The following is a 230,686-nucleotide window of genomic DNA, read 5'->3' on the forward strand; positions in this document are numbered from 1 at the left end:
TTAACATCATCAAATCCCGATCACCTTCATTTTCCGGAACTTTATTTTTTTAAACCTTTACATCTGATTCTTATTAAACAGGGTAAAGTACAAATTTTATCTGCCGAGAAAGATAGAATTTGCGAGCAAATAGAGCAAACTGAGCTGGATAACCTGAATTTCTCTTTTAAGGGGAATATTGAAAGCCGGTTTTCACCTTCTGAATATAGAGATACTGTATCCCGCTTGAAAGACCACATCCGTCGCGGTGATATTTACGAAGCAAATTTCTGCCAGGAATTTTATTCTGAAAATTGTCATCTTGAACCTTTAAATGCCTTTCATGCACTTAATACAATCTCACCAACTCCTTTTGCTACATTCTTCAAATATAAAAGCAGTTACATTATCAGTGCCACACCCGAACGTTTTTTAACTAAACGCGGGGGAAAACTTATATCTCAGCCCATAAAAGGAACCATTAAAAGAAGTACCGACCCTGCTGAAGATGAACTATTAAAACAATCTTTAAAAAACAACAGCAAAGAGCAGGCTGAGAATGTTATGATTGTTGATTTGGTGCGGAATGACCTTACCAAATGTGCTGTACCCGGCAGCGTGGAAGTCGAAGAGTTGTTTGGTATTTATTCATTTGAACAAGTGCACCAGATGATTTCAACCGTAGTTTGCAAAGTCAACCCAGGCCTGAACAATTCCGAAATTATTAAATCTGTATTTCCGATGGGATCTATGACAGGTGCCCCGAAAATCTCAGCAATGGAACTGATCGAGAAATATGAGAGAACTAAAAGAGGTGTCTTTTCAGGAGCAATAGGTTACTTTGCCCCAAATGGTGATTTTGACTTTAACGTTGTGATCAGAACGATTTTATACAATGCCGAAAAAAAATATTTATCATTTCAGGTTGGCAGTGCAATAACGTTTGCTTCTGATCCTGAAAATGAATATGATGAATGCTTAGTAAAAGCAGCAGCAATCCGTAGTGTTTTACTAAATAACTAGATAACCAAGGATGTTATAAATTAAAAATGCTCCGGTTCTCCGGAGCATTTTTAATTTTATCTTTTATAATACTTTCTGGCTTCCGGCAGATTTTTCTGTATTTGAGCGATCCGCGTTTCATCACTGGGGTGAGTACTCAAAAACTCAGGAGGAGTGCCATTACCCTCTTTTGCAGAAGCCATTCTTCTCCAGAATGCTAAGGCATCATCGGGGCTGTATCCGGCCATTGCCATAAAAACTAGGCCTAATCTGTCTGCTTCAGTTTCCTGGGCCCGTCCATATTTTAACAAAGCAAGCTGTCCGCCAATACCATATAACTGTCCAATAGCTTGTGATCCTCCTGTAGCTGCACCCACGATGCCACCCAGAGCCTGTGCTCCCATCATTTGAGAATAACGCTCTTCAGCATGCCTTGCGATAGCATGAGCAATCTCATGCGACATAACAGTCGCTAAACCAGCGTCAGTCTGGGCAACAGGAACCAAACCTGTATATACAGCAACCTTTCCACCAGGCATACACCAGGCATTGATGTCCTTGCTTTGAATCAAATTAAATGCCCATTGAAAGTTATACTGGTTAGCATAACCGTTCTGATTAAGATAGGTTTCTACAGCCCTGGCAATACGTCCGCCAATATTTTTCACCCTGGTTGCGTCAGTACCACTCCTTACAACTACTGTTTTGGGATCATTTAAAAATTGACTATAGGCTTGATCTGCTTCCTGCTGGATAGCTTCTGAATTGGCCAGGCTCAATTGTCGTCGACCGGTTAAAGGCACCGTCGCGCAAGCAGCTAATATTGTTATCAATACCATGCTGCATATTATTTTTAAACTTCTCATAATATTATCTGTGTTTTAATACTTAACGCAAATATTAGTCCAGCTGTTTTTTTCTGAAGAAATTTACTTTAGCTTCTTTGCCTTTTAGCAAGCGTTCAATATTTTTTTGATGGGTTACCAGTATCAAAATGCAGATACACATTCCATAAACGACGATTGACCGCAATGGAGAGTGAAACAGGAATATTACACTGAGGGGAAAAGAAAATCCGGCCGCAATAGAACTTAAGGATACGTATTTTGATATTAAAAGAACTGAAACAAACACGAGAACACATACTAAAGCCGCCATAGAATGCACTGCCAGTATCATCCCGAATAATGTCGCAATTCCTTTCCCCCCTCTAAAACCAGCAAAAATTGGAAATAAATGTCCCATTACCGCAATAATACCGAGGGCTAACTGATAGTTTACAAACTGAACTGAATGTTGGGGCCCGGTAACAGAAAGTCCGATTAAATATGCAAGGTTAGTTGCTGTCCATCCTTTAAAAATATCTAAAAGCATTACTGCGATACCAGCGTTTTTTCCAAGCACCCGAAAGGTGTTGGTAGCACCTGCATTTCCGCTTCCGTATTCACGAACGTCAATACCGTAAAAGGCCTGTCCTATCCACACTGCTGTAGGTATTGATCCAAATAAATAGGCTGCAACAAGGGCAGAAAGAGAATAAATCGAAATCATTCAGGTTACAATATTAAAAAAAAGCAATGCTAAATTCATGCAAAACTCTCCTTAAATTAGTTTTTAACAGCTTTCAGACTCATGTCCAGACTTTTAACCGAATGGGTCAAAGCTCCCATAGACACAAAATCAACACCACAAAGAGCATATTGTAACACATTGTCCTCTGTAATGCCACCAGAAGCTTCCGTAATAAACTTTCCGTTTACCAATTTCACAGCAGTTTTTAATGTTTCGAAATCGAAATTATCAAGCAAAATTCTGTCTACTTCTCCACAAGCTATCACTTCTTTAAGCTCATCTAGGTTTCTTACTTCTATCTCAATCTGAATATTTTTATTATTGTCTTTCAGGTATTTCTTTGCGGCATTGAGAGCCTGGCTTATTCCACCAGCGTAATCGACATGATTGTCTTTGATCAGGATCATATCGTACAATCCGAATCTATGATTCACCCCTCCTCCAATTTTAACCGCCTGTTTTTCAAGGAACCGCATATTAGGAGTTGTTTTACGTGTATCCAAAACCCTGGTGCCGGTATCTTTTAATAAGGTTGCAATCCGGCTTGTGGTTGAAGCTATACCACTCATGCGCTGCATTGTGTTCAACACAAGACGCTCAGCTACTAAAATTGAGTAGCTACTACCTGTAACATTTAAAACAATATCACCATAATTAACTTCAGTTCCATCATTAATAAAAACTTTAATCTCAAGTTTCGGATCAACCTGCTTAAAAATTTCTAAAGCCACATCTACTCCAGCTATTACGCCCGCCTCTTTAATTAAAAGTTTTGCACTCCCCTGCTGATCTTTAGGAATAGTTGACAGCGAGGTGTGATCCCCTTCACCAACGTCTTCTTTTAATGCATCTAAAATAAATTTGTAAAGTTGTTCTTTATAGATTTCCATAATTACTGCGCAAAAATAAGAAATACAGTGAGATTAGTTGATTGATCACTATTGAAAAAACATTGCAACCATATATAAGCCGCATCTGAAACCTCGGACATGACTTTTAGACTTATTTCTTAATTAATAGGTATTTATAGATCAATTTCACGTCGAAATTGTTTTTATCAGAGCCCAAAAGAGCAAAATTATGTAAGTTTGCACCGTGGAAAATAAAAAATTAGCTCTGATTATTCTTGACGGCTGGGGATACGGCAAAGCCGATAAGTCAAATGCCATTGTTGCTGCAAACACACCTTTTTTTGATAAATTAATAGCGAATTATCCAAATTCAACACTGGAAGCTTCGGGTATGGCAGTAGGCTTACCAGAAGGACAAATGGGTAATTCTGAAGTTGGCCATATGAACCTGGGAGCCGGACGGGTTGTTTATCAGGAATTGGGACGCATTCACAAAGCAGTTGAAGACGGTGAATTAATTTCAAACCCCGTTTTAAAAGAAGCGTTTGAATATGCTAAAAAAGAGAATAAACAGGTTCACTTCATCGGATTGGTATCTGATGGCGGAGTGCACTCACATACTAAACATTTAATAGGCCTATGCGATGCCGCAAAAAGTTATGCTTTGGATAAAGTATTTATCCATGCTTTTCTTGACGGCAGAGATACGGATCCAAATTCCGGCATAAATTATATCAGTAAATTAGAAACATATCTATCAACATCTCCGGTAAAAATAGCATCGTTAATAGGTCGTTATTATGCAATGGATAGAGACAATCGCTGGGAACGTGTTAAACAGGCCTATGATGTGATGGTAAATGGGATTGGTGGTAAAACAAGCGATCTGCTTGCTACTATAAAACAACTCTACTCAGAAGGCATAACTGACGAGTTTATGAAACCAATTGTTAAAGTCGACTCCTCAAATCAGCCTTTAGCAGTTATTCAACCCGATGATGTGGTTATTTGCTTTAACTTCAGAACCGACCGGGGCCGTGAAATCACTCAGGCACTTACTCAAAAAGCATTTCCTGAATATCAGATGCAGCCTTTGAATCTGAAGTACATTACCATGACCACTTATGACGAAACTTTTAAAAATGTAAAAGTTGTTTTCACAAAAGATGATCTAACCCAAACACTGGGAGAGGTATTAGAGCAACATGGTAAAACTCAGGTAAGAATTGCTGAAACAGAAAAGTATCCGCACGTTACATTTTTCTTTTCAGGAGGCAGAGAAAAAGAATTTAATGGAGAAAGACGCTTACTTGTACCCTCCCCTAAAGTTGCGACATATGATCTCCAGCCAGAAATGAGCGCAAAAGGCATAAGGGATGCAATCTGCGAGGATTTCGACACCAATAAACCTGACTTTGTTTGTCTCAATTTTGCAAATCCAGATATGGTTGGACATACCGGGGTGTTTGAGGCTGTTGTAAAAGCAGTAGAAACTGTAGATAGTTGTTTACAGTCTGTAGTTGAAAACGGGTTAAAAAATGATTATTCTTTCATCATTATCGCTGATCATGGAAACGCTGACTTTATGGTTAATGAAGACGGCTCTCCCAATACTGCTCATACCACTAACCTGGTACCTTGTATCTTAATTGATAATGACTACAAAAAAATAGCCGATGGCAAACTTGGCGATATAGGCCCAACTATTTTAAAAATTCTAAATGTTCCTATACCAGAAAAAATGACCGGAAATATCCTGGTTTAATATTATGAAAATTTATATTGCAGTATTTCTTGGAGTCTTTCTGGCTGGATGCAGCACAAAGGAAGACTCCAGGAATATGCCTGGAAAATACTTTGACATCCGCGGGTATTTTGAGAAAGAAGCTAAAAGACTTCAAAAGCAAAATCCGGTAATAGAAAAAATAGTTTCGCAGAATATAGACTTTGAAAAGAAACACGTAAGGGTAGCTGACTGGAAAACAGAATTGGAGCTTTTTGCTGAATCTGATATTAATAAACCTGCATGGAAAAGCAGCTACCTGGTTAAAACCAATGGTCCTGACCGAGAATACTTATCTTCTGATAATAATCTAAGGACAAAAAAAATAACGATTCGCTTCTCCGAAAACGGGGCGGTTAAAAAAATCCTGATTTTCAATAAAACATCCAATGCCTTATATACCTCGACGGAAGAATTAACCTATTTTCCTGATTCACTTTACATTATAAAAAAACGCCAAAATGTTCTCGTTATTGGTAAAAACGAGTATTCAATATCTTCAATTTTTAAAAACCAATAATCCAATAAATGACTTAATACTACGTTTTTATTGTCGAATGGGTAATATGAAGAATTTAATTTTAGGGCCACTGGCTCTTTTAATAGTTACATCCTGTGTTGCAAAAAAACCTCAGGCTCCATTAATTAAATCCGCTGCTACCGTAAATCCTGCTGTCAAAAATTCCTTTTTTGAAGTTGTAGATTTTGAAAAAGAGTTTCTCCGACGTATTAATAAAGCCAGATCTGAAGGATGCAAATGCGGAGACACTTATATGCCACCGGTAGAACCCCTGATCTGGAACAATGAATTACAACTTTCTGCACTTGGGCATGCTCAAGATATGGCACGAAACAAATATTTTAGTCACGTAAGTAAAAATGGCGACAGGATCAAAGATCGTATAACGTCTGCAGGATATACTTATGAAGGTTTTCAAAGCTTTACTATAGGAGAAAATATCGCGTTTAATCAGCGAAGCATCAGAGAAGTGATGCAGGGATGGCTAAATAGTCCAAGTCATTGCAAAAATCTTATGAGCCCTGCCTTTAAAGATGTTGGCATTGCCATGCAGAACTATTATTGGGTACAGGATTTTGGCGGAAGAATTCCATTTTCAAGGCGGTTCAGCAGATAAGATCATAAAAAATGGCCTGTCGATTTGCGACAGGCCATTTTATTTTATAAGTAATCTTGAATAGGCTCTGTAAGGACCTTACATTTTCTGTTCTTAATCCAGATTGGTCATATATACCTTAGCCTTTTTCATCTCATCCATAATGTCTTTTCTTCCCGGATTGGCATCTAAAACTCTCTGCAAATCATTGATACAAGACTTATATGAATTTATGGCAATATTCTTATCGTATACCCGTGGATTCTTTTGTCCTTTTAAAATCGCATAATCGCGATAAGCAATAGCCCGGTTCTGATACAACTTCTTATCTTCCGGATTTATTTCCAGAGCTTTACTATAATCTTTAATACTGGCTAATAATATTTTTTCACGTTCTAAAGGAGTTAATGCACTATTCATTTGTGCCCCCAGAAAATTTCTCGCCTTGCCGCGGTAATAATAAGATGAAACATCGTTGGGACGTAATGAAATTACTCTACCAAATGTGCTGATTGATTTTTGAAAATCACCTGAATGATAATATGAATAGGCCAGCATATATAAGACATCGGCATTATTTGCTTCCGCGGGTAAAGATTTTTCAAGATGAGTTACTGCATTTTTAAAATCGCCATCTAAAACGGCTTTATGCCCCAGTCGCACGTAGGGATTGGTAGATTCTGAGCTTTGCTGAGCATTAACAAAACCTGCAAAAAAGAATAAAAAAGAAAACAGAGCGATAATTACTTTCATTTGAAATTTATAAGTTGACTTGTTGCTGAAACGTATAATTATTAAGATTATTCTATTCCAGTACTTCAATGCATAATTAATTATAATTATAACGGATTGAAGAATGTAATAATACACAAGGTTAATTATTTTGTTGCTTTGTTTAAAAAAAGAATTATCATTGAACTGACTTTTTAACAGCATAATTAAATTTTAATCATGCTTCAATGCTCCTGGAGAGCAATTATATAAGTAGTTTTTAATTATCGCACCAATTTAATTTGATTGGCATAAGCATTGCACACTATAGGCATTCAGAATAAATACACCGCAAAAAAAGAATCACTGTCAATTTGACGAAAAAGGAAATGCATGAGCAACTTTGATTTTAATCAAACACTACCTATAATAAATGAAGATACCGAATTCTTTCCTTTGATGTCTCAGGAAGACGAAGAGGAAATGAACAATGAAGCTACACCGGAAACCTTATCCATTCTTCCGTTACGCAACACTGTGTTGTTTCCTGGAGTGGTTATCCCTATTACTGTTGGACGGGATAAATCCATTAAGCTAATTAAGGATGCATATAAGGGCGACCGTACCATTGGAGTAGTTTCACAAAGAGATGTGGCCATAGAAGACCCGCAGTTTGATCAGTTAAATAATGTAGGTACTGTTGCATTGATTATTAAAATGCTTCAAATGCCTGATGGAAGTACTACCGTAATCATTCAGGGAAAACAGCGCTTCAGATTAGGAGAGGAAGTTCAAAGCGAACCTTACATTAAAGCAACTATCAATAAGTTTGAAGAGATAAAACCAAAAACAGATAAAGAGTTTAAAGCCGTAGTTGCTTCGGTGAAAGAACTTGCGATGCAAATTATTCAGCTCTCTCCCAACATACCAAGCGAAGCGGGAATAGCTATAAAAAACATTGAGAGTACCTCGTTTCTGATCAATTTCATTTCTTCTAACATGAATGCTGATGTTGCGATAAAGCAACAAATGTTAGAGGTGGCAAATCTGCACGATCGCGCAAGAATGGTTCTTGAACATCTCACAATCGAGCTTCAAATGCTTGAACTGAGAAATCAGATTCAGATTAAAGTAAGAACTGACCTGGATAAACAGCAGCGCGATTATTTTTTAAATCAGCAATTAAAAACTATCCAGGAAGAATTAGGCGGAAACTCACCGGATCTTGAGTTGGATAACTTAAGACAAAGGGGGGTAAAAAAGAAATGGTCAAAAGAAGTAAATGATCATTTTTCTAAAGAAATGGATAAACTGGCTCGAATGAATCCCGCAGCTGCGGAATATTCGGTTCAGGTTAACTATCTGGAATTATTGCTGGATCTTCCATGGAATGAATTTACTAAAGACAATTTCGATTTAAAGCGCGCCCAGCGAATTCTTGAAAAAGATCACTTTGGCCTTGAAAAAGTAAAACGGAGAATAATTGAATACTTAGCTGTTTTAAAGCTAAAAAACAATATGAAGGCTCCTATCCTTTGTCTGGCAGGCCCTCCGGGAGTTGGGAAGACCTCTCTTGGTAAATCTATCGCAAAAGCTCTGGGAAGAAAATATGTCAGAATGGCTTTAGGAGGGATTCGTGACGAGGCAGAAATTCGGGGTCATAGAAAAACTTATATTGGCGCCATGCCCGGCAGAATTATTCAATCATTAAAAAAAGCAGGAGCTGCAAACGCGGTTTTTGTTTTAGATGAGATCGATAAAGTCGGTAATGATTTCAGGGGTGATCCATCTTCTGCTTTATTAGAGGTACTTGATCCGGAACAGAACAACGCCTTCTACGATCATTATGTAGAGCTTGATTACGATTTATCGAATGTGATGTTTATTGCTACAGCAAACTCTTTAAGCAATATCCAGCCTGCCCTTCTGGACAGGATGGAAATAATTGAAGTTAATGGCTATACAATTGAAGAAAAAATAGAGATAGCGAAGCAGCATTTGCTGCCCAAACAATTAGAGCAGCACGGCTTAAAGAAAAAGGATGTCGCTCTGAAAGCCTCAGTAATTGAAAAAATTATCGAAGATTATACCCGTGAATCTGGTGTGCGCGGATTAGAAAAAAAGATAGGATCAGTGGTGCGTGGAGTTGCTACCAAAATAGCTATGGAAGAAGAATTCACATCTGCTTTGAGCAAAACGGATGTGGAGAAGATTTTAGGTCCTCCAATTTTTGATAAAGACCTTTATGAAGGAAACGAAGTAGCCGGCGTTGTAACAGGTCTCGCCTGGACACAGGTTGGCGGCGATATTTTATTTATAGAGGCCAGTCTTAGTCCGGGTAAAGGAAAGTTAAGCATTACCGGCAATCTCGGCGATGTAATGAAAGAATCTGCCTCTATTGCAATGGCCTATCTTCGTGCTCATGCTGCTCAATTTAAGATAGACCATCGCCTTTTTGAATTATGGGATGTGCATGTTCATGTTCCTGCCGGAGCAACACCGAAAGATGGTCCTTCAGCAGGTATAACGATGCTTACTGCCTTAACTTCGGCCTTTAGTCAACGCAGAGTTAAACAACATCTGGCAATGACTGGTGAAATTACTTTACGTGGAAAAGTTTTACCAGTTGGTGGAATCAAAGAAAAGATTCTTGCAGCTAAACGTGCTAATATAAAGGAGATCATCCTGAGTAAATCGAATGAAAAGGATATTCTGGAAATTAAGGAAGATTATATTAAGGATCTGAAGTTTCATTATGTTAAAGAAATGAAAGAAGTGATTGACCTTGCCTTAACTAATGAAAAAGTTAAAGACCCGATCGATCTTAATATAAAAGAACCGGCAACCCCTGTTTTAAATTAACTTATAGAAAATTATAATACATAAGCCGGCAATTTTTGCCGGCTTTTTGTTTAAGAGATATGAAGTCCACTTTATTAACGATCCTTTGTTTTCTTATCGTCTGTAGTCCAGGCTTTAGTCAGGATAAGAATTATTCAAATGAATTTGGATTTCGAAGTGATAATGATTCCTTTTTAGCTTTAGGCCAGGACCAATATTATACAAATGGGTTATTCATAAGCTTCAGGCATGCTCTTAAGCAGGATACATTGCTAAGTAAGTCGGCTAAAAAAATATGGGAAATCGAGGCTGGTCATTCCATCTTCAACCCACACTCAGGTCATGTAGAAAACATACAGAACGTGGATCGGCCATTTGCTGGATATTTATATGCCGGCGCAAAATTCTCCTGGCTTTTTAAAAACCAGCAATCGGTTGAGCTTGCCATAAATATTGGCACTGTCGGACCTAACGCACTCGGAAAAGAAGTACAGGAAGGTTTACACAAAACCATCGGATTTTATACTATTAAAGGCTGGGAATATCAGGTAAATAATGAAACTGGCGTTAATTCCTCCTTTAAATATTCCAGATTACTTTCAAAAAAACAACAAGACAATGATTTCAGTCTTAATACATACGCGAATATCGGAAGTACATTTTCAGGTGCCGGTGCAGGAATACTATTCAGAGCCGGTCGTATAAATGAGTTTTTTCAATCCGTAAGTACGAATAGCAGAATCTCTAATTTTAGCGGCGATTCTATTCCTGAAAAAGAATTTTTTTTCTTTACCCGTCCAATGTTGAATTTTGTTGGTTACGATGCTACAGTTCAGGGGGGTATGTTCCGGGAGAATAAAGGACCGGTTATTTTTAAGCCCAATAGGTTCCAGTATTCTCATGAGTTCGGAATAAACTATGCCGTGAATCGGTGGACCTTGAATTTCTCAGTAACGTTCAAATCCAGAGATGTTAAAACGCAAGATTCAGCGCATCAATTTGGATCAGCCATGATCTATTACCGGTTCAACTAAATACACGCCTTCTGAGATCATTAGTCGAAATCACGCTTACTCCTGTTTATTTTTTTTACAGCTTGCTGCTGTTTATTTTTTAGCCGCTTTTCTATGGCTGATTTTTTGGGCTTTGTTGCTTTACGTAATTTATGGAAGTGAAGGGCGTTTTTGATTAGAGAATATAATTTTTGAAGAGACCTGTCTTTATTTAAATATTGACTTCGCTCCTCCTCACTTATTACCTGAATTAAGCCTTCGGCTGTCATCTTATTTGAGAGTTTTTGCTTTAAGCGCTCTTTCTCCTCACTATTAAATAGAGTTGAGGACTGAAAATCAAAATTCAATTCAACCTTGCTCGACACTTTATTTACATGCTGTCCTCCCTTTCCTCCACTTCGCGAAGTCTTATATGTGGTATTAGGCAACAGATCATGAATTGAAAATTCCATGATCAAATTAACAAAATAAACTTGTAATGTTTTAAAATCCACTTCAAACAATAACTTTGTCGTAATGAACCATAATATTGTTATAGCTATTGATGGCTATTCATCATGCGGAAAAAGCACCTTAGCCAAAGCTCTGGCAAAAAAGCTTCATTTTATTTATGTCGACAGCGGATCTATGTACCGTGCCGTAACACTTTATCTCCAGCGGAATGCCATTGATGTAACTAATGAACAGCAGGTGAGCGACGCTCTTAAAAACATTCATTTAAACTTTCACTCCCGAGATTATCAAACTCACATCACACTTAATGACGAAGAGGTTTCTGAAGAAATCAGAAACATGGCTGTATCAGAGTTGGTAAGCGAGGTTAGTGCCATCAAAGCTGTAAGAAAAGAAATGGTTAAACAACAGCAGCGTATGGGACGATCGAAGAACATTGTAATGGACGGAAGAGATATAGGCACGACCGTTTTTCCGGATGCTCAGGTTAAAATATTCATGACAGCAGACCCCAAAATAAGAGCTGAACGGAGGTTTAAGGAATTAAGTGCCAAATCAGAAAGCATAACCCTCGAAGAAGTTTTTGAAAACCTGGCACACCGGGATTTTCAGGACACAACCCGAAAGGAAAGTCCCTTAACCCGGGCAGAAGACGCCCTGATTCTCGACAATACAGAACTAACTGAGGAAGAGCAGCTTCAATTTGCACTGGAAAATATCACTCCCTTATTAACCAACAGGTAAAGCATCGAAATTTACATTCAGTAAACGGTTTTATTACGATTTACTCAAACTTTCTACTCAATCGATAGTTATTGTACTGGTACATAAAAAGCAAATCATATAAAGAAAAGAAATGCTTTTAATTCAGATAATAATACAGCGGTTCTCTACCAAACTGCCGATTCTAAATGAAAATTGCAATTTCAACTATCGGAACCAGAGGCGACGTTCAGCCGTATGCCATACTTGGTCAGGCTTTAGCCAACCGGGGACATGATGTTACTTTATCAACCGCCAGAAACTTTAAATCGCTGGTTGAAAGCTATGGAATTAATTTTCACCCTATAAATGTAGATTACGAAGAAATTCTTAATTCTGAAGAAGGCAAAAAAATATTAAAAGCCAATTTGTTTGCCATACAAAGAAACCTCGACAAATTGATTTATCCTTTGATAGAAAACTCGCTTAACGAGTGTTATCAAATGGCACAAACTAGTGATCTGTTTATTTACAGACCTAAAACATTAGCAGATGTATTTACAGGACAACTGCAAACCAAAGCTGTAAGAGCCGCTGTAGTTCCTGCCATGGAAGAAACAGCAGCTTTCTTAAACCCCATTTTAAGCGGCTTCTGGTTACCAGGGTTTATGAACAAATGGAGTTACAAATGGGTTAATCTCAGGTACAGAGTTCTGCGAAAACCAATAAATCAATTTTGTTTACAGAATGGTTTACAGGAACATAAGCCTCAAATAAAATATAATATTCCGTCGATTTACGGCATCAGTGAACATTTTCTTGAAAGGCCTAAAGATTGGTCGAAAGCGCACCAGCTTACAGGATTTTGGTTTTCAAACAGCAAAACAGAATTATCTAAAGACATCTGCGATTTTTTGGATGATGGAGAACCACCAATTCTGATAACCTTCGGTAGTATGCCAATTAAGAAAGAGATAGCCGGAATGATTATCCAAACTGCTTCAGAAATAAACGAACGTTTCCTGATAGCTGCCTGCTGGAGCGATTGGAATATTCCGGAAATTAAACTTTCCGAAAATATTAAAATTATTTCATCGGTACCTTTCGAAGCCTTATTGCCAAGAGTAAAAGCTATTGTACACCATGGAGGCATAGGCACAACGGCCGAATGCTTAAGAGCCGGTAAACCAATGTTCGTATGCCCGGTTCTATACCCTGTTGGTGATCAATATTTTTGGGGAGACCTGGCATATAAAAAAGGACTGGCTGTTAAACCTGTTCCTATTTCACGGCTTAATCCTAGCATTTTTAAAGAAAGAATATCTCAATTAATTACCAGTGCCACTCTTAAACATAATTGCGAAATAATGGCAGAAAAACTGGCAGCGGAAAATGGGGTTGAAAATGCGGTAAAGTTAATAGAAGAGGGAATCTAATCCCCTCCTTCATCTTTTTCTGATAAATTCTGAGAATCCAGCATCTGTTCGTCATGCGGGGTTTCCCAACTTAATCTGTGTTTTCTTGGTGAGGTTTTAAATGAATCGTCAGCAGGCTTTAAGGTCTCATTGAACCCGTCTGATTCCGCCGTCTTTCCAGTTTCATTCTCTTTTATTGTCTTGTTGTTATCTGAAGTACTTTCCATGACTTTATCTATTGATGAACATAAATTATAACACATCGATTCAACTGCTGTTTCGATAAAGAAATTATAGTGCTGCAACACAGAGATATAGAAATAAATTATTCCGAAAAAAATCTTTAGTTTAAAAATGTATTTCCCTACCTTTGCAGTCCTGATTCAAAATCAGGAAAAAGGAGAAAAATTAATTAATGGCCAAAAAACAAGAAGCAGAAAAGGAACTAGCTGCAAAATCAGCAGAACTCCTTGGCGAAGAAACCACAAGGGTTACAGAAAAAGAAAGCATTGAGTCAGAAGCTGATTCATTGTCAATTGAAGACATTAAGTCTAAAACCTTAGTTACACCAACCGGAGATTTCGATTGGGATGCTGACGACAAAGGGTTTGGCAACTACAGCCAGGACGAGCGTGCTAAGCTTGAACAAATGTATGCAGGTACTTTCAACCAAATCAATAAAGGTGAAATTATCAGTGGAACTGTTGTTAATATTAACAGCAAAGATGTGATCTTAAACGTTGGATTTAAATCTGATGGTATGGTATCACTATCTGAATTCCGTGATACTCCAGACCTTAAAATTGGTGATAAAGTTGATGTATTTGTTGAATCACAGGAAGATCTTAATGGACAATTGGTTCTTTCACGTAAACGTGCAAAAACTCAAAGGTCATGGGAGCTTATTAATGAGGCTCTTGAAAACGATGTGATCATCAATGGTTATGTGAAAAGCCGTACAAAAGGTGGTCTTATTGTTGACATCATGGGTGTTGAGGCATTCTTACCAGGCTCTCAAATTGACATCAAACCAATCCGCGACTACGATATATACGTAGGCAAAACAATGGAATTCAAGGTTGTGAAAATTAATCACGAATTTAAAAACGTGGTTGTATCTCACAAAGTTCTTATTGAGGACGATCTTGAAAACCAAAAAACTGAAATTGTTGCCAAACTTGAAAAAGGTCAGGTTCTTGAAGGAACAGTTAAAAACATCACAGATTTCGGTGTATTTATCGATCTTGGCGGCGTAGACGGATTACTACATATTACAGATATTTCATGGGGCCGTATTGAGCATCCGAAAGAAGTTTTATCACTTGATCAAAAAATCAATGTGGTTGTACTTGATTTCGATGATGAGAAAAAACGTATTGCCCTTGGTTTAAAACAACTTACTTCTCATCCTTGGGAATCTTTAGATACTTCTATTGCTGTAGGATCTAAAGTAAAAGGTAAAATTGTAACTGTTGCAGATTATGGTGCGTTCCTTGAAATCACTCCGGGTGTTGAAGGATTAATTCACGTATCAGAAATGTCATGGTCTCAAAACCTTCGCAATCCTCAGGAATTCCTGAAGGTTGGTGATGAAGTTGAGGCTCAGGTATTGACACTTGATCGCGATGAGCGTAAAATGAGTCTTGGTGTTAAACAATTAACCCCAGATCCATGGCAACACATTGCTGCTAAATATACTATTGGTAGCAAACACAAAGCTGTTGTTAAAAACATGACCAACTTCGGTGTATTTGTTGAAATCGAAGAAGGAATTGACGGATTGATTCACATCTCTGATCTTTCATGGTCTAAGAAAGTTAACCACCCTAACGAATTCACCAAGGTAGGTGAAGAATTAGATGTTGTTGTTCTTGAGTTAGACGAAGAGAATCGTAAATTAAGTTTAGGTCACAAACAACTTGAGGAAAACCCTTGGGAAACGTTTGAAACTATCTTTACTTTAGATTCAATTCATGAAGGAACTGTTTTGAAAGTTACGGATAAAGGTGCCATTATTGCATTACCATACGGTGTTGAAGGATTCGCTCCAAGTAAACACACTGTTAAAGAAGATGGTAAAGTTTTAAAAGCAGAAGAAACCGCTGATTTCAAAATAATTGAATTCAATAAAGAATCCAAACGCATTGTAGTATCTCACTCTCGTATATGGGAAGAGGCTAAAAACGAAGCCCGTAACGAAGAAAGAGCGCAAAAACAAAAAGATGTTAAAGCGACTTCAAGTGCAGTGAAAAAAGTTAAAGAATCAGTTGAAAAATCAACCTTAGGTGATTTAGGTGTGTTAGCACAACTTAAAGAGCAAATGGAAGGTGCTGAAAACAAAGCGGCAAAAAAATCTGCAGCTAAAAAATCAGAAGAAGCAACTGAAGAAGGAGCTGAATAATTAGTTCTTACCTCGTAATATAAATCCCTGCTAAACTGGCAGGGATTTTTTTTTGCTCTTCAATGGCTTTATTCATAATTTGATGAAATAGCATTTTTTGTCTCATCCATATAATTAATTTTTTAACTTTGCCCAAATCTTAACTGATGCAAAACTTAACCCTTTTAGACGGACAGAAGTTTCAGATAACTATTCAACGCCTCTGTCATCAGTTAATAGAAAATCATAACGACTTTTCAAACTCGGTAATTCTTGGGATACAACCCCGGGGAATATTCCTTTCAAAAAGAATTGCAGCAGAATTAAAAAATATACTTCCTGAGGCAACCATACTAAGCGGAAATCTTGATATTACCTTTTTTAGAGATGATTTTCGGCGACGTGAAGGTCCCTTAGTACCCAACAGCACTCAAATCGATTTTATCATCGAAGGAAAGAAAGTTATCCTTATCGACGATGTATTATGGACCGGACGAACAATCCGATCAGCGATGGATGCGATGCTGGCTTTCGGGAGACCGGAAAAAGTTGAGCTATTGGTTTTGGTAGACAGGCGGTTCTCCAGACATTTACCAATTGAGCCAGATTACATCGGAATACAGGTCGATTCCATTAATTCGCAAAAAGTTTTAGTTACCTGGGAAGAAGCTGACCAGGAAGACAAAGTTATTTTATTATCAGAAGCAGCAGACTAAGTAATGGCGGAAAACTATCAGAGGTTGAGTACGAGGCACCTTTTAGGAATAAAGGATTTAAATGAGCATGACATTCAACTGATTTTTGAAACTGCTGATACTTTTAAAGATGTGTTAAACCGGCCAATTAAAAAAGTACCCTCTTTACGTGATATTACAATCGCAAATATCTTCTTTGAAAATTCAACACGTACAAGACTTTCCTTTGAACTAGCTCAAAAAAGATTATCGGCCGACACAGTAAATTTTGCAGCTTCATCTTCTTCAGTTAGTAAAGGTGAAACACTGATAGACACAGTAAACAACATCCTCGCCATGAAGGTAGATATGGTTGTAATGCGTCACCCCTATCCGGGAGCCGGAGTTTTCTTAAGCAAAAAAGTTGACGCTCAAATTGTAAATGCAGGCGACGGGGCTCATGAACATCCTACCCAGGCTTTATTAGATGCCTTTTCCATTAGAGAAAAATATGGTGATGTAGCAGGTAAGAAGGTGGCAATTATAGGCGATATTTTACATTCCCGAGTAGCCCTCTCGAATATATTATGCCTTCAAAAGCTGGGTGCTGAAGTTATGGTTTGCGGACCTACCACCCTCATCCCCAAGTATATTAAATCTCTTGGTGTAAAGGTCGAATTCGATTTAATGAAAGCCTTAAACTGGTGTGATGTAGCTAATATGCTTCGTATTCAATTAGAGCGGCAAGACATCAAATATTTTCCATCGCTTAGAGAATATTCTATGCTATATGGCTTGAATAAACAAATTTTAAACTCCTTGGATAAAGAAATAACAGTTATGCATCCAGGGCCGATTAACCGTGGGGTGGAAATCACAAGTGATGTAGCAGATAGTAAACAGTCTATTATTTTAGAACAGGTCGAGAATGGGGTTGCCATCCGTATGGCAGTATTATATTTGCTGGCAGGACAAAGGGATTAGTAAGTAGATTAATTCCAAAGAGGGTTTTCGGGGAAATTAACGATATGTGCGTACTTGGGCCCTAAACCAATAACAATATCTTTCCACAGACTTTCTTCCTGGTCAGAAAATAAAAGATCTGGATTATAATTATTTGTAACCAACCAGGTGTTTTGTTCAAGCTCTTTATCCAGTTGGCCCAAATCCCAGCCAGAATACCCAACAAAAAACATAATTTCATTTTCAGCTATCTGATGATTGTTAATCAGAAGACTTAAGGTTTCAAAATTTCCTCCCCAATAAATGCCATTCGCTATTTCCGCACCGCTATTCATCCGGTCGAAACAGCGATGAATAAAATGAAGGGTATCATTTGCTACAGGACCACCAATGTATACCGGAAACGCAGCATCTTTAAAATCCGGAACCAAATCTTTTAGCAGGAAATCGCTCCGTTGATTCAACACATAACCTACAGTTCCATCTTCATTATGCTCAGAAATCAAAACTACAGATCGTTTAAAATTCGGATCGAGCATAAATGGTTCTGATATTAATAAACTTCCGGTCTTTGGTGATACTTGGTTTATCATAATATCTTAACAAGTTTAATCTAAGATATGTTTTTTGACTATTTTTATTTCATTTTAATTTAAACAAAATTTATAAAAAATTAAAAAAATTTCTCTCTGTAGACCTTCATGTTTACATCAAAAACAGGCATTTTCTATTATGAATTAGTAAGTTTGCAAAACATTATGGCAATTAAAAAAGAAACAATCGAAAACCTAAGGCAAGAATATCGTGCTGAATCATTATCCGAAAAAGATGTGGCTGCCGATCCGATAAGTCAGTTTGCAAAATGGTTTGCTGAGGCGCTTGACGGGGGTTTATATGAACCTAATGCAATGACCCTGGCTACTGCTACACACGATGGAAAACCATCTGCAAGAACTATGCTGCTAAAAGGATTTGACAAAACAGGTTTTACTTTTTATACCAACTATTTAAGCAGAAAAGGAAAAGAAATTTCAAAAAACCCTGCGGCTTCCATAGTTTTTTTCTGGGCAGAATTAGAGCGGCAAGTTCGGATTGAAGGTACGCTTGAGAAAGTAAGCAAAGAGGAATCGGAAAAATATTTTCATTCCAGACCTAAGGAAAGCCAGCTGGGTGCCATTGCATCACAGCAAAGTCAGGTGATTTCCGGACCTGAGACCCTTAAGAAAGCCTGGGAAGAGTTAATGGAAAAATTCAGCGATAAAGAAGTTCCTAAGCCTGCTTATTGGGGTGGCTATGTATTAAAGCCCCAGATAGTTGAATTTTGGCAAGGAAGACCTGGTCGTCTTCACGATCGGATCGTATATAAGCGTTCTGATAAAAACAACTGGAAGATTGTACGTTTAGCTCCATAATATGGGTTTTGAAGAGATAAAGGAGTTGATCATTACAAAGTTCGGACCCGGCATTCTTATAAAAGAAGAAACCAGCGGATTACAGCCGGCTTTAGTAATTCACCCTGATAGAATATCAGATGTATGCCTTGAGCTGAGGGATAATGAGAAAACTTATTTCGATTTACTTGAATGCTTGTCGGGCGTAGATTATGGAATTGATGAAAACATGTTTGGGGTGGTTTATCACCTGGCCTCAATTCCGAATAAAAACCAGCTGACATTAAAAGTAATAAAATATCACGACAGAAGTCGAACAGAACTCCCCTCCTTTCCTTCCGTAAGTGCAGTTTGGCGAACCGCTGAATGGCATGAGCGTGAAGCGTTTGACTTATTGGGTATTCATTTTGAAAACAACCTTGATTTAAGAAAAATCCTACTCCCTGATGACTGGGAAGGCTATCCATTACGCAAGGATTATAAGGCACAGGAATATTACAGAGGAATCAAAGTATAGACCCTATACCTAAACGGGGATTTTTATGGAAAGTAAATACGTCACCAGATACGATAAGCTTATTGCTGAAGCTGAAACCCATGAAATGATCATCAACATAGGGCCTCAGCATCCCTCAACACATGGGGTTTTAAGGCTTGAAGTAATTACCGATGGTGAAATAGTTAGAGAAGTGATACCGCATATGGGTTATCTCCACCGTTGTTTCGAAAAGCATGCAGAAAACCTAACATATCAGCAAACCATTCCCTTTGCCGACCGGATGGATTATCTCGCTTCTATGAACAACTCACATGCATGGGTGATGGGAGTCGAGAAAATGCTTGGAATAGATAAAGACATTCCAAAGCGTATTGAGTATATCCGTGTTCTTGTTTGTGAACTTAATCGAATTAGTTCGCATCTTATCGCATTGGGAACCTATGGAATTGATATTGGAGCATTCACTCCATTTTTATGGTGCTTCAGAGACAGGGAACATATAATGAACATGCTCGAATGGGCGTCCGGTTCGAGATTATTATACAATTACATTTGGGTCGGAGGATTATTTTATGATCTACCGGTAGGATTTGAGGAACGCTGTAAAGAATTTATAGAATACTTTAAACCCAAAATGGTTGAATTAAATGCTCTTCTTACCGACAATCAAATTTTCATATCCCGGACCGCAAATGTGGGCATCTTACCCTTAGATGTAGCTATAAATTATGGCTGCACAGGACCCATGCTGCGCGGATCGGGTCTGAAATGGGATTTACGGCGTGTAGATGAATATTCCGTATATCCGGAATTAGAATTTGATATTCCTGTTGGAAAAGGCGCAATGGGAACTATTGGTGACTGCTGGGACAGGTATAAAGTTCGCATTGACGAGATAGAGCAATCTGTAAAAATGATTGAACAGTGCCTCGAACGATTGCAAAAAGATTTGAAAAGAACACCGGAATTTGATCCGAGGGCAAAACTCCCAAAGAAAATAATTCCCAAAGCCCAGGATTTTTATTTCCGCGCTGAAGGCCCAAGAGGTGAATTAGGTTATTACTTTATAACTGATGGAAAAAGCGAAATACCCAAACGCGTAAAAGCACGTGCTCCCAGCTTTCATAATCTTTCGGTAATTTCTGAAATATCAAGAGGAGTATTAATCGCCGACCTGATTGCAATTATTGGCTCTATTGACATTGTATTAGGGGAAATTGACAGATAGCTGTACTAAACTTTAATATCCGCCTATGACAGCAAGGGATATGAAGCTATTTGTGCCCTATTAAATTAAATAGTTTATCCTATTTGAATTGCAAAAAAAAGCCTTACTCGTTTGAAGTAAGGCTTTCACAATATGAAATATGAGTATTAATAAACTTTCACCATGAAAATATAATTCTCAAGTTTTTTATTCTGATCGCTAATACTTAAGCCTGCCAAAGAATTTCTTTTGGGAAGTACAATATCCGATTTAAGGGAATCAGCATGAATAGCTGCGATAGATGATAAAATATACTTGGACTTAACCGCGAAAGCGGCACCGTCTGAAGCAGATTGCTTGCCTTTAACAATACCAATTATATTTCCTTTATTGTCCAATAGTGGTCCGCCACTATTTCCGTTATTCACTGAAATATCAACCTGGTATTCGGTAGTATCTCCTTTATAACCATTCTTTGAACTTAAATAACCCTTCCCTAAAACCTGGTCATCTTTAGGAAAACCTATAGTAAAGACATTTTCGCCTACAGAAGATGCTGACTTTTTAAATAAATACGGCAATTGACCGAAAGAAGTAAAATCGGCATCTATTATTTTAAGAATAGCTATATCATAAATAAGATCTTCATAAACCAAATTCACTTTATAAGACTCCCCTTTCGCATTTTGGATATATATGGAATCTGCACCTTTTATGACATGACTATTGGTAACAACGTATCCGTTTGAGCTTAACGCAAAACCAGTACCTCCAAATAAGCCGGGATTCACAGGAGCTTCAATATTTCGCATAATCTCCTTTTGATCTTTTTTCACTTCGCCAATCTCACGTTTTACTTCACGGCGTAAAGCATTATAATCAGACTTACTGGCATTTTTGTGAGTGAAATATCCTGTCGATAATAAAGACATAAACACCGCAAGGATCGCAACAGAGGCAGCGACAGAGGCATTTATCCGGTATTTATTCCAAAGAATTCGTATTAGAGCTTTTGTTGGAATAACCTCGGCTTTAATACTTTCTACATCTAATTTTTCATGAATTGAATTCATGGCAGAAATGAGGTGCTTCTTTTGCCCGTAATTTTGCAGGGAGGCGAGAAAAGCCTTGTGCGTAACCACTTGCTGATCTAATGCCGGATTCTCAGCCCTCATTTTTTCGAAAGCCTGGAATTCTGCATCAGACATCTCCCCATTCAAATAAGCTTCAATACGTTCGGTCAATTCCATTTTTAATAATATTACTTAGCCTGAAAAAATAATTTTTTCAGACGTTGAAGGCATTTGTATTTTTGATTCTTTGCATTATCAGCATTGGTATAGCCAAAAATCTCGCAAATTTCCTGCATTGATTTATTGTTGATATAGAACTCTTCAATAATAGTTTTACAAGGTTCCCCCAAATGTAATAATGCTTCATCCATTTGTTTAAACTGCCTGTCTTTCTCTTCATGATATTCTAAATCAGGCTCAACTGCAAGCACATCTTCAAAATCATCTATATTAGCGGAGCTCCTGCTTTTTACATTTAAGCGCTTCAACCATAATCTTCTGGAAACAGAATACAAAAATGTTTTAAGCTTACTATTCAGTTCAAAGTTTCCGGCTTTCACCTTGTCATAAAGAACGATTATAGATTCCTGAAAAATGTCTTTTGCCTCATCTTCAGATCCGCTATTTGTCATCACCAATTGTAACACCATCGGGAAATATGCCTTATAAATTCCTTCAAGTGTTCTTTTTGAGTCATTAAGAATACCTAATATAACTTCGCTATCTTCTGGTACTGAACTTTTTATCTCTCTGCTCACTAGTTAATACCCTAATGTTAAATTTGTAACCCAATATTAACTAAAAAAAAAGTTATAAAATTGTCAGATTACGGGGTTACTTTTTTCAATTACCCGTATTAATCATTGAAATATTTGTTTAAACTTTAAACTTTAACCCCAAAAAATGAAAAATCTATTCAAATTCGGTTTCTTAGCATTAGCTATTTCTTTATCAGTTGCAGCTTGCAGCTCAAACAAATCTGAAGAAGCTACTGATTCAACTGTTGTTGATACTGCAGTTCTTGATACTACTATTGCTGTTGATACTGTTGTAACTGATACAGTTGCTGCTGATAGCGCAATGTAATTTACCCTTTGATAAAATAAAAAAAGCTGCCCTTAAAGCAGCTTTTTTTATTTTAAAACTTATAGTTTTATTTTCTTCTTCGATCTCAAATCTGAAGAAGAACTACCTGCAAGAATCTCAAAATCACCAGCTTCCTGAATCCATTTCATTTGTTTTTCATCGAAGAAACTAAATGTTTCCGAATCCAAAGTAAATTGAAGCTCCTTAGTTTCACCCGCATTTAAGAACACTTTTTGGAACCCTTTTAGTTCCTTCTCGGGACGAATTACAGAAGATTTAACATCCTTTACATAAATCTGCACCACCTCAGCTCCCGTATTACTACTTATATTCTGGACAGTAAAACTTACAGTTGTTACCCCGTTTGTACTACTTGCATTAAGTTTGCCATATTTGAATTTACTGTATGATAAACCATGACCAAAACTAAACTGGGGTTTAACTTTATATTTATCAAAATAGCGGTATCCAACAAAAATATCGTCCTTATACTTGACGGTTGTACCATCACCCGGATATTCTCCAATTTTGTGTGCAGGAGAATCCTCTAATGTTTTAGGCCATGAAAAAGTTAATTTTCCTGAAGGGTTTATATCTCCGAATAAAACTTCTGCTATAGCAGATCCGCCTTCAAGGCCCGGATAACCGACTTGCAAAATAGCCTTTGCTTTGCCTTCCCATTTGGTAATATTCATCGCACCACCACCAAAAAGAACTACAATTGTATTTGGATTTGCCGTTATTACAGCCGAAATCAGCTCATCCTGACCGAAGGGCATATTCATATTTGGTTTATCAGCTCCCTCTGCATCAAAAGCATTATCAGCCCATTTACTATAATTATAACCATGTGTCCAGCCACCTACAACAATTGCAATTTCAGCTGATTTTGCATTTTCAACAGCATCAGCAATCATCTTAGCATCAGCCTTCGCATCCCGGGCTATAGAGTAACCCTGAGAATACCGGATTGCGGTATTATTTACGACACAAGCCTGAATTCCTTCAAGCGGGGTTATTTCATACTTTGCCAAGACTTGTGAGCTTCCTCCGCCCATAGCATTGTCGCGATTTGCATTGGCACCAATTACTGCGATCGATTTGATCGTATTTTTCTTTAATGGTAAAATACCTTTATTCTTAAGTAAGATTATCCCCTCCTCTGCTACTTTTTTTGCAATTGCAGCATGATCCGCCGTAGCATGCCTTCCGGGTTTGCGAGTCGCGTTAATCATATTCGTTTTGAACATAATCCTTAGAATTCTGCGTACTTTATCATCAATTACAGACTCTTTTACCTCTCCTTTCTGAACCATTTTTAAAGCTGGCGCCGCCATATAAAAGTCGGGAAACTTTAAAACGGGTTTGCCAATATCAGAACCCATCTCCAGATCTGCTCCCCCGAGCAAAGCTACCTTAGTGCTATGAATTGCACCCCAATCGCTTATCATAAGACCCATAAATCCCCATTCACCTTTTAATATCTTATTAACTAAATAATCATTATAAGTACAGTACTCGCCCCGAAATTTGTTGTATGCTCCCATTACCGAATTTGCTCCGCCTTCAATTATAGCAGCCTTAAAGCCCGGAAGGTAGATTTCTCGTAAAGCACGCTCGCTCATTTCTACATTTATGCCATCTCTGCGTGTTTCCTGGTTATTTGCTATAAAATGCTTCACACACGCTGAAATACCCTGATCCTGAACGCCTTTGATATACCCAACCACCATTTTTGAAATCAAAAATGGATCTTCACTCATATATTCAAAATTTCTTCCGTTTAAAGGGGTACGTAATATATTGATACCGGGACCCAGAATAATATCTTTTCCTCTGAATTTTGCTTCACTGCCCAAAACGGCACCAAAAGCATATCCTAATTCAGGGTTCCAGGTTGAGGCCAATGAGAGTCCTACCGGTAAATATGTCGATGAATCATTTCCTTCATTATCCAGCTTCCAGTCTCTGCCATGTTCAGGACGTACTCCATGGGGACCATCCGACATTGTTAATTCTGGTATTCCGAGTCTGGCTACACCTGCTGAGGTAAATGATGAGTTACCGTGAATCATTCCAATCTTTTCTTCTAAAGTCATCTGCTTTAGAAGGCTGGTGATCTTTGATTCAGTTGCAGGATCTGTTTTCTGCTGGGCATGCGACTTGCCAGCGTTAATAAAAAGTCCGGCCATAATACACGTAAAAATAGTTTTTCTCATTTTATCTAATTGATACTATAATTCAATATGAGTGTTTAATCCATACAAAAAAGATCGAACTCTCATAGATTTACCCAGCTTTAAGTTTTAGTTTACTTTTATTCTTATTTCTTTGCCCGAGTAGTTAATTGTCTGGCTTGCTTTTAATTTGAAATCAAGAGGAATTGGAGAAGATGGATTTATCCAAACTATGTTAAAAGTTCTATTTTTAAGCATACCTGAAAAGCTCCCAGTACGATTGGCAATTGTTACCGTTTTTAAGTTTTCATTATATAGAATCGGGATATTGGTGTAGAATCCTTTTTCATAATTATAATTAATCTCTTCATCCTCATATAAATTGAATGCTGCGTCCTTACCTGTATAAACATAAAGGGTTATGGTATCAGCAGCTTTTTCTGACGTATATTGCAATTCAGGTCCAAAGGGAATAATGGAGCCTTCTTTTACGTAAATGGGCATTTTTTCGTAAGGAGCTTCAGCTGTAACAGTTTTTCCGCCTGGAATAAATTTTCCCGAATACAAATCATACCAGTTTGATCCAGCAGGTAAATACAGGTCTCTCCTTTTAGCCCCATATTGATAGACTGGATTAATTAGCAAGGAGGAGCCAAACATATATTGATCTGATATATTTTTAACCGCATTGTCATTTGGGAAATCCATAATTAAGCCACGCATAATGGTATAATCATCATGGTAAGTTTTCCCTACCATTGAATAGATATAAGGCATTAAACGATAGCGCAGCTTGTTGTAGTAAAGCATACTCTGGTATGCAGGATGACTTTCGGGAGCTATATTATAAATTTCACGATATGGAAACTGGCCATGTACCCTGAATAAAGGGGTAAATGCTCCGAACTGATACCAGCGTGTTTGTAATTCGCGCCATTCGTCCAAATCCTTGCCGGTAGCCTTTTCGTAACGTTTCTCTACTGCAAAACCACCTATATCGGTTGTCCAGAAAGGCATTCCGGATAATGAAAAGTTTATACCTGCTGGTATTTGGGCCTTGAAATCTTCCCAGCGTGAACCAATATCACCGCTCCAGGTGGCCGATGCGTAACGTTGCATTCCGGCATAAGCCGAACGTGTAAGAATAAAAACTCTGTTGTCAGGATTTGAAGACCGCTGACCTTCATAAATACCCTTTGCATTTTGTAAGGGAAAGGCATTAAAATATTTGGTTGATGAGCCCAGGTAATTAGGGTTTGTTATCTCCTTTCTGCTTTCAATATCTAAATTGGAGTGAATATCCGGCTCCGAGGCATCCATCCACCAGGCATCGACGCCTTTACTGTACAGATTTTCATTAAGCAGATCCCAGAATCCTTTGCGCGCCGCAGGGTTATATGCATCGTAAAAGGTGTTTTTATATCCTTTACCTATCCAATCACGTCTTCCATCCAGGATGTTTCTTTTATAAAGCCATCCGTTTTTATCAAATTTTTTGTAGCTGTCTATTCCTTCATAGAATTTCGCCCATACCGAAATCATAAATCGGGTATTGTATTTCTGATGAAGTTCTTTAATCATGCCGGTCGCGTCGGGGAAGCGTGTTTCATCAAATTTCTGGCTGCCCCATTGATCTTCTTTCCAGTATGACCAATCCAGTACAATATTATCCAGCGGAATTTTCCTGTCCCTAAACTCTTTTACTGTGTTAAGAATCTCGCTCTGTGTTTTATAGCGTTCGCGACTTTGCCATAAACCCATCGACCATTTAGGCAACATTGTAGCCTTTCCTGTTAGCGTTCTATATCCACCTATTACTTCGTCGGCATTTTTACCTGAAATAAAATAATAGTTTATTGCGTCGCCCGCTTCCGATGCGAAGGCGAGGCTATTTTTATCTTTCTGATCAACAGGTCCCAGCCAATTCATTGAAATATAGGATTCGCCGCCATCAGGGTTCCACTCTACTTTTATTTGGTATGGTTTATTCTTAACCAAATCCAGGCTTGTTAATTCAGTTCCGGGATTCCACGACTGGCGCCATTTATCTGCTACCTGTTTTCCATCAATCCACATTTTAAGGTAACCACCGTATTTTGTAAGAAAATTATGAACTCCCGAATAAGGCGATATAAATGATCCCTCCCAGGTAATTAAACCACTTCCCAGTTTATATCCTTCAGGAAATTTTTTCTGATCTTTTATATAAGAATAATCAATTACAGATTCAGCACGGATAAGCGGCGTAGTTTGTTTTGAGTTATAAGTAGCTGTCAACCAGCCTGATCCACCATCTTTGGAAATAAGTTTTAAAGCCGACAAGGGTTGATAATCTCTTACGTCTCCAACTTTGGTGATCGAATAATTATCCCATAGTATTCCATAATTATTACTCGATAATAGAAATGGAACGGCTACTTCGGTATTATTTTGCAATAACTCTACCTGCTTGCCACGATAATTCATGGTACCATTTTGATGCTGGCCCAATCCATAAAAAGCTTCGTTCGGGCTTATCTGAAAAACCTGTTTTATAAAATATGATGATTCTCCGTTGTACGATACAGGTGTAATCGTTTTGCTGCCATTTAATAAAACAGGCTTTCCGGTGGCGTCTCTAAAATCAAGCGCTCCTGAAACTAATGAAACCTGAACGATTATAGAACCTGTGCGTAGGTAAAGCTGTTCAGATTTTTGTTCTACCGACCACTTTACGGATTTCGGATTAGCGTTACTGATCATTAAACTAAGAGGAGAAACTCTCGCATCCGTAGCTGAAGCGACTACATGAATGATCTTATCGGAAATTACCTCCAGCTTCAGAGAAGAACATTCTGCATTATCAGGTAAAGCAATTAAAATACCATTATCTAATTTTTTAAAGCTCCCGGTTTGAGCCAATAAAGACCCAGTACTTATTAGGGTGAAAAAAGCACCAGTAAAAACGATTAAATTTTTCAACATAATTCTACAAAAGCGATAGCAATAAGATGCGATAAATGGGCTTAAATAAAAATGGTTATAATCCTCAATCAATCTTTTCAAATAGCCTGATTGATTTCAATGAGTTGAAGGAAAGGTTTACTCTTTTAATAGGGGTATGCTTATCAAATGACACCCTATGAATCTCCTTAAATTTTCTTTCCGACTTCGTTAAATAACATATATTGGTCCTGTGATACTAGTACTAATATATATAAATTTTTCATTTACCAACGCCATAACTCAGGCAAGGCCCCTTCTTACTCTTTCGTCGCTAATCAAACTTAATTCCCTCCCCACTTGACCAGCAATAGCCGAATTTTCTTCCGCCCTTCTGAATAAATAGGGCAAAACAGCCTTTACTGGCCCATAGGGAACATATTTAGCTACATTAAAACCGGCATTAGAAAGATTAAAGCTAAGATTATCACTCATCCCAAGTAACTGAGAAAAATAAACATGAGGATGATTAACAGACATAGAAGCGTCCTTTATTAAATTCACGAGATATTTACAGCTTTCTTCATTGTGAGTGCCGGCAAGCATCGAAATATGTTTATAGTTTTCTACACAAAGCTTTAATGCCAGGTTGTAGTCAATATCCGTTTCCTCTTTAGTGTGATGTATGGGTGAAGAGTACCCCAAATTACCTGCCCGCTCCCGCTCCTTTTCCATATAAGCGCCACGTACTAATTTAGCCCCTAAAATAAAACCGTATGTTTCTGCCTGCTTATGATGATTCGTTAAAGTTTCCAATCCATCAATTTTATAAAGTTGATAGGTATTATATACCACAGCTTTTTCAAGATTATACAATTGCATAGTTTCAAGCACCAGGTAATCTATTGCTTTTTGTATCCAGGATTCTTCGGCATCAACCATAACGGAAACATCCAGATCATAAGCAGTTTTGCAGATGTTATTCACACGTCCTTTAATCTTAAAATATTCAGCATCTTCTGCGGAGCTGAGGTCTGAGCCTGAACTTATCTTTTCTAATAGTTCCAGACGGGCTAATCCGCTTAATTTAAAAACAGTGAAGGGAATTCGTTCATCAACACTGGCTCTCCTGATATTTTCAATAATCTCGGCAGTTGTACGACGATAACTTTCCTCATCCTGCAAACCCTCAACAGAATAATCCAGAATTGTGCCGACCTTCCCTTTCCAAAGCTTATTAATCACTGGCTCGCATTCTTCAATAGATTCGCCTCCGCAGAATTGTTTGAAAATGGTTTTTTTGATAAGTCCTGTAATAGGCAAGCCCAATTTTATAGCCAAGCTGATCAGTGAAGGGCCAATCCTGACTAATAGTGGATTATTGATAAGTTTGAAAAGTTTGTACGATAAATTTAAATCTTCATCGCTTTTACCACGGAAAGCAATTTCAGTATTATTGAAACTTAAAGGAATATTTGTGAAGTTCTGGTCGCTCACATTTTCAGTCATTCGCAAATTTAACAGAATATCGATTCAAATTGTTGCGGAAGGATTGTAAGTTTGCAGCATGATAGAGTTTAAACTGGAAGGCGATTTCATTCCTTTGATACAACTGTTAAAAGCAACCAACCTGGTACAAACTGGTGGCCATGCTCAAATAGTTGTTGCCGATGGATTAGTTAAATATAATGGTGTGGTTGATTACAGAAAACGCCTGAAAGTAAAACAGGGAGATATCGTGGAGTTCGACAATAAAAAAATCATAGTAAAATAATGCAGCCAATACAAAGTAACGGGTATTCCGTATTTTTTGATAACAAACTCAGCGATCTCAAAAGTTTTCTGGATACATCCAGCTATTCAAAAGTTTTTTTTCTGACGGATTTAAATACTTCCGAGCATTGCATGCCGGTAATAGGCAAATATTTGCCGCATTTAGAAAATTATGACATTATTGAAGTTGACCCCGGCGAAGAAAACAAGAACATCGATTATTGTATTGGTGTTTGGCGTATGTTGCTGGATTTTGGGGCTGACAGAAACAGTCTTTTGATCAATTTAGGTGGTGGTGTGGTAACCGACATGGGTGGCTTTGCAGCTTCTACATTTAAAAGAGGAATTGATTTTGTTCAGATTCCAACTACGCTGCTTTCACAGGTAGATGCTTCTGTTGGAGGTAAAACAGGAATAGATTTAGGAAGCGTAAAAAATATAATTGGAACTTTTACTCAGCCAAAAGCTGTATTTATCTGTCGGGAGTTCTTAAATACCCTGGATAAAAGACAAATGGTTTCTGGCTTTGCAGAAATTGTTAAACATGGACTGATTGCAGATAAAAGCTATTTTGAGAAAATTAAAGTTGCTGACCTTACAAATCTTTCAGAAGAGATTATCTATCATTCTGTAGAAATTAAAAATCAGGTTGTAACTACAGATCCCTTCGAAAAAGGACTCCGCAAAACCTTAAACTTTGGCCACACCATTGGCCATGCAATAGAAACATACTCTCTAAAAACAGATAAGAAACCCTTGCTTCATGGAGAAGCTATTGCGATTGGGATGATCTGTGAAGGGTATTTGTCTCATAAATACAACGCATTAAGCGGTGAGGAACTGAATGAACTGATAACATTTATTCGCGCAGTTTTCCCTGACTATTCTTTTTCAAAGGTTATCTATGAAGAGGTTATTGAGTATATGAAAAACGACAAGAAAAACTTACAGGGTCAAATAGGATTCGCTCTGCTAAGTGAAATAGGAAAATGTAACTTTAATATCTATCTGAAAGAAGAGCAGATTATTGAAAGTCTGGATTTTTATAATGATTTATTAAAATAAGATTCAGAAGAAACCTAAGGTTTTGTAACTCTTTTTATCTCCAAAGGAAATTTTCGCAGAGACTTCAAGTGGAGTTAACCTGTCGTGTTGTACCGTTTAGTGTACCTGAACTACCGGAGATAAAACCTTCGTTTGAGTAATTGATTAGTGCATCAGCAAACGCCATCACCGGATTTAAGGAATAGAATCCAAATATTTTACCTACCTTTAAAAAAATTAATATTTAATACAATGCAAGAAGGTACAGTAAAATTTTTTAATGAAACAAAAGGTTTCGGATTCATCACCCCGAGCAATGGTGACAGCGAAATTTTCGTTCACTCATCAGGACTAACAGATAATATACGTGAAAACGATACTGTAAACTATGATGTAGAACAAGGCCGCAAGGGTCTTAACGCAGTAAATGTTAAAATAGCTTAATATACTATAAATCATTTAAAAAGCATTCATCTTAATAGATGAATGCTTTTTTGTGTCTAAATGCTATTCCTTTTAGAATAGCATAATAACAATCAAAACCTTTAATATCAGGCTTTGGACCACCTCTTTCGCTCTCAAATAAGAGCCAAAGAATTCCGAAACAGACTACTTTAAAGTAAAATTTGTTTCAGAAACGGGAATATTTAAAGCATATTTTATTCTGTATTGTTATAATACTCATAGAATAATCACAATAACAACCAGGCTTGCGAAAATTCGCAGCGATAATTACAAAGCAATGGGCAGATCAACAGAAACTTTCAGCAAAAAAGAGAAAGAAAAAAAACGAATTAAAAAAGCACTTGATAAATTAGACAAAGCGGAAGAGCGTAAAGCTAACTCGAATAAAGGCAAGAGCCTTGATGAAATGATGGCTTATATCGACGAAAACGGAAACATTTCTTCTACTCCACCTGATCCGGGAAAAAAGAAAAAGTTTAATTCCGACGATATACAAATTGGTGTTGCAAGACAGGAAGACATTCCAATGGACACTGTAAGAACTGGAAAAATAACATTTTTCAATGAATCTAAAGGTTACGGATTTATCACAGATTTACAGACTCAGGAAAGCATTTTTGTACATATCAATGCCTTTACGGAACCCGTAAAAGAAAATGATAAAGTTACTTTTGAAACTGAAAAAGGTCAAAAGGGATTAAATGCGATTAAGGTAAAAAAAGCATAATTTAATTTATGCCCATTCGCTGGTGCGGGCTTTGAAGCTCGTACCATAATAACCTTGTAAATCTTTATAGAAAACCTATACAGACTTTCTTACAAACTTTGTAAGAATAACTATAGTATCTCCGTTTACTTTTCCTTCTATCTGCTCAGCATTATCGTGAACCAGCCTGATTTTCCGGACTATAGTTCCTTTTGGAGCAATATAATTTGTCCCTTTTACATTCAGGTTTTCAGTTAAGACCACTGTATCTCCTGATTCAAGAAGAACGCCATAGCTATCTTTATGAATTACTTTTTCAGCTGCCAGTGTATCTTCGGCATTTGCCCATTCTATTAAAGATTCATCAAGTGATGCAGACTCCATAGCATCCCTCGCCCATTCTTCAGAAGGCAATTTGCTTAGTATTTTGTATGAAAGCACCTGCACCGCCGGGACTTCACTCCAGATACTACCTTCAAGACAGCGCCAGTGATGGATGTTACTATAATTTTCATCCTGGATCTGTTTAAAACAATCCGTACACAAAACCACCTGATTTTCAGGAAGCTTTTCGGTTTTGGGCTGAACGTTAAAAACTTTTAAGTTAAAATCCTGATTTCCGCAAAGCTCGCAAGCCTGATTACTTCTGTCTTGTAATTGTGTATTTATTGCCATCGACCAGCAAAATTAATTTTAAAAAAACAATTTCATGTCACCGCAACCCATAAATAAAATCTGTTTTGAGCTTTTAAGCGTTTATGCAATGAAAATCTGAAACAACGAACCTATTCCACGGTGTAATCTACAGATATTACGACCCGCACTGTTTTATAAATATCAGATTTCCCTGGCGGATAAGCATGCCCGCTTTCGTTCTGACTGGAGAGAAAGTCGTCACGATCCTGAATCGAAAATAGTCCCTGGCTCGCTTTACGTAAACTCCCCAGTTGTGTATTGCTCTCACGGGTAAACTGAACCGCAGCATTTCGGGCATTATTGATCGCTTCGGTCAGCATCTTAGGTTTTATCTCGTTCAATTTACTGAAAATAAATTTTAGTCCTGAGCCACTCCACTCATCAGTGGACAGTACCACACCGGCAGTTAACAAATCGCCTGTTTTACGGCTAACCCGCTGTACCAAATCTACTTTTTGCGAACGAACTTCAATCGTTTCCCGTATTATATAGCGAAAGGTATAATTAGCATTAGGGGCTTCATAAGCATTCGCTTGTCTGTCCTGTACATTAAGGTCTTTTTCTGTAATCTCTGAGGAATTGATTCCATTCTTTAATAAAAATCCAATCACCTGATTCTTGGCGATCTCCATAGCGGCAGAACCAGCCCGCAGATCATTACTCCCCAGGCCAACCTTAAGCGACCATATTACCATATCTGCTTTTACCTCACGCTCGGCAAAACCTTTAACCGAAATATATCGATCCTCTTTTTTAAAACGCTCCAGAGCTCGGCCGATAAGCCATGCACTAAAAATGGCACCGCAAACAACAATGAAGCTTACAATAAACAGGGATGTTCTGGTCATAGTGATCTTTATATTTGGTAATTTACAAAAGAGTTGGTGTTTATCAGCTACGAATTCCTCTTAAGAATAGCATTTCTGTAAAGCATTCCGGATTCAATATTGCCCTGTTATGCCTACACTTTCAATATCTTGTCTCAAATTGCCTAAACTTATTCAAAATAGTAACTAAGGGATATTTTTATTTCTCAGCTGATTAATCTGAAAGCCCTCTTTTATAATAAATTCTACTTAAAGTAAAACTGGACCAATCTTTGCACTTGTATACATAGCGTTTATTATAAATATGTTTAGAAAGAAATTTTTGATAATAATCAGCGTTAAAAAAACTCACACATACAATAAACATTATGAAAAGGATAGCAATTATTTTTGCATTTGCTGCAACGTTTGCAGCTTGCAATAATGACTCACAAACAAAAACGCAGGTTAGGGAACAAGCGTTTAAACAAATAAGAGACAGTATAAAATTAGACAGTTTTCAAAGAGCGGAAGCACAAAAACTCGAAGCAACACAGCAAAAAGAGCAAGCATTGACCTTACAAAAATCTCAATCTTCGTCGGGTTCGGGTTCGCCACAACGAACCTATGTAAAGGGAGTTTCTGAAACATATACAAATACTCCGGCTCCCCGAAAAGGATGGAGTAAGGCTGCTAAAGGTGCTGCAATAGGTGCTGGTGCTGGTGCAGTAACAGGCGTGTTGGTTGACAAAAAGGATGGTCGTGGAGCCGTAGTGGGTGGCCTTGTGGGTGCAGGAGCTGGTTACGTAATTGGCAGATCTAAGGATAAAAAAGACGGCCGAGTTCAATAAGGGCTAAGTCTATTTTTCATTAAACCGTTAAAATTTTTTCATAAAGGGAGTCACATGCTCCCTTTATTTTTTATCGCTACTACTTATTAAGTAATTGACAGACAACACTATTGAGCCAGATAACCACCATCAACGTTGTAGTATGATCCGGTTACAAACGAAGCTTTATCCGAATTAAGCCACAAAGCTAACTCAGCAACTTCCTCAGGCTTTCCTAATCTTCCCATGGGATGTAAGCCAGCCAGCGATTTCTTTGTTTCATCATCCAATATATTAAGTAGTGGAGTAAGAATGTATCCGGGGCCAATAGCATTTATACGAACATTTTGCGCAGCATATTCTAAGGCTGCCGCTTCGGTGAGTCCGATGACACCATGCTTTGCAGCGACATAAGCCGCAGAATTCGGGGTACCAACCTTACCAAGAATAGAGGCCATATTTACGATACATCCTCCTCCGGATGATATAATTGCCGGGATTTGATATCTTAGCCCATAAAACACCCCCGAAAGATTAATGGAAATCACTTTGTCCCAACTCTCAATCGGATATTCTCCTACAGGCATAATAGCCCCCCCGATCCCCGCATTATTTACAGCAAGGTGTAATCCCCCGAAATTTTCAACTGCCTGTTGAACCAGCATTTCATTATCACCAGGCATGGAAGTATCTGCCCTCACAAAGAACGCCTCTCCTCCCCGGGCCTTTATTTGTGATACTACTTCATCTCCCCCTTTTTCATTAATATCAGACACAATGATCCTTGCTCCTTCGGATGCATATAATAATGCAATAGCTTTACCTATGCCCGAACCGGCTCCGGTTACAATTGCTATTTTATTTTCCAGGAGTTTCATAATCAGATAAACCACATTAATTTACTACTTTACCACACTGTTCATCCTGATGAAGTCAGTACAGTTATTGATATTGGTTTAATATAGTGCGGAATCGAATTTAAGAACAACAAGGTTCAGATACCCAAGTTTCCATTATTGATCCGGAATAGTTAACGATACGTGATTTCCCCGTACTTTCCATTAAAAAAATCTTTATACGCTTCTGCAATTTCGATTCTGCTGTTCATTACAAAGGGCCCCTCGGCAACTATATCTTCTGTATAGGGTTCTCCCCCGAAAAGAATCAGATCTGCCGGTAAAGTTCCCGTGTTTTTAAGACCGATGTCACTTCCCTCCTTTCCGAATGTGAGTAATTCATTGGGGCCTAATTCTTTCCCGCTTATCATCATTTTATTTTGCGGGATGCAGGCTGCATACTCTAAACCTGGCTTTGTTCTGAAAACATATTCCGATTCCGGATTCAGACTAATATGGTAAATAAATTGATCGGTAAACCTTTCCACCGGAGAGGCTTTACCTTCAAACTCTCCTATCAGTACTCTCAATTTTCCGGCGGTTTCTAAATCAACCTTAGGAACATCTTCAGATTGAAGTCCGAAATAGCCAGGTTTTTCTGCTTTATTTTTCGATGGCAGATTTATCCAGAACTGCAATGCATGCAGTACTCCCCCCTTTTGCCGAAACTGCGTACTAGCCCTCTCATCGTGAATAATTCCGTTTCCGGCATTCATCCACTGGGCTCCACCGGCCGTGACTATCCCATGATTACCCATGCTGTCATAATGCTCTAACTCGCCGCTGAATAAATAGCTGAACGTTGCGATTCCTCTGTGCGGATGCGCAAATTTACCATCTCTGGCAGCTGGGGAGTTGGCTTCCAGGCTATGCGGATAAAGATGATCTAAAAACACAAAGGGTCCTACTGCGTTTTTATAGCGGTTAGGAAGTAAACGGTTCACCTTTAATTCTCCAACCCGGGAATCTGACCCGGAATATATAGCTGCAATTCTTTTCTCCATGACTTTTTTTTATCAGAGATCTGTCTCCTCTGATAACAAAAGTGCAGGTAAAAGCACCTTTAAAAAATGACCTTTGCTAAGAAATCGAATTGACAAATATCAATGCCGCAGAAGACTGGAAAATCAGGCTTTATCTCTACCTCAGCATCATCTGCTTCCGTATTCTGCTTAGGGTTTCGGGCGATATTCCAAGATAGGAGGCAATCATATTCTGAGGAAAACGCTGCAATAAATCGGGATAGGTTTTTTGAAGATCGACATAACGGTCTTCTGCGGTATAGCTGATAGACACCCGGATCCGCTTCTCGTAAGCTATCGCCCTCTTCTGGTCCATCATTTTTATCACATTATCCATCACAGGAACCTGAGCCCTTAAATTCTGCATTTGCTCGTTCGTAATAATCAGCAGATCTGAATCTTCAAAAGCATCAATATTATACATACTGGGCGTGAGCATTACAAAGCTTTCAAAATCTCCCATCCACCAGTTTTCTATTCCCAGTCTCACAATACGTTCATGCCCCTCTTCATCAACTGTGTATTGACGCATCGCCCCCTTAGCTATAAACGCAGTGTATTTACATACATCTCCTTCCTGAAGAAAGTATTGCCGCTTTCTGAGCTTTTTATGTTTAAAAGCTTGCTGAACCAATGCGAAACCCTCATCGGATATAACAGATGCACTGTAAGCATTTATGTAATCTCTCAACGTATTGAACATGCAATCAATCTAATAAAATATAAAATAATCGGGCACACTAAAATAGCAATTAAACAGCCCGGAAAAAAACGTTCAGTTTATAGCACCCCTATTAAGCTGGCATTGACATTTGTCAAGATTCTTTTTTAACCTATATCAATGTGTACCGGTTTCTTTAGCTGCAACTTTGTAGTGTCAACAAAACAAAAAAATTAAACATAAAGAAAACATAACATGGAAAGTACTCAGCAATTAGTAAAATGGTCAATCGACACAATGCACTCTGAAGTTTTATTCAAAGTAAAACACCTGGTGATTTCAACAGTAACCGGCTCATTTAAATCGTTTAATGGAAGCGCCACCTTTGAAGAAGACGGCTTTGAAGGAGCAGACATAAGCTTCTCTATGGATGTGAACAGTGTAGATACCAATCAGAATCATCGCGATGATCACTTAAAATCGGCAGACTTCTTCGACGCAGAAAATTATCCAACTATTGATTTTCAGTCTATAGCCTTTAACAAAGTAGATGAAGAAAACTATAAGCTTATCGGGAACCTGACTATAAAAGGGGTGTCCAAACTAGTAGAGGTAAATGCAGAATACGGCGGTACAGAAAAAGATGCCTACGGAAACCAGAAAGTGGGTTTTGAGATCACCGGAACTATTAACCGCAAAGAATTTGGTCTTACTTACAATGCTATCACAGAAACAGGTGGCCTGGCCATAGCAGAAAACATTAAATTAATCGCTAACATTCAGTTACAGAAAGAAGCGGTAGCGTAAAATATAATAGTCTTTATAAAATATCAGAATGGGCTGAGCAGATTTTGCCAGCCCGTTTTTGTTTTTATAGACAATTCGAAATCCTTCTTTTATACGTCCTTAATGCTTACCCCAAATCCTTGTATTCAAATCAAGGTCCTCCACAATCTCATACATAAACCTTATCACTTCAATATCCTCATGAAGTAAATCGGGATCGAGCAAAGTTTTAAATACTGGAGGTTCGAAATAATTCTTACCAAGCGGAAAAGCCAGATACATATAACTGTCGATGAAACTTACCGATATAGTATTTTCAGATCTGGCATTAAGTTCGCAGAGGCGCTCCATCAAAGAAGGAGTAAGTATATAACGTGCTTCCACCTGGTCGTTGGAATAGGTTACAAACTCTTTGCAAAATGCCGGATTTTCGAGTTGTACAAGCTGGTGACTGCTGGAAGATAACAAGGGAATGTGTTTAGCAAACCAGGCAGACAGAGCGGTGCCGGTATCTTTTGCTCTAACAACTGTAACTCCTTGGAAATGTTTATTAAAATCGGCAACAAAAATTATCCCCTTAAAAATATCATGCCATTGCTCCCTGGTTCCGTGTTTGGTTTGATAAGTAGTTTTGTATTCAGCATGTACTTCAGAAAAACAGAATGCCGTTTTCCCTACCTTTCCAACTATCTGATCTTCACTCGAGATACGATCTGGTTCCTGATTAAATAAGCCGGAATCAATAAATTCTGATTCGGATAAGCCATTGTCGGGGTCAATGTGCAGACCAGGGTCAATATTACGTAAGGTAGCCAGGAGTACTTTCAGTTTGAAAGAATAAGAAAATTCCGATTCCTTCTCTTTAATATTATAGAAAAGCACAGCACCTGTAACTAGCATAATTGCTGCAATAATTATTCCGTGCATCAAATATGATCTGCTGAGAGTTCCCGCTGCTGCAATCATTATAGCCCCGGCCATGAAATAATAGCTATTGAGCTTTGCCTTTGCAATATTTTTACGCTGTTCTTCTAAATCCAGTAAAACAGCCTTTGAATCAAATTCAGGCATTATTTCGGAAGAGTTCATTGGCATTAATATTATGGCGCTCCTCTTCCGGAATACTAATAACCTCATAGGGGCTGGTAATTTAGTATGCCGGCAACAATACTCCCCGGAAACATCATAATGGCATTGTTATAGTCAGTAACCGAGGCATTAAATGTTCTGCGTGCTGCTGCAATCTGCTCCTCGCTTTCGGTCCAGGTGGTTTGCAGATTAATAAAATTAGTATTGGCCTTCAGATCAGGATAGTTCTCAGCATTTAGCATTACCGAACGAATTCCTTTGGTTACATCAGCATCTAAAGTCATCTTTTGATTCGTGGCCATATCCGGGCTATATGCCTGTGTACGCAAACTGGTAAGATTATTAAGCACAGCGCTCTCATGCTGCATATATTGCCTGACCAGCTCAACCAGATTTGGCAGCAGGTCGAAGCGTTTTTTCAGCATAACATCAATGGCCGAGAAAGCATTTGTTACCTGATTTTTTTTTGCGATGAGTGTATTATATAAAATAACACCGAACAGCAAGACGACAGCGGCAATTATTGCAGGAATAATCATAAGGTGAAGATTAAGGTTTATGGAATAAATATAGAAATTTGATTTGTAAACCGGTAATCAGAATCCTGAACTCCCAACTGCCCGCAGCAGGCGGGAGTTCAGCCTGACATTGCGCGCTTTATTAAGACGAATTTCTTCCTGGAGCAGGTCAGAGGCACCAAAATCGCAAGTGGACTCAATCGAAAGCATCTTTCTTCCCTGGAGGACACGGTGAAAGTTTATTTCCTGGCAAATAACAAGCCTATCACAACTAATAATATACCCGCCCAGGTGTATAAGGTTATAGCATCCCCTAATAGCCAGGCGGCAATCAGCGCACCGAACAAGGGACATAAGAACAGCCAAAAGCCCGCTCTGACAGGATTTATCTTTAAGAGCCACAGCCATAATTGCGCGGCAAAAATCGAAACAGGTATGGCCAACCATAAAACACCACCCCATAATTCTAAATTAAAGTGGTTCTTCTCCTTTTGATAAAAAAATATCGACAAAGGCAGCAAAAAGAGTCCTCCTAAAAATGTCTGCCATCCATTAATTGTAATTAAGGAAAGGTTATTCTGTTTATTTCGGGAAATATAAATTGCGCCTAAAGAATAGGATACCATACTCAACAGTAAAAGCAGTAAGCCTTTTAGTGTAACCGACGCATAACCTAAAAGCGGCCAGGAAGCGCAGAAAACCCCAAAAACACATATAAATAATGATAAAAAGATTTTCCAGCTGAGCTTTTTATTAAAAAACACAACAGACATTAAACTAATAAAAACCGGGTTAGTAGCTGTTGCTATGGCGCCAATACTGGCAGTAACCTCCTGCATGGCAAATACATAACAGCCCAGATAAATGCTGATATTCAGCACCCCATAAACAGCAATAACACCCCATTCTTTTCCCTTTGGCAAGCGGTAACGCTTTATTAAATGAGCATAGATAATCATTATGAATGCAGCAATGCCAAAACGCAATACCGCTATAAAAAGAGGTTGAGCTGCAGCAAGTCCAATCTTAGTGGCACTCGCGGCAGAGGCCCATATAATAGAAAATAATAAACCGCCCGCAATCCATTTAAGTTCTTTTCCACCCATTTTCGGCAGCAATATATTATGAATACTTTAAAAGCATTAAACAATTTTAAAATAACCGAAAGTGCCACCTCTTGAAATCAAAAACAAAACTTTTTATTATCAAAATCGTCTTTAAAGGATATGTGCAACTATGGAAAATAAAAGTCCGGTTCAGATTAACCACTTGCAACATACAGGCATACCTGTAACGAATATCGCAACTTCAGAAGCTTTTTATAACAGACTTGGGTTTAGAAATGTGATGCAATCTGATTTTGTTAATAATAATGAAACGGGCACTTGCATAATGATGCAGCACAATAGTGTTATAATAGAATTATATCAAATGCCCGATAGCCAGTTGCAAGAAATAAGAGGTCGGAAAAACGGCCATATTGACCATATTGCTTTTGATGTTGATGATATTGACAAAGCCTTTACCGACTTAAAAGCCGCCTCATTTCAAATAATTGAAGACGCGCCGGTTTTTCTTCCCTTTTGGAATAAAGGCTGTAAATATTTTAATATGCTTGGACCAGACGGTGAACGGCTTGAGTTTAATCAAATTTCTAAATAAGCGAGCAAAAAACATTGTCTCATAAATCATTTCTAAAAAAATAATCATCCTAAAAATAATATACCGATCACCCCAATAATTTAATCATGGAAAACATTGATTTGAACGAAGTACTCATACATGCAGCCCGTAAAGGAAATATCCCTGTTATTGAAGAATTAATTAAGCAACGGGCCGATGTAAACACAAAAGACGAAAAAGGATATTCTCCGCTTATTATTGCTTGCTATAATAACCAGCCTGAAGCAGCCAGAGTATTGATTGAAGCCGGAGCTGATGTGAATGCGGCTGATTTAGGAGGCAATACCGCTTTAATGGGAGTATGTTTTAAAGGCTATCCTGAGATTGCCAAATTACTTATTGAGAATGGCGCTAACCTTAACCAGCAGCATGGAAATGGTGGAACTGCTTTGATGTTCGCCGCAATGTTCGGGAGGAACGATATTGTAAGGCAGCTATTAGATTATGGTGCCGATAAAACGATACTTGACACTAGAGGTCTTTCAGTATTTGACCTGGCAGCACAGCAGGGTAATGAAGATGCTATTGCCATATTGGAGCAATAAGAAAGATGCTGACTCTTAAGTTGGCCTTTATAAAATCAGTATGAGATTATTAACGTTTATTCCGCTGGGTTAAATCCAGGGCCTGAAAACATTAAATTACTATCAACAAAAAGAGGCTGAATCACTTTATGATACAGCCTCTTTCTTATTAAAATTATTATTCTTAAGCCGGGATTTGTCGCGGCTTCTCTCTCTCCCAAAAACGATGCTGTTTAATCGCCTTTATAAATTGGGATGATACATCTCCGGCATTATCACCTATAATAACGCCCTCATCAAGTTCTATCTTTTTACTGAAATAAGTAGCTTCCAGTACCTGCATTGCACCAGAATCAGCGGCGATAGGTTTGCAATGCTTGAATGCTTCATTTAAAAAATGAATGGCATTAGCCTCGCCTTCAATAGAAGCTACGCTATTGGTACCTCCGGGTACATATACAGCGTCGAACAAAACAGAGGCTGCTGTAAGGAAGCTTTCATCAACCTTTATCTGCTCGTTATTCTGAGATAAAATAAAACCAAGTCTGGGTGCGATAACATTTACAATACCTCCTTCAGCTTCAATAGCATTTCTTACAGCAAGCAATGATTTCTCATCCACACCTTCAGCTGCCAGAAAAGCTACTTTTCGGGTCTGTATACTATCTTTTAAAGTATTGGCCATACTTAAAGCAGCAGATTTTTTTAAAGAACTCTCTACCTGTACAGATTCATAATCTGCAGGGTTGGCATCTGCCGGGATGCTTTTATTTACCGGTGATTCCGGATCGGGCACATGCAATCCTAAGGCATAGGCTACCGATACCGCAAGCCCTTTATCAATTAAAGATAGAATCCCAAGCATTCGCTCACGAATGGCTACAGTTTTCACTTTGCCCAACTCAAAACTTAAGGCATCGGTAATATGATTCTTTTCAGGATCAGACTGACTGTTAAAAAACAACCTTGCCTGACTGAAATGATCTAAAAAGCTTTTACTTCGCACTCTGATCTTACGGGAATCAATGCGTTCGTTATAACTGACATATCCCCCCTCAGCTGCTTTAGCCTGCTCGGGAGAGTTTTCCCCCAAAGAATTCGGACTATAGCTTATTTTTCCGCGGTTGATCGTTTGCCTCATATGACCATCGCGCTGATTATTATGCACAGGTACAATAGGGCGATTGATGGGAATCTCCTGAAAGTTCGGGCCACCCAGACGGATAAGCTGAGTATCCGTATACGAAAAGAGCCTGCCCTGTAGTAAGGGATCGTTTGTAAAATCAATTCCCGGCACAATATGACCAAGGTGAAAGGCCACCTGTTCCGTTTCAGCAAAGAAATTATCCGGATTGCGATTCAATGTCATTTTACCAATACGCTGCACAGGTACCAGCTCTTCGGGGATGATTTTGGTTGCATCAAGCAAATCAAATTCAAATTTAAATTCATCTTCTTCAGGAACTATTTGCACACCCAGCTCCCATTCAGGAAATGCGCCGCTTTCAATAGCATCCCAGAGGTCCCTCCGGTGAAAATCAGGATCTTTACCAGAAATGTTCTGCGCTTCATCCCATGCAACAGAATGAACGCCAAGTAAGGGTTTCCAATGAAATTTTACAAAACTGGATACCCCTTCTGCATTTACAAACCGGAAGGTGTGTACGCCGAAGCCTTCCATCATTCTTAAACTCCGGGGTATAGCACGGTCGCTCATTGCCCACATAACCATATGGGCTGATTCGGGCATCAGAGAAATAAAATCCCAAAAGGTATCATGTGCCGATGCCGCCTGCGGTATTTCATTGTCGGGTTCCGGCTTTACAGCATGTACCAGATCGGGAAATTTAATTGCATCTTGTATAAAAAATACAGGAATGTTATTACCTACCAGGTCAAAGTTGCCTTCCTGAGTATAAAATCTTACCGCAAAACCCCGTACATCTCTTGCCAGATCTGTGGATCCCCGTGATCCGGCAACAGTAGAAAACCTTACGAATACCGGCGTTTCGGTCTCAGTATCATTTAAAAAAAGAGCTTTGGTCAAGCCCGCTTGTGATTTATAAAGCTTAAAAACACCATGCGCCCCTGAACCCCGTGCGTGTACTACGCGTTCGGGAATACGTTCGTGATCAAAATGTGTAATCTTTTCACGAAGGATAAAATCTTCCAGTAAGGATGGGCCCCGGTCTCCTGCTTTTAATGAATTCTGATCATCATTAATCTTAGTACCGGTATTCGTTGTCATTTTACTTCCCGAAGCATCCTCTTTGAACTGCTCCAACTGACTGTTTTTTTCATTGCTGACTACTTCGTGGGGCTTATCAGCTTTTTTCTTTGTTGCCATACTATATGCTGTTTTTAAGCTTCTTCTGCTGCCAGGTAATTAATGTCGTTTTCGGCAACATCTGTCAATAACTCATCGGCTGTTTTTTCTTCTTTAAGGTTTTGATAAAGCAAATCAGCCACCGCGTCCAAACCCAGTGTCTTGGCCAGTTGGGTCAATCCTCCATAGGTGGCAATTTCGTAATGCTCTACTTTTTGAGAGGCGAGTATAATGCCTACGTCGCGGGTTGCTGTTCCTGCTTCCGTACTTTCAATAATCCCCTCACCTTCCTTGGTAAGTCCTTCCATCGCATCGCATTTTTTGGCTGTGGGCTGCTCTCCCAATAAGTCAAATACCTGTTTTAAGCGATCAACATGGTTGTTTGTCTGCTGTAAATGATCAGTAATAGTACTTTTAAGTTTTTCTGAAGTGGCAGCTTCAATCATTTTAGGGAGATTTTTCACCAAATGGTTCTCTGCCCAGTAAATGTCCATTATGCCATCTTTAAAAAGTTCAAGTAAGGCCGGATCTGTTTCCGGAGATGATTTGGTCTTGAATTTAGGTTCTGTCCCGGTATCTTTCTTTTTCATGGTAAATTAATTGATGTATAGACATATAATAAGGTATAAAACATCAACTTGTTTTTATTTTTCCAACCTTTATTTCTGCCTTTTCAGAATAGTTCAATTAAAGATTTTCAACAGGAATAAAGACAATTACCAGCTGAAAGAGCTATTTTATTTCTTTCAATAAAAAGTTCCTGTATTCAATTTTCATGGGCGGGCCGACGTGCACCTGCACGCCTATTAGTCCTTGCATCTTTCTGTTAGACAAATCATTGTCCGTAACTTCAGACATCAGCACATCATTAATATAATGTTTGATCGAATTTCCCTTCACCACAATATGCAAGGTATTCCAACCATCATAATTTATCGCTTTCAGCAATTCCGATCTACTTCCGGTTGAATCGACAACTACCGGCGCTTTTCCAGTTTCAATAACTGTTTTTTGCCCGCGAACAGCCAGGAATTGCCTGCCCCTTTCTTCATAATTCTGACCCGTATGCCTTGGATATCCCAGGTTATATTTGTCCTTTCCATCCAGATCAGCCTGGTAGCCCTTTAATGCGAAAGGTATACTATCGATACGAACACTCCGGTAGTTCACACCGCTATTTCCTTTAGCTGAAATCTTGTAATCTGTTTTAAGTTCGAAATCTGCTGGCTGTGCTTTAGTATAAATCAGAAATGTATTCTGTTTGAGTATGGTCTCTGGTGTTATTTCGCCAATAAGCACCCCGTTTTCTACCCGCCAGTATTTTGGATCGCCTTCCCATCCATTCAGGGTTTTTCCATCGAAAATAGCTTTATACCCACTTAATTGCTTTGTGCTGCTGCAGGCAAAAGCAGCAAGTATGATTACAGATAGTAAGAACCGGAATATATTCATAAAAGACTATTGTTTAGAGGCGATTAACCGCCCTGATGCTGGTTACAGAAGACATATGCAACACATTTAAAGGTAGAATAAGAAAAAGAAATAATGCTGTATCAAATCTGTTGCGAAAAAGTGTCGTTGAAATTTTTTGAGGTAACGCTTACCACTTAATCAGAAAATCCGGCTTTGGTTTTAAATCGAGATAAGGATAGGTAACCTTTGATAAATATAATCCCTGAGGATGGGCGGGCTCAAGCCTTAATGGAGTCCTTTTTGTAATAAGATAATTCTCAAATTCATCCACACTCAAGTTTCCGCTGCCTATTTTCAAAAGCTTTCCCATAAGTATGCGGATCATCCTGCCTAAAAACCGATTAGAGGAAATTTGAAAACGAAACCGGTCACCGCTTGAATTAGCATAAAACGTTGCTGAAGAAACATGACAAATAGTATGCTCATTTTTAGCGGGAGATTTGCAAAAAGCAGCATAATCGGAGTATAGTGGGAGTATCCGGGCAGCCAGATTCATTTTATCCATATCCAGATGCTTGTCTAGATACAAGGAACTAAACCCATTTAAAAAAGGATCTTTATAGGTATGAATAAGGTAGTCATATTGGCGCTGAATGGCGTCGAATCGGGCATGTGGCAGGCCTTCCATGGTAACGATGTCGAACACGGCTATATCAGGCGGTAAAATTTTATTGAGACGAAACTTTAGATCAAAATTCCATTCTTCTTTAAAATCTGTATGAAAAAAGAACTGGCTGGCGTGTACCCCGGCATCTGTCCGGCCGCATCCGTTAATCTTAACCGGAAATTTAACTATCTGGGAGAGTGCAGTTTCAATGACTTGCTGAACGGTTACTACACTTGCGTGCTTTTGCCAGCCGCAATAATTTGCACCGTTGTATCCGATATGAAAGAAATAACGCAATTAGCCCTGTTTTTTAAGCAAAGATACATTATGGAATCTTGGCATAAGACGCTGGAGAAAATGTTATTTAAGGTAAAAAACATAAGCACACGAATTACACCTTTACCGTTTTCCAGCTCCCCCGGTTAAACAGCCACAGGGTAAACAGCCCCACCGATGTTTCGGAAATAAACACGCCCCAGAACACCCCTGATTGCTGCCAGCCAAGAGTAATTGCCAGGTAATACGATAATGGTATTTGTATGAGCCAGAAAAATACCAGGTTTATTTTAGTTGGAGTTTTAGTATCACCGGCTCCGTTGAACGCTGATGTTGATACCATCCACCACCCATATACAAAATAGGAAAAGGAAAGGATGCGAAGCCATTCGGCACCAATGGCTATAACCTTAGGATCGTTTGTAAAAATGCGCATCAGTGAATCATTCCAGAAAAAATACACTATGGACACCCCAACTAAGAAAATCATATTGCAGGCACCAGTTTTCCACACCGCAGACTCAGCACGATCTGGATTTCCGGCACCCAGATTTTGTCCGACCAGGGTTGCCGCTGCATTTGATAGCCCCCACGCGGGCATCATGGTAAACATCATAATCCGAATGGCGATGGTAGCGCCCGCCACTGCTTCACTGCCTATTTCGGCCAGTATACGCATCAAAAAAATCCATGAAGTCATTGCCACAATCATTTGTCCGATACCACCCAACGAGGTGCGAAGGATGTTGAGCATACTCTTTGTATGCAAATAAAGCTGTTTAGATTTTGCCTGAATGTGTTTTCCGCCTTTAAAAAGGATCCAAAGTTGGGTTAATACGCCTGTCCCTCGACCAATATTAGTGGCAATGGCAGCTCCTCCTATTCCTAAAGCCGGAATTGGCCCCCAACCATTGATAAGCACAGGGCATAAAACGATGTTAATTCCGTTGGAAATCCAAAGGATGCGCATGGCAATTGCGGCATCTCCAGCTCCGCGAAAAATGGCATTAATTACAAACAAGAGCATGATGACCATATTTCCACCAAGCATCCATTGCGTATAATGGTAACCATGTTCTATAGACCATTGGTCGGCACCCATCATTGTAAGCAGTTCTTTTGCAAAGAAAATTCCGGCGACTGAAAAAGGTACAGAAGCCAGTATTGCAAGAAAGATGGACTGAATGGCTGAAGTGCCGGCCTCTTCTCTCTTTTTTTCGCCAATTCTACGGGCGATGATGGCCGTAACTGCCGTTGCTAGCCCCATGGCAATGGAGTACAAAAGAAACAGATAGGTTTCGGTAAGCCCGACAGTTGCTACAGCCGAAGCACCCAGCTTGGAGACAAAGTAAATATCGACTACGGCAAACGTCGATTCCATTACCAGTTCCAAAATCATAGGCACAGCCAACAAGAAAATGGCCTTTTTCATGGAAATTTGGGTATAATCAGCTTCGGTACCCCTTATGGCGTTTTTAAGTTCCTGCCATATTGAAGTTTTCCGTTTAGGGATAACCGATTCCACTGCCAAATTTGTATTTTCAGTTTCTTTCATAAACCCTGAATGTTTTCAACAATAGAGATTTAATATTGCGGAATATTTTTCTTGACTTCGTGTTTTTTGGTTACATAAAAGTAAGGAACAAAAGTTTATTTACTATGGGTATTAATGACAAAAAGGGGGGGGATCTGCGACAAGTTTTGTAAAATTATCATCAGGATAATGTCTCCCGGTGCGACAAACCTTAATTAGGATTTTGTAGATTCTTTTATTATTTCAACCGCGGAGAATTTTTTACATAGTAATAAATTGAATTGAAAAGCACCTTTTGCCTCTGTGGCAAAAGCGGCCCTGCTGTATCTGCAAGTCCTCGCTTTTTAAGCCCAGGCTCAGGGGCTTTTCAAAACGCTGCGGGCTTTCCGTACCATCAGGTTTATGGTCAAAGCCTAAGTTCTATGGATATTTCCCAGCACCTTATCAGAGAGTAACTCAATTAAATTGAGGTGAGCTGGAAGGAGTAATACCGAAGGTTACATTTGTAGTATTCTTGTATTAAAGATATAAACCAACCATACTTATGAAAACCTTAAAATATGCTGTTTTTTTAATCCCCCTTGCATTAATCTATTCATGCAATAGCAATCATTCTGAAAAAGAATTGTTGAACACCGCCGCGGACACTGTATCTGCGAGTGGTTTAACAGGCGACGCTGTAATGCTGATCAAAACAGCTAGTATAGACTTTAAAGTAAACAATGTATTTGACAGTGCTAAACGTATAGCAAACACAGCCCGAAGCATGAACGGAGTCATCATCAATCGGCATATAGAATCCATTGACGAGAATAGCAAACGGCTGGAAATTTCTGATGATTCTGTACAGGTAATAAGCTCCTATATCATCAGGGCGAATATGCTGGTGCGAGTACCAACGGCAAAACTGGACCAGTTTATTGAAGAAGTTTCTGCCACTGCAGCTTATATTCAAAACAGCCAGCTACACATTGAAGATAAGAGCCTGGACTATTTATCCGCAGAGATGAAGAAACAGAACCGCCGGCAGCTCTTAAAAAATGAGGCTGGAAAAAACCATAAAACAGATGAAACTATTACCCTTGCTGACCAGACAGATCAGCTGATTGAGCAACAGATTCAGAATAAAAAAATCGACGCCGATGTGAATTACAGTACCATTCAGCTTAGCTTTTTCCAGAATGCATTAATTAGAAGCGAAGTTGTGGCCAACAATAAGCTTTCCGACTATCGCTTACCTTTCGCAAAAAGTATGAACAATGCCTTTTTTAATGGCTGGAATTATTTCTTAACTTTTATTATCGCAATAGCAAATCTATGGATGTTTATTGTGGCGGGTATTATGGTGGTATTTAGCTATAGATATTATAAGGTGAGGAAAGCGGGGAGCTAGAAAAAAACGCTGCAAAAGAAAGATAGCTAAAGACCTACGAAGAACCAAAAAGGTCATATCTAAACCCGGGCGTCGCTGATACCTGCCTGGTGAATAAGGCCTCGTGCAGTATGAGCAAGGCATGGGACTACAGAACCTACCAAACCTGGACTCCTTTTTCAAACTAATTCTTACTGATGCTCTAATTTGAAAAGCTCCACCATTCGACAGGTTCAGGGTGACGGATGCCCCCTTCGCACCTTACTCAAAATTGTTTTTTAATTTTTCATTTTTTTGTTTGAATTAATTTAAAGTGTTACATTTGCACATCAAATTAGAAAATGCAACACATCAACACATATTATTTCGGATACTTTTACTATTACCAGTAAGAGCCGGGACTGATATGTTTTGAAACAAAAAGAACTATATACAGAGTCCCGGCCCAACAGCCGGGACTTTTTTTTTAATCATGGAGAAGAAAAGGGTAGCAATTCAGGGCATTAAAGCATCGTTTCACGAAGAAGCTGCAATAAAGTTTTTCGGTGAAGATATTGACACGGTTGAGTGCAATAGCTTCAAACAAACCTGCGAGGCTTTGAAAAACAAGGAAGCTGATTATGCGGTGATGGCTATAGAAAATTCTATTGCCGGAAGCTTGCTTCCTAACTATACTCTCTTACGCGATTATCATTTTACGATAATAGGCGAGGCTTACTTACATATCCAGCTAAATTTGCTTGCTCTTCCGGGAGTAAGATTCGAAGATATAAAGAATGTGGAGTCTCATCCGATTGCCATTCGCCAGTGCGATGATTTCTTTAATGAATATCCGCATTTAAATGTGGTTGAAAGTTCTGATACAGCGGCATGTGCCAAACGAATCCAGGATGAGCAATTAAGAGATACAGCTGCTATTGCCAATAAATTAGCTTCGCAGGTTTATGGTCTGGAGATTATGGAACGGCGGATAGAAACGAATAAAAAGAATTATACCCGTTTCCTGATTCTAACAGATAATAAAGATATTGTTATTGACGATGCCAACAAGGCATCCATATCTTTCCAGGTAACTGACGAAGTAGGCTCCCTGGTTAAGGTGCTCAATATCTTTGCAGAGCATAATATCAATATGAGTAAGGTGCAATCCATGCCGGTTTTGGGAAAACGCAATCAGTATAACTTTTATATCGATCTGGAATTTTCATCTCATAAAGAGTATCAGGAAGCTATCCGCAAAGCACTGCGCTATACAGTAAATTTTGCGATAATGGGTGAGTATAAGAAAAATGACTCCGTTTAATTCAAAAGTGAAAAGTAAAAAATCAAAAAAGCATAGCCGTACAAAAAGCCAAAAAAATTAAACAAACAGAACAAATAGCATTACAAATAATATATACAATAAGTCGATTTACTATACGTGGAAATTTTGACTTTTAAATTTTGAATTTTTAATTTATCAAAAGTATGAAACTGAACCTCAACATAGAGCCACTAAGCAACTGGCTAACAACAACCCACCAGCCTCTTGTAATCGGAGGTCCTTGCAGTGCAGAAACAGAAGATCAATTGTTGGCAACTGCTCATTTATTAGCCAAAACCGGAAAAATCTCTGTTTTAAGAGCTGGTATCTGGAAACCTCGTACCCGTCCGGGAGAGTTTGAAGGTATCGGAAGCATCGGTTTAGAATGGTTAAATCGTGCTAAAAAAGAAACAGGTTTACCTATTACGGTAGAAGTAGCCAATGCTAAGCATGTGGAAGAAGCCTTAAAAGCCGGTGTAGACATTCTATGGGTAGGTGCGCGTTCGACAGTGAATCCATTTACAATCCAGGAAATTGCTGATGCGCTAAAAGGCGTTGACATCCCGGTAATGGTAAAAAACCCGGTTAATCCTGATTTGCAATTATGGATCGGTGCACTTGAACGTATTAACCAGGCTGGTATCACTAAACTGGCTGCTATTTCCCGCGGATTCTCTTCTTTCGAAAAATCAGCATTCCGTAATGAGCCAATGTGGGAACTTACTATTCAATTAAAAACCCTTTGTCCGGAATTGCCTATCATTTGCGATCCAAGTCATATTTGCGGTAACCGCGATCTTATTCCTTACATTTCTCAAAAAGCATTAGACTTAGAAATGGATGGATTAATGATCGAATCACATATAGATCCTTCAGTAGCATGGACAGATGCAAAACAGCAGTTAACTCCTGCGGCTTTATCTGAAATGATCGATCATTTAACTATCCGCCAGCCAGAGCCTAAAAATCCTGCTGTTTTAGATAAATTGGCCGAATTACGTAAGCAAATCGATAAGCTAGACGATCAGATCATTCAAAAAATGTCTGAAAGAATGGCAATCGTTGATAAAATTGGTGAGTACAAAAGAGATAACAATATCACTATTTTACAGCTTAACCGTTGGGATGAAGTGATCACTAAACGTGCCAGCTTTGCTAAAGCATTGAAACTGGATGAGACGTTCACAACCAAAATGCTTGAATTGATTCACGCTGAATCTATCCGCAAGCAAACTGAAATTATGAATGCTACAGAAGCTTTAGAACAAAAATAAATGGATCATTTGATTCTTTCCAAACCCGGCAAAAGCACTTTTTGTACCACTCAGTTAACTGGCTCAAAAAGTGAAAGTAACCGGGCTCTGATATTAAACGCATTAAGCCGGGGAAAGGTAAGTGTAAAAAACCTTTCTTCTGCTGATGATACTGTAACACTTTCCGGAATCATTGACAAGCTTGATTCAAAATTAAAAAGTCAAAATCTTGCTGTTGCCGCAAGTAATGGACCGGATTCTGATAACAGCGCTGAAGTTAATGTGGGTCCTGCCGGGACAGCTATGCGTTTTCTGACAGCATACTTTGCCGTAACAGGTGCCGAGGTAATTCTTACCGGAACGGAGCGGATGAAGCAACGTCCTATTGGAATTTTGGTAGATGCATTGCGTAATCTGGGTGCTGAAATTGAGTATATAGAGCAAGACGGCTATCCTCCTTTACGATTCAACAATGAGTTTCAGCAAGTCACTAATAAGATAAAGATCAAAGGAAATATAAGTTCACAATTTATCACTGCTTTGCTTCTGGTTGCTCCTTCCCTTGCTAAAGGATTAGAGCTAACAATTGAGGGAGAATTAACATCAAGGCCTTATGTGGAAATGACTTTGTCAATGCTTAAAGAAGCAGGAATCGAACATCAATGGGAGAATTCAGTTATTTCTATTGCCCCTCAAAATTTTCAGAATTCTGAAATTACAATTGAACCAGACTGGAGTGCAGCATCTTACTGGTATTCTATAGCTGCCTTATCAGCAGAAAGCAGCATAACGCTTCCATACTTAAAACAAAATAGTTTACAGGGAGACAGCCGCATAAGCACTATTATGGAAAGTTTTGGTATTTCTACAGAATATACCGAAGAAGGCATAATATTAACGAAAACCGACAATGCTATTGATGGTGATTTTTTCGATCTTAAGGACTGTCCGGATTTAGCCCAGACTGTTATAGTTTGCAGCGCCGCATTAGGTCATAATGCTACCTTTACAGGACTGGAGACTTTAAAAATTAAAGAAACAGACCGCATAGCTGCGCTACAAAATGAACTTTCTAAAATTGGAGTTCGTTTGACCGAGGAAAATGAACACTATCATTTAGATTGTTCAAATCTTCATTTCCCTGAGAGAGCCAGCATTAGCACTTACGAAGATCATCGCATGGCAATGGCGTTTGCTCCTCTTGCATTAAAAATCAATCAATTGGAAATTGAAGAACCTCAGGTAGTCGGCAAATCTTATCCCTTATTCTGGGAAGACTTGAAGAAGGCGGGGTTCGCGGTAGAATAGATATGAGATTTAAGATGTGAGATATGAGAACGTATCGTACATCTTTAATCTCTTTAATAAGTAAAACAAGGAGATCTTAAATTGAGCGTCCTGTCTCAAAATTAAGATCTCATATCTCACATCTAATAAAATGGCAGGTAACTCATTTGGACAATTGTTCAGCATAACAACTTTTGGCGAATCACACGGTGAAGCTATCGGAGTAATTATTGACGGCTGTCCTTCTAATATTGACGTTGATATCGAATTCATTCAAAGCGAACTTGATAAAAGAAAACCAGGTCAATCGAAAATCACAACTCAAAGAAAAGAAAGCGATACCGCTCAAATCCTTTCAGGTGTTTTTGAAGGAAAAACAACTGGTACACCCATCGCCTTACTTATTCCAAATGAGGACCACCGTTCGAAGGATTACGATCATAATAAAGATATTTTCCGTCCTTCTCATGCCGATTTTACCTATCAATCAAAGTATGGCATCCGCGATTACCGTGGTGGCGGCAGGTCCTCTGCCCGTGAAACCGCAGCAAGAGTAGCTGCCGGTGCTATCGCAAAATTATTTCTGCAAAAAAAGGGAATTGAGATTTTCGCCCATGTGTCTTCTGCAGGAACTATTGACGCTCCAAACATTAAAATTGATAACATTCAGGAACTGGTTGAAATCAGGGAAAGCAATATTGTGCGCTGTGCTGATCCTGCTACCGCGAATGAAATGATTGATTTTATTGATCAGGTCAGGAAAGACGGTGATACGGTGGGTGGAAAAGTTTCCTGCATCATAAAAGGCTGTCCTGTAGGTTTGGGCGAACCGGTATTTGATAAGCTTCATGCGGATTTAGGTAAAGCGATGCTAAGTATAAATGCAGTACACGGCTTTGATTATGGATCGGGTTTTGCCGGATCAGAAATGAAAGGGTCTGAGCATAATGATTTGTTTATTCCAGCATCAGAAAACAAACCAGTCTCCACATTAACTAATTATTCTGGTGGCATACAAGGTGGTATTTCAAACGGGATGGATATCATGTTCAGAGTTGCATTCAAACCTGTAGCAACCATCATGAGTAGTCAGCAGACGGTAGATAAAGAAGGAAATACCGCTGAAATAAAAGGGAAAGGACGTCATGATCCATGTGTTGTACCAAGAGCTGTCGCTATAGTTGAGGCAATGGCTGCATTAGTGATTGCGGACCATTACTTAAGAAACCAGGCTTACAATGACCTTTTTTAAGTAGAATGCTGATATGAACAGGAGCTCACATCAGCATTTGTACAGGTTTTGGGGAGGTTGATCAAGAAATCAACCTTTCAAATACATGATAGAGGTAGGGGAATATCGTTTTGCACTTATTTCTCATTGTGTTTAGCTCTCCAATAGATCACACATTCAACCTTTACATTAAACACGTGTCAGGTTTGAACAAATCGCTGAAACATTTTCCTGTTTCAGTTTCTCAGTAAATTCAGCTGAAAGATCGTAATTAAACACCTCTTACCTTGCTGAGACTTTCTTCTCTAAACCAGTATAAATTTATCCTCTTTTATTAATACAATAATATATGTTAGAGTGCGCGATGGACAGCCAGCATTTTGAGGCGTTCAATGCTTTAATAATATACCACAAAGCAAAGAATTAAGAAACTAATTCGCCCGGCATTTATGAAATCTTTATCCCAAAATTGAATGGTGACAGAAATGAATTTCTATGGAAATAGACATTTAGTACAACAACTTTTCGAGGGGGGATGATTATACTTTAAAATAGCTCTTAGGCATTTTTCCGGTCTCTTTTTTAAAGGCCCGATAAAAAGTGGTGCTGCTTTTAAAGCCGGAATCATTAGCGATAGCCTCAATGGTCATTTGATTAGCTTTTACCGGAAACTGATCAATAAAATACTTTATACGATAAGAATTCACCCAATCACGAAAATTATTTCCGATTAAAGTATTGATAACAAAAGAGCAGTGATGTATGGGTATTTTTAACGCTTGTGCAAGATTCATTATTTGAAAATCGTGGTTCAGAAAAGGTTTTTCTCCCTTCATAAACTCTTCGAGTGCGATCAAATACACATCGCCTAATTCTGATGATATAATTTTATTAGAATTCTCTTCAGTTTGAATTATGGCAGCTGAATTAACGGCTTTAACTTCAAACTTATCAGACACTAATATATATTTATAAAGAAGATCTGGCCGGTATAATATGTAAAGCACAATAAATAAGAAAATCACTGCATTAACAGATGTATACCATTGAGCATTTATCTGAACTCCAACAAAGAGTTCCGGGCGATTAATAAAAACAGGGATAATCCTGACAATTTGAACAAGGCTAATTATTATCATTAAAGACAATAGCCAAATCCCAATCGACTTATCGCCTTCTTTTTTACTGACTAATATTTTTGATTGTAACAGGATATACCATGTAAATAAAAGATATATGATAAATAATACAGGCCTGAAAAACAGATGATAATAATAAGGAAAATAACCTGTAGTCATTTTTAATAAATTTGCAGGATCTTCAACCATTTGCATTGTAACTGAACCCCAACTTACTGAGGAAAAGTACCAGGGTAAAGCTTCTATAACAGCTAACAAAGCCGGAATAAAATGCAGCCATTCTATTTTATTAATTTCACTTTTCTTTTTAACAATACAGTTTACATATAAAAAAAGACATGCAGGAGCCGCATATGAAAAAGGATTAAAAAAATGGAGAAGGAACGGCAGGTTAACTAAGTCCCCACTTTTTATTAACACATATAACACATTCTGCCCGACGCGGGCGAATAAAACAACAGCAATTAAACGGTTTAAAAACCTATATTTTTGTCTGGAAAAAAATAAATGCAGGGAAAATAACAGGATCAAAAAAGTTCCTGAAATAATTACCCAGTCAAAAACCTGATCAAACTCGTTAAAACTGTCCATTATGTCACATATTATCAGATTAATAATCGTGATCTAAACCATGAATTTTTAAGACAATTTCTCTAACCCAAAACATAGCAATGCTGTAAAGTACAAATAAAATTGTATTAACATTTCTGCCAGACGGTGTTTGATCCTGCAAACTTTCTTTTTTTAAAACCAGGCTGGAAACTTTGCAGGATTGGCCTCGCTCATCATACCATAAACCGCTTCAACAATATCATCAACAGAAGGCTTAGTAAAATAATCACCATCGGTACCATATGGTGGCCTGTGTTCTTTAGCCGTGATAGTTCCTGGAGCGCTGTCCAAATAATAATAGCCTTTCTGTTTTTCTACAATCTGCTGTAAGATAAATGCCGAAGCGCCTCCCGGCACATCTTCGTCAGCCACTATTAATTTGTTGGTTTTACTTAAAGACTTTACACAAACTTCATTTAAATCAAAGGGATGAAGAGTCTGAGGGTCGACAATCTCGATCGAAATTCCTAATCTTTCAAGTTCTTCCACGGCATCCTGAACTACACGTAACGTAGATCCATAGGATACAACTGTTATATCACTTCCCTCTTTCACAACCTCGGCGCTGCCAAGCGGAACTGTAAAATCACCCGGGTTAGAAGGCAGTCTCTCTTTAAGGCGGTAGCCATTTAAATTTTCTATAACTATAGCAGGTTCATCACCCCTTAATAAGGTATTGTACAGACCGGCAGCCTGTGTCATATTTCGGGGAACACAGATATGGATTCCCCGCATAGCGCCCAGTATCATGGACATAGGAGACCCTGAATGCCATATTCCCTCAAGCCGGTGACCGCGTGTTCTGATAATCAGCGGAGATTTCTGGCCTCCTTTAGTCCGGTAACTTAAGCATGCCAGATCATCACTTATTACATAGAGCGCATATAGCACATAATCCAAATATTGAATTTCGGCAATCGGCCTGAGTCCGCGTAAAGCCATTCCGATGCCCTGGCCGATAATGGTACTCTCTCTTATACCGGTATCAGCAACTCTGATTTTCCCATGCTTGGCCTGCAAACCCGCAAAGCCCTGATTTACATCACCTATACTTCCAACATCTTCCCCGAATGCAAGAATTCTGGCATCCCGGCAAAAATTCTCATCAAAACAAGCGTTTAAAATTTCCCTGCCGTCAATTAATTTTGCATCATCATCATATTCTGCCTTTATAACAGGCACGTTAAACGGCGATTCGAGGGATTGAGTAAATAGCTTTGAATTATAACGCTCACGGTTTAAGTCTAGATGTTTATGGTACCAGTTCAAAAGATTCTGCTTAGCTTCAGAATTATCATTCGCCAGGTACCTTACAGCTTTCCGTATCGCCATGAAAACATCGGTTCTTATAACCTCTTTATTTGTTCTTAGCGGAGCTGCCAGCCTGTCAAAGTCGTCGCGGTTAAAAGAGCTTAGTAATTCAGCGGCTTCCCGGGCTTCCCGTATTAAAACATTATGAAAAGCATCCCATGCTGTCTTTTGGCATTCCTTTACGTACTTTTTTGCTTCGTTTTCTATTTCAGCCAATTCCTCTTCTGTAGCAACAGCAGATTCCAGCACCCAATTCCTCATTCTTAAAAGGCAATCGTATTCAGCTTCCCAGCTCAGGCGCTCCTGAGATTTATATCGTTCGTGAGAGCCTGAGGAAGAATGACCTTGTGGCTGAGTCATTTCCCAGACATGAATCATTACGGGAATATGCTTCTCCCTGCAAATTTGTATGGCTTTTTCATACGTTTCGCATAAACCGGGATAATCCCATCCCTTTACTTTAAAGATCTCAAAGCCCTCGCCTTTATCATCGCGCTGAAAGCCTCGTAAAACTTCAGAAATATCCTGTTTTGTAGTCTGGTATTTTTGGGGAACGGAAATAGCGTAACTATCATCCCATATAGAAATAGCCAGCGGAACCTGAAGTACACCCGCAGCATTTACCGCTTCAAAAAAAACGCCTTCCGAAGTAGAACCATTCCCAATTGTCCCGAAAGCGACTTCATTTCCCTCAACAGAAAAATTCTTCAAGACATCCAGTTCAGGATTTTGTCTGTAAAGTTTGGAGGCCTGAGCAAGCCCGACTAGCCGGGCCATTTGCCCTCCTGTAGTTGAAATATCTGCGGAAGTCATTTTCATTTCCGTTTGATTTTTCCAGGAGCCATCTTCATTCAAAATGCGGGTCGAAAAATGGGCATTCATTTGGCGTCCACCAGAAAATGGTTCTTCTGTCACTTCCGTATTTGCATATAACTGAGAAAAGAACTCAGTGATGGTGCCCATCCCCGTAGCAAACATAAACGTCTGATCCCTGTAATAGCCAGACCGCCAGTCGCCCTTTTTAAAGGCTTTAGCCATCGCCACCTGGGCGACTTCCTTGCCGTCGCCAAAAATCCCAAATTTTGCTTTACCGGTAAGTACCTCTCTCCGGCCAAGCAAACTCGTCTGACGGCTTTCATAGCAAATACGGTAATCATTCAGTACAATATGTTTGAAATCTTCAAAGCTTAGCTCAGAAACATCGAATTGATTAGTTACTTTCATCTTGGGACAGGCATATCTTACTCCAGTTCCAAAATTAATAAAATATACATGTTATGAAACCCTATCTTTATTAATGCGTAGAATAATGAAATCAGTATTGAATATTAAAAATAAATATATCTTTGTACAACACTTGAATAAAACCGCCGTTTTACATCTATTATTAAATTGAAATTAAACCCTGGCGTAATGATTCAGTCTAATTAAAAAACAGAAAAAATGAAAAAGCTATTTACATTTTGCGCAGTTATCTTGAGTTTTGTTGCAATAACCGCTATGAAGGCAGGCGTTGAAGCGGAATTTAAGTTTGAAGAAGAAACGCATGATTTTGGCAAGATAACTCAGGGTAAGCCTGTAACTTATGAATTTAAGTTTACCAATGTAGGAGATTCACCTATCATAATTTCAAATGTTGAAGCATCTTGTGGCTGTACAGTACCAAAATACTCCAGTACACCAGTAAAAAAAGGCGAAGCAGGAGTTATTACAGCAACTTTTAATGCCGCAGCTGTAGGATCATTTAACAAAGTAATAACGGTTAAATCAAACGCCAAAACGCCGGTTAAATATCTATATATTAAAGGCGAAGTCGTTTCAACCAGCAGCAGATAATTAATAATCAATAAGATTTTGAAAAACCTCTCTGCTAACAGAGAGGTTTTTTTATTTTTGTAACCCATGCCACAAATCTCTAACAAGGGAAAGCAGATGCCTGCTTCTCCTATTCGTAAATTAACACCATATGCCGACAAGGCTAAAAAGCTTGGCAGAAAGGTATATCATTTAAATATCGGACAGCCCGATATTGAAACACCTGAAGTCATGATTAATGCCATCAAAAACATTGACTTTAAGGTTTGGGCCTATACACAGTCTGAGGGTAATTTATCATACCGTGAGAAATTAGTTGAATATTACAACCATGCGGGATACAATATACATATTGAAGATATATTTGTTACCACCGGGGCCTCTGAAGCAATTGTAATAGCGATGCAAACCTGCATGGACGATGGCGATGAAATTATTATTCCGGAACCATTTTATGCAAATTACAATGCATTTGCATGGATGAGTAATGTAACTATAAAGCCGGTTCTGTCGACTATTGAAACCGGATTTGCATTACCTGCCATCAGCGAATTTGAAAAGCAGATAACTGATAAAACAAAAGCAATATTTATTTGCAATCCCAATAACCCGACGGGTTATTTGTATTCATATGAAGAACTGGTAGAGTTAAAAAAGCTCTGCTTAAAGTATGATTTGTATCTTTTCGCAGATGAGGCGTACCGTGAGTTTTGTTATGATGATAATAAGTTCTATTCGCCAATGCACCTTGAGGGTATTGATGATAACGTACTTATTTTCGACAGTGTTTCTAAAAGATACAGCGCATGTGGTGCACGCTTAGGGTGTTTTATCACTAAAAATAAAAAAGTAATCCAAACAGCTTTAAAGTTTGCCCAGGCCAGGCTAAGTCCCGGAATGGTTTCTCAAATAGCTGCTGAGGCAGCGGTAGACACACCGGCATCTTACTTTGAAAGGGTGAATAAAGAATATGTTGAAAGACGGAATATGCTTGTAGCGGCTTTAAATAAAATGGAAGGCGTTTTTTGCCCCAATCCCGGGGGAGCTTTTTATGTTGTAGCCCGCTTTCCGGTAGATGATTCAGAGAAATTCTGTCAGTGGATGCTGGAAGAATTTTCGTATGACAATCAGACAGTAATGATGGCTCCGGCGGCAGGTTTTTACAGCACTCCCGGCGCCGGGAAAGACCAAATAAGATTGGCATATGTTTTGAACAAGAAAGATTTAGCAAACGCAATGATTTGCCTGGAAAAAGCGTTACTGGAATACCCCGGCCGTAAAACAGGCGAGAGGTTAAAGGTAGAAGCTTAAAGGCCAACATTTAGCGATTAAAGGCGAGTAACCGAGAATTTTATTTTTTTACTTTTTATTTTTTTTTTACTTTTTACTTTTTACTTTAAAATACGGGCCCGACCGGAATTGACAGGATGGCGGCAGGTATGTAAGCATGCAGCGCGTTGTGAGTATAGCGCTCAAATCTGAACTCTCAAAACAATAATTGGCGAAAATAACTACGCCTTAGCTGCCTAATTTAGAATTAGCATAGCTTTTGTCCCGCTGGTATTCTGTTCTGTTATATCAGCATACGGGGCATCGATCAACAGAACTGGTTTGGTTAAGGGTGCGAAAACCGAACGAGATAAAGCACATAAGGAAGACGGTACAGGCAATCGGCCAGCCTTCCCCTTCCCGACAATTAAATGGCAGATAAGCATGTAGAAAGCATAATTTGTTCCATGTTTGGACGAGAGTTCGAATCTCTCCGGGTCCACACCAAGCAAATTCAACCCTTATAATTCATTTTATAAGGGTTTTTTATTTTAATTCAGTTCTTTTTACTATATACCCGCTTCCGGGTATTGATAATATGTGCAGATATAATTTAATTTGTTTAGTTTTAGGATATGAAATTTTTCATCCTGGTTAAGGGGTATAAATAATCAAAGATTTATTTTTCAAATGTTGGTTTTACGGGATATAATACCTGTGAAGATGTATTAATATCGTTGATTTTATTCAGGACAAATTTTAAGAGGGGATTCAGCAAGTTTTAATGAAAAATGCTCATAGCATCTTTTATCTTATCGGTACTACTATCCTTCTGATAGTAATTAATACCATATTCTTTCTTTTTCAGACCACTAAAAACGAAAAGAATCATGAAGCATCTATGAAAACATATGAGATTATTGAAACGGCCAGTCAGTTTCTTGATAATCTTGAAGTTTCCGAAATTCACTACCGCAGGTATTTGATGACCTTAGATTCGAACTCACTTGCTATTTATTCAACAACAGAGAAAAGTCTAGATGACAACTATATTAAGTTGTATTCATTATTAAATGGGAACTTATCACAACAACGGAATCTAGGCCGTCTTAATGAGTTAATCAATTTAAAACGGGTACAAATCAATAAGATAGTTAAACGGATTAGTAACGGGTCACAGAGTCAAGAACGAAAAGAAGAAGATTTAACCATTGTAAAGAACACTGAAACTCATACCCGTGAGGTTGTAAAGAATATTACAGGCACCGAGAAAGAGAACCTGGATACCAGCAATAAAGACATAGAAAAATTAACCCGGAGAATTCAAATATTTACCGTCATCAGTAACTGGATATTATTAATAATAGTAGTATCCGTGTTGATTAATGTTATTCAAAGCCGTGACAAGATCGGAAGGCTCTTTAAACAAATTCAGAAAAAAAACAAACAGCTTGAGGATCAAAAAGGCGAACTTCAAAATTTAAGCAAGGATTTGCTCGGTCAAAACACAGAATTAGAGCGATTTGCCTATGTTGCTTCACATGATTTACGTTCTCCTGCACTGAATATGATCTCTTTGCTCCAGATTCACGAAGACTCTAAAGATCATGCGGAAAGAAGCAGCCTTATCAAAACCATTAAATCTGTTGCTGATAACCTTATCATTAAACTCGATGATTTGATTGATGTCCTTAGAAACAAGCATGAGCCTTTTGGCATTCAGGAGAAATTAAACTTTATGCACGTTTATAATGTGGTCGAAAAAAATCTAACCGCGGATATTAAAAGATCAAGCGCCAAATTACATTATGATTTCTCGGCAGCCCCTGAAATCTATTATCCCAAAAGCTACCTCGAAAGCATTATGCAAAATCTTTTGTCTAACGCATTGAAATACCGCCATCCTGACAGAGTTCCCGAAATATCTGTTAGAACCATGCTAAAAGACAACAAACTTTTGCTCGAAGTAAAAGATAATGGTTTAGGAATCGACTTAAAAAAACATGGGGAAGAGGTGTTTGGAATCTATAAAACCTTCCATAATGTAAAAGGCAATAAGGGAATTGGATTATATATAACTAAAGCTCAAATCATTGCTATGGGAGGGAACATAACTTTGGAAAGCATTCCAAATCATGGCAGCACCTTTACAGTATACTTTAACTAAAAAATTTCGAACTGAAATTTACAAGAAAAAGCTCTTTAACCGACCGTGTTACGGCCGTATACATCCATCTTAGGAAATCAGTATTCAACATCTCATCTGTGAGGTAACCCTGGTCGACAAAAACTGCGTCCCACTGGCCACCCTGTGCTTTATGACAGGTTACAGCATAAGCAAACTTAACCTGCAAAGCATTAAAATAAGGATTCTTCTTAAGTTCTTCCATACGCATTCTTTTATTGGCGATGTGCTTGTAATCTTCAAGAACAGCTTCATACAACCTCCTGTTGTCTATATTCGAAAGGCTTGGAGTTTCTGAATACAAGGTATCCAGCATAACCTTACACGTTAATGGTTCATCATCAGGATAATCCAAAAATTCTAAAACTACATCCGCAAAACGAAATCCATAAAGTTCGGTGATATTTTTCATCTTTCGAATCTTCGCAATATCTCCATTGGCGATAAAAGCGTTACTTTGCTCATCGGCGGCCAGCCAGTAATAATTATTACGTACCACCATTAAAAAGTCTCCCCCGCTCAGTTCTTCTTCCCTGTATAAAATCCTGTTCCGTATTTGCAGATTGTAATTATTGGCATTCTTGTTCGACCGGCAAACCACGAGCGTATTCTCCATACCGTACTTATCGTAAGCATACTGAAGCCCCTCTGGAAGTTTTTCACCACTCATGTTATATATATCTGAAAAGCCCTTTACTTTCAGCTGAGGAAATTCTTCCTTTTTACTCCGGATCAGTTCCCGGATATGCGTTGCATTGAACAAAATGCCAGATTCTTTTTGTTGCCTGACAACATCCGTCAGCTCATAACTAAAAATTGTTCTCGTAAACACTTCCTGAAGCAGTTTATTATCTAATGCCGGACTGTAATCGGAACCTACCGGCGGAAGCTGCGCCGTGTCTCCAACCAGCATAAGTTTACAGTTTTTTCCACTATAAACATACATTAACAGATCTTCGAGCAGACTTTTACCACTAAAATCTGCTGCTTCATTAGAAATCATCGATGCTTCATCAACGATAAAAATGGTATTCTCCGCTAGGTTCTCAGATATGATAAAGCTAAGATCAAGGCTCATGGCAGATTTTTTCCGGTAAATCCTCTTATGAATAGTAAAGGCCTTTTTACCTGAATAATTGCTTATTACCTTAGCAGCTCTTCCTGTTGGGGCTAGTAAAACAGTTTTTAAACTTAATTTGGGCAAAGTTTTAACAAGCGAAGCTACAATAGTTGTTTTACCGGTACCGGCATAACCTTTCAATACAAAGCAATCATCACCATACTCACTCTGGATAAACTTATCCAATTCCTCAAAAACTAAAAGCTGCTGCTCCGTGGGACTAACCGGAAATTGCTCTTTTAGTAAGCTACTAATTTTCATGCGATGTAAAATTGCGCAATTCCGTTCAAAAAAATTAGTTTTGTTGTAATGAACGATTTCGGCATAGTACATTTAAAAGACGAGAAGTTTGATACTTCCCAGGGAGACATGCAGCTTCTGATTAAAATTACTCCCAGGCGCATTTCTTATGCAATAATTGACGCGAGAGATAATAGTCTGGTTGTACTTCATGACTCGCCGATATCAGACTCTATTGAGAATAGTTTAAATGATCTGTCCAGAGATAATGAGGATTTTCAATTAACCTTTACCGCGGTAAAGGCATCCGTTCATACCCCCAATTTTACCCTCATACCCACAAAATATTTCACCTTTGACAATATGCCGGAATATGAAAAGCTCATGCAGGCAAACGGAAAGTCGAAAACATTTATTTCTTCGATAAACTCTGATACTATAAAATGTATCAAAGCGCTAAACGTACAAACAACAACTCCGATAATTAATACCCTATCGGGTGTACGCCTGTTTAGTCAGATAGAACCATTAGTTGAAATGGGATTGAAAATGGGCGATACCAACCCTAATAAACTCCTTCTTCAATTCGGGGTTGATTTTTTTGAAGCCTGCCTTATTTCTGATGAAAAACTTATACTTTACAATTTATATCAGATAAAAAACACTGATGACTTTAATTATTATTTATTGATGATTATGGAACAGTTATCAATAAATAATAAAAACACGTCTGTCATCCTGGCCGGAAATATAGAACATGGAGACGAAAGTCACAGCCGGGTAGCAAAGTATTTCGGCGATGTTCGCTTTGCAGATTGTACAGAGATAATTAAATTTTCCAATGTTTTTGATCAAAGTTCAAAGCACCGCCATTTGTCATTATTAGGTTTATTGCTATGCGAATAATTGGCGGAAAACTTAAAGGTTTACGTTTTTTTCCTCCAGCAAATCTTCCGGTAAGGCCCACAACAGATATGGCCAAAGAAGCTCTTTTTAATATCCTTTACAACCGGATTGATTTTGAAGGATTAAAGATATTGGACCTCTTCAGCGGAACGGGAAATATCTCCATGGAGTTTGCCTCCAGAGATGCCGCAGAAATCACGTCTGTTGATAATAATACTGGGTGTATAAATTATTTAAAAGCGATTTCCAGGCAATATAAGGCAGATGAAATCAGACCTTTTAAGGCAGACGTATTTAAATTTTTAAAGGAAGAAACAGAAACGTTCGATCTCATCTTTGCCGATCCGCCATACGATATACCGCAAATCCCGCTGATTGCTGAGTTGGTTTTCGAACGAAAGCTTTTAAACCCTGATGGCATTTTGATTATTGAACATCCCAGCACAAAAAAACTCGACAACCATCCAAACTTTACAGAACAAAGAAAATATGGATACTCTTCATTTAGCTTTTTTGAGAACAAATAAGCTTTGCAAGATATGGCCTTTTGCATTTTAGCTTTAACCTTTTACCTTTAAAATATGAAAATCGCACTTTTCCCCGGATCATTTGATCCTGTAACTATTGCACATGTAGACATTCTCAAACGTTCTGTTTCATTATTTGACAAAGTAATTGTTGGAGTCGGGGATAATAGTTCAAAGCGCTCCAAACTTGATACAGACATAAGAATTAAAATCCTTCAGGCGGTTTTCAAAGCTGAACCAAAAATTGAGGTAACCTCTTACCAGGGCCTTACCGTAGATTTCTGTAAAAAAATCGGCGCTCAATATATGTTACGTGGTATCCGGACAGTTTCGGATTTTGAATATGAAAAAGCTATAGCGCAAATGAATCATGCGCTTGAACCTTCAATCGAAAGTATTTTTATTTTAAGTAACCCCGGGTATTCTGCGATAAGCTCGACCATTGTCAGGGATATATTGAAGCACAAAGGCGATGTAAGTAAATTTGTACCAAAAGAAGCTTTGGAATTTTTATAAGTGATAAAAAAAGTAAAAAATCAAAATTTAAAAACTAAAAACCTCAAAACGCGACAATTAAGTATCCGTACCAAAGTTCATTACCAATTCGCCGGGTAAAACGCAATAAAAATTTATCTCAAACCCTTATTGGGCCCGTATACTTAAACTTCAAGCAAACTTATCACATCCCGTATTAGCGGATAGGTATTTTGTTTGATGTATTCGAAGTCGCCGGAGGCAAGCCAGCGTGCTTCTGTAATACCTTCTTCCAGCTGAGGGATGAGATCCTGTTTATCGGCTTTCATATTAAACCAAACTGTTTTTTTAAATATAATCTGGCCCCTTTCTTCATAAACATGCCATGTTTTACAAAGACGGTCTGTGAGTTCTGAAACTTTAATTCCACACTCTTCTTCTACTTCTCTTACTGCAGCTATTTTTGTTTTTTCCCCTTTATCCAATTTCCCTTTTGGCAAATCCCATTTCCCGTTCCGAAAGATAAAAAGAAACTGATTTTCATCATTTCTAACCACACCGCCTGCAGCTTTAATAAAGAAAAAAGGTTTTCTTATACTTTGAAAAAACTCCTTGGGATCCTTAGTTAGGATAACATTCACAGTAGAAGGACCAGCTTTTGCAAGCTTATAAAAATTTGAAAAATCAAATTCCTGGGGTTCAATTTGTTGATAATTTCCTAGTCCTCCGGGTAAAAAATCTGCTATGATTAGAGCAGTATCGTTAATATAAATTCTATACATTTGTGTCATGATCAACAAGAGTGAGATTGAACAGAAAGTCGCTGAGTTTTTATTACAAATAAAAGCAATTAAATTACAACCAAACAACCCTTTTACCTGGGCATCGGGAATAAAATCGCCAATTTATTGTGATAATCGCATAACTCTCTCTCATCCAACCATCAGAACTTATATCAGACAAAATTTAGTTGCACTTATCCAGGAAGAATTTGGCTCCGTAGGTTTAATCGCCGGTGTAGCTACGGCAGGTATTCCACAAGGCGTTCTCGTTGCCCAGGAGCTTGGTTTACCTTTTGCCTATGTTCGCTCAAAGCCGAAAGAACATGGTACCGGGAGCTTAATTGAAGGTGAAATATTTGACAATCAGCGTGTAATAGTAGTTGAAGATTTAATTTCAACAGGAAAAAGCAGTTTACAGGCAGTTGATGCATTGCGCCAGGCAGGTTGTGATGTAGCGGGTCTTGTGGCAATTTTCAGCTATGGCTTAGATGAGGCCACTGAAAATTTCAAGAATACAAAATGCCGGTTTTCGACGCTTTCCAATTACAATGCATTGATAGAATACGCTTCAGAACATCGTTTTATCAACAAAGATGACCTTTCACTGTTACGTAAATGGCGCGACAATCCCGCAGAATGGGCCAACGCTATTGAAAACACAGTTAAATAGTCAATATGTCAATATTTGAAAGTAAAGTAGAGATTAATAAACCGGTAAATGAAGTGTATAAGTTTCTGGCTGATTTTAACAATCATCAGAAATTAATGCCGGACAATATTTCCAACTGGTCGTCGACCGCAGACGAAGCCAGTTTTTCTGTGCAGAACATGGCTAAACTGGCTTTGAAAATTTCTAACAGAATTGAAAATCAGGCTATAATCATTGTTCCGGCCGATGAAGTTCCTTTTAATGTGGATATGAGGTGGGTGGTTGCAGATTTGGGTAATAATACCACTGAAGCTATCTTAACAATTTCCGCAGAGCTTAATATGATGATGAAGATGATGGCCAGCGGACCATTAAAGAAATTAGTAAATCATCAGACAGAAGTTTTAAGGAAAGTAGTTTAACTAGAAGAGGGGGACTAAAGCCCCCTCTTCATATTCTAATATATTACAAAGTCTTCCCTTTGTCGCATTACACTTAGTATTTACGTTTATACTGAAAAAGATGCTATGAAAACCTTCTTATTATTAACCTGCTGTATATTTCTTTTATCCTGTAATGATAAAGTATTAGTTACGGAAGACTGCCCCTCCCTGGTCTGCACGCAAGAATTCCGATCGGTATCAATAAAGTTTAAAGATGCTGCGGGGCAAGCCGTTATTGTAAATAATTTCAGCGCAATTATAAAACGAACCGGAAAATCTACAGCCTCCTACCCTACCGACGCTTCTTATTTTAAGGGTTCGTACAGCGTAGCAACAGATATGGATACAAAAACACTGCTACCTGATGGAGATACCATAGATGTAAGTGCTGTAAATCCTAAAACAAATCAGAAAAAAACAGCTCAATTCGTTGTTTCGGGTGGAAAATGTGCGTGTCATATTGAAAAAATATCAGGGCCGGAGGAAATTGTTTTTGACTGAACTTTAGCAAGCTCACAGGGATCTAATGGTTAAAATTTTCAAAAGGGAAAATTCATGCGGACTAAATTTTTGATTTCAATGTATACAGTTGAATAAAAACTCCCAAATAAAAGAAATTGCAAAATTGTTCTTCAAATTAGGAGTAACAGCTTTCGGTGGCCCTGCAGCACACATTGCGATGATGAAGGAAGAAGTTGTGGACAAAAGAAAATGGATGACTGAACAGCATTTTCTTGACCTTATTGGCGCAACCAATTTAATTCCCGGACCGAACAGCACTGAAATGGCAATCCATATCGGACAAGAGCGGGCAGGTTATAAAGGTTTAATAGTCGCAGGACTTTGTTTCATTTTACCGGCAGTTTTCATAACAGGAATTTTTGCCTGGCTATACAAACAGTACGGGCAATTGCCCGAGGTACAGCCATTTATTTATGGTATAAAACCTGCGATCATTGCAGTAATTCTTGCAGCAGTATATCCACTAGCTAAAAAGTCATTAAAATCGGTCCAGCTGGGGATAATAGGACTTGCTGTGCTGATCTTGTCGTTGCTCAATTTCAATGAAATTTATTTAATGTTTGGAGCGGGTATAATTGCCTTGCTTTTGGCCTCTATCAGAAACAACAAAACAGAAAGTGCAAACACATTTTTTCCTTTTACACTATTACAAGTTTCAGGCACAACACTCTTTACAGCTACCAACCTGAATTTATTTTTGATCTTCCTGAAAATTGGCGCAATACTTTATGGAAGCGGTTATGTGCTTTTCGCATTTCTGGACTCTGAACTTGTTTCAACGGGCATTTTAACCAGGCAACAATTAATTGATGCAATTGCAGTAGGGCAATTTACACCAGGTCCAGTATTTTCTTCAGTAACTTTTATCGGTTATCAAATTAATGGTTTGTCGGGTGCTGTAATTTCCACTTTTGGCATCTTTCTACCTTCGTTTGTGTTTGTGGCTTTGCTCAATCCGCTGGTGAAAAAAATGCGGGATTCAAAACCGTTCTCAATATTTCTTGATGCTGTTAATGTTGCTTCTGTAGCGATAATCTTTTCTGTATGTTACTTTATGGGCAAAGACACAATTACCGACTGGCGGACAATCCTCATTGCATTAGCAAGCATCATCCTGACGTTTGGATTTAGAAAAATAAATAGTGCATTTGTTGTTTTAGGAGGCTCTGTTGCAGGTTACTTATTGCTTCTTTTTTAAACAAATCATTAACAGCAAACTCTAAAAACCTGGATTGCATGGAAAGCCCGGATCTGGGCAATTGCAAGGCCGGGCTTGAAATAAAAGCGAGACTTCAGCATCTACAAGACGACGGTATGTTTCCCAAAACATGGTCAACTTTTCAGTATAATTTATTATTTATCAGACTTTTAGTCATTTCAGAAAAAATTTACTGGACAAAAATTCCACTATTCTGAATCAAAATCCATATGGCAATTGTTTTGATTGTACTTAAGCACTATGAACTTCAACAATTTTACAATCAAAGCACAGGAGGCTGTTCAAAAAGCTTCTGAAATTGCAGGAGGTAATCAGCAGCAGGCCATTGAGAATGCGCACCTGCTAAAGGCCCTGCTTATGGTTGATGAAAATGTAATCAACTATCTACTGAAAAAGTTAAATGTAAATCTGAACCGGTTAAACACGGTTTTGGATGCAGAAATACAAAGTTATCCGAAGGTTAGCGGCAGCGAAATCTATCTGTCGTCATCAACTAATTCTGCCCTTCAAAAGGCGCAAAGTTATTTAAAAGAATTTAAGGACGACTTTGTATCGGTTGAGCATATTTTGCTTGGCATCTTAAGTTCCAGCGATAAAACCAGCAATATGTTAAAAGATGCTGGTGTTACTGAAAAGGACCTTAAAAAAGCGATCACAGAACTACGCGGAGACAGTCGTGTAACCGACCAGAATGCGGAAGCAACATATAACGCTTTAAATAAGTATGCCCGCAACCTTAACGAATACGCAGAATCGGGGAAGCTTGACCCTGTGATCGGGCGTGATGAAGAGATCAGAAGAGTGATCCAGATCTTATCACGAAGAACCAAAAATAATCCGATTTTAATTGGCGAGCCTGGTGTAGGTAAAACAGCTATCGCTGAAGGTATTGCCTTTAGAATTATTAAAGGCGATGTTCCCGAAAGTTTAAAGTCTAAAACCGTTTATTCTCTGGATATGGGTGCGCTGATTGCAGGCGCCAAGTATAAAGGAGAGTTTGAGGAACGTTTGAAAGCTGTAATAAAGGAGGTTACCCAAAGCGATGGGGAAATTATTCTCTTTATTGACGAAATACACACCCTTGTGGGCGCAGGTGGTGGTGAAGGCGCTATGGATGCTGCCAACATTTTAAAACCAGCTCTCGCACGTGGAGAATTACGCTCTATCGGTGCTACTACCCTGAATGAGTATCAGAAATATCTGGAAAAGGATAAAGCTCTTGAACGTCGTTTTCAAAAGGTAATGGTTGATGAGCCCGATACTCCGGATGCTATTTCTATTCTGCGGGGCTTGAAAGAACGCTATGAAACGCATCATAAAGTAAGGATAAAAGATGAGGCCATTATTGCGGCTGTAGAATTATCACAGCGATACATTTCCGACAGATTCCTGCCTGACAAAGCGATCGACTTAATGGATGAAGCGGCATCGAAGCTTCGCCTGGAAATGGATTCTGTACCGGAAGCGGTTGACGAAATTGAGCGAAAAATCATGCAGCTTGAAATTGAGCGTGAAGCGATTAAACGTGAAAGCGATCAGAAAAAAGTTGCCGAGTTAAGCGAGGAAATAGCCAACCTGTCTGCTGAGCGGGATTCGTTAAAAGCAAGCTGGCAGGGCGAAAAAGACCTGGTAGATGCGATAAATAATGAGGTTAAACAGATCGAGGATTATAAGTTGGAAGCTGAGCAGGCGGAACGGGCGGGAGATTATGGTCGCGTTGCTGAAATCAGGTATGGGAAAATCAAAGAATCTCAGGATAAGCTTGAAACCCTGAAAAAAGAGCTTGAATTAAAACAATCTGGCAGCCGGATGCTGAAGGAAGAGGTAACCGCTGATGATATCGCTGGTGTAGTTTCGCGCTGGACCGGCATTCCGGTAACCAAAATGATTCAGAGTGAGCGTGAAAAGCTTCTGCATTTAGAGGCAGAGCTTCACAAGCGCGTTGCTGGTCAGGAAGAGGCCATCGAAGCAATTTCCGATGCTATCCGCCGGTCGCGTGCAGGTTTGCAGGATAAACGAAAGCCCATCGGATCTTTCATTTTTCTTGGAACAACCGGTGTGGGTAAAACCGAGCTTGCAAAAGCCCTGGCAGAGTTTCTTTTCAATGATGAACATTCTATGGTGCGGATTGATATGAGTGAATATCAGGAACGGCATGCGGTTTCACGACTAATCGGAGCGCCTCCGGGATATGTGGGCTATGATGAAGGCGGGCAATTAACTGAAGCGGTAAGAAGAAAGCCCTATAGTGTCATCCTTCTGGATGAAATTGAGAAAGCTCACCCCGATGTATTCAACATTCTTTTACAGGTTTTGGATGATGGCCGTTTAACGGACAATAAGGGCCGTGTGGTAAATTTTAAAAATACCATCATTATTATGACCTCAAATATAGGATCGCATCTTATACAGGAGAATTTCAGGGAACTGACAGACATTAATCATGATGAAGTCGTGGCCAAAACCAAAAATGAACTTTTTGAGCTGCTTAAGCAAACTATCCGTCCGGAGTTTTTAAACCGGATTGATGAATTGATCATGTTCACTCCTTTGAACAGAAATGAAATAAGGGATATAGCAACGCTGCAATTTAACCAGGTTAAACAAACACTTGCTGAGATGGGAATTGAAATAGAAGCTTCGTCGGAAGCTCTCGACTGGCTGGCCCAGTTAGGATACGACCCGCAATTTGGTGCAAGGCCTTTGAAAAGGGTTATTCAAAAACGCATTCTGAATGAGCTTTCTAAGGAAATTCTTTCCGGCAAAATTGATAAGGAAAGTAAGATAATGCTTGATGTGTTCGACAATAAGTTTGTGTTCTTAAATAAGGATAAACTGGAAGAAGTTAATGTGTAGAGACTGCAGTTGCAGGATTGAAAGAGTAACTTAAAAAAAGTCATCCGGTAAACCGGATGACTTTTTTTAAGTTAATACTTTTCTAAATTTTAGAAATTATCACTTTATCTATCCGCATTTCATCCATGTCAACAATTTCAAATTGAAATCCTTTCCAATGAACGCGTTCACCTATAACGGGGAAATTATTTAATCTGCTAAGTATCAATCCTGCTAAGGTGGTAAAACCGTCAGGAACCTCAAGATCTGCCAGTTGAAAATAATTAACAAACTCGTAATATGGACATTGCCCTTCGGCCAGCCACGAATGTTCATCTCTTTTGACAATATTTAACTCCTCATGCAGCTGTTGAAAAGCAGATCCCATTAAAGCATCCACAAAATCTGTTATTGAAAGGACACCCTCCACAGAACCGTATTCGTCCACCACAATAATCAAATGCGTGCGATGTTCTTTGAATTTTTCAAGAGCCCTGTAAGCCGCCATATTCTCCTGAATATAAACGGGTTTCTCAATTAATTCAGTTAAACTGAATGTTGAGGGCTCACTACTTTTCCGAAAAATTTTACTGACCGAAACCAGGCCCACCAGCTTATCGGGAGAATTGTCGCTAACCGGATAAACAGAATGGGGATCATTATCTATTTTCCTTCTTATTTCGACTAAATCATCATCGATATTTATCCAGGTCAGATCAGAGCGATGTGTCATAAGCTCTCCGGCTTTTCTATCACCCAAAGCAAACACCCTTTTTACAATTTCCTGCTCAATCTCTAAAATCTCACCCACAGTGGTGCTTTCAGCAATAATAGCCTTGATTTCTTCTTCCGTAATAATTCCATGGTGGTTTCCGCTGATTCCAAACATCTTCAGAAATAAATCATTGGTTGTTGATAATAACCAGATGAACGGCTTTGTAGCTTTCGATAAGAAATGCATCGGAATGGCCACAAGTGCAGAAATTTTTTCAGGGAACTTCAATCCGATTCTTTTCGGAAGCAACTCACCAAAGACAATAGAAAAATAAGTAATTATAATAACTACCAAAACAACCGCCAGAGTTTCTGAATAATTATTTAGAAACGGGACACTGTCTAATGCCCGTTGAAGATCATCCGTTAACTTATCTCCGCTATATACTCCAAGCAGTATTCCGATCAGGGTCATCCCTATTTGTACCGTTGACAGGAAAGTGTTGGGTTTAGCGGCCAGTTCAAGAGCCTTTCTGGCATTTTTATTGCCTTTTTTAGAAGCACTTTCTAATTTAAATTTTCTTGAAGAGATCAGTGCAATTTCGCTCATTGAAAAAACCCCGTTCAACAAAATCAAAAAAATGATAATAATAATCGCCATAGGGTTTGTTCAATATCTTTTAATCAGATCAGGTTTGCAAGAAAAAGATTGCCATTCAATCCATTTACAATAATTACCCAAAAAGATATTAAAAGTTTTATAATTAGGTATAGTAAAGCGCTGATCTGTATAAGAGTGTTTTTATCTAAGAGTTTATTAAATGCAATACTTCAGAAATTGGCTGATCGGAATCTATTAAAATCCCGGTAACGCCCGCTGCCTGTCCGGCGATTACATCCCGCTCACGGTCGCCGATAAAATACGATTTCTCTTTATCAACATTAAATCTCGCAATAGCTTTTTCCAGCATCATGGAGCCTGGTTTTCTGCACAGGCAAGCACCATTGTACAGGGGATGGTGTCTGCAGTAATATATTTCAGTAATATGAATACCGTTTTCTTTGTAGGTATTTATTAAATGCTGATGCATCTTGCTCAGAGTAGCTTCGCTATACCAGCCTTTTGCCACACCTCCCTGGTTGGTAATTACAATCAGTAGGTAACCTTTGTCCTGCAATTCTCTTAAAGCTGTGAAATTATGTTCAAGCACATGAAAATCTTCAAGTTTACATACATAATCACCCAATTCTTTATTTAAAACTCCGTCTCTGTCTAAAAAAACAGCTTTATTAGTTTGCATGGATCAAAACTACGATTGAAATTTGAATTATCAACGGTGAAATTCCTTTTAGTCTCTTATAAACGGATTAAACTCTCTCGAGGAAATACCGAAGGTGGCTGCCCTGGAAACGGTCTTTGTACCAAAGCGATTATTTAATTTATCTAAGGCTTCGTACAGCTTTTCGTTGCGCTCGTGGTTATCAAATAATCCCGGCTGATATGAACCTTCTGAAAGCTGACTTAGTCTTAGTCCGATGAGCCTCACTGGTCTCGAAGGATCGTAAGCCTGATAGAGTAAGTTCTTCAATTCAGGGATAAGGAGAATATCAGAATGAGTTGCAGGAACAGTAATTTGCTGGCTAAAGGTTTCGAAATTTGAGTATCTTATCTTTACCGCAAGGCAGGAAGCAAGCTTGTTTTCCATACGCAGCTTGAACGTAAGCTGTTCGAGCATCGATATCAATAATTGCTGCAAAACAGAAAGGTCTGACACATCGGCCGGGAAGGTATTTTCACTTGAAATGGATTTACGCTGATGATATGGGCTTACCGGAGAATTGTCGATACCGTTAGCTTTATTCCACATCACCATGCCCATTTTTCCAAAATGCCGCTCAATGTTTTGTACATTTTGAACCTGCAGATCCGAAATTTTGTGAATGCCGATACTGTAGAGCAGCTCGCAGGCCTTCTCTCCTACCATAGGAATTTTCGAAACCGATAAGGGAGCGAGGAATTCCTTCTCTTTACCATGTTCCACATAAATTTGTCCGTTAGGCTTGGCTTGCCCTGTGGCGATCTTGGAAACAGTCTTATTCGCCGAAAGTCCGAAGGAAATAGGCAAGCCGGTTTCTTTGATTACCGACTGGCGCAATTCTGATGCGAGTTGGTAACAGCCAAAAAACTTGTCCATTCCCGTAAGGTCGATGTAAAACTCGTCAATCGAAGTTTTCTCAAAAAGAGGCACACGTTCGTTTATAATCTGGGTAACCATTGCAGATGCTTTGCTATAAGACGAATAATTGCCGCCAATTACAATGGCATGAGGACAAAGCTGCAGGGCCTTTTTCATGGGCATTGCAGAATGCACACCAAACTTTCTGGCTTCGTAACTACATGATGCGACCACACCTCTTTGAGAGCTTCCGCCTATAAGTACAGGTTTGCCCTCCAGTGATTTATCTTTCAATCGTTCTACAGAAACAAAGAAAGAATCCAAATCAATATGTACTATATGCCGCTTCTCCTTCATCTTAACAAAAATAGGAAATCCCTGCTAAGAAAATTAGCTAAATTCATATAAAATGAGCACCAGACTTTTTATATTTAAGCCCCGGAATTATGCGAGATGAGATCTGTAATATTTCGCCTCAACATAAGATCCAAAAGCGGGTTAGAATTAGGAAAAGCATCAACTAAGCAGCAAAACTGAGAAATGAGTTTATATCTGACAGCGATTATTCCGCCGCAAGATTTGGCGGAAGAGATAGATGAAATCAGGAAAGAACTTTCTGATCAGTACAAAGTTTATGCAGCATTGAAACCACCTGTTCATATCACTTTATACAAACCCTTATCAATTAAAGAAGATATTGAAGAACGATTGATTAAACTTTTAAAGCCAGTATGTTTCGAGCATGAACCGTTTAAAATTGATCTGTTAAATTTTGACTCGTTTAATATTCAGACACTATATATTGCTGCAGTAAAGAATCCATTGTTAAGCGCCCTGCAAAAAGATTTATCCGCGGTTTATACAAAAAACAAAATTGATTCCAAAGAAATAAAGAGTCATTCAGCTTTCCATCCGCATATCACCATTGCCTACCGGGATATTCCGCCTGGAGTTTTTCCGGTGATCTGGAATGAATATAAAAATAAAAAGTTTAAGCGATCATTTTTGGCTGATCACTTCAGTTTATTGAAACACGATGGTAAACGATGGCAGCTATTTAAAGAGTTTCCATTTCAAAAAGTTCAAAATCCAGGTTTATTTTAATAAAAACTGGACTATCGGATCGCTGTAAAAATTATTTTAATCCTGACAACTAATACCTTAGCTTATATTTTAAGAAATAACTCAATAAAACTTGCGGGCAATAGGTTATAGCTGTATATTTGCACCACTTTAAAGGAAACGATTAAACGTTCGATTTAAAAGATTCCGTAGCTCAGCTGGTAGAGCATTACACTTTTAATGTAGTGGTCCTGGGTTCGAATCCCAGCGGGATCACAAAGAAGGCCCAAAACACCTTCAAAACGTATCTTCTAAGTACAAGCCTCTTTGAAAAAAGAGGCTTTTTTCGTTTAAAGCCACTTTTCTCAAAAATTTCAATACAAGCAAGTTCAAGTGGATTCAACCAAATCGGTTACCTATTCGGTTACCTATTGGTTCTTCCGAAATTAGGTAACCGAATTCAACCAGGTTTAAATGAATTTATACGCTTAAAGAACTGATTTCCAAAACTTAAAATTTTGAAATCATGAAAATCAACGAAGAATTGTCAGTGCTGTTTTGGTTGTTTAAAGCCAAGAAAACGAAAGATGGATTTGCCCCCCTCTATGTAAGAATTACTATTAAGGGAATCCGTGAAGAGTTCTCCTCTGGAAAAAAGATTCTGTTAGAGGACTGGGATGAAAAAGCAGGAAAAGCAAAAATCTCTTGTTCCGATGCGAAATCAATAAACGCTTACATTCGAAAAACTCAGGTTGAACTTGAAAAGCATTTCGAGAGACTAAAAAGCAATCTGGTTGAGGTAACACCTAAAATGGTCAAGGAAGCTTACCTGCCTCCTCCGGTAGTTAAAAAGACTTTGCTACAAGCTTGCCAGTTCCATAATGAAAAATTTGCAGAAAAAGTAAGCAAAGGCAAGGGCTCGCCGGTGGTTCTTAAGCGGTACGAAAGGCTTCAACAGTATACAGGTCAATTCATAAAATCGAATTTCAAAAAAAATGACATGAGCATTGAGGAAGTTGAATACTCATTTGCCGTCCAGTTTTATCATTTTTTAATTATGAAAGACATCGGGGATAATTCGTCGATGAAATATGTGAAAACATTAAAGCAGGTGATCAAGAAAGTTGTAGATCATGGTTGGATTAAACAAAATGCCATTGGCGGCTTTAAGTGCCCCTATAAAGACCCTGATCGCGATTACCTAGAGATGCATGAATTAATATCAATGTATAATAAGGAGATCAGGGTTCAGCGACTGGCTGAAGTTCGTGACGTATACATCTTTTGCTGCTTCACGGGATATGCCTTTGAGACAGTTTACAACCTTAATCAGGATGATATTTATATGGGGTTAGATGGAAGAACATGGATTAGCAGGGACCGCTCTAAAACAGACAATGAAGAAGCAGTACCATTGCTTCCTATACCGTTAGCCATTCTCGAAAAGTATAAAGACCACTCCTACTGCATCAGTACAAAAAGATTACTCCCTGTAAATAGCAACCAGCGCTATAATGGATATTTAAAAGAAGTTGCCACCGTATGCGGGATAGATAAAGAGTTAACCACTCACACGGCCCGTCACACTTTCGCGACTACGGTGACTCTTGAGAACGATGTCCCTATTGAGACAGTAAGCAAAATGCTCGGTCACAAAAGCATCCGCACTACCCAAATCTATGCGAAGATTACAAAGCGCAAAACTAGTAATAACATGCAGGCTCTACAGGAGAAGTTATTTACAAGCGATGGACTATTAAAAACCGGCTCATGAAAAACAACAATGAACAACTCCTTAATTCAGTAAGTCTACTAATTAAGGAGGCCAGAAACCTGGTTGTAAGAAACGTCAACACCACAATGGTCTATACTTACTTCCATATTGGGAGAATGATTGTGGAAGAGGAACAACACGGTAAAGACAGAGCTGCGTATTCAGAATCGGTCTTAAAAGAACTGAGCGGCCATCTAACTAAGGAATATGGAAAAGGTTTCTCACATCGAAATCTGGAATACTTTCGGAAATTCTATCTGTCATATACAAATCGAATTTCGCAATCAGTGATTGCGAAATTTCAAACTGATAACCAACAAGTTATAAATACGCAATCACTGAATGCGTTTTCTGAGAAGTTTAAATTGAGCTGGACGCATTATATCCAGCTCATAAAAATCGGGAACGATGAAGAAAGGGATTTTTATGAAATTGAGAGTGCCTCGAATAATTGGTCTGTGAGGGAGCTTCAAAGGCAATTTAACTCATCATTGTATGAGCGCCTGGCATTAAGTAAAGATAAACAGGAGCTAAAACACCTTTCTTCAAAAGGACAGGTTATCGAAAAGCCATTCGATACATTAAAAACGCCCTACGTGCTTGAATTTCTGAATCTGGAAGAAAGCTCGAGTTATACCGAGAACGATCTCGAAACAGCCATCATAGATAAGCTTGAACATTTTATGATGGAACTTGGCAAAGGATTCCTTTTCGAAGGAAGACAGAAACGCATCACCTTAGATGGTGATCATTTTTATGTTGATCTGGTATTTTATAATCGTCTGCTTAGATGCTTTGTCTTAATTGATTTGAAGATTGGCAAGCTTGCGCATCAGGATATTGGGCAAATGCAGATGTATGTGAATTATTATGATCGGAAGGTCAAGCTGCCTGATGAAAAGAATACAATTGGAATAGTTTTATGTAAACAAGAAAATAAGGCTGTGGTTGAGTTTACATTACCGTTAGGCAATGACCAGATATTTGCTAAAGAATATAAGCTTTATCTTCCGAGCAAAGAAGATTTGAAAAGGCAACTGGAGTAAGTCGCAATCTTTCCGTGCCATTTTACTCCTAAACTAATTTAACTTTATTGTCAAATATTGTTTAAGCATTTGCAATGATAGGTTTTATACGAATGCATTAACTGGCAGTCATCGCAACCACAATCATCGCCGGATGAACGCAGTGGCAACCTCTCGCGCACATCCATCTGGAAACTTCTCATATAGCATCTTTATTTCACACTCATTAGGGACGGGGTCTCTCCAACTCATCTGCTTTCTTCTTAATCTAAATCTAATTTGTTTTGGCTCCTAATGCAAGAAATATTTCAGGCAAAACAGAATTAAGTTTTATGTAACTCTCAATAACTTAATCATGTGTTTCTTCATGCCGGGAAGGAGGTTAAAATCTTTCTCGACTATCTTCATTAAAGCAGCTCGTACTTGTTCGACTTGAGGGTGCTCTTCCATTTTTCCGATCACAAACGATATAAGACTATTAGATTCAGGATTTATATCTTCGTTTAATAAAACGTACCTACTAAATTTCGATATTGCTTGGGCACAAAAATCAGGCGACATAATGATGAGTCCCCTGGTTGCTTGCTGAAGCGTTTTAATATTGGTAAAGTCTGATTCATATGATAGCTCCCAAAGAATTTTACCTGAGATTGGTATATAGCCATAATTCGACCTAATCAAGATTTTAACAAATTCTATAAAATTGGCCTCTGGTAACCTTTTTAACAACAATAGATAGACAATGCATTGATATGATGAGAAGGATTGCACATTATGTTCTCCAAATGCAACTTGCTTTAAACGTTCATCATCCGACAGCATTAAAGCGTTGTGTTCTTTGGCAACAATAAGCGTATCATAAAACGATCTACCCAGTATATCTTTTATCCTTTGTAGTTCTTTAGTTAATTTATAAGCTTTACTCGGGGAATGGATAATCGTGTTCTTCTTGCACCAATTTATAATAATATCGATAACTCTAACATAGGCGTCCACATCATTCTGGGTAAAATTAGATTTTTTAAGTTCACCATCTAGAACAATACTAGTAACTGGTCCTCGTTCCTTAAGAAACTCTTTATAGGAAACAAGTTCCTCGACCGTAGACTTGGCTACTATATACTTAATATCTAAGCTATCTAGCACCTGAAAGCCTTGAAAAAGGTAAAAATTAGTAAGCAACGAAATTATATCGATAACCACTGGTCTACCTTCCGAAATTACTGAGTTTAACTCTTTCGTTTCATCCTTTATATAGCTTTTAATAATGGTTTTTTCTGAACCAATCATTTCAAGCCAAGTCTCAATAATGTTAGTACGTGAAAATGAAGACAACATCCCTATAGTAGCACTATCGCTTTCGTACAGTCTATAGAGCTCTTCTTTCTGATGCTTAACTTTAGTGAGATGATCTTTGATAAATTCTAGAAGGCCACCTTTGCCATCATTGCTCGGTGCTACAGAACCAAATATCATACTTGATTCTCCCATGAACCTAGTCTCAAGAAGCTTTAGACTCTCACGGAAGGCATATACGTTTTTGTTGATTATCGAAGTAACGGTCAACACATTTCCAGGCCCTATCGAGTTTTGCATTTCTATAGTATCATTGACCTGCTTCCCTATAAATTGAGCGGCGAGCTTATCAGATGACCTTAGGATATTGGTTCCTGAAACTCGTTCATCATCTGTAATAAAGAAAAGGCTTTCGACGTTGGTACGATCTTGTAAGTATATTCCTGTATCGACCTTTACTGTTCTTGGAAACATGATCTCCTTTGGCTCTTCAGATTTTTGAAGTACACAGCTTAAATATTGCTCATGCGACTTTGCATAATTATAATAATCAAGCCTTGCATGATAAGCAATTTCTAGACCTTCGGAAACCTTATCGTATTTAAGAAGTATGCTTGCAATACCAAGTCGTTGCTCCATGCTAAACTTGGACAAGTCCGAAATATCAACTAACAATTCGCATGCTTCTACTGAATGGCTGTTTTTTTCAAGAAAGTTGGCACCAATAAATCTAAAATGGTCTAGTGAATCTTCCTTGCCTATTTTTAAGTATTCGAATAAAAGCAACTTTGCCTCGTCAACCGTTCGAGTTCTACATTGCAGCGAAATAACACTTCATTAAATAGTGCGTCATCATTTACAGATTTCTTTCCTTCCCTCGCCAATTCCTCCGCTCTAGTATAATCTTCTAAATAGAAATATTGAAGAACCAATTTCTTAAAAGGACCATTAACTATTCCCTTGGTTACTACTTGCTCAAAGCAGATTGCAGCTTTTGAATGTTCTTGTATACTAGCGAATTCGCAACCCAACAAGTATAAAATAATTGACGGTTGGTCAAGTTGGTGAGTTATCTCAAATGCCTGATCTAAAAATTTTTTGGCCTCTTCTTGATTTTCCGAGCGACTATAATATATTCCTAAAGAAACATATCCTTCGGGTCGGCTAGGATATTCATTAATCAATTGCTTTGAGTATAAGAGAGCTTGTTCAAAATCCTCACAATCGAAATATGTAAGTACTATTAAATCTAAAACTAGAAACCGATCCTCCCCTTTTGTACTTTCAAGAACTCGGGTTAATTCCTTGATAGCATTTTGAGGTTCTCTAATCAAACTGAAAAATCTTGCCTTGCATGTTGCTAACTCTACTTTGTCTGTGCTAGCAATCTTTATATATCTTTCAGCGTCAAAAAGTACCTTAGCTTTGTCGTACTGTATCGTATCGAAATAATAAAATAGCAGATTCTTAAAACAAATAAATTGATGGGAGAGTGTCCAAGCCCCAAATAATGCTATTTCAGCATCCTTATCCCGTCCTATTGCTTTAAAGCAAATACCCGCATTCATTAAAAAGTGGTATGCTCCAGTTGCTTTCTCTGTTCCGGCGGTATTATGCCACGATTTCATTAAGTCGGTCGCTAGACGCTCAATCAAGGTGAATTCGTCTGTTGAAAAGCTTTTAAATAGCATCTTTTCAGCGGTCACGACATGAACAAGTTTTTTCTCTGCAATCAGGCCAAGAAGGTAAACCTTTTCTTTATCGGTATTAATAATTTCATACGCATCGTCTAAGAAAGCAAATCCCTTTTCAATGTGACCTCTATCAATAAAAACTTCACCTAGGTTAACAAGAATTTCTGGGACCTTGAGTAAAGTTGTTGGAATTTCATTAACAATATCCTCTGGCAAGGTATTTTGCCCCCGCGCTTGAATAAATGCTATCCATAAATTGATATCCTCTGCTGCATGTATTCGTGTGGAAGCGAAGAGCTTTTCAAATTCCTCAACCTCTCCGAGAATTGAATAAGCCAAACATAAATAAGATAATCTTTCTCTCGATTCGAATGAGACTGTCTTTAATTCTAATAAATAATTAGCTGCATCGTACTTCCTTCCAAAGTCAAATAAGATAGTCGCTATGTTAGCGAGAACTTTGTATTTAAGTTCATTGGTTATTTTATCCCAATTTTCTTCCTTAAACTTTAATAGTGAAGTGAGTGCGGTTTCATATTTCCCTTCTTTTTTAAACTTCTTAATGAACTCTAGCTGCTCACTGTGAATTTTGTTATCGTTGGTAGTTACGGCAAAAGTTGATGAGCTTACAATAGCCATCAGCTGGTTAATCTTCTCATTGGAATCTTTGTTGATCTCGTTTCCTTCTTTTATTAGATCTTGGGATTCTATTGTGATAAGGTGAATCTTATCTAGCTTATCATAGATAGTTTCTAGAATTTTCTCTTCATGCTGAAGCGGTAAACTATAATGCGAGTTCTGAAACGTAGTTTCATGGTCGCTTTTTATTTTTTTTAATGTTTCGACCGGATATTTAGCCACATCATCAGTTTTAATATGATGCGCATAACATAAAAGCATTAAGTTCTCAAAAGATCTTCGGTCCTCATCAGATTGATCCGGATTATACCTTTCACCACCCTTTTCCGCTGCTTGGATATGACACACTTGCCCAATAAAGTCTCCGTCTTCATCAATTAAGACATGCTTACAATCTGGAAAGGCACATTCATTTCCCGAAACCGCAAATAATCTTCTTATAATATTCTGAAATGGTGACTTTCTCATTAGTAAACTTCAATCGTAAAAATAGTACTCTTTCAAGTTTCATTTGTAATTGCGGACGTTTATTGTCGAGAGAAGTATTCCAAGTGGAATTTTCTATGGATGCTCAAATTGCCCCATTGTAACGAACGGTTAAGTCCATAAAATCATCCGAGAAAGACGTCTTAATCGATCTCAGATTCTTGCTTTTCCATCAAAGGATAATACTTATATGAATTTCCGGTTACAGCTGAATAACTTGTATATCGACCTCTATAATTTATAATATTGAATATAAGCTCATAGTAAATTGTGATATTATGTCTTACTAATCCTACTGCCTTAGATAACTCATCATTGAGATCATCGCCATGTGCATATAAGTTTCGAAGCTTCTTCCAGCTTGTCACACTTCCAGACCCTATAGTCTGTTGATCTTCTAAATTCCTTAGCATTTTAGCTGGAACATAATTTTGGGTATTGCTCAAGTCAGCAATTAGCGTTTTTATCCGGGCTATTACACCGGAATCGCTTAATTTCGGGACTAACTGACTGATTTGATTGATATCCATTAACATTTGCTGACTAATAACTTCCGTTGGCTTAGGGTAATACGTTCTTAAAATCTTTTCGATAACGATTCCGAGAATGAGACCATGTCGATAATAATACCCCGATCCTGAATCTATAACTCGTTTATGCAGTTTTGGTAGTATACAATCAGGAAAAGAGTTTAAATGGTTGTAATAAGCTGTGACCAATTTGGAATTATATGTCGCCTCATCACCCATCGAGCCATTTTTTTGATAAGGGGCGGTTAATAAAGTCGCAGCTGGTTTCCTGACATCAGTATTAATCAAGGTACGAAATGAGTCATTTTTGTCGAAAAACACGACAAAATATTCGTCGTGCGACAAGCCCATTGCGAAGTCGAGAGAATCCACAATTCTTTTGATAATTTCATCGTTTAGCTCTGCTTCCTCTGAATGAATATCAAGATGCAGCATTTTGGTATCTTTATACAAGATCAGGCTAATCCCACCAATGTTAAATTTCCATGCATGCTTCCAATGCCCGCTTTCGTCAAGAAGAGTTGGTAATACGGCTTTTTGATAATCTTGATTGTTCGTATCAAAACTGTACTTGTTTTTAAAAACTACTGAAGCATGAAAAAATTCTTGAAGTGTGTCTTTATCCGATGTGACTATAAGCTTGGATTTCAAGGAACACGTGTAAATGATGCTGTTTGAGATTGAACCAGCATCTACATAATCACAACTGTACTCATTTCCATGATTATCTTGTGCCTTAAGTGAATAGCAATAATCAGCGATGGAACGGATTTCCCATTTGCCTGGGTCAGCTAACATCGACGATAAGAGGTTTTCAGCTTCGTCATCTCTCGATGGGGGATTCGAATTGATGATCTTTAATTTATAACCTTCTTCATCGATGAATAAATGGCCGGAACCCAAGATCTTTTTTGACTCACTAGTCAATGAAACTTGAGGAAAGTATACACTGAAAGCTTTGTCGTGTATTGAATCTAATAGATCAAACCAAGGGTTAGTAAAAAACATAAGAGCTGAGATGGATGCAAGTTATAAGAAGTGGTTGGGATTAAAATAAATGTTGAAAATATATATGAAAGTTAAAAGTATCCAAACCCTATCTTGTCAAATTAGTAAAAGAGACAGGCGATTTGTTCACCGTCATATTGGGTGAAGGTATCGACCTTAAAACTACGATTCAGAAAGCTGAAATTGTGTTTGGGTAAATCAGTAACTCTGCGGCTAACTTTAAATTTCTCACTTAAAACGCTTGGTTATATCTGGCTATACTTCCGAATAAAATCTGTTTTTCTTACTTTTTTTAAATATAAAAAGTCCTCTGTCAGCTGCTTTTTTCTTTTAAGCAAATAAAGAAAGAATCCTCCCACATCAAAAAATACCGGGCATTCTGTCTCCAGCCATACCTTATGTGGATTTTTCCAGATGAAGCTATCGTGCCAAGTGGACATGGTTATTTCGCGCAAATGCGGGTTACTCAAATTGCGAAAACTTTTCATCCTCTTCGGCCAGAAGCGTTCCATATTTGCGTAGTATTTTGGAACGACGTCTCTAGTAATTTGGTAGCCATCCAACGCCGGGCATTGGGGATCTGGTATTCCAAATGAAGTATGAAACCCTTTGAATTTCTTCGCATTTAGCACCCAGATTAATTTCTCGTAGAAAACCTCTCTTTTTTCGACTTCAGGGATACTCAGGGGCGAATTTTGAAATTCAATAGTGACACCATTTGATGTATGAATGTCTGCTCGATGAAATTCGGTTTTACTATCATTGTACAATACAACTTCCCTAAAATCCTCTGGAAAGCAATCCTTCCAATCACGATGCCATGGAGTTTCGCTTTCCCACCAAAGGTCGCATTCAATTTTGCTTCTATGAGCCCAGTGATGAACAGTTATTTGCCCACACTTGGAAATCATTTCACCCCCGCAGCCTGAACAGATACCAATTGTACCCTTCATAGGTAACCTTCGAACGCCATTTACATATGCAAATTCCATTAGCGAAAAGATTTTTCTAATAATACGGGAAATCATTGTTAATTGAAATGGCTAATTATTTCCAATAATTTTTTCAACAAAATAAAAACACCAATATTTTTAGCATTGGTTTTGTCACCCCGCTTTGGAACAGAATTATGTTTGCCACCAAAAAAGATATCATCTCTCAGTTGCAAAAGAACATTTTGCAATGGCAAGGTATAAACGTCCCTCAGGCAAGCACCACCCGTTTTAACTGTTCCGAGTGGAATCATCTTCAAATCTCTTGAATCCCCTTATAAAATGCCGCAATCTGCCTAGTAGGGCTCGAACCATTGACCCACTATAATTTTCTGGAAAATTGCTTTTAGGTATTTTGAGTGTTTGAAAGGCAAACTCCAGCGGCTCCTGATCCTGTTGTAGTTATCGTAAAATACCGAAAATCAATTGATAATAGAGTTAGATATATAGTCCATGTTGGCACTCAAAAAGACTTATAATAATGCAAACCGGAAATGAGTGATGTTAACTTTCCTTTTCCGTCAAAGCCTCGGCTTTTTTTAACAGTATCCCTATGATAATTTCCATAGAAGCATTTGGATGCTCTTTGATAACCTCAAATAACAATCCACGCAGGCGGAAAATCATTCCGGGAAAAGACCTTTGAATTTTGATTAACGAACGGTTGTTCCCAGTACTAGTATGGACATTGAAATTACGGATCGCGTAGGCTTCAGTTAGAATCCCATGATAATATAGCCTTGCCCTTTCGTAATAAGCGCCATCGATTACCCGGTCATGTTCTTTTAGTAATTCCTGCACAAAAGGGTATTGCAACTTTCGCAAAGGCGCAGGTACCTTTTTTCTGATCATCTGATTACGAATAAGGGGCATCCGCTTATAATCCACACCGAGACGCTGATATCCGCCGTTCAATAAATCAAAAGCATGTATCAACGTTTTAAATATTCGGCTGTCCGAGGTCGTCTTTTCATTGATGAGTAAAATCCGGGAAACAATATTTTTTACCTGTTTTTCCCCATCGTAATTAAGCGGAATTAATGATTCAAGATATTGCCAGTATTCGCTCATTATACCGGATTTTAGCGCTCGTATAAGCTGTGGCTCGATTGAAAATATATGTTGGGTTGCGGGGCTTATTTTACATTTAGCAAGCGCTTTAAAAACATTATTATTTTGTAAGATATCTAGCTGATAACCCTGAAACTTTGTAGGGCCTGTTCTAAAAGCGGAAGTGCCGCCATGGAACTTCCATCCGTGAGTTGCAGTAACGAAACTATCAGTATGATCAACCTCGAGGTTGCGTTCCAACAATGCTGACACATAATCTAATTGCTCACGAACGACTGCCCGCATTTTATACTTAATATTAAAATAGGAAAACCATTCTAACTTCGTCGCTATGTAAAAGCAGTCTTCTTTTTTGAAAAACTCTTTAAAATCGATTTTGCTCTCTGGAATTGAATTCTTTACCTTTTGAATTTTAGACGCATCACAGCCTAAGAAAAACGCCCCATTGTATTGAAACTCAAAATCCTCAGGTAAACTAACACTGCCAAATACGCGCATGATGATAATTCCTTTATTGGGATTTTCCTGCATGACACTTTTAAAACCTCTGATCTGATTTTCAAGCGATCTTTTGTTTAGATAAGACTTACGCTCGCTTTTCTTTACCTCTGCGGGGAATGGGAACTGCCTTTCCTCATAGTCTTTCATATCACGGTCTTTGATATCTCGGTTATAAAAAATGCGGTTGATAACTTCATTCAAATCGTTAAAAGACTTGCCGCTGAAATAACCTTCTGAAACCATTAATTTAGCCAATAAATTAAGCTTTTCAATATGCTCATGCTCTTCGAGAGGTTGTACACACAGGAAAATTGACACAAGCCATTTAATTAAATTCTCCGGCATGTGAAACCGTAGTTCTTCTAATAGTTTCTCCAGCGCTTTGACAAAACTGGCCTGGTTTAGAAGCTGCTTCTTTTTTTCCTTGTCGTTACCTGTTGCCTTGTAAGCTTTAATTACCTTATAAACATTTTTATATGCCGGATAGTCGGACCACATATCTTCATCATCACTGAAATATTCATGAGCGAAGTAATTGTCAAAATAAACAATGCGGTACTCGGGATCTCTTGTGAGTTGAAAATGGACTTTTTCGATCAGGGATAGTTGGTTTTCCAATTCCATGTGCCATTCCGTGCCGCCATAAGCTATGTGATGATTAAACCTGTCAATAAAATAATTGACCTTCGCTTCAACATCGGAGTTCTCATTTGTGATTCGGTGTATTCCTGGCATAATTGTTTTCAAACCGAAGATACGTATAATCCCAAACGTTGGAAGGAAGGCGGTAAAAGACAACTGAATAATGTATAAAACCAAGTCAAATTGCCTCAAATGAATTGCCTACTTTTGTTAATGCAAGACTACAGTGCGGGTGTGCAAATATTCCCGAAAACCTTTTTCATCAATTAAATGCTTTCGGAAGAAAAGGACTTAAAAGACGTAATTTCCTAGATCTAGGAGATGAGCCAGAAGCCTTTATATCAAGACGAGCACGGTGATTGACGAATGGATCGACAGCTAATATTGAATTCTTTTGCTATCTCCATATGGGTATATCCATTAAAACAGAAGTAATGATTAGTTCAAAATGTTGAAAATGAATTCTTCGATGATGACTAAATAAAGATTCCAGAAGGGCTATATAAGCCCTTCATCTGCAAAAGAGAAATAACTATCTGCAGTTAAAATAATATGGTCAAGAACTGCTATATCCAGCAATTCACCACCATTTTTAATCTTCCTTGTTAAATTCAAATCAGCTTGACTTGGCTTCAAATTACCGGAAGGATGGTTATGGCTTAGGATTATTGAACTTGCACAAGCTTTTAATGCAATTGAAAAAATCACCTTTGGATCTGCAACAGTCCCTGCAAATCCTCCGGTCGACACTTCAGATATCCCAAGCACTTTATTAGCTCTGTTTAATAATACGATTTTGAATTGCTCCTGTAATTCTAGTTTATTTTGATCCCAGTTATGGTATAATATGGAATGTAAATCTTTAGAACATGAGATCTGTGGTCTTTCACATGCCTTGAACTTAGGTTTATAACTGATATTGATTTCTGATACCTGGAACAATGAAATCTGACTTTGAAGCTTTTCCATAATAGTTGATTTAAAGATTGTGAATTAATTATGGCGCTCTCAAAGCCACTATGCCGGACTAAGGGCAAGGTGGAGATTTTAAAAATGTGGTGGGTTCCCCCTGGGATACCCATTTTTCAAATACAACCTTGGCGACAGCGAACCCATGTTCGGGATATGGGGCTACCTTTGTGTCAATAATTGATGCTTAAATTTCGTTCAATAAAAAAAGGAGCCCGATTTTGAGCTCCTTTTAAATATCTGCAATTCGATTCTTATTCAGCTTTATTTTTAATTTCAGTTACCTCTTTTCTCATGTCTGAAGCAAGTGTCTTGATATCTTGTAAACCTTTGCGAACTCGTGTTCCTGCAGCGCTTACGCCTTTGTTATAAAATTTGTCAGCATCTTCTTCTATAGATGCAAGTAGTTCTTTTAATTGATTATAATTTTTCATGTCATGGATTTAGGCTGCCAATATATTGATTTCTATCATTTGATTTGCTTTTCTGTTAAATTCTTGGAAAATCTCCTGTATACCAGCCCCGTATTTTTTTCATTTTTAAAAACTTAGATGATAAAAAATACGGGGCTACCGGCAAGTTCTACACAAAAAGGGTGCGGTCTTCCTTTTAATTGACAATCCTTGACTCTTTAAAATCTGGCATTGTTCTCCTTTGGCTTTTGGTAGAAGCTAAAAAAAGCGCGGTGGGCTGGCCAGGCAAAGCTTTGAGGCTAAAAAATACAACCCGCAACGAAGTAAGGTGTGGAGATTTTTTTGTCCAAACCCGAAGGGCTCGGCCTTACCTGCTGAAGAGGTTTAACTTTGCGGATCAAAAGCCAAAATGGGGCACTTTGATTGTTCCAAACAAAATATACCCATTGCAGAAGAAACAAAATCTTTGTTAGTAATTTCAGCGTATCAAATGCGTAATTTCGCAAACTTAAGGGTATAACAGAGCCCATGTACTTTTAGACCTGTCAAATGAAACCCGTAGTCTTTTTAGGCAAACCACTATCACCAAAAATAGTACAGAATCTTTATTTAAAATATTAAAGCTGTTTGACCAGATTCAAGACAAACGCTACTGAATTCAGTTATTGATGATAATCTATTGAAAACGCGCTTCATCTTCGTTAAAAAATGAGACGAAAATGAAAAAATCAGCTACAACCTTTTTCCTAACCCTAATTACCAGCTGCTGCATGGCACAGAAGATTGACACCTCGGCACTAAACATTCTCCAAAAGTCATGGGACAAGTTCGCCGCGATGGAAACCATCCCTTACCGTATGCGCTTTGTTGATACAATGATGAGAGAAAATCAACTAAACATTCAGTGGAGTAACATACGCGGGACGGTAAAAAAGAATGCCTATTGGTACTTCAAAATCAATGATAAATTGGAATGGCTAATTCGCGGAGATACTTTATATAAAAAACGTACCGATGCAAGTGGAGTGACCTTTACCACGCAATGGAACAGACACGAAATAGCTAGCAGAAACATTAATAATATTTTGGGAAACGTGCGTCCGGCTTTAAACAATAGGATTGCCTCACTCAACTTCGTCCGGGACACCTCAGATGGGGATTTCTATGTTATTGACGAGGTTTATAAAAGATTTGATGAAGGAACTGAAATACAAAACTTACTTCATTATGAAAGATACTTTATCGACAGAAAAAGCCTTTTCGCCTCACGAAGAATAAAGTATGGAAAAAGCCTATTAAAAGGTGAGGAGCAGACGGATATTTATGATTTTTCTGCTTCGCTTGATAGCAGTCCGATATCTTTTAATCCTGCGGTCTTTTTTTTTGCTTCGGCTGAATCGGAAGAAAATCTTCTCGCCAGTCTGAGGATAGGAACAATAGCTCCGCCTTTTAAAGCAACCGATGTGAGAACAGGAAAATCCGTTAGCCTCGAGGCGCTTAACGGGAAGATTGTGCTGCTGGATTTCTGGTATCTTGCATGCATGCCCTGCCGAATACTCATGCCCAAACTTCAGAAACTACAGGAAAAATTCGGAAAAGAAAATGTTGTTGTTGTTGGCATCAATGTAAGAGATAACGGTCCTAGGTCGATTACCAAATTTTTAGAGGAGAAGAAAATTCGTTATTCGCAATACTACCAGCCTGGGCAATTGTTGGCATGGGACTATAAACTAAAGGCTTTTCCAACTACATTAGTGCTCGGCAGAGACGGCAAAGTTAAACTGGCAGAGATTGGAGCGGATGAAGGTACAGAGCAGAAACTAGAATTGGCGATAAGAAGAGAATTGGACTTGAAGCCAGTGATTTCTAACACTGCTAGCGCAAAAAAGACACCGTGAGGGCCGGCTGTAAACAGAAAGAAATGAAACACATATTTATACCGATAGTATTCATCCTGATTGCCGGGCAGCATGGATATAGTCAGCAGGAAAGCGCTTCTGCAGCCTTTACACACGTTGATGTCAAGAAAAAAAATGGTGGCAAGATATGTGATACTTGCCAGGCAAATTTTGTACATAGTGCCGAAGCTGAATTCAGCTACGTGATTACAGGAGCGGGACGTACTCCGGAACGCTTCTCGCGTTCACGACGTAGTTTTAAATCTAGCAGAGAAATAATACGGCCAGCATCTCTGTTCTACATCTCCCAAAGAAATATCGGGATAAGCTTTCTGCCGAATTTCATACAGGCGAAAGGAAAAAGAAAGCAGCTTTATCGAAATTTTGGTGGCGAGGACTATACGAATCTGGAATTTCAGGCCGAACAGAACAGCAGGGTTATCAGGCAGTGGACGCCACTTTATACCCTCGGAGAAGACCAGGACTATGCAATACTGGGAACTAAGGATATCTCGAACGGAATAGTTTCAATGCCCTGGAAGCAAACATTTCATGCGGGAAACTTTAACCTTAATATCGGGGATACGTTGAATATTACTGTCCGTAACATCCTGTCAAAGAAGATAATACAAACCATAATTATCTTCCGCGCAATAGACAAGGCGAACAATTTTATGTATTACCAGCTACCATTAACGTCCGATCGGTTCAGCGTTAATCTTCAGAATATCCTCAATGTAAGCTCTGGTATACCGGCAGTTTACCGGGGGGATTCATCCACTATATTCGAAAAAGATTACGGTTCGATAGGCCTTTTGAGATTTGGTGATTTAAATAGAAATGATGTTATTCAATATTCATCATCTGAAAACAATTATGCCACCTGGGATCCGATAAAGCCCGAAGGCCCGGGAGGAGCTTTTATAGTTTTGAGCAATGATATGGAGGCTGGCAAAGATCAAGAAATTAATCTCAGGTACATGAGCCAGCCAGAAACGGTGCACACAATAACCATTAGAGTTAAACCGCGACCTTTTCGAATTCCCTGGGCCAGAATAGCACTTATCAGTATCTTACTTCTGACTATCGGAGGAATTTGGTTTTATATACGCGATAAAAGGAACAAGAGGAAACTGGCCATGCTCAGAAGTAAAAACGAGAATATAGAAATCCGCCTTTCACTATTGAGCGGCCAGCTTAACCCACATTTTCTATTCAATTCATTAAACGCAATACAGGGCACAATTAATAGCAGCAACCCTGGGCGTGCCAATACTTATATCGGTAATGTCGCAAGTTTTATGCGCGATGTAATGGATAATGGCAAGAAGGAATTTATATCTCTGAAAGAAGAACTTAAACTTGAAGTAGATTACTTAAAGCTTGAACAAGAAAGAATGGATTTCTTCTATTTCATAACTGTCGCACCAAGTCTTGACCCATCACAAATTGATTTTCCTCCCCTCTTGCTGCAACCCGTGCTTGAGAACAGTATTCGGCATGCCTTTAGCACAGTCCTTCCTGTTCCTGCGATAACTGTCAATATTTCAAGGAGCGACACCACACTCTGCGTTGAGGTTTCCGACAACGGTATTGCTGACTGGAATACAGCTGGATTAAAGGAAGGACATGGCTTATCGCTCATAAGAAAACGTATTTCTGTTTACAATGAGAAACTCGAAGCTATGTCTATTCAAATGCAGATAAAGTATCAGGATGGAGAAGGCACAATCACTACCTTTACTTTTCAAAACTGGCTGGCATGAACAACCTTAGCTGCTATATTGTAGACGATGAAGTGACTGCCGTTGACGCGCTCACTTTTCTAATCAAACGCTATTGCCCTTTTTTAACCATCGCAGGAAGTGCTAATTCTATAGAGTACGGATATGTGTTCCTTTCCGAATATTCTGTCGACATCTTATTTCTCGATATTCGAATGAAGCAGGAGACGGGCTTCGATCTGTTGAAGTTGCTTAAAGCGAATTCCGCTCACATCATCTTTGTTACCGCACATGATGAATACGGCATACAGGCCATCAAATTCTCAGCAACCGATTATTTGCTCAAGCCGGTAGTACCGGAGGAGCTGATTGCTGCCGTACATAAGGTAAGCCAGAAAAAAAAAGCCGGACATCCTGAGCAGGTTGATATGCTGATCCAGTCGTACCAGCAGCAACACCTCAACACACAGAGGAGAATTGCCTTAGCAGACCAGAACGAAATCAGGTATGTACTGATAGAAAACATCGTATGCTGCGCTGCCGACAATAGCTATACCAGCTTTTATATTCGCGGGGATAGTAATCCGATTGTAGTTTCCAAATCCATTTCCGAATACGAGCCAATTCTGTCTATATATGGTTTTATCCGTATTCACCAGTCGTGGCTTATAAACAAGAACCACATTGAGTCTTTTAAAAAGGCTGACGGTGGTTACCTGATCATGGATAACAAGATGAGCGTTCCTGTAAGCAGACAAAGAAAATACCTCCTAAAGGAACTGTGACTTTGTTTGCCCCTTTCTAAAGTTCTGGTAATTAAAAGAAAGTTAAAAGCGTTGAAGAATGCCACAATCCCACTGACCCTTCAAGACTTTTTACAGGAAAAATAAAAAGGTCGAAAGCTTTACCGATAGAAACCAGACCGCTTGAAAACTTTTACCTGGCACTAACCGGCCTCAACGAACAACGTAAACGTACCAACCATTAAAGCTAACTTTAATCATTGGTCTCAAAAAACGATAGTACTCTTAACATAAGTGAAATATATACGCTATTGGTTGCGTATATTCGCTACTCAGCGGTAATTTTAATACGACGCCTAAAAAGGACAAAATCAAATGATAAAAAGGAATTATTATTCCGTTAGAACAGGAAAAATTACTCCAGACCAACAAGTAAATTTTGATGTGCTCAAAAAGATATTTTCCGTGACTTATAACAAACTTAATTCCGAGGGCTATTTTCAAAAATATTTCGGTGTAGACTGCTCAGATGGATACATGCCTGGTGAATTAGGTGAAGAAATTGAAGCGATGATGTTTGTCAATCTTAGGAAAGACAACCTTTACCCAATAAATAAAAACCTTCCAAACTACACAGAAGACGACTTTTTTGATGTAATTGAATTCTTACACGACCATTGTTCGAAAGGATTAAATGGACATTATCACAACTGGAATAACTGTGGTTATCATTATGAAGAGTTCAATGACCTTGAAGGTCAAAGACATTTCAGAGAACTACTAAATCCAATATTAAAAGAATACCTAGACGGCTTCGAGATATCCGAGAATGGAGAAATTCTTATTTTATCAGATAGTGGTCTATCGAACTTGTTTGAAGCAGATATACCAACAAATGACAAAGAAAATATATCTAAAAAAATTAATTCAGCTATAAACAAGTTTAGACGACATAAATCAACGCTTGATGACAGAAGAGAAGCAATTAGGGAGTTGGCTGATGTTTTAGAGTTTTTAAGACCTACTATTAAAGCGCATTTAAACAAGAAAGATGAGAACGATATTTTCAATATAGCTAACAATTTTGGAATAAGGCATCATAATAAAGACCAGCAAACTGAATATGATAAAGCAATTTGGTATAGCTGGATTTTTTACTACTACTTAGCAACCTTGCACGCTGTATTGAGAATGACCAATAAGAAATAAAAACTACCGCTAACATCCCCTTGTTGCAATTGCGTGAAATGATTTATTTATAAGCTGCTTTCTATTACACTAGTGCTGGGTTATCGCTGACCTGCTATTAATTCCGCAACTGCAACAAGCCTTAATCGTTATGGGCAATATTAAAAAACATATTTAGTGCAATACGACCTCGAAAATCAGATTTGGACCGAACAGGACTTCGACAACATGGGTTGGCACGACAGCTCGATTTACGGTATCGCTTTCGGCAGACCTTACGAACTATCATTTGACATTGACTATATTTTCAAATGGGTTGAGCCAACTGCTGCAAATGGCTCCACCTGGTTGATAAACCTATATTTTTTAAAATAGCAGTCTCATAAAACGATGGTACATTGACTATGATATATCGTTATCTTTAAGCATTAATATTTAATAGAGCAGACATGAAAACCAATATTTTACTAACCATTTTATTGTGTTTATCAATTTCTGTATTTTCTCAAATCAAAAGGTTCTCCGTAAGTACGAACCTGCTTAACCTGGCAGTTTCAGGCCCATCTGCTTCGTTGAGTTATCAGTATGCCCCAAAACTTGCTTTCCAAGTATATGGCTCATCTGGAAACTTTAACAAATATTTACATAGCAGTCAGTATCAATTTAAAACCGCTATTCTTGATATAAATACTTTTTATTTGAAGAGCTATACGTCGGCCCATATATCAGGTATATTGACAAGAAAGTTCAAAGAGAGGGATATATAGATCATACCGGATTTGTTTCGATAAGTGCCCGAGATTTTCATGGTAAAGGCATCTCCTCTGGTTTGTTGTTAGGTTTTCAAATGGCAGATTCACGATACTTAAATTTGGAGGTATTTGGGGGAGCGGGGTATGGTAAATATATTTTTGAGAGAGATTACTCTGGCAAAGAAAAACAGCAGGGGTTTATAGACGGGAGGGTAGGAATATTGGTTGGCCTAAAGCTTTAAAATATTGGGAGGCTGTTTAACTATCATGCTTCGTCATAGTTTCTTTTGTCTCAAAAAACGATAGGAAAATGAATTGACACGTTGCGTAAATACTTCAGATTCGAGAAATATAAAATGTTTACAAACGACCTTTTAATTGAGTTTAAAAAAGCTAAGGCTACCAAATACGTCTAGCGATGCCAGTTTTGATAATTTTGAAAGTTTGGCGGTTTCTAATATCTTTAAGTGCAAGCTTGAAAGTGTAAGGTTTTGAAGCGAAATTTTGGTTCAACCTATAAATCAACCTCAGGCATTGTAATTGGCTCAAAATAGTAGATCATGATAAAATTCTCAAGTCTTATTAACCTAATCAGTTATGCGATCAAATTTGTTAGCTTTCTTTATTTGTCACCTCTTATATTTTGGTTCGGTGAAATCAGCTTCTGCCCAAAATTCGACAAAACTCTTTTTTGAGAAAGTTTACCTGCATACTGACCGGGAGCATTACGTGGCTGGTGACAACATCTGGTTTAAAGCATATCTGGTAAATGGGCAGAACCATCAGCTTTCAGGTTCAAGCAACAACCTGTACGTCGAATTAATTAATTCAGAAGCAAAAATTTCAGAAAGACGGTTGATTCGCGTTAATAATGGGGTGGGAAATGGAGTTTTTAGCCTAGGTGATTCCATAAGCCCTGGAACCTACCGGCTTAAAGCCTACACTAGCTGGATGAGGAACTTTGGCGACAATTTAGTTTTCGAAAAGCGAATTCAAATAGTTAGGAACCTCGAACTGGCGCCAACAAAACCGGATTATGGAAAAATACAAACTTCATTTTTGAACGCTAGCTCTGCGGCAACCGGCGCGACGAAATATTCAAACAGGATTACGTTTCTGCAAGAGGGCGACTCGGCTATTGAGGGTGTGCCGACTATTGTTGGTTTCAAGACCGAAGACAGAAACGGGAACGGAATTCTTGCAAGTGGAAGCATTTATTCCAACGGTGGAGATAAAGTCACTGAATTTCAATCTGATAGTTTAGGATTGGGCCGTTTCGTATTAGTTGCGCAGCCGGCGACAAGTTATGAAGCAAGGGGAACGTACAGCACCGGGGAAGGGTTTGTTGTTCCAATTCCACAAGGGCAGATCAGAGGCTTTTCGATGTATGCTCGGATAACTGACTCTTTGCTGAAAGTGTCCATCCGGACTAATGCCATAACCTTGAACGATTTAAAAGATAAACAGCTTATTCTAATCGGGAAAAGCAAGGGAAAGATTTGCTTTACGCACGCGTTTCCATTGAAAGACTTAGAAATTCCCATTACGATCTCCAAGTCCTCACTGCCTGTAGGAATAATTGCCCTTACGCTTTACGATCCTTTCGGTAAACCACACTGTGAAAGGCTGGTATATAATGAAGGTCCGGAAAAGATTACACTCACTATTAGCACTGACAAGTTAAGCTATCAATCCAAAGAGAAAGTAAAACTTACATTAAAGGCAACCGACCAGAATAACCGGCCGGCAAAAGTAAATTTGTCTATAGCTGTCGCCGACGCAGGTATAGTGCCTGACAATGCAGGTAATATATTATCTTATTTTCACCTGGAATCAGAACTGAAAGGGCGTATCGAAAATATATTCCGTTACTTCAATGAAGCCAACTCAAAGAGACTTGAACAGCTCGATTTATTATTATCTGTGCAGGGACGGAGAGATTTTGTTTGGAAGCGTTTGGCCGACTCATCTTTGCACATCAGCTATCCGCTTGAACAAGGAATAACAATTTCCGGGAAAGTACGTGAAGTATCGAAGGACAAACCTGTTATAGGGGCGAATGTTACGCTTTCAGCTTTTGGGGCGAAAGGGGATCGCTTGTTTTCGACGACGACAGACAGCATAGGTAGGTACTATTTCGACGCAGTGCAGCTATATGGGAAGCAGCTGATAACGCTGACATCAAGGGATGTTAAAGGGGCAAAGAATGGCTGGGTAATGATGGACTCTTTGTCCACTAACACCTTAGCTGTTAAAAGCTTCCGATTGTCGGAAAGTAATACCTTATTGAAAAAAAATGAAGTTTTTCGAGAAAGAGCGTTAGTAAGAAAAAATCAGGTTGATAGATTCAGCCTTTCAGACACGATTAGGCTTAACGATGTTCAGATCAGGGCAAAATCAACCATTAGACTGAGTAATGCTATACTTAACAGCTTTGGTTATAAGGACGAGGTATTCAATGTTGATCCAAAGGATTACGATCATGCAAATTTGAGGCATTATTTATTGCATTATTCTTCAGCATCTGCCGACGCCGGCAACTATCTGGGCTGGGTATATGCTGGAGCGTTGCACTATCCCAGATTAATAGTAAACAACAAAGAGTTGCGGTTCGACGATAAAGATGTGGAAATCAGATCGGCTTTCTATGACCAGTACTTGAACATGCCAGTAAGCAAAGTGAAAAAAATTGTGATCAAGCACATGATTGGAACCAGGCTCGATAATCCTTCAACCAAAACAGAAGATTTTTGGGTGATTTATCTCACCATCGACCCCAATGCTTTTGAGAAAAGAGAATATGACCGACTACAGGCTGAAGTCACCGGATACGATGATGCACGAGTTTTTTTTGCACCTAATTACGACCAAATGACTTCCAAGCCAGATTTACGTACTACCATTCACTGGCAACCCAACATCATTACTGACGAAAACGGCGAAGCGACAATAAATTTTTTTAACGCTGACCCTAAGACCCCCGTGCGGATAGTAGCCGAAGGAATAACGGACAATGGTACTCCTTGTGTGGGAAGCTTGGTATATCATGTCAAATAGCTTTTTAGGATTTCAGTATATATTTACTTTCAATCTCTTATTACCTTTAATTAGATTCAAGTATATAGTCACACCGTGATACGAATAATTGCCGGCTTTTTTTTCTTCTTACCACTGTGGTTGGAAGCGCAAACACTTAGTGGTGTGGTTTACCGCGAAGGTACTGATAGCGTCGTTGCCAACGCCACCGTCTATTATAAGGGGCTCGCTCGCATCTGCCATCACTGATGTTATAGGGAGATTCAAACTCAAGGTATTGGACGCCAAAATTCCTTTAATAGTAAGTTGTATCGGGTATCATTCAGAAACTGTAATAAATTATTCTGCAAATGAAACAGTGAAGTTCTATCTGAAGCCGAAAGTAAATCAACTTAAAAGAAGTGGTGATCAGGAACGACGGCGTGTCGCGTGAAGAAAAAGAAACAGAGCAAAGGCTTACAGGGGATCGAGAAATGGCTTTTATTAGAGCGCTATGGTCTGATAAGCTAAAGGAAATGGGGTTCCGAATATTCACCCCGCTATATGATCCGATAGCAACCGGCAGTATTCTGACAATATCCGAGCAGCTTAATCTCAAAAAACGATAGTATGAATAACCAGTTGCAAAGCGAGATTCGATTCTTACCGGACAACAGTGATTGCAAATTGCAAGAGCAGCGGCTTTAAATTGATTTGAAAAGTGTATAAGTTTAATTAAACTTGTACATCAACAGTTCCAAACCTACCTTATCTCTAAGGCCCGCAATGAATCGTTTTAAAACCGTCCTCACACTCATCCTTCTTTCTTCTTTGTTTATTTCCTTTTATCCTGAAGAACTAGCAGATAAGTTAGGAGCCCGTCTAGGTATTTATTTGAAAGAAAACCCTTCAACCAACCTATATCTGCATCTCGACAAAGTAAATTACTTACAAACAGATACCATTTGGTTTAAAGCATATGTCCTTTCGGGCGATAGGATCGACAATCAGGTGCTATACGTGCGGCTAACCGACCATAACAACAAAATTGTACTACGGCGGCAGTTTATGATGTACGACATAAGGGCTCATGGAGATCTAATCATACCTCCAGCAATTAAGGAAGGTAGTTACACCCTGTATGCATATACCGACCGGATGATAAATTTCAACGAACGCGACGTATTTGAACAGCCGATTACAATCAGGCGGGATTCTGAAAGGCGGCTTGAAGCAAACGCTTTTGTTAAAGACACCACAAAATTAGTAAGGGGCAGTAACGTTCAAATAGCCATTCAGATAAAAGAGGGCATTAAGCTACTTAAGTATGTTAAAGGGACTTACCAATTACTGGAGGGGGAAAAGATATTAAAATCAGGCAAGGTTTCTACCGACTTATTCGGAGAAGCAACAGTGAATTTTACGTACCCCCAGCTTGCTGATGATAAAACTTTAAGATTCAAGGCAAATTTCAAAGACGATAAAGAATATGCAGAGTTAGTCCTGAATTTACCTCATGAAGGAAATAAGCTAACGATAAATCTCTATCCTGAAGGTGGGCATCTGATAAATGGGTCACAGAGCAAGGTGATACTCGAGGCAGTGGACGTGAATGGAAACCCCGTGAGCACGGCAATAACCTTGTTCGACGGAAACTCTGAACTTTATAAGGTCACTACCAACAAACAGGGCTACGCAACCATTATTTTCAGTCCCCGGACTGCTTCGAATTACCGGTTGGAAACTGCGTACGGCGGAAAAAAGAAATCTTATGAATTCAGGAGCAGGGTAGAAACAGCCGGCTATAGCCTTACTGTTCGTAAAGTACCCAATGAAGTGACCGCCACGATAAAAAACATCAACGAGGCGGGAAACGCATTAGCTGTTCTTCGCTCGGGAAATAAGATTATTCTAAGTAAAAAAATAAGTCTTCCGAAGGATGATTCAACAACAATCACCTTCTCAAACGACAGTATACCTGAAAGCCTGCTAAGCCTGGCACTTTTTGATCAATCCGGACAGCTGCGTGCCGAACGCATTTTCTTTAACCGCCCAAACAACGAACATCACCTAGAAATAAAGACAGATGCTAAAATGTATGGTACCCGGAAAAAAGTGACGGTTACATTCAATGCCAGCGATAACACAGGCAGCCCGGTGGCCTCGAATCTTTCGGTGGCGGTAGTTGAAAAAAACAGTATTGACCCGCGCACTTTTCGTACTATTCTCCACTCGTTGTATTACAAAGCTGTAAAAGGCAACCTCGCACCGTTCGTATCAACCATGTCTGAAAGAGAGATTGACGATCTGCTCATCACGAGGCGGTGGTGGAACGACTGGCAGAAAATAACGACTTATGTTTCTAAGGGGCACCCAGAAATATTTCCGAATACCGGCGGCGTTTTTGGGGCAGTTTTTCAAAAAACCAAGAAAAAATTCGATGTAGAGTATCTCAAATTATCTACCCTTAACAATGCTGTTGCTACATTAATCCCTGTGGCAGAAAATCAAACCTTTTCAATTCCGCCCGAACAACTTATAATCGATGATACTGATGAGTGGTTGATCAGAGAGTCCGGAGAATTTCGGGAAAATTGCAATATTATGTACTTCACTCACGATCGAACTTTTGATAAAAAAGTACTGACAAGCGGGCTATTGAATTCACCCATTCTGGCAACTTCCTTCGTCAAGTTTAATCCTGTTACAGTTAATGGATCGTTCAGAAAAGCCATACGCTTAAAGGAAGTAAAAATCGGCGCGAAAGCGCCCGCTCAGGATTTCCAGGAAGAGAGCTGTACCGATTTTGTATGTTCATCGAACATACTAAATTGTCCGAATGATCACACTCGTACCTCTCCGGGAAGCATCACTCCTGAAATTGGCAAAAAATATCTTTATCGCTGGGGCTCTACAGCTGTTTATTACGGGTGCGACGACTATCACTTTAAGAGCATTGCTAAACCCCATATGTTTTTTGCACCTGATTTTGAAAGCCATCCAGAGGCAGAGCCTAAAACAGGGACTACTATATTCTGGAGACCCAACACCGGAACTCCGAAAAATGGAACCAACAGCATTAGTTTTTTCAGCTCTGATATGATCGGTGATTTTATAATTATAGCTCAGGGAATTAATGTAAATGACTTAAGCCCCCTTTACGGTTCAGCTGTATTTTCCTTGAAATGATTCATCATTTCCCGGAGCACCCGCGATTCGACATATTCCGGTGGCGACACGCACATCGCAAATTATAATCGTTAGTCTCAAAAAACGATGATATTACCTATCTCCTGGTACCAGCATTACACCACTATTTATTTTTTGAAAAAAGGAACATTCTGTTTAATCCACAGGTAACATTTTGTTTGGAACAATCCACATTATAATATATTGTATGAATTCGGAATGGATATATACTCTGCTAGAGTTGTGTATAGAATGCTATTATTCCATCCTCCAACCATCGTCATACAATAAAAGATTAGCTTCATGAGTATTTTTCGCTGATGGGTGTATTTTTGATATTTTAGAAAATGGAGTACTATTCTTAAAACTCGTTTCATATTGAACCAATGCTTGTTTCCCCTCTTCTATCGTTTGAATCCCTGAAACGCCCTCCAATACCTCCTCTCGTATCCTCACTCGTTGGACATTATTCTTTTTGTCTTCATCTGTTTGTGGCAATAAGTATGGTTGTGCTTTTTCAGTAAATGAGATTAGGGGTTTGCCTACATCATTGGCACTTTGTGTCTGTTGAACTCTTACCAAGCCATCGTTCTGCAATCCTAGGTCGAGCATCTTTTTGGCATCTTCAGGATCTGCAATATAAATCTCTTCCTCAATAACTTTTGGAAACATCTTGTTTTCTTGAAGGATTTTAAAGGCTTGGTCCCGATCGAGCTTTTGCTCGGACGAACAAGAGGCAAAAACAAAAATTGCAAGCAGAAAATTCAATAGATTTTTCATAATAATAGGTTTATTTAAATTTAGATAAATTCTCTATGCTCTGAAATCAAATTAAAAAAAAGCAGCTCCGTTAAGAGCTGCTCATTAATCATATAGACATTTTTCGCTTTCTGGGTTGTTTTTGCTTGGGGTGTTCCTCTTCAGCATCGCTTTTTTGATCTTGCTTCTTTACCGGCTTTTGATTCGCTGTTACAGTTTGCTCATTAGACTGTTGAAGGTCTTCTCTTTTAACCATATGCATTTTCTGGTCATAAATATTAATATTTTTGAATTGAGGGACAGCTTCAATGTAAAACTTAGCATCCTTACCCTCTTTAGAAATAGTAACTTGCTGAGCATTGCCCTTTTCCAATGAGCTAATCAGTTTGTCTTTTTGTTCAGGATCAGCTAAATCCTTAATAGGAAAGTTAGCTAAGGTTTTCTCAAGATTATAACCGTATTGTGCTGTAAACTGCTTCATTTTAAAATTACCTTTATCATCAGGATTTTCAAAGTCGAGCTTTAACCATGCACTGTATCTTTCTCCCTCCTTATTTACCAAATCTTTGAATACCGAGCGGCCTTCTAACAAGTTAAAAGACTCTTTAGCGGTGATACCATTTCCCTTATTCACATAAAAGGATTGCTTTTTATCTTCTTCCGGCTTGCCATTTTGCAAGGTTGCATCGTAGCGATTAAAGAAATACATGTCAGAGGAATCGGATTTTTTAAAATGAAGCGCATAACTCATCTTTTTATTCCATTGAGGGATTTCGACATTAAGTTGAAATGCTGGCTTTTGCTCCTGAATATGGCTTTCCAAGGCATCATTAAGTTTTTCACCGAACCCAAAATACTTTAAATTGGACTGCAAGAATTCTAAATTTTGTGTATTCATATGTTTGTTGTTTAATAGTTTCTCATAAATGGCTTTAAGAGCAGTTTTAAGAGCTTCTTTTACCATCATTTCATAACTGGTTGTATAATCATGAGCATACTGAGATGCATCAAACTCTCTTTTGAAGCAGTTCAAGTCGGTTGTATTTTTGATTACTGATCCTCCATCAAATACTACCCATCTTTTACCTAAGGCTGCTTCGTTTTCCAAGAAAGCAAGTATCTCATTGCCCTTTTCCTCTGAAATTATCATAGTGATTCATTTGATGGGATCCGCGTTTTCGATATCCGTCTGCTTTGCCTTTAAATACTGATGTCTTCCTCCATTCCTTTCATAAACTTCTATGAATAAGGCTTTATCTTTTGCCAGGGGGAACTTCTTTAAAGCAAAAACATACACTTCAGAGCTTTTTCCTGCCACAGTTTCCTGTTCAGGTCCATAAGAGGAAACAGGGTATATTTCCTGTTCCTGGGTTACAGTCCTCGATGCAGTTTTTAAATCCCGGACATAGAACCTAATAAAATCTATATCAAAGTTGAGAGTAGAGCGATTCTTTATTTTTAGCTTAACAAAAAGATTATCATCGGAAATGGTAATCTTTCCTAATTTGGATTTTACTTTGCCGCTTTTATCATTATCAATACCTTGAAAGTTAGTTGCTCCTGCAATCTTTTGAGCCATTAAAGATTTTGGAGAAGTGGCAGGGGATTGCGCAGATGCAACTATCTGCAAAGACAGCACGATGAAAGCGGTAAGGAACTTTAAGATTTTCATAGCTTATTGTTTAGTTTCGTTGATTATTATCTCTGAGCAATAGCCGATAACCAGCTTTCACCTTGACTCTTATCTGTTTGACTTTTTTACTGAAGAGCCCTTTAGCAGCCTGAATTCCTGCTCCCGCAACCTGGGCAGACACAGATGGATCCATTGTCATGATTTGTAAACTTTGAATAACATCGTCAACACCCTTTTTTGAAGCATCCCGGGTAATGGCTCCAGGAATATAAAGGCCTTCTAATCCGTCCAGATCAAAAGCGGAGAGAGAAACAGGAAGGATAGAGTTTTTGAACCGAAGTGTCGCAACTTCAACTTTAAGGCGTTCTCCATCTACCATAGCCATCCCATAAATAAATTCGTTTTTAGGAATAAGGGTACCGCTTACATAAACACTATCTATTAGCCGTAATTTCACAACTGAACCAGATACAATATCCTGATCTTGATGTATCACGGCTTGTATCGAATTGCTTCTGGTTGTAGTGTATTTAGTATTTAGACCTTGAGCCAGCGAATACAAGCCTTTATTACCTTCGGAACCATCCACAACTTGGACCGGATAAGATCCATTTGAACGATTACCCGAATTCTCTTTCAATTTTCCCCTGGCTCTTCCGGGATGCTGAATGTCCAGGATTTTTTCTAGGATGGCATTTAGTTGAGCCATTTCCTGATCACTGCCGTTTCCAGCTTGCAGATTTTGTATTAATTCTTCCAGCCGGTTAACATCTGCTCCCATATTAGACGTACGAGAACTATATTTTTGTGATTGATAATTGCGTGGAACAGATGTGGCCTGCCTGTTTAGTTCGGTGTTAATCAGAGCTAGCTTTTCATTGATTTTTTGTTCATTCGGATCTGTATAAGCATCAGAATTTGATGAGAATGTTAATTGCTGATTGGCAGCCTGATTTAATGTTTCGTCCTTTTCAGATTCTTTCGCCGAGGTTTCATAAATACTAAACTTATCCTGCTTATCATCAGGGCTGAATTTAGCCGCCGGAAGATCCGTGTTAAAACCCTTTTTAGTTTCAGCAACTACTTTTCCTGAAGCATCTGCTTTACCACCCCCCAAAGCCCAAAATGCCATTGTTAAAAAAGGAATAACTAATAATGGCAATACCATCAGGAACTTTCTCCTTTGTAGCGTTTCCGCTGATTTTTGATTTTCCATAATTTGAATTTTAGTTTAAATAGATGATTTAATTAATTGCATTAAAAATGAGGTAAAGGCTTATTCCTCCGAAAAATGCGCTTATCGCGATGAGCAAAATCTTCTTTTGAATCTTTGAAAAGTGAGCCGTTCTACTATTTAAAAAGTTTGCAATTTTGCTCTGACCGCAAATAATCCGGTTTGCTATACCACTTGCCAAAGCGTCCTGCGTTGGGATAAAATTTTTCTCCTTAGGATTCGATTTGAACATCATAGCTATTGATTTTGAAGGATGGTATCCTGGTTGCTTACCGTTTTCCATCTCTCTATCAGAAATCCATGAGGGTTATTATCTGACCTGCTAACACTTCTTAAATAACCTTCGGTCAATAGCTTTCGAGTTGTGGTAGATGTCGCTCGCACTAACTTTTGTATGGAAAAGCACTTAAAAAAATACGGATATTGATTAACGTCTAATTGGACGCTGTCAACAGATATTTCCTGGCTGATATTGGCAGAAATTAAATTTGAATAATATCCATTTTCCTTCAGGTTATCATATTGAGCTTTTGCAGATTGGTCTGCGAGATACAATGCCTTACATACGTTCGTTTGTATCACCTGATCATCTGGGTCCAGTGAAAAGAAATACTGGTGAAATACTTTGATATGGTCTTTAGCTTCTACCTGTATATTGTCTTTTCTGCTCGATGACAGAGCTTCCAAAAGTTTACCGTTTGCTAAAATATAAATGCGACTTTGAGCTGCTTCTATCGCCTGATAACTTTTTACAAGAGAGAAGCCTGATAACAGCAAACAGACAATAATCATTGCTATACTGAAAGCTTTGATATGCTTAAATGCTGTATCTATATTTGTGAGTTGTTTAAACATGATTTTTTTCCTTTAAGGTTAATTACCTGATAATCTATCGCGTTGAAAATTGGATGAACTTTCTTTTCCGTTGTTGAAGTAGCCTGATGAGTTTGCGAATCCTGACATACCCTGGGCCATTCTGCCCCTTTGATCACCCAGAGCATCTGCCATCATTCCGGAATTTGAAGACATGGATGAAATTGCGCTACCAGAAGAATTGCTAACGATGGTGTTTACTTTTTGAAGCAGGGCGTTTCCACCTCCGGCATGAACAATATAGTTGGCAACCCCAGGTACGGTGAAATACCCAACAATTCCAATCACCATAAAAATCAGGTAGGCTGTATCAGTTGAACTAAAGAATGTATCTCCCGATGTCTGCACTTGTGATATGTCGATCTTGAGCATATTCTCTTGAATCTTACCTAAGATTGATCCGAAAATATTTGAGACAGGCAACCATAGAAAGACATTCACATATCTGGCTATCCATACTGTTAGCGTATGCTGAAAGCCATCAAAAACTGCAAAGCCAAATACCAGTGGACCAAGAATAGCAAGCACAATGAGATAGAAGGTTCGGATAGTGTTTATACATAAAGCGGCCGCCTCAAAAAGCACTTGTAACATTTCACTCATCCATTGCTTAATGGAGTTTCGAAAGTTATACGACTGCTTATCCATCCAGAATTTCAGATCATTTCCAAGGCTCTCAAACATACCTTCCCCGGTACCGGATGTTTCTTTCGTTTGAGTGTATTTATACCATTTCTCCCGATCTCCGCTACCATCTTCGCCCACATACATTTGCCAGGTTCTGGAATTTTTAACAGCTTCTGACTTTTGTTTTAGTAGTGTTGCTATTGCTTTATTTGAATCTTTAACCATTCCACCTGTTGCTGCAACAATGGGCTGCAACACTCCATTCATTAATGACAAGACCGCAGGAAATAGCAGTATCGCGATACCTAAACCGAATGGGCGAAGCAGCGGATAAAACTCGATCGGCTCTGCTGCTGCAATCTGTCGCCATACCCTTGAAGCGATGTACCACAAAGCTCCAAAACCGGCTATTCCCCTGGCAACACTAATGAGCTTACTGCATAGTGGAATCATATCTTTATAAACCTGATCCAATACAGATTGAAGCCCCTGAACATCCCCTGAAACGCCTTGCGCAAACAAATTTTCAGGCAAGAAAATCCCTGTAATCATCGAGATGATGATTAAAAATCTTAATCTATTCATGATTTTAGTTTACTCGTTTAGTAGATAGAGCTTTTCTGACGTTTCAATACTATGTTGTTCACGGCTTCTTTGGATCACAAGGATATTAGTCCTTTTGTTGAAATCCCGGAGGAATAGGAGCTTGTCTTCTGTGTCAGCAAAAATCCGATCTATAGCCTCCAACCGTTCATTATCGCTCATGCTTAATTTTGAGGATGTGATTACAGTTGCCAATTCGTCCAGATTTCGGAGGCTTTGTTTAAACAGGTTCTGGTAAACATTTCCTAAGTACTCCATTTCATTTGGCGAGAGGATTTCGCTCTGCTTAAATCTGTTAAAGGCTGTCTTATATTCTTTGACAATATTTTTTTGATAAGTAATGATATCGGCAACACGTTTGTAATTTCTTATCTCCGGACTGACCGTTAAAAGTCCGTTTATAAAGGCATCGTGTAAATTGAAATTACCTTCAGAAATATTTTTGATTGTTGTATAACCCTTGCTGACGATCTGATACCCTATCTTCATATCGGAAAGTATATTCTTTAGCTGTTTCAGCTTTTCATAATTGAGTAATAATTGTTGGACCTCCGCCGATTGTGCTTTAGCGATGGAACTCGTTCCAATCACCAGCAATAAAATCCATATCCTTTTCATAGCTATTTAATTATTGAGTTGGTAGTTTCTTTTGGATGTATTGGCATTCTTTTCTTCCCGTTCTTTTTGAAGATTAAGCAGTTTTACCTGACTTAGAAAAGACTCAGTAAATTGGTACTTGTCTTTCATACTTTCATATAGATTGTCAATCCGGCTTATGCGTTCATCATCCTTCATTTCAAGCTTACCGGAAGAGATTACAAGAAGTAATTCCTCCATATCATTTGAGCATTCCTCGAATACCTTTAACCGGACACTTTCCAAATAGCTGCCTTCACCCTGTGACATTTCCAGTTTACTACTCTCCTTAAAATTTTTCCTTATGGCTGATTGCAGAGAAATAATTTCAGCAACTTTCCAGTTTTTCGATACTATTGGATTTACCACTTTTAAGGAATTAATAAAGACGGTGTGCAGATTCAATTCCCCTTTTGTAAATTCCTTAATTGAATTTAAACCTTTGTTAACTGCCGTATAACCATCTTTTAATAAGCCAGCATACAGTTTTAAAGCAGCCAATTGCTGAAGGATGTATTTCTTTTGGGTTTCTTTTTGATTAATAATCTCATTCCAAGTCTGCGCCTTTGTCATCCCTGATAGCAACAGGAGCAATAATATTAGATGGGCTTTCATATTAATCGGCTTCTTGTATTTCGTAAATTCTTTGAACTGATTTAATCTGTTTTTGAGCTCTGGAGCGTTGTAAACTCAATAAATGATTTTGAGCATTGAATTGAATCAAATCAGTATAATTTTCGTCTATCCGGTTTGCTGCCTGATTTATTAATTCCAGCCTTTTAGCATCGGTCATTTGAGTTTTAAAGGAATTAACAATGAGCAGAATCTGGTCGAGATTCTTAGCACTTTCATTTAGAATACCGGTATAAACAGTATACATATACTCCAATTCTCTTGGTGTAAAGTTTTTATCCTGCCTGGCTAAGTACCATGCTTTTCGATACTCCTCTACCAGATACACCTGCTTGCTGGTGATTTCTTTTATCCGCTGATAATATGAAATCGTAGCTTTTACCTTCCACAAGTCGGTATAATATTTCGCATACAATTCTCTTTGCTTTTCAGTCCAATCAGATATTTCAGTTAGCTTTAGTTTAGAGAGCTGATTCTCCATCACTTTTTGGGCATTTTGAAGCCAAATGGTCTCATTCTGCATCCTCTGAATTTTTAAATCAACTGCCTTAATTACTTTTTTTACTCCGGCTTTTATTACTTCCAATACTGCAACCTGGGCGTTTGCGTGATCTACTGGTATGGAAACCATCAGCACAATCATGCTGGCTGGCATTAAAATCATGAGCTTTTTCATAGTGAATTTTTTAATGTTATTGGATTGGTTGAGATTCTTTGGCTAGTACAGAAATGGCTTTCTGAATACTTCCATACTTTTCGGTATACTGCTGGACTTTTAGTTTTTCGCTTTCTTCAGTCGTGTAGGTAAGGTATTCTTCCAGGCTAACTTCAGTACGGTAAACTTTGCTGAGCTGTCCACCCAAGCTGATGAAAACCTCTTTATACTTCCTTTTTGGATCATTTGCTTTGTTTATAGATAGAATTTGGACCTTTTCTTTTTCAGTCAGACCCAACAAATCCTGAATTAAATCAAACTTGTTTTGGTACTTGGATTGGTCTAACAGAATCTTGCAGTCTGAATTGTTGATGATTGTTTCCTTTACGACCGGAGAACTAATGATATCCTCAACTTCTTGAGTAACTACAACTGCTTCACCAAAGAACTTTCTTACTGTTTTGAACAGGTATTTGATGTACTCAGCCATCCCTTCTTTAGCGATAGCTTTCCACGCCTCCTCTATCAATATCATCTTTCGGACACCCTTAAGCTTCCTCATTTTGCTGATAAAGGTTTCCATGATGATGAGGGTTACAACAGGGAAAAGAATAGGATGATCCTTGATGTTATCGAGCTCAAAGACTATAAACCGCTCACTTAGTAGTTCAAGGTTTTCAGTTGCGTTGAGCAGATAACCAAATTCACCGTCTTTATAAAATGGCTTGAGGACATAGAGCAAATTATCCAGGTCAAAATGCTTCTCCTTTACATTATCTGCTTTAAGCTGCTCTGCAAAGTCAGTTTTGAGATAATCATAAAATGTATTGAAGCAAGGAAACAAGAAAGTATCTCTATTAAGCTTTTCATAATAACCCTGGAGTGCAGTAGATAATGCAACGTACTCTGGTCTTTCCAAAACTTCATCCTCTTTTTTCCAGAGAGCCAGGATCAGGCTTTTAAGGCTTTCCTTTTTCTCAGTATCAAGAGTGTCGCCGCCAGTGATATAAAAAGGATTGAACCGGATAGGATTTGTTTCATTATAGGTAAAGTAATACCCGCCAACTAAATCGCAAAGTCCCTTATAGCTGTGACCAACATCTACAAGCAGTATATGTGTTCCCTGTTCATAGTAGCTCCTCACCATATGATTGGTGAAGAAAGATTTCCCAGAGCCGGACGGACCAAGAATAAACTTGTTGCGATTGGTGCAGATACCCAGCTTCATGGGTTCGTCGGATATGTCGACATGAATGGGTTTACCTGTTAACCGGTCACCAATGCGAATCCCAAAAGGACTTATTGAGGATTTGTAATTCGTTTCCAGATTTAGGAAACAGCAAGCCTGCTCAGCAAAGGTATCGAAGGTATCATTCATCGGGAAGTCGGCTTCATTCCCTGGTAGCCCAGCCCACCAGATTTGAGGAGCGCCATCCGTCTCTTGTTTGGAGACTGCATCCATTTGAGCCATCGCAGAAGACACAAGCGTTCTTAATTCTTTCTTTTGCTCTGCATTATCGGTCCAGGCTAACACATTGAAATGTGCCTTCACGGGTAACCGTTGTTGACTTATTGCTTCATTTAAGAAATCCTGTGTAGCATCCCGGCTTATTGCGTTTTCTCGGGAATACGCTGAAAGGGATTGTAAGCGCAACCTTTTGGCCTCTAGCCTTTTCAAAGTCTTTGCAGCATCGTCGATAAAAATGTACTGGTTGAAAATGTGATTGCAGCTAAGGAGTTGTCCTAATGAGGAAGCAAATCCGATACTACATTTCGAACGGTCAGTACTGTACTTATCGTAATTAATCCTTGAACCACAAATTGCCGGTACATGCTCGGTGTCTGATAGTGTGAATAGTTGGCAATGCTGAGTGCCGATCTTTATCTCATCTTTTAAATGGATGTCTCGTATTGTCGACTGTTCAGCTTCTCCAAGTAGAAAAGTGTATCGTTCTAATAACCCTGTCTTCTCTTTTGTGCCTGTTAACTCATCAACCGTCAACCTTCGTAGGTTGATAAAACCACTGTCCGCTAAGATCCTTTCAAATTGATTTGCTTTATCGGTAAAATCCTGAATAAAGCTTGATCTTAAGGATTGTGCAGGAACGATTGAGCGTCTAAAAAGATTTGAAACAGCAGAGTTCGAAATACGCCTGCCCTCAGGTTTCCTGGTTAGATAGATATAGCAATGATGTTTAAGGAATGGACGCTCATGAAAGAAGCGTTCACTTGCGCCTGAAAGAAACCCGGACTTTGTATCACCAGCTTCAGCTTTGCTGATAAAGTCCGCTTGATATGAATCTTCATTAAACCAGTCCTGTTTGTGAAAACAGCTATGTTTTGGAAGCACTCTTATAGCTTTTACCCATGCTTGGTGAAAGGCTTCATACTCGCTAACAGAAAGCGTAAATATTTCCGGAAGCGAAACTTCATAAGCTACTGTGATGTCGCCGAATAGTGAGAGAATGGAGTTATTCTCCACTTTATAGACGGGAAGCATTTTTTCTATTTGAATTTCACTAGCCATATTACCTCCTTATCTTTCTTGAGCCTGACAGATGAATGAACATCGTTCGAGATCTTACCTTGATGGATATTGGGATGTATCTCTTTGCTGCCTTTTTCAAAAGACCATATTGCCCATATTTATTGCTGAGGCGAAAGGCCGACACAAATAGCATTATACCACAAGTAAAAATCACAATTATGCAGACAAACAAATTGACGCCCACGATATACATAGAGGCAAAAAAAATAAGAAGAATAACCAAGCCAATCGCCAAGTAAGAGATGTATTGGGCTTTGAGTCCTTTAAACTCGATGGGTTTGTTTACGCCCTTATTGATATGATAGATGATGGCCATGACTATATCCCGAAAAATGATTGAAGAACTGTGGCGACGATCACCAAGAACACACAACTGCCGAACCAAGCAGATGCCACCTTGCCGGTGTCGTGGTCTCCACTATTCCATTTCTGGTAAACCTTAATAGCTCCAACGAGCCCGACAACTGCGCCTATTGCATACATTAAGTCTGTGCCAGTATCGAAGTAGCTTTTAACTTTAGTGGTGGCCTCGTTGATGCCAGCGTTACCATCCTGGGCAAAAAGGCTTATAGAAACAAGGATGAGTGCTACGGTTGGGATTCCCGCAAGGATATACTTACTGTAAGTATTTGCGCGCTTTAATTCGTTGCTTTTCATAAGGGTGAGAATTAATGGTGAATGAATTCGCTGCTTTCTGAACTGAATTGCAGTTCCTCCGCAGCAACAGAGTTGCTAATTTCTCTAGCTTCTCCAAGAATTGAATGCTCAGACCGGGGTTCCGATTCCGACAGTTCTTGCTTCTCAGAAAAAAATGAAAGCAATTCCCCTTTGTAGTAGAGGGAAATCACTACTGCATAGTAGGCGGATGTGAGGCTGGAAACGAGCAGCAGGTAGTGCTGCCATGAGATTGATGATAACATTTTGCTACGTTTTAGATTACGGCTTCATTGCCGTGACGGAAGCAAAAATGCGGTGCGGAGAAATTGAAACTTCACACCTTGTACCGGAGGTGTGTGGTTTTATTATCAATTACATCTTATAAAGAGGATTCGTTAAGGCACGATAAAAGTTGAAGTCGAAAGGTGTCCGATTAAGTCAATTATATATCCCTTCAGAAATATGCAGACAAGATCACAAACCCTGCTTAGTTGCTAATTAACATTTTTCTACGTTACTTTAACTTTTAACATCTAAGATTGGAGACATTTTATTACGTATTTAGTCATCAACAACTGCATGTCGAACGATTTCATATCTGCGCATGGGAGTTCAGCAACAAAACGAGCCTAGTTGAATTTGGGTGTGAAATTTTAATAAGCGAACTTCTAGAGATAGATGAACTTAAAATTACCTTTTATATTCCATGGTTGAAAAAGGTGGGGAAAGAGCCTCAAGACTTGTATGGTAGCCTCAAAAGTCCAGCTAACAGCAAATTTATTTTTAATGAGGCTGTTAAAAATACGGAATATCTAGACGGTGGAAGAACCAATAACGGTGTGATTCACTCTTTTGAAAAGCGAAGCCTTGCGATTTTACCGTTGAAGTTCAAAAAAAGCGAAGGTGAAATTTTGACAGTTCAACCTGATATTTCTGGATTAAACAACCATCGTGATAAGGAAAACCTTTCTATTTATTTCAGATTTTACTTAGAGCCCTCATTGTCTGATATAACCTTACGAAAAACTGGAATTGCGAAGTCAAATATTATATACGACATCAAAATTAATGAAGCCCGTAACCTGCCAGATTTTTTACTTGGCAGTAAGCTCTGTGGAATAAAGAATTGCTTCAGCTTTAATATAATACCAAACCGTCATGACATTATTTTCTTCGATTCCCAAGCGCTACAAAATATCAGGGTTCTGGAGTTTTTATCTTTCAAGCAATATCTGCCCGATAAGCCGGTTAAAGAGGATGATTTGCTAGTTATCTTCAATAAAAAAAGTGGAGATAAACTTAATTTCTTTATGGTATTTTCTAAAGAGCTGATAGGTCCTGCACAATATTTATTTGCGATTATTCTCAATCTTATTTGTTCTATAATATTGGCTAACCCTAGTTATTCTATATCTTTCGGTAAATATTCCTGGGAATTCAGTTCTATACTTCTATCAGCGATAATAGTTTTGGCAGCAATCTTCGTGTTCTTGCTACCCTATCTAAGAGCGAAGCTCTTCAAACCCAAAACACGAGTTAGATGAAGGCGCTTTTAGATACAAACATTGTTATAGCAAGAGAGGCAGGAAAGGTTGTAAACCAAGACATTGGTATCCTTTTTAAATGGCTGGACAAAGTAAAATATGAGAAATGTGTCCATCCAATAACATTAGTCGAAATTGACAAGAACCCGAATAAGCAGACGGTGAACACATTTAATATTAAATTAGATAGTTACGAATTGCTGAGGACCACTGCTCCAATTGCCGCTCAGGTCGCAGAAATTTCTACAAAATATGATAAAAACGAAAACGACCTAAATGACACTATTCTGCTTAATGAGATTTTCTGCGATCGAGTAGACATCTTAATAACAGAAGACAAAAAGATCCATCAAAAAGCTTCTGAGCTCAGCATTGCCGATCGGGTTCTTAAGATTAATTCCTTTCTTGAGCAAATTAGTTCAAGATATCCAGAATTAGTCGACTACAAAGTGCTCAGCGTCAAACAAGCATTTTTCGGTAACCTAAACATAGAAGACCCCTTTTTCGACACCCTTAAGGAGGACTACATTGGATTTGAGAAATGGTTTAATAGAAAAGCGAGTGAACGTGCGTACGTGACAGTAAACAAGCAAAATTCAATGCTATTGTCGTTTCTTTATCTAAAAAGAGAAGATGAGTCAGAAGTTTACGCCGATATAACTCCTATATTTAAGCCAAAAAGGAGGCTAAAAGTTGGCACTTTCAAAGTAGTAGGAAACGGGGTTAGACTAGGAGAACGCTTCTTAAAAATCATATTCGACAATGCCTTAGCAAACAAAGTTGACGAAGCTTACGTCACAATTTTTGAAAAGCGTCCGGAGCAATTACGGTTGATTGAATTAATAGAAACATGGGGTTTCAAGCGCTGGGGTGAAAAAAGCAATGGTGAAGCAGTTTATGTCAAGCCGTTTTATAAGGACTTTGATCTCGCCAATCCAAAGAGAACTTTTCCTTATATTTCTTCAAAAAGGCGCATATTTTTGGTGCCAATATATCCAGACTATCATACAGAGTTATTCCCCGACTCGATATTAAGGACAGAGTCACCCGTAGATTTTGAAGATAATGAGCCTCATAGAAATGCAATAAGTAAGGTATACGTATCACGATCGCATGATAGAAGTGTCGAGCGAGGAGATATTTTGATTTTTTATCGAACAGGTGGAATTTATCAGGGTGTTGTTAGTACTATCTGTATTGCCGACGAAGTTGTCCATTCGTTCCAAGATGAAGATGACTTTGTAAATACCTGTAAAAAACGGAGTGTGTACTCCGAACAAAGCTTACGCAATCAGTGGAAATATAATTCACGAAATAGACCATTCTTAGTGTCAATGTTGTATACTTACTCATTCCCCAAAAGAGCGAATTTGAAAACAATGATTGACAGTGGCGTAATCGCAAGTATTAATGATGTTCCTAGGGGATTCAAAGAAATTACTAAAAATCAGTTTAAAACACTTTTAAAAATAACAGATACGAATGAGAATTTTATTGTCGATTAAGCCGGAATTTGCAGAGAAGATATTCGACGGTTCAAAACACTATGAGTACAGAAGAAGTATATTTAAGAACAAAGATGTCAAGACGATAGTAGTTTACGCTTCATCTCCAATGCAAAAAGTAATTGGCGAGTTTGAAATTGATAGAATTCTTAATGATTCTGTTCATGATCTCTGGGAAACAACGAAGGAATTTTCAGGAATAACAAAAGACTTCTTTTATAAGTATTTTTCTGACAAAGAGTTTGGCTTTGCAATTAAGATAAAAAATACGCGAAGATATGAAGAGCCTATTTGCCTTAAAGACGAGTTTAGAGTAAGTCCACCCCAGTCTTTTATGTACTTATAGAAATTAAGACTATTAAGGACCTATGAATATACTACGTCGATTATTGTTGAAATTCTATGGCTTCTAAAGAACTTACTGCTTCAATTTCAGAGACGCTTGCCGATCAGGGTTCAAAATCTCTTTTTCAGCTTGTCTGGTCTTTAGCATCCAAGTACGGCAAAAAGACGGTAGATAAAATTAAGGTAGCAGAAGCTTTAAATAATTATAAAACAAGCTATCATCAACGAAATGGTGAAATCAAAGTTTTGACAATGTCAAACCCGATACCATTGAATCAAATCTATACTAAAGTTCGGCTGATTCAGGCTTATGCGGAACCGATTGATGTGGATTTTGAGGAATACGAATTAAATTTCCGGAAACGATCCGAAGTATACCTAAGTAGCCCATTGGATGTCGCAGAGGTAGTTAGCAAGTATTCAAGATTAAATGTATTAGGCGCCCCTGGGGCCGGCAAATCGACTTTATTGAAGCATATCGGCCTAGATTTTCTTTCGGAAGATGACTATTCTGAATATCACCTTGAAACTACATACATCCCTGTTTTGCTTGAGCTCAAGAGCTTTAATGGTAGCGGGTCTGTCAACATTCAAGATGCTTTACAACGTGAGTTCGAAATTGCGGGATTTCCTGAAAGTGCTGATTTTATTAATAATGCATTAAAAGATGGGAAACTGATAATTCTCCTTGACGGCCTTGACGAGGTTTCACGATCTTTATTGGACGATGTAATCTCATCAATTCGAGATCTCACTCACAGATATCCTTCAAATAGATTTATCACCTCCTGTAGAACTGCCTATTATAAAAACTTTCTAGATGGTTTCAATGATATTGAGGTTACTAATTTCAATGACCATCAGATACAAACCTTTATAACGAGTTGGTTTAATGCTGAAATGGATGTATCTATTGGCACTGGAAATCAATTAATATCTCTTCTATTCAAACCAGAAAACATTTCTACACTAGAATTAGCTCGCACGCCCTTACTTCTCACGTTTTTATGTATAGTTTATGATGCTGGGCAACAATTCCCAGCAAATAAAAGTAGCCTCTATCGGCGCGCTTTGGAAATATTGCTGGAACGATGGGCAGCTGAAAAACGCATACATCAGAGCGACATTTACCAAAACCTAAACTCGGATATTGAAATCCAAATGCTTGCTGAGATCGCTGCTTATTTTCATCAATCTGATAGAATTTTATTTTCAAAGGAGGAGTTGAAAATGCAAATTAGTTTGTTTCTTGAAAATACAATGGGTGTTAAGTTACCTCCGGCGTCAAAAGTGTTGGAAGCTATAGAGGTTCAACAAGGTCTTCTTGTACAGCGGATGATGGACGTCTATTCATTTTCACATCTAACTATACAGGAGTATTTAACAGCCTTCTACTTTTCGTCGTCTTTAAAAATGCCTATTTTGATAGAAAAATACTGCTTTGATAGAAGGTGGCGGGAGGTATTTATCTTGCAAGCAGGCATGGCACATTCGGATGACCTATTATTATTATTGACCCGCTATTTAAAACAGTATGCGTCAAGGAATTTGATACTATCGGAAGCTATTAATTGGGTAAATAAAATCTCAAAGACGGACGACAGTCCTGAAGGTGTTTGTAAACGAATTATGCTGCTTAGTTTTCTAGTTCGCTATCGCCGTAAGCAAGTTGATGGTTCTTTACATTTAACTTTAAATTCCGTTGGAGAAAAGGTTAAAGAATTCATCTACATAGTCGCTCCAAACTATTACGAAAATTTTAATTTACCAAAACACACTAGCAAGGGTAATACTCCTAGAATCCTTGACGCTTTAGAACTTCTAACTAACAAAAGGAGCAAAAGAAACCTAGCAGTCAATGGTATTCGCGCACTTGTTCCAAATAGGCCGCTGAATGAAATGTTGCCAGGATCAAAACTTACTTTCAACCGAAAAATTTTAAACGAAATTTTAAAGGCCTATGATGTGCCCGAGCGGTTTGTTAATCCGAAGCCGAATACCTTTAATATTATTGAAAGATATATAGACGGCTTGCTTTTACTGGCGGAATGTCGTGCGGCTTCGTTGAGAGTATCTCCCCAAGCATGGTCAGAAGTGCTCGGCTCTATCATTCGTTGATGTATCAAATGCTGACACCTCAACTTTCAATCTAACTCAATGAATTTTTCTCACTTGAGGCTCATTCCACTGGTACTTTTCTTCCATTCGCCTGATAAGACCAATCTTTAGCTTATCAAGAAACACAGTCCTTTCCTTCTTTCTATTAGTTATGTCTGTATACTTTCGATAATAATGGTGTAAGTCCACTTGAAATAGCGTCTGGAAATTTTCTATAAGGTGCTTGATTTCGACGTTGCCGTTATTTATAGCGCCTGACTCTGCCAAAGCGTATATAAGCTCGATAAGGTCTGTTTGATTACTCGTCCAAATTATTGGGCACTGGTTGCTAGGAGCTGCCCCTTCCGCAATGCTAATTTGATGTTGTAGATATTCCTGATAACGCTCATTTGCAATAATCTTTGAAAGTTTATAATCATGGCTGGTTGAAAACATTTCATCAGCCTGATAGTCCTCCAAATCTGTACAAAGATCTAAACCGCACCTTGTAAAATAAAAGCTATCGAAGTGAGAACCACACATCCGATAGTACTGAAAGAATGATTGATTATGGTCAAAAAATCGTTTCAACGCATCAATCTCGGAAGTGATATATGCATTCAGATCTTCTTTACTGCCCACAGGCTTCTTAATCTGGAAATTATAAATGCTTATGTAGTAGATGTACTGGCTGTAGAATAATGGTTTCAATTCTTTAAAAAAGCATATCTCCTCTTCCTGGTTTGAAAAGAAATAGGACGAGATAAATCTCTTCAGGATAGACAGAGATTTTCTGCAGGCTTTAACCGCCATTTTTAATTTTTCGCTCTCAGCGATGCTTTCTATGGAGATAGAATACAGTTCTTTCTCCAAAGCGTGGTACAAACGTTCGGTAAATAATTTCATAATGCATTGGGTAGATTTACCACAAAAGAGGTGAAACGCTCTTTAAAATCATATACGTGAATACTAGTATTCGACTACGCAAAAAGACGTATTTATTTAGCCGAAGGCTTTAAAGTACTAGAAAGACTAATGTAAGTTCCATATTCTAGCTTATGAACCAGTTCCACCCTGTTACTTACTCCTGTTTTCTCATATATATTTTGGACATGCTTAGTAACGGTTCTTTCTGATATAAATAGCTTCTCTCCTATCTCCTTATATCTAATTCCCTGTCTGATGAGGAGCACTATTTCAATTTCTCTAGAGGTTAATTGAAAAGTCTTACAGTTTGATTCAAATGTAGAGGTTTGCGATTCGTTGGTGTTTAATGCTAACAACTGCTCGTATTCAATTCTTGCTCTTACAATATATCGGGAAATGAATAGTACCGTTATCACAATAAAACCTCCGTTCGTTATAATAACTTCTACTTGCTGACTTGCATGGAAGTACGACAATAAAGTCATTGATGCCCAAGGAAGTACTGCGCAATACACCGCAATTACCTCAACCAGGTTATTTTGATTGGCTCGTTCCTTGTATTTGACCAGCACGGCTTTTGCAATAGCCCATAAAACAACAAATGAATAAAAGAAGGGTACAATTATGCCATATTTTATTGCATAATCTAAATTCCCGTTTAAGGAATAAGCAATCACAAAAAAAACAATAAAAGGTAAAATAAGAAACAAGGGAACTCCATATAAAGCATGCAATCGTATTCTCTCCAACTCAAAAGCTTTATAGAAATAATAAGGAAAATAAGAAGCCATTATGAAACCACTTCCATAAGCTATTATGTTTTGTGTGATAACAGGTATAGTTAATTCTGGATCAGGAAGTAAGCCACCAGTTATGTTATAAAGAATAAGTAAGGAAAGTAAAACCAAATACCACATTCGACCTTTATCTTGTGGCCGAAATAAATAGTACAATAATTGATAGAATAACATAACAGCTTCGAGAAGAACGAAGACGAATGTTATTACATGCATTTCGGTTCCAAATACATTCATAGGTTGGAATATTTGGGGTGATTATGCAACTTCTTTCTTGAGGAAGAATAGCTTATAGCTTAAGTCCAGCTCGTTATATACATCAAATCCGAACTTTTTGTACCAAGGTATATTTTTCAATGTCGATGTTTCCAGGAAGATGGGCCGTTTCTTGGCGGCGCTGTCAGTTATTATTTCATTCAAGAGGTCTGTCCCAATACCAGAATTTTGATGTGCAGGATCAACTCCAATGAACCAGATATAATACATAGGTTCTTTAGGCTGAAGCTTTTTTATCTTGGATTCTCTTATTAAAGCCTTCTTTATGTTGGTGACTCCAACACAGGAAAGAATCAGCTTGACATCTAACAAGATAGATTTGAGATTCGTCTTCTTTTTATCAGGATACAGAATCAGGGCGCAGGCTCTTTTATCATCTGATAAGTAAACCTCGCCAAAATCGTAACATACTTCAAAAGAATAATCCATTAATGCTTTGACTCGTTGGTACCTTTTAGAATCTTGCTGGACAATGTAATTTACACTCTTGTTGGCATCAAAAGACTTCGTCAAAATATTGATGACTAAGTCCTTATCATTGTTAGTAGCTTTAATCATATTAAGAATAAATATGTAACATAAACATTACAAGAACAGAATTTGTTTAAAACTTAAAAAAATTACCAAGGCAAATTGAATGTTATAGCAATCCAGATAATTTATATTTGCATTGGTCGCATCATTGGGGTACCGGATGAGTCTCTTTTTCCTGTATCTGAACATTGCTTATATTCAGGAGAAAATTCACTACTTACCAGCTCCTGTATGTCTTGCTTGATCTGAAAATAGTTGACTTGAATTGTTTCCTCGTCTATTGTTCTGATTTTAGGAATCTCCTTATATTCCTGTTCTTCCTTTTTGATGAGGTTATGATCGTTAACGATTTCATTATGAAAAACTTTCAAATCGATTTTACATGCAGGTTCATCCGCAACCATGCCAACAAATTCACCGGATGAAAGAGTAGAAATCTTAGAAGCTGGTACAGCGTAGTCTAATTGCGTAGAACGGCTAAGTGAAGTATCTGTGCTATTGACAGATATACTTTTCCTCAACTGCAGAATTTTTCCAAAACGCTCGGAAAGTTGCTTCGCTGTGTCACCCGTAACTTGCCCTGAGATGATATTTCCAACAATATTAAGGATGACCTCCGCTTGATCCTTTCCATAGTCTTTTTTAAGCTGGCTGTAATCCTGCACGGCTAAGGTTGTAGCCACCTTATTAGATCTTGCAGTTGCAATCAAACTGTCTATATTATTGAAATAGATGGTAGGAAACTCATCAAAGATCAAACTACACTTTTGTTGATTTTTCTGATTGACTAGCTTAATCATTCTGGAGATATAGAGGCTAAGAACAGCGCCATATACCTGCTGCTTCTGTGGGTTGTTACCCATGCATATCACTTTCGGCTGTTTTGGATTATTTAAGTCAAGGGTGAAATCATTTCCGGAAAGAACATAATACAGAGATGGCGAAGATAATCGGGCCATGCTGATTTTAGCACTTGCTACCTGCCCCTCTAACTGATCGTAAGCTTCATTTTTCCAGGCAAAAATAAAAGGGTTGATGAGAACTTCAATCTCAGGTTCGCGACTAAGTACAGCAAACAGGTATTTATATTCTACCTGCATTAGCTCAATTACATGAGGTAAAGTACAAAACTCTCCATCCCGGTATTTTCTTAAGAACCAGATTATGGCTGTAAGGAAGTTGATTGGAGATTCTATAAAGAAATCTCCCTGCTTCTTAATCCATTCACGGTTTAAACCTAGCATAATTGTCCTGGATGCTTCGGTCGCATCGGTTATGTCCGTCATGCTAAAGGGATCAAGTGGATTACAACGATGTGTTTTTGATAGATCTTCGAAATTAATTACATAGAACTTTCTATTGCTTCCTGACTTGGCTTTTAACAAAGTGTTAAAAGCAATTTTAGTTAGATCATCGTATTTGAAATCATAAATAAACATACTGAAACCCTTATTCAGATGCTGGGTGATAAAGTGTCTTATAGCGAAGTATGATTTACCGGAGCCTGGCGTTCCCAGTATTAAAGACCCTCTGAATGGATTGATAATATTAATCCAGCTTTGACGCGTCCTATTGTTTAAATAGTATATCGCAGGCAAATTGATGGAATATTCGTTTTCAAGCTTGCGTTCCTCCTGAGGAAACGTTTCATTATTCTTATTAAAAACATCACCTATTAAATTCAGTGTTAACAGCCTTGATAATCGAGTACCACTGGTTAAAATTAAAATATAGCCTAATACCGTAGGCATTATATAGCCGAAAGCTAAGGTCTTCATAGACAATGAATACTTCCATAAGATTGAGCCAAAGAAAAGTGCGATACCAATCAAAGCATATAAAATTAAAGGATTAACCAGGATATTTTCATCCTTTCGTCCTTTTACTCCTAGGAGAGAGATGAGTAATAACATCAAGCTGCCTGCCTTTGAAGTCAGGTCACTTTTGAAGATCTCCATTTTTGAAAAGGATATCAAGATTCGATCTGTAACGGTACTGGATAATCCGCAATCTTTAAATAAACTATAACCTGATAGGTATAAGTGAATGGTCAATATAGAAATGGATAACATCCTGGTGAAATCCATGATCTTTCTTAGTCCTTGTTCGTTTTCTCCTGTGGCCATAATTTTAATGCTTATCGGGTTAATCGCCTTCTTTTCTTCTTTCGTTTATTTTGTGACATGCCAGGTATTGAAAGGCTTTCCTGATAATCAGTACTTAATAAGTCATTCAGAAATGATTGCTCTGGATGTTGGTTTATCTTTATTGGTTGATCATTTTTAAGGTTGCCATTTGATACAGGAGCTTTGAAAGTCGGTTGTTCATTGGTGGCTTTAACAAACCAATTACTTAACGCTGCTGCGCTGTATGCCTTTCCAAGATCACTTCCGTTAAATACAACCTTTAAGGTATTATCCACGAAAGTAACACCGTATAAGACGCCTTGCTCGTTTTCACGATAGACAACATTTATGCCTTTAGCTTGCAATGCGCGGCTAAATCCTGATTTGCTGGCTTTCGTAGTCAAAATCGGATTTATACGGTCCTTTACTCTTTCTTTTAGTGACTTACGAGCAATACGATTTTCTGAAAACTTTTCATTCAGTTTGCTAAGAGTTGGAGTGCCATAAATACTGCTTGCTTTAATTGGTACCCCAATCTTGTTGCCTTTGTTATTTAAAATCCAGTATACAAGGCCATTCTTTAAATACATCTGTGAATCTTTAGCGCCTCTGTCTGCACCGACGTTGTACTGATTGAGAATGGCATTCAATTCGGGTAAGCTGGTAAATTTGTACAGCCTCAGAACCTCATTAAGAACATTGGTGATAGCCCGTTTTGTATCTGTCTTCCCGTATTCCAGTTTTTGCAAAATCAGATTATCTTTATTCTGTTTAGGTTGTTGGACGCCGGCACGTACTAACTGATAAGTTTGCTCTATAGATTTTCGAGCCGCTTCTGATTTTGTCCTCCCTAAATTGTGCAAGCTAATTCGCTCGCCTGTTGGTTTGATATTAGTACTTACGATATGAATATGAGGATGACCGGCATCATTATGCAGATAAATCAAGTAAGGCTGTGACCCGAAACCAATTCGCTCCATATATTCGTTAGCTATTTCAGTCAATTTCTCCTTTTGCAATTTTTCATTCACAGTAAAGTTTAGAGATATATGAACAGCGTTCGTCTTAGTCCGTTCATTCCTAGCCGCAAGGTCTTTTAGTCTAAAAAGTTTATCATGAAAGTTCAGCTTTGGAATATCCTTCTGATACCCGTTCAGTGATATGAGCTCTGCCTTACCTTTGGACACCTTATTTTCATTATAATTCAAAGCGCCCATTAAGCTTTTCCCGCTGATAATCTTTGCGACCATAAATCAGAATAGTTATTCATCCGCTCCTTGATTTGCCCAATAGATGGCTCTATCTGATCTCTCAATAGAATCATCATAGATTGCCAGATTTGAGCCTCAGGCATACCGCTCACACTGTTCAATTTTCGGACAGCTTGATTGAAGTTGATGCCTATGAAGTTGAGCTCTTTTCGGAGTAGAATGAGTTCTTCGAGAACATCGTCCATTGACTTGTCACGATTGACAATAGTAATTGCCTTTTCGAGTAACACGTTTCTAGTGTACTCACTTATTTTGCGATACATCGTCTTCTTGAAACGAGCCTCTATTATCTTGAACTCGTCTGGTGTAAGGCGAATGTTTACCCATTTTGTTCGATGAACTTGCTTTCTTGGCATATTCTGACATTCTAAAATCCGACTTTGGAGGATTTCCCTTCTTATCCCGACTGACTCTGGAAGGAAGGGCAAGATTTCAATTGTGTAACAATTGTACATCTTGCTGACTGCTTCAAAGAGAGGCGGTCTACTCCCCCATATCATTATTTCAAAGTATATTATCCAGTTTTCTTTTCGCTAGTTTTAGTGATTGGCAATAGTTATATATCCAATCTGTAGCCACTACTTTCCAGTTCCGTAAAGGCGTTCCAGTTTTTGTTCTCCACTGACAATTTTGAAAATATTCGTAAAAGCTACTAGCTATTTGCGCCTGACCTTTTTGATTGAAATAGATTGATACATCATCAAAATCCGGAGGCATCTCATATCCAAATCCTGCTTTCTTAGATTTGCTATTGTGAGACGGTTCTGAAATACTTATTCTTCTGACCTTTCTCTTTTTCATGCTAGCTTCAGCCTTTGTTTGAAGGTTTCGTTTTCCATTAAGTCTTGAATTTTTTCCAGGTCGTAATAGGTGACGTTCCCCAGCTTCTTGAATGGTATTACTCCTTTATCTCTTAGATATTGCAGTTTGCCAGATGACAATCGAAGAAGTTTTTTAATCTCAAAAGCCTTAAGCCATTGCTTGTCAAGTTTGGGAGGAGATGGAGGTGGTTGTTGCGTGAGGATGTCCTTAATCTCATTTATCAACTGTTCTTTAAATATCAAAAGATCAGAAACAGTTAAGAGCTGGTCTCGAAACACTGGAGCAGTGTTTGTCGAAACTGATGCGTTGTTTGTATTTTCCATAGATCGAAACTTTACTTCGAAATTGGGAAAGCGGCAAATGCAATCTTCACACCTTCCACCGGAGGTGTGTGTTTTTTTCCATCCTTTTGTAAAAGCAAAGGTCTTAAAGCCACTTCATCAGTCAAGAGCTTTCACGGCATAAAGTCTCCCTGCTGGTCAATTTATTCCATGTTCTCTTGACAGATTTGTTAAGCTTTTAGAGGAGCGGCTTAACAAGAGAATGGTAAATATTAGGAAGTGGGTTCTTAATGAGAGTAGGCTCCATTTCCGAAGTATTTTACTTAAATAAAACCGGAATACCTTTATATGCCGAAATCGGTGTCCAATCTTCAATTCTGGTGCCGCCCCAGGCTGATGTAATAATGCCTACCGGAACTTTCAAGCTTGCTTCTAGTTGCTTAGCAAAATAAAATGCCGCAACCGAAGTCATTCCGAAATCTGGACCTTCGCAATCATGCCAGCCTTCTGTTATAATATCTGGCTCACCTGTTTTCCTTTTCACATTCAATACACGAATACCCTCATGCTTTTCCTGCAAAGCAATTTTAGCACTATCAATCCCTCGCAAGGGTTTAGCGTACCATGTACCATTCATAGGATATTCCATATTTGACTGGCCTGATGCAAGCCAAACTTCGCATATTAAGATATTAGAAAGCAAAAGCGTCGAGGTGGCGGAACTAATGGTAATTGTTTGTGGAGTACTGCTTGCCTTCAAAGGTTCAAGTACAACACGCCATAAACTATCACTGCCCGCAATTGCTGTTTTAGACTGATTCTCAAAACCAACTCTCACTAGGTTTCCAGGCTTTGCCCATCCCCAAATAGAAACAGGTTGTTACTGCTGCAAGATCATATTGTTTCCAAGAACATTCGGAAGCTTTATCTGAGCAAAAATATATGTATTCGAAAAAAGCGAAAAGCAGACACAAAGTATTACGGACTTGAATTTCATCAATTAGTGATTAATGGATCGGTTCTAAAATCAACAACACCCAACATATTAAACGTTTTTACTTAAGCCCATAAATTGGCAGTTGTTTGGGTTGAGCTAAGTTTGGCTTGGGTGTTGCGCCGTTTATACCTTTGATAATCAGATTGTCGAAGTATGGCGTGCTTAGTTTGTTTCCGCCACCTGCAAGCAAACCAGCCATCCCTTGCGCATACAAATTATTAGTTACCTGCAGCACTTCTCGGTTATTAATCAATCCTGTTATAGTAGAACCTTCAAAACGAAGCTTAACGTTATACCACTTGCCATGCACTATACTTGGAACCTGAACCGTGAATAAAACTTTTTCGCCGCCCTCTGCATTGTCATTCTGTAACTTAATAATCGCCTGCTGTTCGGCATCACCGGTTAATTGCTTTTTGTCTTTTTTACCCATAGCTACTACTAACTGGCATTTTCCATCTTCGCCCAACTTTAAATAGTAGCCTTTTGGGATAAAGCCATAGCCTGTTCCAACATGGTTAATTCTTCCCATTACTGCGGCTGTATCCCCCGATTTTAGGTAAACATCTGCACTCACTTCATAATCCTTCCATTGCGAGTCTCCCAATATTGTATAAGGAAGCCAATCAGGAGCCCAGGAAATAGTAGGAACTGTAACTACCTGTTGTAAGCACTTACCTTTTCTATCGGGACGGTCGACTATCTCAAACACATCTGCAATGTCAGCCAGGTATCGTGGAAGGTAGCCCCATTGCTTAGGTTTAATGTATTGGTCAAACGTTTCGTAGTATGGAAAGGGAAAGGCCTTAGCCTTTGGTATATTCGCGAAAGAACCTTTCTGCTGACCTCTAGTTGTGGACAGGGAATAAACGGTATTCGGTTCTAGAGTAATTGAGAAAACACCATTCACTTGCTTTATATCGGACTGTCGAACAAATTGTTCTTTCTCATTACTCCGCCATACACATAAATTGTTTTTGGATAACTGGTCAATTTCAAAACTAATTTGTTGTAGCCCCTTGGCACCTTTCGTTTCTATAATAACGCTATAATCATTGTCCGGCGACTTTAGTGTCACCATAGAGCCTCCGCTCTTGAGGTTTTTGCATCCCCCTTTCAAGTATTGCCAACCCAGCTTTGAAAACTGTCCATAATGTGCATATCCCCACAAAGCTTCGCGTACCTGATAGTGTCCGCTCCACGGCGAGTGAGCCAATACAGCGGCAGGATCTTCCGAATATGGTTCAATAGGATAAACGCCTGCTATGTCATACCAATTTAGAACTTTCGTAGCACCGCTCTCTATGAAGTTTCGGTTAAAAGATTCTACAATGCTGATCAGGCAATCAAAGCCTTTTTTATAAACGTGATCTTCTGTGTTCCAGATTGGCTTTCCTAAACTATCAGCAATCGCTTGTACTTCCGGCTGTGCCGGTAGACCGGCATAAAATACGTGTGCGCTAATAATATCTATCGAGTTTCGAAGCTTTTCATCAGTAAGCATATCTTTCACAAAATCCAGCTTGCCCTTTGGCCAGTGATCGAAGGCATGTAACTTTACCTTTCCAAACCCATTAGCATTAAGAGTGCTTTTCAGTAATTTTGCAAAATCGTAATCGTAACCTTTTTCATTTCTGCAACCAATGGCATCCAGCTCAAGTTTGTAATTCTTACGTAGCCCCTGTAACCATTTCACATAATAGTCGGCAGCATCCTGCGACCAAAAGGTTCCATTTCCAACCCATCCCGGCGCACTCCAGGCAGTGGCGTCAAGACTAAGACCTGGATTTCGCTTCTTTGCCTCCTGAAGTATCCACCAGGTATATCCGCGGGAATAATTAAGGTCGTTACGAGTATGCATGTGGCTGGGCATCGAGCCCTGGGTTGAATTACCATCACCAGGAATCTCAACAAGCAGTGCGCTAACAGACGCCCCAAAATTTGGTTTATAAAGAAGATCAAGTATTTGGCTACGCTGCGGCTCGGGATAGTCCTTCAATAACACAGAAGTTGCTCCGCCTCCGTTAACGACCCCAATTCCGTCAAACCTCTTTCCTCCAGCATTCCCGCTCAACTTTATCACTTGAGTGCTATCCTGGCCATTAGCGGTAGAAATAAAACCCTGTAAAGACAGAGTAAATGCTATTAGCTTGTATTTAAATTTCATCTAAAGTGGTGTTTGTAAATGATCGTTTTTGCTAGTTCTCTTTAAACCCAAGGATATTTTCATGGATGTGCTTCTCACCTTCCACTGTGCCTGTACCAACATTTTTAAGCTTCACATTTTTTACTGGCATCTCTTTCTGTCCTAATACACGCGAAACAAACTTTACATCTTTCGCTGTAATGTTTTCCAGAAAAACATCCCTGATGGGTGTTAGCCTCTTCTCGTAGGTAGGTACTAATGTTTTCCATTGATATAGAACATCCGTCTCAATACCTAATACCCCAAGATCAATCTTTCCTGATTTAATATTGCTGGCATAAATGTTTTTCACATAGCCACCCATGCGTTCGTTAGTTTTGATAAACAGCAGATGGTTAAGCTTCGCACCATCCAATACGGTACAGTTGTTCACAAAAACGTTTTCTATGCCTCCTGAAAGCTCGCTTCCAATGGCTACTAACTGGTGCCCGTTTTTCACCGTACAGTTACGGATTACGATATTCTTTGATGGTGTTTTCAATATCCAGCCTTCTGGGTTACGTCCTGACTTAATCGCAATAGCATCATCTCCCTGATCAAAAAAACAATCTTCAATCAACACATTCTGACTCATTTCAGGATCAACTCCATCGTTATTATGTCCATGTGCATAGACCTTCAGTTTTCTAATAACAACATTTTTTGACAGGTAGGGGTGGATTGTCCAAAATGGGCTATTGGTAATGGTGATCCCTTCTAATAGTATATTTTCACTTCTATTGAATTGTATAAACTGAGGCCTCAAATTGGCGGTATCATTCACCATCATACGCTCATTCAAGGGCCGGCGGTTCCACGCCAAATTATATAACCGCTTTATACTCTCCATATGAGGTTTAGGACGTGAGAACCACTTCTTCCACAAATCCATTTTCGCTCTGATTTCTCCTTCACCCGTAATCGCTATGTTCTTACATTTGTAAGCATAAATCAAAGGGGAATAATTCATACACTCCAAGCCTTCCCAAGTACTATGAACCGCTGGCAAATAGTCATTAGGGTCGTCAGAAAAAAGCAAGAGGGCCCCTTTCTCCAAGTGAAGGTTTACATTGCTTTTCAAATGAACCTTACCGGTAAGCCACTCTCCCTTTGGAATCACTACTACCCCGCCGCCTAAGGCATTTGCCTTTGCAATTGCTGCTTGTATCGCTTGAGAAATTTTAGCTTTATTGCCACTCACCGCACCAAAATCAGTTATAACAAGCTTTGGGCTTTTTGTAAAATCAGGAACCTTAATTTTCGGCATGTTAAAAGGTGCGTTTACCTTCGTTTTTATAGTGGGTAAATCTGCATGGCTATTAAATGCAGTTAGAGTCAGGGAGCAGAAAATAGTTAAGCTAAAGAGTGAGGCTTTCATGAAATTATATGGAAACGGTTAACAATATACTTTATTTACTGATTACTATCTTATCAAGTGAGATGAAGTAGCCGGTGCTACCATAGTCAGATCTTCTCTTATCTGCCCAATTTGGTCGTTCTCCCGTAGGAAAAACACTTAGAATATACTTAGCCTTCGGCATCACTGGACTAATAAATGTTAGGGACGATACCGAATTAAGACTGTACATATCCACTATTGATTGGATTATTTGGCGCCCCTTTTTGTCACGAAGTATTATCCTAGCGTAGCCGTTACTTGGCTTGGATATCGAATACAACCCGATTTGAGAACCCTTAAATTTTATCGAAACTGAGGCGCCTTTGGAATCGGTTATACTTTCTGTCTTAGCCCCGCTTTTATGCTGCCACGATCCCAGGAGTTTAATTTTCTTGCCGGAGTTATTTTCTATTGTAATTTCACCGACTGTCTTATCTGACACTTTCCCTGTTGATAGGTCGACTTTCCAAGCTTCCTTATAAGATGGAATAGAAAGCGCTACGTCAGAAACAACAAGCGGCTGCCAGACATATGTAGCTGATGAGTTCTGTTTCGGGTACGACCATCGGTCACCCATAAACATATAAGTTGTGTCGCTCGAGCCTTCAATAGGAAATACGAACGTAGACTGGGAGTTCCAGGTTAAAGAACCTTTCGGTGCAAAGAGTCCCCGATATGTCCAAGGTCCAGATAGCGACGTTGACGTATAATACTCATTATCGTTTCGTTCCCAACTTGTGAGATGGGATCCTAAGAAATAGTATATATTGTTTTTCCTAAATAACGTAGGCGATTCAAATCCCGAAACCATCTCTTTATGCACATGTTGGGTGATGCTTTTGTAGTCATCACTTAATTTGTAAATATCCCCTCCATGAAGGAGAACATACCCGGAACCATCTTTATCTTGAAAAGCACCCATGTCCCATTTTCTTATAGATATGTTGTTAAATAATAGCGGTCCATGGAAAGTATAAGGCCCAGTAATTTTAGTGGAAGTGGCATAGCCTAAAAATTGATCCTTATAGCCCAGTGTATCGACATGCATATACATAACATACTCACCTGTTTTCGGACTTTTCATCACTTTCACTCTTTCGCCAACGCGGTTTGGTCCAAGTTTTCCGGAATTTTGAACGGGTAAGGCTAAGCTTTCAAATCTCCAATTATATAAATCCTCTGATGAGTAGCAGTTGAACCCGGCAAAAGCATTACTAGTATCTGTGTGAGCTTCACCGAAAAGATAAAATCTGCCGTTATCCTTTATGATACAAGCGCCATGTGCGCTTATAACATTGTGTTTATCATCGAACAGGGGTACCCCTGAATAAATTGCATCATAATTACTTCGGCTTTGGCCGTTCAAACCATATGAAACAAATAAAAATACCATGGCCGTTATTAGTTTTACTATTTGCATATTCCTCATTTCATTCTATAATTGTACATTTTTAAATATGTGATCAATCGTATCCAGAAGTAATTAGCGAAGACAGGAATAACACAAATCTTCTGCAAAAAAAATTACTTTAATTTAAACGTCACAGATCGAAATTGCTTCTCTTAACGATGCAATCTTGTCTACACAAACTGGTATGAATTCTTGTGCCACATACCCTTTGAACCCGGTATCTTTTATAGCACGCATAATTGCAGGATAATTTAGCTCCTGTTCATTCCCTATTTCATGTCGGCCGGGAACACCCGCTGTGTGATAGTGAGCGATGTACTGATGGTTGTTTCTTATAGTTTGAATGACATTTCCCTCATCCACTTGCATATGATATATATCATAAAGTAATTTAAAATTTGGAGAGTCCAACGTTTTAACGAGTTCTACACCCCAGCCAGTTTTATTACATTGATAGTCGGGATGGTCAACTTTACTATTCAAAAGCTCCATTACCAACGTAATCCTGTTTTTTTCCGCTAAACTTATTATTTGCCTAAGTCCATCAACAGCGTTCTTTAAACCCGTTTCATCATCCACCCCAAAACAATTTCCACTAAAGCAAATTAAGTTCTTATAGCCGGCGTCAGCGACAATAGGTATCATTTCCGAATAATTCCTGATGAGTGTTTGGTGATTATCCGGATTGTTCCAGCCGTCCTCAATACTTATTTCCGCACCATTACACATGGATGAATCCAAACCATATTTCTTAAGTATATGCCAGTCATCAGGACCTACGAGATCTATAGCCTTGATACCCATACCCTTAGATATTGAACACAACTCTTCTAAAGAGAGAAAATCAAAGCACCAGCGGCAAACTGAATGAGTTATATTACCTTTCAACTTCATAAGATTTTTGAGCTTATATACGTTTATTTTGCCTTTAAACTTCTCAACCATCGGATGCAAAGTTCCGGCCACGTTTCTATGTCTCCTTTTCCCAAGCCCAATCCAAATCCATGTCCACCTTTAGGAAAAACATGTAACTCTCCGGGGACGCCATTATCTTTAAGTGCCTGAAAAAAAAGCAAACTATTTTCTACAGGAACAGCTCCATCATCCATGGCATGTAGGAGGAAAGTTGGGGGTGTATTTTTGCTAACGTTTAATTCGCTGGAATAAAACTGAGCTAAAGTGTCACTTGCTTTCGTACCGATTAAATTATCTCGTGACCCCGCGTGCATAATTTGCTTAGTCATTGAAATCACGGGATACACCAAGATAGCAAAATTAGGTTTGCAACTCTCCCTTTCTATAGAATCAACCGACTGATGGTTACCCTCATCAAAATGAGTCGCAAGTGTTGAAGCGAGATGCCCCCCTGCAGAAAATCCCATGACACCTATCGCATCCTTGTTAATTCCTAAAAGGCCCGCATTTGCACGAACAATCCGAAATGCTCTTTTAACATCCATTAAAGGCGACAGATGAGGCGTAATATTACTTTGGGAATTTGGTAAGCGGTATTTTAAAACAATAGCAGTAACTCCTTTTGATATTAACCAACCGGCAGGATCTGTTCCTTCCAAATTATAAGAAAGTCCTCCATAACCACCACCTGGACAGATGATAACAGCTTGCTTTGTAGATGTTTGCCTTGTTGGAATATATATAGCAATATCAGGGAATTGTACCATCTGAATCTTGATCACTTTCCCTGTGTCACGTTTTTCAAAGTCCGCTGTCTTGACATAATTTGGAACTTTCCCTTTTGGCCACAAAGGCATCACCAAATCTTGGGCAACTACAGTTTTTTGAAATAATAGACCAAACATTATAACAATAATCCATTTCATGCTAATTATTAGGTTAAAAAAGGTGTGGTATATGTTCATCGATATGCCCCTATAACTGGCCCCGTGCCAATTGAAATAGCGCACATCCCAAAATTCATTACAAAAAGTCCCCTTTCGAGAAATTTCATAATGAAGAATAAGCGGTAAGATGAATTGAGTTAAAAAATTTGGCTTCATAAATATACCGGTAAAATTAAAAAAAGGAAGAGGACCAGATATTCTGGAATCCTCTTCAACGAACCAACTAAAAAATTATACTATATTAATAATCATCATTTTGAGGATATACCCCCGAAACCCTATCTATTACAGTTTGCGGAATCGGTCGCAGGTAATATTTTTCCAAAAAAGGACCTCCCAGCATGTTGGTCAATATATTATACTGAAACGCTCTATCAAGTCTACGGGTACGTTTAAGGTCTAACCATCTTTTGTATTCGCCTGCAAACTCTCTGGCTTTTTCATCCAAGATAAAATCTATGTTGACATCACTTGAGGAAATATCCAAAGCACCTGGTGTCTTTTCAGCCCTATCACGTAAACGATTGAGTTTTTCTGCTGCTTTATCTGGCTGATTTAGTTTAAAGTATGCTTCAGCAGCAATAAGATAAGTCTCAGCGAGTCTGAATAAAATGATATCCCTCGAACTTTTAAAAAGATCTTCATTACTTCCTGGGATAGGTGCTGTTGGATCTGGAAACTTATTAATCATTGGATATTTTCCAGCGCCTCCAACTCCTTCAATATTCTGTTTCCACCGATCATAACGAATTACTTCTACGTTGGGATTAACCGCCTTTAATGCAAGTTCGTCAGCCGCTGTAAACGGCTGATCGGGCTTCGGAAAGTAAAACCTTAAATCTCCCTTTTTGATAGCCCCCGCGTCTTGAGTAGCATTGAACTGGCTCAAAAACGTTGCGTCGTAACGAGCATCCTTTGATGTATTATATAAGGAATACAAGTACTGTGTAGGCATCACTGTTGATGTTCTTCTGTTATAGGTAGCAATATCTGTTTGACTAAATCCAAGTTCCCTGACGAGCAGCCAACCAAAAAGAATATTCTGGCCATGACCAACAGGGGCTCCATTTCTAGTTGATAAACTTGTAAGATCAAATTGAACAGACAAGATAATCTCGTCATTTTTTTCATTTGACATTTTAAACACGTCAGCAAACGATGGAAGTAAAACGTAGTTGCTAGCAATCACCTCCTCAGCTAGCTGTGCGGACTTTGTAAAATCATCAGATGTACCAAAAGTTTTATAACCGCGAGTTAAATGGATAAGGGACAACAAATGCTTTACTGCTCCGGGTGTAACTCTTCCAAACTGGGTATTAGCCTTTGTTACACCCGTTAGCTCTGTTAGAGATGCGTTTAGCTCACTTACAATAAAGCTATATACCTCTTGTTCCGTGTTAGGGGTAAATTGAGTTACCGGTGCAGTAAATTCTTCCTGCACGATTGGAGTGCCGCCGAAATTTTCAACCAGAAGGTAGTAATAGTATGCCCTTAGAAACCGCACTTCACCAAGACGCTTATTCTTAGTACTTTCGGCCATAGGAATTGCATCAGCCCGATTAATTGCGATATTACAGCGTTGGATGCCTAAATACAAGTCATTAAATAGATTTGTAACAGCCGAATTTGTAGCTGCCAACTCTTTATATTCATTTAATTGGATACGGGTTGGTAGGTTGTCGGCAACCCCACTAACGGTCTCAACTTCGCCGCGTGTTGAAACATCTGTTCCATATTCAAATAAATGTGGCTCTCCATCATAGATATCCCTTAGAACTGAATAACAGGAACTCACCAATCGCTCGAACCCTGCTTCATCGACGTAGAAAGTAGCATCTGTTAACCCCGATGGATTTTCCTCTTCAAGGAACTTTTTACAGGATGTTATTCCTGTTGAAAGAAATATTGTGAGTATTAAAAAAATCTTTTTCATAATTTAAAACTTCTTACCATTAAAATGAAAGGTTTAGACCAAATAGATACGAACTTGAGCCTACAGCAGTCCCAAAGGTGTTTTGGCTAGCCCATTCAGGATCAAAGCCTGGATCATCTGTGAACGTAAAAGGATTAGTGACAGTTCCATAAACACGCAGACTTCCAACTTTAACCTTTTTAAGTAAGTTCGCTGGTAGATTATACCCTAGAGTTATATTTCCTACTCTGGTGAAGTTGGTGTTACGCCATGTCAATACGCTGGAAAAATTGCCGCCGTTGCCAGGCTGGAAGATTGTTTGTGAGGGGTTATTTTCTGTCCAGTAATCAACTTTTATTTGGTTAAGGTCGCCCGAATACCCCATAAAGGTTTGGTCAAAATTACTTCTAAACTGCTCACCCTGGCGGGTATAGATCATTACAAATAAGTCGAGATCACCATATCTAAATGTGTTTGAAAACGAGCCTGTCCAATCAGGAATTCTTTTGCCAATAATCTGACGGTCATATGTAGCATCAATCTTTCCATCAGGAGCTCCGTTTGGACCGGAAAGATCCTTTACGCGAACTTGTCCTGGCTTTTGATTATACTTAGCTGCTTGATCCTTCTCGGCGAGCTGCCAAATGCCATCAAAAACGTAATCATAATTGACTTGAACGGGCTGTCCTATAAACCAAAGATTTGCTACATCATCCTTCTTCCCAATAGCTGTCTCAAGAACTTCATTTTTGTTGGCATCAAATACGAAGTCCGTTTTCCATGAAAATGCCCCTTTACGAATATTTATTGTACTTAAACCAACCTCAATACCGCGGTTTCTAAGTTTGCCAATATTATCTGCAATAGTAGAAAAGCCTACAAAGGGAGGTAAGGCTCGATTTTGAATCGCATTGTTTACCCGACGGTTATATGCATCCACAGAACCTGAAATCCTGTTATTTAAAAGCACAAAATCTAAACCTAAGTTAAGCTCACCGGTACTCTCCCAAGTCAGCTGTTTGTTAGGCAGCCTGTTAGGTGCATAACCTGCAGTATTAACTCCGCCAAAGTCATAAAAAGTCGCTCCAAGTGAAGATTGACTTGAATAGGCACCTATTCCATCATTACCTGTAATACCGTAACTTAATCTCAGTTTTAGATCATTAATCGCTGAAATGTTTTGGATAAACTTTTCCTGTGACAACCGCCATGCGAATGAGGCCGAGGGAAAAAACGCCCATTGATTACCAGCTGCCAGTCTTGAAGATCCGTCCCATCGGCCGGTAGCCGTGATCAGGTATCTGTCGTTGTAATTGTAATTAACACGAGTTGAAAAGGAAGCCAACGTTGATTGGGTAAAACTTGACCCATAACCGATTGCTTGTGCGGGAGGCGCTAAGTTATACCAAAGAGACCTGTACCCCAATCCTCGTGCACCGACATTACTTGTTTCTTCGCGATCCTTTTGCAGCGACTGTACCAGTGTTGCATTTACCTTATGTAATCCAAGCTGCTTCTCATAACTTGCCTGGTTATCCAGAATCCAACTGAACTGCTCTCTATACGAGGTAGTCCCTTCACTTGGCAAACTCCCAATACCCTGTTTAGACATTGAGCTAAAAAAGGTGCCGCTTCTTCCGGCTGAATAACTCGGGTATATGGTTGACTTCAATGTAAGATCCTTAAAAGGAGCAACTTGCACATAAAGGCTTCCAAAACTTCTCAAATTTCTATTTTGACGAAGATCGTTTTCCTGATCAAATAATGGATTTGTCACTGAAGAAGCGTCATACACAGCAAACACAGGGTTTCCAGAGGCATCATATGGATAAGCCATCGGTGGCATACGATAGGACGATCTCAAAGCTTCAGAACTTCCTAAATCCCGTAGGTTTTGAGCAAAATATAGGTTTAATCCGGTCTTCCACTTTTCGCTAATTTGCCTATCAATATTTCCCCTGAGACTATATCTCTGAAAGCTTTCAGGAGCCACATTTCCTTCCTCTTCTAGGAAACCGGCACTTAAAGAAAATCTAGTTTTATCGTCACCGCCACTAGCTGTTATATTGTGGTTCATTTGCAAACCATTTTCTAAAACTAAAGACGGCCACTCGGTGAATTTACCCTCGTCAATATTTTTCTGCATTGCTGCAGAAAATGGTGCAGCATTGCTACCTTGCCCTTTAAGTACTTCCTTACGATAGGCCACGAATTCAGGACCAGTAAAAAATTCTGGCAAATTAGTTGGCTTTCTTACCCCCATATACGCATCGTAGGAAATAGCCGTTTTACCGGATTTACCCCGTTTGGTAGTTACTATTACAACCCCTTTCGCCCCTCTTGAACCATATATCGCTGTCGCTGATGCGTCTTTTAAAATATCTATTTTTTCAATATCTGCAGGATTCAAATCATTTAAACCTGATGATGTTGGAACGCCGTCAATTACAAATAAGGGAGAATTTGACCCACCGAAAGAACTCAGACCACGAATATTAATGCTATAACCGCTACCAGGCTTACCTACATTCTTCACTACAGTTACTCCAGGCGCCTGGCCCTGTAAAGCACCTGTTGCGTCAGGGGTTGCGGACCTGGTTATCGTTGTAGAGCTTACTGAAACGATAGATCCAGTCACATCGGCTTTTCGCTGTGTGCCATAACCAACAACAACCACCTCGTTTAGATTTCGTGCTGACGGCGACATTTTCACCGATAAAACTGCTCTTCCATTTACAGGGACTTCTTGTGTTTCATAGCCCACATATGCAATAGTCAGTACCGCGTTTTCGGGTGCTGTAATACTGAACGCGCCACTAACATCTGTAGTGGTACCACCGGCCGCCACTCCCTTAATTTTAACGGTTGCCCCAATAAGCGGCTGATTTGTCTCATCCAGAACCTTTCCGTTTACCGTAAGATCACTGATTACAACACCTTTTGGCACAATTGCAATTAGATCGTTTTGGAGTATTTGATAGGTGTATGCTGTCCCTTGTAATACCTGTCCAATTACAGACAAGGCATCCTGGTTAGCAACATCGATGTCAATATCCCTAGATAACGGGATTCTTCTTTCGCTAAATACAAAGCGATAAGCCGTCCTCTTCTCTATTTCTGAAATTACTTTTTTAAAATCAGCCGATTTCAAACTAAGTGTCACCTTATTCTGGGAATATCCGGTTGCGAGCACCTGAAAACTCAGAATGAAGATCAGTGCAAATGTTAATTTCATAATAATAAGTGGTTTTCTAAGGCAATAGAAGCCCGAAACACCAAAAGGGTGTTTAAAAAAATTCATAACTTTACATTGTTAAGGATGATTAGAATGCAGGCTCCCGGTCAAAGCAGTCTGCGTTAATAAATAAATCGTCTTTGTGAAGACGGGGATGCAATTCCCCGTTTTTTCTAATCAAATATTTCTTTTCTCATATAAATTGTTGGTTAGGTTAGTTAATTGATTATTGAATTATAATATTATTGCCCCGAATCTTATACTCAAAAGGCTCTACAGTACTCAATGCCACTAAAATTCCTCTCACAGACTCTCTTTCAAAGGTCCCGGTAAATTTTAATGCTTTTAACTTTTCATTATTAAACTGCACTTCTACATCAAATGTCCTTTCAAGGATATTCGAAATATGTTCGAGTGTTTCGTCTTTAAATGCAATCTTATTATACATCCAGGATGTTTCGATTACGGTGGTGTCGCTTTTTTGAATATGGGTTACTTCGGTAAGAGCATTGTCTGTCTTGGTTAGGTTATTTTTATCGGCCTTGCTCAAATATTTCACAATTAGCTTTTCTGAAGGCCTCAAAGTCACTTTATCAGCGGGACGGTCCTTAAGGGTAACTTCTACCGTTCCCCTGATCAGGGTAGTTTCACTAAAACGGTCCTCAGGGTAAGATTTTACGTTAAATGCCGTACCCAATACCCGAACTCTCGTTTTGTCGGTATGAACTATAAAGGGTCGTTTTGAATCTTTCACTACGTCAAAAAATCCTTCCCCAATCAATCTAACCTCTCTTGTTTCACCCTCGAATAGTTCAGGATATAGAAGTTTACTTGCAGCATTCAATATAACTTTTGTCCCGTCGCTCAGAATAATAGTTTTTTTCGTAGCTCGATTTGTAGAAACAACATGAGTTGAGTGAGTATGCGATGGAGTTTGGAGGAAGAAGGTTATAAAACCTAAGATAAATATTGCTGCTATAGATCCTGCTATCCAAAAAGCCTTCCTGGTTATAACTCTCTGGCCGGGAGCTGACTCTTGAAATTTCGAAATCCCCCGCTTAACCCGTTCAAACAAAGCTGAGTCTGAGTGTGAGGAAAGATTTGATGTATCATTGGATAAATATTGCTTTAATAGGTCATATCGTTCTTTAACTTCACTGGCGTCAAGGAGCAATTTTAATTCATTCCCTTCAGTAACCGTTAGCTCGTCAATAAATTCCTTTGTTACTAATTCTATAAATCTGTCCTGTGATATCATGTATTACTCTTCTAGAACTAGGACACATTTATTTTGAAAATTACTTACACGCCGATAAAAAAAAAGTGACTAAAATAAATGGAAGTACGGAAATTATTTTTCGAATGACTGTGTTTGGAAATTTCACGTGCTCATTTGACAGCGTTGAATTGAGCTTTTTCATAGCCCTGTATAGTTGAGTGTGTACCGTTCTTACAGAAATATCTAAAACTTGGGCTACTTCAGCGCATTTCATTCTATCTTCTTTAACTAAAATAAATACAGCCCTGCATTGAAGTGGGAGAGAAGCAATAGCCTTATCCAGCTTCATCATGACCTCCTTTCGCTCAAATTCTTTATCTGGCCGGGAGATATCAATGATCTTATTTGTCTCCTCGTCCAAGGGAACTAATTCGATATAAGAATTATCTCTGAGATAATTCAATGCCTTATTTTTTACACTAACAAGCATGAATACTTCCGGATTCCTTACATGCTGCAATTTGCTACGATCGGTCCAGCAATTCACAAAAACATCCGACACAATTTCCTCAGCAATTTCCTTTTCAACGTACTGAAGGCCAAATATTAAAAATTTTGCATTCAGCATGCGGAACAATTGCTCAAAAGCCTTCGAATCGTTATTAAAGGTTATCCTTCTCCAACAGTTTAATATCTCGTTTTCTCGCTTCAATTTATTTAGATTATCACAGTACTAGTCTCAGAAAACTTAAAAAGCAATTATTAACAGGTTACAAAAATTTTGGAAGGTGACAATAAAGTAAAGGTTAACTGGTCAATTATCGAATCAAATCTGAAACCTTCGGAGTGCGATGTCTGTCAGAGAAATATATTATTTTCCAAGTAAAGACACCACTGGCTCAATTAACTTTCTTGATGCAATAGCATCTAGGTGTAAGCCATCATCTGTCATAGTTTCCATATTCAAGCCTGGTGTTCTGAATCCGTTGACGAAAAGACAATTATTCCGCGAAGCAATCTTCATAAAAGCCCTACTCATAGTTTTCATTCGTTTGTCGCCGCCCGCATACTTTTCTGTAGCTTCGGCTTTAAGGCCATATGGAGGTGGAGAAATGATAACTATCTTCGCCTTACGAATCGTTTCATAGCTGGACGTTTGAATTTTTATAATCAATTTTTCTAAATTCTTTGGCACTTCTTTCTGGCGGTTCGCAAATACTGCTTTTCCATCATTGGTACCGAGTTGAAGTAGAATAAAATCATACGGACGACTTTTAGTGTGTTCAGCAGCCATTTTAAGATTATTCTCAATTACAGCAAGAGAATTTAGGGTGCTGTCGCCAAGGTTAAGAAAACCGATAGTTCTACCCGATTTACTGATGTTGAACACCTCTGCATTCGGCATGGCGAGTTTTAATTGCTCAGGCCAGCTATGAATATAGGAACCATTACTGTCTCCAAGCGTTAGAATATTTAAGGATTTATCAGACAGCATAAGTGGCTGAGAATCGTTCAAAAGTTGATTCATTGCATAATCGGGCAGCATTTCGTGATCTCCCTCAAATATGGTTAGTTCCACATTACCATATTTCTTTTTTAAATATATTTTTCGGTCGCCTATCTTTCCAAAAACACCCAAAGGTCGTCGATGCTCAAGAAGGTCCACTTTCTCTTCCAATGAGACATAATTTAATTTATCTCTAACAGATAGGTCACTAAGCAATTTGTTATAGAAATTAATGGAGTGGGTGATCGGAACACTGCCTTGAAGTCCGTCATAAATACCAGCGAAAATAAAAACTTCGGAATCCTTAAGCTTCGATATGGGTGTATTCATGTAAAGGGGTGATTTCCTTCTCGCATTTTCAATATTAAATTCGTCTTTCGAACCTGTACAACTAAATATATCCGCCGCATATTTATTCTTAAGAATGGTACTCTCGTGAAACCAGGCTTCTAGGCTAGTTATTGAAGCCCATGCTGAGAACTTTTTGATTGTATGCCTTGAATTCATAAAGGTACTAAGTGTTGCATATCCCCCTCCGCTTACACCAATGACATAAATTTTACTGATGTCGACATTGGCATTCTTTATAGCAAACGAGATCGCATCATCAATATCGGCTAGAGCAAGTTCGCTGGAACAAGCATTATCTGTCCTATTTGCACCACGAAAGTTGGGATGTATGTAGTTCAGGTCCATCCGCTTGCAGATTGGGGCCACCTCATCTTTCTGCCTGTAATCTCCGCTCCAGGTATGCAACGACACAATGATGGGTTTGGGTTTACTTGCAAGGGTTTTATAGAAATAAGATTTCTGAATGGATGCGTCCTTGCTAGATTGAATTTCTACCACTTCAAATCCTGCTGGCCAAGTGGCATTTCTAGTATCGTCGAACTTAACGTATATTTCTCCACCTGGCTTCGCTATTAATGAATCTTTCGAAGTTACCTGCACCGGAGCTAAAACTCCAGGTCCTACCTTTTGTGCAAGGGAATTAACCGCAAACATTAGGTGTATAATTGTGCTAATAAATATGTATCTCATGAAATTCCTTACAGCCCCCACTAGATTCAACAAAAAGACGAAGTCCCCCACTTGACTAATTAAAAAACAATAGTTATCAGTATAAATATCTTGTTCTTACGGGTTTAAATAGTAGATAAATACACTGCGCTAAATTAGGTTCCATTTCAAAATAACTTAGGGAAATTTGTACGGAATATCGAGTCTTATCGATCAGAACATGTAATACAAATGTTCCAAAACCTAAATTTTTGGCCACCCCTATTTTATTAACAGTAGAAAATGTGTAAAAATTTACAGGGTTTAACAAATGGAATCTTTATCTAAATATCTGCGAAATTTCATAAATAATGAGATGTTGTCCATCCCATTCCAGGCTAAAACTCCATGATTTTCCGTACGAAATAACTTGCGTTCTTAACTAGCAGCAAATAGCTTTACTAAGATAAAAGTTCCGAAGAATGACGGCACACTAAATCACCACAATTAATATCGTGCATTACAATTTTTGCAGTTAGTATCTCATTTGGTAGCCTGGCAATTGGAATTTATTTTCCTATATCCTGCATCCATTTCATATGAATTATTCACCAATCAATTTATAAACTAATAATATGCAAACTAATTTTACTAGAAACAGGCTACCCGGCCGCGTAAACCTAAAAAAAGCGCTACTCTTTGTAGCATTATTCTTCTCAACATTTTCCGGTTTTGCTCAAAAGCAAATGGAGAAACTAAATCGGGGGGTAGTAGCCATCAGAACGAGTTCATCACAAGTATACGTGGGATGGCGTCTATTTGGTACAGACCCTTCCACCATTGCGTTTAATGTGTACAGAGGTACCACTAAAGTAAATTCTACTCCCATTACCACCTCAACAAACTATGTAGATAATACAAGCACCAACAGTAACTATACGGTTCGTCCGGTAATTAATGGTATTGAACAAACTGCCAGTGAGGTTGCAAGTGTGCCAAATACCGCATATTTAAGAATTCCTATTCAACAGCCCGCCGGAGGAACCACTCCTGACGGTGTTGCCTATACCTATCAGGCAAACGATTGTTCTGTTGCTGATTTGGATGGCGATGGAACCTACGACTATGTAGTGAAATGGGATCCCACCAACAGCAAAGACAATTCTTTTGGCGGATATACCGGGAACCAAATCCTGGACGGTTACAAAATGGATGGGACACATTTGTGGCGAATTGATTTGGGTATAAATATTAGGTCTGGTTCTCATTATACTCAATTCATGGTCTACGATCTGGATGGAGACGGTAAAGCAGAGATTGCCTGTAAAACAGCTGACGGCACCAAAGACGGAACTGGGACATTAATCGGAAGCGGAACAGCCGATTATAGAAATCAATATGGTTATATATTAACCGGACCTGAATTTCTAACCGTATTTAACGGCGAAACAGGGGCGGCAATGGCGACAACGAACTTTATCCCAGCTAGGGGGAATGTCTCTGATTGGGGCGATAGTTATGGCAATCGTGTTGATCGCTTTATTAGCACCATAGCATATTTAGACGGAGTGCGACCAAGTCTAATTATGGGACGGGGGTATTACACTCGTATGGTGAGGGTGGCCTGGGATTGGAGAAATGGAGAACTTACTCAACGTTGGGTTTTTGATACAAATACTGCTTTTAGCAATTACGCAGGCCAGGGCAACCACCAATTGACTGTTGGAGATACAGACGGAGATGGCCGTGATGAAGTATTTAACGGCTCTAGTGCGATAAATTATAATGGAACTGGATTCTGGAATAATGGATTGGGGCATGGTGATGCGCTTCATTTAAGTGACATGGATCCAGATCGTCCGGGGCAGGAACTTTGGCAGTGCTATGAGTCTCCAGGCAACAACGGAGGAATTGGGTTAGGATTACTTGATGCAAGAACAGGGGTTCCAATTTTCACTGTTGGTGGTTCTGGCGATATTGGCCGTGCTATGGCTGCCGATATTGATCCTGCTTATAAAGGATATGAACTGTGGGGAGCAACTGGCGGTCTCTATAGTTTGACCGGCAGAAGAATCACAAATAGTGTTCCATCAATGAATCATGCTATATGGTGGGATGCAGATTTGCAACGCGAATTGATGGACGGACCGGCTGTTGACAAATGGGTACCAAAGTCAAGAGCAGAAATAAGACTTGTAACTTTCTACAATATTATATCTGTTGGAACCAATAACGACACAAAGAGAAACCCTTGCTTAACAGCCGATGTACTCGGCGACTGGCGGGAAGAGGCTATTTTAAGAACAAGTGCTCAGGATGCACTAATTATATTTACAACGACAACTCCCGCAACAAACAGGATTTACACATTAATGCACGACACTCAGTACCGATGTCAGGTTGCTCAGCAAAACTCGGCCTATAATCAGCCTCCCCATCCAAGCTTTTATTTAGGTGGTGGAATGGCAACTCCTCCAAACCCCAATATTTATACAGTTGGTTCAACAACCATTGCCTCAGTTAAAAATAACTCTTCATTAATTCTAACGAACTTCGAAATCCCTAATACTGCGGTTTCAATATATCCCAATCCTACAAATTCCACTTTCAAAATATCTGCTAAGGAAGATTTCAGTTATACTATCGTAAATAGTGTGGGTGTTGAAATTGAGAAAGGAAAAGGAAGAGATGAGGTCACCGCGGGTGCGGGTCTTATTCCCGGTGTATATTTTATAAAAATAATGGGGCAGCAAAACAAAACTCTTAAAGTAATTAAAAACTAACATTAACCGGATTGGTGAATACAGGGAGTTAAGAATTTTCTTAACTCCTTTTTTTATGAATTGCTTAAAATTGCTTGAAGTATTAATTATTGAACATTTTACCAAACATGAAGGCCTATTGATGAACCACAGAATTGCTAACCCACTCTTTTATTAATTTTAATCGTTCAAAGACCTCACCGAAAGATCGAAAGGAAAATATTTTTATCTAGTTGTACATCAGCAAGTCCCGTCCTACCCTTGGGCTTCATGAATAATACATCTCAAAACCATTTGTCTGATTCTTTATTAGGAGGAAGCCATTGTTCCAAGCCTTGCTTCCTTAAGCTTTCCTGCAGCAATAGTATCGATTTAGCGTAAGCGATAAGACTATCTATTTTTCTTTTCGGATGATCCTTATTTTTACCGTTATCATACCAGCAAGGTGCAGGTTCCGTAGTTTGAGTCTATTTAAAGCTATCGTTGACAGAAGGGAATGATAGCTCCGTTTCTAAATTTACATAGCTTTAATATTTCAGCCATCCATATCTGATTGCTGATGGTCACTACACAATACTTATTACGATCTATATCTTCTTCGGATGAGCTGCAGGCGGAAAAAACCTATCATATTCAGAACAATAGAGAACGAAACCTGATATATTATTTAGGGCCTTTATCAATTTACTATTTGTTTTTTACCGAGAAAATTGTGCGGAATAACTGTTTAAAACATCAAAAAGAAGACTACACTCCTTATACAATCAATTACTCCTTAAACCTATTTGGTATTAGGTAGAATATGGCAACTAAAAATCGAGAGATTGCTAAAACTATTAATGCAATTAAAGCCATGCTTCTCAATAGCATAGTTGCCCAGTAAATTTTTCTTTTCATTTGAATAATTTTAATTAGTTATATAATGGTTTGGATAATTGGCATTCTAGATTATAGTTCACAAAATCAATTCACGATGCGAGGGATTCAGCAGAACCCTTAACAGTATCAATTTTGTTCTGAACATAATCATCAGTAAAGTTGGTGTCTCTAGGGATAATTTTACCGATAAAATTTTGCGGAATAACGGTTTAAAGCATCCAAAAAGAGAGAATACATACCGTAAACCTTTGAACCTATTTGGTGAGATAGCTAAAATTATTATCCAATTAAAGCCATGCTTTTAAAAAGCATAGTTGCCCAATAATTCACATTGCAAGGTTTTGAGCAGAACTCTTAGCAGTATCAATCTTGTTCTTAATATAAACATTAGTACAGTTGGTGCATATAAGGAAATACTACAGATAAAACTGAGGGAAATAATGGTTCAAAATGTTAGCAAGAGAATTACATGCTTTCTATATTCAATTACTCTTTTAAACCTATTTGCAATTAGGCAGAATATGGAAACTAGAAAGCGAGAGGTTATTGACTAAAATATAATTTGTAAAGAGAGCGAGCGAGCCAAATACTAAAAAAAGACATTTTTCAAAGAAGTATGTGTGTCTCCTCCATACTTTTCACCCTAAATATCTAATGCGCTGGACTTGACAAATTCTGATGGGGTGATTCCGAATTCAGCTTTAAAACATTTTCTAAAATAAGCTGCATCTGAAAAACCTATCATAAAAGAAACTTCATTTATGTTGAACTTTTTATCTTTTAAAAGTTGCTTTGACCGTTCTAATCTCATCTCCTTTATCAGCTCCGCGATACTCAAACCTGTCATTGTCTTTAATTTTGAATACAACTGAGTGCGTCCAAGTCCAACTACTTTACAGATATCGTCAACTGTAAAGTCAGGATTAGGTAGCTGTTGCTCTATACAAACCAAAACCCTTTTTAGCAGTTTCTCATCCGGAGATACAGGAATATCCCCGGAAGGCAGTAAGGATATTTCTTTCCTGTATTTTTCTTTTAATAGGTTTCTCGTAACAAGAAGTGATTTTATCCGTGCTGTTAAAAATAAAAGGTCGAAAGGTTTAGTAATGTAATCGTCGGCTCCGGTTTCAATACCCTCAATGCGATCTTCGATAGGTGATTTCGCTGTCAACAGGATTATTGGAATATGCGCTGTTTTTAGATCCGTCTTGATTTTTCTACAAAACTCCAGGCCATTCATCCCCTCCATCATTACGTCAGAGAGTATAAGATCAGGAAGCTCCTGCATTGCAACTGAAAGACCTTGAATTCCGTTTTCGGCTTCAAGTATTGAATAAAACCTTTCGAAATGCTCCTTCAGATATTTTCTCAAATATGGATCATCTTCTACAATGAGAATTAAGGGAAGTTTATCATTTATAAGCACTTTTTCAACTTTATTATTAAAAGAAGATACGGGCATAACTCGCAGCATACCATCGGTACCCGATTCGCTTATACTTTCAACTATATCTGGAAAATCATCGGTTGATAATTCAGCAGGCTGAATAGTTTCTCTCCGCATAGGAATTTCGACTTTAAAACATGTCTCACTTAAATTTTCTGTTAATTTGGAGCTATACGCGCTGATTGTACCTCCATGTAACTCTATTAGTCCTTTGCTGTATGCCAATCCTAAGCCTGTTCCGCTTTCGCTGCTAACTGATCCTTGTCTAAAGGGCTCGTAGATCAGCTCCATGTCTTCATCCCGGATCCCTTTTCCTATATTCACAATTTCGACTACAGCAAACTTGTCGACATTTGACTCCTTTATCCATATGGAAACCTTTATCGACCCAGAAGCCGTAAACTTCAACGCATTAACCAACAAATTGGCAATTACTTTTTCAATCTTATCTTCATCATAGTAAAAATTGCAGATAGGAGTACCAAGAACAAGTTCAATTCTAACATTTTTAATTTCTGCCAATGGCTTAAATCGAGAAATTAAGTTTTGTAGAAAGGACACAAGATTGCCGTTCTGGAGCCTTAACTCGATATTCCCTGTTTCTAATTTACGAAAGTCAAGCAGTTCATTAACTAATTTTAGCAAACGGCTCCCGTTGGTTTTCATTGTTACTAGTTGTGTTAACACAAGGTGATTCCCATCAAACAGCTCCAATAGCCGATCGATTGGGGCGAGGATTAACGTTAGAGGAGTTTTTATTTCGTGCGATATATTGGTAAAAAATTCAAGTTTATTCTGGTGAAGGTCATTTTCTTTCTCACGAATAAGTTCTTCATAAGCGAGCTTTGATTGCAATCGGGTAACCCGTGTGGAATAATAATGATACAAATAAGCGATAGCTACCACGATTGACGCATAAAATATGTAGGCCCATGTACTAGCCCAAAGCGGAGGATGAACCTCCATATTCAAAATTGCTGGTTTTAAATTCCATACACCATCGCTATTCGATGAAATAACTTTGAAAGTATAATTACCTGGTTCTAAATTCGAATACGTTGCAATCCTCCGATTGGCATCTGTTTGGACCCAATCTTTGTCAAATCCCTCTAATTTATAGGCATATTTATTGCTGTTGGGATTTGAATAATGCAAGCCAGCGAATTCGATAGCAACACTTTTATCGTCGTAAGTAAGTTCAACCTTATTGGTAAGATATAATGGCTTGCGGAGTATTATTCTACCGTTAACTTTTTCGTTAATGCCAACTCTCCGATTTAGTATTTGTAGCTCTGTTAACACAGTATTGGGAACAGTTTTCTCTGGTATTATACTTTTTGGGTCAAAGGCATTAAAGCCGTTATTTCCTCCGAAATACAGTTTTTTAGAGACCCTGCTTCTATACACCGCGCCATCAGAAAACTCGTTACTTTGCAATCCATCTTGTAATGTATAATTTCTTACGTGGAAAGTTTTCCTGTTCAATTGAGAAATTCCCTTTTTATGGCTGATCCATAAAATCCCGTTACTATCTTCTGTAATTGCAGCGATCGATGACTTTGGAAATCCTCGCGCCGAAAGGTTTGTAAAGACGTTGGTTTGCGGATCATATCGATCCAGGCCGTTGCCGGTGCCGATCCAAATAATTCCTTCACTATCTTCATAAATGCTATAAATCCTATTATCACTTAGGGAATTAGAATCTGGGATGTGAATAAAATGCTTTAATACAACCACAGAATTTCCTGCAACTGGCTTCATAACAACTATTCCCCCTCTCGATCCTCCTGTTCCCTCAGCTCCAGCCCAAATCTGTCCTTCACGATCCTGAACAACCACCCTCGAGTAAGTATCCAACAGCGAATTTATCGCCTCGAAATGTACAAAGGTGTTGGTAGCAAAATTGTATTTATAAATACCATCCCAGGTGGCAAAAAGCATATTATGCTCATTATCTTCTGTAATTCCAAAAACCGAAATGCCCTTTAGAATCTCGTTTGTAAAATCGCGAAATGCATTATTTGCTGAGTCGTAGTAATTCAGACCCACTTTTGTACCGATCCAAACCAGTCCCCTGCTGTCGCAATAAATGCTTCTTATCTGGTTGTCATTAATGGTATTGTTTCCACTTTTGACAATTTTACGATAACCCTTCCTTCCGATTACTGTGATACCTTTATCTCTGGTCCCAATCCATAAATCACCTCCCTTATCTTCACATATTGCTCTAACATCATTGTCTATTATAGATTTTGAGCTTAATGGATTATAATAAAAATGTTCGAAAGGCTTTAAACTTAAATTAGCCTTGTTTATGCCATTGCTAATAGTTCCTACCCAAAAAATATTATGATTGTCTTTATAAATATCAGTTACGTATGAATCATTCAGTGACCAGGGATCCACTACACTATGTCTGTAAACTTCCTTACTCTTTAAAAGCGCATTTGCTTCAACCAAAGAATTTGTTTTCAAGTCAATGCTCCAACTAAAGTCCTTGTAACTAAGCCTTAACGCTTCCACGTGCTTTCTGCGATTAGTGGAAGTTATGAATGACTCAGTAAGCTTAGACCTTGGAATCCTGTCGAAATTATCATGCTCATAATTATAGCGGCATAATTCATCACCATTAAAAGTCCGTATCCAAATATTCTGATCTTTATCTTTGATGATATTGTGAATTCTGTTATTGTTTATGCTCCGCTTGTCTTTAGGATCATATAAATAGGTTTTGAATGAATACCCGTCAAAACGACATAACCCATCCCAGGTTCCAAACCACATAAACCCATATTTATCCTTTATAATTCCATGAATTGTATTCTGAGCCAAGCCATCTTGAGAAGTGATATGCTCAAATTTCAAAACCGGGGTTTGTCCGTAAGAAAGTTTGAAATCACAAAAAAAACAGGATAACAGAAAACTAAAAAGAAAGGCTTTTTTAAATTTCAACATCGTAAACAACACGTAGGAAAGATAAATTTAAGTTTTATAATTAATGAACCACCTTAATTTTTTTCGAATTTAAAATCTATATCCACAGAAAGCCGAAAAAAGCCTCATCTTCCTTCTCAGACAACAACATCAATTAACTTTAAAGTTATAAACTTCAGAACTTGATGTATTTCCTTTGCTGTCTTTTGTCAGCACCTTCCAATAATAAGTGCTTCCCGATGACACAGCCACATCGCTGATAGCATTCGTTGTGCTATTCTCTTTTATCCTGGTCATGGTTGCTGCACTATTTCCCAGATAAACATCATATCCTGTTATGTCACTGTTCCCGTCAGCATCCTCTCCTACCCATGAAAGTGATATCTTGCCATTTACGGCGTTTATCGAAGCTCCCATCGCCGGAATCAGCTGATCGGCCGGGTAAGGCGCATACGAACTTCCTGCCTGGCCTGCATTGTAAAACTTCCACGTGGTACTTTGAGCGGTAGTGCTGACCTTACCAGATTTGGATATTACATACCAGGAGTACGGAGTAGCTCTCTGCAGATTCACCGACAACTGGGTTACGGTGGCTGCATGTGTGCTGATTGCGCTTGTGAGCAGGTTTTTAATTTTCACGTCATAGCTCTCTGCATTCGCTGCAGCATTCCAGCTAAGCTGAACTGTGCTCTCTGATGCCGAAATCACCTGCCCCTCATTACATGGAGCATTGTTCGCCGGGGCAACTAAAACTGCCTGAGATGGAGACACGTTCAAAGTCTCACCCGGCCCCGTCTTACTTTTTTTGCAGGAAACAATAGATATAATGATTATTGCAATTAGTACTCGCTTCATTTTTTAATAATTTGTGATGAACTTTCAGACTGCGCTGTTTTTATTTTAAGGATATAAGTTCCAGGCGCTAAGGACGAAAGATTAAGTTCGATATCCCCCGAACCTAAAACATGTTCTTTTGAATATACTTCTGAACCCGTGAGAGAAAAGATCGAAAGTTTTGCTGTTTTTGATAAATCATCTCCGAAATTGATAAATAAAGTTCCGTTAAACGGATTCGGATAAATCAGCTTCTTTGAGTCTAAAATCAAACTTTTGGTAAATATCCCCTGGCACTCTTTATCCGTACGGACAACAAGGTCGTTCTTGCCTTCTGCCAGATTCAAGGTAAAAGTATTCGAACCGGTTTTATAGATTTGTCCGTTCAGCTCAACTTCATAGGAGTTGCCTCCGGATAAACTTAAATAAACGGTTCTATCAGCGGGGTTAACTGATGAATAAACGGATAATGTGGCTGGCTCGGTGATGCGGACCTGGGGAGCACAAAACTTGTAGACAGCCTGGCCATCTACCGTAATACACACCTCGTAATTTCCTGCCGTTAAATTTGCAATCTCCAGAGGGGCTGCAGAAGTCAATAAGTACTCGGTACCGCTCCCGTTTAACTTCACTTTATAATTAAAGGCCGCAGTAGCTTCAATTTTGATCTTACCGTTGTTACTGCTCGAGCATGTTTCATCTGTGGCTGATATTTTGAAGTTTTTCGCCGGAAGACTGAATATCGAAGGAGCTGGCACAACTATCAATATTTGCTCAACAAGAGGTGCAGCACTATACATAGCATCGCCTCCCTGTGAAGCGGTAATGGTGGTTGTTCCTGTTCCAACAATATGTACAACGCCATTTGTAAGAGTTGCTACCGCTGTGTTCGAACTGCTGTAGCTTGGTGCTAACCCGGAAGTTGAAGTTGCGGATAAAGTAAAATCTGCATCGCCCACTGTCTTTTGAGGAAGATCCGAAAAAATGATGGTTTGCGACTTTTTATTTACCGTTAAAACTTGAGTAAGCGGAGTTGCTGCAAGATAGGTGGCATCGCCTCCCTGCGAAGCGGTAATAGTGGTTGATCCCGCAGAAAGTATATGAACATGTCCGTTTACGATTGTAGCGACAATGGGGTCTGAACTGGTATACGTTACCGGTAGTCCGGAACCGGCAGTGGCGCCCGGGTTAAAATCAGTATCTCCGACAAACTTAGCGCCAATAACAGGAAAACTTATAGTTTGTTGCACGATAGCTTTTATAGCAATATTAGGAGCAGGTGGAGCAGCCATATCGTAACCAATATAAAAGCTCGGATACGGCGGCTGGTTGTATCCGGAATTTTGCCAGGCAACTGCTGTACGGTATTGGGGATCGTGCATCAACGTATGAATTCGGTGCTCTGTTAAAATATTCGTTGTAAAAAGAATCAAAGCCGTATTATCCGAACGACGCAGAATCATTTCCTCCCGCCAGTCACCCATCAGGTCGGCGGTGAGGCAAGGGGTCTTTTTAGTATCATTGTTACTACTTACGGGTGCGTCATTATAGATTGTGAGGAGCCGACCCATAGAATTAGTCAAATAGTTCCATTTATCCATCACATTTCCTTCCAGCAGTTCACGCGCGAGATCCCCATCCCACCAAATGCCAAAATTGTACGAAGGTTTATTAGTGCTTATCTCATTACCTTTTACATCATAAAGATTACCTGAAGAACCCCACATTTCATAGCCTCTACGACTCGGATCAATATCAGCAGCTAATGAACGGCCAACATCACCTGTAGTGGGCACCCCCCAGATAGTTTGTCCGGTTTTGGCATCATACTGCCTCAAACCCAAAGACGCGTATTGACCAGGTGACTCAAGGTTGATCCAGATTTCCTGGCCCGGACGATCCGGATCCATATCAGTCATGTGCAAGGCATCGCCATGCCCCAGACCGTAAGTCCAAAGGCGTTTGCCATCGTCATTGATGGCGCTGGAGCCGTTTATCACTTCATCCTTTCCGTCGCCGTCCACATCCCCAATGGTCATCTGGTGGTTACCCTGGCCCGAATACGCTTCGTTAGCAGGATTGTTCGGATCTTTACTATCAAAGATCCAACGAAGCGTAAGCTGTCCGTTGCGCCAGTCATAGGCCGCACGTACCAGTTTATCATAATATCCGCGACCTATAATCAGGCTCGGACGGGCACCATCCAGGTAAGCTATAGCTGACACAAACCGGTCTTGACGGTTACCATAATTATCGCCCCAATCAGTTACCTGGCCGCGTGCAGGCTGGTAGGTGGTAGTTGCCATAGCAACACCGGTAAGTCCGTTAAAAACGGTCAGAAATTCCGGCCCCTGCTGCACCCATCCATTTGAATTACGGTAATCGACGGTTGCATTACCAATTACAACTCCCGTTCCATCTACCGTACCGTCAGCTGTTTTACAAACCATTTCAGCTTTTCCATCGCCGTCAAGATCATATACCATAAACTGGGTAAAGTGAGGACCGGCATTAATATTTTTTCCCAAGTTAATTCGCCATAATCGGGTACCATCAAGTTTATAGCAGTCGATGATTTGATCCCCTGAATATCCACCTGAGTTGTGATTCAATTTGGTCGGATCCCATTTGACAAAGATTTCATACTCACCGTCGCCATCCACATCTCCCACTGAGCAATCATTGGCTGAATAAGTGTAAGCCACGCCGTCGAACGTGGTACCACCGGCAGGAATTTGCATGGGTATGGATAATTGATTTTTTGACCAAACGGAAACAGGTGCCGAAGGAGCACCTTCTACTCCATTGATAACTGGCTTCACTATATAAACACCGTTGGTCGGGACATTATCTAAATAGTTGGTGGAGGTAGTAATCGGTGAGGCATTAAGCTTTATATCATCCCGGTAAAGGTTGAAGGCTATATTGGAAGGGTCGGTTCCCAGCATCCGCCAGCTCACAAAAACCTGGCTGGTTGTTTTCCGTACAGCAACTAACCCACGAGTCAAATATTCCATTTGCCTGGCAGTAGTAACAACCGCATCTGGTACAGCCAGAGTATTTAATCTTAGTGTGTTGCCATAAGTAGTATTTCCGTTGTTTATGGCATAGCCTCTTACATAATATAAGGTAGATGGAGCGAGACCGGTTATGCTTACATTAAATGATCCGGTACCACCAGAAAGATCTGCTATTTTGGAATTGGCTGTTGTTGGATTAGCACTGGTGCCGTAAACAACTCCCCTTTCTGTAATAGGTGAACCACCGTCAGAGGTAATATCGACTGCTGTTACTGCCGAGCTAGTCGTGATAGCGGATAAAGCTTTAGTTGTAAGGATTGCAGGTGCGGCCGGCGGAGTGTAAATCCGGACAATAGGGGTACTTATAGCAATTGAATTAGACTTGGTATAAACGATGTATGGATTTTCAGTTCCAGCAGCAATGGTGAGGGCGCTTGTTGGCTCATCGATCCCTCTCGTTACTGCCGGATCTCTGAGTTCGGTCCACGTTGAGGAGCCGGCGGCTTGCATAAAAACTCGAGCTACGTTACTAAAGGCTGTCGAGATCGCATCCACAAAAGAACAATACAAATTACCGGAGACATCTCTGATAAGGTTAAGATGGGGGGCATCGCGGCTAGAAAGAGCAGTAGCCGAACTCCAGGTATTATCAGCTTTGTTATACACAATAATAGTTGCCTTATTACTGTTACCCGTGTTAAAATAAGCAATCGTCGGATTACCAGATGAATTAAAGGCCATAGTAGTATGGCGAATACTAGTCACAGTTGAAGGTACTGGTTCCCAGGTTCCTCTATTAAATTTGTATAAAGCCAAATTTCCTGTAGAGGAGGTGGCGGAAGATAAACTGGAAAAGGCAAGCCATTGTACATCCGCTTCATCAATAACAAGACTGGGAGCGACAATTTTTGCAGCAGCATCCACAGATCCTGTTCCTACCGTCACCCAGGAAGTCCCATTGAACTTCTTCACATAGGGAGTAAGTTCTGCACCTTCACCGAAAGCGATATAAGGATTATTATCGGAATCAAAAGCCAGCGAACTTCTTTGCGTGGAGCTATATTGTGAAACAGTACTGGTTACCGAGCCGGTAGAGACATACAATTGATTAGGGTCGCTATTTAGAGGTTCCCAAATTTGAGTAGCAGCATTGTAAATCTTAACAGCAAGTTTATTTCCGTTTGCAGCATCTACATATGTCACATAAAGATTATTCGTTTTGTCAAGATAAATCCGTGTGTAAGTAAGATTTGCACCTATGTTATCACCTAACTGCTCCCAGGCACCTGTGCTGGTGTTCCGCTTTTTTACCTTTACAACAGGACCAGTGTCTCTGTAAACCGCAAAAGGAATATTATCCAAAACTGCGATGGATGTATAACTGGAAGCATCGGAAGAGATTTGACTTTCATTCCCAAGAATTGTCCACTGCTGTGCAAATGAATTTACACTAGAAAGGCTTAATATTGTAAAAGCAGCAATTCGTAAAGTCAGCTTTCGTAAAGCGGAATCCGATAAACTTAGTAAAGCAGTAAGTCTTATAGCTTTTTGCCATTTTTGACTTAATTTGATCGGCAAATAACAACTAAGCAGTAAAATAACTTCTCGTAAAAATTTCTTCATATTTTGTTTATTAATCGGTTCATCCCCTCTGGTCTTCATTCCTAACTAATTGCATTAAGCCAGGCTGTGTCATTAGCTTTTGAAAGCGGGGGTTCAAAAAGGCAAAGTGAAGATTTACCATGAAAATTAAAAAAGCCGGTCTTTCCACGGACCGGCACCAAACAACTACCAAATATCTTATGCTAAATAATCCTCAATTAGGTTCACCGTTAGACCGTTTACACAATGAGAATAAAATTAAAATAAGTCTCAAATTCGGACCCGCTAAAATCGTTCGTTTTATCGCGTATAATTGGTCACATTTTTAAAAAAACTGTGATAAATCACGCTGATGCATCTAGATGGAGCAGAGGCTGCCAGCAATCATTTAAAATTGTGCCACGTCGAACAAGGCTCCAGCTCTAAACCAAAGACAGGATTATCCATAAATCCGAATGCTTTTGCTTGCAATTTGGTGGATCCACGTATGAGTTCTTCTTTGCGGAACACCCCTGCCACTGAATCAACTACCCATAATTAATCTACCATTCATCTATATCAGATAAGATAATCGCTCTAACTGTCGTACAATTATGCCGCTTATTCCGTACGCTATTACAAAGCCTTTCCACATTGGCGCTGTAACTTTACTTCCCTTATAAACCCTTAAAAAAGGAGATGTTGGGCTTCGTCTGGCTTATAATCACTAAGCCGAACTTATTCATTAGCTATTATTATCCTCTTGCTTACTTAACCTATTTTATATAATGATTTGCTCCATTTTTTTTACTAACTAATTTAATTTGTATGAAAAAACTTTTACAAAACAACAAGCGGTGTATCGCCTTTTCCGTCTTTCGAGCAGCATTTTTGTGCATGGCAATACTACTAAGTAGTAATATTAAATCCAATGCTCAGTCTTGGGCTTCCCTCGGACTTGAAAATGACGTATCCTTGGGCACTAAGCACTCAAGTTGGTCATCAGTTACAACCATAGAGACGCCCTCTGGCACCGTTCCATATGTGGTTTTTGCCGAAAATGGTTCAACCGGATCAACAATTACTGCAGCCGGTCCGGTAAGAGTAAGACGATATGTAAATAATGCATGGGAGGATGTTGGAACCAGTGGTCTATCAGCCTTGGGATTTCATACCAATATTTTTTCAGATAATAATGGAAAAGTGTATGTTATCTACGCTGATATGACCGCATCGGGAAAAATGGCTGTAAAAACCTATGATGTAATTAACAATACGTGGATCGCATTAGGAGGGCTAGAGCATATCTCTACGGGTTCTGTTGTGTGGTCCGGTCATGCCAATTTCGACAGGCCGAATCCATATTGGATGGCTTTTGATAAAAACAATAATCCCTACGTGGTGCACACGGAGCAGTCGGAAACTAATAAACCATACGTTAAGCGGTTTATTAATAATTCCTGGGAAACTTTGGGTGGAACTTCCGTTTCCGCAGAGAGGGCAGCGGGCCTAAGTTTGGCAATTGACCAAACAACCGATAATGTTTATGTTGGGTATGTAAATATTCTTGGCACTGGTACTACAAATAGCAACGGAAGCCTTACACTTGGTATTTATAATGGCAGTGCTTGGACAACAAAAGCTCCTTCTACTGTATTAACTGCCCGCCATTCGACTATGGAATTGGATGGGAATAATAACCCTGTTTTTGCATTTACAAATACCGGAGGTAGTAATAGGGCAAATATTATTAGATATGATAGAACCGCAGAAACTTGGGGTACTCCATTTACTTTGTCGACAACTACACAAGGAGTTGGAACAATGAAAATGGCAAGAAGTCAAAGAGGGGATATTTATATCGGCTTTATGGATAACATTACCCCTAAAGTATTTAAGTTGATGTCTGGTGCCACTACATGGGAGCAACTATGGGATGGTGCAACAGCAATTGATACCAATGGGGACCGTGTAGGCCTTGCAGTAGGTAAAAACAACAAAGTGTACTTTTCGTATGTTAGAGCAAACGCTAGTAATTTTGGTACAGTGAGAGTTAAGGAATTTACGGGCCCTGTAACTTTATCTTACACTGGCAATACAGCGTTTTGTCCGGGCGCATTGCTGCTTACATCTTCGGCAGCTAGCAACAACCAATGGTTTCTCAACAGCGTTGCGATTGATGGAGCTACGGGGACAACATATACACCAATCGCTTCAGGTTCATATGCTGTTAAAGTTGTTACTGATCCAGCTGCCACTCCTCTTACGTATAGTATTTCATCAAACTCTGTTACTGTAACAGCTAATCCTGCCCCAACGGCAAGTGTAACTGCTAATGGTGCCTTAAGTCCGGGAGTTGTACTAAGCGCTCCAGCCGGTTACACCTACCAATGGAGCAAAGACGGAGCAGATATTTCCGGAGCCATCAGTGCAGATTATACCACTACATCATCGGGATCTTACCGTGTGAATGTTACATTAAATGGCTGTTCAACCCTCTCAGATGCGCAGGTAGTACTATCGGCTCCAACGATCACTGCGGGCGGAGCTTCGACCTTTTGTCTGGGCGGTAGCGTGGTATTAACTTCCTCAATTTCTGGCAATAATCAATGGAAAAAAGATGGGGTAGATATTAGCGGAGCAATTAATGACACCTATACAGCAACAGGATCGGGGGTATTTACAGTTGCTACTTCTGGAGTTAATTCTTCCAATTCGATAACAGTTATAGTTAATCCTTATCCAACGGCTACTGTAACCGCAAATGGCACCTTGGTTACCGGAGTTACTTTAAGCGCTCCAGCTACTTCGGGTTATACTTACCAATGGAGTAAAGACGGAGCGGATATTTCCGGAGCTATCAGTGGAGATTATACCACTACATCAGCCGGTACTTATCGTGTGAATGTTACATCAAATAGCTGTTCCGTTCTTTCAGATGCGCAGGTAGTTTCCAGTTCAATACCGGCTCCGACTATTAGTGCCGGCGGGCCAACAACCTTTTGTCAGGGTGGAAGCGTAGTATTAACATCTTCAAACCTTAGTGGCAACCAATGGAAAAAAGATGGCGTCGATATTAACGCAGCTATCAATAATACTTATACAACCACCGAATCGGGAACTTATACCGTGAGTACATCCGGCGTTAATTCGTCTAATTCGGTCCCTGTTACCGTTAACCCTGCTCCTACTGCGGCGGTAACCGCGAGCGGTTCTTTAGTACTTGCAAGCGGCGGAAGCGTAGTGTTAACTGCGAATGCAGGTACAGGCTATACTTTCCAGTGGACAAAAGATGGAGTGGATATCAACACAGCAACAAGTGCGAATTACACCGCTACAGCAACGGGATCTTACCGGGTTAAAGTGGCCCTTGGCTCTTGTACAACAATATCAGATGCTTCGGTTATTACAGTGACTCCGACAATCAGTCATTCAGGTTCCACAACTTTCTGCCAGGGAGGAAATTTAGTCTTAACATCTTCAGCAACAAGCGGAAACCAGTGGAATAAAGACGGCGTAGCTATTTCAAATGCAACAGGCCCAACCTACACGGTTACCTCATCAGGATCCTATACAGTAAGCAATGGCTCTACTACTTCAACATCAGTTAATGTAGTTGTTAATCCAACGCCGACAGCAACTGTGACCGCAGGTGGTCCGTTGAACTTTATTATCGGTGGAAACGTAGTCTTAACTGCCAATCCAGGTACAGGTTATACTTTCCAGTGGACGAAAGATGGCGCAGATATCAACACAGCAACGAACGCGAATTATACTGTCACTACAGCGGGCTCTTACCGCGTAAAGGTTACATTAGGTTCTTGTACAACAGTCTCAAATGCAACCGTTGTTACTGTTACCATACCAGTTCCGACAATTAGTTATACTGGCTCTACAACCTTATGCCAGGGAGAAAACTTAATATTAACTTCTTCGGCTGCCAGCGCAAATCAATGGTACAAAGACGGAGTGGCCATCTCTGGTGCGAACACTTCAACTTACACAGTAAACTCTTTAGGTACATATACAGTAACAGCATTGGGATCTATCCCTTCCAATGGAGTGACTGTAACAGTTAATCCTCTGCCACTGGCAAATATTACTGCAGCTGGCCCTCTGGACTTAAGAACTGGCGGAAGTGTTGTATTAGTAGCGAGTACAGGCGATAATTATACCTATAAATGGTTCAGAAACGGAACCTTGATCACGAATGCGACTACAAATAATTACACAGCTACACAGGGTGGAAATTACACTGTAGAGACAACGAAAAATAGCTGCGTGGTAATGTCATCAGCAGTTACAGTGGGCATGAATTTCTATCTTCCGCAAACTAACTTCAGGGTTGCTGTTAATGGAGAATCTTGTAAAACAAGTAACAATGGAAAAATCAAAGTTACCACCGTGCAAGATCTAAATTATACCGCTCAACTAATAAAAGACGGTGCAGTAGTCGATTACTCATTTGATAATGATCTTGAAATTCTGAATCTAAGTGCCGGCACATATTCTTTGTGTATCTCTGTAGTTGGGGAGAGCAGTTACAGCCAGTGTTTCGATAATCTTGTCATTGTTGAACCGCAGGATTTAGCAGTTTTTGCCTCCGTGAATCAATCAGATAAAACGATTACTCTTGATTTGAAGGGTGGTAAAAACTATAACGTTAGAATAAACGGTGTTAGTAGCAAAACTACCCAAAGCAGCATTACCCTTGCTCTTTCACAAGGTGACAACAAAATTTCAGTGTCGGCAGATAATGAATGTCAGGGCGTGTTTGAGAAATTAGTAACCTTAGATGATAAAATATTAATATACCCAAATCCTTTTGATGATTTCTTAAAGCTTACTCTAAGCAGTAGAAACACATCGAAAATTTCAGTTTCAGTGAAATCTTTAGAGGGTAAGCTGGCATATGCAAAGCAATTTGACTCTGCATCCAATATCAACCTAGACCTTTCTCACCTTACAAGTGGGATTTATCTATTAAAACTATCGCTAGACAATTCTGACTCATATTACAAAGTAATTAAAAGATGAAAAAACTAATTTTAACTATAGGAATATTAACGGTATTATTTGGTTGCCGGAAGGACAAAACTCCTGCTCCGGCGATAATACCCGATCCGGAAAAAGCAACACTTATATCTCCGGCTCAAAATGAAGCTTGTCTTACTGGAACAGTAGTTTCCGCAACTGAAAATTCTGTCACTTTTAAATGGTCAAATGCTGTAAATGCAGATAGTTATCAGGTAACTCTCAAAAACCTTGAGGACAATGTAGAAAACGTTCATAGCTCGTCAGACAATGAACTGACATTGATACTCAGGAAGAATACCCCATATAGCTGGTCTGTTACTTCAAGGGCATCAAGAACGACTGCTAAAGCAAAGAGCGAAATCTGGAAGTTTTTCAACGCAGGTTCCGGTGAGATATCTTATGCTCCGTTTCCCGCTGAGCTTCTTACCCCTACGTTCGGGCAATCTGTAACTGCGGTAGATAATAAGGTTACATTAGATTGGGAAGGATCGGACGTTGATGAAGACATCGCAAGCTATTCCGTGTTTGTTGGTACAAGCAAAAATGCGCTTTTATCAGTAGCTCAGGATATAACAGGGTCTGTCTTCTCAGCTACAGTAACCGCAAATACAACTTATTACTGGAAAGTGGTAACTAAAGACGCTACTGGTAACACATCCCATTCAAGCGTTTCGCAATTTAGAGTAAACTAAAAGGTTCTCCTTTATTAAAGCCCAACTTCCAGGTTTAAGACCTGGAAGTTTGGGCTTTTTTATTTAATAAAAATTCATTTTTCAAAAAGCATTATTTGGAATACTTTTGGTTACTGTTTATACATCACAAAAAGGCTTATCCTACCGTTATAATTCTACCTGTTTAGTGAATTTAACTGCTTTTATCTTAAATGCCTATTTTTTCGACGTACACTATTTGCCAGGAAATTTATCTTGGCCAATTTCTCATTCTGTTCTTCTTGCTATTTTGCTACTCTTTCGAAAGCTAATGCGGTCTAAATTTAGAATTACAATAAAATGGAGACGTTGTTGTATCTGCTATTTATATATTTTGCTCAACTTAAGGAGTCTTTATGATATAGCTCCTAGCCATAAGCTTGTCTGTTTAAATCATAAAATTCCCATTCGCCGTTTTAGGAAAAGTATCAGTTACAGTGATTAAATTATAATTAAAATTATGAAAAAAACATTGAGTCTATTGTTTATTCTAGTACTATCAACAATTGTTGTTGCGCAAACAATTAACATACAGCCTGGAAAATTAATAAAAAGTGAAACTCTTGCTATTCTGTATTTGGTTAATAAGCCACCAATAAAAACATATTTAACAAATCTTATTTATAGTATTTCAGACGTTGATAGTGAAGTATCGCCTCCCTATAATGAGATTTTAAAAATTGTGAAAGTGTATGCCAAGGAGGGAACTGTATTCTTGACTAAAAAAGAAATTTTTAAAATGTTTAAGGTTCCAAAAGCCAAATATAACCTGCCAATTTTGGTAGATGCTCGTGTCATAAATTTAAAATCTCCCTTGCTAGGAGTAAAATCAAATATAAAATCAGTTGATATTAACTTCTCAAGTAATATCAATTCTGAGGTAATCCAAATTACTACGTGGGAACGTTACAACTTTGAGCAAAAATTAAAAGCCGATACCTCCCATATGAGGCTTTGGATTCATTAAATGCGTTCATCTTAATATTTATTTTCAAGGAAGCCTCGGGGCTCCTTTTTTATTGTAAGCTTACACTCTTGTGTAGTGACCTTGTTTCGGAGATTTTTGCGAAAATCATCTTTAAGGTACACAAAGGAATTAAAGAAGGAGTTGGATACAAAAAGTCGCGAAGGCCTAAAACAATATTTTATTGACCGATAGAGTGTAGTTATATAACCCTCTAAGTACCGTGAATTAATGTGGGAGGTAATTGTGGCACCGGTAGTTTATTAAGAAACCTATTTGAGTACTGTTTGCTCTCACTCTAGTAGACTGCAATCCGTATTTCAAAGCTATCGAGGAAATCCTTCAGTTTATATTGTAATATAGCTCATTCTACTTGCTTTTTTGCTGGTTTTTCAATTTGCCAGGTTCTTAAATTGTTTGATAACAACGAAAATAACGCTGTTAACTAACTTAAGAACGGTTCTGGTAAATCACGCTTATAGAGGCTATAGTTTAGTTTTAGTCAGTTCTATACTCAACTGAAGGTGCTTTCGACGCAGATGTATTTTACACCTCAAACTCGGTTTACTAAATATTCCCTAAACCAACACTCTGTTCTTGTTGGTATTGTCCGTACTAACATTTCCACCGATTTTTATGATTTATTATTGTAAATAAAAAGGAACTTCCGCAAAGTCTCAGTTATATAACTATAAACAATATTGAAGATGCGGCCGTTCAAGATGCAATTATCTTTTTCACTTATTAGTATGCAGACTCCTATCAAACATCATGAAGTTGAGCTTGAAATTTAAAGTCTCTACTCCATCCGTAGCAGCCTTAATATGCCTATTTAATTGGGAACTCCGTTAATTAGTACATTTTCGAATTTCACCTCGGTATATTTATTATCAAATCCGGTTTTCTCAACTGTAATATTTATATTTTTAAAAACCACATTCGAAACTTTATCTGGAGAATTTCCATTCATTAACCCAAATGTTTTGCATTTAACCTTAATATTAGAAATTAATATATTTCGAACGGTACCAAAAGGTTGCTCAGTTGAATCCTTAAGGCCAAAAAATTGCCGCCATGGAGACATATTAATGATTGAACCGCTTTTCCCGGTGATATTATCCACAGTGATATTTTCGAAGAGCTGATAAGTATCCGGACGCATTTTTAACAACAAAATTGGTGACCGATTACTATTCACTGTACAATTACGCATGGTGATGTTCCGGGCGTGAATACTTTCACTTCCCATGGTTAGCACTGCATGTACCTCGCCGAATGTGCAATTCTCTATTAGAACGTCTTCTACTATCCCGTTCTCTGCCTTCTTATGAGCAGTGGGTCCTTTGCCACCCTTTATACATATACCATCGTCGTTGACTGAGATATAACAATTACGAATTGTAACTTTCTTACACACATCAATATCCACTCCATCCGAACTTGGCGCAGCCACTGGTTTGAACGGTGAGCGAATATCACAATTTTCGATTAGGACGTTATTGCACTGATATAAGTGAGTGGTCCAAAATCCAGAGTTATGCAGATTTACATCTTTAACGATTACATTGTCGCAACCCCAGATAAAAACAAGTCGTGGTCTTGAAACTTCCAAATTGGTAGTTTCTTTTCCGATTTTTCGGAGAGAATCACGATGGGCCCAAAATTTTTTCCAAAATTTAAGTGCATTTCCATTGATGGTTCCTGGGCCTGAAATACTAAAGCTATCCACATAATATGCATTAATAAGTGCAGCGTAATAAAGAAGATTCTGTCCCTCCATTCTAGAGGGTATCAGCGGATAATCAGCAATATTATCAGATCCTTTTAATTGAGCGCCCTCCTGTAAACGCAGCCTTGTATTGGGCTTAAAAAATAATGCCCCAGTTAAAAAAACGCCTTTAGGTATTACAATTGTTCCACCCCCTTCCAGGTGTGCCCTATCAATTACGTTCTGAATAATTTGTGTGTTAAGCTTTGTGCTGTCCGAATAAGCACCGTACTCGGTGATAACATAGTTCTGTGAGTAAACAGAAAAAAAAACAAACGTTAAAGGTAATATAAGCAACGTATTCATAAAATCAATCTATTCACGAACTTCGACTAAGACATTGTAATTGGGGTTCACAGGTTGCTCTGCCTTGATACATTAAACTTATCTCTGCCTGAGCAAAATTCAGATCAAGAGAATAAGGAGCTTAATTTTAACGCTAAGATATAATCTAAACATGGGAAACCTAAATCTGTACACTACTGCATCTTAACCAAACACTCGTTGGTTTTCTTACTTTATAATTGTTCAAACAATATTAATTTATCCCCCCACGATTGTCGTCATCAATCCTGTTCAATAAAGTTTTTTACGTTTTCCTGTATATGGGTATTAAGCTCAACGGTAACTGCACTCACACTCTTTAAATAGATATTCTCTATCGGCAACCCCTTCTGACCCAATATCCTCGAAATAAATTATCTCCCGCGACCGCCCCAAATTCAGTTATCAACATTTTTTTACTTTTGCCAAAGTCCGGCACATTAATAGCCAGCATAGTAAACGGGGCTTGTACATTGTTTGCTTTAATAATTACTATCTTCTTCGTACAAAAAGAAAATAGAAGCCCGCAGCAACAAAGCATCAAAAAAAGAGCCGATTGTTTCATTTGGGGTTTGTGTGAAAATAAATAATTGAACATCTAATTGTCTGTTAAAACTTATAAGGCCAAAGTATCAGCTAATTGGCCAATTAGCAAAAATCTATCTCGAACAAAATAAGCGTTCGTCCTTTCTCTCGTAATATATCCCTCTTTTTCCAACTCCCAATACGCTCGACGAACCGTTATCGTTGATACTGAATTTTGCTTTGCCACTCTGCTGATAGGTGGCAATTGAAAACCCTTTTCATACCTTCCCTCGAGAATTTCTTTTTTTATGAACACCTTTACTTGCAAGTAGAGCAGAACTGGCGACCTAGGAATTAAATTTAACGTAACCTCCATAAATATATGACTTATTATAGTGATAAAAATTATTCAATAGTTTGCGATTTAGCACCCGGAATTCATCCCGGGCACTCTCATCATTGGGGTTACTTAATCTTAAATGGCAAATACCAATTTAAGGGCTCCATTAGTTTCTGTTCTATTGCGGCAGCTGTAGAAAAATCACCAGCTGCAGTAAACTTGGCGGCGACACGTTTCGCTAAAATTGAAGGATCGTTTCTCCTGCGAGCTATCCGAACCAAATCACCCCATCTATGACCTTCAAACGCAAGCTCCAGGGCCGCCTCATTAAGTATCATATCCTCAAAGTCGTTAGTCAACGCATTTTGGTTAATAATCGGACGTTCTGACAATAGTGTCTCAACAGAGCTGAACCGATTAATACTCGGACTCATATCGTAATATTTAGCAGAGTCTACTCTCACAATTTCTACACCTGCTCTTCCTCGGACTCCCACATGATTGGAAAACGGTCCGCGGATTTGCGTCGGACGATTGTGTTCCTGCGCATTAAAGTTATATGGAAATAACCAGGGCGTTTTTTGTATGTTGGCCATATCCCTTCGTTCATTAGCATCAGGAGCAGGCCAATCAGTACTAAAACTTCTGCCTGGAAAATTCTCACTGTAAAATAAAGATCCTTGGAGAGGATCAAAAACCTTTTTTAGGTCATGGTTCACCATAGACCAGGCTAATCTGTGCATACCATCACGGTTTGCTGCTTCTGCAAATCGCAAATGTAAGTTGCCTGCGCGATTGAGGTACCAGATTCCCTTTTTCTCTAGAGGCTTTGTAGGATCGAAAGTTCCGATAAACTTTTTCACAACAGGCTGGCCACTCTGATTTTCCCAAGACGCGCCAGCTCCGCGCCAGTCACCTGGGGCGCCGTCTCCGCTCTTATTTTCTTTAGCCCAGTTATTGATCGCAAGTGCAGACGGTTTTAGCTGATACTTTCCATTCGAATATGAAAATAAATCTATAAGCGGATTTCCTGGCTCAAAATTCGGGAGCAGTGGAATTGACCATACCCACTCGTCATTATAGTCGCTTGAGTTATGAGCATCTTCAAACATATCACCCCATTCATCCCAATCATAAATATTGTAGCTAACGCGCCATTCGGTACGCTCGTCTGCGGAATTTCCGGTATTAGGAATATCTAAGATAGCTTTATAAACTTTTGCTGCTTCCAAATAGTTATTGTTCCACAGATGCAGATCTCCCAATATTAGCCTTCGGTATATAAATATTCTTTGCAAATCGACACCATCAACTTGTAATCTGGCGTTATTCGTGGGATCGGAAGTGATAATCGACGAGCCCGCTGCGTATTGTGAAAGGTTTGGCAAAGAAGCAGTGAACTGCGTTAATTTCTCCAATAACTCATCAAAGCTAATTCGCTTGTGCAATGCTTCATTATTCAGATCGCTGATATTCTCGATAGGTTCTGTGACATAAGGAATGGAGCCGTAATGAATTCCCAGTTGCAAGTACACCCATGAGCGTAAAGCGCCTATATCAGAGTATCTTTCGTTACGTTGCACCTGGTTAATTTTACCTTCTGCGAACATTTGGTCAAGGTTCTTCAACACATTATTACACGCCATTATGACCTCATAAAAAGGCTTAGGATCTGCATAATTGTTACCTTCAGAAACATTATGCAGATTAATCTCTTTTAAAGCATTATTGGTATTAAATGTAACGTCCACCAAGTCGGCTCTTAGTTCATTCAATACTATGTAGCGGTCCACTAGACCTAGAAACTTGCCATATACACCATAAATCGAATTATCAGCATCTGCCAGGTTTTGATAAACCTGCTGGCGTGTAAGCACATCCTCCGGCACGATATCAAAGGTGTTTTTGCAGGAAAACGTGCCAATGCAAAGGATTGCCGGCAATATCCATATATATATTTTTTTCATAATCATTTTACCTAATAAAATTATATTCCTAACCTCACTCCGAATTGAATAGTCCTGAACTGCGGCTCAAGTCCTGTATCCACTCCCTGCGAAAAAACACTGCGGGAGGAACTGAACTCTGGGTCATATCCTAAATACTTGGTGAAAGAAACCAGATTGTGCCCGTTCGCATATAGTTTAAGCGTTTTAAAGAACTTCTCTTTTAATGGAAGGTTATAGGATAACCCTACAGTTCTTAAGCGTAGATAAGATCCGTCCTCTATCCATCTGTCAGAAAAACGTGAGTTTTGAGCAGGGTCACCAAAAGCCGCCCTTGGCATATTAGTTATCTGTCCTTCAGCTTTCCAACGGCTATTAACACTTACTATTTGATTTTCATAACCACCCATTGACTCCAGCGACGCACGTGTGCCATTGTAGACATCGTTTCCGCTGCTGAAGGTGAAGATAGCGTCGAAGGACCAGTTTTTAAAATTCAAGCTATTTCTGAACATCCCGGTAAAGTCCGGATTAGGATCACCGATTACCACCCTGTCCTCTTCATCAACAAACTTATCACCGTTAGTGTCTGCAAAACGAACATCACCACCTTGAAGTCCTACCAACATACCATCAGACATCCTGTTGGTGAGGCCGGAATCTTCTGCTTCAGCACTTGTTGAATAAACTCCATTTGTTAGGTAGCCATAGAACAAATTCGAACTTCTTCCCACTTCAGTAAGGATCGCCGCACCGGCCAGATAATCTCCATCTGAGATAATTCTTCCGCCTGATAAGCTGGTAACTTTATTCTTATAATGGCCCAATGTGATACCCATATCCCATTTTAGTTGTCTATTAATAAGTCGGGTATCAATTGAAAGGTCGATCCCATTAGTGCGCATACTACCCGAGTTGGAAACAGATAAATCAAATCCGCTGGCAGAAGGGACATCGTCATAGGTCAGCATGTCTCTGGTATTATTGCTGTAAATATCAAAACTAACTTTAAAACGCTCGTCAAATAAGGATACATCAACGCCTCCGTTTAATTTCTCAATCGTTTCCCATTTCAACTGGGTATTTCCAACATTTCCGCGAATATAGCCTTTAAGCCCATACAAGCTCTGGCCAACATAGTAAGGAAGAGCAGCATAATTACCAATATCATCATTGCCGGTAAGTCCGTAGCTTGCTCGGAATTTCAGGAAGTTGATAAAATCAACTGGTTTAAAAAATTCTTCAGACGACACTAGCCAGGCGGCAGCCACAGACGGCATCATCGCGAATTTATTTCCATTAAAAGTTAAAACGTCTGGAATATCCTTTCCAAACCTTGATGAACCATCTATTGCAGCGTTGAAAGAAGCAAAATATTTATTTTTAAAAGAATAATCGACGCTGGTATAAGTACTCAGCCAGCGCATATTACTTAGCGAGCCGCCTCCGTTTCGAAGATTTGGATTCCCGCTTCCTAAGCTTGTATAGTCATCGGTCGCCGAATTATACGTAAGACCGTAGTCGCTTTCATAACGATCATCTTTAAATCGCATCCCCAGATTGGCATAAACACTGTGTTGATGGTCTTTAGACAGAAAAGAATAAGTTCCTTTGGTGTCGCTATACACAGCAAACATTCGGTCTGTATTAGTACCAATTCGGTTATCTATAACCGCTGTTCCCAAGGTATCTTGTGCTATACCGACGCTTGGAATGAACATTCGCTCTCTAACCTTATCGTAAGTAACCCCCAAAAGTGATTGAACTGAAAACTTAGGATTAAACTGGTATATAAAATTTGCAGCTGCAGAAACCCGATAAGCAGTGTTGATTCCCACCATATCTTCAATAAGGGAAGCTGGATTGCTAACAGAAAAAATATCGGAGTCAGCAAAAACGGGTGATGTCCCGCCTAAGGCACCCACCGCATTTGTACGGGTAAAAGGCGACTTTATAAGCGACAGATAAACTGGCGACGTATTGCTTCCTAACCCTTGGTTGCGGATGTTGTGAACACTATTTGTGAACGAAAGATTAGATACTGCTCTTAACTTAGGAGTTAAACGAAAATCAGCATTAAAACGGGTGAAATACCTACTCAAATTTGTATTCTTGATAATTCCCTCATTATTAAGGTATCCTAAGGATAAATTATACTTTGCTATATTATCACCGCCGGCTACATTTAAATGATAGTTTTGACTATAACTACTACTTATAGCTTCCTTTTGCCAATCTGTATTAACAAGATTATTTGGCCCGTTTTGGTATTTGAAGAAATCAGAATTGCCGACTGAAGACGAGGCCATGTATGGCTGCGCCGCTATGGTAGCGTTAGACATACCCTGCGACTGCAAAATACTTGTTAAATAGATCCGGTAATTACTTGCATCCAAAACCGGGAGCCTGTTGGCAGAAGAATTATACCCTCCAAAAGACGAGAAATCTATTTGAGTACTTTCCATAACAGGGCGGCGAGTGGTAATTAACATAACACCATTTCCACCTTTGGTACCATAAACAGCAGCGCCGGCATCCTTAATAATCGTAATGTCCTCAATATCCTTTACATCAATATTTTCGAGTGCATTACTTGAATTTCCCAAAAAAAGCGAGTTTGCCAGTGTTTCATTATTATAAATCATACCATCCACCACAATTAAAGGCTGGTTGCTGGTGTATAATGAATTAAATCCCCGAAGAAACATATTGGCACCTATTGACGGAGTGCCCGAACGACGCACCACATTCAATCCGGCAACTTTTCCCTGCAAATACGTATCAGGTGTCTCCTTAATGCTTTCTCCCCACATCTCTCTCGCTCTTACAGAGGAAACCGCATAGGGAATCCGGCTTTGCGAAATGGATCCGGATGGAAGCGTTACAAGAGAATACACTGAGTTATAACCGCTTTCGTAAAGTTTAATAGTTAGGGTACTTTCGCCTCTTAATGGCACTTCTTTATTTTGATATACAGTTGCTGAGATTCGCAAAACTGCATCAAAATCCGGAACCGAAATGCTGGCCTTGCCGTTTTCATCAGTTATTGCGCCCGAGTATCCCTCAACGCTCACGTTAATACCGGATAAAGGTTTTTTGCTGGTCGCATCGACGATCGTAAGTACTGCTTTTGGACCGGTATTTCTACTGGCAGCAACAGGAGCAGAAACACTATCTGCCTGACCATTGGTTAAAGAGTCATTCTGCTGTGCAAAAGTGGAAAATGATACGGAGAAACATAATCCTGCGAACAGAATAACTCTTTCCGCCTTCTTAAAAATGTGCATAGTTGTCAATTTATAATAGCGTTTTCTAATTTGTAACAGGAATAAGTCTGATATAATCCAGGACCAGGTTATTGAGTCCGGCTGCAACCGACTCATTATTACTTACAAGGAATATAGATTCATTTCCGAATTTATCTACTTGATAGGTCCCGATGTACTGTTCTTCATATTTTGGCACATATTTTCTTCGGCCGACAATAGGAGCTGGCAAAACTTCTTGAGCCTCAACATATTTATAAGGTAAATCTGTAGCGCTAAACATCTTAAAGGCAATCCGCTGCTGAAAAAAAGTGAGCGGGCGTTCTACAGTGCTTGGTGCAATTGGAGCAGGCGGAACCAAATCATAATCGCGCATTGCACGCCAGTAAACTTTGTATTTTACACTATTAAGTCGCGTTCTGTATTCATACCATGAACGGAGATTCGCCAAATTCGTGCTCCTCTGTTGAGTATAGGTTGTAATGCCATCAGGATTTCTTCGAGTATAGCGAGCATTTGCAGTTGAAGCTGAAACGGAAACAGAGCTTTCACCCTGAATAATAATTTCCCCTAAAAATTTAGATGTACTATATTTAATACTACTCACTACATATGCAATTCCGTTACTCAAACGGTGGGTTTCGATTATTGACGAAGGATTTAAATGAACATTAACTCCACGGACAGAAAGCATAGAATCTGGTAAATTACCTGGCAGAAATAATCCTTTAAAAGCAAGGTTCTCTACAATATGGTTACGGGTAATAAATCTGCTACTATCCTCTTTATAGATCCCTTGATTGTTATAGGCCTTAAAATAAGGCAGCAACTTATTCTCTTCAGCTAAAAATGCATCATCCTTCAATACAACATAGGTAAACAAGGAATCTTCAGTATTAATCTGAGCAGTATTTCTTAAATATGAATTTCTGATAATTGAATCCGTACCAGCTTCATATAGTGGCTTTCCCGTATCAGGATCGATCCCTAAGACAACACCGCCTCCAGGGTTGACAACCTTTCTATCAAATGATTTGATATGCGAAAGCAGCTTTGGAGCAACACCGGAACTTTCAATATACTCGTAAATATTTAACTTTGGAATGATGGCCCCATCGATGATGTGTAAAACCCCGTTACCTACATAGATATTCGATTTAGAAATCTCGATATCTTCTACAGTGAAACTGGAAAAGAGAACCGTTTTTCCGTTGTTAAGCGACTCCAGTCGTATAGCAGGATCCGCCATATGGGTAACATAAGACTGGTATACGATATGATTACCTACAAAAGCCTTTAATTTAACAGGGTCAGCAGGAATTGCAGGATCCAGAAACTCCAAAGCAGCATTGGTTGGAGCCCAAATGGTGAAAGCCTTTGAGGTAGCCAATACGGAATCGTATTTAGTAGCATGAATGTACTCGCTGAATATACTTAAGTCAGGATTCTTTTTGATTTCACTGAGCAGTGTTTCGGCGAGTAGAGGATCCTGTTCACCGTAATGTTCTTCCCATTTATCTTTACAACCCGATGCCATTAACAAGTAAAGTCCTAGAAGTAAAAAAACATATTTATGTATAAAACTCATCATTTTAAATAATTTTAAATTAGTATTAACGGAGAACTACTGCGATTTCCAAAGTAGTTCTCCGAGAGAAGCACTAATGAAATGTAAAACCATCAATTCACTAGTTGGAATAACTCATGATATCTAGGGCTTTAGCATATCAGCATCGCTCTGGCCTCTCTCCTGTACCCTTCCGTTGGTCCAGAATCTTGGCCACAACTGATCTTGCCAGTCTGGCGTAACCGGTATAAATTGAATCAGATCCAGATTAAGCCTTCTATCGAAGTTAGCACTTGAGTTGTCTACAAGTTCAAACGTTACCGTATGCCGGCCGGTTGCAAAAACTACAGCTGTTCCCAATAATCGGGCAATGCTTTTTGTAACATCACTATTAGAAGGTCCCATGTAGCGTTTCCATCCCGCTATATAACGTTGCTCTTCCGTCATATCCTGTGTGCTTCCCAGTACACTTGGATCCCATCTTTTTGGAAGCAATTGATCGTTGAAATAGACCAGGAATACGTTGCCATTACTTCCTGAAGGGTAACCAATCCAGACCCTGTAGGTGCCAGCCACAAGTACGGGAGTTGTAAACACCAGGCGCTTATTGAATGATGAACCACCCATAGGGAATTCAAGGTAATCGTTCCGGTGAGTGACCTTTGACTCTGCTGCCTTAATATAGGTTACAAACTTCTGAAACTCGAATTCCTTTAAGGCACCGTTCGTTGGTACGTCCCATACGAAATTAGCTTTGTCGTAGCTGGGGTGATTAACAAATTCCGGCTGTGCGGTTACATCTAAATAGGTTGGTCTTGGAACTCGCTTAATAATATTAAAATGCTTGTTTACAGTATGAATAACACCATTAAATGCTGTAACATCTCCTTCCACAAACGAAATAGGATATCCCGGATCTGGTATAGATGGATCTACATTTAATTTTATGCTCGAACTAGACTCAGCCGAAGTACTCAATCCCTCCTGGTATACTAAGGTCGGTATTGAAGTAGTAGATATCAGGTCGGCAAAATACCGGGCACTTGGGGAGATATGATAAGCCACCCATCTGTTCAAGCCATCTAAAGTATCCTTGTGATTGGCACCAACAACGGAATACCTTCCGACCAACTCTTCAATACTACCCAGGTCCGCTTCTTCAAGCGCCATGTCGGTTTCAGCGAATACAGTTAGGAACCGTTGCTCAGGATTTGGGTTATTTAAAGGTGAAAAATTCAGGCTATCGTATAAACCTGTTATTTCCAAAGCCTTTGCGAATACTTCAAACTTCGGCTCGGAAGCGATCATCTCAGCAAGGGTTTTCTTTGCAGGAATCAATACATTATCAATAACATGGATCACTCCGTTACCTACTGAAATATTTGATTGTATAATATTAGCCTGACGATTAACCACAAACGAAGTTGTAGGGTTAATCGGGTCCGGACCTGTAACCAGATATTGACCAAACATTGTCGGTCTTCCAAGCTTACCGTCGGTAAACTGAGTAGTTTTAATTGTATCACCCTGTATTAAATGCAAACGAACAATATCCTTCCACACCGTGGCGTCAACCTCCTCAACAGAGGTTTTATTGTTAGCCTGCAAATACGTTTTTACAGCATCATTGGTAGGCAGAAAAAATGTATACGCTCCGTAGGCTTGTAAAAATCCGTCGGAATCGGTGATGTCCAGAATCTTTCTGAATTCGGAAAAATTATCGGGATATTTATCCAGAAAGCCCGTGATGTTCACGTCTTCTGTGGTATACTCCACAATAGGGGCTTTCTTGCAGCCCGAGGCTAATATTGCCACCATGCATACTACAAGCACAGGCAATTTCAAATTGGTAGTAAAAAAAGGTTTCATAAACAGCTCTTTAGTTATTGATTAAATTAATCCGCGTAAAGGGACTTATTACTTAATGTCTTATCGGTAAAATGGATTCTGTGTTAAGGTCTTATCTGCCAGCAGTTCAGATTGTGGAACGGGAAAGAACCAACTGTTCTTATCCTGCAACCTCGCTTCTGCTGTTCTTTTAGCCACGTCTGGAATATTTGTGGTTGCTACTTCAATAAGTCTTGCTTTATAGCTTTCGTCCCTTCTTGCGAAACGTAGAATATCGAACCAGCGCTTTCCTTCAAAAGCAAACTCTCGCTGTCTCTCTTCAAGAATATAATCAAGAAGTTCTGCAGAGGAAGAAGAAGCATCCACTTGCCGCTGGGTTGAACTTAGTGCTTTTGCGCGACTTCTGATGCGATTAATAATACTAACCACCTCCATCTCGCTACCTGTAATGATGGCTAAAGCTTCTGCTTTCATCAGGAGAACATCAGCATAACGATATAGTATATAATTGGCCACAGAAGCATCCTGACTTCTCAATTCTAATTCGTCCAATTCCACATTTCCATTTGCTCCACCATACTTCCAGATAGAAAAATTAATAGGGTGAAAAGCAACACCAGGTCCCCTTAGGTCGAAGGCTGCAGGATCAAGATCGTCCGGCGGAAAAATCTCATCCATTGTTTCTGCATTTGCTATATAATCCTTGGAGCTTGCTGAAAACATGCTATAAAACATGTTCGGCATTCCTTCTGTATATTGGAGCTCAAAAATACTTTCTGCCGAATTTCCCTGAAAATATAACTGATGAAAGAAATCTCCACTGTTCCTTTCAGCCTGTATCAGCCCGAATCTCGAAGAATTTTGAATTGCTTCACAAGCTTCTACCACTGCAGGGTAATCGCCTTTCCAAAGATTTACATCGGCAAGTATTGCATAGGCTGCCCACTTGGTTATCCGTCCTTTATCACTCGCCACATTCTCATAGCTCTCCGGCGCATTAGATTTAGCAAATTCCAGATCCGCCAGAATTTGATTCATGATATCTGATTCGCTGCTTTTCCCTAACTTCTTGATTTGGGTATCTTCTGAAATTCCCGTCAACTGAAGAGGAACTTCTCCATAAGTTCTCAGTAGATAAAAATACATAAGGGCTCTTATCGCTTTAACCTCTGCCAGTTTCTCATTTAACTCAAGAATTTCAAATGAGGGATCTTCTTTGACTGTTTGCGGGGCGAAATCAATCACAAGATTGCAATTGTTAATTACCTTATATATATTGTTCCATTTTGCAAACTTGTTGGTAGGGAGTATATTACCCTGAATAAGATCATATTCTTCAGCCTCTAAAGAAAAACTTAAGGGAAGACTAATCATATCCCCTCGTATTTCAGACCATCTCCAAAGCTGATTTACAACAGAATTTTCGGCCATATATACATATGAACCTAGTACCGCGCTTTCCACCTGCTCTTTTGTCTTCCAGTATTCCTGCCGGATCAATCCGTCCTGGGGCTCCAGCTCAAGCCATTTATTACACGACGATGAAGAGATGATAAACAGTACTATTGTAATTTTATAAATTATGTTCTTTATCATTTTTATAATTTTAATAACTCCTAAAAACCTGCTGTAAGACCAAATAAAATATTCCGCGTTGGAGGAGTGTTAGACTTGTCTTGAGGATAAGTAAATGGGTCCTGATTACCCATAATAGAGATATCAGGATTCTGTCCTGTATATTTAGTCAGTGTAAACAGATTTTCAGCTGTGATATATGCACTTAAACGATCTAGTCGCAACCGGTCTATAATTGATTTGGGAAGAGAATAACTTACTGTTAGCTGTCCCATTCTGACAAACGAAGCATCTTCCACGAACCTGTCGGATCCAAGATAGTTGAACAGTCCCTGGCCTGCTCTCGGGATATCAGTAATATCTCCGGGATTTCTCCAGCGTCTTAATACTGCAGTACTCTGATTATCGTAGCCATCCATTTTAATGGATCCCATCTTTGCAGCATTTATGATTTGGAAACCCGCTCTGTAATTGAAATAGGTTCTCAAGGTCAGTCTCCCTTTATAGGTAATAGTCTGTCCGAATCCACCGGATATTTTCGGTATACCGTTCCCTAAATACACCTGATCCATATAATTGATATTACCGTCATGATTCACGTCAACATATTCTATGTCTCCGGGCTGAAACTGGTAAAAAGTAGATGGATAATTAAAACGCATATAGATCGGATTTCCATTGGCATCTACAATAGAATTTCCACTTGCGTCTTTAGCCATTGTAGACTCTAAATCTTTGAATACGCCCCTGGTTTTGAAACCATAAAAAGAACCGAAGGGGTTACCTAACTGGAGGAAAGTTTTATATTCCCCATTTCTGGTAATCCTTTGACCGTTATCCCTTGGAAAATATTCGGATATTTCATTTATGACGTTTTGGTTATTGGCAAAATTGAAGTTAAAATCAACATTCCAATTTTTGGTTTTTATGGGTGTAGTAGTTAATAAAAGCTCAAATCCTGTATTGGTCATTTTACCATCATTGTTGTCTACAGAACCGAAACCACTATAGCTCGGCAATGAAATCCCCGGCACTATCATATCTCTGGTAACTTGCTTATAAACCTCAGCGTCAATTTTAATGCGGTTTTTAAAGATATTTACGTTAAACCCCAGATTGGTACCTGTTACACGTTCTACTCTTAGACTCGTGATTTGCAGGTTTGATGATACGATGGCCGACTGCCCGGCATAGCTGCCGGAATAGCTTGCATTTAAAGGCGTTTTAAGAAAAGACGTTGGGCTGAAAATATTATAATAATCAGCATCCGGCCGATTTCCTGTAATACCCACACTCATCCTGATGGCAAAGTCATCCATCCACTTTAAATTTAACTTCTTGATTAAAGGTTCATCAGCCACATGCCACTTTCCAGAAACAGAGGGGAACGCTGAAAAGCGATACTTAGGACTTAAACCGGAATTACCATCAACACGCAGGCCTACGTTCAAAGCATATCTGTCTAATAACTGATACTGAGATCCGAAATAAGCACCAACACTTCGACCCAAGCCTACTCCACCGCTTAAATCGGTTTCGTCGCCATAGTACCTTCCGGGATTAGATGGATCCTGAAAAAATGCGGATGCGGTATTGGCTACCTGCAGATTAGAACGGACGTCGTTCTTCTCCCTTGCCTGTAATGAGGTAAATAATTGTAAATGATGCGCTTCCGACTTAAATTTAGGTGTATATGAAATGTCAAATTTGCCTTCAGTTACATACGAATCGCCGTCAAAATCCTGCGCGTTATTCACAATCGGATCGGAAATTGGTCTTCCTGAAACAATCTGCGGTAAAAAGTTATTACTTTTTGAGTTATTGATATCAAACCGCACAGAAAAATTTGTACGAACTTCCGGCGAAATTCTGTATTGAAGTGCGAAGCTCGGAACCAAGCGATCGCCTGTACTTCGGCTCACGGCAGCATCTGCCATTGCTAAAGGGTTAAAATAATTGGGAAACTCCCCCTGTATATTTTCAGCGGGTGAAAAATACACGTCTGTTATGTTGCCAAAATCGTCATATAAATAATCCGACTGGTTCGGCATTTTTATAAAAGCCTGTCCCCGGGGATTTGTGTAATTAAGGGTATTATCGATGTGGCTATATGCGAAATCAGAACGAAAGGTAATTTTATCAGATACCTGATAATCAAGATTAACCCTCGTCTTAATAGTATTTAATGAAGTTCCTACAGTTGTTCCTTTGACATTTGAATACCCTACAGATGCATAATATTGAGCACGTTCACCACCACCTTTAATATTTACATCATGCTGTTGCGTAATTCCTGTCCGTGTTATGGCACCTAACCAGTTGGTATTTTGACTGTAGTTGTAATAATAATAGGGATTGAATGGATCGTAGGCAAATTCAGGATTATTCTCCAAATTCATGAGAATACCAGATCTATTGCGGACCATTTCCTGGATCAGGGTGCCGTATTCATCCCCGTTAAGCATTGGGAAGGTTTTTGGCTGCCTAGATAACCCCCCTCTGAAATTAAAAGCAATCTGCGGTTTGCCAACCGAGCCTCTTTTAGTATTGATCACAAGAACTCCGTTTGCAGCTCTGGAACCCCACAAAGCCGTAGAGGCTGCATCCTTCAATACCGTAATATCCTTTATATCAGATGGAGCGATACTTAAGAGGTTAGCGTAACTCTGCTCATCCGCATTTCCAAAATTGAAATCAGAAGGAATTTGTGTTTCGTAGGGCATATTATCCAGGATGATAAGAGGCTGTGAATTCCCACTTAGACTTGCAGTTCCCCGGATCCGGATTGACATCCCTGCACCGGGATCTCCGGTTGTTGTTCCAAAATCGACACCCGGCATACGGCCGACCAGGGCCTGGTCAATAGATTGGGCTGACAGCTCTTCCAAATCCTTCGTATTTACAGTGACGGTAGCCATAGTATTATGACGTTCGCTTACATTCAGCATACCTCCAACATTTTGAGACTTGGCGCCCTGTATCACTATGGTTTCTAGCTGATTGCTACTCATTTGCAAGGAAACATTAAACGTCTTTCTATTTCCAATAGCTGAGGTAAAAGCATTATATCCAATACTGGAAATCTTGATTCTGTTGTTTACATTTTTGATAATAAGTGCAAAGTTGCCATCTATATCGGTAACGGTCCCTGTTACCGTACGGTTATCCTTATCTATTTCAATAACTGAGGCCGATATTACAGGACCTTTATCCCGGGCATCTATGACCTTTCCTCTTACCATACCTTGTGCTAACGTGTCGCTGACGTTGAAAAGCAGGGCAGTAATCAGGCATAAAATTATTCTAGAAGCTTTCATTTATTATGGTTTATCTTTTATTTATAAAATAATACATTGTCGATCGCGTGCACAGCTGCCATGTTCGCCAGATTATTGCTAGACGGAAGAACCAGATTAGCTACATTGCCCTTTTTATCTGTAAACAGCATACTATTCTTATTATTGACAACATCAATATAAGTTATTGGAGGGTCAGGCAGTAAGTTGTCATCTGTTAGCACGGTCTGTTGCTTTCCTTGTTTCTCCGGACTTGGATCACCATCAGAAACGAGTGTATTTCTAGCAAGAAAATGATATTGAATAAATTGCGCAACTTGCTCCTGTTGTGTTAAACTCCAGTTCGTAACAGTCAGCGATGGAAGCTTTCCGGCAGTAACAGCAGCCTGAATTGCAGTGTTAGTTGGAATAAGAACCGTATATGGAACACCTGCCGTCACACCAGTAATGGATTTGTCAGCGTCCGTCCACACAGAAGATCTTTTTAGATAGTTATAGAATGTTCCAAAAACCGGAGAAGTTCCTCCAACTGCCAGATCTTCAATATATTTTCCAAGAGTTTTTTCAGAATACTTCAGCATTCCTGTTGTAAAATAGGCGGGGCCATTCACAGTTACTTCTTTACCTGTTATAGTGACGAAAGTATTATCCTCCATATTTCCGGAGGCTTGCAATTTGCCGTCCGAATATTTTACGTATTCGGGCACATCTCCAAATCCTTTCAGAAATGCTGAGCCGGTGCTGAGGTTATCAGCTTGGTTAAGCGAATTGTCAAATGCAGACATATTGAGTATCCGGTGAACACGTCTCTGTGCCAGATCCCCTCTTTGAAATGCACCTGCAGGGGATGTCCATTCCCATTGATTAAACAAGGTATTATAGTCGAACCCAGCAGCTCTCCATTGATCGTCAGAAATCATCAGCAAAGCGGTTTTAATCAAAGGATTAGACAGCTCTCCCTTTTGGGCTGTCTCATTCATAGCCCGGGTCTGAAGTCCGTATTCTTTGTTTAAAAAGGGCTTCGAATACACCGTCCTGAATACATTGGCTTCCCAAATATTATTTATGCCATAAAACAACCCGTTACTCAAAACCTTTTTTTCTCTGATATCACCTGTGCTGAAAGTAGGAAGCTCATTAAAAGTATTCACTGTACTAGACAAACGGCTCGGCCATACTGTGGTATCCCAGATATGGGCATTTACAAAATACATCACCATTTCAGGGCTTAGCTCATTTCCCCCCCAATTAGCAAGCAGGTATTGTTTATAAGCAGTTACCTGATCGTTGGTGGGTACCGCTATGCTCATCATATCCATTTGAACGCCACCTGCTTCTGCCGATCCTGTGTTCTCATTATTTGGCCAAACCTTTACCGGTAGATTTAATACATCTGCATTATAGGTCTTTATATAAACCGGATCGGTAGCGCCTCCTGATATTGCAAAATATCTTTGTTGCACCTTATTATCGGTACTATAGCTTGCAGATAACTGCAGCAGCTTTCTAAACTCACTATAATCCGGGTTCGAAGCAAGATACTGGTCTATACTTTGAACAGGAGTTAAAACCTTGTCTATTGAGTGGATAACTCCATTTTCGGCAACAATGTCAGACTTTAAAACCTTCGCATCCCCCACATTGAAACCCGAGAATGGCACTCCAAATAATGTAGAATAATCCGACTCCGGAATTGCGGTATAATTAAAAAAATCATCAGTAAAAACAGGCAGGTATTTATTGTTATTACGACTATAATTGGATCCAGGACTATAACCAGAATTTGTATTAGCCGCCACAATCATTTTATCATCTTCAGGGTATGCGAAATCATAATAGGTCGTTTGCTTTCTAAATGCACCCTGAACTCCAGATTGAGCTCCAAGAAGATCATTCATATTAGCTTTTAGGTAGGAAGCATAAACAGTATTATATCGTACGATATCCGTAGCTGTTTTCTTATCTAAATCATTTATACTAGAAAGGTTTCTCTCCTGCAAAAATTGTTGAAACGCTTCATCACTTGGGGCAAATACCGTCCAGTAACCGGCCTGCCCTAGAATATCCTTGTAACCAGCTTTATCAATTACAGCCAGCATACTGGTCAATCCATTAGCTTTCAATTGCTCGTAAATAGGTGGAGCCAGATTTGCAGGCCGACCATAAAATTCATCCAGCTCCTTTTTATTGCAACTGGTAACAAAAATGATTATTGATAAAAAGCACAATAAAACACGTATTGATTTTTCCATATATATAATTTGTATTAGCTTTTAGGCCCCCTTAATGTTATAATCTCCTTTATTTTGCAATACCCTTTATCCAAACATCTGCAGAACATTCTTAGAGGTTGACCAATGCTTTGATATTCTAGATACCACTTTAGTAAAGACTTTGCTATTCATTTATTTTGATTAGAAAGCTCATTGAAACCTGTGTTATTCTTATTCAACTGCTTAAGAAAACGAAGACCCCTACTCTCGTTTATATTGGCTTATAACTGACGGTAAATTTAAACTGGCTAAACGGGAGGGACTTGTAATAACGTTCGGAATAACTGGTATAATTGTCCGAAAAGCTTAAATAAGGATGAGCAGACCCTTTTTTAATTTAAACTAATGAAAAAACGAGTCGGACCATGATGATCCGTATGAACTCTTATGAGAAATTGTGTTGCGTAATATTAGGTAAACATCTGCATCTAATAAGACGCCGTTTAACTTGCGTATGCACTAATTACTATAAAGAGCCGTCAGTCAAATTACTTGCGATTAATAATCTTCGTCAATATAAAAACGGTTTACGGGGATATGAATACAGAGGCACAAACTGAAATAAATGCTTATGCATATACTGGTTCTGATATCCTCTGAAGCAGCTGACAAGTGAGAGGAAAGAGGGAACCAGATTGGACAAACTCATTGGGAATACTATCCTGAATGGCTTAGTTGATGGCTTAAAGCGTGAGAGAACTTGCCGGGAAACACAAGCGAATGTTGGACCGTCTCGGTTTAATAACAGCCAATTTTTTTTAATTAAAAATTCGCCTTTTATTATATCATTAACAGGTATACCGCTGTAACGATCCGGGAAAAGGATCAAAACTTTTTTTCGGGATAACCTAGGTATTCTTTTTAATTAATCTTTAATACATCGTACCGAAAACCCAAATTTATAGTATTTTTTATCCCTATCCACATCAGCAAAGCCTTCCCATATCCTTTCGCTCCACGAAAACATTTCATATGTCCTGGTTTCAGTCCACCAGTATCCATTCGCTCTTAATGTGTGAAATTCACCATCTTCATCACGATATCCTCCGGGCAAAGCAGAAAAGCCGGAACTATTATTTGCGCCTTTATTTGGTGGCAACCAGTATTCTGTTCCGGTTATTTTAAGTTTTGCCGCAGCACTGGTATCAGATTTCAAATAAGTTATAAGCTCTTCAATTTCCTTTTCTGTAGGGATATGCCAGCCTTCTGGCGCTAGCCCGCGTGCGTCGTTAATAGCAAACCAGTTATACAAACGACCATAGGGCTCAACTTTTCCGGCGTCATTATCATACCAGCAGCAAGCCGCATCTGTAGTTGTTCCCCAAGTTTTATTATTGTTGAGCTGACGAATTGGATTATCATTTTTGAATTTGCTTACTTTTAAGTTTTCAGCCATCCACACCTGATTTCCGATTTTAACGGTAGAGTAAGTATTTCCGTCAATATCTTCAACTTCATAAGGAGAACTGCAACCATAGAAAAAAATAATGAACGAGAAAGTGAATAATATTAATGGAAGCCGGGAAAATTTATCTGTAAAGATCATAGTTTCGTTTCATCTACGGTAAATACTTTAATACTATCATTTCTTATATAATAAACCCTGTTATTAATTTCATAATTATGCAGGCTAATTCCGTTACTCTCTAAAATAAGGGATGAGATTTCGGGATAAGCGACGTCAATTTTCTTAGGAGATTCAACAAAAAGTCCGTACTGAATATCCTTTCCTTTAAATTCTCTTTCAAAATCTTCGGCAAAAGAATATTTAAACGAGTCGTCTTTAGCAATCAAAAACAGAAGCTTGAGCTTTCGCTCGGTTTCAGATTTAACCAATAATGCAAAATCTGATTTTTCATCATCGTTAAAATCGGAAGTGATGAAATTAGATTCAGTACCTCTATTATAAAAAGACCACCATAAATTTGCATAATCATCATTGGAAGCTACTTCCCAGCCAGGAAGAGCTTCTTTTATGAACTTTTCTGCGACGGTTAAGGCCGATATGTATTTAACGTCCTTTGACACTGAGGGGTCCTGATCAGTTGAAGTACAACTTATAATACTAAGAGTTAAAATTAATATGCTTAAAAATTTCATAATTATCTATATTGAAAAACCATGTACACAAAGTACATGGTTTACCAATTATCATTTTTAAATTACACTAAAAAAATAGATTACCAGATACCGTCACCAGTGTAGGTTTGACCATTTACCTTAGTAACACATCTCCTTGTGTTGTAATGCTGAATGTTTCGCACATTATTACTTGCTACAGAAGTTCCTCCATTAATGTATGTATTGTCTGCATCTTGAAGCAAAATATTACCGTCAGTAGAACTTGCGATATCAACAGTACCGATTGTAGTACCACCACTACCAGAAACACTGAAGAAACCACGTCCGCTATTGCGTGAATACACTTTGGTCACAGTGATCTCAGGACCATTATCATTAGCTACACGGAAAGTTGCATAACCTCCGCCATTGTTGTTGTAGTTTCCTGTAACGGTTCCTATAGTTGCTTTCGATGATTTATTAAGAAGCACTCCGCATCCTCTGTTTCTGCTCACACTTATATCGCTGATAGTAATACCTGTAACTCCAAGAGTCTCAATACCATGCTCACCACCTACAAAATCTAATGTTCCATTGATAGCAAGGTTACTTGACTTGCCTGTTGTATTATCAACACGAATACCTATTCCCAAGCCAGGGCTTTGGAGATCCATAGTTATATTGGTAAGAATTATGTTGCTGCAGCCCCTAAACCAGATACCGTAACGAGGATAACCTATAACGTGCAGGTTTTTAACCTCAATATTGCTTTTATTATCTGCTCTTACAGGAACGGTTAGTAAATCCTGATCTGTAGCATTAAAAGTGGTACCGGTAAAATCAAGACCTGTATTGCTTTGCAAAACAACCCCTCTAACAGCATCGCCTGAAGGACCCGCGTTACCCGAATTTCTAACATAAACCCATTCTTTCGTTGTTCTACCAGGAGTTAAATTATTAATAGCTGCATTAATAGCATCTCCATAATCTGTGCCTGAATACACCTGAACACCGTTTACACTAGAGATCCACGAACTACCAGATGAAACGACTTCGCCGCTGACTGCAGAAACTTTGGCTGCAGTTTTAGACGAACCTGTAACTTCCTGAGTAAAAACACTGTCATCTTTTTTACATGATACTATCATCATGCTTGAAATCAAAGCCACGCTAAGCATAGCTACACTCAAAATTTTTCTTTTCATTTTTGTTTGATTGGTTAATTATTAATTGATTGATAATTGGTTATAGAGGCACCTTTTGATAAGGAATAGGTTTAGCTAACACCGTCGAATATCGCTTCAGTTAAGACGGTAGAATCTTAGGAGCCGAAGTCCTAAAAAAAATATTTTTATCATTGCTGGTTTTATAATTTATTTATGTGCCTACTCTTAAGATTTTCGGCTTCCTCTTTTTAAAGTCCTGACGAAGGTGAAATGATGTTAACTTATTTTTTATCATAAGTGGCTAATCAGAAGCAACCTATATCTGCAATACTTTCATTAAGTGAACATCAATTCGAACTATGTCAAGCTATTCGGTTTATTTAGTTCTATATAGTTGCAACAAATGCACATTTTTCGCGATGGATGATCACACTAGCAAAGGGTTGCTTTTTTTGGTTTGTGGTTTATATTGGTTTAATCTGTTAAGCTATAAGTAAAAAAAGGAGTTATTATAACTTAGGTTAACAGAGGTAAAATTAGAATACATTTATTCGAGCAATAGAGCATTATCATTCGCAAATACCTGTAAAACTATTCAATTATAACACCGTACAAGCGTAGCAAGCTCTATAACTAGCCAGCAGATAGCAATCTGATCAAACAGAATATCAATGTTTGCCTATTTCGAGAGCGCCCTGCCGGAAGACATGAATAGCAAGGATTCAGCATAATGAACCACGGACGAAAAGAAAATGCAATAATTGCAATCGCGAAATCCAGATGTTCAAAATTTAAACGTCTTGTTTAAAAAGAACATTAGAAGTAATTTTATTCATTCATTTAATGTCTAAAACATAAAAAATCATTGAGAGTGTTATTCTACGTTTAAAGCCTGAGAACTGCACAGAAGGAACCCTTCCAATTTATTTAAGATTAACTGTGTCGGTTTAGGAACAGAATGGTATACGCAAAAGGCGAGTTGAATAGACTCCATCTTATATGGGGGAATTGCCGAGTAATAAAGCAAGCTATGATACGCGCTTGTTTCCGTTGAAGAAAACCATGACATCGTTCGAGAAGGGTTGGTATGAGATGGATTGTTCGGGTATTGGCGGAGCAAACAAAAAGAGGGTGTCTCAAAAGAGGAATTCGATGACTTTTTGCTAAATAAATTTTGTGAGATTTTATCCTAATAACATAAACGCTCAATTTCCAATCTGAAAATTGAGCGTTTTGCTTTAAAAAGGTATTTTAAAAAAGTCCTTCAGAATTTTAATTCTGTTTTGCAGGCTGGATTTTCTTTTTAAGATAGCCTCTTTTTTGAATAGTGGAATCATATTGTTTTTTGACTCTGTTTTTACTAACGTTAGATAAGCTATGCCTTATGGTGTACAGTTTTGGGTAACGTTAGCGTAGCTGCGATCTCCGGTAACATACACGCCCTCATTGGTACAACCTGCTTCAACTGTGCAAGCTACAACGTTTTCAAGCCAGATGCCGGCATCACTGGTATCGAAAACTTGCGCATTATTCAATTTACAATTATTACTACCGGACAGCACGAAATAGCCACGGCCACATTCGCGGGCAAACAATTGATTGATTGTAACTCTCTCACAGGTGTTCGCCAGGCGCAAACCTGCATAACCGCCGCCGTAATTACATCGGAAAGCATCTACCGTTCCCATAGTCCCATTGATAGTTTTATTAAGCAATACGCCACATTCGCCCATATTTTTGGCAATAATTGTAGTGCTTGTAAAACCGTCTACGCCGTAAGTCTCCAATCCATGGCTGCTGCCGTTTTCAAAGGTGCAATTCGAAACGTCAATATTTTTAACCCAGCGACCATCTTCATACGGGCGGCTAGGATGGCTGTCGATACGAATACCTATGCTACCGCCAATAATTTTGACATTTTGAATAGTAACGTTGCTTGCCCGACTGGTACGTATTCCCATTCCCTGGCTGGCGGTTAAAGTCATATCGAAGATTCCGATAGGTCCGCCACCATCTCTAAAAAAACCGTATCCATTATGTTTCTTGGCAAGGATATTATTATGAAAATATAAGTTTAAGCCAGGTTGAAGATTAATTTGTGCTGATAAATTACCACCTGTTATAACATGAACATCCCGGTTTCCGGTTCCTATACAGTTATTAATCGCGTCTGCCAGCTTGCTGGTGCTTCCCTGATCAACTCCATTGATACGCCAGACGTAACTATTGCCAGAAGCCCGCACCTCGTTTGTATAGGCGGCAGAAACCTTTGCAGAACTTTTACCAGTTCCTGAAGTCACTAGAGCATTGTCGCTCAAAGAACTGTCAGTTTTATTGCAACTTGCAATTACGATCACGGCAGCAAACGCTGTCACTTTTAGTAGCGAAGCCAAAAAAAAATTGCTTTTTGTCATTATTGGTTTTATAATATAGTTAGTGCCTACTCTTAAGATTTTCGGCTTCCTCTTGTTAAAGTCTTGACATAAGATGAACGTATGGTTAACTTGTTTTTTATGATAGGTAGCTATTCTAATCTAAGCGACCTCTAGCTGCAATTAGGTGACAAGCATTTCGAACGATGTCAAGCTATTCGGTTTATTAGTTTTTGATTAATTCTATATATAGAAGCAGTAAATGCACATTTTTTGAGTTGCAGGAACATACAAATACTAGCTTTTGTTGGTTGGTGGTGGTTGGTTTAAATTGGTTTAAACTATTAATCACCATGGTTTAAAAATGGTGTCTATGTTAACAGAGGTAAATTTAAAATACATTTTTTCGAACAATAGAGTGTTATCGTTCGAAAACACCTAGAATACTATTCAGTCATAGTACTTTTAGCGGTATTAATGTATTTATGACAAATTAAAGATTCGAAGTCGTCGACGACTAGAAAGAGCGTTACAAGCTCATTGAGACACACAACAGATATCCCTGTTCGCCCACTTTTCAGAGCGCCCGGAGAACAGGTGAACAGTAAGGATTCAGAAAATGTGATGAGAGTAGTCGCGAAGTGAGGGTCTCCCCAGCGCCAAATAATTTACCCGGACAATCGTTTAATTCTGTGCTCGAGTATGACTAAGCTCTCTACCGATCTAAAAGACTGCTGGATTTAGCCCTAGTCAACGTTTTTCCATTCTAATAGCACTATTAGTTTCGTTGTCTTTTTAATAAGCTCAATTTCGTTTACCGTAAGAGCCGTATGATTGTTAAAATTCCAGATTTGAATGTGTAATTTCATCGAAAAATGGCTATCTTAGCACTAATGAAATCGTTCATGTAAGTGCGAACCAATTCAAGTAAGTCGGTTACCTTTTCGGTTACCTATGCAAGATTAAGACTTGCAACATATTGACAATCAATAGCTTGTGCTAGAGAAATACGATCCCAGCGGGATCACAGAAAATCAAACAAAGCCTTGTACTAGAGATAGTTACAAGGCTTTTTTATTTTACCTGTCAAAATAACTGTCAACGAACGCTTTATCTTAATTGGCTTAAATTTAGTCAATATTCCTTTAATTATAAACTAAGGGACGTATTCTTCCAAACCTACATTCAATTGTAAGTCTAAAAAGGCTTTGAGATTGGCCCTCGTCAGGCATTGACTTAAAGTCAAAGCTTACCGTTTTTAAATTTTTGATTCCGTTGTTCGAGGTTTTAAATGAGCAACCCACTGGACAAATATTTTATAGAGTCAGAGTTTGTACTCTAATAATCTCTTTGCTAATCATTTCTCTATTTTTAAATATAATCTAAGATGTTTTAAATTTTGCTACTTTCGGGTCGGCGCCGACGTGATGTCTATCTCTCTTAATAAGCGGGGTGAGTAAAGGAATACCAGCAGCCAGATACCCAGATGGAGGTATTCGTGTTTAATACGTAGTAGCGGCGGCAGATTAAGTCTGCCCAAATTCAATGTTATCATATCTTTAATATTTAGGGTTATCATCAGGAGATATAAGCTGTAATCGCCTTATTATCTTATGTTTTTTTTAAGATTTACGTTCATCCTTCAACATCCTTCTTCGTCAATACTTCGCGATCCCAGGTATACCGTATCCGAAACATCTTTCCGGCTTGCGGCTATCAGGAAGAAGTAGATCTCCAGCTTGTCGCCGCTGAAATCACAGGGAACATCCAGGTGTACTGAATTGCCTGATTCACTCTGTGCGGACAGTGTGTAAACCCAGCATTTCTTTACGGAATTATAGACCAGAAGAACAGCGGTTCCATAAGTAACAGGATGATGATGACACCAGCTTAAGTTTATCCTCCAGCCGCAAACTGATAGTGCATGCATGTAGCCCGTGCGCATGTTTCCTGAACTTAGCTTAACAGCCTCAAAACGAATAAAACAACCGTCGCCGGAGCCATATACAGCTTCTTTGCTGACCCTGCTGAACGCGCTGTTAAAAGCTGTCTGCTTTTTCTTCCCTCTTTCGGGAAGCAGATGTAAAAGTTCCCTGAGCGGGTTAAGAAAGCATGAGGTAAGGGCGAACTTTGCCCTTTGTGTTTTTTGCGCCTCTGTTGCTTCCTTCAATGATTTTGCCGGAGCCTTCCGTATGCGATACCCTTGTTTGCTCCAGTAACCTATTATATCACCCACTTTTCCCCTAAAACTTCCCAGAACATTATTTACTAAAATTGCCATGATCCTTAAAATTGATGGTGAGAAAAAGAAACCGGGTTGCCCCGGTTCCCTGAATTATGCTACAAGGGTGGATCCCAGATATATACTTGTGGATACCAATTTACCATCAGCAGAGATAAAAGCCATCCAAACCTCAACGGTATCTCCCGAAAAGCTGTCGGGCAGAGTAATTGCCTCTGTGGCGGCACTCCTAAGAGCAGTTCCGGTGGTATATACATACTGGGATTTTGCCGGATTATAAATCATCAGCATCGCTTTGTCAGTAGCTTTTGCGTTGCCTGAACCTGTATTATCGGTCCAGCTTAGCGTTAGCACAGCCTCATCTACAGAAGAGGCTGCCGCATTCCACGGACCGGTAAGATCGCCCTGGCTAAACATCACTTTAGTGTAATCTATCAAATAATCGGGATAGGTGCCGGTAATGGCCTCCTTCACAATCAGCGAAGTTGCTACATTAAAGCCTGAATTGTTTACTGCCACTTTCCTGAACCCAATACCCACTAAAGGGCTCACTGGCTTAAGAAAGCCTACCGCAAGACCTAGTTTAACACGTTGCTCCAGCTGTTTGTCCGTTGGCGCTTTTGATGATTTCTTCGGTAAGCTGCGCATGTAATCTATTCCGTTCCAATTGCTTCCGACTACTGTTCCGACCTTGCCGGAAAATGAACCGAGGATTCCTTTTGAATAAGTTCCCATAATCTTGTTTTTTAAGTTTTGAATTTTTAATTAAAATTTCAGCACTCTGTTTGTACCGGTACGCTGTGCTGCTGAAACGAAAGTAGAGGCTGAAAACGAGCAAAAAAATAGCTGACCCTATCTGACCCCGTACTGACCTCTATTGACCCTGAAAAAGGGCATTTGTTCAGTACTTGCTCAGTGCTTGTTCAGTTCTTGTTCAGCTAAAACCGCCTTCAGAGCGTTCTGAGCTGAACAAAGGGTAAAGAAAGTATGAAGGAGAACTGAACAAGGTATGCGGCCGAAGGCATCGACTCCTATCGTCGATGACAAAAGAGGGTGCTGCGACCAGGCCCTTTGTCATTTCGACCACAGGGAGAAATCTTACCTGACATTATGTGACACCTGATCTTGGGGTGGTAAAAATGCGCTACGTTCATTAGATCTCTCCTGCCCGTCGAGATGACAAACGGGGATTACAAAAACAGGGCATTCAAGCTGCCTGCCCATTAGTGCTTACTACTCCTCACGCAAAAACAGGGAAAGCACGTCGAAGTCGAACGTCTATATATTTCTTCTACTACCCATGAGCTGCAAAGATCAAGCTATTATTAAAATAGAAATATATTTCAATCTTTCTATGATATACCTCTATCTAATTATTTGAAGTAGTTTTCACGGACACTACCTCACTTTAGCCTGGAAAATCAACTGTACTAATAGTTCCTAAAATGCAAAAAGGTACAGGATAGCTATTAACCATCCTGTACCTAATTGAATATGTATTTTATTATCCTTTCTCTGAGGTTATTACCATAACCCTAAAGAAAAAGCTTAGACACTCTCTATTTTCCGGATAATCCGTCGGCAACACCAACATACGCGGGTTTACGTACATATCCTTCTGTCCATAAACCGATTGGCTCACCAGCCCTCCAGCTTGAACCTGCCGGGCTATCAAGCGGGCTCCAGATTGTTATTCCGTATCGTTGTGCGGCAGGAATAAGTTCAAAGTATTTCTTTATCACATACTTGTACATTTCTGCCTGTGCAGCGTATTGTGCAGGAGTGGCTTGTGGTGTTTTTGTATTCGCCCCCAGGCCCATATCCAGTTCAGACACTTTTATAAGTTTACCTGTTGCAGCTAAAAGCTTAAACATCTCGTCAATCTTTGTCTTGTCAGATGTAGCATCGATATGCATTTGAGTACCTATACCATCTATCTTTGCGCCTTTACCTTCTAAGTAACTAACGTAGGCTATCAGCCCTCTGCATTTATTCAGATCGTATTCAAGATTATAATCGTTGATGAAATGGATATCAGTCGAATTGCCGTATTGACGGGCCAGTTGAAATGCTTTTAAGGCATAATCTTTACCTAAATAATCCTGCCAGAAGAAATTGTCTGCAGGTATATTCGTTCTGCCTGCAGCAGTCTTTAGTTCGGCTGGCTTCGCGTCATCCATTGGCTCGTTTACAACGTCCCAGGCTTTAACGTAACCCTTTGAAGCGGTCAGCATTCCTTTAATCCAGGTGTCAAGGGCATTGGTGAGGATAGTTTTCTTTTCGTCGGCTGTTTTCTCAACGGAAGTACTTCCTCCGGTTGGATTATACTTCTTTAGAGTTATATTATCGAAGTAGAAGGAAGTTGCAGTTTTTCCGAGATTGAAGGCGATGGCACCGCTGGTTGCCATGTCTGTAGTAACAGTGATTTCTTTCGTATATGTAGCCCAGGTAGGCGTTGAAGAAATAGTACCAAAGAAATCCCAGTGTTTATAAGCTCCGGGGGTAACGTGGGCCTGCGTAGAATATGAAGCTGCTACATCAGATCGAACGCTCATAATAAGCTGATATTTTTCGCCTACCTGAACGCCAGGTGAAAACTTTAAAAACAACTGCGCATCATAGTCATTCGTACGGACAGCGGCATTTGTCACTTTCAAAGCCCTTCCAGAACCGTTTGCACCCTGGCCCGCGGCTGTAAATGACATTACTGCATTTGTATTGGACTGGTAATTTGGCGCAGCGTCTGTTTCGAAGTCGGCTCCTGTAACAAGGTCCCAGCTTGGGCCACCTGAATTCGGAATCACTACCGGCGCAATGAGGCTTTTCAGATAAGTTGCATTTTGGTTGGCATGCCACATTAAAGTGTGACCGTAAACTGATATACCAGCGCTTGAAGCTGTTTCCAGCAATGTTGTCACATTGGTCAAATTCAACGTTCCGTTTGCCTGAACTACCGCTCCATGCTTCATGTCGTACCCCATAACAATTTCATCGAAATTACTGTTTACGAGCCTGTACATCAAGCCCTTTTGAGTATACTGAGACAATGAAAGCGCTGCACCAAGTTTAAAATTAGGATTTGCAGTCCTGTCCAGATAAGATTTTAATGGCTGGTAGGCGTTTATTTGCTCTTGTTCAGCGAACGTAACCGGCTTTTCTACCTGAAACTCCAGAGCCTCATATTTTTCACAGGAAACCAGTCCAACTGATACAACAAGACCTAGTGCTATTTTGTTAAAGAATTTCATATTCTAAAAATCTAAGGTTGACAATTAGTTAGCTATTGGTGTGAATATTTCGGCTTTGACACCACGATTGCGAAGTACGAGGGTATCAGCAGTCGTAATGTTTCTGTCTGACAATTCTACCTGATAATTCAGATAAAGAGCATCGCGATCCTGATTACCCCAGCTGTTCTTCTCACCTCTTTTTACGAATTTCCCGTTTCCGCTGGCGACAAAAGTAGCGTCGGAAGCAGATACGGTGCAATTTCCTGAATCATCAAAAGTCAGAAGCAGAGTTCTATTAATATTGGTTCCGCCAGCTCCTTTGAAAGTCACAGGGAATAAAGTTTTGTTCAGGGAGAGTGTACTCAATTGCTTTACCTCATCATTTTCCACATATGGCATGTGGCGAATATTAGTTTCGTTTAATGAGGTGTTTCCAGCTTTCCCAACCGCTACATCCTTACCTCTGCGCAGGTAGAGTCCATGCCATGGATTTATGTATTTTACAGCATAAAGGATGTGCTTTTTGTTCGCTAACATTGAATCAGCGTTGGTAACACCCGTCATTTTTAAAGGGATAACGTAAGTTGTATTTACAGACAGTGGATCAGCGAAAAAGGCATCAGTAAGCTGAACTTCAACTCCTCCGATTAACTGTCCCTTAGGAATAACAATTTTGTCGGATGCAAGGGTATAGTAATTGCCGGGCATAGGAATGACATTACCAGTTAAAGGTAAAGGAGCGAATTTAAGTCCCTGTGTTAAGGCATTATCTACCGCTATGCCAATCGTTATATCCTCTTTATTTAAGTAAACCCCACCAGTAGTTGCCATAATCTGAAGCTTATGCTGGTTGTCTAATGAAGTGTCGAAGATATCTTCGCCTAAAGTCAGCGTCCGGATGGGTGCCTGATAGGCGAAGTATACTGACTGCATTCCAGAGTCAGGAAACTCCCATTCCGCATTTTTACAAGAACTAAGTGCTGCTATCAGCACCAGTGAAATATTAAGTAGTCTTTTCATCACTATAATTGTTTTAACCAGCGGCAATTGAACGTAACCTTTAAGTATACTGAGCACATTGCGCCTATGGTTTGATTAAATTTTTAATCGGGTAAGAGGCCCGCAGGCCTGATCCCATTTACCATCCTGAGTTTTGCTGTTGCTGTAACTCGCTAAATTTCAAAGTTTCGCTATAAGGGATTGGGCCGAATCTCATATAGTCTTGAAAATCACGCGTTTCTACATCGAAAGGAGACTGGGGGATATTTTGAAGAATACGTACGCCCTTGGCGGTTTCTTTTAAATCCGAATTCCATCTGCGCAAATCCCAAAAACGAAATCCTTCAAAGGCCAGCTCAATCCGTCTTTCGTTTCTTATCAATGTCCGCATAGCATCTTTATCACTCTTAATGGATTCTAGATAAGCATGATTGTTTGCTGTACCTACAGCAGCCCTGGTGCGCAGAGCTTTAATGATGTCATAAGCTGAGTGTGCATTCCCTCCGGTTGCTAATGGTCCCCATGCTTCATTTGCTGCTTCTGCATAAATAAGGAATAACTCCGTATAGCGAATATGCGGCCTATAGTGTTTCTGGTTGTTAATAGATGCAGAGTTACGACTTACGTCATGTCTCAGCAACTTACGCATATAATATCCGGTTCTGGTAGAGGTTTCTACTTTTAATAAAGCATCATTCGTCGGGCCATCTGCCGTTGTGTTGATGGCAGTATTTGTTGGTCCAGCAGTATTTCCATTGTATATGATATACTTTTGCAAACGTGGATCCCTGCTTGCATATGGTGTAGCAGAATTATAGCCACTGGATGTTGAATTAGTGATAGGATATCCATTCGCCATCGGGAAAGCGTCCACCAGGTTTTGCGTAGGATTTAACCTGCCCTGACCAAATAAAGTAGGTGGGTAATGTGCTGCCTCCAGGTCGCTGCTTGAGGCCACGTTGGATCTCCATAACACTTCTTTAGGAGTACCTCCGGAAGCCAGAGCGTCAATCTCTGCCCTGTTATCATACCAGGTAACACCATTAGCATCCAGGTTAGTAAGCCATCCATTCAGTTGTAAAACTTCTGCAGCACGATTCGCTGCGTCCGCCCAGGTTGTGGTAGTACCGCCAGAGCTAAATGCAGGGCTTGCTGCCAGCAGGGCTGCTTTTGCACGAACTGCTTTGGCGATGCGGCTTGTCATTCTTTGCTTAAACAGTCGGCCAAAAACTCTATTATAGTTTTCCACTTTAACCCCCGCGTACTTTGCAGGAATCACTGACGCCGATGCTATATCGTTATAATCAAGTGGAAGAAGCTCCTCTGCTTTAGTCAGGTCGCTATAGATCTGCTGCATACAAACGTCGAAAGTAGCTCTGGGCCTATTGAAATCTGAAGTAGGACTTTCGGGTTCAAGCACTAGAGGGAAACCTAATAACACACCGTTCGAGAAGCCTGCATGAGCTTGCAACAGATGAAACATATGATATGCCCGAAGTCCGTAGGCTTCACCTTTCAAACGATCTCTAAACATGTCGTTGATCATAGGATCTTTAGAATCCCAGGTAACTTTGTCGGCTTCGGCCAGAAAAATATTCAAATATTGAATAGCAGATCTGGTGTTAGTCCACTGGTCGAGGGGATTAAATGCAGATGACCACTGACCGGTAGCAATCCTTCTGAAATTGTTCGCGGCGTCGTTACTTACAGCATCATCTGTGGCAACGTCATTAAAAGACCAACCATTTGTGGGAAGGCGGGTATATCCGTTAAGCAGAATCCCGTGAGCGAGACTTGGCTCGGTATATATATTTTCGAAATCCCCGTTATTCTGAAGAGCAGGTTCAGTGAATTTTTCACAGCCCATCAGAGTAAAAACGACTCCTGCAAGTAGTAATGAAATTTTCTTCATGTTGTTTAATATTATAATCCAATTAAAACAGGGCTTTCACTCCAAAGTTGTACATCCTGGTTTGAGGAGAGCCTCCAAGGTTCATTTCTAAAATCTCCTTTTCTTTGGCCACCGTTAGCAGGTTGAAACCGGCAGCATACACGCCTATTTCTTTGATAAACTTACTTTTAAGTACCTTATTCGAAATCTTGTATGACAACTGCACTTTAGACAGATCGAACCTGTCTGTACTGTACATCCAGAAGTCGGAGGTTCTAAAGTTGTTATCTCCGCCAAGTGTAGTAAGTCTTGGGAATGTAGCAGTATTTTTGGTTGCTTCGGTCCAACGGTTTCTAACCACGGCCGAATATTTATCCTCGCCGTTAACCCAGAAATAATTGTCGCTTTTTACAGCAGATCCTCCTACCCGGCCGGTGGTCAAGGCAAACAGAGTTAAATTCTTCCATGTTGCAGAAAGATTTAAGCCCAATGTCAGAGGTGCACCAAACCATCCGCCACGACCAAGATAAATCTGATCACGGTCATTTATAACATTATCGTCGTTTTGGTCTATATACCTGATATCACCCGGTTTTACCTGGCCAAATGCAGGTTTGGCGTTGCTTATGCCATCAGCAGCGGCAACTTCGCTGGCATCCATATAGAATCCATCGCTTTGAAGGCCCCAGATAGCATCGAGAGGTTTCCCCTGACGATTTTGATACGCGTCTTCAAAATTCTCAGCACGTTTTGTAGCCTTTGTAGTATAATAAGTAGCCGCGGTACCCACAGTCCAGTCGACCGCCCCAACTTGCTTGTGGAAGTTCAGGTGAAAATCTGCTCCTGTGCGCTGATCGTTATTATAGTTTACATAGGGGATAAATGAAGAGTTCGGGAATCCCTGAGTAAAGTAACTCGGGAACAGCACATTACTCTGTACGATATTACCAGTCAGATTATTGCGGAAGAAATTTGCCCCGAAGTTTAGCTGGTTTTTAAACATAGCGCCCTCGATCCCAAAACTAAGTTCTTCTCTTCTTGCCATTTTTAGATCCGGATTACTACCACGACGAGAATCGGTTGACTGAGTTCCCGCACCGTCATTCCAGCCATACCAGTTACCACCCGTTCCAGTATAAATACTTTCATACAAGAAGTAGTCATTGATATCAAGATCGGTATTCAATATTCCGGCTGATGCTGTCAGCTTTAGATTGTCAAGGAAGGAAACATCTTTCAGGAAAGATTCCTCGCTAATTCTCCAGCCTATTGAAGCCGCAGGCGAAAATGCAGTGCGGTTACCTGGAGCAAGCTTTGGCGAACGTACAAAGGCACCTGTTAGCTCGGCATAATACTTTCTGCTAAAATTATATCCCAACTGCAATCCAAGGTTGGAGTTCGTTGTTGGTTGATAAGTTTCGGACATTGACTGACGATAAGCAGCCCCCATTAAGATAGCCGAAATACTATGGCGATTATTAACTACTGTGTTATAGTTTAACTGACTTGATAGGGAAATCGTCTGACGATACCAACTATCAGCTATAACCTCATTTCCGCTTTTGGTATCTTGGCCAAACATCTGCAAACCGGAAAGCAGGTCTGTGCCTGAATAATTAGTCCAGGATGGCTGATAAGTAGCATAGCCGTTTCTGTACCCCTGGTTATACCTGTTCCAATAATCTACGCCCATGCTGGTATTAAAGGAAAGCCCTTTTAACACCCCATTTAAATCCGCGTCAACCCCTGTGGTAAACTGAAATTCGCGTTGAACAAAATTGTTATCACCGCCGGCATAAATGGCAGCAAAAGGATTGGTCTGATCCAAAGAGGTACCTCCAAGCACATACTTACCATCAATGATTTTAGCAGCGTTAACCACTGCCCAGCCCGCCTGATCGTTTTCTTCGAGCAAACTTATTGGAATAAGCGGAGTAAAGCGGTTAGGACGTAAGGATGCAGCGTTAGCCCAGTAATCGGTATTTACGCCCCCGCCGTTTGAAAATACGGCACTGGCATCCACACGCGCTTTAAGGATTTTAGTAAGCTTCATATCAACATTTCCGCGGACATTAAAACGCTTTGTGGTATTATTATCCGTGGCCTCACCAAAATTTAACAGGGAACCATTGGAGTTAAAGCCAAGATTCGTATAATAACGAGCTCGTTCGTTTCCTCCGTAGATCTCAGTTACTGCATCATAACGGCCAAAGCTATTTTTGATATAATCTGAAGAGTAATAATCAACACTTGGATAGCGATACGGGTTAACTCCCGAATGATTATATATTGTCTCGCTAGAATATAAAGCTCCTAAGCCATCATTGACCCGGGCCTCGTTATAAAGAGTCATATACTCAGAAGAACCAAGATATTGAGGGAATCTTTTGGGCGCGTTAACGGCGGCGTTAGATCGCACAGTGATCTTCTGATCAGATTCCGTTCCTCTTTTGGTTGTTATCATGATCACACCTTTAGCGCCACGGCTTCCATAAAGAGCAACAGCGGAAGCGCTCTTCAGGAATGTTATCTGATCGATCTCATTTGGCGTAACACTAGTAATGTCCCGCGGAACACCGTCAATCAAAACCAGAGAGGAATTCATTCCCCACAGGTTATTCCCGTTGAATCCTGGCGCAAGAGCTTCCATGCCGTCTAAACCATATGTAAAGAAATTCTTTTCAAATAGCTGTGACACGTTTACATTAGATACCCCTGAAGGCAGGTCTGTTTCGTCTACCGATTTGAAAGCCACAGGTATTGAACGAATGTCTTTCGCCAAATCAATTTTTTCCAGTTCCGCGCTTGCAACAACAAGTGAAGGCTTATAACCGGGTGCAGTTATGACCAGTACTGATTCAGAAGGAATTTCAACCGAAAACATCCCGCGATCGTCTGTCGTTATATTAATCTTACTCGTCTCGTTGCTTACTACTGCTCCTTTAACTGGTTCGCCGTTTGCCCCTCGAACAACAGCTTTAACAGATATTTTAACGGCCTCCTGAGCCTTTGTCACACCGATCATCAGCGTGAGTAATAAGCACAGAGCCATTGCTATTTTTGAATATTTCATTTTGTCTTTTTTATCTGATCTTAAAAATTCCCAAAATTACCAACCTGGGTTTTGCTTAAACTCCGGATACATATTAACATCGGCTCGTTTTAACGGAAGCCAGTAATGCTTTTCTAAAAACGGTCTTTGCAAGATCACTTTCTCACTAAGGTTAGCCACTTTATTCGTTTTTGGATCTTTCGTAGGATCAAGTGGCGCGGCTCTATTGAACTCTATCTTAGTCTTCAAAGTATAAGGATCCTCGGCCAAGAGATACCAGCGACGAAGATCATTAAAGCGATGGCCTTCAAATGCAAGCTCTACTGCACGTTCGCGTCTAACTTCTTTCATAAATTCGTCGGAAGAAGCGAGGAATTTTGCCGCAACACGACCAACTCCTGCGCGGTCGCGGAGAACATTAATTGCATCGACAGCAGATTTGCTAAATCCGGGCGCTGTTGCAGCAGCAGAATTATAGCCAGCTGTAACCGCTTCAGCATACATTAAATAAATGTCAGCTAAACGCATGTAAGGAACCTTGATATTAAGATTTTCACCATAATTCCAACCCTGATCATATCCATTGGCAGTACGGGGAATAAACTTATAATTGATATAACCTGTACGGCTGCCTGAAATATCACTGCGATAACTTCCATTAGTAAATAGATTAGCATAGCGATTCGGCTCCACATTTGCAGGAAGAGCACCTTGAATGACTTTTACTCCATCAAAACCGATATCATTATAGAATCTCGGATCACGATTACGCCATGGAAACTCAGGATCATAACCGGAGGCAGCATCTGCCTGGGCTAAATTTGGGATCGGTAATCCATTCTGCATACCGTAATTATTAACGTAATTGGCTGTTGGCGCAAACACCAGGTTTTCACTGCCAGCCGCCAAAGTGGTATACTGCTTTGCTGTACCATATGTAGACCCGTGTGCACCCCAGTATGGCCCTTGGAAAATAGCCTCGGTACCGCCCGGAATCATAAAGTTCTGACCTCGTGTATAGAAGTTGGTACTGTACTGAGCAAATGGCAACAGTTGGTAAGGAGTAGCGCCGCTTTCAGTAAGCTGCAACAATTCAGCAAATGCAGCCGCAGCTTTTTTGCTAAGTTCAACATTATAACTTTTACTATCTGAAGACTCGTAATTCATAAGCGGACTAGCAGCCCAGAGGTAATTCTTGCCAAGATATCCCAGCGCCATAATTTTATTTATGCGCAGCTTATTCTTTCCAAGAGTGGTTCTGCCGGCAACGGTTTCATCCCAATTAATCGGCAATAAATCAGCCGCTTCTCTGAAATCCTTTGCAGCTTTTTCAGCACATTCCTGATAACTCAAGCGTGGCATCCTAAGAGGTTCATCAGAGGGAAGAACATGGTCAATGTAAGGCAGCCCGCCGAAATATTGCATCAGCATGAAATGAGACCATCCCCTAAAGAACAGAAGCTGGCCCTTAATCAGATTGCGTTCTTCGTCTGTGGCATTTACCATCAGCTCCATATTTTCCAAACCAAGGTTAGATTTTCGGATGGCATACCAAGCTAATGGCCATAAGCCTTTGCTCATTCTGTCGTTGTTAGTGTTGGCTCCATTGTTATCCATAAAGCCTGCACCCCAGCCATCAAACTCTCTCTGCCAGCCCCAGAAATCTCCAAGGTCTATTTTATTAACGATGTGAAAGTTAAATGAAGTCGACTGAATTTCGTCCTCACCCCAGTTCCAGCTGTTTGTCCAATAACGATTGGTAAAGTCTGGAATACAGTTATACATTTCTTCTGTATATCCCTGGAAATTGCGGAAATCTTTGAATGCTGTTTCTTCTGATACAATGGATTCAGGAGCCTTGTCCAAATACTTTTTGCAGGAAACTACTCCGACCATAGAAGATACCATCCCTATGAGCAATATGGTTTTTATATATTTTTTCATCGCAATAATAATTAGAAGGTGATATTAGCACCCAGGTTATAACGTTTTACAGTTGGGTAAGCTCCCTGAGAAGCCCACCCCTGGCCACCAGCTCCCTGATAATTAGCTTCACGGTCGTCCGGCATTTTTGACCACACATGAAGATTATTCCCGTTTAAGAATAGTCTCACGCTTGACATACCTGCTTTTTTAACCCAGCTTTGGTTGAAGGTATAAGCTATCTCCGCATTTTTAAGACGGATGTAAGAAGCATCATACATATATCTGTCGGCGGTGTAGAAGCCCGTCGGTGTAGATTCCCAGCGAGGCATCGGCCCGTCCGGGCTGGTATTATCTTTATTCCAGTAAGAACCTTCCTCGTAAGCAACAGTGTTTTTTCCGGCGAAAGATCCCAATACTACCTGGCGGGTAACATTATTCACACCGTAGAACTGAGCAAAGACACTAAATCGCTTAATATCGAATCCCAGGGTTGCGTTATATGTATTTTCAGGCGCTCCTGAAAACCCATAAGGAACGTTATCATTTGCATCTATAATTCCATCCCCGTTATAGTCGATTATATGGAAATTGCCTGGAAGCTTTTGGTTATCGTTCGCATTATGCTGGGTGCTGGCAAAAAGCTCATCCCATGTATTGTAATATCCTTGGCTCACATAAGAATATGCCTGACCTATCTGCTTTTCAATAGGTTTAGAATAAAGCGGTAATAGTTCCGCAACGTCAGCCAGAATAACTCTATTGGTCGCACGGGTAAAGTTGACGTTTGACCATAAACGGAGATTACTATTTATTTTCTTGTTGAAACGAATATCAAATTCATAGCCTTTTGACCGCACCTTTCCAACATTGGCCGGAGGAGGGTTTGCACCATAATAAGTAGGCACAGCCCGGTTTGTGGTGATTATATCGCTTCTATCATCCTGAAAGAAGTCTATACTCCCTGTGATCATATCCCGAAATATTCCGAAATCCAGCCCTAAATTCTTTTTAGCTACTTTCTCCCAGCGAATGTTAGCGTTTCCTACACCTACTTGTCTGTACCAATTGTAAGGGCTTTGTTCGGCAGCTTCGCCGGTAATTCCTAAAGGTGTTCTGCCACCAAAAGCCCATGTATCCTGGTAAGCGAATCTTGGAGATCCACCATCATCACCAATCTCTCCGTAAGACGCTCTTATTTTTAGCATGTTTATGGATGTGATCGATTTCATAAACTTTTCTTCAGACAGCATCCAGCCGATTCCCCCAGCAGAGAAGAAATCAAAACGATTTTCTGGCCCAAACCTTTCAGAACCGTTGTAGGCCCCGCTATAGTCAAGGCTATACTTACCTTTAAAGTTATATGTTGTACGGAATACCCAGTCTTCACGATAACTTGGTATTACACTTCCAGAAGCATATTGATCACGGCTCCAAAGCCCCATCGCCGTAAGGTTATGATTCTTGGCAATCTGCGTCCCGTAATTCAACTGAAGCGTTGAAAATAAACGACGATAAGTAGCATTGTCGTCTACGTTACCAGGGGCAGGCGCCCAGCGCACACTTTCTCTCCATTCGAGCTCGGTAGCCGGGTCCTTAGTTTGCGAATAGGTAAGAAGTCCGGTTACCGGATCTATATACCTATTAAGAGTACCGTTATTGGTATCATTTACTCCACGGGCATTTTCGATGAAAGTATTGTCGATAGAAATATTTCCTCTGGCACTAAGGCCTTTTACTATTGCTTTAAGATTTTGATCAATAGTAAAGTCGGTTGTGATTCTCGAAGTAGTCACCTCTTGCAGACCACTGGTAGACAATATCTGGGCAGAGTTTAGACCTTGCTGCACATTAGGCGCATAATAACCCCACGTGCCGTCTGAATACTTAGGCAAAAACAAGTTTGGAGCAGCAGAATAAGCTGCAGTCCAGGTATTATACGGATTTACACCAATCCATGGTCTTGTTGTTAAGCCTCTGGAACCTGCTACATTTGTTTTGAAAACAGTGCTGGGCGTAAGTTGAAAATCGAGATTGCTCCGAACATTCATTCTTTTGAAACCATAACCACCATCATATCCCCGGTTGTTATCGAACCGGTTAAAGAGGTCTCCTTCAGAAAGATAATCGACAGAAGAAAAATACTTGACAAAAGGAGTTCCACCGCTAATATTAACGTTTGCGTTGTAAGACATTGCGTCATCTTTAAAAAGCACGTCTACCCAGTCAACATTTGGATACCGCTCTGCTTCTTCTAAATTAGCAGGAGACCGGTATTTCATCATCAGACCTTCAGGCATATAGGAAGACCAGGCGCCCGGTGCTAAACCCAGCTCATACTCGATAGTTTGATTACGAGTTTTGAACATGTCGTAAGAATCCAATTTGCCGGGTAACTTTGACGGAGCCTTCATCACGGTATTAAGAGAGGCTCTGATCTGGGCTTTCCCTTCACGCCCTCGTTTTGTAGTGATAAGGATTACTCCGTTAGCACCTTTAACGCCAAAAACAGCGGTAGCGGAAGCATCTTTCAAAACCGAAATTGATTCTACAGACTGTATATCGATATTGTTCATCGAACGCTCCACACCATCGACCAAAATGAGCGGACTGGCATTATTCCATGTACTGCGGCCACGGATAAGGATTTGAGGATCTTCCTCCCCTGGCATCCCCGTACTCGCTGTAGTAATTACACCTGGTAAGTTTCCGGTTAAGGCAGCGCCCAAACTAGATACACCACCATTACGCTCTAAAACTTCGCTTGTTGTTTGTGTAATAGCTCCTACCACGCTTTGCTTTTTCTGTTGTCCGTAACCGACCACTACAACTTGCTCTAATTGCGCAACATCGTCTTTCATAGATACGGTCACTGTATTTTTGCCACTGATGTCGACTTCCTGGGTCGTCATGCCCAGGTATGTGATTACGAGAAATCGTCCTTCGGCAGGAACATTAATCGAAAACGCGCCATTTACATCTGTCATGGCCCGGGAGGCCGACCCCTTGACGGCAACGCCTGCTCCGATAACAGGCTGTTTTTGCTGATCGACAACAATTCCTCTTACAACCCGGCTCTGCTGACCGAAGACAACACCTGCTAACAGCAGGATCAGAATCGTAAAGGTGAATTTTAACGTATGCCCTTGTGAACTTCTCTTAACAGGAGCAACATTATAGAATTTGGTAAATTTTTCCATTATTAAGGTTCTAGAAAATAGAATTAGTTAGGTTCGGTTCACTGTATTATGGCCATTAGACCTCTGACAGAAAATAGCGTACTTAAAAGAACGAGACGGTTCTTTTAATGAATTAAGAAATTTGTTCATTAGTTAGGTTTAGTTAAAAGTTTGATTAGTGATCGATATTCATGTTTCACTCTAAGCATTGAGGATAACAGTACTCCATTCCTGCCACCTTATAAAAATGCTACAGATTTATCCGCTTCCTATTGAGAGGATGTTAGCAGGAAGACGTTTAGAAATACCCCCTCCATGACGGGTCTTTGGTTGTAAAAATTTTAGCATATAAGTTTAAATTAGTTGTTACAATTTTTTGGTGATATTAAAGCCATGCAGACATTCTGCATTGATTCCTATCGTAGGTTTTTTAGTTGGCCAGTTTTTAAAAACCCCGACTGTTCATCATCAGTCTGTTTTTGAATATCTAAAGATAGATTAGGTGACTTTTTTCGTATGGCACATTTGTACATATTTCTATCTCATTTGTTCATAAAGAGCATTATCAAAGCATTTTATCAGGAAAACCGTTTCTTTATGCCAACGTTGACATAAATGACTCGTTTTTTTTAAATTAAATTAAAAACAAAGGCTATTTTTCTAATTGCCAGGGGTTGAAGCTCTTCGTTTTCTCCGGCTTTCAGGCTCTTGCCGGCGTCCGATTTTGTTTTATCGCCTCGCAGTCTCGGGCGGAGCCAGAAAAGATGGTTTAAGATTTCCAGTATCTACCACGATCTTGTGCAGAACCACCCCCGGATCTATCCGCCAGAATTTGAGAATATGCCTGCCCTCTTCTTTCACAAGATGCGTAGTAATTAATACTTTGATATTTTCGGCCACAGCTTTTTCCCAGGCTCTTTCAGACATTCCCTGGTGCAGGTTGACGATCTGAGGCTCCTAATTATCGATAGAGACAGCATATCTGAGCCCTGTAGAATTTGAAAAAGCTAAGGTCGGCGAGAGATACACATTGATATCTATTTTATCTTTACTGAACAAATAAATGTCGTACTTCAGATGCGGCGAATCTTTACCGGGTACAAGCGAGGGCCCCGCGGTAACCGGGTATGCTGACACTGCAGAAGCTGTTCTTCCATTATCAGCAGCATTCTCCACTGTACAGAATCGGACTTGGTGGCCAGGCTGGAATTTTCAGCTTCAATAGATACATAGCCATTCTCTTCTACTATCACGGGCCCAACCTGTTAAGGCAGGCGCCTCATCATTAGAAATATACCTCTGTGCTTTACTGCCGGTTCTTTTTGTACATGCCCTGCCTGCAAGCACGAATACATCCTTTTGCCTCACAAGGGGCACATCTGCCCACCAATTCCATGGAGATACATCAATCTGTGCCGAAAGCGTGTATATCCCATAAATAGTGCGGCGCTTGTCGCTTCTGCGATCACTATGCGCGTTTTATTCCGGGAAAAGGCTTTTCTACAACCTGTGTGATCGAAGTCTCCCATTTCCGGCAACATCTATTTTTCCGGCCCTGATAAGCTGATCGATATATTCACTCTTACAATGGTTACGGCAATGACAAACAAATCAGAACCTTTTGAAATATCCTCGTTCCATACAGGCTCCAGGCCAGTCATTGTTTTTATATCTTTTCTTAAATCACCGAACGCCCTATCACCCCGTCCGGTCACTTTTACTGCTAAGCAAGCCTGCTACTTTCCTCCTGAACTTAAAGAGATAGCCGACGCGGATTTTTTGAAGGAAACGTAAACATCGGTTTCAACTGCATTTGCTTGAAAAAATCCGCCCAGGATTTCGAACAGAAATATTCCCTTTAAAGATTTTCATGTACTATTTCTTGAAATTCACAACGCCCCAAAAGGCCTTTTTGGGCTGCAAATTCGTATCAAATAAAAGGGGATAATTTTTACGTCCGGGGACAGGATATCCGTCCAACCAGGTATACCGGTCAGAAATATTCCAGAAAGTAACGTTCGTCACCACATCTTTATAATCCCTGAAAACTTTAAAGACCTTAGAGTATTGTTCTACCTGCTTTTGCTCGAGCTCAGGGGTCAGTGTATCTGATTCTCCGGCACGCTTTTGTCTCCTATCTTTCTCCCAGGGATAAATCGACATATCAAGCTCGGTAATCTGCACTTCCAATCCAAGAGAAGCCATCTTCCCGATGGTATTGCGAAGCTCCGCTTCTGAAGGCTCATAAATTGACCAATGGGCCTGCAATCCCACCCCGTCTATAGGAACTTTTGCGTCCACCAGTTTTTTCATCAAGCGGTAAAGACGGTCCATTTTTCCGGGCCTCTCGGTATTGTAGTCGTTATAGAAAAGCTTAGCGGCCGGATCTGCCTGCCGCGCATACTCAAAGGCCTTAACTATGAAGTCTTCACCACATATCTGGTACCACAAAGAGTTTCTTAGAAACTTTGTGCTGTCATCATCAATAACTTCATTCACCACGTCCCAGGCGTAAATCTTTCCCTTATATCGTCCTGCTACTGTAAATATGTGATCTTTTAATCTTTGCAAAAGCACTTCCTTACTCACCTGTTTACCCTCAGCGTCTTTAAACATCCAGCCCGGTGTTTGCTCATGCCAACACAGATTGTGGCCCCGAACTCCAATGCCATGCCTTTGAGCAAAATTCACGATAGAGTCTGCATCACGCCAGAAATACCGATTCTCCTCCGGATGTATCGGCCCCATTTTCATGGCGTTCTCTGCCGTGATACTATTATAATGTTTCAAGATAAATTTTGCGGTTTCGCCGCTCAGATCCTGAGGTCGTACTGCCACACCCATTTTGAAATAGGATTCATAGTAATTCCTGAGCCCTTTGTCCGGATTACCTGGTGCGCTTTTCCTGCTTGCGCAGGCGACAATAACTAGCGCCGTTAACGACGCAATTATTACTGCTGTTTTTCTTCTCCTCGTCATTTGATATTCATTTTAATATTGATCTATTCTAATAGTAAATCAAAAACATGTTCTTGTGGTCGGCGGAAGGTGCGAGTATCAACTCCGATCCAATACTGACCAGTGCTGCGAACAATCATCGCTCTCAATGAGATTGTTTGCATTTATCTGCTGACAAACCGGAATTTTTGTTTCGACGTACTGTTAAGACCAGCTCATGCTGTTTTGGTTATAAATTAGTCATCATACAGAACGATGTAAAAATAGAAGCCGAAAAAATAGGAAGCTTTCAGGATTGTTCGAGATAATGGAACAAATGTTCAAAGCAGGGAGAGCATAAATCAGTGCGGCAATTGGAACTTACTAAAAACATTATCCTGGCAGGATATCTCCATTTCGCCCATTCCTGATAAGAAAATAAGCAGTCGCTACAAAAATGTTACCTAAAACGTCCTAAAATCGGGTGCTCCTGAACATCTGTTCCGATATTGTAGCCAATTGCAACAAGCTATAGATTGTATTGCCGGTATCTTTGACCAGATTTTATAACCAGTACCCACATGCATAGATTTACAAAAACAAAGCTTATTATCACTCTGGTCTTCATGTCTGTAATCATGATTGCAGCATCAATGAAGAAGCGGGAGAACCCTCAAAAAGGATTAAAAGACTATTATAAAAAATATTTTCCAATAGGTGTAGCTGTACGGCCGTCCGATCTCCGCCCGGGCGAAGAAAAAAACCTCATTCTGAAGGAATTTAACAGCATTACTGCGGAAAATGCCATGAAAATGGGACCTATACATCCTCAGGAGAACCGCTTTTTCTGGAGGGACGCAGATTCAATAGTGGCTTTTGGTGTTCGGAATAAGATAAACGTGCGCGGACATACCCTTTGCTGGCATGCACAAACTCCTTCCTGGATGTTTACGGATTCTACAGGCAAACAGGTAACGAAAACGGTGCTCCTGCAGCGCCTTAAAAACCATATCCAAACAGTAGTATCGCGCTACAAAGGGCGAATTTATGCCTGGGACGTGGTAAACGAAGTGATTGCAGACGACACTACCTTCCTTCGTAAATCAAAATGGTTCGAAATAACAGGCGACGATTTTATTGAGAAAGCATTTGAGTATGCTCATGAAGCTGATCCAAAAGCTATCCTTTTCTATAACGATTATAACACAGAAATTCCTGCAAAACGAGATAAGATATATCGTTTACTAAAGAATTTACTTGACAAAGGAATTCCTGTTCATGGTGTTGGACTTCAGGCACACTGGTCGATAAATTCTCCATCAAGAGAGGAACTGGAAAAATCCATTCAAATGTTCTCTTCGCTTGGCCTGCAGATTCAGTTTACAGAGCTCGATGTTTCTGTGTATTCAGGAAGGCAGGGAGGGCAGCTTATCCAGGGACAACGCCGCCAGATGGAAACGCCGGTCTTTACAGCTGAAATGGAGCAACAGCAGCTGGAAAAATATAAGATGGTATTTGAAGTATTTCGTAAATACCGCAAGAACATCTCCGGCGTAACATTCTGGAATCTTTCGGATAAATATAGCTGGCTTGATGGGCGCGGCAGAAAAAATTACCCTCTCCTGTTTGACACTAATTTGCAGCCGAAGAAAGTTTATAGTGAGGTTGTAAAGTTTTAATTTATATCCGCTCCTTGCTTCGACGAGCTCAGCATGACGCTTCCGTATAGGGCTTAGGGCCGCATTATTGCCACCGATTTTTGAGAGACGGACGCGGGCCAGACGTCACATTGAGCCCGTCGAAATGTGTGTGGTGGGCGTAAGGGCTGTTCGTTGATATTCTCTCCGCTCTATGCTTCGACGAGCTCAGCATGACGCTACCGTTCAGGGCTCAGGCCGCATTATTGCCATCGCTTTTGAGAGACGGACGCGGGCCAGACCTCACATTGAGCGCGTCGAAATGTGTGTGGTGGGCGTAAGGGCTGTTCGTTGAGATTCTCTCCGCTCTATGCTTCGACGAGCTCAGCATGACGCTACCGTACAGGGGTTAGGGCCGCATTATTGCCACCGATTTTTGAGAGACGGACGCGGGCCAGACGTCACATTGAGCCCGTCGAAATGTGTGTGGTGGGCGTAAGGGCTGTTCGTTGAGATTCTCTCCGCTCCTTGCTTCGACGTGCTCAGCATGACGCTACCGTACATTGCTCAGGGCCGCATTATTGCCACCGATTTTTGAGAGACGGACGCGGGCAAGACGTCACATTGAGCGCGTCGAAATGTGTGTGGTGGGCGTAAGGGCTGTTCGTTGAGATTCTCTCCGCTCTATGCTGCGACGAGCTCAGCATGACGCTACCGTACAGGGCTCAGGGACGCATTATTGCCACCGCTTTTTGGGAGACGGACGCGGGCCAGACGTCACATTGAGCCCGTCGAAAAGGGTGTGGTGGGCGTAAGGGCTGTTCGTTGAGATTCTCTCCGCTCCTTGCTTCGACGTGCTCAGCATGACGCTACCGTACGCCTTTAGCTACCGTACAATCTCAGTCTAAGGACAAGAACCCTATTTCGAAAACATCCAATAATCAAAATACATGATTCTCCCCGGCTTATCGCCTTTGAAGATAAAATAAAGGTCATGTACTCCGGTCACCTTCTGAATATCGGTTGTTACCAGAGCCCACCGGTCATCTCCTCCCGTAAGAGGCACCTTTAAGGTCCCAAGAAGCTGCCCCTCCTTACTGTCGGCGCGTACTTCCATAGTTACGCCAGAATTATGTGTGGTTCCAATCCTGGTCGTTAGTTTTGTAGCTCCGTGTTCACGAAAGTCGGCATCCCTGATTTTCAAATAGCCCCCATTTTTAACAGCATTAACGAAAACCCCTACTTCATCGCTTTGCGAAGCTTTTACCCCTTCTGAATATGCTATCGTTTCTGCTTCCGTTTTTCTGTAGGGGTTTAGGGTTTCGAGGCCTTGTTCAATTCCCTTTGTCATTTTCATAGGCTTTATAGTACCGTCTTTACTGAACTCGGCCGTTTCTACAGCGACGGAACGATTAAAACCTCCCCCTCCAGGTAAAGCTCCATTATGATAAAAGAAATACGTCTTCCCCCTGTAATCTACCATTCCCGGGTGATTGGTAAAGCTTCCGCGTTCTGTAGCCATGAGTGTGCCCCGGTTTGCCCAGGGCCCCACAGGACTTTTACTTGTAGAGTATCCGATATGCTCAGGGAGTGGGCCGCCCGCCCAAAGCAGATAGTACAAACTTTTGCGTTTATACAACCATGGCCCCTCTTCGTACGAGGTGGGACGTTCCGGCACATTACCTTCACGTTTACCGAAGGAGGCTTCGGTCATCGGTACCTTTACAATTTCTCCGGAATATGATATCATATCCTCATTGAGCTTCACATAATAGTTGTAGGGATTTCCCCAGTACAGATAGGCCAGACCGTCGTCGTCAATAAACACAGTCGGATCAATATCTCCCTTGCCCGACCGAACTAAAGGTTTTCCAAGGGGATCTCTGAAGGGGCCGTACGGACTATCTGAAACAGCCACACCGATAGCTGGACCGTTAGTTGCCTTAGTTGTTACCGGCGCATAGAGGTAAAACTTTCCGCCCCGTTCTACAACCTGTATCGCCCATGCATCGCCTTTGGCCCATTCGAATGTTTTATAAGATGCTACTGCACCATGATCCGTCCAGTTAACCATATCGGTTGTGGTATACAATTTCCAGTCATCCATTACAAACCAGGTGGACTGATCTTCATCGTGACTGGTATAGAGGTATAATTTATCCTTATAGACCAATGGAGCAGGATCAGCAGTATACATTGTTTGCACAATCGGATTTTGTGCATTCGTATCTTGCAAGAAGAAGCAGAACATAAGTGCCTGTACCAAAAAAATTCTTTTAAGGTTTTTAAATTTCATTGTCTGTATAATTTGTCTGTCGTAGAATTAAAACTAAGAGCTGGTATAGGTCTTGTACTGCTTCTTTCTGTTTTTTATATTATTTAACCGGAGCCAGTATCAATCCGCCTCCCGGCTGCATTTCAATTTCCAGGGACCCACCTTTTTTGACATCCAGATCTCTGGTATAGGCTTCCTTATTTTGATTGTCGCCGTACATCCGAACTTTTTTTCCTGCAAGCATTGGCAGCTTGACATTTTTCTTCAGTGTCTGCTTTTCTCCATTTACGCCTGCCACATACCAGTCATTTCCATGACGGCGAGCTATGATACAATACTTGCCGGGATAACCGTCTATATAAACCGTTTCGTCCCAGGTTGTAGGCACTTGTTTCATGAATTCGATTTCAAAGGCCGGAACATCTGTTAAATTATTTGGTGTAAGACCAAACATCTGCACCGGATTTTGAAATAATACCGCTGTAGCTAGTTGAAAAACATCGGTAGTCAGACGCTTGTTCCTGCCTTCGTTACTTTTCACCAGGTATTTATTTAGCAAGGTTCCACCGAACTCCATGCTTCCTACTGTGTTTCTTATAAATGGATGTAGGGTGGCATTGTGGGCCTCAGCCTCGCGAACGCCCTGAACAAAAATGAGCATCTCGGACGCTACTACCGCCTCACTTCCCACGAAATTAGGATACATTCGCTCCCATCCGCGCGGTAAAGTAGTGCCATGAAAGATGATCATTAAACCGTAATCATTTGCGTCAGAAAGAATATCTTCATACAGGCGCATCGTCTCCTGCTTATCCCCGCCGAAAAAATCTACTTTCAGACCTTTAACTCCTGCCTCGCGAAGCCACTTCATCTCTTTTTTTCGCTCAATGGATGTACTCATTTTATTCCGCGGTCCTTGTGGCGCATCATTATAGGGGCCGTTTGAGTTATACCAAAGAAACACATCTACACCTTTGGTATTAGCATATTTAATCAGCTCCCGCATACGGTCCCTGCCAATATTCGTATCCCAAAGAGCATCCATTAAAATGTATTCATACTTCAAAGCAGCAGCCAAATCAATATACTTTACCTGATCTTCGTAATTCATACTGTTGTCCTGCCACACAATCCAGCTCCAGGTTGAACGTCCATACTTATATTTCTGAGATGCCTCATATAAGGGTTCTACCACATCGAAAGGTATAGTTGTTTCAACAATAGGCTTTAAATTATCACTCAGAGTTATCGTTCTCCAGGGCGTCACTCCGGGGAGTGCAATGGCTGCCCCCGAACTTCCAAATCCATTATTTTGTTTAGGATCAGGGTATTCGATTGAATAAATACCATCCTCTGAAGATTCACTTAAATGAGACCCGCAGTACAAGCTGCTAACCCCTGTTTCAGACAAGAGAACCCAGCCATCTTTACCCAAACGGAAGAGTCCCGGAAATACATATCCTCCTTTATTGGGAGTGTTCCGTATCATCGGAGCATCTGCAGAATAAGCACTTTCATAGCTTGGAGCAGTCCGGGCAAAACCGGTCATCGGACGCATCATTGGCGACAGGAAAGTGGTGGTGCTTTCAGGAAAGTTAAATCCTGTAGCTTCTTTTTCTACAAAACACGACATCCTTTCTCCCCATACAGGTAATTCATAACGGAAAGCGATATCATTATCACTTACCTGAAACACTACTTTGATTTGTTTCTTCTGCGCGTTTTCAAACGAACAGCTGAGCCTGTTGGCGCGGTACTGAATCTGAGATTTCTTTATTTTATCCTCGCTATAATTTTTTTCTACGCGACCCACATCTTTTCCCAAATACTTCATCCCCGTACTAAAATCACCCTCATTGGTGGTGAGGCCAAGCGGGGATTCTTCAAGCATAGTTTTTCCTTTGTAGGTAACAGAAAACAGGGGCTTTCCGTCCTGAACACGCACAATCAGTTTCAGGAGCTTGTCCGGACTGGAAATTACAGCATCTTGCGCAATGCCATTGGAAAATAAGAAGCACAGGATTACTGCGAAGTAAAGTTTTTTCATTTGAGAATAATTGTTTTTTAATGGATATGAAGCTTGCATGATGGACTATTAAAGCTTAACGCTCACTTTTTTTCCCGTGTATTTTACCGCCTTATCAAACGGGATAACCGGTTCCGTATCCAACCCCACACCCTTGCCTACCATTACAATATTGAACTTTCTGTTCTTAAGAATTCCTGGAAAAGATCCTTTTCTATCGTTGATCGTCAGGGTACGTTTTGCATCGTCCCATTTAAAATCGATAGTCGAATAAACTCCTTTCTCATAGTTGTAATTATCGTTTTCATCCTCGTACAGAGTAAACGTACCATTAGCTCCCGGATAAACGCGTATTTCCAGATTATCCCATTTCTTCTCCTCCGCATACTGCACTTTTGGGCCAAGAGGCATTATAGAACCGGCTTTAATATAAAGGGGAATAATATCCATAGGGGTTTCCTTACTCACCTTTTTACCACCGCTGTTTTTTTCACCGGTCCAGAAGTCGTACCAACCCGCCCCCTGTGGCAGATACACTTCTTTAATTTTTACCGAGCTGAAATCCTCAGAAGGAGTTCCGGTTCCCTGAGCGGGTTTTATATACATAGCCTGAGTAACCGGTGCAACAAGAATAGATTTACCAAACATAAACTCGTTATTAATATCTAAAGCATTTTTATCTGCGGCAAAATCCATCATCAAAGCCCGCATCATGCTCGACTGATTGGCTGTAACGTCACGTGAAGCGGAATAAATATAGGGTAACAAACGGTACCGGAGATGGATGAATTTTTCGATTGCATCATAGGCCTTACCGCCCTTGCTGCCAAATTGATAGATTTCACGCGGGGCGTCGGCACCATGAGAGCGCATCATCGTACAAAAAGTTCCAAATTGAAGCCACCTCACATACAATTCGCGGTACTCAGGATCTTCTAATTTTCTCGGGAATCTGGAAAGGAAAAAGCCGCCTATATCGCTGTTCCAGAATGGTATTCCGCAGAGCGAAAAATTCAGTCCGGCCGAGATTTGATTTTCCAATGCTTTCCAGGAAGCCGTTACGTCTCCCGACCAGGTGTTAGCACCAAACCGTTGCTGACCCGCGAAAGCTGAGCGCGTGAGGATAAATACCCGTTTTTTCAGGCTTTCGGCCTTTTGGTGTTCTGCCACACCACCCACAGCCATCAAAGGATAGGCATTCCTAACTTTTCTAAATGATCCAAGAAACGTTTTATTATCAAAATCTTCCGGTTTGAAGCTCAAGTGATCGGGCTCGGTTGAGTCCATCCACCATCCATCCATACCTAAAGAAAATATTCCTTTGCTGAGGTATTTCCAGTAAATATCGCGGGCAGCCGGATTGTATGCATCATAAACGCGGACGCCGGAGGGATACTCTTTGTTAGGGGGCCATGTGTCAGTACCCGCCTGCGGCCAGGTTTCAAAATTCAGAAGCATATTTTGCTTGTCCATTTCCCTGTATGGCTTGGTATGCGGACCGAAAGATGACCAGATAGATATAATCATCTTAGCATTTTGGGCATGTACGTCCTCCACCATCTTCTTAGGGTTGTAAAACTCGCCGTTAAGGAACTCCATTGCATTCCATAAGTAGTTGTTTCCCCAGTACTGCCAGTCCTGAATAATGCCATCCAATGGAACGCCAAGCTGACGATATTTTTTAACTACATCTACCAGTTCGTTATGGCTCTTATATCGTTCTTTGCTCTGCCAAAAGCCATAGGTCCATAGAGGAAACATAGGCGCCTGACCGGTAAGTTCGCGCATCCCGGCAATTACTCCATCAGCATTGCGACCATACATAAAATAATAATCCACAGCCTCTCCAACGTCCGATTTGAAGGAAGTACCCTGGGCATTGTCTTCAAACACAGTGGGAGAATAATTATCCCAGAACAGGCCATAACCTTTAACAGAATGAATGAAAGGAACATAATCATCTGTATTGCCCTGAACCATGTTCAACTTCAGGTTGCGCTGCACCATCTTCCCGCCTTGTTGTGACCCCAGGCCATAAATACTTTCGCCGTCTTCAAGGGTAAAGGTCTGGCCCACGGTGTGAGTCCGACTTCCTGCATCATTAAAAGGCCTAAATAGTGTTCCGGATTCTTTTTCCTTTAAGAGATCAGCACCCTCAGGAGTCTTGAAGCTAAACTGTCCGGTCTTTTGATTGAAGACAACCAAAAGAGCATTAGTAACTAAATTAAGTTCGTCTCCCTTGAGATTCACAGTGAAAGGCGTCTTTATAGGCGTTTTAATTACTGATAAGCTTTTTTTAGCTACAATCCCGGATGTTGGTGATTTGAGTATTCTAACAATAGACTGAGAATAAAAGCGAATTTCAATCCCGCTTGAACCTACCTGCGTTTTTACCCCTGTATCAGTTCTTTGAAAAGTTTGTGCATTGGCTGAAAAGCCTGCAGCTATAAATAGGAATAATGCTGCGCTGGTAAAACGTACAATCATTTTTTTATCTGATTTATAATAATTTAAAATCATCATACCACTCTCGCCTGCATTAACAAGCATGCTTAGATGACATTTAAAGCTATTTAACACGTGCAACGCCCGCAGATGTTTGAACTATTGGCTTAATAGTGCCATCCTCATTATAATACATATAATCTACGCATATAGAACGCCGGTAACTACCTCCCGTCGGCAGCACTCCATTATGATAGAAGAAATAAGACTTTCCCTTAAAATCTACAATACCCGGATGTGTTGTAAAACTATTCGGTACATTCTCCTGAATAATTCCCCGGTAAGTCCAGGGCCCGGCAGGATTTTTAGCGGTACAATATTCGATCATTTCAGGTTTGGTGCCTGCACTGGCATAGACCAGATAATATAAGTCTTTCCGTTTATACACCCAGGGGCCCTCAATATAACCTTTAGGGATTATAACAGAAATAGGACCATCCATCTCAATCATATTTTTCTTCAACTTAACCCATTTGCAGCTTCCATTTCCCCAGAACATATAGGCCTGGCCATCGTCATCTACGAAAACCGTGGGGTCGATATCATCCCATGCATGTGGCTTATCCTTTGTCATCTCGTTAATAACAAGCGCCTTTCCGATAGCGTCTTTAAACGGGCCTGTAGGCTTGTCTGAAACAGCTACACCGATAGCCGCACCACCGTTACTAACCCCATCATTTTTGTGGAAGGTTGACACAAACCAGTAGAACCTGCCATTACGTTCGATGCATTGGGCGGCATAGGCGTCACCTGTTGCCCATGAAAAGGTTGATGGAGACAATAAAGCACCATGATCTTTCCATTTCACCATATCCTTTGATGAAAAAACGTGCCAGTCGGGCATTTTATAGTTTGTCGCGGTTACAGAAGCAGTATCATGCCCCGTGTACAGGTAAACCTTTCCTTTGTAAACGATGGGAGATGGATCGGCGGTAAAGATGTGTTTGATGATGGGATTTTGTGCAATTGAACTTGTAACTACACAGCAGGCAAGTGTTATTGCCAGAAACAGTTTTTTCATATTTTATTGTTTGCTTTTTTGGTAATGGTTGGAATGGTTATCAATGGGTTCATATTATTTCATGCTTAGCGTAAGGCCTCGTCCCTGGTATACTACAGTTTTCTTAACGCTTCGCGGATTATCAATTCCATCTCCGTCTTTCACGATGAGAATATTGAACTTTCTGTTTTTAAGATAGCCGCGGTAAGACCCTTGAACATCGTCAATGCTGATCGTTTTTGCAGCATCATTCCAGGTAAAGGGGATAGTAGTGTTTTTTCCTTTTTCATAATTGTAATTGTCGCCTTCGTCTTCATAGAGTTTGAATGTTCCATTAGCGCCGGTATAAATCCGGATTTCTAATTCATCCGCAGGTTTCTCTCCGCTGTATTGCTGCACTTTTCCTACCGGGATTATAGATCCGCCTTTTATAAACACAGGAATTTTATCATGAGGTGAAGCGGCCGATATTGTTTGTCCGCCGGAGTATTTCTTTCCTGTCCAGAAGTCATACCATACTGCAGATACCGGCAAGTACACATTCCATTGACTAGCCCCGGCTTCGGTAACAGGGGCAACCAACATAGACTTGCCAAACATATATTCATATCCTTGCTGAACGGCTTTTTCATCGTTCGCAAAATCCATTACCAGTGGTCGCATCATAGTAGAGCCATTTTTAGAAACCTGCCATGCTTCCGAATAGATGTAGGGCAATAATCGGTAACGAAGATTGAGCATGGCTCTCATATTACTTTCTACCTTTTCACCATACTTCCAGGGCTCTGTTTCGGATTGGTATCCGTGTAACCGAAATATTGGATTAAATACTCCCCACTGAAACCAGCGGGTTAAGATCTCGTGATATTTTTCGTCGGTGTACTGGGATTGACCCGGTCGAAAAAAGCCGCCAATATCGGTAGTCCAGTAAGGCATTCCCGTCAGGTTGAAATTTAAACCGGCAACAATCTGCCGTTTAAAGGCATCCCAGTTCCAGCCTATATCGCCCGACCAATTAATGGTTCCATAGCGTTGCTGACCTGCAAATGCAGATCGTGTAAGAATGGCTACCCTCTTACCAGGATCAGTATTACGTTGACCTTCATAAACTGCTTTAGATACGAGTAAAGGATACGTCAGGCGGTAAAAATCACCTAATCCATAATATGTACTCTTTCCTGTAAGGGCGTCATTTTCAGGCTCTGTAGCATCCATCCACCAGGAATCAACTCCATAACTAAACAGATTTTTATTTAAGGCGTTCCAATGTGTTTTTTGTGTTTCAGGATTATATATATCAATCCAGGGGCTGTTCTTTATGTACAGATCTTTTTCAATATACTCCTTGGCTACTTCAGATTTCTTATCCAGGTTTTCCCATACGGAAATGGAAAAACGGGCATTCAGATCATGCAGTTGTTTGATAAATTTATCCGGTTCAGGGTAGTTCGCTTCGTCAAATTTGGGCACGCCCCAACCGTATTTCCCCCAGTACTGCCAGTCCTGCACAATCACATCCATGGGCAGATTTCGTTTTCTGAATTCCTTTACAGTTTCTACCAGATGATTGCCCGAAGTATAACGTTCCCGGCATTGCCAGAACCCGTAAGCCCACAATGGCAGCATAGGGACATTGCCCGAGAGATCACGATAGCTCGCAATTACTTCATCTGCACTTTTTCCAAAAAACACTACGTAATCCAAAGATTTCGCATTAGGAGAACGGAAGGTGGTAATATTATCAGCAGGTTTCCACGAAAACTTTGGAGTATTTGTTGCCTTGCAAATTATCTGAACGATGTGCTCTCCCGCCTTCAACTTTACAAGCTTTCCCGCTGAAGGGGGAAGCCATAAATTCGACTGATCGATGTGGGCTACCCCATCGATAATCACCAGATGGCGGTTGTCCATATTGCCAAGATCAAGCATAACGGAATATTCACCGTCTTTATCAACCTTAAACTTTCCGTTGTAAACTGCCTGTTGCTGCGATACGCGTTGCGTTCCTGAGCTTGTAGTAACTTCGGCATCCCGTTTCTCACTTTCGGAGGTATCATGCTGTACCAGTTTAACTACGCTGTCTGCAGGATTGTAATACGTCAAGCCGTACTGGTGCCAAAGTATTCCGTAATTTTTACTTGAATAAAGAAAGGGAATAGCGATTTGGGTATTCACCTGAGTAAGTTTCCGGCTTACATTTTTAAGATTAAAATTGCCGTCCTGAAACTGCCCGAGACCAAAAAGGGATTCTCCAATTGGTGAAGAGAAACTTTGCTCGGCTACAAAACAGGGTTCCCCCAAAATGGTATTTGAGGTTAGTTTTCTCCCTCCTGCCGTTTCACTCAAAAACACTTTTCCAGCCTTATCCAGAAAATCTAGAGTCGCGGTTTTCTTGGTAAAAAGCACCGTCACTGCCGAGGTACTTAGCCTTAAATGCGTCTGATTTTCAGAGAACTTAAATTTCGGAAGGGCTTGCTTATTTATTAAAACCAGATCCTGTGATTCTTTAATTCCTCCTTTCTCCCATTGCACCCTGATGGCTTTGACTGTTAAGGGGATCAGGCTCAGAACACCTTCAGAAAGGTTGATGACAAGTCTGTCTGGTTTTAAAGTATAATTTTTATAGGGCTGCCCGAATAATATGATGGGAAGCAAGCAGAAAACTGATAAAATAAAAACTCTCATAATACAGCTAATTGCGGCGAAAACATATTTAATTAAGCGGACGTATCATAGCTACAAAACCTCCGCGGCGGAGTAATTTCACATCAAGGAGACCTGTTTGATCTACCTCAAAAGAGCTTGTCATAAACTCCTTATCGTGTTTACCATCCGCAATCACAGTACATTTGTATTTGATTCCCTTTTCCAGGAATGGCAATTTTAAGCTTTGTTTCTTTTCTTTGATCTCTGCATTAATTCCCCCTATATACCAGTTATCGCCTTTACGACGAGCAATAGTTGCATCTTTTCCAGGGTAGCCATTAAGTAATCGGGTTTCATCCCAGGCACTGGGGATTGTCTTAAGAAAGGACTTAACAAAGTCGGGCAGGTTAAGGTATCCTTCCGGGCGATCAGCCATATGCTGTAAGCTAGACTCGAATACAATACTTAGAGCCAGTTCGTGCCCGTAAGAAGTAATGTGCGGAAACTGAGAATTGGTAAAGGTTACCGGGGTGTAATCCATGGCTCCAATTACATTTCTGGTGAATGGAAGCGTTGCATTATGCTCCGGAGCAGTGGTTGTAAATTCCGGACCATTATTGTACCACTCCGCACCTCTAACAGCTTCGTAAGTCATTAAGTGCGGGTAAGTTCTCGACCAGCCCCGCGGCACAATGCAGCCATGGAAATAAACCATAATTTGAAACTGAGCTGCATCTTCGAGTATATCCAGGTAATATTTGATCATATCCTGCTTTTCACTCTCAAAAAAATCAATCTTAACACCCACAACTCCTAGTTTTTTGAGTTTTGTAAACTCCGCTATCCGGTTCTCGTGGGTGAGCATTCTATCTTTAGGTGTTGAAGGCACCCAGGTATGATCGCCACCTGAATTATACCACATTAGTGGTTTCAACCCCTTTGCCTGAATATATTTCAGTGCGTCTTCGAGTTTTCCGCCATTGCTCATACTGTCCCATTCCCAATCAAGTAAAGTATAAGGCCAGGTCATTTCCGCAGCCAGATCAGCAAAATCTGTAACTATTTTATAATCCTTTGTACCGTGATTGCTCGACCAGTAATTCCAGGACACAATTCCAGGCTTAATCCAGTTCGTGTTTTTTATGGTGGCCGGGGTTGAAACATCATCAACCAATGTGGAAGTGACCAATTCCTGCAAACTTCCAATAATCACAACCCTCCATGGCGATTTCCAGGGGAAGCTTATTGTTGGGTTTGATGCCCCTTGCCCCCGTCCATCTCTTTGATCGGGAAAAGTAAGCTTGTAGCTGTCTGATTCTGCCGTATTACTTAATTTCGTTCCGCAATAGGTCCGGTTTAAATCTGCCTCATGCAATAAGAACCAGGAGCCAGCATTTGCCTGAAAAAGTGCAGGATAACACCATTCCTGTTTCTGCACTTTATCATCGCTCATAACAGTGTAAAGACCTTCATTGGCCGGGTTCCATTTTTGCATCCAGCGCTTCGTTTCTTTAGGAATGGTATAGGCAGTTAATTCATCCAACATCGTGTAACTTCCACTTTCTTCGGGAAATTCGTAACGAAAGGCCAGCCCGTCATTGTAAACCCGGATGATAACATTCAATTTTGATTTGAGAGGGCTTTCGAAAGAAACTGACACCTCATTTGCTGAATTAGTGCAGGATGACTTCTTTCCATGTGGAGCGGTATAGCTTTCGGAAATCAGCTTTTGCTTTCCTGCCCTCAGAAACTTCAGGTCTTTAGAAAAATCCTGGTCACTTCTTTTTAAACCAAGACTTATCCGCGGTATAATTTCATTGGTTTTTCCACTATCTACCTGCGTAACTCTGAGATACCAGTATGATTCCTTGCCTTTTTCTTCAAGATAGAGAGCAACACTATTCTTTTTATTTGGTGACTGAACAACCAGCTTTTGCGCTCTTGATGGATAGATACAATAAACTGATAACAATAAAAATGCAGTAATGCAACGATTCATAAAAAACTAAAAATTCTATTGGTCTATTTAATTGTGCTAACCTTGTACAGCACCACTCCATGCACCGGAACCTCCACCTGAAGAGCTTCTTTTCCAGTGTTTATAGCTGCAATGTCTTTCTGTCTCCATACATCGCGAACTTTTTGCTTTCCCGTGATACCCAGTTTTGCAAAATCAGTATAAGACAGCTTAAGCTTCTCCAAACCGAAATTGCAAAAACCTACTGCACGGCTTCCGTCCTCAAGTTCCTTCACATAAATGCGCAGATCGCCGATTGTCTGAAGGCTTGTGGCTTGTTTACCGAGAGCATCCTGATTGATGGCAATCACTTCGTCGTTTGTCAATAAATTCAGGGTAAACGCATCCAGTTTTTCCATATCGCAACCAATAAGCAACGGCGCAGAAAATAGACTCCAGAGACTAAAGTGAAGATATTGCTCATCCGGCTTAAGCTTGCTTGGATGAGGATTGCCCCATCCTACCGTTCCAACTACAAGCATATCAGGATCATTCCAGTTACCAGGTTTAGCAAAGGGTGCAGATTTATCCTGTTCTAATGCAATGCCCTTAACACTTGCCCAGGTATCCGTTATATCATTGGTGGTGCGCCAGGTGGTTCCGCCAACAGAATCGCCCCATTTCCATACATCCGACATGCCGTATTGGCACAAACTGAAAACAATATCGCGTGGTTGCTCGCGGAGATAATCGCCCATTACTTTAAAGGGTTTAATCGCGGTAGCCAGCTGATTTCCTCCTTGATAAGACAGCGAGCTCACCTTGTGAGGATCATTTTCCGGCATTCCATTTATCACGTTTCCGTAGCTGCACCAATCATATTTCAGGTAATCAAATCCCCATTTGGCATAGCTTTCGGCATCTAGTTTTTCATAGCCATAACTTCCGGCACAGCCACCACATGTCCAGGGACCGGGACTTGAATAAAGGCCAATTTTTAAGCCGAGGCCATGTACATAATCTGCCAGTCCTTTCATATCACCGAACCTTTTATTAGGAACAATATTACCCGCCTCGTCCCGCAGCTTACCTTGTAAAGAAGGATCTTTCGAATCGCGGTGATTTTGCCAGAAGTCGTCAATATTTACATAATTCCATCCGTGATTTACCAATCCTGATTTTACCATTACTTCCGCAGCACGCTTTACCTTTTCTGCAGAAACCTCTCCGGCGAAGCAATTCCAGCTGTTCCAGCCCATTGGTGGAGTAAGCGCGATTTTATCACCACATTTTATGCGTAGACTTTTCTCGGCTACTCCTTTCGCATTCTTCGCCTTCAGGGTAACAACATACTCACTGGCCTTGGTTAGCTTCCCTGTAATAAGTCCTGATTGAGGATCAAGTATAAGTCCCTGAGGCAATCCGGAAGCAGAAAATCTCATTGGCCGGTCGCCTGTAGCAGGTATTCTGAATTGAAAGGGAGAGCCCGGGCGAACACCGAATAGGCTTGCACTATTAATCTTCGGTTTTGCCGATTCCTGAGGTGTAAGTATATAGACTTCGCTGGAAACAGGATTAACAGTAACAAAGCTTGACACGCCTGCCGCCTCGAATTTCGCATCTGCCCAATCTGCATGATCGTAATAATTTCCGTTTCCTCCATCACTTACAACCAGTTCAAGTTTTTTCACACCGGTAAGCTTTACATTACATCGCCGGGCAGTATCGCCTAAACGCATTAATCCGCTCGACCACAACTTTGAACCATCTCCGTAAACGATAAATTCTACTGCAGGCTGTTGGCCTTTAATTTCATCATCAATTCCCACCCAGGCGCTGAAGAAATTTGCCTTACCATCAAGCTGTATTAAAAGGGAACTTTCTGCGTGGGTACCAAAGCCGCGTTGAAACGTTTTGCCCGCAATGGTCATAACCTTGCCATCAACTGTCCTGTTTTTCCTAGGTACTCCATAGCCCTGCGTAGCTGCGTTGAGATCAAGCTGATCTAACCAAACAGTTTGCGCAGAAAGAGAGCTTATTCCTATTAAGCTGAAGATTATTAGAATGGAGAAAGCAAGAGTAAATTTGCCTTTACTTGGGGTATTCATTTTTGGTTTATAATTGGTAGTATGAGTGAGTATGAAAAAATCTTATTTGTCAAACTTCCAACAGTTGACTTTGAACAGATCGCCCTGACTGCCATTAAAAACAAAATACAGATCGTGAACTCCATTTGTCTTATTAACCTTAGCTGAAATCGTTATCCACTTTTGTAAGCCTCCGGTATTTTTTACTTCAGATTACCCCAACAGTTCTCCTTCAGGGTTATTTAAATGCATTTCAATAATTCGCCTGTAGCTGAGCTTAATTTGCGGGTCGAGCCTCACTTGTCTAATATCTACTTCACAGCACCATACCCCAAAAGGGAAAGCATCTTAGTGCCGTAACGCTTTCCTAATTCGCGATAGCCCTCAGGTGAGAAATGCAAATTATCTGCCCCATCAGCGCAGCCTGCAGACGAAATTACGTGCGCAGTTGGAATAGTTTTCGGCAATTCTGCGATAATCTTGTTCATACTCGCACAAACACCTCCCTGATCGGCGTGCACCACTTCTCCTGCAAGCAAGGGAACAGAAGCTGCCTTCAGGTTGAGATCCGACAGCAAGTTATTATATACCCCGTTCACCTTCTGGGGCCAGGTTGCATCGTTGGTATTAGATTCGCCCTGATGTAAAAGAATCCCTTTTATAACACCGCTTTTTTGGGCAATCTTCGCCATTTCCACAAGCCTAGCATAGGGATTTCCGTTATATTCCTTAATCATATTGAGCATCCAGTCGGGTGCGGTAGAAACATACGACTCATAGTTATTTTTATCAAAAAGCTCTATTTTACATCCTCCTACAGCTACATTAATCACTCCTACTTTAACGTCCGCAGGAAGTTGGGCTACCATTGTGCGACCAAAATAGTCGGTCGGCCCCAAACCTGTTCTGCAACGGCTAAGCGGAGGAACAGCCGTATACCACTCTCCCTTTTTTCTGCCCAGGTTATCGCAGTCAACTGCTTCCAAAACTTGAAAACGATTATTAACAGTGGTATCCTGCGGCTCAAATTTAGCACTACCCTCCATATTGGATTGACCCAGGCATAGGAAAATGTAGAACTTAGGGTCTTGTGAAAAAGCCAGCTGATTCGAAAGCAGGAAAAAAGAAAACAATAAGGTGATTCTCAGTAAATTCATATTCATTTTTTTTAATTGTCATTAATAAACATTGCCAGACATCATACAAATCATGCTGATATACATTTCTATTCTCACATAATAGAGAGTTAGATTATTTTGGTTTCGATTCCTAAATTAGCTGGAACGTGCCCTATCGATTAGCACGAATCTTACAAAATGATGTCACTTTTGTTCAATGAAATTCGCGCAGACCCATAAAGGTGAAGTATATTCTGTCTATTCTTAATTGAAGCAGACCTATTTAAAACTCATCCAGTCTACCTCAATCCCGCCTACGCCTTTCTGTGTTATAAATAGATGCTGAATTCCTTTACCGGCTCCGGAAAGTTTAGATGTAATTACCTTCCATGATTTAGATACCGGAATAGTCACCTCTGCCAGAATGGGCCCAGCCGGAGAGTTTGACCTTATCTGCAATGTACCGCCGTCATCAGAAGCTATCATTAATTGAACCGAGGCAGGCTTCTTCACACCGAAATCAACACTATTATATTGCAGCCAGGCACCGGGAGAACTAAACTTAGCTTTCCATCCCTTAAAGCGATCCGCAGTATCAATAAAAGCTACAGATACGCCCTCTTTGCTTATCCCGCTATAGCGGTCTATCTGTACTTTTGCATTTGCATTTGTAAGCCCTGCTCCCCTTAGTGTGGGAATTACCTTTCGGATAATACCATCTTCATTGAAAGACAAACTGTCCATCCGTATCGACCGGTTCTTATCAAAGTCTGGAGAAAGATCATTATGATGATAGAACAAATACCACTGCTTTTTAAAATTGATGATGGAATGGTGATTAGTCCAGCAACCCGTCGCAGATTCGTCCATAATTACACCAGCAAACTTAAAAGGCCCCAGCGGATTATTACCGATAGCATATTCCAGCCTCTCGATTTTATTTTCAACATGAGGATAGGTCATGTAATAAATCCCGTTACGCTCAAACACGTATGGACCTTCCTTCAGCCCTTTGCTCGGCAGTTCGCCAAGAGTAAGGGGGTCTGAGGCCAGCTCAAGCATATTCTCTTTAAGCTTTGCTCCATATATATTTCCCTGCGACCAATATAAATATGCCTGTCCGTCTTTGTCGATAAACACGTTTGGATCGATTCCTTTCACATTTTTTATAGGTTCAGGCTGAGGCACGAAGGGCCCTGTCGGCTTGTCGGCTACAGCAACACCAATGGTAAAGCCCCTTACTTTAGTCGTGTCTTTCGACGTACTTGGAAAATAGAAATAATATTTGCCGTTCCTGTAGATACAATCCGGCGCCCACATACTGTAACTATCCGGTTTCACCCAGGAAACCTTGTTCTGTGTAACGATCATCCCGTGGTCGGTCCAATCGGTTAAGTTGGCAGAAGAAAACACATGATAGTCTTCCATGACAAACCAGTTCGCCCGTCCTTTTCCGGGTGAGTGAGGAATATCGTGAGAAGGATACACATACACCCTGTCGCCAAAAACCCGGGCCGAAGGATCTGCGGTATACTGGTTCGTGATCAGTGGATTTTGGGCGAAGAGCTCACCGACAACACAAATCGTTATCACAGAAAGGATATAGAAAAACTTTGCTTTTATCATATATGCTTGAAAAATATTTTAAAAATTACTAGTTGTATGGACCTGAACGAATACGGCAACCGAACTTTACTTTATTCTAAACCAATCGAAATCAACGTAGCCACCGATATTTTGGGTGGCATAATTAAACAGACCAAATCGGTATCCCATAAAGTGTGGCAAGGTGTAGGCCATTTTCAAAGGTTCGCCAATTGAAGTCCAGGTGTTCCCGTCCAGGCTATACGAGAACTTCGCTATATCTTTCCGATCTCTGAAATCACATTCCGCTTTCAGGTATACCTTCTGCTGCTTTAGTGGAATCCTGGTTATCTCAACAGGTTTTTCGCTTTGCGCACTGATCATGACTATAGATTTGGCCCCAGCCTCGGATTTCACGCCAACAATACCATATCGTTTCTGTAAAAGGGCCAGCCCTGCTATATCACCATCTTTCATTTTGGAAACATCTAAAACAGTGGTTCCTGTGCTTTCCGGTCCGAAGGTTCTTTGGGTCAGGGTGTTTCTGGCTGATAAAAATGAAGTGTCTGTCCTTCCTGTTTTAAGTCTAAGGTAACCGGGGCGTTCATTTACCGACCAGAGCTGATTCGCAGGATTATGATTCCATTGCCACACGAGCGGCAAAGCAGGCTCTCCCTTTTGACGGGCAAACTCATCAGAAGCCACAATCGCTGAAATTAAGCCCTTAGATGGGGGCAAATCAAGCGTTTGAGGAACCTTTCCCTCTCCTCCCAGTACAGGCCAGCCATCCACCCATTTTACAGGTACCAGGTATGGAATGCGCCCCACAGATCCATAATCTCTGAACAGATATGAATACCAGGTACCGTCAGGCATATCGATCAGTCCGCCTTGCGCAACCCCCATATCCTGTAAGGCTACCCGGCCTTCATAGGGACCTGTAATCTTATCCGCCCGATGGACAACGACAGTTCTCATGCCGCCCCGGGGCCAGGTTATATTAAAAAGGTAATATTTTCCATTCACTTTAAACAATTGCGATCCCTCGGCAGGAAGCCCGACGTTGCTTCCGGATGGAGCACTTGCGTTTTCGATAAGTACCTGCTCCCGGGTTCCCGGCTTAACGCCCGAGGCGTCCGGATTAAGTTCAATTAAATTAAGCTTTCCGGCCCCGTAAATCATGTATACCCTCCCATCATCATCAAAAAACAAGGAATGGTCGTGATAACTGGGATTGAATGAAGATAACTTCCAGGGACCCTTCTCTATGTTTTGTGTAGAATATACATAGGTTTTACCGGTTGTGCCAGCGAATGTACTGACATAAAAGGTTCCTTTATGATAACGGATACTGCTTGCCCATGAGCCGCGCCCGTAGGTGCTCTTTCCATTATTAAGATTAAGCTCGTCTATATTAGCCAGGGTGTCGTAGCAATATCCTATCAATTTCCAGTTTACCAGATCTGTTGACTTCATGATTGGGACACCCGGACTCATGTGCATAGTGGTACTGCTCATGTAATACACATTTCCAACCCTGATCATGGAAGCATCGGGTACATCGGCAAAGATAACCGGGTTTTGCGCCCTGTTACCTTCGGCTACGGATACAGCATTGTTAGACGCAGGCGTTCCATCAATGCTGTATCTGGAAAACAGAGAGGCGTCTACCGGCTTAAATAACAACTGCGAGAACATATATAAATCGTTCTTCCAAACTTTGAAGTCGTGCCCTCCCGGCTCTATATAAAAAACATGAGGAACATTGTTCTTTTTCAGATAATCGTGAGTGCGGCGGCTGATTCGCATCAGATTGTCACTGTTTCCGCAGGAGACCCATAAAAGTTTCAGCTTTTTTTTCGCTTCTTCCGGCTTAGGTAATAACACTTCAGGTTCCCTGGTATTTGGCGCCGATGAAAAGCCTCCCACCCATGCAAATTTATCCAGATTACCTAAGCCAAAATTCAATGACTGACCGCCGCCCATAGATAAACCTGCGATGGCCCTGTTTTCCGGGCTCGTATTTACCTTGAAAGTGTTCTCAACAAAAGGAATCAAGTCATCAAGAAGGTCCTTTTCAAAAGCTGCAAAGGCCTGAACCTTGTCGGCACCATAAATATTCCCTGCAGCACGGTCATCTTTAGCGGCCCTTCCGTTCGGGAGAACTACGATCATAGGCTGAAGCTTATTCTCTGCGTAAAGGTTGTCGAGTATCACCTGCGGATTTCCCTGTTTATACCATTCCTTTTCATCGCCACCAATGCCGTGCAATAAATAAAGAACCGGATATTTTTTACTTTTCGAATAAGCCGGAGGCGTATATACCAGGGCCCTGCGCAGTGTTCCAACAGTTTTTGAAGCGTAGGTAATGGTATCGATCTTGCCATGAGCTATGTCCTTTCGGACCACATCGAAACCCTCTGGGGCCTGCTTAATAAGGGTTTGAGCGCTAACAAAAGATGCAGCTATTAAAAAACATGCAGTTATAACACTTATTTTTTTCATCAGAATATAATTAATTTTTTGATGGAGACCAGGCTATTCTGTCAAAAATTGATTCCTTTTCAGGATATAAGAACAGGTTCTTTGGCTTTACCGCCTGATGTTCTTTTGTGACTTCAAGCCCCGCAAAAAGATCATACTGGCAGCGTCAAATTTATATTGCACGAAGCATCAATGCGGAAAAAAATCAGCAAATTCAGGGTAAGAATGTTTAAAAATTCCTGATTCATCTCCAGCGTCCATCCGACGGGAGTATCTCCGGGCAGGCATCCGCCATCAGGTCGAAAAGCCACCGCGGTAAACAACGGGTTTTCCCGCAGCAAACAGATTAGATTGCCAGAGGACAGTTACACTGTTATGTTTAGGACTTTGTTTCCCTCAGCTTGTTGTCAGCCGCCTTCCTTTTCAATGCGATGTACTCGGACGGTTGCATATTGAATTTAGCCTTAAACGATTTGGCAAAGTAATTTGGGGTGGCAAATCCGACCATATAGGCAATCTGCGCCACATTCATGTCGCTTTTTTCGAGCAAAACAGCAGCCTTATCAAGCTTAACCGATCGTATGTATTCAACAGGCGAAAGGCCTGTGAGTTCAAGTATCTTATTGTATAGTGATCCCCGGCTCATACCAACATGCCGGCTAAGGTCCTCAACCGAGAGTTGAGGATTGTTGATATTTTCCTCAATGTACAGCACTACCTTATTCAATAATTTATCACTATGCGATTCTATTACGGGTTCGGACGAATGAACTTTTATCTGCTTGGTGTACGTGTTCTTTAAGGTTGAATTAAGAACAAGCAGGTTTTTGATCTTAGCGTTCAAAATCTCAAAGTTAAAGGGTTTAGTCATGTAATCATTTGCTCCTGTTTCAAGGCCCTTAATCTGCTCCTCCTCGCCTGTTAAGGCAGTTAACAAAATGATCGGAATATGACTGGTGCGCTTATCTGATTTCACCTTCCTGCAAAACTCGATTCCGTCCATTAAGGGCATATTGATATCGCTTACGATAATTTGAGGATGGTTTGCCAAAGCCTTTTGCCAGCCCTCCTTTCCGTTAGTTGCTTCGTAAACCTTGTAAAAGTTTTTCAGATTATCTTTCAGATAGAACCTAAAATCATCATTATCCTCTACAAGTAAGATTGATGCTATTTCAACTGCCGATCCGTTTTGTCTCTCTGCGACTTCAACTGCTGCTTCAGGTTCTTCTTCAGGGTACTGATCTGGTGCCGGCTTGGCAGTCGAAGCCACTTCCAAACTGGATGTTTCAATAAATTCAAGAGGAGAAAAAGGAAGATGAATGATAAAGCTGCTTCCTTTTTCCAGCTCGCTTTCTACCCGAATTGTTCCGCCGTGCATTTTCACAAACTCGCGGGTAATAGAGAGTCCGATACCGCTCCCCTGATTTAGAATCGAGGCTGCAGTATCGCTTTGAAAAAAGCGGTCAAAAATCTTTTCCTGCTTGTCGGCCGGAATTCCTATCCCGGTATCTGTAACCTTAATAATTATAGATGATCCCACATCCGGCCCTCCTTCCGGAGCCTTTTCCAGCTCCACTTTTATACTACCCCCACCAGAAGTAAACTTGAACGCATTGGACAATACATTGAACAGGATGCGTTCTATTTTATCATGGTCGAAAGTAGTATAATAGTTTTCTATAGAACTCTCGAACAGGAGAATGATATTTTTTCGCTCACTCAAATCTTTGAACGAATCGACAACCTCGCTGACAAAAGAAACCAGCTCGCCCTGCGATATATTCAACCGTAATTCGTGTTCCTCCATTTTCCTGAAATCGAGCAATTGATTAACAAGGTTCAGAAGCCTTCGCGCATTTCTCTTAACCATATACAACTGGCTCTTGCCAGCTTCCATCACCTTATCTGACAGAAGCGTGTCCACAGGTCCCATAATTAATGAAATTGGAGTCCGAAACTCGTGGCTTAAATTAGTTAAGAACTTGATTTTTAGCATATCAAGCTCGTGAAGGCGTTCAACCTCCTTCCGTTCCTGATCAACCTGCTGTTTCGCCTCCATTTTTTCCTGTTCAATCCGGAATTCGCGCTTCAGCTTTTGAATACCCCTGTATCGCAGATAAAACAATATGCCCAAGAAGGCGAATCCGTAAAAGATATACGCGTATATGGTTAACCAAAAAGGTGGCTCGACATGAATCTTTATAGTAGTGACTTTCCCGTAAGCTGTTCCATCGGCATTACTCACCCGAACTTTAAACACATAGTCTCCTGGATCTATATTGGTATAGGAAGCCGTCTTTGAAGTTCCTACCTCATTCCATGATTTGTCAAAACCCTCCAGCTTGTAAGAATACCTGTATTGCTGCGGAATAGTATAACTGAGTGCAACAAATCCGAGGGTAAAATTTTGTTTATAATCGAGATTAATTTCCTTCGCGATTGAAATATGTTCTTCAAGAGGTGAGTGTTCTGCCGGAACGACCGTGTTATTATCAACTTTCAATTCCCTGATCAGAACATTCGGAATATCTGTATTGATCCTGATATCGTGGGGATAGAAATAGTTGAAGCCATCCAGTCCTCCAAAATACATTTCTCCGCCGGATAACCTTAGGCCAGCTCCCTGATTAAAATTACTATTTTGAACACCATTATACCTGTTATAGTTCCTGAACTTCCTGGTTTTCGGATCGAAGCTGCTGATCCCGGAATTTGTACTCAGCCATAACAGCCCGCTCTTGTCCTCCAGGATTTTATAAACGACCCCATTGGCCAGGCCATCCCGTTCTGAAAAAGAGATAAACTCTTCTTTTTTCCGGTCTAAGAAACTTAGGCCGCCGCCGAGTGTGCCCACCCAAATATTCTGACGACTATCGGCGAATATAGACAGGACTACATTGCTCGGCAACTTGCTGGTGTTCTGGTCATAGAGCTTTGCGGACTTTGTCTCGGGGTTAAAAACGGTCATTCCCGAACCGTGAGTACCTATCCAGATATTACCCGCACTATCCTCTTCAATCGTTCGTATATAGGCGTTTACAGGCAAATTCCCTGGCTTTGCAAGTGGCGATTCCCGGTGATAATTACTGAAAGTTTGCGACTCCGGGTGATACACATTCACTCCTCCTCCGTTTGTTCCTATCCATATATTCCCTTTAGAGTCTTCCTTCAGGCAAAATACATTATTATTCGTGATTGAAGCCGAGGAGCTCCCCTGAAGAAATTGCCGGTATTTCCCGGTTTGGGGATCAAATTCGAAAAGTCCATTCGAATATGTACCAATCCATAAACGATTATTTCTGGCCATTTCGAGTGCCAGGATACTTAAATCCCCCGATTGAGCTCCTGTTCCTTTCGGATGCAGACCATAGTGAGTAAAGAGTTCTGTCTTCCGGTGAAACAGATTAAGTCCACCTCCGTCTGTTCCAACGAAAACATCACCGTTTGCAGCTTCGGCAAAGGCCATCACATTTGAACCATTCAGGCCCCTGGTATCAAAGGGGTTGCTTTGTTTCAGGTTAAAAAGGCTTAGATTCTTATCATATTTGTTAATACCGCCTTTAAAGGTTCCTGCCCAATAGATGCCCTGCCTGTCGATATAGATATGACGAATAGACTTGGCGGTCAGGCTATGAATGTCCCGGCTGTCCGGCTTATAGGTTTCGATCCTGAACGATCTGATATCAAGAATATTTAAACCCTCTTCGGTGCCCAGCCACAGCTTGCCTCCGGGATCAGCGGCAATGGAATATACATCGTTACTTGCTAAAGTAGTGTTATCGCCCGCCCG

Annotated in this window: 166 protein-coding genes, 1 tRNA gene, 1 other RNA gene and 2 pseudogenes (2 of these 170 only partly in view); 60 read left to right on the plus strand and 110 right to left on the minus strand. The window is 39.8% G+C overall.

Going from position 1 to position 230,686, the window contains the following annotated elements:
* On the plus strand, positions 1-1,002 hold the 3' portion of the coding sequence (locus WG906_RS02690) for an anthranilate synthase component I family protein (RefSeq protein ID WP_339990977.1). It extends 267 nt beyond the left edge of the window; 1,002 of the gene's 1,269 nt are visible here — the last part of the coding sequence; its start codon lies beyond the left edge, outside the window; it ends in the stop codon at positions 1,000-1,002.
* A 56-nt stretch (positions 1,003-1,058) separates the two neighbouring features.
* On the opposite strand, the gene WG906_RS02695 is transcribed toward WG906_RS02690, so the two are convergent.
* The 3 genes from WG906_RS02695 to nadC are packed head-to-tail and all read right to left on the minus strand — an operon-like array spanning position 1,059 to position 3,443.
* Positions 1,059-1,847 (minus strand): M48 family metallopeptidase, encoded by a 789-nt coding sequence (locus tag WG906_RS02695; protein ID WP_339990978.1) that lies wholly within the window; start codon positions 1,845-1,847, stop codon positions 1,059-1,061.
* A gap of 34 nt (positions 1,848-1,881) precedes the next feature.
* Complete coding sequence (gene plsY, locus WG906_RS02700) at positions 1,882-2,532, minus strand: glycerol-3-phosphate 1-O-acyltransferase PlsY (protein WP_339990979.1); 651 nt, start codon at positions 2,530-2,532, stop codon at positions 1,882-1,884.
* 56 nt (positions 2,533-2,588) lie between these two features.
* Positions 2,589-3,443, minus strand: coding sequence for a carboxylating nicotinate-nucleotide diphosphorylase (nadC, locus tag WG906_RS02705; protein WP_339990980.1), 855 nt, complete (start codon positions 3,441-3,443; stop codon positions 2,589-2,591).
* 205 nt (positions 3,444-3,648) lie between these two features.
* Here nadC and gpmI point away from each other — a divergent pair, with 205 nt between their 5' ends.
* From gpmI to WG906_RS02720, 3 genes are read left to right on the plus strand one after another with little or no spacing between them, the layout of a single operon-like run.
* Positions 3,649-5,169, plus strand: coding sequence for a 2,3-bisphosphoglycerate-independent phosphoglycerate mutase (gene gpmI, locus WG906_RS02710; protein ID WP_339990981.1), 1,521 nt, complete (start codon positions 3,649-3,651; stop codon positions 5,167-5,169).
* A 4-nt stretch (positions 5,170-5,173) separates the two neighbouring features.
* Positions 5,174-5,707, plus strand: coding sequence for a hypothetical protein (locus WG906_RS02715; RefSeq protein WP_339990982.1), 534 nt, complete (start codon positions 5,174-5,176; stop codon positions 5,705-5,707).
* A 46-nt stretch (positions 5,708-5,753) separates the two neighbouring features.
* A complete protein-coding gene (locus tag WG906_RS02720) occupies positions 5,754-6,323 on the plus strand; it encodes a CAP domain-containing protein (RefSeq protein WP_339990983.1) in 570 nt (189 codons plus the stop codon).
* 93 nt (positions 6,324-6,416) lie between these two features.
* Here WG906_RS02720 and WG906_RS02725 read toward each other — a convergent pair whose 3' ends face one another.
* Entirely contained in the window at positions 6,417-7,055 is a 639-nt protein-coding gene (locus tag WG906_RS02725; protein ID WP_339990984.1) for a tetratricopeptide repeat protein, read from the minus strand.
* 351 nt (positions 7,056-7,406) lie between these two features.
* Here WG906_RS02725 and lon point away from each other — a divergent pair, with 351 nt between their 5' ends.
* Entirely contained in the window at positions 7,407-9,875 is a 2,469-nt protein-coding gene (gene lon, locus WG906_RS02730; protein WP_339990985.1) for an endopeptidase La, read from the plus strand.
* Between the two features lie 59 nt (positions 9,876-9,934).
* Positions 9,935-10,888 carry a lipid A deacylase LpxR family protein gene (locus WG906_RS02735; protein WP_339990986.1) on the plus strand — a complete coding sequence of 318 codons (954 nt, stop codon included), beginning with the start codon at positions 9,935-9,937 and terminating at the stop codon, positions 10,886-10,888.
* Between the two features lie 20 nt (positions 10,889-10,908).
* Here the strand turns inward: WG906_RS02735 and arfB are convergent, their stop codons facing one another.
* Positions 10,909-11,319, minus strand: coding sequence for an alternative ribosome rescue aminoacyl-tRNA hydrolase ArfB (gene arfB, locus WG906_RS02740; RefSeq protein WP_339990987.1), 411 nt, complete (start codon positions 11,317-11,319; stop codon positions 10,909-10,911).
* A gap of 64 nt (positions 11,320-11,383) precedes the next feature.
* Here arfB and cmk point away from each other — a divergent pair, with 64 nt between their 5' ends.
* The gene (cmk, locus tag WG906_RS02745; RefSeq protein WP_339990988.1) at positions 11,384-12,064 is read left to right on the plus strand and encodes a (d)CMP kinase; all 681 of its coding nucleotides are present in this window, start codon (positions 11,384-11,386) and stop codon (positions 12,062-12,064) included.
* A 167-nt stretch (positions 12,065-12,231) separates the two neighbouring features.
* Complete coding sequence (locus WG906_RS02750) at positions 12,232-13,458, plus strand: glycosyltransferase (RefSeq protein ID WP_339990989.1); 1,227 nt, start codon at positions 12,232-12,234, stop codon at positions 13,456-13,458.
* Here the strand turns inward: WG906_RS02750 and WG906_RS02755 are convergent.
* Positions 13,455-13,664, minus strand: a complete 210-nt coding sequence (locus tag WG906_RS02755) for a hypothetical protein (RefSeq protein WP_339990990.1) — start codon at positions 13,662-13,664, stop codon at positions 13,455-13,457. The two genes, WG906_RS02750 and WG906_RS02755, sit on opposite strands and share 4 nt — an antisense overlap.
* Positions 13,665-13,852: 188 nt before the next feature.
* On the opposite strand from WG906_RS02755, the gene rpsA reads away from it, so the two are divergent.
* The 3 genes from rpsA to WG906_RS02770 all read left to right on the plus strand — a co-directional run bounded on the left by rpsA (position 13,853) and on the right by WG906_RS02770 (position 17,475).
* Positions 13,853-15,838, plus strand: coding sequence for a 30S ribosomal protein S1 (rpsA, locus tag WG906_RS02760; protein WP_339990991.1), 1,986 nt, complete (start codon positions 13,853-13,855; stop codon positions 15,836-15,838).
* Between the two features lie 146 nt (positions 15,839-15,984).
* Positions 15,985-16,533, plus strand: a complete 549-nt coding sequence (pyrR, locus tag WG906_RS02765; protein WP_339990992.1) for a bifunctional pyr operon transcriptional regulator/uracil phosphoribosyltransferase PyrR — start codon at positions 15,985-15,987, stop codon at positions 16,531-16,533.
* Between the two features lie 3 nt (positions 16,534-16,536).
* Positions 16,537-17,475: an aspartate carbamoyltransferase catalytic subunit gene (locus WG906_RS02770; protein ID WP_339990993.1), complete on the plus strand. Its 939-nt coding sequence runs from the start codon at positions 16,537-16,539 to the stop codon at positions 17,473-17,475.
* A gap of 8 nt (positions 17,476-17,483) precedes the next feature.
* Here the strand turns inward: WG906_RS02770 and WG906_RS02775 are convergent, their stop codons facing one another.
* Positions 17,484-18,047, minus strand: a complete 564-nt coding sequence (locus WG906_RS02775) for a YqgE/AlgH family protein (RefSeq protein WP_339990994.1) — start codon at positions 18,045-18,047, stop codon at positions 17,484-17,486.
* A gap of 165 nt (positions 18,048-18,212) precedes the next feature.
* Here WG906_RS02775 and pdxH point away from each other — a divergent pair, with 165 nt between their 5' ends.
* Genes pdxH through WG906_RS02790 form a run of 3 tightly spaced genes read left to right on the plus strand, consistent with a single transcriptional unit; the run spans position 18,213 to position 20,572 of the window.
* Entirely contained in the window at positions 18,213-18,866 is a 654-nt protein-coding gene (gene pdxH / locus WG906_RS02780; protein WP_339990995.1) for a pyridoxamine 5'-phosphate oxidase, read from the plus strand.
* Position 18,867: 1 nt separating this feature from the next.
* Positions 18,868-19,362: an NADH-quinone oxidoreductase subunit C gene (locus tag WG906_RS02785; protein ID WP_339990996.1), complete on the plus strand. Its 495-nt coding sequence runs from the start codon at positions 18,868-18,870 to the stop codon at positions 19,360-19,362.
* 25 nt (positions 19,363-19,387) lie between these two features.
* Positions 19,388-20,572, plus strand: a complete 1,185-nt coding sequence (locus WG906_RS02790) for an NADH-quinone oxidoreductase subunit D (protein ID WP_339990997.1) — start codon at positions 19,388-19,390, stop codon at positions 20,570-20,572.
* Between the two features lie 146 nt (positions 20,573-20,718).
* On the opposite strand, the gene WG906_RS02795 is transcribed toward WG906_RS02790, so the two are convergent.
* Together WG906_RS02795 and WG906_RS02800 are read right to left on the minus strand one after the other, a co-directional pair.
* A complete protein-coding gene (locus WG906_RS02795) occupies positions 20,719-21,801 on the minus strand; it encodes a S1C family serine protease (RefSeq protein ID WP_339990998.1) in 1,083 nt (360 codons plus the stop codon).
* 11 nt (positions 21,802-21,812) lie between these two features.
* Positions 21,813-22,382 (minus strand): RNA polymerase sigma factor, encoded by a 570-nt coding sequence (locus WG906_RS02800; RefSeq protein WP_339990999.1) that lies wholly within the window; start codon positions 22,380-22,382, stop codon positions 21,813-21,815.
* A 145-nt stretch (positions 22,383-22,527) separates the two neighbouring features.
* Between WG906_RS02800 and WG906_RS02805 the strand changes: the two genes are divergently transcribed.
* Entirely contained in the window at positions 22,528-22,710 is a 183-nt protein-coding gene (locus WG906_RS02805; RefSeq protein ID WP_339991000.1) for a hypothetical protein, read from the plus strand.
* 59 nt (positions 22,711-22,769) lie between these two features.
* Here WG906_RS02805 and WG906_RS02810 read toward each other — a convergent pair whose 3' ends face one another.
* The 3 genes from WG906_RS02810 to WG906_RS02820 all read right to left on the minus strand — a co-directional run bounded on the left by WG906_RS02810 (position 22,770) and on the right by WG906_RS02820 (position 29,318).
* Positions 22,770-24,929 carry a glycoside hydrolase family 3 C-terminal domain-containing protein gene (locus WG906_RS02810; RefSeq protein WP_339991001.1) on the minus strand — a complete coding sequence of 720 codons (2,160 nt, stop codon included), beginning with the start codon at positions 24,927-24,929 and terminating at the stop codon, positions 22,770-22,772.
* An 87-nt stretch (positions 24,930-25,016) separates the two neighbouring features.
* Positions 25,017-27,851 carry a TIM-barrel domain-containing protein gene (locus WG906_RS02815; protein WP_339991002.1) on the minus strand — a complete coding sequence of 945 codons (2,835 nt, stop codon included), beginning with the start codon at positions 27,849-27,851 and terminating at the stop codon, positions 25,017-25,019.
* 261 nt (positions 27,852-28,112) lie between these two features.
* On the minus strand, positions 28,113-29,318 hold the full coding sequence (locus WG906_RS02820; RefSeq protein ID WP_339991003.1) for a proline dehydrogenase family protein: 1,206 nt from the start codon (positions 29,316-29,318) through the stop codon (positions 28,113-28,115).
* Positions 29,319-29,376: 58 nt separating this feature from the next.
* On the opposite strand from WG906_RS02820, the gene WG906_RS02825 reads away from it, so the two are divergent.
* The 4 genes from WG906_RS02825 to WG906_RS02840 all read left to right on the plus strand — a co-directional run bounded on the left by WG906_RS02825 (position 29,377) and on the right by WG906_RS02840 (position 31,818).
* Positions 29,377-29,583, plus strand: a complete 207-nt coding sequence (locus WG906_RS02825) for an RNA-binding S4 domain-containing protein (RefSeq protein WP_339991004.1) — start codon at positions 29,377-29,379, stop codon at positions 29,581-29,583.
* Complete coding sequence (gene aroB / locus WG906_RS02830) at positions 29,583-30,647, plus strand: 3-dehydroquinate synthase (protein ID WP_339991005.1); 1,065 nt, start codon at positions 29,583-29,585, stop codon at positions 30,645-30,647. Before WG906_RS02825 ends, aroB begins: the two co-directional genes overlap by 1 nt.
* A gap of 231 nt (positions 30,648-30,878) precedes the next feature.
* A complete protein-coding gene (locus WG906_RS02835) occupies positions 30,879-31,070 on the plus strand; it encodes a cold-shock protein (RefSeq protein WP_339991006.1) in 192 nt (63 codons plus the stop codon).
* A 298-nt stretch (positions 31,071-31,368) separates the two neighbouring features.
* Positions 31,369-31,818, plus strand: coding sequence for a cold-shock protein (locus tag WG906_RS02840; RefSeq protein ID WP_339991007.1), 450 nt, complete (start codon positions 31,369-31,371; stop codon positions 31,816-31,818).
* Between the two features lie 75 nt (positions 31,819-31,893).
* On the opposite strand, the gene WG906_RS02845 is transcribed toward WG906_RS02840, so the two are convergent.
* Positions 31,894-32,472, minus strand: a complete 579-nt coding sequence (locus tag WG906_RS02845) for a PhnA domain-containing protein (RefSeq protein ID WP_339991008.1) — start codon at positions 32,470-32,472, stop codon at positions 31,894-31,896.
* Between the two features lie 110 nt (positions 32,473-32,582).
* Positions 32,583-33,341: an SIMPL domain-containing protein gene (locus WG906_RS02850; protein ID WP_339991009.1), complete on the minus strand. Its 759-nt coding sequence runs from the start codon at positions 33,339-33,341 to the stop codon at positions 32,583-32,585.
* A 347-nt stretch (positions 33,342-33,688) separates the two neighbouring features.
* Between WG906_RS02850 and WG906_RS02855 the strand changes: the two genes are divergently transcribed.
* Complete coding sequence (locus tag WG906_RS02855) at positions 33,689-34,150, plus strand: YMGG-like glycine zipper-containing protein (RefSeq protein WP_339991010.1); 462 nt, start codon at positions 33,689-33,691, stop codon at positions 34,148-34,150.
* A 107-nt stretch (positions 34,151-34,257) separates the two neighbouring features.
* On the opposite strand, the gene WG906_RS02860 is transcribed toward WG906_RS02855, so the two are convergent.
* The 3 genes from WG906_RS02860 to WG906_RS02870 form a co-directional block, all read right to left on the minus strand.
* Positions 34,258-35,007: an SDR family NAD(P)-dependent oxidoreductase gene (locus WG906_RS02860; protein WP_339991011.1), complete on the minus strand. Its 750-nt coding sequence runs from the start codon at positions 35,005-35,007 to the stop codon at positions 34,258-34,260.
* Between the two features lie 152 nt (positions 35,008-35,159).
* Complete coding sequence (locus tag WG906_RS02865; RefSeq protein ID WP_339991012.1) at positions 35,160-36,029, minus strand: pirin family protein; 870 nt, start codon at positions 36,027-36,029, stop codon at positions 35,160-35,162.
* 136 nt (positions 36,030-36,165) lie between these two features.
* Positions 36,166-36,750: a Crp/Fnr family transcriptional regulator gene (locus WG906_RS02870; RefSeq protein WP_339991013.1), complete on the minus strand. Its 585-nt coding sequence runs from the start codon at positions 36,748-36,750 to the stop codon at positions 36,166-36,168.
* A 213-nt stretch (positions 36,751-36,963) separates the two neighbouring features.
* On the opposite strand from WG906_RS02870, the gene WG906_RS02875 reads away from it, so the two are divergent.
* On the plus strand, positions 36,964-37,515 hold the full coding sequence (locus WG906_RS02875; RefSeq protein ID WP_339991014.1) for a YceI family protein: 552 nt from the start codon (positions 36,964-36,966) through the stop codon (positions 37,513-37,515).
* A 99-nt stretch (positions 37,516-37,614) separates the two neighbouring features.
* On the opposite strand, the gene WG906_RS02880 is transcribed toward WG906_RS02875, so the two are convergent.
* The 3 genes from WG906_RS02880 to WG906_RS02890 form a co-directional block, all read right to left on the minus strand.
* Positions 37,615-38,583 (minus strand): DUF3137 domain-containing protein, encoded by a 969-nt coding sequence (locus WG906_RS02880; protein ID WP_339991015.1) that lies wholly within the window; start codon positions 38,581-38,583, stop codon positions 37,615-37,617.
* A gap of 44 nt (positions 38,584-38,627) precedes the next feature.
* A complete protein-coding gene (locus tag WG906_RS02885; protein ID WP_339991016.1) occupies positions 38,628-39,122 on the minus strand; it encodes a LemA family protein in 495 nt (164 codons plus the stop codon).
* Between the two features lie 218 nt (positions 39,123-39,340).
* On the minus strand, positions 39,341-40,207 hold the full coding sequence (locus tag WG906_RS02890; RefSeq protein ID WP_339991017.1) for a DMT family transporter: 867 nt from the start codon (positions 40,205-40,207) through the stop codon (positions 39,341-39,343).
* A 130-nt stretch (positions 40,208-40,337) separates the two neighbouring features.
* On the opposite strand from WG906_RS02890, the gene WG906_RS02895 reads away from it, so the two are divergent.
* The gene (locus tag WG906_RS02895) at positions 40,338-40,763 is read left to right on the plus strand and encodes a VOC family protein (RefSeq protein ID WP_339991018.1); all 426 of its coding nucleotides are present in this window, start codon (positions 40,338-40,340) and stop codon (positions 40,761-40,763) included.
* 83 nt (positions 40,764-40,846) lie between these two features.
* The gene (locus WG906_RS02900; protein ID WP_431844459.1) at positions 40,847-41,329 is read left to right on the plus strand and encodes an ankyrin repeat domain-containing protein; all 483 of its coding nucleotides are present in this window, start codon (positions 40,847-40,849) and stop codon (positions 41,327-41,329) included.
* Positions 41,330-41,492: 163 nt separating this feature from the next.
* On the opposite strand, the gene WG906_RS02905 is transcribed toward WG906_RS02900, so the two are convergent.
* The 5 genes from WG906_RS02905 to WG906_RS02925 form a co-directional block, all read right to left on the minus strand.
* Entirely contained in the window at positions 41,493-43,655 is a 2,163-nt protein-coding gene (locus WG906_RS02905; protein WP_339991019.1) for a catalase, read from the minus strand.
* 14 nt (positions 43,656-43,669) lie between these two features.
* Entirely contained in the window at positions 43,670-44,224 is a 555-nt protein-coding gene (locus WG906_RS02910; RefSeq protein WP_339991020.1) for a YciE/YciF ferroxidase family protein, read from the minus strand.
* A 142-nt stretch (positions 44,225-44,366) separates the two neighbouring features.
* On the minus strand, positions 44,367-45,086 hold the full coding sequence (locus WG906_RS02915; protein ID WP_339991021.1) for a 3-keto-disaccharide hydrolase: 720 nt from the start codon (positions 45,084-45,086) through the stop codon (positions 44,367-44,369).
* A 148-nt stretch (positions 45,087-45,234) separates the two neighbouring features.
* Positions 45,235-46,011, minus strand: coding sequence for a tRNA pseudouridine(38-40) synthase TruA (truA, locus tag WG906_RS02920; RefSeq protein WP_339991022.1), 777 nt, complete (start codon positions 46,009-46,011; stop codon positions 45,235-45,237).
* A gap of 94 nt (positions 46,012-46,105) precedes the next feature.
* Complete coding sequence (locus WG906_RS02925; protein WP_339991023.1) at positions 46,106-47,545, minus strand: MATE family efflux transporter; 1,440 nt, start codon at positions 47,543-47,545, stop codon at positions 46,106-46,108.
* A gap of 523 nt (positions 47,546-48,068) precedes the next feature.
* Between WG906_RS02925 and WG906_RS02930 the strand changes: the two genes are divergently transcribed.
* The 5 genes from WG906_RS02930 to aroC all read left to right on the plus strand — a co-directional run bounded on the left by WG906_RS02930 (position 48,069) and on the right by aroC (position 53,991).
* Positions 48,069-48,917, plus strand: a complete 849-nt coding sequence (locus WG906_RS02930) for a DUF4349 domain-containing protein (RefSeq protein WP_339991024.1) — start codon at positions 48,069-48,071, stop codon at positions 48,915-48,917.
* A 451-nt stretch (positions 48,918-49,368) separates the two neighbouring features.
* Positions 49,369-50,199 carry a prephenate dehydratase gene (locus WG906_RS02935; protein WP_339991025.1) on the plus strand — a complete coding sequence of 277 codons (831 nt, stop codon included), beginning with the start codon at positions 49,369-49,371 and terminating at the stop codon, positions 50,197-50,199.
* Positions 50,200-50,363: 164 nt separating this feature from the next.
* On the plus strand, positions 50,364-51,473 hold the full coding sequence (locus WG906_RS02940; RefSeq protein WP_339991026.1) for a chorismate mutase: 1,110 nt from the start codon (positions 50,364-50,366) through the stop codon (positions 51,471-51,473).
* Positions 51,474-52,760 (plus strand): 3-phosphoshikimate 1-carboxyvinyltransferase, encoded by a 1,287-nt coding sequence (gene aroA, locus WG906_RS02945; RefSeq protein ID WP_339991027.1) that lies wholly within the window; start codon positions 51,474-51,476, stop codon positions 52,758-52,760.
* Positions 52,761-52,890: 130 nt separating this feature from the next.
* Positions 52,891-53,991: a chorismate synthase gene (aroC, locus tag WG906_RS02950; protein ID WP_339991028.1), complete on the plus strand. Its 1,101-nt coding sequence runs from the start codon at positions 52,891-52,893 to the stop codon at positions 53,989-53,991.
* A 518-nt stretch (positions 53,992-54,509) separates the two neighbouring features.
* Here the strand turns inward: aroC and WG906_RS02955 are convergent.
* Positions 54,510-55,700, minus strand: coding sequence for an AraC family transcriptional regulator (locus WG906_RS02955; RefSeq protein WP_339991029.1), 1,191 nt, complete (start codon positions 55,698-55,700; stop codon positions 54,510-54,512).
* A 153-nt stretch (positions 55,701-55,853) separates the two neighbouring features.
* On the minus strand, positions 55,854-58,256 hold the full coding sequence (locus WG906_RS02960; protein ID WP_339991030.1) for an alpha-ketoacid dehydrogenase subunit alpha/beta: 2,403 nt from the start codon (positions 58,254-58,256) through the stop codon (positions 55,854-55,856).
* A 219-nt stretch (positions 58,257-58,475) separates the two neighbouring features.
* Between WG906_RS02960 and WG906_RS02965 the strand changes: the two genes are divergently transcribed.
* The 4 genes from WG906_RS02965 to WG906_RS02980 all read left to right on the plus strand — a co-directional run bounded on the left by WG906_RS02965 (position 58,476) and on the right by WG906_RS02980 (position 62,283).
* Positions 58,476-58,868, plus strand: a complete 393-nt coding sequence (locus WG906_RS02965) for a DUF1573 domain-containing protein (protein ID WP_339991031.1) — start codon at positions 58,476-58,478, stop codon at positions 58,866-58,868.
* A 66-nt stretch (positions 58,869-58,934) separates the two neighbouring features.
* On the plus strand, positions 58,935-60,158 hold the full coding sequence (locus tag WG906_RS02970) for a pyridoxal phosphate-dependent aminotransferase (protein ID WP_339991032.1): 1,224 nt from the start codon (positions 58,935-58,937) through the stop codon (positions 60,156-60,158).
* A 94-nt stretch (positions 60,159-60,252) separates the two neighbouring features.
* Positions 60,253-60,621, plus strand: a transfer-messenger RNA (tmRNA) gene (ssrA, locus tag WG906_RS02975).
* A 279-nt stretch (positions 60,622-60,900) separates the two neighbouring features.
* Entirely contained in the window at positions 60,901-62,283 is a 1,383-nt protein-coding gene (locus tag WG906_RS02980) for an ATP-binding protein (RefSeq protein WP_339991033.1), read from the plus strand.
* Here the strand turns inward: WG906_RS02980 and WG906_RS02985 are convergent.
* Positions 62,276-63,682: an ATP-dependent DNA helicase gene (locus WG906_RS02985; RefSeq protein WP_339991034.1), complete on the minus strand. Its 1,407-nt coding sequence runs from the start codon at positions 63,680-63,682 to the stop codon at positions 62,276-62,278. The genes WG906_RS02980 and WG906_RS02985 overlap by 8 nt on opposite strands.
* A gap of 48 nt (positions 63,683-63,730) precedes the next feature.
* Between WG906_RS02985 and WG906_RS02990 the strand changes: the two genes are divergently transcribed.
* From WG906_RS02990 to coaD, 3 genes are read left to right on the plus strand one after another with little or no spacing between them, the layout of a single operon-like run.
* On the plus strand, positions 63,731-64,567 hold the full coding sequence (locus WG906_RS02990) for a DUF3822 family protein (RefSeq protein WP_339991035.1): 837 nt from the start codon (positions 63,731-63,733) through the stop codon (positions 64,565-64,567).
* Positions 64,558-65,094, plus strand: coding sequence for an RsmD family RNA methyltransferase (locus tag WG906_RS02995; RefSeq protein WP_339991036.1), 537 nt, complete (start codon positions 64,558-64,560; stop codon positions 65,092-65,094). Before WG906_RS02990 ends, WG906_RS02995 begins: the two co-directional genes overlap by 10 nt.
* A 54-nt stretch (positions 65,095-65,148) precedes the next feature.
* Positions 65,149-65,610, plus strand: coding sequence for a pantetheine-phosphate adenylyltransferase (gene coaD, locus WG906_RS03000; protein WP_339991037.1), 462 nt, complete (start codon positions 65,149-65,151; stop codon positions 65,608-65,610).
* Positions 65,611-65,753: 143 nt separating this feature from the next.
* On the opposite strand, the gene WG906_RS03005 is transcribed toward coaD, so the two are convergent.
* Positions 65,754-66,350, minus strand: coding sequence for an NUDIX hydrolase (locus tag WG906_RS03005; protein ID WP_339991038.1), 597 nt, complete (start codon positions 66,348-66,350; stop codon positions 65,754-65,756).
* A gap of 7 nt (positions 66,351-66,357) precedes the next feature.
* On the opposite strand from WG906_RS03005, the gene pyrE reads away from it, so the two are divergent.
* The 5 genes from pyrE (at position 66,358) to clpB (ending at position 72,039) form a co-directional block, all read left to right on the plus strand.
* Positions 66,358-67,020, plus strand: coding sequence for an orotate phosphoribosyltransferase (pyrE, locus tag WG906_RS03010; protein ID WP_339991039.1), 663 nt, complete (start codon positions 66,358-66,360; stop codon positions 67,018-67,020).
* Positions 67,021-67,025: 5 nt separating this feature from the next.
* Positions 67,026-67,421, plus strand: coding sequence for an SRPBCC family protein (locus WG906_RS03015; RefSeq protein ID WP_339991040.1), 396 nt, complete (start codon positions 67,026-67,028; stop codon positions 67,419-67,421).
* 105 nt (positions 67,422-67,526) lie between these two features.
* Positions 67,527-67,943 carry a hypothetical protein gene (locus tag WG906_RS03020; RefSeq protein ID WP_339991041.1) on the plus strand — a complete coding sequence of 139 codons (417 nt, stop codon included), beginning with the start codon at positions 67,527-67,529 and terminating at the stop codon, positions 67,941-67,943.
* Positions 67,944-68,031: 88 nt separating this feature from the next.
* On the plus strand, positions 68,032-69,162 hold the full coding sequence (gene chrA, locus WG906_RS03025; RefSeq protein ID WP_339991042.1) for a chromate efflux transporter: 1,131 nt from the start codon (positions 68,032-68,034) through the stop codon (positions 69,160-69,162).
* 261 nt (positions 69,163-69,423) lie between these two features.
* Positions 69,424-72,039, plus strand: coding sequence for an ATP-dependent chaperone ClpB (clpB, locus tag WG906_RS03030; RefSeq protein WP_339991043.1), 2,616 nt, complete (start codon positions 69,424-69,426; stop codon positions 72,037-72,039).
* 82 nt (positions 72,040-72,121) lie between these two features.
* Here clpB and WG906_RS03035 read toward each other — a convergent pair whose 3' ends face one another.
* From WG906_RS03035 to dinB, 3 genes are all read right to left on the minus strand, one after another.
* Positions 72,122-73,393 (minus strand): hemolysin family protein, encoded by a 1,272-nt coding sequence (locus WG906_RS03035; RefSeq protein ID WP_339991044.1) that lies wholly within the window; start codon positions 73,391-73,393, stop codon positions 72,122-72,124.
* A 145-nt stretch (positions 73,394-73,538) separates the two neighbouring features.
* Positions 73,539-74,033: a D-glycero-alpha-D-manno-heptose-1,7-bisphosphate 7-phosphatase gene (locus tag WG906_RS03040; RefSeq protein ID WP_339991045.1), complete on the minus strand. Its 495-nt coding sequence runs from the start codon at positions 74,031-74,033 to the stop codon at positions 73,539-73,541.
* A 48-nt stretch (positions 74,034-74,081) separates the two neighbouring features.
* Positions 74,082-75,266 (minus strand): DNA polymerase IV, encoded by a 1,185-nt coding sequence (gene dinB / locus WG906_RS03045; protein ID WP_339991046.1) that lies wholly within the window; start codon positions 75,264-75,266, stop codon positions 74,082-74,084.
* 183 nt (positions 75,267-75,449) lie between these two features.
* Between dinB and WG906_RS03050 the strand changes: the two genes are divergently transcribed.
* The 4 genes from WG906_RS03050 (at position 75,450) to WG906_RS03065 (ending at position 78,791) form a co-directional block, all read left to right on the plus strand.
* Complete coding sequence (locus tag WG906_RS03050) at positions 75,450-76,013, plus strand: 2'-5' RNA ligase family protein (RefSeq protein ID WP_339991047.1); 564 nt, start codon at positions 75,450-75,452, stop codon at positions 76,011-76,013.
* A gap of 161 nt (positions 76,014-76,174) precedes the next feature.
* Positions 76,175-76,247: transfer RNA gene (locus WG906_RS03055), tRNA-Lys, on the plus strand.
* Positions 76,248-76,497: 250 nt separating this feature from the next.
* Positions 76,498-77,745 carry a site-specific integrase gene (locus WG906_RS03060; RefSeq protein WP_339991048.1) on the plus strand — a complete coding sequence of 416 codons (1,248 nt, stop codon included), beginning with the start codon at positions 76,498-76,500 and terminating at the stop codon, positions 77,743-77,745.
* Positions 77,742-78,791, plus strand: a complete 1,050-nt coding sequence (locus WG906_RS03065) for a PDDEXK nuclease domain-containing protein (RefSeq protein ID WP_339991049.1) — start codon at positions 77,742-77,744, stop codon at positions 78,789-78,791. Before WG906_RS03060 ends, WG906_RS03065 begins: the two co-directional genes overlap by 4 nt.
* Positions 78,792-79,100: 309 nt before the next feature.
* Here WG906_RS03065 and WG906_RS03070 read toward each other — a convergent pair whose 3' ends face one another.
* From WG906_RS03070 to WG906_RS03105, 8 genes are all read right to left on the minus strand, one after another.
* Complete coding sequence (locus tag WG906_RS03070) at positions 79,101-80,852, minus strand: PIN domain-containing protein (protein ID WP_339991050.1); 1,752 nt, start codon at positions 80,850-80,852, stop codon at positions 79,101-79,103.
* Entirely contained in the window at positions 80,831-82,867 is a 2,037-nt protein-coding gene (locus tag WG906_RS03075) for a tetratricopeptide repeat protein (protein ID WP_339991051.1), read from the minus strand. The genes WG906_RS03070 and WG906_RS03075 overlap by 22 nt, the downstream gene beginning before the upstream one ends.
* Positions 82,868-83,028: 161 nt before the next feature.
* A complete protein-coding gene (locus tag WG906_RS03080) occupies positions 83,029-84,342 on the minus strand; it encodes a hypothetical protein (protein ID WP_339991052.1) in 1,314 nt (437 codons plus the stop codon).
* Between the two features lie 326 nt (positions 84,343-84,668).
* The gene (locus tag WG906_RS03085; RefSeq protein ID WP_339991053.1) at positions 84,669-85,415 is read right to left on the minus strand and encodes a competence protein CoiA; all 747 of its coding nucleotides are present in this window, start codon (positions 85,413-85,415) and stop codon (positions 84,669-84,671) included.
* A gap of 38 nt (positions 85,416-85,453) precedes the next feature.
* Positions 85,454-85,669, minus strand: coding sequence for a hypothetical protein (locus tag WG906_RS03090; RefSeq protein ID WP_339991054.1), 216 nt, complete (start codon positions 85,667-85,669; stop codon positions 85,454-85,456).
* Positions 85,670-85,919: 250 nt separating this feature from the next.
* Positions 85,920-87,722, minus strand: a complete 1,803-nt coding sequence (locus WG906_RS03095; RefSeq protein WP_339991055.1) for a hypothetical protein — start codon at positions 87,720-87,722, stop codon at positions 85,920-85,922.
* Positions 87,723-88,127: 405 nt separating this feature from the next.
* Positions 88,128-88,598, minus strand: a complete 471-nt coding sequence (locus WG906_RS03100) for a JAB domain-containing protein (protein WP_339991056.1) — start codon at positions 88,596-88,598, stop codon at positions 88,128-88,130.
* Between the two features lie 254 nt (positions 88,599-88,852).
* Positions 88,853-89,032 (minus strand): histone H1, encoded by a 180-nt coding sequence (locus WG906_RS03105; RefSeq protein ID WP_339991057.1) that lies wholly within the window; start codon positions 89,030-89,032, stop codon positions 88,853-88,855.
* Between the two features lie 749 nt (positions 89,033-89,781).
* On the opposite strand from WG906_RS03105, the gene WG906_RS03110 reads away from it, so the two are divergent.
* The 7 genes from WG906_RS03110 (at position 89,782) to WG906_RS03140 (ending at position 101,520) form a co-directional block, all read left to right on the plus strand.
* Positions 89,782-90,909: a TlpA family protein disulfide reductase gene (locus WG906_RS03110; protein WP_339991058.1), complete on the plus strand. Its 1,128-nt coding sequence runs from the start codon at positions 89,782-89,784 to the stop codon at positions 90,907-90,909.
* Between the two features lie 23 nt (positions 90,910-90,932).
* Positions 90,933-92,675 (plus strand): sensor histidine kinase, encoded by a 1,743-nt coding sequence (locus WG906_RS03115; RefSeq protein ID WP_339991059.1) that lies wholly within the window; start codon positions 90,933-90,935, stop codon positions 92,673-92,675.
* Positions 92,672-93,418 (plus strand): LytR/AlgR family response regulator transcription factor, encoded by a 747-nt coding sequence (locus tag WG906_RS03120; RefSeq protein ID WP_339991060.1) that lies wholly within the window; start codon positions 92,672-92,674, stop codon positions 93,416-93,418. Before WG906_RS03115 ends, WG906_RS03120 begins: the two co-directional genes overlap by 4 nt.
* A gap of 333 nt (positions 93,419-93,751) precedes the next feature.
* Positions 93,752-94,585, plus strand: coding sequence for a hypothetical protein (locus WG906_RS03125; protein ID WP_339991061.1), 834 nt, complete (start codon positions 93,752-93,754; stop codon positions 94,583-94,585).
* A gap of 156 nt (positions 94,586-94,741) precedes the next feature.
* A complete protein-coding gene (locus WG906_RS03130; protein WP_339991062.1) occupies positions 94,742-94,939 on the plus strand; it encodes a hypothetical protein in 198 nt (65 codons plus the stop codon).
* Between the two features lie 1,028 nt (positions 94,940-95,967).
* The gene (locus WG906_RS03135; protein WP_339991063.1) at positions 95,968-98,373 is read left to right on the plus strand and encodes a carboxypeptidase-like regulatory domain-containing protein; all 2,406 of its coding nucleotides are present in this window, start codon (positions 95,968-95,970) and stop codon (positions 98,371-98,373) included.
* A 744-nt stretch (positions 98,374-99,117) separates the two neighbouring features.
* Positions 99,118-101,520, plus strand: coding sequence for a hypothetical protein (locus WG906_RS03140; RefSeq protein WP_339991064.1), 2,403 nt, complete (start codon positions 99,118-99,120; stop codon positions 101,518-101,520).
* Positions 101,521-101,778: 258 nt separating this feature from the next.
* Here the strand turns inward: WG906_RS03140 and WG906_RS03145 are convergent, their stop codons facing one another.
* The 13 genes from WG906_RS03145 to WG906_RS03205 all read right to left on the minus strand — a co-directional run bounded on the left by WG906_RS03145 (position 101,779) and on the right by WG906_RS03205 (position 112,641).
* Positions 101,779-102,300 carry a hypothetical protein gene (locus WG906_RS03145; RefSeq protein WP_339991065.1) on the minus strand — a complete coding sequence of 174 codons (522 nt, stop codon included), beginning with the start codon at positions 102,298-102,300 and terminating at the stop codon, positions 101,779-101,781.
* Positions 102,301-102,388: 88 nt separating this feature from the next.
* A complete protein-coding gene (locus tag WG906_RS03150) occupies positions 102,389-103,429 on the minus strand; it encodes a hypothetical protein (protein ID WP_339991066.1) in 1,041 nt (346 codons plus the stop codon).
* A 6-nt stretch (positions 103,430-103,435) separates the two neighbouring features.
* Positions 103,436-103,951, minus strand: coding sequence for a DUF4138 domain-containing protein (locus WG906_RS03155; protein WP_339991067.1), 516 nt, complete (start codon positions 103,949-103,951; stop codon positions 103,436-103,438).
* 10 nt (positions 103,952-103,961) lie between these two features.
* A complete protein-coding gene (gene traM, locus WG906_RS03160) occupies positions 103,962-105,128 on the minus strand; it encodes a conjugative transposon protein TraM (protein WP_339991068.1) in 1,167 nt (388 codons plus the stop codon).
* A gap of 255 nt (positions 105,129-105,383) precedes the next feature.
* Positions 105,384-106,001: a conjugative transposon protein TraK gene (gene traK, locus WG906_RS03165; RefSeq protein ID WP_339991069.1), complete on the minus strand. Its 618-nt coding sequence runs from the start codon at positions 105,999-106,001 to the stop codon at positions 105,384-105,386.
* Positions 106,002-106,019: 18 nt separating this feature from the next.
* The gene (traJ, locus tag WG906_RS03170) at positions 106,020-107,231 is read right to left on the minus strand and encodes a conjugative transposon protein TraJ (protein ID WP_431844445.1); all 1,212 of its coding nucleotides are present in this window, start codon (positions 107,229-107,231) and stop codon (positions 106,020-106,022) included.
* A gap of 9 nt (positions 107,232-107,240) precedes the next feature.
* Positions 107,241-107,867, minus strand: a complete 627-nt coding sequence (locus tag WG906_RS03175; protein ID WP_339991070.1) for a TerB family tellurite resistance protein — start codon at positions 107,865-107,867, stop codon at positions 107,241-107,243.
* Positions 107,868-107,873: 6 nt separating this feature from the next.
* Positions 107,874-108,500, minus strand: coding sequence for a hypothetical protein (locus WG906_RS03180; protein ID WP_339991071.1), 627 nt, complete (start codon positions 108,498-108,500; stop codon positions 107,874-107,876).
* A gap of 1 nt (position 108,501) precedes the next feature.
* Positions 108,502-109,194, minus strand: coding sequence for a conjugal transfer protein TraI (locus WG906_RS03185; RefSeq protein WP_339991072.1), 693 nt, complete (start codon positions 109,192-109,194; stop codon positions 108,502-108,504).
* Between the two features lie 16 nt (positions 109,195-109,210).
* Positions 109,211-111,700: a TraG family conjugative transposon ATPase gene (locus WG906_RS03190; protein WP_339991073.1), complete on the minus strand. Its 2,490-nt coding sequence runs from the start codon at positions 111,698-111,700 to the stop codon at positions 109,211-109,213.
* Between the two features lies 1 nt (position 111,701).
* Complete coding sequence (locus WG906_RS03195; RefSeq protein WP_339991074.1) at positions 111,702-112,037, minus strand: DUF4133 domain-containing protein; 336 nt, start codon at positions 112,035-112,037, stop codon at positions 111,702-111,704.
* 2 nt (positions 112,038-112,039) lie between these two features.
* On the minus strand, positions 112,040-112,378 hold the full coding sequence (locus WG906_RS03200; RefSeq protein WP_339991075.1) for a DUF4134 domain-containing protein: 339 nt from the start codon (positions 112,376-112,378) through the stop codon (positions 112,040-112,042).
* Between the two features lie 11 nt (positions 112,379-112,389).
* On the minus strand, positions 112,390-112,641 hold the full coding sequence (locus WG906_RS03205) for a hypothetical protein (protein ID WP_339991076.1): 252 nt from the start codon (positions 112,639-112,641) through the stop codon (positions 112,390-112,392).
* Between the two features lie 276 nt (positions 112,642-112,917).
* On the opposite strand from WG906_RS03205, the gene WG906_RS03210 reads away from it, so the two are divergent.
* Genes WG906_RS03210 through WG906_RS03225 form a run of 4 tightly spaced genes read left to right on the plus strand, consistent with a single transcriptional unit; the run spans position 112,918 to position 117,890 of the window.
* Positions 112,918-113,922: a hypothetical protein gene (locus tag WG906_RS03210; protein ID WP_339991077.1), complete on the plus strand. Its 1,005-nt coding sequence runs from the start codon at positions 112,918-112,920 to the stop codon at positions 113,920-113,922.
* Positions 113,919-115,427: a PIN domain-containing protein gene (locus WG906_RS03215; protein ID WP_339991078.1), complete on the plus strand. Its 1,509-nt coding sequence runs from the start codon at positions 113,919-113,921 to the stop codon at positions 115,425-115,427. Before WG906_RS03210 ends, WG906_RS03215 begins: the two co-directional genes overlap by 4 nt.
* Positions 115,405-115,773: an ASCH domain-containing protein gene (locus tag WG906_RS03220; protein ID WP_339991079.1), complete on the plus strand. Its 369-nt coding sequence runs from the start codon at positions 115,405-115,407 to the stop codon at positions 115,771-115,773. Before WG906_RS03215 ends, WG906_RS03220 begins: the two co-directional genes overlap by 23 nt.
* A 56-nt stretch (positions 115,774-115,829) precedes the next feature.
* Positions 115,830-117,890, plus strand: a complete 2,061-nt coding sequence (locus WG906_RS03225; RefSeq protein WP_339991080.1) for an NACHT domain-containing protein — start codon at positions 115,830-115,832, stop codon at positions 117,888-117,890.
* Between the two features lie 36 nt (positions 117,891-117,926).
* Here WG906_RS03225 and WG906_RS03230 read toward each other — a convergent pair whose 3' ends face one another.
* The 19 genes from WG906_RS03230 to WG906_RS03320 all read right to left on the minus strand — a co-directional run bounded on the left by WG906_RS03230 (position 117,927) and on the right by WG906_RS03320 (position 141,671).
* Positions 117,927-118,775, minus strand: coding sequence for an RteC domain-containing protein (locus WG906_RS03230; RefSeq protein ID WP_339991081.1), 849 nt, complete (start codon positions 118,773-118,775; stop codon positions 117,927-117,929).
* A gap of 92 nt (positions 118,776-118,867) precedes the next feature.
* Positions 118,868-119,830 (minus strand): response regulator transcription factor, encoded by a 963-nt coding sequence (locus WG906_RS03235; RefSeq protein ID WP_339991082.1) that lies wholly within the window; start codon positions 119,828-119,830, stop codon positions 118,868-118,870.
* 21 nt (positions 119,831-119,851) lie between these two features.
* On the minus strand, positions 119,852-120,427 hold the full coding sequence (locus tag WG906_RS03240; protein ID WP_339991083.1) for a GNAT family N-acetyltransferase: 576 nt from the start codon (positions 120,425-120,427) through the stop codon (positions 119,852-119,854).
* A gap of 101 nt (positions 120,428-120,528) precedes the next feature.
* Positions 120,529-122,529 (minus strand): conjugal transfer protein MobC, encoded by a 2,001-nt coding sequence (gene mobC, locus WG906_RS03245; RefSeq protein ID WP_339991084.1) that lies wholly within the window; start codon positions 122,527-122,529, stop codon positions 120,529-120,531.
* Positions 122,530-122,540: 11 nt separating this feature from the next.
* Entirely contained in the window at positions 122,541-123,779 is a 1,239-nt protein-coding gene (locus WG906_RS03250) for a relaxase/mobilization nuclease domain-containing protein (RefSeq protein ID WP_339991085.1), read from the minus strand.
* Positions 123,746-124,300, minus strand: a complete 555-nt coding sequence (locus WG906_RS03255; protein ID WP_339991086.1) for a plasmid mobilization protein — start codon at positions 124,298-124,300, stop codon at positions 123,746-123,748. The genes WG906_RS03250 and WG906_RS03255 overlap by 34 nt, the downstream gene beginning before the upstream one ends.
* 4 nt (positions 124,301-124,304) lie before the next feature.
* On the minus strand, positions 124,305-124,601 hold the full coding sequence (locus WG906_RS03260; RefSeq protein WP_339991087.1) for a hypothetical protein: 297 nt from the start codon (positions 124,599-124,601) through the stop codon (positions 124,305-124,307).
* Positions 124,598-124,945 carry a helix-turn-helix domain-containing protein gene (locus tag WG906_RS03265; RefSeq protein WP_339991088.1) on the minus strand — a complete coding sequence of 116 codons (348 nt, stop codon included), beginning with the start codon at positions 124,943-124,945 and terminating at the stop codon, positions 124,598-124,600. Before WG906_RS03265 ends, WG906_RS03260 begins: the two co-directional genes overlap by 4 nt.
* A gap of 277 nt (positions 124,946-125,222) precedes the next feature.
* Positions 125,223-125,741: a sialate O-acetylesterase gene (locus WG906_RS03270; RefSeq protein ID WP_339991089.1), complete on the minus strand. Its 519-nt coding sequence runs from the start codon at positions 125,739-125,741 to the stop codon at positions 125,223-125,225.
* 217 nt (positions 125,742-125,958) lie between these two features.
* Positions 125,959-128,067 carry a galactocerebrosidase gene (locus WG906_RS03275; protein ID WP_339991090.1) on the minus strand — a complete coding sequence of 703 codons (2,109 nt, stop codon included), beginning with the start codon at positions 128,065-128,067 and terminating at the stop codon, positions 125,959-125,961.
* Positions 128,068-128,098: 31 nt separating this feature from the next.
* Positions 128,099-129,352 carry a glycoside hydrolase family 28 protein gene (locus WG906_RS03280; protein WP_339991091.1) on the minus strand — a complete coding sequence of 418 codons (1,254 nt, stop codon included), beginning with the start codon at positions 129,350-129,352 and terminating at the stop codon, positions 128,099-128,101.
* A gap of 142 nt (positions 129,353-129,494) precedes the next feature.
* Entirely contained in the window at positions 129,495-130,904 is a 1,410-nt protein-coding gene (locus tag WG906_RS03285) for a family 43 glycosylhydrolase (RefSeq protein WP_339991092.1), read from the minus strand.
* A gap of 114 nt (positions 130,905-131,018) precedes the next feature.
* Complete coding sequence (locus tag WG906_RS03290; RefSeq protein WP_339991093.1) at positions 131,019-131,789, minus strand: hydroxypyruvate isomerase family protein; 771 nt, start codon at positions 131,787-131,789, stop codon at positions 131,019-131,021.
* Between the two features lie 23 nt (positions 131,790-131,812).
* Entirely contained in the window at positions 131,813-132,736 is a 924-nt protein-coding gene (locus WG906_RS03295) for an alpha/beta hydrolase (RefSeq protein WP_339991094.1), read from the minus strand.
* 262 nt (positions 132,737-132,998) lie between these two features.
* Positions 132,999-134,690 (minus strand): RagB/SusD family nutrient uptake outer membrane protein, encoded by a 1,692-nt coding sequence (locus WG906_RS03300; protein ID WP_339991095.1) that lies wholly within the window; start codon positions 134,688-134,690, stop codon positions 132,999-133,001.
* Positions 134,691-134,709: 19 nt separating this feature from the next.
* Positions 134,710-137,904, minus strand: coding sequence for a SusC/RagA family TonB-linked outer membrane protein (locus WG906_RS03305; RefSeq protein WP_339991096.1), 3,195 nt, complete (start codon positions 137,902-137,904; stop codon positions 134,710-134,712).
* 226 nt (positions 137,905-138,130) lie between these two features.
* A complete protein-coding gene (locus WG906_RS03310; RefSeq protein ID WP_339991097.1) occupies positions 138,131-139,162 on the minus strand; it encodes a FecR family protein in 1,032 nt (343 codons plus the stop codon).
* Between the two features lie 40 nt (positions 139,163-139,202).
* Entirely contained in the window at positions 139,203-139,835 is a 633-nt protein-coding gene (locus WG906_RS03315; protein WP_339991098.1) for an RNA polymerase sigma-70 factor, read from the minus strand.
* A 159-nt stretch (positions 139,836-139,994) separates the two neighbouring features.
* Complete coding sequence (locus WG906_RS03320; RefSeq protein WP_339991099.1) at positions 139,995-141,671, minus strand: GDSL-type esterase/lipase family protein; 1,677 nt, start codon at positions 141,669-141,671, stop codon at positions 139,995-139,997.
* A gap of 593 nt (positions 141,672-142,264) precedes the next feature.
* On the opposite strand from WG906_RS03320, the gene WG906_RS03325 reads away from it, so the two are divergent.
* Positions 142,265-144,412 carry a rhamnogalacturonan lyase family protein gene (locus WG906_RS03325; RefSeq protein ID WP_339991100.1) on the plus strand — a complete coding sequence of 716 codons (2,148 nt, stop codon included), beginning with the start codon at positions 142,265-142,267 and terminating at the stop codon, positions 144,410-144,412.
* A gap of 1,501 nt (positions 144,413-145,913) precedes the next feature.
* Here the strand turns inward: WG906_RS03325 and WG906_RS03330 are convergent.
* From WG906_RS03330 to WG906_RS03340, 3 genes are all read right to left on the minus strand, one after another.
* The gene (locus tag WG906_RS03330; protein ID WP_339991101.1) at positions 145,914-149,672 is read right to left on the minus strand and encodes a hybrid sensor histidine kinase/response regulator transcription factor; all 3,759 of its coding nucleotides are present in this window, start codon (positions 149,670-149,672) and stop codon (positions 145,914-145,916) included.
* 129 nt (positions 149,673-149,801) lie between these two features.
* Complete coding sequence (locus tag WG906_RS03335; protein ID WP_339991102.1) at positions 149,802-150,506, minus strand: hypothetical protein; 705 nt, start codon at positions 150,504-150,506, stop codon at positions 149,802-149,804.
* Positions 150,503-155,128 carry a rhamnogalacturonan lyase family protein gene (locus WG906_RS03340; RefSeq protein ID WP_339991103.1) on the minus strand — a complete coding sequence of 1,542 codons (4,626 nt, stop codon included), beginning with the start codon at positions 155,126-155,128 and terminating at the stop codon, positions 150,503-150,505. The genes WG906_RS03335 and WG906_RS03340 overlap by 4 nt, the downstream gene beginning before the upstream one ends.
* Positions 155,129-155,983: 855 nt before the next feature.
* On the opposite strand from WG906_RS03340, the gene WG906_RS03345 reads away from it, so the two are divergent.
* The 3 genes from WG906_RS03345 (at position 155,984) to WG906_RS03355 (ending at position 161,800) form a co-directional block, all read left to right on the plus strand.
* A complete protein-coding gene (locus tag WG906_RS03345; RefSeq protein ID WP_339991104.1) occupies positions 155,984-160,123 on the plus strand; it encodes a T9SS type A sorting domain-containing protein in 4,140 nt (1,379 codons plus the stop codon).
* Positions 160,120-160,815, plus strand: coding sequence for a fibronectin type III domain-containing protein (locus tag WG906_RS03350; RefSeq protein WP_339991105.1), 696 nt, complete (start codon positions 160,120-160,122; stop codon positions 160,813-160,815). Before WG906_RS03345 ends, WG906_RS03350 begins: the two co-directional genes overlap by 4 nt.
* 478 nt (positions 160,816-161,293) lie before the next feature.
* Positions 161,294-161,800: a hypothetical protein gene (locus tag WG906_RS03355; protein ID WP_339991106.1), complete on the plus strand. Its 507-nt coding sequence runs from the start codon at positions 161,294-161,296 to the stop codon at positions 161,798-161,800.
* A gap of 829 nt (positions 161,801-162,629) precedes the next feature.
* Here WG906_RS03355 and WG906_RS03360 read toward each other — a convergent pair.
* The 23 genes and pseudogenes from WG906_RS03360 to WG906_RS03465 all read right to left on the minus strand — a co-directional run bounded on the left by WG906_RS03360 (position 162,630) and on the right by WG906_RS03465 (position 205,619).
* Entirely contained in the window at positions 162,630-163,871 is a 1,242-nt protein-coding gene (locus WG906_RS03360) for a glycoside hydrolase family 28 protein (RefSeq protein ID WP_339991107.1), read from the minus strand.
* A gap of 634 nt (positions 163,872-164,505) precedes the next feature.
* Positions 164,506-164,790: a GntR family transcriptional regulator gene (locus tag WG906_RS19400; RefSeq protein WP_431844446.1), complete on the minus strand. Its 285-nt coding sequence runs from the start codon at positions 164,788-164,790 to the stop codon at positions 164,506-164,508.
* A gap of 89 nt (positions 164,791-164,879) precedes the next feature.
* Entirely contained in the window at positions 164,880-166,721 is a 1,842-nt protein-coding gene (locus tag WG906_RS03365) for a RagB/SusD family nutrient uptake outer membrane protein (RefSeq protein ID WP_339991108.1), read from the minus strand.
* 20 nt (positions 166,722-166,741) lie between these two features.
* Positions 166,742-169,987 (minus strand): SusC/RagA family TonB-linked outer membrane protein, encoded by a 3,246-nt coding sequence (locus WG906_RS03370; protein ID WP_339991109.1) that lies wholly within the window; start codon positions 169,985-169,987, stop codon positions 166,742-166,744.
* A 25-nt stretch (positions 169,988-170,012) separates the two neighbouring features.
* Positions 170,013-171,557, minus strand: coding sequence for a fasciclin domain-containing protein (locus WG906_RS03375; protein ID WP_339991110.1), 1,545 nt, complete (start codon positions 171,555-171,557; stop codon positions 170,013-170,015).
* A gap of 120 nt (positions 171,558-171,677) precedes the next feature.
* Complete coding sequence (locus tag WG906_RS03380; RefSeq protein WP_339991111.1) at positions 171,678-173,402, minus strand: fasciclin domain-containing protein; 1,725 nt, start codon at positions 173,400-173,402, stop codon at positions 171,678-171,680.
* Positions 173,403-173,462: 60 nt separating this feature from the next.
* Entirely contained in the window at positions 173,463-174,977 is a 1,515-nt protein-coding gene (locus WG906_RS03385) for a RagB/SusD family nutrient uptake outer membrane protein (RefSeq protein ID WP_339991112.1), read from the minus strand.
* Positions 174,978-174,997: 20 nt separating this feature from the next.
* Complete coding sequence (locus WG906_RS03390) at positions 174,998-178,273, minus strand: SusC/RagA family TonB-linked outer membrane protein (RefSeq protein WP_339991113.1); 3,276 nt, start codon at positions 178,271-178,273, stop codon at positions 174,998-175,000.
* 17 nt (positions 178,274-178,290) lie between these two features.
* Positions 178,291-180,504 carry a fasciclin domain-containing protein gene (locus tag WG906_RS03395; protein ID WP_339991114.1) on the minus strand — a complete coding sequence of 738 codons (2,214 nt, stop codon included), beginning with the start codon at positions 180,502-180,504 and terminating at the stop codon, positions 178,291-178,293.
* A gap of 886 nt (positions 180,505-181,390) precedes the next feature.
* Complete coding sequence (locus WG906_RS03400) at positions 181,391-182,071, minus strand: fibrobacter succinogenes major paralogous domain-containing protein (protein ID WP_339991115.1); 681 nt, start codon at positions 182,069-182,071, stop codon at positions 181,391-181,393.
* A complete protein-coding gene (locus WG906_RS03405) occupies positions 182,068-182,625 on the minus strand; it encodes a hypothetical protein (RefSeq protein WP_339991116.1) in 558 nt (185 codons plus the stop codon). Before WG906_RS03405 ends, WG906_RS03400 begins: the two co-directional genes overlap by 4 nt.
* A gap of 80 nt (positions 182,626-182,705) precedes the next feature.
* Positions 182,706-183,791, minus strand: a complete 1,086-nt coding sequence (locus WG906_RS03410) for a right-handed parallel beta-helix repeat-containing protein (protein ID WP_339991117.1) — start codon at positions 183,789-183,791, stop codon at positions 182,706-182,708.
* A 1,343-nt stretch (positions 183,792-185,134) separates the two neighbouring features.
* On the minus strand, positions 185,135-186,166 hold the full coding sequence (locus WG906_RS03415) for a right-handed parallel beta-helix repeat-containing protein (RefSeq protein WP_339991118.1): 1,032 nt from the start codon (positions 186,164-186,166) through the stop codon (positions 185,135-185,137).
* Between the two features lie 1,600 nt (positions 186,167-187,766).
* A complete protein-coding gene (locus WG906_RS03420) occupies positions 187,767-188,405 on the minus strand; it encodes a DUF6266 family protein (RefSeq protein ID WP_339991119.1) in 639 nt (212 codons plus the stop codon).
* 54 nt (positions 188,406-188,459) lie between these two features.
* Positions 188,460-189,101, minus strand: coding sequence for a DUF6266 family protein (locus tag WG906_RS03425; protein ID WP_339991120.1), 642 nt, complete (start codon positions 189,099-189,101; stop codon positions 188,460-188,462).
* Between the two features lie 824 nt (positions 189,102-189,925).
* The gene (locus WG906_RS03430) at positions 189,926-191,614 is read right to left on the minus strand and encodes an endo-1,4-beta-xylanase (protein ID WP_339991121.1); all 1,689 of its coding nucleotides are present in this window, start codon (positions 191,612-191,614) and stop codon (positions 189,926-189,928) included.
* A gap of 24 nt (positions 191,615-191,638) precedes the next feature.
* Complete coding sequence (locus WG906_RS03435) at positions 191,639-192,616, minus strand: DUF5627 domain-containing protein (RefSeq protein WP_339991122.1); 978 nt, start codon at positions 192,614-192,616, stop codon at positions 191,639-191,641.
* A gap of 118 nt (positions 192,617-192,734) precedes the next feature.
* Entirely contained in the window at positions 192,735-194,507 is a 1,773-nt protein-coding gene (locus WG906_RS03440; protein ID WP_339991123.1) for a RagB/SusD family nutrient uptake outer membrane protein, read from the minus strand.
* Between the two features lie 22 nt (positions 194,508-194,529).
* The gene (locus WG906_RS03445) at positions 194,530-197,559 is read right to left on the minus strand and encodes a SusC/RagA family TonB-linked outer membrane protein (protein ID WP_339991124.1); all 3,030 of its coding nucleotides are present in this window, start codon (positions 197,557-197,559) and stop codon (positions 194,530-194,532) included.
* 36 nt (positions 197,560-197,595) lie between these two features.
* Positions 197,596-199,482, minus strand: a complete 1,887-nt coding sequence (locus tag WG906_RS03450; RefSeq protein ID WP_339991125.1) for a RagB/SusD family nutrient uptake outer membrane protein — start codon at positions 199,480-199,482, stop codon at positions 197,596-197,598.
* An 11-nt stretch (positions 199,483-199,493) separates the two neighbouring features.
* Complete coding sequence (locus WG906_RS03455; protein ID WP_339991126.1) at positions 199,494-202,661, minus strand: SusC/RagA family TonB-linked outer membrane protein; 3,168 nt, start codon at positions 202,659-202,661, stop codon at positions 199,494-199,496.
* Between the two features lie 708 nt (positions 202,662-203,369).
* A pseudogene (locus WG906_RS03460) lies at positions 203,370-203,816 on the minus strand (hypothetical protein).
* Between the two features lie 699 nt (positions 203,817-204,515).
* The gene (locus WG906_RS03465) at positions 204,516-205,619 is read right to left on the minus strand and encodes an endo-1,4-beta-xylanase (protein WP_339991127.1); all 1,104 of its coding nucleotides are present in this window, start codon (positions 205,617-205,619) and stop codon (positions 204,516-204,518) included.
* Positions 205,620-206,158: 539 nt separating this feature from the next.
* Here WG906_RS03465 and WG906_RS03470 point away from each other — a divergent pair.
* Positions 206,159-207,256, plus strand: a complete 1,098-nt coding sequence (locus tag WG906_RS03470) for an endo-1,4-beta-xylanase (protein ID WP_339991128.1) — start codon at positions 206,159-206,161, stop codon at positions 207,254-207,256.
* 877 nt (positions 207,257-208,133) lie between these two features.
* On the opposite strand, the gene WG906_RS03475 is transcribed toward WG906_RS03470, so the two are convergent.
* The 12 genes and pseudogenes from WG906_RS03475 to WG906_RS03525 form a co-directional block, all read right to left on the minus strand.
* On the minus strand, positions 208,134-209,510 hold the full coding sequence (locus WG906_RS03475; RefSeq protein WP_339991129.1) for a glycoside hydrolase family 43 protein: 1,377 nt from the start codon (positions 209,508-209,510) through the stop codon (positions 208,134-208,136).
* A 79-nt stretch (positions 209,511-209,589) separates the two neighbouring features.
* The gene (locus tag WG906_RS03480; RefSeq protein WP_339991130.1) at positions 209,590-211,536 is read right to left on the minus strand and encodes a glycoside hydrolase family 97 protein; all 1,947 of its coding nucleotides are present in this window, start codon (positions 211,534-211,536) and stop codon (positions 209,590-209,592) included.
* 48 nt (positions 211,537-211,584) lie between these two features.
* Positions 211,585-214,065, minus strand: coding sequence for a glycoside hydrolase family 31 protein (locus WG906_RS03485; RefSeq protein WP_339991131.1), 2,481 nt, complete (start codon positions 214,063-214,065; stop codon positions 211,585-211,587).
* A gap of 19 nt (positions 214,066-214,084) precedes the next feature.
* On the minus strand, positions 214,085-215,041 hold the full coding sequence (locus tag WG906_RS03490; RefSeq protein ID WP_339991132.1) for a glycoside hydrolase family 43 protein: 957 nt from the start codon (positions 215,039-215,041) through the stop codon (positions 214,085-214,087).
* A 54-nt stretch (positions 215,042-215,095) separates the two neighbouring features.
* A complete protein-coding gene (locus tag WG906_RS03495; RefSeq protein WP_339991133.1) occupies positions 215,096-217,705 on the minus strand; it encodes a glycoside hydrolase family 31 protein in 2,610 nt (869 codons plus the stop codon).
* Between the two features lie 28 nt (positions 217,706-217,733).
* The gene (locus tag WG906_RS03500; protein ID WP_339991134.1) at positions 217,734-219,665 is read right to left on the minus strand and encodes a glycoside hydrolase family 97 protein; all 1,932 of its coding nucleotides are present in this window, start codon (positions 219,663-219,665) and stop codon (positions 217,734-217,736) included.
* Positions 219,666-219,688: 23 nt separating this feature from the next.
* Complete coding sequence (locus tag WG906_RS03505; RefSeq protein WP_339991135.1) at positions 219,689-221,731, minus strand: NPCBM/NEW2 domain-containing protein; 2,043 nt, start codon at positions 221,729-221,731, stop codon at positions 219,689-219,691.
* 42 nt (positions 221,732-221,773) lie between these two features.
* Positions 221,774-221,908: pseudogene (locus WG906_RS19405) on the minus strand (carbohydrate-binding protein); the annotation flags it as partial.
* Between the two features lie 113 nt (positions 221,909-222,021).
* Positions 222,022-222,867, minus strand: coding sequence for a sialate O-acetylesterase (locus WG906_RS03510; RefSeq protein WP_339991136.1), 846 nt, complete (start codon positions 222,865-222,867; stop codon positions 222,022-222,024).
* 240 nt (positions 222,868-223,107) lie between these two features.
* Positions 223,108-224,454 (minus strand): family 43 glycosylhydrolase, encoded by a 1,347-nt coding sequence (locus tag WG906_RS03515; RefSeq protein WP_339991137.1) that lies wholly within the window; start codon positions 224,452-224,454, stop codon positions 223,108-223,110.
* Between the two features lie 66 nt (positions 224,455-224,520).
* On the minus strand, positions 224,521-226,917 hold the full coding sequence (locus tag WG906_RS03520; protein WP_339991138.1) for a beta-xylosidase family glycoside hydrolase: 2,397 nt from the start codon (positions 226,915-226,917) through the stop codon (positions 224,521-224,523).
* Positions 226,918-227,275: 358 nt separating this feature from the next.
* Positions 227,276-230,686, minus strand: partial view of a hybrid sensor histidine kinase/response regulator transcription factor gene (locus tag WG906_RS03525; RefSeq protein ID WP_339991139.1) — the 3' portion only. The gene runs 780 nt beyond the window's last position; 3,411 of the gene's 4,191 nt are visible here — the last part of the coding sequence; its start codon lies off the right edge, out of view; it ends in the stop codon at positions 227,276-227,278.

The organism is Pedobacter superstes (assembly GCF_037622515.1).
In the GTDB taxonomy this organism is placed as follows: domain Bacteria; phylum Bacteroidota; class Bacteroidia; order Sphingobacteriales; family Sphingobacteriaceae; genus Paradesertivirga; species Paradesertivirga superstes.

What these genes read in the sequence shown, in the direction of transcription:
- WG906_RS02695 (WP_339990978.1), bottom strand. Translation starts at nt 1,847, where the DNA reads ATGAGAAGTTTAAAAATAATATGCAGCATGGTATTGATAACAATATTA.
- plsY (WP_339990979.1), bottom strand. Translation starts at nt 2,532, where the DNA reads ATGATTTCGATTTATTCTCTTTCTGCCCTTGTTGCAGCCTATTTATTT.
- nadC (WP_339990980.1), bottom strand. Translation starts at nt 3,443, where the DNA reads ATGGAAATCTATAAAGAACAACTTTACAAATTTATTTTAGATGCATTA.
- WG906_RS02715 (WP_339990982.1), top strand. Translation starts at nt 5,174, where the DNA reads ATGAAAATTTATATTGCAGTATTTCTTGGAGTCTTTCTGGCTGGATGC.
- WG906_RS02720 (WP_339990983.1), top strand. Translation starts at nt 5,754, where the DNA reads ATGAAGAATTTAATTTTAGGGCCACTGGCTCTTTTAATAGTTACATCC.
- WG906_RS02725 (WP_339990984.1), bottom strand. Translation starts at nt 7,055, where the DNA reads ATGAAAGTAATTATCGCTCTGTTTTCTTTTTTATTCTTTTTTGCAGGT.
- lon (WP_339990985.1), top strand. Translation starts at nt 7,407, where the DNA reads ATGAGCAACTTTGATTTTAATCAAACACTACCTATAATAAATGAAGAT.
- WG906_RS02735 (WP_339990986.1), top strand. Translation starts at nt 9,935, where the DNA reads ATGAAGTCCACTTTATTAACGATCCTTTGTTTTCTTATCGTCTGTAGT.
- arfB (WP_339990987.1), bottom strand. Translation starts at nt 11,319, where the DNA reads ATGGAATTTTCAATTCATGATCTGTTGCCTAATACCACATATAAGACT.
- cmk (WP_339990988.1), top strand. Translation starts at nt 11,384, where the DNA reads ATGAACCATAATATTGTTATAGCTATTGATGGCTATTCATCATGCGGA.
- WG906_RS02750 (WP_339990989.1), top strand. Translation starts at nt 12,232, where the DNA reads ATGAAAATTGCAATTTCAACTATCGGAACCAGAGGCGACGTTCAGCCG.
- WG906_RS02755 (WP_339990990.1), bottom strand. Translation starts at nt 13,664, where the DNA reads ATGGAAAGTACTTCAGATAACAACAAGACAATAAAAGAGAATGAAACT.
- rpsA (WP_339990991.1), top strand. Translation starts at nt 13,853, where the DNA reads ATGGCCAAAAAACAAGAAGCAGAAAAGGAACTAGCTGCAAAATCAGCA.
- pyrR (WP_339990992.1), top strand. Translation starts at nt 15,985, where the DNA reads ATGCAAAACTTAACCCTTTTAGACGGACAGAAGTTTCAGATAACTATT.
- WG906_RS02770 (WP_339990993.1), top strand. Translation starts at nt 16,537, where the DNA reads ATGGCGGAAAACTATCAGAGGTTGAGTACGAGGCACCTTTTAGGAATA.
- WG906_RS02775 (WP_339990994.1), bottom strand. Translation starts at nt 18,047, where the DNA reads ATGATAAACCAAGTATCACCAAAGACCGGAAGTTTATTAATATCAGAA.
- pdxH (WP_339990995.1), top strand. Translation starts at nt 18,213, where the DNA reads ATGGCAATTAAAAAAGAAACAATCGAAAACCTAAGGCAAGAATATCGT.
- WG906_RS02785 (WP_339990996.1), top strand. Translation starts at nt 18,868, where the DNA reads ATGGGTTTTGAAGAGATAAAGGAGTTGATCATTACAAAGTTCGGACCC.
- WG906_RS02790 (WP_339990997.1), top strand. Translation starts at nt 19,388, where the DNA reads ATGGAAAGTAAATACGTCACCAGATACGATAAGCTTATTGCTGAAGCT.
- WG906_RS02795 (WP_339990998.1), bottom strand. Translation starts at nt 21,801, where the DNA reads ATGGAATTGACCGAACGTATTGAAGCTTATTTGAATGGGGAGATGTCT.
- WG906_RS02805 (WP_339991000.1), top strand. Translation starts at nt 22,528, where the DNA reads ATGAAAAATCTATTCAAATTCGGTTTCTTAGCATTAGCTATTTCTTTA.
- WG906_RS02810 (WP_339991001.1), bottom strand. Translation starts at nt 24,929, where the DNA reads ATGAGAAAAACTATTTTTACGTGTATTATGGCCGGACTTTTTATTAAC.
- WG906_RS02815 (WP_339991002.1), bottom strand. Translation starts at nt 27,851, where the DNA reads ATGTTGAAAAATTTAATCGTTTTTACTGGTGCTTTTTTCACCCTAATA.
- WG906_RS02820 (WP_339991003.1), bottom strand. Translation starts at nt 29,318, where the DNA reads ATGACTGAAAATGTGAGCGACCAGAACTTCACAAATATTCCTTTAAGT.
- WG906_RS02825 (WP_339991004.1), top strand. Translation starts at nt 29,377, where the DNA reads ATGATAGAGTTTAAACTGGAAGGCGATTTCATTCCTTTGATACAACTG.
- aroB (WP_339991005.1), top strand. Translation starts at nt 29,583, where the DNA reads ATGCAGCCAATACAAAGTAACGGGTATTCCGTATTTTTTGATAACAAA.
- WG906_RS02835 (WP_339991006.1), top strand. Translation starts at nt 30,879, where the DNA reads ATGCAAGAAGGTACAGTAAAATTTTTTAATGAAACAAAAGGTTTCGGA.
- WG906_RS02840 (WP_339991007.1), top strand. Translation starts at nt 31,369, where the DNA reads ATGGGCAGATCAACAGAAACTTTCAGCAAAAAAGAGAAAGAAAAAAAA.
- WG906_RS02845 (WP_339991008.1), bottom strand. Translation starts at nt 32,472, where the DNA reads ATGGCAATAAATACACAATTACAAGACAGAAGTAATCAGGCTTGCGAG.
- WG906_RS02850 (WP_339991009.1), bottom strand. Translation starts at nt 33,341, where the DNA reads ATGACCAGAACATCCCTGTTTATTGTAAGCTTCATTGTTGTTTGCGGT.
- WG906_RS02855 (WP_339991010.1), top strand. Translation starts at nt 33,689, where the DNA reads ATGAAAAGGATAGCAATTATTTTTGCATTTGCTGCAACGTTTGCAGCT.
- WG906_RS02860 (WP_339991011.1), bottom strand. Translation starts at nt 35,007, where the DNA reads ATGAAACTCCTGGAAAATAAAATAGCAATTGTAACCGGAGCCGGTTCG.
- WG906_RS02865 (WP_339991012.1), bottom strand. Translation starts at nt 36,029, where the DNA reads ATGGAGAAAAGAATTGCAGCTATATATTCCGGGTCAGATTCCCGGGTT.
- WG906_RS02870 (WP_339991013.1), bottom strand. Translation starts at nt 36,750, where the DNA reads ATGTTCAATACGTTGAGAGATTACATAAATGCTTACAGTGCATCTGTT.
- WG906_RS02875 (WP_339991014.1), top strand. Translation starts at nt 36,964, where the DNA reads ATGGAAAGTACTCAGCAATTAGTAAAATGGTCAATCGACACAATGCAC.
- WG906_RS02880 (WP_339991015.1), bottom strand. Translation starts at nt 38,583, where the DNA reads ATGAACTCTTCCGAAATAATGCCTGAATTTGATTCAAAGGCTGTTTTA.
- WG906_RS02885 (WP_339991016.1), bottom strand. Translation starts at nt 39,122, where the DNA reads ATGATTATTCCTGCAATAATTGCCGCTGTCGTCTTGCTGTTCGGTGTT.
- WG906_RS02890 (WP_339991017.1), bottom strand. Translation starts at nt 40,207, where the DNA reads ATGGGTGGAAAAGAACTTAAATGGATTGCGGGCGGTTTATTATTTTCT.
- WG906_RS02895 (WP_339991018.1), top strand. Translation starts at nt 40,338, where the DNA reads ATGGAAAATAAAAGTCCGGTTCAGATTAACCACTTGCAACATACAGGC.
- WG906_RS02905 (WP_339991019.1), bottom strand. Translation starts at nt 43,655, where the DNA reads ATGGCAACAAAGAAAAAAGCTGATAAGCCCCACGAAGTAGTCAGCAAT.
- WG906_RS02910 (WP_339991020.1), bottom strand. Translation starts at nt 44,224, where the DNA reads ATGAAAAAGAAAGATACCGGGACAGAACCTAAATTCAAGACCAAATCA.
- WG906_RS02915 (WP_339991021.1), bottom strand. Translation starts at nt 45,086, where the DNA reads ATGAATATATTCCGGTTCTTACTATCTGTAATCATACTTGCTGCTTTT.
- WG906_RS02925 (WP_339991023.1), bottom strand. Translation starts at nt 47,545, where the DNA reads ATGAAAGAAACTGAAAATACAAATTTGGCAGTGGAATCGGTTATCCCT.
- WG906_RS02930 (WP_339991024.1), top strand. Translation starts at nt 48,069, where the DNA reads ATGAAAACCTTAAAATATGCTGTTTTTTTAATCCCCCTTGCATTAATC.
- WG906_RS02935 (WP_339991025.1), top strand. Translation starts at nt 49,369, where the DNA reads ATGGAGAAGAAAAGGGTAGCAATTCAGGGCATTAAAGCATCGTTTCAC.
- WG906_RS02940 (WP_339991026.1), top strand. Translation starts at nt 50,364, where the DNA reads ATGAAACTGAACCTCAACATAGAGCCACTAAGCAACTGGCTAACAACA.
- aroA (WP_339991027.1), top strand. Translation starts at nt 51,474, where the DNA reads ATGGATCATTTGATTCTTTCCAAACCCGGCAAAAGCACTTTTTGTACC.
- aroC (WP_339991028.1), top strand. Translation starts at nt 52,891, where the DNA reads ATGGCAGGTAACTCATTTGGACAATTGTTCAGCATAACAACTTTTGGC.
- WG906_RS02955 (WP_339991029.1), bottom strand. Translation starts at nt 55,700, where the DNA reads ATGGACAGTTTTAACGAGTTTGATCAGGTTTTTGACTGGGTAATTATT.
- WG906_RS02960 (WP_339991030.1), bottom strand. Translation starts at nt 58,256, where the DNA reads ATGAAAGTAACTAATCAATTCGATGTTTCTGAGCTAAGCTTTGAAGAT.
- WG906_RS02965 (WP_339991031.1), top strand. Translation starts at nt 58,476, where the DNA reads ATGAAAAAGCTATTTACATTTTGCGCAGTTATCTTGAGTTTTGTTGCA.
- WG906_RS02970 (WP_339991032.1), top strand. Translation starts at nt 58,935, where the DNA reads ATGCCACAAATCTCTAACAAGGGAAAGCAGATGCCTGCTTCTCCTATT.
- WG906_RS02980 (WP_339991033.1), top strand. Translation starts at nt 60,901, where the DNA reads ATGAAAAATGCTCATAGCATCTTTTATCTTATCGGTACTACTATCCTT.
- WG906_RS02985 (WP_339991034.1), bottom strand. Translation starts at nt 63,682, where the DNA reads ATGAAAATTAGTAGCTTACTAAAAGAGCAATTTCCGGTTAGTCCCACG.
- WG906_RS02990 (WP_339991035.1), top strand. Translation starts at nt 63,731, where the DNA reads ATGAACGATTTCGGCATAGTACATTTAAAAGACGAGAAGTTTGATACT.
- WG906_RS02995 (WP_339991036.1), top strand. Translation starts at nt 64,558, where the DNA reads ATGCGAATAATTGGCGGAAAACTTAAAGGTTTACGTTTTTTTCCTCCA.
- coaD (WP_339991037.1), top strand. Translation starts at nt 65,149, where the DNA reads ATGAAAATCGCACTTTTCCCCGGATCATTTGATCCTGTAACTATTGCA.
- WG906_RS03005 (WP_339991038.1), bottom strand. Translation starts at nt 66,350, where the DNA reads ATGTATAGAATTTATATTAACGATACTGCTCTAATCATAGCAGATTTT.
- pyrE (WP_339991039.1), top strand. Translation starts at nt 66,358, where the DNA reads ATGATCAACAAGAGTGAGATTGAACAGAAAGTCGCTGAGTTTTTATTA.
- WG906_RS03015 (WP_339991040.1), top strand. Translation starts at nt 67,026, where the DNA reads ATGTCAATATTTGAAAGTAAAGTAGAGATTAATAAACCGGTAAATGAA.
- WG906_RS03020 (WP_339991041.1), top strand. Translation starts at nt 67,527, where the DNA reads ATGAAAACCTTCTTATTATTAACCTGCTGTATATTTCTTTTATCCTGT.
- clpB (WP_339991043.1), top strand. Translation starts at nt 69,424, where the DNA reads ATGAACTTCAACAATTTTACAATCAAAGCACAGGAGGCTGTTCAAAAA.
- WG906_RS03035 (WP_339991044.1), bottom strand. Translation starts at nt 73,393, where the DNA reads ATGGCGATTATTATTATCATTTTTTTGATTTTGTTGAACGGGGTTTTT.
- WG906_RS03040 (WP_339991045.1), bottom strand. Translation starts at nt 74,033, where the DNA reads ATGCAAACTAATAAAGCTGTTTTTTTAGACAGAGACGGAGTTTTAAAT.
- dinB (WP_339991046.1), bottom strand. Translation starts at nt 75,266, where the DNA reads ATGAAGGAGAAGCGGCATATAGTACATATTGATTTGGATTCTTTCTTT.
- WG906_RS03050 (WP_339991047.1), top strand. Translation starts at nt 75,450, where the DNA reads ATGAGTTTATATCTGACAGCGATTATTCCGCCGCAAGATTTGGCGGAA.
- WG906_RS03060 (WP_339991048.1), top strand. Translation starts at nt 76,498, where the DNA reads ATGAAAATCAACGAAGAATTGTCAGTGCTGTTTTGGTTGTTTAAAGCC.
- WG906_RS03065 (WP_339991049.1), top strand. Translation starts at nt 77,742, where the DNA reads ATGAAAAACAACAATGAACAACTCCTTAATTCAGTAAGTCTACTAATT.
- WG906_RS03075 (WP_339991051.1), bottom strand. Translation starts at nt 82,867, where the DNA reads ATGAGAAAGTCACCATTTCAGAATATTATAAGAAGATTATTTGCGGTT.
- WG906_RS03085 (WP_339991053.1), bottom strand. Translation starts at nt 85,415, where the DNA reads ATGGAATTTGCATATGTAAATGGCGTTCGAAGGTTACCTATGAAGGGT.
- WG906_RS03090 (WP_339991054.1), bottom strand. Translation starts at nt 85,669, where the DNA reads ATGATTCCACTCGGAACAGTTAAAACGGGTGGTGCTTGCCTGAGGGAC.
- WG906_RS03095 (WP_339991055.1), bottom strand. Translation starts at nt 87,722, where the DNA reads ATGCCAGGAATACACCGAATCACAAATGAGAACTCCGATGTTGAAGCG.
- WG906_RS03100 (WP_339991056.1), bottom strand. Translation starts at nt 88,598, where the DNA reads ATGGAAAAGCTTCAAAGTCAGATTTCATTGTTCCAGGTATCAGAAATC.
- WG906_RS03105 (WP_339991057.1), bottom strand. Translation starts at nt 89,032, where the DNA reads ATGAAAAATTATAATCAATTAAAAGAACTACTTGCATCTATAGAAGAA.
- WG906_RS03110 (WP_339991058.1), top strand. Translation starts at nt 89,782, where the DNA reads ATGGCACAGAAGATTGACACCTCGGCACTAAACATTCTCCAAAAGTCA.
- WG906_RS03115 (WP_339991059.1), top strand. Translation starts at nt 90,933, where the DNA reads ATGAAACACATATTTATACCGATAGTATTCATCCTGATTGCCGGGCAG.
- WG906_RS03120 (WP_339991060.1), top strand. Translation starts at nt 92,672, where the DNA reads ATGAACAACCTTAGCTGCTATATTGTAGACGATGAAGTGACTGCCGTT.
- WG906_RS03125 (WP_339991061.1), top strand. Translation starts at nt 93,752, where the DNA reads ATGATAAAAAGGAATTATTATTCCGTTAGAACAGGAAAAATTACTCCA.
- WG906_RS03140 (WP_339991064.1), top strand. Translation starts at nt 99,118, where the DNA reads ATGAATCGTTTTAAAACCGTCCTCACACTCATCCTTCTTTCTTCTTTG.
- WG906_RS03145 (WP_339991065.1), bottom strand. Translation starts at nt 102,300, where the DNA reads ATGAAAAATCTATTGAATTTTCTGCTTGCAATTTTTGTTTTTGCCTCT.
- WG906_RS03150 (WP_339991066.1), bottom strand. Translation starts at nt 103,429, where the DNA reads ATGATAATTTCAGAGGAAAAGGGCAATGAGATACTTGCTTTCTTGGAA.
- WG906_RS03155 (WP_339991067.1), bottom strand. Translation starts at nt 103,951, where the DNA reads ATGAAAATCTTAAAGTTCCTTACCGCTTTCATCGTGCTGTCTTTGCAG.
- traM (WP_339991068.1), bottom strand. Translation starts at nt 105,128, where the DNA reads ATGGAAAATCAAAAATCAGCGGAAACGCTACAAAGGAGAAAGTTCCTG.
- traK (WP_339991069.1), bottom strand. Translation starts at nt 106,001, where the DNA reads ATGTTTAAACAACTCACAAATATAGATACAGCATTTAAGCATATCAAA.
- traJ (WP_431844445.1), bottom strand. Translation starts at nt 107,231, where the DNA reads ATGAATAGATTAAGATTTTTAATCATCATCTCGATGATTACAGGGATT.
- WG906_RS03175 (WP_339991070.1), bottom strand. Translation starts at nt 107,867, where the DNA reads ATGAAAAGGATATGGATTTTATTGCTGGTGATTGGAACGAGTTCCATC.
- WG906_RS03180 (WP_339991071.1), bottom strand. Translation starts at nt 108,500, where the DNA reads ATGAAAGCCCATCTAATATTATTGCTCCTGTTGCTATCAGGGATGACA.
- WG906_RS03185 (WP_339991072.1), bottom strand. Translation starts at nt 109,194, where the DNA reads ATGAAAAAGCTCATGATTTTAATGCCAGCCAGCATGATTGTGCTGATG.
- WG906_RS03190 (WP_339991073.1), bottom strand. Translation starts at nt 111,700, where the DNA reads ATGGCTAGTGAAATTCAAATAGAAAAAATGCTTCCCGTCTATAAAGTG.
- WG906_RS03195 (WP_339991074.1), bottom strand. Translation starts at nt 112,037, where the DNA reads ATGGCCATCATCTATCATATCAATAAGGGCGTAAACAAACCCATCGAG.
- WG906_RS03200 (WP_339991075.1), bottom strand. Translation starts at nt 112,378, where the DNA reads ATGAAAAGCAACGAATTAAAGCGCGCAAATACTTACAGTAAGTATATC.
- WG906_RS03205 (WP_339991076.1), bottom strand. Translation starts at nt 112,641, where the DNA reads ATGTTATCATCAATCTCATGGCAGCACTACCTGCTGCTCGTTTCCAGC.
- WG906_RS03215 (WP_339991078.1), top strand. Translation starts at nt 113,919, where the DNA reads ATGAAGGCGCTTTTAGATACAAACATTGTTATAGCAAGAGAGGCAGGA.
- WG906_RS03220 (WP_339991079.1), top strand. Translation starts at nt 115,405, where the DNA reads ATGAGAATTTTATTGTCGATTAAGCCGGAATTTGCAGAGAAGATATTC.
- WG906_RS03225 (WP_339991080.1), top strand. Translation starts at nt 115,830, where the DNA reads ATGGCTTCTAAAGAACTTACTGCTTCAATTTCAGAGACGCTTGCCGAT.
- WG906_RS03230 (WP_339991081.1), bottom strand. Translation starts at nt 118,775, where the DNA reads ATGAAATTATTTACCGAACGTTTGTACCACGCTTTGGAGAAAGAACTG.
- WG906_RS03235 (WP_339991082.1), bottom strand. Translation starts at nt 119,830, where the DNA reads ATGAATGTATTTGGAACCGAAATGCATGTAATAACATTCGTCTTCGTT.
- WG906_RS03240 (WP_339991083.1), bottom strand. Translation starts at nt 120,427, where the DNA reads ATGATTAAAGCTACTAACAATGATAAGGACTTAGTCATCAATATTTTG.
- mobC (WP_339991084.1), bottom strand. Translation starts at nt 122,529, where the DNA reads ATGGCCACAGGAGAAAACGAACAAGGACTAAGAAAGATCATGGATTTC.
- WG906_RS03250 (WP_339991085.1), bottom strand. Translation starts at nt 123,779, where the DNA reads ATGGTCGCAAAGATTATCAGCGGGAAAAGCTTAATGGGCGCTTTGAAT.
- WG906_RS03255 (WP_339991086.1), bottom strand. Translation starts at nt 124,300, where the DNA reads ATGATATGGGGGAGTAGACCGCCTCTCTTTGAAGCAGTCAGCAAGATG.
- WG906_RS03260 (WP_339991087.1), bottom strand. Translation starts at nt 124,601, where the DNA reads ATGAAAAAGAGAAAGGTCAGAAGAATAAGTATTTCAGAACCGTCTCAC.
- WG906_RS03265 (WP_339991088.1), bottom strand. Translation starts at nt 124,945, where the DNA reads ATGGAAAATACAAACAACGCATCAGTTTCGACAAACACTGCTCCAGTG.
- WG906_RS03275 (WP_339991090.1), bottom strand. Translation starts at nt 128,067, where the DNA reads ATGAAATTTAAATACAAGCTAATAGCATTTACTCTGTCTTTACAGGGT.
- WG906_RS03280 (WP_339991091.1), bottom strand. Translation starts at nt 129,352, where the DNA reads ATGCCGAAAATTAAGGTTCCTGATTTTACAAAAAGCCCAAAGCTTGTT.
- WG906_RS03285 (WP_339991092.1), bottom strand. Translation starts at nt 130,904, where the DNA reads ATGCAAATAGTAAAACTAATAACGGCCATGGTATTTTTATTTGTTTCA.
- WG906_RS03290 (WP_339991093.1), bottom strand. Translation starts at nt 131,789, where the DNA reads ATGAAGTTGAAAGGTAATATAACTCATTCAGTTTGCCGCTGGTGCTTT.
- WG906_RS03295 (WP_339991094.1), bottom strand. Translation starts at nt 132,736, where the DNA reads ATGAAATGGATTATTGTTATAATGTTTGGTCTATTATTTCAAAAAACT.
- WG906_RS03300 (WP_339991095.1), bottom strand. Translation starts at nt 134,690, where the DNA reads ATGAAAAAGATTTTTTTAATACTCACAATATTTCTTTCAACAGGAATA.
- WG906_RS03305 (WP_339991096.1), bottom strand. Translation starts at nt 137,904, where the DNA reads ATGAAATTAACATTTGCACTGATCTTCATTCTGAGTTTTCAGGTGCTC.
- WG906_RS03310 (WP_339991097.1), bottom strand. Translation starts at nt 139,162, where the DNA reads ATGATATCACAGGACAGATTTATAGAATTAGTAACAAAGGAATTTATT.
- WG906_RS03320 (WP_339991099.1), bottom strand. Translation starts at nt 141,671, where the DNA reads ATGAGATACATATTTATTAGCACAATTATACACCTAATGTTTGCGGTT.
- WG906_RS03325 (WP_339991100.1), top strand. Translation starts at nt 142,265, where the DNA reads ATGCAAACTAATTTTACTAGAAACAGGCTACCCGGCCGCGTAAACCTA.
- WG906_RS03330 (WP_339991101.1), bottom strand. Translation starts at nt 149,672, where the DNA reads ATGTTGAAATTTAAAAAAGCCTTTCTTTTTAGTTTTCTGTTATCCTGT.
- WG906_RS03335 (WP_339991102.1), bottom strand. Translation starts at nt 150,506, where the DNA reads ATGAAGCGAGTACTAATTGCAATAATCATTATATCTATTGTTTCCTGC.
- WG906_RS03340 (WP_339991103.1), bottom strand. Translation starts at nt 155,128, where the DNA reads ATGAAGAAATTTTTACGAGAAGTTATTTTACTGCTTAGTTGTTATTTG.
- WG906_RS03345 (WP_339991104.1), top strand. Translation starts at nt 155,984, where the DNA reads ATGGCAATACTACTAAGTAGTAATATTAAATCCAATGCTCAGTCTTGG.
- WG906_RS03350 (WP_339991105.1), top strand. Translation starts at nt 160,120, where the DNA reads ATGAAAAAACTAATTTTAACTATAGGAATATTAACGGTATTATTTGGT.
- WG906_RS03355 (WP_339991106.1), top strand. Translation starts at nt 161,294, where the DNA reads ATGAAAAAAACATTGAGTCTATTGTTTATTCTAGTACTATCAACAATT.
- WG906_RS03360 (WP_339991107.1), bottom strand. Translation starts at nt 163,871, where the DNA reads ATGAATACGTTGCTTATATTACCTTTAACGTTTGTTTTTTTTTCTGTT.
- WG906_RS19400 (WP_431844446.1), bottom strand. Translation starts at nt 164,790, where the DNA reads ATGGAGGTTACGTTAAATTTAATTCCTAGGTCGCCAGTTCTGCTCTAC.
- WG906_RS03365 (WP_339991108.1), bottom strand. Translation starts at nt 166,721, where the DNA reads ATGAAAAAAATATATATATGGATATTGCCGGCAATCCTTTGCATTGGC.
- WG906_RS03370 (WP_339991109.1), bottom strand. Translation starts at nt 169,987, where the DNA reads ATGCACATTTTTAAGAAGGCGGAAAGAGTTATTCTGTTCGCAGGATTA.
- WG906_RS03375 (WP_339991110.1), bottom strand. Translation starts at nt 171,557, where the DNA reads ATGATGAGTTTTATACATAAATATGTTTTTTTACTTCTAGGACTTTAC.
- WG906_RS03380 (WP_339991111.1), bottom strand. Translation starts at nt 173,402, where the DNA reads ATGAAACCTTTTTTTACTACCAATTTGAAATTGCCTGTGCTTGTAGTA.
- WG906_RS03385 (WP_339991112.1), bottom strand. Translation starts at nt 174,977, where the DNA reads ATGATAAAGAACATAATTTATAAAATTACAATAGTACTGTTTATCATC.
- WG906_RS03390 (WP_339991113.1), bottom strand. Translation starts at nt 178,273, where the DNA reads ATGAAAGCTTCTAGAATAATTTTATGCCTGATTACTGCCCTGCTTTTC.
- WG906_RS03395 (WP_339991114.1), bottom strand. Translation starts at nt 180,504, where the DNA reads ATGGAAAAATCAATACGTGTTTTATTGTGCTTTTTATCAATAATCATT.
- WG906_RS03400 (WP_339991115.1), bottom strand. Translation starts at nt 182,071, where the DNA reads ATGATCTTTACAGATAAATTTTCCCGGCTTCCATTAATATTATTCACT.
- WG906_RS03405 (WP_339991116.1), bottom strand. Translation starts at nt 182,625, where the DNA reads ATGAAATTTTTAAGCATATTAATTTTAACTCTTAGTATTATAAGTTGT.
- WG906_RS03410 (WP_339991117.1), bottom strand. Translation starts at nt 183,791, where the DNA reads ATGAAAAGAAAAATTTTGAGTGTAGCTATGCTTAGCGTGGCTTTGATT.
- WG906_RS03415 (WP_339991118.1), bottom strand. Translation starts at nt 186,166, where the DNA reads ATGACAAAAAGCAATTTTTTTTTGGCTTCGCTACTAAAAGTGACAGCG.
- WG906_RS03420 (WP_339991119.1), bottom strand. Translation starts at nt 188,405, where the DNA reads ATGGCAATTTTAGTAAATAATGTTCTGGGAAGTTTTAGGGGAAAAGTG.
- WG906_RS03425 (WP_339991120.1), bottom strand. Translation starts at nt 189,101, where the DNA reads ATGGGAACTTATTCAAAAGGAATCCTCGGTTCATTTTCCGGCAAGGTC.
- WG906_RS03430 (WP_339991121.1), bottom strand. Translation starts at nt 191,614, where the DNA reads ATGAAATTCTTTAACAAAATAGCACTAGGTCTTGTTGTATCAGTTGGA.
- WG906_RS03435 (WP_339991122.1), bottom strand. Translation starts at nt 192,616, where the DNA reads ATGAAAAGACTACTTAATATTTCACTGGTGCTGATAGCAGCACTTAGT.
- WG906_RS03440 (WP_339991123.1), bottom strand. Translation starts at nt 194,507, where the DNA reads ATGAAGAAAATTTCATTACTACTTGCAGGAGTCGTTTTTACTCTGATG.
- WG906_RS03445 (WP_339991124.1), bottom strand. Translation starts at nt 197,559, where the DNA reads ATGAAATATTCAAAAATAGCAATGGCTCTGTGCTTATTACTCACGCTG.
- WG906_RS03450 (WP_339991125.1), bottom strand. Translation starts at nt 199,482, where the DNA reads ATGAAAAAATATATAAAAACCATATTGCTCATAGGGATGGTATCTTCT.
- WG906_RS03455 (WP_339991126.1), bottom strand. Translation starts at nt 202,661, where the DNA reads ATGGAAAAATTTACCAAATTCTATAATGTTGCTCCTGTTAAGAGAAGT.
- WG906_RS03465 (WP_339991127.1), bottom strand. Translation starts at nt 205,619, where the DNA reads ATGACGAGGAGAAGAAAAACAGCAGTAATAATTGCGTCGTTAACGGCG.
- WG906_RS03470 (WP_339991128.1), top strand. Translation starts at nt 206,159, where the DNA reads ATGCATAGATTTACAAAAACAAAGCTTATTATCACTCTGGTCTTCATG.
- WG906_RS03475 (WP_339991129.1), bottom strand. Translation starts at nt 209,510, where the DNA reads ATGAAATTTAAAAACCTTAAAAGAATTTTTTTGGTACAGGCACTTATG.
- WG906_RS03480 (WP_339991130.1), bottom strand. Translation starts at nt 211,536, where the DNA reads ATGAAAAAACTTTACTTCGCAGTAATCCTGTGCTTCTTATTTTCCAAT.
- WG906_RS03485 (WP_339991131.1), bottom strand. Translation starts at nt 214,065, where the DNA reads ATGCTTGTTAATGCAGGCGAGAGTGGTATGATGATTTTAAATTATTAT.
- WG906_RS03490 (WP_339991132.1), bottom strand. Translation starts at nt 215,041, where the DNA reads ATGAAAAAACTGTTTCTGGCAATAACACTTGCCTGCTGTGTAGTTACA.
- WG906_RS03495 (WP_339991133.1), bottom strand. Translation starts at nt 217,705, where the DNA reads ATGAGAGTTTTTATTTTATCAGTTTTCTGCTTGCTTCCCATCATATTA.
- WG906_RS03500 (WP_339991134.1), bottom strand. Translation starts at nt 219,665, where the DNA reads ATGAATCGTTGCATTACTGCATTTTTATTGTTATCAGTTTATTGTATC.
- WG906_RS03505 (WP_339991135.1), bottom strand. Translation starts at nt 221,731, where the DNA reads ATGAATACCCCAAGTAAAGGCAAATTTACTCTTGCTTTCTCCATTCTA.
- WG906_RS03510 (WP_339991136.1), bottom strand. Translation starts at nt 222,867, where the DNA reads ATGAATTTACTGAGAATCACCTTATTGTTTTCTTTTTTCCTGCTTTCG.
- WG906_RS03515 (WP_339991137.1), bottom strand. Translation starts at nt 224,454, where the DNA reads ATGATAAAAGCAAAGTTTTTCTATATCCTTTCTGTGATAACGATTTGT.
- WG906_RS03520 (WP_339991138.1), bottom strand. Translation starts at nt 226,917, where the DNA reads ATGAAAAAAATAAGTGTTATAACTGCATGTTTTTTAATAGCTGCATCT.